Here is a 230,686-nt window from a genome sequence, read left to right as displayed (position 1 = left end):
TTCCACCAGCGTGGGCGAGATGGTCAAACCGTCGGCGAGGTTGTCGAAGCCGCGAGTGAGGTCGTCGGGAGGCAACATCGCCGAAACGTCGATTTCGAGACCGAGCAGATCGCGGATTGAGTTCGCATATTGGCTTCGATTTAAGCGATGGAGCGGCGGGGCGCCCGCGCTCAGAGGAGCTGAATCGAGCGATGCGCGCAAGCCATTGATAATATTTGCCTTTTTTGCATAGTTCTGGGTCGGCGGCATCAGCCCGAGCTCTACCTGGCGCAGTACCTTCTCCGCCAGTTCGCGGTTCGCCGAGGGGGCCTGGGTCAGGAACTTCGCCAGATTGACGCCTCCCGAATGGAGACGATCATTGTGGCAGCCGACACAGTTCTGGCGCATCGACAGCTTCCAGATTGGGTTCGTTTGGTTCGGGGCGGCAGGAGCCACACAGACAAACAGAAGAACTAGGAAGACCCTGCAAAGCATACTCGACATCTTTGATCGAGTATAGGACAATCATCAAATGAATGAAACCTTCCGGCACAAAATAATCCAATTTTGTCTTGCCGCCCTACTACTCAGCCCCACTGTTTCTGCCCAATTGCTCGAGACGGAGCGGATGACCTGGGTGGAGATCAAGGACGCGCTCCAAAAGGGCAAGACGACCGTGCTAGTCTTCAACGGCGGCATCGAGCAAAGAGGCCCGCAGAATGTGACCGGCGGACATAATTTGATCGCCCGCTATACGGCAATCGAGATTGCCAAGAAGTTGGGCAATGCCCTGGTTGCTCCCACGATTCCGTTTTCGCCGAACCGCGCCGATCCAAATCTACCGGGCACCATCGGTCTCAGCACCGCGCTATTTGCCTCGCTCAATGAAGAAGTCACGGAGCAGTTGATCAAGAACGGCTTCAAGACTGTTGTTCTGATGGGCGATCATGGCGGCGGACAGAAGGAACTTAAGACCATCGCCGAGAAGCTCACTGCAAAGTACCAGGAAGAAGGGACCCGGGTTCTCTATTGCGATGACGTGTACAACAAGGCGAACAACGAGTTCTTCGAATGGCTCGACAAGAATGGCTACCCGCCCGGCACTCACGCGAGTATTCCAGACACCTCAGAGATGCTCTACATTGGCGGCGATTCCGGTTGGGTGCGCAAAGAGTTGATCGCAACGGCCCTGGGCGATGCCCCGAGGAAGCCTGGGGAAGCGCCGAATGCGAACGAGAAGCGGGTCCGGAATGGAATCAGCGGCGACGCACGGCGATCCACTCCGGAACTGGGCAAGCGCTTTCTCGATCTGAAGGTGGATCTGGCAGTGAAGCAGATCCGCAGTCTCTCGGCGGCCAGCCGCTAACGCAGTTTAGCGAGTTTCTCTCCTGCTCCATCGAGGGTCTCGAATCGCTTGCAGAAACAGAAGCGCATCTGCTGGGACCCTCCACCTTCACTGTAAAAACTCGAACCGGGAACCCCGATGACTCCCACATTCTCCAGCAGGTGCTTGGCGAAAGCGAGATCGTCCCGGAAGCCAAAGCCGCTGATGTCGGTCATGATGTAATACGCGCCGGCGGGCTGGTAGGTGCGGAAGCCGGCTGCGTTCAGATAGCCGAGCAGCCGCGCACGCCGTTCCGTATAGCTGCTCGAAAGATAGACATAGTAATCTTCGCTTGCCCCGAGTGCGATGGCCGAGGCGGCTTGCAGCGGCGCGGCAGCCCCCACGGTGAGGAAGTCATGCACCTTGCGAATGGAATCGGTCAGATGCGGCGGCGCAATCACCCAGCCTACGCGCCAACCCGTCACCGAGAAAGTTTTGCTCATGCTGTTGATCAGAATGGAGCGATCACGCATTCCCGGAAGAGTTGCAATCGGGATGTGCACCGCGCCGTCGTAGGTGATGTATTCGTAGATCTCGTCGGTGATCGCAATGACATCGAATTCCTGGCAAAGCTCCGCGATGGAGGTCAGTTCCTCACGGGTGAAGACTTTGCCCGATGGATTGTTCGGGCTGTTGATGACGATCGCCTTCGTCTTGCCTGAGAAAGCGCGGCGCAGTTCTTCGCGATCGAAGCTCCAATCCGGCCCTTGCAGCTTTACGGTCCGCTTAGCGCCACCGCTCAGATGGATGTCCGGACCGTAGTTCTCGTAGAAGGGTTCGAAGATGATCACTTCGTCGCCGGGATTGAGAATCGCCATCAGCGAGGCCATCATGCCTTCGGTGGCGCCACAGACGACTGTGATTTCGCGCTCGGGATCGACCGGGAAGGCGTAAGCCTTCTTATAGCGATTGGCAATCGCGTCGCGCAGCAGCTTGGCGCCCCAGGTGATGGCGTACTGGTTGATGTCGGCGTCAATGGCGTTACGCGCAGCCGCTTTGATTTCTTCTGGAGCTGGAAAGTCGGGAAAGCCTTGGGCCAGGTTGACGGCGCCAAACTTGAGGGCCTGCCGCGACATCTCGCGAATTACCGACTCAGTGAATCGACTAGTCTTTTCGCTGGTGTAAAGAGCGCGGCGGGTCGGAACGCCAGAGCTCAGCTCTGTTGAGATCATACGCCTATTCTAACGCGCCAAAGTCAATCTATGCTATTTTGATAGAGATACTAGAATAATAAACAACTCGCCCATTATCAGTGAGTTGAAAGGAATTGCATGTCTGCACCGCTCGCCATCTTCTATGAGCACCCCGCTTGGTTTGAGAAGCTTTTCGCCGAACTGGAGAGCCGCAGTGTGGCCTATGACAAGATCCATGCAGGCGATCATTTTTACCGGCCGGGAGAGAATGCGACGGGATGGAAGGTTGTTTTCAACCGCATGAGTCCTTCGGCCTATCGCCGTGGAACAGGCAGCGAGATCTTTCATACGACGTCCTTCCTGGGCGACCTCGAACTCTCCGGCATTCGCGTGATCAACGGAAGCAAGGCGTTTCAGTTTGAGATCTCCAAGGCGCTGCAGTTGTCGCTGCTCCAGAAGCTGGGACTGCGTGCACCGAAGTCGCGCGTGCTGCACAACCCGCAGAGCGCCCTCGCGGCCGTAGAAGGTTTGCGCTTTCCTGTCGTCATCAAACCGAATATTGGCGGCAGCGGCGCCGGTGTGGTGCGCTACAACTCGCGCGAAGAACTGGCCGCGGCAGTCGCGGCAGGGCGTATTGATCTGGGCTTGGACCATGTCGGGTTGCTGCAGGAGTTTGTACCGGCTCGCGGCGGCCATATCACTCGCGTGGAGACCTTGAACGGCAAGTTTCTCTATGCGATCAACGTGTACCTGAGCGGCGAAACTTTTGACCTTTGCCCCGCCGACATTTGCCAGACCGCGCAAGGCGAGACGCTGGACAATGCCTGCGTCATTGAAGGCGCAAAGGCGGGACTCAAGGTGGAGGCCTACCAGCCGCCGCCGGAGGTGATTGCGGCGATTGAACGCATCGTGGCCGCCACTGGCATCGATGTCGGTGGCATCGAATACATGGTGGATGATCGCGACGGAGAGATCTACTACTACGACGTGAATGCGCTATCGAACTTTGTCGCCGATGCGCCGCGTGTGATCGGCTTTGACCCCTTCGTCAAGCTGGCGGACTATTTGCTCGCGGAGGTGGAGCGTGGCTAAGCAAGCAATGCGCTACGGCTACTGGATGCCGGTCTTTGGGGGCTGGCTGCGCAATGTCGAGGACGAAGGCATGGAGGCGAGTTGGAACTACACCAAACGCCTGGCCCAACGCAGCGAAGAGATTGGCTTTGATCTGAGCCTGATTGCCGAATTGAATCTGAATGACATCAAGGGCGTCAATGGCCCGTCACTCGATGCGTGGTCGACCTCGGCAGCGCTGGCTGCCGTCACCGAAAAGTTGGAGTTGATGGTTGCCGTCCGGCCCACCTTCCACTCCCCTGCCCTGTTCGCAAAGCAGGCGGCAAACATCGATCGCATCAGCAATGGCCGCCTTGCGCTGAACGTAGTCTCCAGTTGGTGGGAGCAAGAAGCGCGCATGTATGGCGTTGCGTTTGAGAAGCACGATGACCGCTATGCCCGGACGGCGGAGTGGCTTGAAATTGTCGACCGCCTTTGGCGCGAAGACCATGTAACGATCGAGGGCAAGTACCATCGCATCAAGAACACCGTGCTGCAACCAAAGCCGGTGCGGCAGCCTCGTCCGGTGATCTATGCCGGTGGCGAATCAGAGGCGGCCAAGAATCTGATTGCTGAAAAGTGCGATGCCTATGTGATGCATGGCGACTCGCCTGCCCATGTCGCTGCCAAGGTAAAGGATCTGTCGGAGCGGCGTGATCGATTTGGCAAGCCGCCAATGCAGTTTGGCGTGTCTGGCTATGCGATTGTGCGCGAGACCGAGGCGGAGGCGCAGAAGGAACTGGCTCGCATTGTCGATGTGAAGCAGAATGCCGCCGGGTATGCGAACTACCAGCAATGGCTGAACGGCACACAGCTTGAACAGCGGATGTCGATTGAAGAGTACTCGGTTTCGAATCGTGGGCTGCGGAGCGGCTTAGTCGGTACGCCCGCGCAGGTGCAGGATCAAGTGGGAGAGTTTGCCCGCGCCGGTGTCGATCTGTTACTGCTTCAGTTCAGTCCTCAGTATGAAGAGATGGAACGCTTTGGCGAGACCGTGATCCGGCCTGTGGGAGTTGCCTCTTGACGCGGCGTAGCGTGCTGGCCGCGCTGGCCTTTGCCTCTTGCGCGAAGAAGTCGGCGAGCCTGCGCGTGGGCGTCACGCCTGTTCCAGCTGGGGAAGTGATGGCGGAGGTGAAGCAAGTGCTCGAGCAGAAAGGCGTCGCAATCGAGATCGTTTCGTTTACGGATTACATTCAGCCGAACCTTGCGCTAGCCAGCGGAGACATCGATGCGAACCTGTATCAGAATCTGCCGTTCCTGAAGCAGTTCAATCAGGATCGCGGCACAGACTTTGTCTCAGTGAAGCCGGTCTATTCGCCGCCGATGGGCATCTATTCGAAGTCGATCAAAGCCTTGGGCGAGTTAAAGCAGGGCGCCTCAATCGCCTTGCCGAACGATCCTGTCAATTTGGGACGCGGCCTCATTCTGCTGGCTGAGGCGAAGCTGATTGCCCTCAAGCCCAGCGCCACGGATCGTTCCCCGACGGAAGAAGACATCCAGACGAACGAGCGCGGGCTGTTGTTGCGACCACTCGAAGCTGCCCAGCTTCCCCGTGTGCTGCCGGATGTCGATGCCGCGGTGATTAATGCGAACTATGCGCTCGACTCCGGGCTGCATCCGCTGCGCGATGCGGTTTATTACGAGAAGGATTTGTCGCGCTACGCGAACATCCTCGCTTGCCGCAAAGGCAAAGAAAAGGACCCACGCATTCTGCTGGTGGCCGAAGCGCTGACCAGTCCAGAGATGAAGTCGTTCCTCAAGAGGCGCTATCAAGGCGCAGTGATTCCGGCATTTTAAGGAGCGCGGGTGGCATTGCTCGAGTTGCGGGGCGTATCAAAGCATTACGCTCAGGGAGAAGTAACCGCCTTGGAGGACATCCATCTCACGGTGGCCAGTGGTTGGATCGAAGGAGTGATCGGATTTAGTGGCGCAGGAAAGACAACGCTGCTGCGCTGCCTGTGCCGATTGGAGAAGCCGGATGCCGGCTCCGTATTGATCAATGGGCTGGACCTTGCCGCGCTAGAGGGACTTGCATTAGAAGAGGCGAGACGAAGAATTGGGGTTGTGTTCCAGAGCCTCCATTTGCTGCGGTCGAGAACCGTGCGTGCGAATGTTGCACTACCGCTAGAAATTGTCGGGACGCCAGTTGCTGAGATTCGTGACCGGGTCAGCGAGTTGCTGGATTGGTTTGGACTGACGGAGAAGGCGGATGCCTATCCATCGCAGCTCTCGGGCGGCCAACGCCAGCGCGTCGCGATTGCGCGGGCACTGTCCTTGAAGCCACCCGTATTGCTTGCCGATGAGCCGACCTCGGCGCTGGACCCCGAAACCACCGCCTCCGTACTGAACCTGTTGCGATCGGTGCGCGACTCTTTTGGCACGACCATTGTGTTGATCACCCACGAACTGGAAGCCGTGCGCGCGATCTGCGATCGCGTCGCGGTGCTTGAGCGGGGGCGTCTTGCCGAAGAAGGCAGTGTCGCCGAAGTGCTTGCCCATCCGCAGAGTGCTGCAGGCCGCCGCCTGACGCAGGGGCTGCGATGAGCGAGTCGCTATTGCCGCTCCTGTCGAAGGCGACGCTGGAAACGCTTGTCATAGTGGCGGTTGCGCTGCCACTTGCCGGCCTCGGTGGATTGCTGCTGGGAGTGCTGCTGGTGCTGTCGGCACCGGGAGGCTTGTTGCCACAGCCGCTATTACGGAACCTCCTTGGCGGGATTATCAACTTTGGACGGAGTGTTCCGTTCATCATCCTGATGGTGGCGCTGGTGCCGGTGACGCGATGGCTGGTGGGAACCTCCATCGGGACCGCAGCGGCGATTGTGCCGCTGGTCTTTGGTGCGATTCCTTATGGCGCGCGGCTGGTGGAGGCGGCACTGCTGGAAATCGATCCTGGGGTTCGTCAGGCTGTCGAGGTGATGGGGGCGCGGCCCTGGCAGATTGTCACGAAGGTGTATTTGCCCGAAGCGTTGCCGAGTCTGATTCGTGCGGCGACCTTACTCGCCGTGACCTTGATCAACTACTCGGCGATGGCCGGAGCCGTGGGTGGCGGAGGACTGGGCGATCTGGCGATTCGCTATGGCTACCAGCGCTTTCGGCCCGACGTCATGCTGAGTACAGTGCTGGTCCTTGTCGCCTTGGTGCAGGGTCTGCAATGGGCCGGCGATCGTTTGTCTGCGCACGCCGACCGGCGCTAAGTGCTCTTCAGCAAGCCGAGGCGCACTAAGCTTTCGGCCGTCGCAATTACGGCCTCTTCATTCGAGCGCGGAGACCAACCGAGAACACGCTTCGCCTTCTCGTTGCTGGCTCGTTTGACCTTCCCCAGCTCTGGGGCGATCTGCGCCACCGAAGCACTGAAGCGGGCTACCAGACGCACCAGCCAGTCGGGTAGCACTCGGGTGGTGACGCGCCGGCCGGCTTCGCCCATGCGGGCTTTGAGCAACAGAGCGACTTCCTGCATCGTCATGCAATCGCCCGCCACGGCTAAGAAGCGTTCGCCACTCGCGTCGGGATGCGTCATCGCGCGCAGGTGCAAGTCTGCAACATCGCGCACATCGACAATACCCAATGCCAGACGCGGACAACCCGGCATGTCACCATCGAGCAGGCGCTTGACCAGTTGGATGGAGGTGGCGTAATCGGGACCAAGCACCGGGCCAAAGACACCCACCGGATTGACGGTCGCCAGTTCCATGGCGCCGCCTTGCCGGGCGACAAACTCCCACGCTGCCCTCTCGGCTAGCGTCTTCGACTTTACGTAGGCGCTGATGTTAGCATCCTCGAGATTCGTCCAGTTCTCTTCCGTAAAAGGGCGCTCCGTTGGAGGATGGCCATAGCCAATCGCCGCAAAGGAAGAAGTGAGCACGACGCGCTTGACGCCTGCCTCGTGAACCGCCCGCAGAACCCGGAGAGTGCCTTCTCGAGCCGGACGGATGAGATCGTCTTCGTGCCTTGGCGGGGTAAGAGGAAAGGGCGAGGCGACGTGCAATACGTAGTCGCAGCCAGCCACAGCTTCTGGCCAGCCGGTGTCGGATAGGAGATTGGCGGAGACGAAGGATAGACGCGAATCGAGGCTCGCGCCGGCAGCCTCGAGCGTGGCCCGGAGACCAGGCTCCCGATCCAGCGAACGCAGAGTCGCTCGTACCTGGTAGCCCTCCTGGAGCAAGCGCAAAACACAGTGCGAAGCGACAAAACCAGAAGCTCCTGTCACCAGCACCAACTTGCCATTTCCGCTTGCTTGGGGTTGCACGCTTTTATTCTTCCATGGCAAACAAGAAAGCGGCAGCCCTCCGCAGGCTAGGCTCCTTCAATCCACGCTATCAGCAGCCCCAGAGTCCAATAGATCTGAACCGCGACACAGGCGAGACCGGCGATTGAGACTTTTCGAGTTGCAGGAGTCCAGAGGCCCCGGAGGAACACCCAGAGTTCATACACAGTGCAGAAAAGGAAGACAAGAAACCAGCCGACAATTGCGAGTGCGTAGGCGCCGAAATCCGCTATGTACGGGCTGGGCGCCCAATGTAGCCTCAGCTGATAGATCCCGTAGGACAGCCAGAAGCCCGCGTTGGTCGCTCCCAAAACAGCAAGGGTCAAGTAGGGCCTGGGGAGGCCACTGACTCTCGAAGCAACCAGCATCAGGCCCTCGCTCTTTGAGAGAAGCGAGGGCCATTTCCTTTATCAGCTACTCCGCCGGTACGTCGAACTTGTCGCCGGTGTCGTTCACCCATTGCTTCAGGCGGGCAATCAACTTCTTGCGCTCGGCACGGTACAGATTGTTCTGCGCGAGATTCGCCTGCTCGAGCGGGTCCTCATTCAGATTGAACATCAGCCAGCCACGGTTCTCAAAACAGGTGTACTTCCAGCCATCCTTGGTCACGAGCCCACGATAGGCAGCGTTGATGCTGTCGGGATGTCCTGTCGGGATGACCAATTGCAGATAGGCCGAATCGGGCTCCGGACCTGCTGCGGGCTTATTCAAGCGATGGTGCGACAAGTCGCTACCTTGCATCCAATCGGGCTTCTTGATGCCGCAGAGACCAAGCGTGGTGGGCGCGATATCGACGTGATTCAAAACTGCCGGGAAGCGGCCGTTCTTGCGTCCCTCGTAACGGGGGATCTCGCCACCGATGATGAACGGAATGCGGATCGATTCTTCAAATGGGTTTGTTTTGCGGAACATGCCCTGCGAACCGTGCATGTCGCCGTGATCGGAGAAGAAGACAATGTGCGTGTTGAAGCCGAGCCCGGACTCCTCGAGCGCCTTCCGGATGCGGCCGAAGTTGTGATCGAGGTTTTCGATCATCGCGTAATAGCCGGCCGCTTCGCGCCGTGCTTTTTCCTGCACACGCGGAATGTTCGGCACGTTGTCCCGCATGTGAAGCTGGCGGGGATTGTAGCGCGTGAGGAACTCTTCCGGCGCGACATAGGGATCGTGCGGCGGTTGCACCGACAACGCGGCAAAGAAGGGCTTCGCCGTGCCGCCCTTTGCGCGCGCCTGCTTCTGTTCCTGCCCACGCTCCTTGATGTACTGGATCATCAGATCGGAGAGCGCGTCGGTCTCAAAGCCAGGGAGGCGGTAATGGAAGGCGTCCTTGCCTTGCCCGCCGTGCACCCAGGAATCCCACTGCGAGTTGTTGTTCTCGTAGCCGGACCAGGTTTCAAAGCCGCCACGCTTTGCCGGATCGGTGATGAACATCGCCGCGCGGCCGTCGCGCTCGTGCCAACCCCCGACGTGCCACTTACCGAAATAAGCCGTGCGATAACCAGCATCGTTGAAGGCATGGGCGACGGTTTTCTGGCCGTCGGGCATCGCGTATTCGTGTCCTGGAACAGCCTTGTGCGGGTACACACCCGACAGCAAAGAACCACGGAAGGGGCAGCACAGCGGATAGCCTGCCACTGCGTTGGTGAAGGTGACACCGAGTTCTGCCAAGTTATCGATGTTGGGGGTTCGTGCATTCGGGTCCCCCGCACAGCTTAAGGCTTGCGCCCGGTGCTGGTCGCCAAAGACCCAGATGATGTTTGGCTTTTCATTCGATACGGCCTCTGGCGTACGGCGCACCTGCGGGGCCTGTTGGGCAAACGCAGCACCACCGGCTGCGCTTGCTCCCAAGAAATCACGACGGTTCATCAGAGATCTTCCTTCCAGCTCTAATAGATCAGTTTCAGGCCGAACTGCACAACTCGTGGCAGATTATTCTGTGAAGTCACCTGTCCAAACTGCGCGTTGCCAAAGCTCTGATTCGGAGGCGAGAAGCGAACCGTGTTGGTGAGATTGAAAACCTCCGTGCGGAACTGTAAATTCAGCTTTTCGCGAATCCGCGTGTTCTTGGTCAGTGTCAGATCGATTTGAGAGGTCTTATCGCTGCGGCAGCCGTTCGAGGTGCGACTGGCATTGCCGAAGGTATAGGAGGCGGGCGTCGAATAGACACTCGCATCGAGCCAACGGCTCACGGTCGGGTTGTCGACGCAAGCATTGACCCCATTCCAGTTGGGACGCTGTCCACCGCCCTGCGAGAAGGTGTTGTTTACGTTCGAGGTCACGCCGAGCGGACCACCCGAGTAAGCAGACCAGATGCCACCCAACTGCCACCCGCCCAGCGTCTTGCCTTTGAAGCCTTGGGCCGTGCGGAACCACGGCACTTCATAGACGCCGTTGAGGATCACACGATGGGTTTGATCGAGGATGGATGGGCTCCATTCCGAGCGCAGATCGTACCAGTTCTGGACACTGCTGCTGCCGAGGCTTTCCCCTCCGAAAGCCCCGATCCCGTAATCCATCATCTTCGAGTACGTGTACGCCATCGTCAGATTCAGACCGCTCTGGTAGCGCTTCTCAGCACGGACCTGAAGCGAGTGGTAGCTGGAATTCGCCCAGGAGGCGTTCTGCGAGGCAACGCCGTCATATTGTGCATAAGGACGCAGCAACTGTGCACGAGACACCGTGGCGCTGGCGAGGCTACCGACAGCAATCTTGCCCAGGAATGGATTGGGCACTTGCGTCCGCAGCGCGTCGCCTTGGCTCAGGTATTGCGGATCGAGTTGGTTCCACTGGCGATTCTCAAACAGACCAACGCCGCGGCTGCCCGCGTAGCCCAATTCGAGAAGAACCTGGCCCGGCAACTCGTTTTGAATCGAGAAGTTCCACTGCGCGGAATAAGGAGCATAGTTGCCATAGTCAAAGAACTGAATGGACTGGCCGAGCAAGGTCGAGGCGCCCAAACGATTCCCGGTGATCTGGTTGAAGCCATTCGGATAGGGGTTGCTGAGAGTCACGATCGGATTGACGCCGTCAAGACTGTTCACGATCGAAGTCGGGGACTGGAAGCCAGAGATGCCAAAAGGGCCGGCGCCAGCACCGAGACCAGTGAGCCCAGCATAGAAAATGCCAGCACCGGCGCGGACGACCGTCTTAGGACGCACTTGCCAGGACAGCCCGGCGCGCGGGGCAAAGTTGTTCCGATCGGGACGGGCGTTGTAGCGCGATGCGCCATTGACTCCCGGGAAGGTGAGGCCACCGCGCAGGTTCAGCCCGGCGATCTGCAGGGGCGAGCTCATGTTGTAGTCGAAGTTGGTCAGTTGGTTGTAGCGATCGGTACGCGGGGTTTCGTAGTCGTAACGGATGCCAAGATTCAGCGTGATCGTATTGGTCAGCTTCCAGGTGTCCTGCACGAAACCGGCAAAATACTTGTTGGTCTGCGCGAGCGCCGGAGCAGGATTCACGCCACCGCCAGGGATTCCCAGAAGGAAGGTCGCCAGGCCAAGACCCGTGTTCGCCGTGGGAGAGGAAGGATTCGGTCCTTGCGTAAAGCCAGGTGCGAAGGAAAAATTCGTCGCATTGTCGGCAACCTGCAGATTGTTGAACTGCACGACGCGGAACTCGCCGCCCACCTTCACCGTATGCCGCGTGAAAGTTTTGGTCAGGCTCGATTGCAGAGTGTGCTGCGTATTGCCAAAGTTGATCGAATCTGTCGCGCCGATCAAGCCACCGACAATCAGATTCGGAACCGAACTGGCAGCGGACAGACCATTGATCGTAATCGCAGGCATCGAAATGGGATCCACCATCCCCTGGCGCAGACTCGATGGCAGGCCCAACGACTCGATATTGAAATTGTCCGAATAGGGACGTCGAAGATTGATCAAACGAGTGGTAGAGAAGCGAGCCATGAAGATCGCCGACGGAGAGATGATGTGCGTATCTTCGATGACCGCGTTCCAACGAGAGAACTTCTGCGGACCGGCTGTCGGAGTGATGTTCGTGTATTCGTTGCCGTATAAGGGGGCGCGATTGAACGGCGTGTTGTCGTAGGAATAGCGGCCAAACAGGCGGTTGGCGGCCGAGAAGTTGTGATCGAGACGCGTCGAGAACGAGTCCTTATTCACGATGTTGCCAGCATTGCGGGTGTAGTTGATGGCGCCATAGTTCGCCCCGGCAACGGTCGGAGCTGGGAAGAGCTTCGCAATATTGCGCGCAACGGGATTGATGCGGTCCGCCGGAATGATGTTGTTGGGGAAGGGGGAGCGGCTGAAGCTCGAACCGTTCTGAACCGTGGTGGCCGGATCGTAGATGGTTACCAGGGCGCCGTTGCTCTGGCGCAGATTCGAGAAGTCACCGGTGAGCTGGCGCGTGTCGGGTAGTGCTGCCGTGTAGGTCACACCCTGGATGAAGCGGACGATCTCGGTGTTGAAGAAAAAGAAGGTCTTGTCCTTGCCGTTGTACAGTTTTGGAATCACCACCGGAGCCCCCACCGTGCCCCCAAACTGGTTGAACTTGAAGGGAGGGCGGCTGAGGCCATTGCGGTTGGCAAACCAGTCGTTGGCGTTCAACTTGTCGTTGCGGAAGAATTCATAGGCGGTGAAGTGGAGGTCATTTGAGCCGGAACGGGTCACGACGTTGAAGACGCCACCGGCAGCACGGCCGTATTCCGCCGAGAAAGAATTCGTTTCGACTTTGAACTCCTGCACCATGTCGGGGTTTGCGTTGATCACCGGCTGATTCTGCGCCGCAGCGGAATTCGGCGCACCGTCGAGAAGAAATTCATTCGCGGTAGCGCGCTGCCCGTTAATCGAATAAGAAGCGGTCGAGATCTGATCGACCACCAGATTATTCACGCCGCTCGAGGGACGAACGCCAGGGACCAGCATGGCAAGAGCATAACTATTGCGGCCGAGGAGCGGCAGATCGCGAACCTGCCGGCTGCCAATAACAGCGCCCAGGGAAGCCGTTTCTGAATCGAGCAGCAGAGCACTGGAACTCACCTCAACGGAATCGGCGACCTGTCCGATCTCCAGAATGAAATCGACTCGGGCGGACTGACCGACCGACAATTGCAGATTCTTCTGTACAATCGCTTTAAATCCGCTCTTCTCCACTGTCAACCGGTAGGACCCAGGAACCAACTGCGGCAAAAGAAAGAAGCCTTCGCCGTTGGTGGCCACTCGGCTCTCAATCGAAGTGCCCTCATTGCGCACGGCGACAGAGGCATCCGTAATAATTGCACCGGAGTGGTCAGTGACCCGCCCGGTGAGGGAAGCAGTCTGGCCCAGAGCACTGCATGCCCACAGCGCAAGGAGCAAAGGAATCCGGGAGAACGACGTCGACGGGGAGGAGAAAGATCGCATAAGCAAGAGTTTCTCTCATACTAGATCAAGATTCAGGAGATTAGTGAGATCTAGGAAAAGAAAGTTAATTTAGTGATTGCGCCGGACTGGGGAAGTCCGGCGCAGAGGGTGAGGAGGAAGGGTTAGAAGCGATAGCGCAGGTTGATGTAGACGTTTCGTCCTGATTCGGGGTAGCCGTCGACCAACCAGTAGTTGCGATCGAAAAGGTTGCCGACGCCCGCTTGCATCTCAACTTGTTTGTAGAGTTGAGCGGTAGCACCGAGTCCGACGGTTGTGAAGTTCGAAGCGCGCAGGTAGCGCCCCCCATCATTCTGATTCCAACGTCCGCCTTCATAGCGCAGGTCCGCGAGCAGGCTCACCCGGCCATAGAGGCGATAGGTGGCGGAGGAATAGATTTTGTGCCGTGGCGTATCGATCATGATCACCGAGGGATTCGACTGGTTGCGACGGCTGAGATAGGTGTAGTTTGAAGTCAACTGGAGCGACGAGAGGGGGTTTGAGCGAACGCTGAATTCGCCGCCCAGGTAGCGAGCTTCGCCGAGGTTCCGGAGTTGGAAGACGTTTGGTTGCACAAAGTAGCGCTGGGTGGAGTTGGAGACACCGCTGCGGAACAGAGCACCCTCAACCAGAGTCTTGCGGCCCAGCAGGTGCGAGTACCCGACCTCGAGATTGTCAGAGCGTTCCTCCCGGAGATCCGGATTCGGAATCGCCTGCCCCATGCGATAGGAGTAACGGTCCTTGATGGTGGGCAGACGCGTCTTGCGAGCGAAACTCAGATGGACTTTTCCGGAGTTCCCAATGCCGTGGAAGATACCGGCCTGCGGGTTGTAGGCCCAGAGATCGTTCTTCGCGAAGGGCAATACTTGCCCGCCGGTGAAGTTCTGCGCATTCAGGACATTAATCCGATCCGCACTGAAGCCAACAATCGCGGAGGTACGGCGGCCCAATTGAATTGTGTCTTCAAAGCCAAAGGAGAGCGACTGATCGCGGAAGGAACGCACGGGTTCCCCCACGTTGCCTTCCCGATGATTGTCGTCCTTGAAGTAAAAGGAGGTCTTGATCGAGTGACGCTTGAGCGCTCGAGTGCCAAGTTCGAGAATGCTGCCATAGGTGTCATCGTCGTAGGGGCTGGTGAAGGCAGAGGGCAGAGTCTGCGAGTTGTACTGATTGTTGTCGTAGGCCTTAATCAGATTGTTGAACTTGTCGTAGTAGAGACGCGCGCGGACATAGCTCGATTCGCCCAGGCTCTTGTTGCCGATGAAGTAGAAACTTTCCTTGTTCCACTCCGGCCACTGCCAGTAACGTGGACGAACGGTGGGATCTGTTCCAGCGTAGGTCGGGTTTCCTTTTTCGCCTTTCTGATTGGCGTAGGTGAAGGTGTACTGATCGCCTTGCTTCGGAGTCCAGGCAACGCGGACACGGCCTTTGTAGTCGGTCTGGTAAGCATTCAGCCTGTCTCCTGCTGGCTGCAAAGGAACGGGCTTGAAGTTTCCAGAAAGAGGATAGGTATCGCTGCTCAGCCAGGCGAAGCCGCCTTGCAACCAGAACTTCTTCCAACGCGTTCCCGCATTCAGGAAGCCATGAACCTGATCTCCAGAGGCGTAGCCGCTGCCGAGATCCAGATTCAGCCCCTTGGTGGGCTCCTTTGAAATCAAGTTGACAGCGCCGCCGATCGCATTCGGCCCATAGAGCGGCGAGGTGAAGCCCTTAGCCACCTGGATCTCGCTGACGTCATAGGTGAGAAAGCGATCGAGATCGACATAGCCGTCGTAGGGGACATAGACCGGGATCCCGTCCATGTAGACCGGAACCTGCCGCACATCGAAGCCACGAATGAAGACGCCGCGCTCGTTGCGCGGTCCAATGCGCTGGATGCTGACACCTGGAATGAGATTCAGCGCGTCCGGCACGACGCGGGCATTGCGTTCGCGAAACTCCGATTCGTCGAGGGTGGTGGCGGTGGCAACCTGTACGGCGTCAGCGGACACGTTCACCTCGACGCGGCCCAACTGGAAGGCGCTGCCCGGCCGGGCGCGGAGTTGGTCTTCAATCTGCCTGCGCAGATCTGAAACATAGGCCAGCAACTCTTGCTGGCTAGAGGCAGTAGAAGGCAGCGGCGCCAATCCTTTGGCCAGCACCGCATCCTGGGCAGAAATTTCCCCAGTGAGCGTTTTCAGTTCAGAGATCAGCTTCGACAAGTCTGCGGGCGAACCGCTCTTGGCACGGGACTGAAGGGATTGGAGCGTGGACAGCCAGTCGACGAGGAGGTCAGACTGCTGGGCAAAAGCAAAAAGGGAAATCAGGAACAGAAGGATCAAGCGATTCATAGAAGCAACAAGCAACGCGAAGTGTCTTTCACACAACACACTGTCTTGTTAACTTAGCATAAGAATCGAAAAGGCCTACTGCGCGGGGAGGACGAACAAGCTGAGCTTTGAGGCCCGGTTGCGGCTATGGAAGAGTTTCTGTTCCGCCACTCGCATGGTCGCGTCGTAGGGACCCTTTCCGGTATTCGTATTGCGGTCAAAGAGCGGGAAATAGGCACCCGTGATCTCAACCCGCAACGAATGTCCTGGCTCCAATTGGGCAGCCACATGCCCCACATCCACCCGGACGAGATTAGGCAAGCCGGGCTTGGGAGGCGCCTTCGGCAACATACTGATCCGTTGCACACCGACAGCAAGATTCTGCGCAAAGCCATTAGGCCAGACATCAATCAGTTTCACGACCCAGTCCGCATCGGGCGTATCCTGGCTTACCCATAGCTCCGCCTCCACAGGACCTGCAATCCGCAGCGGCGCGGTGAGGCGGCCGGAGTCGTAGACGAGCACATCCTTCAGATCTTCATTGGGCCCCTGATCGACAGGCCCCCAGAAGCCAGTGAACTTCGCCTGTACGATGGCCGGAGGCCAGGCAGGCACCGGATGGACAGGATCGGAATGAAAGGTATCGGCGGCTTCGTTCGTTTGTGGCGCTTTGCGGTCGAGCCGGCCATCGCCATTGCGAGTGTTCGCTTTTCCACCGGAATGGAGATAGAAGGCAGTCGTCTGTGCGGTCTCCGGCGGCCACTTCGCGGCAGTGTGCCAACGATTGTCCCCCATGGAGAAGTAGCGAACCGCGGGGAATGAAGTGGGTGCCGATTCTTTCAGAAAGCGATTGAACCAGCGCAGATTCTCGTCCATCAGATTCAGTTCTGCCGCGGCGCCAAAATCGACCTCCCCCAGCTTTCGCTTGCCAATGGTGCCGTGATCCCAAGGGCCAAGAATCAATTGCTGCGGCGCTTCCGTCTGGCTCAGACGCTGGAAGTTCGCCACGGTTTCGCGATTGAAGAAGTCGTAATAACCCACGACGTGCTGGGCGGGAATCGAAAGCTTCTTCGTCTTCTCGATCAGGTTCAAGCGGGTCCAGAAACCATCTGGACGGGGATGGGCCAGGATGCCCTGCAACCAGGGAATGCGCCAGCCGATCGCAAGGTCGAGATCTGCGAGAGGTAAGGCATGGAGAGTCTTGTACCAATCGACTGGTGCGCTCACTCCGGCAGGAGGCGGGTAGAGTCCGGCCGCAGCCGTTGCGATGAGCGCGAGACGCGAGACGCCACCGGTGTAAATGTTGTTGTAGAAGCTGGTCCAAGTGGCGGTGGGCGCAAGGACGGCAAGACCCGGCGCATCCTCAGCTGCTGCCTGATACTGGACTGCTCCGACATAGGAAGCGCCCCACATGCCAATGCGGCCGTTCGCCCAGGACTGCCGCAGAATCCAGTCCGTGGTGTCAAAGCCGTCTTGCCCTTCATTGTTGTAAGGGAAGAAGACACCTTCGGAATCAGAACGTCCGCGCGTGTCCTGCACAACGACAACGTAGCCAGCCGCCGCGTAGCGTTGCGCGGTAGCAGCCGCGCCTTTCCGGTTGTAAGGAGTGCGTTGCAACAGCACTGGTTTGCGTTCCCCAGCACTGGCGCCGTAGACATCGGCCACCAACTGTACGCCATCGCGCATCGGAATCTGAACACGCTGCACCTGGCCGCAGAGCAGGACACTGCACGCCAGGAGGAGGAGAGCCCGGGGAAAGAAAGAAGGCATGAGGAATCGTTCGAGTCCTTAGGAGAGAATGTCTTTGACCACGTTCCCGAAGACGTCCGTCAGGCGGAAGTCACGGCCCATGTAGCGATAAGTCAGCCGTTCATGATCGATGCCGAGCAAGTGCAGAACTGTCGCGTGCAGATCGTGGATGTGGGTCTTGCCCTCCACGGCTTCCCATCCATACTCGTCCGTCATTCCATGCGTGATGCCGCCGCGAATTCCGGCGCCCGCCATCCAGGCGGTGAAGCCTTTGGGGTTGTGTTCGCGCCCTCGCTCAGAAGCAGGAGCCTTCCCTTCTGATAGATCCTGCTCAAAGGGCGTGCGGCCAAATTCTCCCGACCAGATCAGTAGCGTGTCGTCGAGCAGACCGCGGGCACGGAGGTCAGCCAGCAAACCGGCAATCGGCCGATCGATTGCTTTGCAGCGCTGCGGCAGTCCCTTACGGATCTGGCCGTGATGGTCCCAGCCGCCATCGGTAATCTGGACAAAGCGAACCCCAGCTTCCACCATGCGCCGGGCCAGCAAGCACTGCCGTCCGAAATTATCGGTGTCCTTCTCTCCTACGCCGTAGAGTGCAAGAGTCGCCGCGCTTTCTTGACTCAGATCGAGCAAAGACGGAGCTTCTGCCTGCATGCGGAAAGCAATCTCGAAGGATTCGATCATCCCTTCCATGTTCTGGTCGGTCTCGAGATCCTGCAGGTAGCGCTGGTTCATGGACTGGATGAGATCCACCTGGCTGCGCTGCATCTTCGCAGTGATGGCTTTGTCCTGTAGATAGCGGATCTGCGCTTCTTTCGCATTGCCCGCTTCGCCAATCGGCGTGCCCTGATAGATCGCCGGGAGAAAGGCGTTGCTGAAGAGTTGCGTCGTGCCGCCGTCGCCGCTCACTTGCGGACAAACCGTGACAAAGCCGGGCAGATTCTGATTCTCAGTGCCTAAGCCATAAGTGACCCAGGAACCGATCGAAGGACGCACCATGACCGTATGGCCCGTATGGAGTTGCCGCACGGCGGGCGCATGGGCTTCAGAATCGGCCTGCATCCCGTTCAGAATACAAAGCTCCTGCGACATCTTTCCGAGATGTGGCAGAAGGTCTGACATCAACAGTTCCGCCTTGCCTTGGCGGCTAAAGGTGGAGATGGGACTCATCAACAGATTGCGGCCAATGCCCGGCGCTTCATAGTTCTTTGGCAATGCGATGGGGAACTTGTTGCCGCCCTCCTTGACGAGGCGCGGTTTGTAGTCAAAGAGGTCCATGTGCGAAGGCCCACCCTGCATCCAAAGGAAGATCACACGCTTGGCACGCGCGGCATGGTGAGGAGCCTTCGGAGCCAGCGGACTCACCTTCGTCGCTGTGTTCGCCGAGCAGAGCGCGGACAGCGCCAGCGACCCGAAACCACAGCCAGAGCGTCGCAGAAAGTCCCGGCGGGAACGGGCGAAAAGATTCGGGTGATGGCTCATCGATCGGATCTCCTTAGCGGATGTATAGAAACTCGTTACTAGCCAATAGAGCGTGGCAATAGCGCGTCCAGGCCTCGATATTTGCCTCGGGTGCGGTCTTGCCAGACTGCACCAAAGCAGCACTGAACTTTGAGATGAAGTCGTTGCCACGCGTCTGGTCGTCAGGCCGGGCACTCCGGCCTAACACTTGTTCGGTCAGCCAGTCGATGCGGGCGCCTGTTGTCCCTGCAAACTCGATGGCTCTCGCCGCCAGAAGTTTGGACTGCTCCTGATAGAAAGGCGAGTTCATTAGATATAGGGCCTGTGTCGGAACCGTCGTGACGCTACGCGCCCCGTTGACCTGGTTCACGTCCGGGAAGTCAAAGAGATTCAGGATGTCGACACTGCGGTGCTGGCTTTTGCGCAGCACTGGGAGATAGACCGTACGCAGCCGTAACAAATGATCCGGCAGCTTCGCTTCATCGCGGAACTCGACCGGCTTCCCAAGGTTCAGGTTGTCTGCGATGTCGAGAGGAAGCGTAGGGCCGCCCTCACCGTTCTCGAGTGTCCTGGTCAGACTCAAAATGGAATCTCGAATGATTTCGCCCTCCATCCGGCGCCGGTTCATCCGCCAACGTAGAAGGTTCTCCGGGTCCACCTGATAGGCCTCTGCGTTGTGTGCGCTGGACTGGCGATACGCGCGGGACAGAATCACCTCCCGCACTACCTTCTTCAAAGACCAGCCAGCTTCGACGTAACGGGTGGCGAGATAGTCCAGCAGTTCCGGATGGGTCGGCAGTTCCCCGCGGAGCCCAAAATTGTCGACACTCCGAACAAGGCCAGCACCGAAGAGATGCTGCCAGACACGATTCGCGGCAACGCGCGCCGTGAGCGGATTCTTTTCATTGGCAATCCATTCGGCAAGTTCGAGGCGTCCGCTCGCACGATAGGCGAGCACCGGAGGCTTGTCCCACATGGCCACCTGAAGAAAGCTACGCGGCACCTCTTCGCCCAGCATATGCGGATTGCCACGAATGTTGATGTGCGCATTGACCGGGGCGTCTACGTCACGGACAGCAAAAGCTTCAGGAGGCAGAGGGCGGTTGTATTCGAGCAGCGCGATCTCTTTGCTGAGCTTCGCGATCTGCTTCTCAAGAAGAACGAGTGGATCATCGGGCTTCGGAGTGGCGTCGCCCTGAGGCTGAGCCTTCTTCAATTTCTCCTTCTCCGCTTCAAGCGCCTTCAATCGCGGCTTCAGCGTGGCCATGCGGGCATGAAACTTTTCCGTCTCTCCGGCACGCATGCGCAGTTCTTCCACGCTCTCAGGCAACTGAATCCGATTGACATCACTGAAGATGCCATCGATGCGGCCATGAAGCGTTTCAGTAGCACCGAGAATGCCCGCCATCGCGTAGTAGTCTTTGTGCGAGATCGGATCAAACTTATGGTCATGGCAGCGGGCGCAGCCCACGGTGAGGCCAAGGAACGCTTTGCCGATCAGGTCCACCTGCATATCGACAACATCCATCCGGAGCTGTTCTTTATCAGCCGCCACAAGAGTCCAAGGACCGAGCGCGAGAAAGCCCGTGGCGATCACCTGCTCCCGGCGTTGTGCGTCGCTTTCCGCAGGAAGCAGGTCGCCCGCAAGTTGTTCCTTGATGAAGGTGGTAAAGGGCTTGTCCGCATTCAGCGAACGGATCACGTAATCGCGATAGCGCCAGGCGTCCTTGGCAGGGATCTTACGCCCGATCTCGAGATTGTCGGCGAAGTAACTGAGGTCGAGCCAATGACGCCCCCACCGTTCGCCAAAGCTGGGCGCAGCGAGCAATCGATCGACAATGGTTTCGAGCGCCTTGGGGCTCTTGTCGGCGACAAAAGCATTCACTTCCTTTGGGGTAGGTGGCAAACCGGCCAAGTCAAAGTAGACGCGGCGTAAGAGAGTTTGTCTGTCGGCATCGGGCGAAGGCTTCAGCTTCTTCTCTTCGAGCTTCGCCAGGATGAATTGATCAATCGCCTGAGCTGACCAGTCTGTCGCCTTCGTCTTCGGTGGCGTCACCTTGGCAACAGGCTTCCATGCCCAGTGCTGGAGCGCCGCCGCCTTTGTTTTTGCCTGGATCGCAACACTCGCATCCACGACCGGGGCAGCCTCCTCCGGCCACGGAGCCCCCATCTGGATCCATTCGCGCAGCACGTCGATCTGCTCGGCTTTCAGCTTGCCGGTGGGCGGCATCTTCAGTTCCGAGGAGTAGCCGACAACCTTCAGCAGCAGGCTCTCGTCCGGCTTTCCGGGCACCACAAGCGCACCGGACTGTCCGCCCTGAAAGAAGGAAGCCTTCTGATCGATCCGCAGCCCGCCAAAGGCCATCTTCGACTTCGAGCTGTGGCAGCCCTGGCACTGTGTGGCCAGCAACGGACGGACTTTCGTCTCGAAGAATTTCAGTTCGTCCGCGGATTGGCCGCTCGCCATGCGAACCGTACACAGGACAAAGAAGAGCGGAACTGGAAAGATCCGAAGCACAGCCATAATCTATCATTTACCAAGAGCAGAAGCGAGCAATAATCCATCATTTTAGGCCTAGTATTGAAATTTCCAGCAAGAATCGGCAGCCTCCAATGCTCTATCATTGGCAGCTAGGCAAAAATCTTGCGCAGAATGCTTACGGGAAACTCGTCGGTAATCCGTTCGCCGCGGCCTTCCCGATGGAAAACCAGCTTGCGATGATCCATCCCAAGCAAGTGGAGGATGGTGGCATTGAAGTCATGGACACTGACCGGGTCGAGTACGGCCTTGTAGCCGATATCATCCGTCTCGCCATAGACGACGCCGCCTTTGACTCCTCCTCCCGCCATCCAGGACGTGAATCCGGAAGGATTGTGATCGCGGCCGGCGGTGGGCCCAGGCGATTGCGCGATCGGCAAACGGCCAAATTCCCCGCCCCAAACCACTAAGGTGCTATCCAGCAAACCGCGCTGCTTCAGGTCGGCTAGAAGAGCGCCAATCGGCTTGTCTGTTTTCTTGCAGCAATAAGGCAGGCCCTTGCGCAGATCCGTGTGGTGATCCCACACATTGCCTTCAGTAAAGACTTGCACCATGCGCACGCCACGCTCCACGAGCCGCCGGGCCATCAGGCAACGCTTGCCGTAAGAAAGAGTGGCTTCGTCATTCAGGCCATAAGCTTCCTTCGTTGCATCGCTCTCCTTTGCAATGTCGAGCGCATCGGTCGCCTCCAACTGCATCCGGGCAGCCAGTTCATAAGTGGACAGCCGCGCGTCGAGATTCGGCTGATAGGGACGGCTTTTCCGATGTTCGACATCCATGTCGTGCAGCAGCGAACGCCCCAGATCCTTCACCGCGGCCGGATACTCTTCTTCCGGTTGCAGATTCAACAGCGGCATTCCTTCGGAACGCACACGAGTGCCCTGATAGACACCGGGCAGATAGCCGGCCTGCCAGTTCTGAATGTCGTTGACCGGAAGCCCTTTCGGGTCATCGAGAACGACATAAGCGGGAAGATTCTGATTCTCAGAACCCAGCCCGTAGACAGCCCAAGCACCGAGAGTTGGGCGGCCCGGCAACATGCGGCCAGTGTGCATGATGAACAGCGCAAAGTCATGCGCGATATGCGTCGTGTGCATCGAGCGGATGACAGCAATGTCGTCCACCTGCTTGGCCAGATATGGAAGCAGTTCCGAAACCTCGATTCCCGATTGGCCATACTTCTTGAACTTGTAGGGAGACGGCATGATGCCGCCTGCATCGCGCACCTGGCGAATCTGGCTGGCAAGATCCCGGCTGGGCGGTTGCCCGGCATACTTCTCGAGCAGGGGCTTGGGATCGAGAAGATCCATCTGGCTCGGTCCACCATTCATGAAAAGCTGAATGACAGACTTCGCCTTGGCCGGGTGCTGGGGCGGCTTCGGTTTGAGGTCGTAGATGACGGGCTGCTGCCCTTCGGCCGCATGGAGGTCCCTGCCCAACAAATAAGCCAGGGCCGCGCCATGAACACCATCCGAGATGTGAGAGAAGAAATCGCGCCGGGTTTTGGGTCTTCGCATAGGCACCTCTAATCGATGTACAAGAACTCTGCAGAGTTGAATAAGGTATGGCAGAGGCTCGCCAGAGCCATATGCCCGGCCTTCCCTGCAATGGGTTCCGATGGAGGCGTCGCCTCATAGAACTGGGTCCAGTGTTGCTTCATCGCGGCAAGCACTTTCTCTGCGGCTGTCACTTCTGCCGGACGGGCTGGGCGAGTGAGTGTCGCTAAATACAGCTGATCAATCTGTTTCCGTGGATCGTTCCCCACCGCATCTATGATGCGCCCCGCCAAATAGCGCGCCGTCTCGCGAATCTGATCGCCATTCATCAACTGCAAGGCCTGCGAGCTGACAATCGATTCCCCACGCTTCACGCAGTTCGGGCTGAGGAAAGGTAAGTCGAAGGCATCGAGCATCGTCACGGGAGTGGAGCGGCGCTGCAAAAGATAGATACTGCGTCGATAACCAAGCTTGCCTGCTTTCGCGAGCACTGCACCATCCGGCTTGACCTCGATCACTCCCGGTGGGCCAAAGGCCTCGGGGTCCAGACGGCCAGCGCTTTGCAGAATGGCATCGCGAACTGCTTCCGCATCCAGCCGCCGGAGTGGGAAGCGGGAAAGCAATTCATTCGATGGATCCTGCGCCAAGGCTTCAGGGCTGATCTCTGAGCTCTGCCGGTAGACCGCCGAAGTCATGATCAGGCGGTGCATTTTCTTGAGGCTCCAGCCCGATTCAACGAACTCCGTGGAGAGCCAATCGAGAAGTTCCGGGTGGGTGGGCGGAGTGCCCATCTTTCCGAAGTTGCCGGCGCTCTTCACGATGCCAGTACCGAAGTGATGCTGCCAGACGCGATTCATCATCACACGGGCCGTCAGCGGGTGTTTTTCATGAGTGATCCATTTTGCAAAGGCCAGGCGTCTGCCGCTCGTGCCGGACTGGTAGTTCAGCTTGACCGGTTCATAAGGAGGCAAGCCCTTCGAGAGAACGGACAAGGGGCCAGGCTCGACCAGCGGTCCTGGATTGGTAACCTCGCCGCGCAACAGAATCCTTACTGGTGTTGGTTCGCCTCCCATGTCGAAGAGGGAGCGGAACCCCGGCGTCGCCAGCAGCTTTGCCTTTGTCTGCTGCACCAGCTTGCGCAGATCAGCAACTTCTTTCTTGAACGCTTCAGAATCTTTCAACAGATCGTCAATGGACGCGTCTGCCTTCGCTTTCTCGCGATAAGGCTTGGCCGCAGTCTCGATCTTCAACTCCAGATCAGCGATCTGTTGGCGCAAGGGAAGATTGTGGGCCTCGGTAGCACTCACCACCTTCGGATCAGGATCGGGGATGAAGCGAAGATTCTTCTCCTCGCACTTCGAGCCGACACCAACGCACTCGATGGAGGGAATCAACCAGTCATAGGGATCGAGCGCCGTCTGGAACACCGCACTCACGCGATAGTAGTCGCGCTGCGGAATGGGATCGTACTTGTGATCGTGGCAACGCGCGCAACCGAGCGAGAGCCCCATCACCGAAGAACCGAGAATCTCAACTTCTGCGGCAATCGCATCGAAGCGTTCTGGAAGAAAATTCTGCTCCGTACTATAAGTGGCATCGGGAGCAAGACGGAAGAAGCCGACAGCCTCCATCTTCTCCACTTGGTCGGGCGTGTAGGTCTTGGCGGCCTTCCAATCGAACATTTCGTCCCCGGCCAGTTGCTCCTGCAGAAATTGGCTATAGGGCTTGTCCGCATTGAGAGCACGAATGACATAGTCGCGATAGCGCCATGCGTTTGGCCGGACCGCATCGGTCGACACACCGCCTTCACTATCGGCGTAACCTACGGCATCCAGCCAATAGCGAGCCCAACGCTCGCCGTAGCGCGGCGAGGCAAGCAGGCGATCGATCAAGCGCTCATATTTGTCTTGCCCAGAATCGGCCAGATAGGACTGAATCTGCGCCGGTGAGGGAGGCAACCCGATGAGATCGAAATAGGCGCGCCGCAGTAACGAAAGCTCCTTGGCTTCTGCGCCGAAGCCGAGTTTCTTGGCAGCCAAGCGCTCCAGGAGAAAAGCATCAATCGGCGTTCGCACTTGACCTGCAACGGCAGGAACACGGGGCCGTTGGGGTTGTTGGAAAGACCAGAACTTACGATCCTGATCCTTCACCATCGGGTCATGGTCGGGATCAACGTGCATGGCCTTCTCGGTTTCCGCGCGTGCGCCTTGTTTGATCCATTGGGTGAGTTTCTCCAACTCCCCAGAGTCGACACCGCGAACGGAAAACTGCTCCTGCAAGTGAGGAGGCGGCATCTGTTGCTTTGCAATGCGCTGCACGATCAGGCTTTTCTCTGGATCTCCAGGCACGAGAGCCGGGCCTGATTTTCCACCCTTCAGCATGCTTTCGCGGGTCCGCAGATCGAGCCCTCCCTGTTGCTCCCGGCGCCCATGGCAGACAAAACATTTCGCTCCGAGAATGGACGCAAAAACATCCCGCGCAGGGACGGGACGAGTGAGGATTTCTTCTCCTTGTTTTAGCGCTCCGCTATCGATCCAATTGCGGATGGCAGCAGCTTCTTCCGGAGGCAGCGGCTTTCCTCCCATGGGCATCTTGCCGCTTCCTACCATCGCAAGCAGAAGACTATCGACAGCCTTCCCTGGAACAACCGCGGCACCGGTCTTGCCACCAGTCAGAAGATCATCGCGAGTTTCCAAAGAGAGCTCGGCCTGCTTCATCTTCGCGTTATGACAGGCCAGACACTTCGATTGCAGAATCGGCAGCACATCCGTCTCGAAGCGAGGCACGGTCTTCTGTTGTCCGTAGCAACACAGCCCGGCGCACAGAAGGATCGAGAGGGGGTTGAACTTACTACGGATTGCAATCTTGGAAATTCGGATCATAAAACTTCTCTCGGAGGCCAGTCTGCCGACTCAATCCTATCAATCGGTAGAGAGGATTGAGCCGGCCATGGGCATCTCAGATCAATTAATAGTTCAGCTTCAGACCAAACTGAACCACCCGGGGCGATGCCGCCGAGCTGAGGCGTCCAAAGGTGGAGGCGGTCACGGTGTTGACCGGATTCCCAAAGTTCACCTGATTGAAAGCGTTATACAGTTCGCCACGGATCTGCATCCCAAAGCGGTCTGTGAATCGGACATTTTTGATGAAGGCCAGATCCGTATTGGTGGATCGAGGTCCGATCATCGAATTGCGTCCGACATTGCCAAAGACGCCAGTACCATTGGGAGCAAAGGCTGCTTTGTTGAAGTACTGCATGATCATTTCGCCACGGCTGCGGCTGCCAGAGATCTCCGGATTCCCCACCTGATCGGCCCGATTCGTGGTGGAAGTGAGGGAGTTATCGCGGCCCGTGAGGATCGTATAAGGAGCGCCAGAAACCAAAGAGGTAATGCCCGAGATTTCCCAGCCACCAACCGCCTGATTCAGGAACCCGAGAGAAGAAAAGTTCGGAAGGAGATAAACCCATGAGAAGCGTGCCACATGAGCCCGGTGGAAATCGGAAAGGCCGCGATCTCCATTCAGATTCAGGTTGTCCTGATGATTCACAGATTGCACACTGGTGGACTGGCCCGTATCGATGCTCTTTGACCAGGTATAGGCCGCTAAAAGCGTCAAGCGATCTGTACGGTACTTCGCACTGGTCTGGAAAGAATGATAGGACGCGTTGCCGCCCGACTGGATCATATTGATCTTCTGATAAATGTTGGGCACGGTGATGCGGCGCGAATCAGTGTTAGCCAGCGTCGAGAGCGGCTGTCCGGAAGCATCGACGCCAGGGATGTAACGGGCCTGATTGATGTTCACCGTATCCTGCAAGTGTCTGCTGAGCTTGCCCACATAACTGAGGTCTAGTGCAATCCTCTTCAACAAGTCCCGCTGCACCCCGGCAGAAAGCGCCTGCACGCGCGGCATGACAAAATCGCGGTCCCAGCCAAAGACCTCTGAAGGCAGGAAGAAGAGCTTCTTGTTCGGATTCGTCGTGAGATCGAGCGAACGGGGAAAGGGATTTTCCAAGCCCTGCCAGGGATCACTCAGGCCCCCGCGGGGCGGAACAGCGTCTGCCCGAGCAGGAAGGGCTGGTTCTGAAAACTCTGGGCTCCCATGTCCCCAAAGTGAGCGTTGCTATAGAGTCCATAGCTCGCACGCAGGCTGGTGAGACCATCGCCGGTAAGATCGTAGGCCATGCCAATACGCGGCTGGATCTGCTTGTGATCCATGCGCACCATCGTGCTGGGCAAGCCGTCCGGGAAGTCCGGAGCCTTATCGCCCGTAAAGAGCAATCCGGGAGGCGCAGACGGAATCACCGTCGATTGCACGCCTTGCCGGAAAGTGGCGTTCTGCGGGATCTTGACGGTGGAACGCTCGACACCTCGCGTCTCATCGAAGGGTCCGAGCAACTCGTAGCGCAGGCCGAGATTCAAGGTCAGGCGGCGGGAGACTTTGAAGTCGTCCTGGACAAAGAAGGAGCTATTGATCGAGCGCATGGCGAGATCGATCAGCGGTCGGCGCGAGGCGGTGACCAGTTCGCCAAGCAGGAAGTCCGCAGCCGCGTTGCCTGTTGCCGAACCATCAAAGCCGAAATTACCGGGGTCCCCCGCAGCAGTGATCAACTTGAACTTGCGGCGGTAGAGATCGAAACCAGCCTTGATCTGATGACGGCCTTTGATCCAGGTGAGCGAGTCGGCAAACTGATAGTTGTTGGTGCCTTCCACCCAGAGGCAGAGTCCACCGCCGCCGATGTTGAAGCGTCCGGTGACGCTGATGCTGGGCGGCTCGGGAGGACCTTCGAGATCGATATTCATGCCAAGAGCACGGGGCGTCAGCCCGGAACTGCAGCGGCGATTCTCTTCCTGGCCACTGATGCCCACTCGCAATTGATTCAAGAGCGTGGGCGTGAAGGTACGCGTGTAGTTCATCGAGGCGACGGGGATCACCTGGTCTTCTTCGCGCTGGCCGTAGACCGGATAGGGACCGCTGGCAAATGGAGTTTTGAAAGAGGTCTTGTCAAAGAAGTAGCTGAGGCTCAGTGTGTCTTTGCTGCTGATCAGATAGTCCAGCTTGCCGAGATAGTGGTTGCCATCGATCGGGTTGGAACCAGAGGTGACCAACTGGCCCGACTCTGATCCAGGAGCAACGGGAATGATGTCTTTCAGCAAACGGGCCGTCACAGGGTTGATGCGATCTGCCGGAATCGTATTGTTCGGGAAAGGCAGGTTGGTCCGCGGATCGCGGATGGTACTCGAGAATATGCCTTGCCGTTCTGCCGCAGTCAGCGGGAACGACGAAGCAATCGAGGTGCCTCGGATTCGCAGCCCCTGGTAGGAAGCAAAGCCAAAGAGCTTATTTTTCAGGATCGGGAAGCCGATACTGGCACCGAACTGATTCTGCCGCAGGATCGGCACCGTAGCCGAAAAGAAGTTCCGGGCGTTCAGCTTATCGTTCCGGAAGAACTCCCAGGCTGAGCCATGAATCTGATTGGTGCCCGAACGCGTGACGGCTGTAAAGATCGACCCGGCATAGAAGCCATACTCGGCGCTGTAGGAATTGGTGATCAGCTTGAATTCCTGGAGGGCATCGGGCGATGGGTAGTTGAGACCGCTATTGGTATAGCCCCCAGCAAAACGCATTCCGTCCAACTGATAGTCCGTCTCATTCGTGCGCGACCCGTTCACACTAACGGAGTTCCCATTGCGATTGCCTCCGGTGAGTGCGACGGGGTTGCTGGAGACGGTAACGCCCGGCAATAAAGTCGCAAGCTGGAGTGGGTTTCGTCCATTCAGCGGCAGTTCCGCAATGCGTTTGCGATCCACCACTTCGCCTCCCGCAGAGGAGGCGGTGTCGACAAGCGGAGCCTGATCGCCCACCTCGATGCTCTCCGCCACGCTTCCCACTTGCATCTCGATGTTGATGCGTGCGCTCTGGTTGAGCTGGAGTTCCACGCCCTTGCGGGAGAAAACTTTGAAGCCAGGCGCTTCTGCATTGATTCGATAAGTCCCAATCGGAATGAGCGGGATGACAAAAGAGCCATTGGCATCGGATTCGGCAGAGCGCGCGAAGCCTGTCGCCTCATCGAGCGCCGTCAACTTGGCGCCGGCAATGGCGGCACCCGACGCATCGGATACCGAGCCCACAATCGTCGCTGCATTCTGCTGTCCCGGCAGCAGAGCCGGGTCCCACACCAACCCAGCGAGAACCAGTAGGCCCACAGCCATCCTCTTACCTGCATCGCGAACAGTACGCATCCCACACTCCTTCTGATTGGCGCCACCGGGCACCGGATCTTGAGACCATGCTCAAGGGAACGGTGAAAACCTATCATAGTGCATTGCCTTCTGCAAGACGATTCACACAAAGATCTCAATAAATAATGGAGTTGACACGACAGATGCGCACTGATACCGTGTATTCTTCGATCTATCATGTCGCTTCTGAATTGCGCAATCCGCCTGAATGCAACCACTTTTCCGCTCACACCCGAGGAACGGGAAGTCTACCAATCCGCAGGCTTTTCGCTGGTGGAAGCAGAGGCCCCAGACCTGGCGTTGTTCCAGAAACACGCCCACGCGGTGGCACTGTGCATTGTTTCGGCAAAAATTAATGAAAATATGATAGATCATCTACCCAACTTGCAGGTGATCTCTCGCTTCGGAAGCGGCACGGACAACATCGACGCGGCTGCCGCGGCACGGCGGGGCATCCGCATCACCAATATTCCGGAGTTTTGCCTTTCTGAGGTGGCTGATCACACGATGGCCCTGTTGCTCGCCTCAGCCCGCAAGCTCCTCACCATGGACCGCGCCACCCGGCAGGGACGCTGGCTCGCCAGAATCGAAGAACGAACCCACCGCATCGAGGGGCGTCAGCTCGGACTCATCGGCTTTGGAAGAATCTCCCAAGAAGTCGCCAAGCGAGCCCGCCCTTTTGGGCTCCGTATCGCCGCTTACGATCCGCAGTTGAACCTCGAGGTGGCGCAAGAGATTGGAGTACAGCCCATGTCGTTGCAGGAGCTTCTGTCCAGCAGCCACTTCGTGTCCCTGCATGTTCCGTTGCTCCCGGCCACGCGCCATCTGATGGGGCAGGCGCAGTTTGAGTCGATGCGGCCGGATGCGATCTTCATCAATACGGCACGCGGCGCGGTGGTGGATGAGGCGGCCCTGGTAGCCGCACTCGAGCAGCAGAAGATTGCCGGGGCGGCAATTGATGTCTATGAAGGGCTCGATATGTTCGGTCCTCTTCCCGAGGCAGCCGACCATCCGCTCTTTCATCTCCCCAATGTGATCCTGTCGCCGCACTCTGCGGCCTGCAGCGAAGAATCATTGGGCTTTCTGATGCGCGCGGGAGCACAAAACGCCGTGGATGCGGTGCGGGAACGGAACTTGATACAGACAGAACCATGCAGACACTAAACGGCAAAGTAGTCATCATCACAGGTGGAGCAGGAGGCCTGGGCCGTGCGCTCGCGCGCGACTTCGCCGCTGCCGGAAGCACCCTGGCCCTGCTGGACAAGAATGCCAGCAGTCTGGCAGAGGCAGCCACTCAATTCGGCCAGCCGTATCACGCAGTGGTCGACATGAGCCAGCCCGCGGAGATCCAAACGGCGATCGATGCCATCGCAAACAAGTTTGGACGGATCGATATCCTGATCAACAACGCGGCCGTGTGCCACTCGAAATCGATGTGGGAGCTGACCGAGGCGGACTGGGACGATGTCCTCAGTGTCAATGTGAAGGGTTTGTTCTTTGCGCTGCAGGCAGCGGCGCGGCAGATGCCGTCCGGCGGCGCGATTCTGAACATCGCCTCCGTCGCAGGGCGGGTGGGCCGTCCCACGTTGCTTCATTACGCAGCCAGTAAGTCCGCAGTGATCTCGATCACACGCTCGGCAGCCGTAGAACTGGCCAGCCGCGGCATCCGGGTGAATGCCATTGCCCCCGGGATGATGGACACCGGCATGCTGCATCAGTTGCAGCAAACCTGGAAGGCCCGCGAAGGCGAAATCTCGCCGTCCGCCCAACCTTCTTCGGCTTCTACACTGTTCGGACGTCCTGCAAACCCGTCGGAGATTGCCGCCACAGCCTTGTTTCTGGTGAGCGACGCAGCCTCCTACATCACCGGCCAGACCCTCAATGCCTGTGGCGGAATTGTCATGAGTTAAGCGCATGAGTATCGATACGAACCCTCCTTCTCCCCTATCCCCACTGACGCCAGAAATGGCGATTGAAATGTACCGCAAGATGCGGCTGATTCGACGCTTTGAAGAGCGTGTGATTGACTTGGTGAATGCGAACGCCATCGCCGGAGTGACGCACGAGTATATTGGCGAAGAAGCCATTGCCGTTGGAGTTTGCAGTGCATTGCGCAGGAATGACGTCATCTCCAGCACGCATCGCGGCCATGGCCACATCATCGCCAAGGGCGGCGATGTGAAGCGCATGATCGCGGAGTTGTTTGGCCGGGTCACCGGATACAACCGGGGCAAGGGTGGCTCGATGCACATTGCCGATCTTGCGCTTGGAATCTATGGCGCCAACGGTATCGTAGCGGCAGGAGTTCCCATTGCAGCCGGTGCGGCCTGGGCCGCAAGAATCCAAAAGAGCGGCGTCGTTGCCGCCACATTCTTCGGTGACGGAGGAGCCAACCAGGGTGTCGTCCATGAGACGATGAACCTCGCAAAAATCTGGAAGCTGCCCCTCCTCTTCATCTGCGAAAACAACCAGTATGCGGTCACCACGCCCGCCAGTTATTCAATCGCCGGGCCTGGAATCAGCGAGCGCGCCGCCGCCTACGGATTCCCAGGAATTCGCGTCGACGGCATGCGTGTCGATCAAGTCTACGAAGCGGTGCGAGAAGCCGTCGAAAGAGCCCGCGCGGGGGAGGGCCCCACGCTGATCGAATGCATGGCCTACCGGTTCCAGGGCCACTTCACGGCAGAGCGGGCGCTGTCGCTCAGCTATCGCAGCACGGAAGAAATGGAGTATTGGCGGGCGAAAGATCCTGTCATCACCTGGGGGAGCGCACTCGAAGAGCAGAGCATCCTGAGCGCAACAGCCCGGGAAGCCATTCATGTCGAGATTGAAGCGCTTCTCGAAGAAGCCGTGGAATTTGGACAACAAAGCGCATGGCCCGAAGCCGAGGAGGCGTTGACCGACATGTATGTCACGACCTATCCGGGTTTGCCAGCGCGAGGGGTAGCATGGAACAGCAACTAAATTGCCTGCAGGCATTGCGCCAAGCACTGATGCAGGAGATGCGCCGTGATCCGAATGTGATCTTTCTCGGCGAAGACGTACGGCATTCCCTCCGGGGCATCAGCAAGGGTTGCCTCGAAGAATTTGGAGAAGATCGCGTCTGGGATACGCCGATCTCCGAACAAGGCTTTGTCGGTATGGCAACGGGTGCGGCGATCTCCGGATTGCGGCCGGTGGTGGAGTTTCAGATTGGCACGCTCCTCTATGTCTGCTTTGACCAGATTGTCGACCAGGCCCAGAAGCTGCGCTACATGATGGGCGGCCAAGGGCGCATTCCAGTAACCTATCTCGTCCCGGGTTCGGGAGCGCGCGCGGGCTTGGCGGGTCAGCATTCTGACCATCTCTATCCCATGCTGGTGCAGGCCGGATTGAAAGTCGTGATTCCGTCCTGTCCGCTGGATGCCAAAGGCTTGTTCACCGCCGCAATTCGCGAAGACGATCCGGTGGTGATCTTTGCTCCGGCTGCATCCATGAATGTAAGAGGCCCGGTACCCGAAGAGGAAGTCTATATCCCATTGGGCAAAGCCGACGTGAAGCACGCGGGCAGCGACGTCACGGTGGTGGCGATTGGTCCTCTGGTTCCCGATGCACTCAAGCTCGCAAAACGATTGCAAGGCGAAGGTATTTCGGTCGAAGTGTTTGACCCTCGCTCGCTATTGCCCTTCGACCATGCCAGTCTGGCCGCATCAGTAATCCGCACCGGACGCTTGGTGGTCTTTGATGATTCCAATCGCAGTTGCGGGATGGCCGCGGAGATTGCGGCGTTTGCAGCGGAGAGCCTCTTCGCCCATCTTCGTGCGCCGATCCTGCGCATCACGCGTGCGGATGTGCCCGTGCCATTCAGCATCGCGATCGATAAATACGTACTGCCCAAAGTGGAGCAGTTAGAGGCGGCCATCCGCTCGATTGTCTGTCAGCGCGAGCTTGCAGTTTCGGAGAAGTTCTAATGCCTGAAGTCCCGATTCGCGTCCCTAAGTTGGGAATGGATACCACCGAAGCGCTCCTCTCCAAATGGCTGGTGAAGGCAGGAGATCCGATCCAAATCGGCACGCCGCTCGTGGAGCTCGATTCAGAGAAAGTGAGCTTTGAGTACCAGGCTGAAGTGGCTGGCCGCCTGTTGCGGATCCTCTGCGCAGAAGGGGAGACGGTCCCTGTCGGGGAAATCGTCGCCATTGTAGAAAGTGCTTGACGGGAGAGTGCGATGATCGAATTTACTCCCGTGTCTGAACCAACATTTGTCTTTCCGGAAGTGGGGGGCGTATCTCTCCGCGACAAGGTGATCACCTGCCTGAAAGAGGCAATCTTCTCTGGGAAACTGCGCCCTGGAGAACCCATCGTCGAACGGCATCTGTCACAACAGATGAAGATCGGCACCCCAGCAGTTCGTGAAGCCTTGGTGACACTCAACGAACAGGGCTTTGTGCGCAGAGTCGCCAACACAGCCACTTACGTGAACAGCTATACGGTCGATGAAGTGCGCGAGCTGTATCAGTTGCGCGTTGAGTTTGAACATCTGGCGCTGAAGTGGGCCAAGCTACGCGTCACCGAGAAAGACCTCGGCGCATTAGAGCGATTGATCGAGGGAATGGCTGCTGCGGCAGCCGACAAGGAAGTGCGACGCTTCTACGAGTTAGACCTGGAGTTCCATCGTTATTGCTGGCAGCTTTCGAACAACCGCTTTCTCGTTAAGAGTCTTGAGAATCTGGTGCCACCGTTGTTTGCCTTCGTCCTGATGGCCAGCGACGTGACCGTCAGCCAGGCGATCGCCTACGAGCATCGCAGCATTGTGAACGCGCTACGGCGTCTGGAAGAGCCGGAATTCTCAAGTATCGTGCGCCAGACTCTGAGCAGCTTTGCGATGACTGGCCTCGCCTCGGTGGCCAGCCACCCGCCCCACAAATAACCCGTTCATGAATCGTTGGAACCGGATCATTCCCGCAGCGTTCCTGATGTACACCATCGCGTACATCGACCGGACGAATTTCTCGATCGCCATGCCTTCGCTGCAGAAGGAGTTTGGTCTCGATTCCAGCATGACCGGGATGGCCGCCGGGATCTTCTTCATTGGCTATGTGCTCTTCCAGATGCCGGGAGGCTATCTGGCGCAGGCGTGGAGCGCTAAGCGTTTTATTTTCTGGGCGCTGCTGGTCTGGGGCGTTTTTGCGACACTCTGTGGCTTCGCCCAGTCCTATGAGCAACTGCTCGTGTGCCGCTTTCTCCTCGGCGTGGGCGAGGGAGGAGTATGGCCCGCAACGGTTGTGCTGCTCTCCAACTGGTTTGCCCCGCAGGAGCGCGCACGGGCCAACGGCTTCTGGGTCGTCTGCCAGCCCATAGCCGTAATTCTCTCGAGCCCGCTGTCGGGGTATCTGATCGATCACTACAACTGGCGCGTGATGTTTATTGTCCAAGGCATTCTGCCGCTCTTCTTTGCTGCCGTCTGGTGGTGGGCGGTGGAGGATCGGCCAGAACAGGCCAAATGGGCGACCGAGAAAAGCGTGGCGCCCCAAGTGATTGCCAACGCAAATGCCGGCAGCCGTTGGGATTTCTTGCGCTACCGCGAAGTGTGGCTGCTTGTCATTCTCGATCTTGCCTTTGCCTGTGGAGCCTATGGCATGTTAATGTGGCTGCCCTCAACCATCCGTTCGCTCGGACTGCAGAACAATCTGCTCATCGGCCTGCTCTCTGGCTTCCCTTATGTCTTTGCCGTCGCAGGCAGCATCTACAATTCGCGACGTTCCGACCGGAAGAATGAAAGACGTTGGCATGTGGCGATGCCTTGCATGGCTGCGGGGATCTTTCTGATTCTGGGATTTCTCGCAAGTGTACAGCTTCCTGTTCTGGGACTTCTGCTCATCTGTCTGACCGCAGCGGGCATCTATGCGGCGATTGGCCCGATGTGGGCCTTGATGACGGAAATCGTACCCAAGCACAGCGCCGGGTTGAGCCTCGGCCTGATCAATGGCGCCGCGAATCTTGGAGGACTGGCCGGCCCCTACCTTGTGGGCTCGCTCCGCGATAGCAGCGCCAGCTTCCTCCCCGGCTTCCTGTTTCTGGGAGGCTCGCTCATCACCGCGGGACTCTTTACACTGCTCCTGCAGAAACCGAAGGCGCTTAGCGTAAGGTGATAGCGCCCTTCTGGGCCAGCCAATAGGCAAGTCCGGTATTCACCAAGATATTCATAGAGGAACCGCGATCTTCAGCAATCTTCTTGAGCTTCTTATGGAGGGGCCGAGGCAGGGAGATTGTCGTATCCCGCACCATTTTCTCGTCCACACTGACTAAGGCGACCGTCGCCAGGTCTACAGATTCGAGTGACTCAATCGCCATCACGGAAAGATCGCCTCGATAGCGAATCAGAGAACGCAGTGCCTCATTGACGCCTTCATTCAAACGGATGGCCAGCTTGATGATAGGGTCTGGAGCGGCACTTGTTTTCTTCTTTGCTTTCTTGATTCCGGCAGGCGAATCCAGGCGGACAACAGGTTTGGTGGGCTTGGGCATTTCCTGAGCTTTCTCTGTAAGGATTGTACAGGCCTTACAGTACGACTTCCAAGTGAAACCCTCTTCATCTTCACGAAGCCTTGATATAGTTGCCATGTCCGAACCATGTATAAAATCGCGCTTTTCTTCCTCCTGTCTGCCAGTTCACTCCTCAGCACTGAGTCTTCATTGAAAGATGAACAGGGAAAGACGATCATCCAGTATGTTGTGGAAGCGCCGCCAGTCTTAGCCCCGGCGCACACCACCGATCCTGCCAAGCAACTGGGATTGATCCTCTGCTTCCCTGAGCATGACCGCCCGGTGGGCGACGAGATCTATCCCGTAAGAGAAGCGCTCAAGCGCCTTGGAATCAGCGACCAGTTTGTACTTCTTGCCGGTGGGCCACAGGGCCACAAGTTTGGACCGGTCGACTATGAACCAATCGGAAAGTTGATCGCCTGGGCCCAAAAGACCTACCCGATCAATCCGCGCCGCATCTACATGTACGGCAAAGGCGAGGGTGGCAAGATCTCCGGAGAACTGGTGATGCGCCATCCGGACCTGATCACAGCCAGTATCAGTTATAGCTGGGGCTGGTGGACAATGCCCTCTGAGCTGAAGACTGCGCTCGATGCCGAAAAGAGCGCTCCCGAGATTTACATGGTGCTGGGCCTGCGCGATCTGTCCTATCATCTGACCAATGTCCGGGACGCCTACAGCCGCGTCAGCGCAAAAGGCTACCACGTGATTTTCCGCGAGTTTGAGGATCTGGGAGCCCGCACCTATCACCCGGCAAGCAATGACGATGCCCTGGCCTGGGCCTCCCGGCTCCGCAACAAGAATCTGCCGCTCTCTGCCGAAGAGCAGAAACTCCTGAAGCCAGCCCTCTATACGGCAGCAGCGGCCAAGGCGGATGGCTATTTCCCAAAGCTCGCCCTGGTCGGTGGTCCGGCGGCAGGAAGCGTGGTGCAACAGTTACTGCGCTCAACAGACCCCGCGATCCGGGCCGCCGCCGCACAAACTTGCATCCATGGCACCTTTGATGAGGCAACGATGGCAGCCTTGGGGCAGCGGCTCACCGATGAGGCGCCAATCGTCCGGCGCATTGCCGCACGGGCGCTCGCACTCCAGGCCAATTGGCGCTCGCAAGAAGCGCAGCAGGCCCTCATTCGTCTGGCGACAGGAATCCAGAAGGCCGTCGACCGCAGCGATCGCGTTGCCGCCGCGGATGGAATCGTCGAAGCGATTCGCCTACAGAAGCATGGTGTCCGTCAGGACCCGGCTTTGTTCCAGGCGATGATCACCTTGCTCGAAGATCAGGACGAAGAACTACGCACCATCGCCAATAACACGCTAGCCCCGCTACGGGATCGCGAATTCCGCGGTGACCTCGGACGGCCCGAACGGAAGATTCCGGAAGGTGGGTGGACGGCGTGGATCGAAAAGGTAAAGACCAAGGCAGCTGGCTATCAGAAAGATTACGAAGTCTGCGGCTGGGGCTCCACCCACCAGACGGCGGCCCTCCCTGGCAATCGCGGCCAGAAGGAAGCGGTTGATCTCTATTGCCAGGGGGGATCGGCACTGCTCGGCGAGAATCTGGCAACTGGGAAGCCCATACCCAAAGATCCAGTGCAGGCCTTTCAACTGACCCAGCAGGCCGCGGACCAAGGTTATGTCCCCGCACAGGCCGCCCTGGGCATGATGTTCGCCGTCGGAAAAGGAGTCCAGCAGAACTTACCCGAAGCAGCCAAGTGGTGGGTGAAGGCAGCCGAAGGCGGACACGTCCTGGCCGCGACCAATGCATCGATGATCCTGAAGGGTGGCGGAGGTGTGAAGGCTGACGCCGCGGCCGCAGAGCGTTGGGCGAAGTTCGCCGCCGAACATAGTAGCCCCGGCCAGGATTAGGACTGCAAGTGAGGTGGGAATGCGCAACTGCCGCCAAGCTGGTTGGCGGCAGTTGCGCATTCCCGGGAAGAATCGTGAGCGCGGGCTCAGGACGATTGCATTGTGAAAGTGTTAAGCAAGCAAGCCAGGCAAGGGCCCGGTGCTATCGGCAAAGCGTTCGACGGGTGTGCCGCAGGCATCGAGCATGGACACGTAGAGGTTCGCCGCCGGTGAGTCTTCGGTATAGACCAGGTGTTGCCCCGTCGCAATGCGGCCGCCCCCTTTTCCACCGAGTACAAGCGGCAGCTTATGCGGATTGTGAGAGTTGCCGTCACTCAAGGCAGAGCCAAACAGGATCATCGAGTTGTCCAACACGTTCCCGTCGCCCTCCTTCATGTCCCTCAACTTACGCAGCAGGTAGCCGTACTGCTCGATGTGCCAGCGATTGATCAGAGCATACTGCTGGAGTTTCTCAGGGTCTTTGGAGTGATGGGAAACTTCGTGGTGCGAACTGCTCACGCCTTCAAGAAAGCGGAAATTGACGCCGCTCACGGCGTTGCCAAACATGAAGGTGCTGATACGAGTCGTGTCCGTCTGGAAGGCGACCGCGATGAGGTCGAGCATTAGACGCACATGCTCGGTATGATCCCGGGGAGCATCCGTTGGTTTTGCAACTCCTGCCATAGACGCCCTCGGCTTCCAGGTGTTGCGCTTGGGATCGCTCGCACGATCCATCCGTTGTTCGAGCGAACGGACAATCGACAAATATTCATCAATGCGGGCTTGATCCGCCGAACCAACTTCGCTCCGCAGCTTTTTCGAGTGCTCGAGCACACGGTCCAGCAGTTGGGTGTCCTGCTTCACGGTATTGCCCTGCGGCCCCGAAGCCCGGAACAGTCGCTCATACACCGAACGCGGATTGATCTCCCGCGCCAGAGGTGTCGTGGGACTGCTCCAGGCAATGTGGGAGCCATATACTCGCGTATAGCCGACATTGGCATCCACGCCGGTGGATTCCGGTTCGATCCCGAGTTCTAGTGAAGGCAGCGGAGTTTGGTCGCCAATCCGTTGTGCGGCAACCTGATCCATCGACACACCGTGCATGTTGATATCGACACCGAGCGTCTTACTGATCGTGGTGCAAGTAAGCAGGCTCGACTCTTTTACATAATGGCCATCGCCCGTATTGGCGGCAGCATTCCACAGGTTGCTCACCACCACCAGTTGATCTTTGAGATCCTGCAGCGGCGCCAGCGTAGGGGAGAGCTTGAAATCACGCCCCTTGCCTTCGGGCGTCCAAACCGAAGTGTTCACCCCATTTGCCATATAGAGGACAGCCATCCGCACTGGAGCAGCAGCAGATGAGGCGCCAAAGGCGGCGGGCGTCATGGCTTCCAGCCAGGGAAGCCCCATGGCCACACCCGCACCCTTTAAGACACTTCTTCGCGAAAGGTTGCGCTTCTTAGGAATCATCATTTCTTACGCTCCTCCTGGACTTTTCGAGTGACCAGTGTCGCTCCGGCCTGATAGCGGAATGGCGTGCTGAGCACGACCGCATTGATCAGGGAATGCGCGCTGTAGTCGTTCTTTTCTATTTCTGCAACGATCTGATCGACAGTGCACGAATCCTGCAACGTAAGACCGCGGCCGAGCGCGTATCCGAGCATCTTATTCGTCAGATTGCGCATAACAAGCTCTTTTTTGCGCAACAGCACCGCTTTCAGTTCGGCTGGTCCGGCGAACTTACTACCATCCATCAGTTCCCCGCTGTTATCAATCGGCTGGCCCGCTTCTTCCGTCCGGTAACGGCCGATGACATCATAATTTTCCAAAGCAAAGCCAAGTGGATCGATCCGGCTATGGCAACTGGCACAAACAGGATTCGCCCGATGTTGCGCCAGACGTTCCCGTAAACTCGTGGCGGCCACGGCGGCTCCCTCTTCGAGCGCCGGGACATTAGGCGGCGCCGGGGGCGGGGGCGTGCCGAGTATCGCTTCCAACATCCACTTCCCGCGCAGCACCGGACTCGTGCGATGGGGGTGCGAGGAGACAGCCAGTACCGCGGCCATTCCCAAAAGTCCGCCCCGATTGGTGCCTTCTGGCAATTCAATGCGCTGCGGTTGCTGGCCGACATCGGGACGCGGCGGCTTGACGTTCAAACCATAGAGCTTTTGCAGCTTCCGGGTGGCGATCGTGAACTTTGAATCGATCAGATTCAGCAACGATAAGTTATTCGTCAGGATTTCCTGGAAGAAAAGGACGGGCTGGTAGCGAATATCGCCGCGCAGCTCTTCGTCGCTCCAAAGGGGATAGAGCTTGGCATCGGGTTGAAAACTCTGACCGAGGTCACGCGTTCGCAGCCACTGTTCGATAAAGCTCTGCACAAAGTCAAACGACTTCGTATTGCGCAACATGCGCGCAACTTGCCCCTTCAGAATCTCAGGATCCTGCAGCTTGCCTTCTGCCGCAAGTGCCAGCAGCAGACTATCGGGCGCGCTACCCCACAGGAAATAAGAAAGACGCGACGCCAAGGCGTAATCGTCCAGCAAGCGTTGCTGGGGTCCGTGATTGGGCAATTCGGAGCGGAACAAGAATTGAGGCGACACCAGAACTGCGCGCAAGCTGTAGAGAATCGCATCTTCAAACGAATCGCCACGCTTCTGCGCCGTGCGGAACAAATCGAGGTAAAAGCGCGAGTCGGCCACATCTACTGGCCGCCGGAAGGCGCGCGGGAGAAACTCGTCGAGGATCTTCTTCGCAGCAGCTTCCGCGCTGAGGCCAGCATCAGGCTTGGCGATGAGGAATCTGGCGCGGGAACGCGGGTCCTTGGCGGCGAAGTTCAAAGCGGTCTTGGCTGCCTCCAGATACTTTTCTGCAAGGATTGGGGAGAGGAAAAGCGTCTCTGCCGCATTGTCGAAACCCTCGCCGCCAGCACCATCGACTGGAAATGCCGACGCGACATCCACATGTAAGTTCAAAAGGTCTCGAACCGAGGAGGCATATTGCGAACGGCTCAGCCGCCGGGCAGGAGCATTGCCAGCAACCGGCCCCGAGGGACAGGCCTCGGCTCGCAGTCCGTTCTGCACCCAGGAGACAAAATCTTCCCGGTGTTTCAGGCCAGGAGAGGGGGCGGCCTTCGGAGGCATTTCCGCGTTGTGGACACGCTTCATAGCGGCAGTCCACGCCTCCGGGTGCTCCCGGAAACTATCCGGAGCCAGGAGCGGAGCCACTTGATAACCACCTGCCGGGCTTTTCCCTCCATGGCAACCTGCGCAATAAGTATTGATGAATTTCTTACCGTCCGCAGCCGGCTGGGCAGCCAGGGGCGCCGGCCCGAGAAGACCCCAAAAGAGGAGCGTAGCGCATGAAAAAGATGCGCCTGAATGAGGATTCAGTTGGAAAAATGGCGTTTTCTGCATTCATTAAGCCATGTACATAACGCCTCCAGCCTATCACCTCCTCCGTGCGAGCAGAAGTGTCATCGAGGTGATACGATCACCACAAATGAATGCATTTCTCACCCAGAGCGCGATGGCTCTGTTCCTCAGCATCAGCACGTTGGGCGCAGCGGACATCAGCGGTCTTTGGATGGGACAATTGCCCGGCAGATTCGAGAAGACGGAAGATATCGCATTCCAGCTCAAGCTCGAGGGAACGAAGCTCTCCGGCAAGCTCTTTGGCGATGAGATCGATCTCCCACTCGAAGAGGGCTCCGTGGTGGGAGATAAGGTGAATTTCACCATCACGACCACCAATTACTACAGCGGCGAGAAAGTCCAAACTCGTTATTCCGGACTCCTGCAAGGGAATGAGATCGAGCTCACCAGAGAACGGGTCCCAACGGCAACCGAGAAAACGGCCAACGCCAAACCAGCTGAAAAACCCAAGCCATTCCACATCAAGCGACTGACTCGTGGCACCAGCCCGGCGTTGCCGGGGAAACACTAGCCATTCGGAGCATTCACAAGATCCCAGATCCTTCTGCCAGGAAGTCGAAGGCAGAGACTCGTAGCAACTTGTAAGAGTGAGAGCGCTGCATTGGCATGCGCCAGCCAGTAGATCGGAGCCTCCCGCCGAGCTTCCACCACTCGCCTCCAAAAATTAGGCGCAAGGCGGCCGCTTGCCTCAGGACTTAGTGCGCACAGCACCGATCGCAAGTTCGGCCACTGCGACAAGCGACCTGATGGCTCCAGGCTTTGCCCTTTTCGGAGCGTCTCTACTTTCCATTTCAGACAGTTCCTCCCCAAAAATCTGCTCCATCGCGCTGCCATCACGTGCGTCGCGCTTTCTCTAGCGTTAAAATTAAAATCTATTAAGAATAGACCCTCGGCGCTCAACATGAAGCCGGAAGGAGATCCAAGTTTCAGTGGAAACCATAACAATCGTCCTGATCCTCATGCTCGCGGTAGTCCTCAGTGATTCCCTCTCGCGCGCTTTACCCTGGCCGATTCCATTGCCGCTGGTACAGATTGGTCTCGGTGCGGTCATTGGATTGATGACCGATTTTCGAGTTGAACTGAATCCGGAAATCTTTTTCACGCTCTTCTTGCCACCTCTGCTCTTCCTGGATGGCTGGCGAATTCCCAAGCAGGGTCTGTTCCGGGACCAGTGGACGATTATCGAACTCGCGCTCGGTCTCGTGGTCGTTACGGTCATCGGCCTGGGTTACTTCATCCATTGGATGATCCCGACTATGCCGCTGGCCGTCGCTTTTGCTCTGGCCGCCGTGCTGTCTCCAACCGACCCGGTTGCCGTTTCGGCCATCGCAGCCCGCGTCCCCATTCCGAAGCGGTTGATGCACATCCTGGAGGGAGAGTCGCTATTGAACGACGCTTCCGGCCTGGTTTGCCTTCGCTTCGCGGTTGCCGCCGCGCTGACCGGCGTGTTTTCCGTGCAACAGGCTCTTGGGACCTTCGTGTGGCTGGCCGCCGGAGGCTTAGCGATTGGAGTCGCAGTCACCCTCGGCATCACAAAGGCCAAGAGTCTGATTACAAAACATTTTGGCGAAGATGCTGGCTCGCAAATTCTTATTAGCTTGCTCATCCCGTTTGGCGCCTATCTGGCAGCCGAGCATGTTCACTGCTCTGGCATTCTTGCCGCAGTTGCCGCAGGCATCACCATGAGCTTCACCGAATTGGGCGGTCAGGCGATGGCGGTCACCCGGGTACGGCGGAGTGCGGTATGGGACACCGTGCAATTTGCGATTAACGGCATTATTTTTGTTCTCCTCGGAGAACAATTACCAGGAATCTTCTCGAAAGTTGCCGAGACCAGCCAATCGACCAATCATGAGAACCCTTGGTGGCTGGCAGTCTACGCCTTAGCCATCAATGCGGTGCTGGCGCTGGGACGTCTGCTCTGGGTCTGGCTATCACTGAAGTGGACACTCTTCCGCAGCGCCCGCCGGGGCGAGGGAAGCAATGCTCCCAACTGGCGGATTACCGTCGCGGCATCGCTTGCTGGGGTACGTGGCACCATCACCCTTGCGGGGGTCTTAACACTCCCACTCACCATGCCGGATGGATCGCCGTTCCCCGTGCGCGATCTTGCGATCTTCCTTGCCGCCTGCGTCATCATTCTCTCCCTTACAGGCGCCAGTATCGGATTGCCCAGACTCTTGCGAGGTCTGCAGATTCCCGCTGACGATCATCACAACGCCCAAGAAGATCTCGCCCGTGCCAAGTCGGCGGAGGCAGCGATTCGCGCCGTCGAAAACACGTTGCATGGCATGGCAGGAGGCCGCTCTGACGCCGATCGCTATATCGATGCAGGAACCAGAATCATGGACCTTTATCGCTACCGCATCAAAGCCCAATCAGGAACCGGCGAGGAGCGAGAAGTCATCCGGCAAACCGACGAGATTGAGCGTCAACTCCGCCTCGCAGGCTTAGAAGCCGAACGGGACGAACTCTTCCGTTTGGCCCGCGCGGGTGAGATTGGTGACGACGTACTGCGGCAACTCGTACGGGAAGTAGATCTCGCCGACGCACAGCAGCATAGCTAGACCGGGCCGATGCAGGCCATCGTAGCACGCTGTCGTTTATAAACGACAGCGTGCTACGATGGCACGAATGGCCGCTCCCTGGCGCGGGCTTATCGAAGCGGCATTTCAGGAGACTCCCCATGTTTTTCCGATTGCGATCCGCTTTTCTTTCCGCCGCTTTGACCACTGCCATGGTCCAGGCGCAAAGCTTTGAAGCAGGCACGCCGCTGAAGTCGAGCCCCAACGTGAAGACCTACGGCGGCTTCCGCTTTGCCGAAAGCATCAGCTACGACCCAACGCGCGATCTCTACATCGCCGTGAATGCGGGCATGCCGCAGAAGCTCGTGCCCAACGACGGCTACGTCTCACTGATCCATCCAGACGGCTCGGCCCATACCTTGAAGTGGATTGGAGTCAATCGCAACGGACTCACATTGAATCATCCACTCGGAAGTTACATCCGCAACGGCCTGCTCTATGTAGCCGACATCGACACCATTCGTTGGTTCGATCTCAAAACGGGCGAACCCAAGGGCAGCATCACGGTTGAGGGCGCGACGGTCTTCAATGACCTCGAAGTCGCCGCAGATGGAACGATCTATGTCACCCAGACCGGCACCCAGGAGCCCGAGAGCTGGCGCCTCTACAAAATCACTCCTGATGGCAAAGCCTCGGTTCTGGTGACGGGCGCCCCGCTGAAGCAGCCAAACGGCGTGGCCTTCGACCAGAATGGCAACATCGTCGTGGTGAACATTGGCAGCACCGACATCCTCACCTTTAGCCCGGAAGGCAAGCTGTTGACCACAGAGCAGTCCGTCGATGCGGGCAACGATGGCATCGCCATTCTTCCCGATGGAACGAAATATGTCAGCAGCGTACGGGTAGGAACGGTCTCGCGCATCCGTCCCGGGCAGAAGGCGGAACTGATCGCATCGGGCATTCCCAGCGCCGCCTCAATGACTTACGATCCCAAGCGCAACCGCCTGGTGATTCCGATGAACGACTGGAACGCCATCACCTTCGTCGACCTCAATCCAGTGGTGAAGTAGGATCATCGTTCCATGTTCCGAGTCGCTGCGCTTCTGGCCGTCCTCGCAATCAGCAATGGATACTCTCAAAACAAGATGTTCGACGGAATCGTAAACGCGCCGGAGTTTCCTGATGGTTTGTCCTGGCTCAATAGCACAGCGCCGATCAAGCTCAAGGAACTGCGCGGCAAGTTTGTGCTGCTTGATTTCTGGACCTTCTGCTGCATCAACTGCATGCATGTGATCCCAGACCTCAAGAAGCTGGAGGCAAAATATGCCGAGGAACTGGTGGTGATTGGAGTGCATTCCGCAAAGTTCCGAAATGAGAAAGAGACGACTCAGATTCGGGAAGCGGTGCTTCGCTACGGCGTGAAGCACCCTGTTGTCAACGATGCCGACTTCCAGATCTGGAACAGCTATACGGCAAAAGCATGGCCGACCTTCGTGCTCATCAATCCGATCGGAAAGATCATCGGTTCGATGTCCGGAGAAGGCGTCTATGCGCCTGTGGACCAGTTACTGAGCGAGGCAATCCCCTATTTTCTTGCGAAGAAGCAACTCCTTCGCTCGCCACTGAACAACACACTAGAAGCGGCCGCACGCCCCGAGACGCTGCTCTCCTACCCCGGTAAGATTTCCGCCGATGCGGCAGGCAGACGGCTCTTCATCAGCGACTCCAGCCACCACCGCATTCTGATCACAAGCGCCTCGGGCAAGATCCTCGATGTCATTGGCAGCGGCGACGAAGGTGCGGCGGATGGCGCCTTTGAAACAGCGCAGATGAATCAACCGCAAGGCACCTTCTTGCACAACGACATTCTGTACATTGCCGACACCGAGAATCATTTGCTCCGCGCAGCAAACCTCAAAACCCGCCAATTGCAGACAGTGCTGGGCACCGGCGAACAGGCCTTACGCTTGAATGTTCCGGGAACAGGCCGCACCGTCGCGCTGAACTCGCCTTGGGATGTGTTGGTGGAGAATGGACAGGCTTATATCGCCATGGCGGGATCTCATCAGATCTGGTCCGCAGACATCAAGACCTGGCAGGCGCAGCCCTTTGCCGGATCGGCCCGCGAAAACATTAGTGACGGCAAACGTTCTGAAGCCGCGCTGGCCCAAACCAGCGGATTGGCCAGTAACGGGAAGCAGATCTACTTTGCAGATAGCGAGACCAGTTCGATCCGCAGCGTCGATCTGGGGCCGGAGGGCCGTGTCAAGACCCTGGTGGGCAAGGGGCTTTTTGATTTTGGCGATCAGGACGGTGCCTGCGCCAGCGCCCGCTTTCAGCATCCGCTTGGCGTCGCCCTCGCCGGAGACCTGCTCTATGTTGCCGACACCTACAACAGCAAAATCAAAGCCATCCAGCTCAGCAATTGCCGCAGCGAAACAATGGCTGGCGATGGCAGCAAAACACTGCGCAATGGCAAAGCGGCATCCGCCGCATTCAACGAACCTGGCGGGCTTGCCTGGCTCGATCAAAAGCTCTATGTCGCGGATACAAACAACCACGTCATCCGCGTCATCGACGTCCAGCAGAAGAGCGTTTCATCCCTCGAACTCACTGGACTTGAGAAGCGCTCCAGCCGCCGGCAGGATCACTTCAACGGCCGTGAACTCCGCCTCAATCCGATCGATGTACAGCCAGGCCATACCAGCCTTGTTGTTTCAATCCAACTGCCTGCGGGCTACAAGCTGAACCACGAAGCGCCACTGTATCTCCACTGGACAGGCCTCGACGCAGAACAGGCGGCAGAAACCTTGCAATTCCCGGTGAAGATTCCGATCACCAGCTTGCAAGGCAAGACAGACCTCACCATCGACGCCATCATCTACTACTGCACCAGCGAGCAAAGTGTCTGCCTGGTCGACAGGATCCGCACGCGGGTGGAATTGCGGCCGGCGCAATCAGCGCCAGCCACAATCCCACTCACCCTAGCCGTCCGCAAGCCCGGCAAGGTCTAACGGCCGCTCGCCACCAGAACGCGAATCGTCCCGTCGCGCTTATTCAGGATGAAGACCTTTCCGTCGGGGCCTTCTCCAAAGCGAAGATCCGCGCGATTGGCCGGCCGCTGGCCCTGTGCGGTGTTCTTCTCCTTGATCAGTTGCAGCAGCGTCTTCGTCGTTCCCTTGTCATCGAATAAGACGCGGCGAATCGCCTCCGAACCACCCTTCGGCAAATTGTCCGCGCTGACATAGAAGATCTCGCCGCTCGGGTTGTCGCCAAAGATCAGCTTGCCGGTCAGTTGTGGAATTGCCTTATGGCGATACACAAATCCGCCAATGGCCGCAACATTGGACAGCAGCAGCGGATCTGCGTGATCGTATTCGACAACGGGATAAATCACTTCACGGTCTGCGCGAGACTCGCCCAGCAGCACGCCATCGCGGCTGTGGAAGCGCAAACTTCCCTCCCAAACATTCCAGCCGAGGTCGCCTCCCGCGGGCACCGGGCTGATCTCTTCGATTGCGTTCTGCCCGATCTCCGACATGAACATGTTGCCGTTCTTCGCATCCCAGAACAGCCGCTGCGCATTGCGCACGCCGTAGGCGTAAATCTCGCCCAACGCATCCGCACCATTCTTCACAAACGGGTTCGATGCCGGAATGCCGTACTTGCCATTCGCGCTATTGGAGCCAAGCGGGTCGATGCGAAGAATCTTGCCAAAGGCCGATTTCAAATTCTGCCCCACCTTGAAGGGGTCGCCACCACTGCCTCCGTCGGCAGCGCCGAGATAGAGAAGGCCAAAGTCGGCATCACGTGGCGAGGCCAGCGGATTGAAGGCAAGATGGCCACCGTTGTGATTGGCGTAGGGTTGTGCCCAGCGGATCAACTCGCGCGGCTTGCCGCCATCATAAGTCGCAGCGCCTGGGGTCTTGGCCGTCCACTCGAGCAGCACCGTGTCGTGCGTGTGCTCTTTGTCGGCCATTTTGAAGTCAGCCGTAGCCGTCATGTTCGTCGTGTCGGTATAGGTATAAAACTTGCCATAGCCACGGCTGCCGCGTTGGTGGAACTGAGGATGAATGGCGAAACTCTGGAAGCCGCGCTCAGGCCCTTGCGATTGCACCGGGTAGCCCCACTGCTCGGCATTTGTATCGAGATAAGGCGTCACGGTCTTACCGTCATAGCTCACCGTATAGAGCGGCCCCACCATGTCATTGACAAACAGGCGCTTGGTTCCTGGCTCGTTGACAAGAAGCATCATGCGCGCCGGTTGCGGCTGGCCCGGAACAGTGGGCAAAGAGGCAAACTCGGCAAAGCGCACCAGCACAACGCCCTCTTTGGCCTCGATCGGCTGCGGAAAGGGATTTCGCGTCGGGGCTGGAGCTTGCGCAAAGCTTAGCGACGCGAGGACAACGCAGGGAATCAAGATTCTCATATAACAAAGGTCTCCATGGTGATGATCTGGCAGTGCTCACTCACCCAATCGTGCGACTCCCCGAAATGCAGCCCGCTTGGTGGTGTGTATAAAGGACATCCTACCGCGCGCAAGACGGAGTATCTCAGCACAATTTGAGATAGAAAGCAAAAAGCTCAACAAGCCGTGGTCGAGTCGAAATAGAATCGAAGGCACACTCATGCGACGTAGAGACCTTTTCAAGACCGTGCTGGCAGCTCCTGTACTGTCAGCGGCCGCGCAGGACCAAGTGGCAAAGAGAACCAACGGACTCCCTCCGCTGACCATCAAAGACGTAAAGATCATCACGACCAGCGGCGGGCGGAATTATCGCTGGGTCTTCTTGAAGATCATCACGAGCGAGCCCGGCCTTTACGGCATCGGTTCGGCGAACGATATCTACCAGACGGCGGCCTTGATCTCTGCACTCGAAAAGAATCTGAAGCCTTGGCTGATCGGCAAAGATCCAAGCAAGATCGAAGACCTTTGGCATTCCGCAAACTACAAAACCTATTGGCGTGGTGGCCCGGTCAACAATAAGGTGCTCGGCGCCATGGACGAGGCACTGTGGGATATCAAGGGAAAACGCGCCGGCATGCCGGTTTATGAACTGCTCGGTGGCAAAGCCCACGACGCGGTCGCCTGCTATGACCACGTCAGCGGACGCTCCCACGAGAACGCAGCGGAAGTTGTAGCAAAGTCCTTCGAGAGTGGTTACCGGCACATCCGGCTCCAGTACGGCGAGGGCGGCTATGGAGGTGGGGGCTTCTACCCTGCCGGCAAGGGGGAGCGAGCGGAGCAAGGCTACCAAGGGCCAGCCTTCGACGAAGACCTGTATGTCCAGACCATCCCCAAGGTCTTCGAGTATGTCCGGTCGAAGGTTGGTTTTGAGCCGAAGCTGTTGCACGATGTCCATTCGCATCTCGGCGGCCCCAACGCCATGCTCTTCTCAAAGAAGATTGAAGACTCGATGCTGTACTTTGTAGAAGACATCCTCGGACCCGAGAATCTGGGCTGGTACAAGGAGATTCGGAAGGTGTCTGCCACACCGCAAGCCGTGGGCGAGGTCTTCTCCAATACAGCGGAATACTATCCATTGATCGCCGAGCGATTGATCAACTTCATTCGCTGCCGCGTTACCGCAATTGGCGGGATTACGCCGGCAAAGAAGCTGGCGCATCTGTGCGAAGTCTTCGGGGTGAAGACCGCCTTCCAGGAAGGCGGCGAGAACGACCCGGTCAATCAACTGGCCGCGTACCATGTCGATCTTTCGAGCACCGCCTTCGGCATCCAGGAAGAGAATCACTTCCCGCCCTCAGTTCACGAAATGATGCCAGGCACGGCGCAGATCCGGCGCGGCTACATGTATGGCAGTGGAAAGCCTGGACTCGGGATCGACATCGATGAGGCGCTCGCTGCAAAGTACCCGATCACCGAGCCTAAGAATGGGGGCGCCTATCCAACAGATCGCTCGCTCGGCGGCACCGTTGTTACCCCTTAAAGAAGGACCAAGGACTCTCTCCTCATGAAGATACTGCTGCTATTCGCACCGCTCTGCCTGTTGGCACAAAAGGCGCCGGATCTCGAGATCTCCACAGGCAGCTTGAAGGCGAAGTTGTACTCGCCGCAAAGCGGCTATTACCAGGGCACGCGATTCGATTGGTCCGGCCAAGTCGCCAGTCTCGAGTACAAGGGGCATCACTACTTCGGCAAATGGTTCGACAAATACGACCCGAAGATTCACGACGCCATCCTCGGTCCCGTCGAAGAGTTCCAAACGGATGGCAAGGGCCTGGGCTACGACGAAGCGAAAACTGGGGAAAGCTTCGTGCGGATCGGGGTGGGCGCGGTGAAGAAGCCGGAAGAGAAGGATTACCGGCAGTTCCGCACCTACGAGATTGTCGATCCGGGCAAGTGGACGGTGAAGCGATCCAAGGACCGTGTCGAGTTCACACACGAACTGACCGACACCAACGGCTACGCGTATCTCTACAAGAAAACCCTCCGCCTCGACAGCAAGTCTCCGCGTATGGCGATAGAGCACAGCCTCAAAAATACGGGCAAGAAGGCAATTGTCTCGACGGTTTACGAGCACAATTTCTACATGCTGAACCAACAGCCCTCTGGCCTGGGCGTGACCGTGAAGTTCCCCTTCGCTGTCAGTTCAGACCGCGATCTGAAAGGCTTTGCGGAACCGCGCGGCAAAGAGCTGGTCTACGCCAAGGACCTCAAAAAAGGCGAAAGCATCTACACATGGCTCAATGGCTATGGAAACACGGCGAAGGACTACGATATCCGCGTCGAGCATACGAAAGCTGGAATCGGAGTCCGACAAAGTTCCGATCGCCCCATGTCCAAGCTTGTCTTCTGGTCCATCGCCACCACCGTCTGTCCGGAAGCCTACATCGCCATGGATATCGCACCAGGCAAGACCTTTACGTGGAAGATCAACTACGACTTCTACGAACTCCCGTCCGGCGCGCTCTAGCGGGGCCCTGGCGGCCGCAACTCCGTACTCCTCCGGTACGCCTCCTGTGCTTGCGCCTTGTCTCCCGTTGCCTCGAGGCACACACCGAAGTTCCACCAGGCCAGATGATCTTCCTCATCAAGAGCCAGCGCCTGCCGGGCATGCTGTAAGCCCACGGCAAACTGTCCCCGCCCCACGGCAATGACGGCCAGACTACTCCATAGCTTCGCGTCCTTCGGCCACTGCCGGACAGCCGGTTCCAGCAATCCCGAAGCCTCCTCCAGACGCGATTGCCGCAGCAGAATCTCAACCGCCGCCACAACGGCCCGCGCGTCTGCAGACTTCCGATAAGCAGCCAGCGCCTCCACCAAACGCCCCTGCTTCTTCCATGCTTCTCCAAGCTCAAAGTAGGCCCGCGCATCCGTCGAGTGTAGTTCGCCAAGCGCCCGCTCCATGCTGGCCGCATCGCCCTCAGCCATCGCCCGATACAGGCGGATCTCCGCGCTGTCCGCCAGCAGACGAGGATAGAGCGGCCGCACAGCCCCCGTCATCCGGCCATGCGTCTCCGCGATCCTCGCAAGCGATGGGCGCGCATCGCGGCGAATCCGGTGATCCGTCATCACCACATGAACCGCGTCCTCCGTCCGTCGCTTCGGCATATGGCAACCACTGCAATCTGTACGCGCCGCCTCGTGCTTCTGTCCATGGCAACTGCGGCAAGCCGCATCAAAGCGATCCTCCTGCAGCGTGAACTCGCTATGCGGATCATGGCAGGTGGTGCACTGCAGTTTGCCCGCACTCTTGAGATAGCAGGCGGACTGCAATAAGCCATAGCCCGCCCCGTTCACCGTCATGCGATCCGATTCCGCAGGCCGGGCGAACTCGAAGAACACCCGATAGTCCCCAAGCGCTTCTCCCGGTCGAAACGAATTCACACGACGTCCCAGCCGCAAGATTGAATCTGGAAGCGTCCGGCTGGCCGACTCGAGATGACACTGCAGACACACCTCAAGACTCCGCTCTGGCGTAAGCTTCGCCGGGTTCACGATCGGCCCCTGCCGCTTCGCATGAGCCTCTCCAGGCCCATGACAACGTTGGCAATCGATCGCCAACTCAGGCGTATACCCTTTGTGGCAGAACAGGCAGGACTCGCTCACCTCGCGCGTAAACTCGGAGTGGTCCAGGCGATCATAGCCCGGGCTCATCCTCCATTTCCCGCCCCCTTCGGCATACCAACTCAGCGGCAACTCCACCCATTTCCCTGCAGACCGCTGGTGGATCAAGGTCTGCGAATGGTTGCCGGAACCGATCACAAAGTCGATCCCAAGCGAGATAGCTCCGCGAGACATCGTATTCCCCGCCGCCAAGTAGCGACGGCCCTGGTGCGTGTAGTTTGCCGTCGCAGGCAACGACTGGAATCGCGCAAAGGAGCGGCCCATACCAGACTTCGCATAGAGCGCATAGATCCCGGCATGACAAGGCTGGCACGCTTTCGAATCCACATAGCCGGGCTCCGCGGCAAAGACGGCAAGCAGCAGAACCCACGACATCCTCAGCGCCCTCGAAGAGACAGCGCCACAGCCAGGTTCTGCTGCGCCAGCGGATGTCCAGGACGCAAGCGCAGTGCCTCGCGGAACTCTGCAATCGCCGCATCGATCTGCCCGGCGTCGCCCAGACATTGCCCCAGCCCCAGATGCCCATCGGCGAAATCCGGATGACTGCGGAGCAGCGCGCGAAAGGCTGAGATCGCACCGCGCAGATCTCCACTCTGCTGCAGAACACCAGCCAGATTGAAGCTGCTCTCAAGACTCGAGGGATCGAGCTTCACAGCTCGCTGGAGATGGCGAAGCGAAGCAGCCCAGTCCTGCTTCTCCGCAAAGAAGCGCCCAAGATTGTTGTGCGCCGTAGCCAGAGCGGGATCGATGCGCAGCGCGGTTTCCAGTGCCGCCTGTGCGGCATCCAAGCGTCCCGCCGACAGCAGCAAGCTGCCAAGATTACTCGCTGCCTCCGCATAGACCGGACGCAGATGCAAGGCGGCCTGGTAGTGCGCTTCGGCATCCTGCGGCAGGCCCTGCTTCAGCAATAGATTCGCGAGCGTAAACTCGGCCTCAGGAAACCGCGGCTGCAAACGAAGCGCCGTCTCGAGTTCTTTGCGCCCCTCCTCGGGGTTCCCACTTGCGGCAAGAACCTGTCCAAGATTGTAATGAGCTTTGGGCAAAGACGGCTCCTTCTCGAGAGCCCGCCGCAGAGTCGCCATCGCATCGGCCAATCGCCCTTCTGCGAAATAGGCTTCTCCCAAGACCGCAAGGCCGCGCCCGGGAGCATCCGCGACACGCTCAAGCATCGCGATCCCTTCCTTGCGCCCCTTGCCATTCAAGACCAGCGCTGCGCCCAGATACAAGTCCCGGTCAGGCCCCCGCAGCGCAGGCGCATAGATATCCAATCCTTGCGCAGTAGCAGTTCTCTCCTTGCCGGGAATTGCAATCTTATGATCGGTCATGCGCACATGCGGTACATCGTCCACGGGCCGCCGTGGCATGTGGCAAGAAATACAATCCTCCGTCCGATGTGGCGCCGTATGGCAGGATAGACACTGCGTCCGGAAATCCGCCGCCCGCGCCGCATGCGGACTATGACAACTCGTACATTGGAGCTTGCCTCCGCTCTTCAGATAACAGGCGGACTGCCGCATGCGATAGCCCTGATTCACCACCTCAAACTTGTCACTACGCCCATCATCAAAGTGCACAACATAAGTACCTGGCGTCTCGCCCGGACGGAACGTATCCGCAGCGCGATCGAAACGCCGCAGCATCGCAGGCAGTTCCGCGCTCGTCGTCTCAAGATGGCACTGCAGACAAACTTCCTCCTGCCGCACAGGGTCGAGCTTCTTTGGATTCACAATTGCCGCAGCAGCAGGCTTTCCTGCACTGGCTAGCTCGACATGGCGGGCGCCCGGCCCATGGCAGCGCTGGCAATCGATTCCTTCGGCAAGCTTGCCCTCTGCATCCGGATAGCCGTTATGACAAAACAGGCAACGCTCATCCACCAGCCGCGTAAAATCCTTCGGAGTTGGCTGATCAAAACCAGGACTCAAATCCCAACGCTTCTCCTGCGAATACCAACTCAGCGGCAGTTCGATCATCTCGCCACTCGTCTGTCGATGGACATAGGTCTTCGCATGATGCCCCGAGCCGATCACGTGTGTCGCCTCAAGCTCCATCACATGCTCTTCCCTGCCCTGAGGCCCAAGCTCCCAACGGCGCTGGATTAGCTTTCCATTACGCCGGAGCACCGCATACTGGCGCCCACTCGCGGCATGCGCGACGCGGCCCTCCACAAACTCAGGTGCCGCGCCCAATGTGGCGAAAGAACGCGACATCGCCACATGCCGGTAACTCGCGGCTTCCTTCGGATGGCAACCGGCACACTGCGCGGAAGAAACGGATGCCTCACGTGCAACGGCCTTCTCTTCCTTTTGACAGGAGGAGAAGGCCATCAGCAATACCAGCGGTGTAAAAACCCGCGCGCGCATCAACCCTTCGCTTCGGCGTTTGCTCGGTCGAGAAGTGCCTTCATGTAGGCGTAGCCATAAGCGGTGTTCGTATAGTTACCGCCCACCATCGTCGGGCTATGGTCCAGAATCACGATGCCGTCATACCTCACATCGCGCAACGCCTTCATGATCTTCCACATGTCGTAGTAGCCATTGTCCATAAAGGTCTCGACAAAATGCGGCAGCGGCGCACTGACGTTGCGGAAGTGGATCTTCCACACCTTCTCCGCGCCAAAGGTCCGGATCATCCCCTCCGGATCTTTCCCCGTCAGCTTCACCCCACCCTCAAGCCAGGTGCCGCAACACAGACAGATCCCGACATTCGGACTGTTCGCGATCTGCATCGCACGCTTGTATCCTTCGTAATTGCTGAAGATGCAGCGCGGCACCCCGGCCAGAACCGGCACTGGCGGATCGTCCGGATGGATGCCGATGCGCACGCCCACTTCCTCCGCCACCGGAGTCGCTTGCTTGATGAAGTGCGTGTAGTTCGCCCAGATCTCATCCTTGGTGAACTCGCGGCCATGCGACAGCGGCCCTTTGAACACCTTGCCATCCCAATAGCCCGCAGCCTCCGGACTATTCTGATCGAACTGCCGCGCCGAGGCGCCACGAACCTCGGTCCGCCCGCTGTTCCAGATGCCGTTCCCCATATGCGCGTAAGTCGTATAACGAATCCCGGCCTTGCCCAGATTGCGCAGATAGGCCTTGTACTCCTCCACCTTGGCGTCCCGCCCTGGCAGATTGAGCGTCACTTCCGGCATGTTATGGACGCTCGTGTTGCCAATATTCCAGACCGTGATTCCCGCATCGGCATAGCGCTTCTTGATCTGCAGAAAGCCATCGGCAGTACGCAGGTTCGGCGTTGAGCCCACGCTCACATATTGAGCCCCCAACTGCTTCAGAAACAGCAACTGCTCATCGGTAGGCTGGGCTGGCGACTGCACACAGAGCTTAATGCCCGGTGCATTCTGATGCACTACCGCTTTCGCCGGCGTCAGGCCAGTCAGGATTCCCGCGGCAGCGATTGCCACCTTTGCAAACTCGCGCCGCGAGGGATCCTCGAGCGCCTCTAAAACTTTCTTCGACTTGATTTGCTGCACAGCAATTCTCCAAATTCTTCTTAGGCAATCACTTCTTTGATCAGAGTGCCGCCCGTGTCGGTCAAACGTTGGTTGCGACCCGCGCTGTAGTAGGTGAGGCGCATATCGTTCAAACCCATCAAATGCAATACCGTCGCATGCACATCGCGCATCCGGTAGATGTTCTCCACCGCTTTGAAGCCAAGATCGTCGGTCGCCCCTACCAGAGTGCCAGCCTTGACGCCGCCACCCGCAAGCCAGATCGTCATCGCCCGCGTATTGTGATCCCGGCCCGCTTTATCCCGCATCTCTGCCGGGTTGTCCGGCGTACGGCCGAACTCGCCCATCCACACTAACAGCGTGGAGTCCAAGAGTCCACGCCGCTTCAGATCTTTGATCAGCGCAGCAATCGGCTTATCGGTCTCGCCCGCATTCTTGGTATGGTTCTTGACGATCTCCGTGTGCCCATCCCAGGACTGGCTCGGCGTATACAGTTGCACAAAACGAACGCCTTTTTCGACCAGCTTCCGGGCCATCAGACACCGCTTCCCAAACGACTCGGTGACCGGATCATTCAGGCCATACATCTCCAGCGTCTCTTGCGATTCTCCAGCGATATCGAGAGCGCCTGGAACCTCGGTCTGCATGCGGTAGGCGAGCTCATAAGAATCGATCCGGCCCTGCAGATCCGGATTCGTTCCATGGCTTTCGCTGAACTCCTGATTGAAGGCGCGCAACAACTTCATTTCCGCTTCCTGCGCCTCCGCCTTCACCTCTGCCGGGGGCTTCAGATTCAGAATCGGATCGCCCTTCCAGCGCAATACGGTGCCCTGATAGCTGGCGGGCAGGAAACCCGGCCCCCATTGCTGCGACCCACTGAACGGCAACGCCCGGAAGTCTGGCAGGACCACGAAGGCGGGCAGATTCTGATTCTCAGTGCCCAAGCCATAAGTCGTCCAAGCCCCTACGCTGGGCTTCCCTGGAATCACAACGCCCGTATTCATCAGAAATACAGCTGCGGGATGATTGCCATTCTCCGTCTGAATGGAGCGCACAAAGGCAAGATCATCGACACACTCGGCAACGTGAGGGAAGAGACTCGAAACATCCCGCCCACTCTGGCCATACTTGCGGAATGGAAAGCTACTCCGCAGAATCAACCGTGGCTTGGCAAACAGATTCGGCTGATCGGTGTTCTTCTCCTTGCTCCAATCCATCACCGTGTTATCAAATTTCTCGAGCGCGGGCTTCGGATCGAAGCTGTCCATTTGGCTCACGCCACCAAGCATCGACAGGAAGATGCAAGACTTCGCCTTTGCCGCATGATGAGGCTTTTGCGAAATGAGCGGGGTCGCATTCGCCTGGCGCTGCAACAGATCCATCAACGCAATGCCGCCAACTCCCGTCAGGCTTTGATAGAGAAAGCGTCGTCTTTCCAGTTCAGAATGCATCATGCTACTCCAGGTAAATGAACTCGTTCAGGTTAAACAACACCACGCCCAAACGCGTCAGCGCCTCGACAGGCGCAGCGCCGTGGACAGAAGCACGATAAGCCTCCCGCTCCTTGGCCGAGGGCTTGCGCGCCAAGGCAAGCAAGAAGGCTTGATCCAGTTGCTTGTCGGGATCGGGTCCCGCCAATTCGACAACCCGCTCGGCAAAGTGGTGCGCTTCCTTCCGTGTAAACTCCGAATTCAAGAGCGCGAAGGCCTGTGTTGGAACAACAGTGCTGCTGCGCCGTGAGCAGACCTCGCTCATGTTTGCGCCATCAAACACTTCGATCATCGGATTCATCACCGAACGCCGCTGAAATGTATAAACCGTTCGCCGCGCCTGGTCCTTTTCGGGCGAAGGGAACCACTTGAAAAACTCAAAGCCTTCCGCCACATCAGAAGGCACCGAGACAAAGACGCCCGGTCCGCCATCCGACTTCTGCAAGCGGCCACTCACGGCAAGCAGGGAGTCCCGAATCGTCTCCCCTTCAAGGCGTGTCCAGTTCATACGCCACAAGAGGCTGTTCTTCGGATCCAGTTCCGTATATCGCTTCTCCGCTTCGTTGACTGTCGATTGTTGATACGCACTGGAGAGCAGCATCAATTTATGCATGGCCTTGATGCTCCACTTCTTCTCCACAAATTGCGTGGCCAGATAGTCGAGCAACTCGGGATGCGTCGGGCGTTCGCCATTGATGCCAAAGTCACTCACCGTACGAACGATCCCTTCGCCGAAATGGTGCGCCCAGATGCGATTCACCATCACCCGCGCAGTGAGCGGATTCTCGGGCGAGCCAATCCATTCGGCAAGCGCCGTCCTGCGTCCAGAGCTACCGCCGGCAAAGGGAATCTTCGCCGCAACACTCTTGCCTTCGACCGCTTGTAAAAAGCCGGGCTCCACCTTCTCCCCGCGGCCTGACAACTCGCCGCCATGCAATACATAGGTCGATGCCAGTTCAGGCACATGCGGCGGAGCGACGTCGGACACGGCATAAGCCACCGGACGATAGCGTCCTACGCTCTCCTGCATGCGCTTTGCGTGATCGCGCGCCTTGCGCCATCCCGCCCGCTCTTCTTCTGTGTAAGTCGCGTCCTTCGCATTCTTGAGCGCCCCCGTAAAATCTGCGGCCTTCGGATCCTCGGTAGCAATCTTCTTCGCCTTGGCATACTGCGCCTTCAGCTTTTCTTCGAGCTGCTTGAAGGCCGCATCGGCAATCTCCGATTCATCTTCAAAGCGGCGCATCTCCGCCTTCATGAGCTTCGGATGCTCCGCCTCAAGAAACGGCGCGGGGCGATCCTCCACCCGCATCGGCGCAAAGAAGGCCTGCAAGCGATAGAAGTCCTTCTGCGGAATCGGATCGTACTTATGATCGTGACAGCGGGCACAGCCCACCGTAAAGCCGAGGAACACCTGTCCTACCGTGCCCGTTAATTCATTCAAAACATCCTGACGCAACTGTGTTTTGAAGTTTGCGTCAGCCTCCCAGGTCCCCATGCGCAGGAATCCCAGGGCGACCAAACGATCGGAACGGTTTCCACCCGCGCCCATCTCGTCCCCAGCCAGCTGCTCTTGCAAGAACGTGTTGTAGGGCCGGTCTTCGTTGAAGGCACGGATCACATAGTCGCGATAGCGCCAGGCATTGGGACGTTCCCCATCAATCGCAAAGCCATCGGACTCCGCAAATCGCGCCAGGTCCAGCCAATGGCGCGCCCAGCGCTCTCCATAGCGTGAGTCTGCAAGAAGCCGATCAACCACCTTCTCCAGGGCCTGAGGCGATTGGTCTTTCTCGAAAGCTTCCGCGTCCGCCGGCGTGGGCGGCAAGCCAATCAGGTCAAAATAGACACGACGCAACAAGCTACGCTTGGAAGCCGCTGCCGCGGGCTGCATCGATTTTGCTTCCAACTGAGCCAGAACAAAGGCGTCAATCGGATTACGTACCCAGGCCGCATCCCGCACGGCAGGGACTTTCGGCGCGACAGGCTTCCGCAGCAACCACTCCAGATAGCCATCGCGCTTCTTCGCCGTCTGCGGAAGAGCCTTCATCGAATCGACAGCCTTCGCCAAGGCCGCGATCACTTCATTCTCGAGCGAGCCTCCCATCGGCATCTTGGGACTCAACTCCCCCCGGACATACTTCATCACCAGAGACTCGGCGCTGTTTCCAGGAATCACCGCAGTGCCATGCTTGCCACCGGTCAGCAAGGTGTCGAGACTCGCGGTGGTCAATCCACCGGCGGGATTGGCCGCAGAATGGCAACCGGCACAGTGCTTCTGAAACACCGGCTGCATTTGCTGTGCAAAGACATTCTGATTGAAGACGGTCTCCGGCGTCTGCGCACAGAGCACCCCCGCCGCAACCATACCCAATGCGAAATTCGTTGAAACCTTCACGACTGCTCCGAATCCATCAAGTCACATTTAAGATATCCAAATGAGAGAGTGAGGTGGGCCACGCCTTCCACTTGGCCCACCTCACCCCCACGCTGACGATTGCGCTAGAACAGGAGCTTCAACCCCAGTTGCATCGTGCGATTGCCGCTTGCATTGGTAATGACGCCAAAGAGCTGTTGGTTGGAAATGTCGGCTGTCGGATTCGACCAATTCTTCTGATTGAAGAGATCGAACACCTCCAGTCGCAAGTCAGCCTTCAAGCGCTCGTAAATCGGAAAGCTCCGTGTAATCGCAATGTTTGTGCGATAGGTGCGGAATGATCGAGTCGCGCCGTTCAAGCGGGGCGCATTCCCGAAAGGATCTAATGCTGGATTCGTTCGCCGCTGGAATCCATTCACGTTATAGAATTTATCCACCGACGGATCGAATCGTTCTCCTGCCGTAGTCGCGCGCCAGTCGGACGTCAAGACATTCGGTCTCGGCGTGCCGCCCCGCAAGTTGTTGACATAGCCGTTGTCCAGAATACCCATCGGAAAGCCGCTCTGGTAGAACATGTACGAGCTCAAGTTCCAGTTGCCGATGACATGGCCAAGTGCCCCCGAAGTCAGATACTTCCGGCCTTTGCCAAAGGGGAAGTCGTAGCTGCCCGTCAGCTTAAACATCTGTGGCAGATCGAGCACACCGTAGGATTTCTCCAGACGGCGATTGTATTGGTTCTGCGCCGCACCTGCGCCCGTAGCGGAGCCGACGACACCGGCAATCCAAGGCTCACTCGAATCCGCATCGGTCAACAGTTTTGACCAGGTGTAGGTTGCAAGCAAACTCAAGCCACCCGAGAAGCGCTTAGTGGCCTTCAGGATCAACGCATGATAGGTCGAGTTGCCACTGTGGTTCATCATGCCGCCCGTGGTCAATCCCTGGTACTGCGGGAAGGCCCGGAGGGATTGCCCGAGAGTCGCATTGCCACCGAGCAGGTTCTTGAAGTTCGCGAAAGGCGGTTTGAAACCCAGAGCCACCACTTCGGGATCGTCAATCGGTTTGTTCAGTAGGCTGCCGAGATAGGCGTACTTGGGATCGATCTGCATGATGTTCACACGATCGGAAGCCAGGTGTGTGCCCTTGCTGCCGGTGTAGGTAGCATCGAAAACGAGATTTCCCTTCAAGACGCGGGAGACAGCGAAGTTCCAGGTGCTGGTGCTAGGAAGTCTGCCGGTCTCAGCAGCGCCGAACCAGGGAAGGCTGAAGCCCGTGTTGAATCCCGGATTGATAAAGGGCGGCGCTTCCCAGGCAGGAAATCCATTATTCCAGTTGAATGCCGAGTTGATGCCCTGATTCTGCGAGCTCCAGTTGGGAGCATTCGTGAATCCGTTGTTGGCGCCGCCAAGGCCGGGAGCCTTGTTGGTGCCGTAGAAGATGCCCGCGCCGGCGCGGATCACCGTGTTATTCGCAATCTGATAGGCAAAGCCAAGACGCGGACCGAAACCTTGTGCGTTGTTATAGAGGTTGCGACGCCCCTCACGCCCCTGCCCATTGCCGAGGAAGCGCAGAGCTCCCGGTATTCCATTTGCCGCCGGATTGGCCAGGTTCGGGTCGAAGTAGGAGAGACGATCGTACTTGTCGTACACGCTCATATTCACTTCGTAACGGAGACCAATGTTCATCGTCAGCCGGGAACTGATCTTCCAATCATCCTGCGCATAAGCAGCGTGGTAGGGGAAGCGAAGCATCGAAGTGTTCGGCACCGTAAAGTTGCCCGTGTAGACTTCACCCAACATAAATGAGGCAAAGGAGCTACCTGAGTTGCCGCTGTTATCCCCTGGAACAGAAGTGCTCAAACGGTTGAAGGCAAAGTTGCCCGCAGCCGTGTTGCGGTTGTTCGTATTCAAGAACATCTTCTGGTAGCTGTAGCCAAACTTGAAGCTGTGGCTGCCCTTCACCCAGGTCAGGCTATCGTCCAGACCATAAACCGTGTGGTATTCGTCCCAAAGCTTAGAAGCATCCCAGCTGTAATAGTTGTCATTGTTGAAGGTGACCGACGGAAACCCGACATTGTAGCCAGGGTTGTTCTTCACCGCTCCGCCTAACTTATCGCCCCAGTTCTGGCCGAAAGGCTCTACCGTAATGTCATGCTCAGGGTGCGTCAGGCGATGCGCGCCAACAGTCAGGTTGTTCACCACCGTCGGGCTAAACACATGTGTGTCGTTCAAACGGAATACGTTTCCGTAATACTGGTCGCCGTTATAATACTTGCGGCCCGACAGCGGATAGGGGAGCGCACTCCAGTTGTTCGGATTTGTGGGATCGGTATCGTAAGCATTGTTGAAGCGCATCCCGTTCTTGGTCCAAGTGAAGGACATGCGGTTCTTCTGATTGAAGTTGTGATCAAACTTGGTTGTATAAGCGTTTTCAATGCGCTTCTTCGGCTCTGTACCGGGCGAGATGTAGTTCAAGGTCAAGCCAGGCGAAGTCGGATTCGGATAATACTTTGCGATATTGCGCGACAACGGACTCAGGCGGTTTCCAGGAATGATGTTTCCCGGAAAGGGATCGCGCATGAACCCGCCCTTCCCATCGCTCCGCGTCGTGCTGGGATCGTAGAGCTGGATCAGATTACCATTGGCCAGCTTCCACTTGGAGAAGTCACCATTGATCATTTCCGGCAGCGGAATCGTCTGTTGCGATGCCCCGGATTGATCCGGCCAGCGGTAGCCTTCGTAAGAGAAGAAGAAGTAGGTCTTGTTCTTGCCGTTATAAATTTTGGGAATCACAACCGGTCCGCCAAAGTTCGTCCCAAAATCATTGCGATGGAACTTGGGCTTGGCCCGTCCGACCTTATTATTCAGCCAAGTGTTGGCGTTCAGCCAATCAGCCTGGAAGAAATCGAATGCGCCGCCATGCAACTGGTTGGTGCCCGACTTGGTGGTGACGCTGATATTACCGCCGCTCGCGCGGCTGTTCTCCGCTTTAAAGGAGGAGGTGTCGATGCGGAACTCTTCCACCGAGTCCACGGACGGCGTGAGACGATTCATATAACCCACGTGATTGCGCCATCCCATCTCGACCGATAGTCCATCGACACTGACATTCCAGTCGTGCTGCTGGCCACCACCCACTTGCAGGTCGTCCCAGGCACCTTCGCCGTTGCCGCTCTTCACCTGCGGCATCATCATCATGATGCTGAAGGCGTTGCGCATGCCGCCGCCAATGCCCGCAATCGCCAGCGGAACGTCATTGACTAGCTTCCGCTCCATGGTGGTGGAGACTTCCGTCGATTCGGTCTTCAGTGGCGCAACTTCAGCGGACACTTCTACCCGATCTGCCGAGGAGCCAACCTCCAGCGCGATATCCACCCGAATATTATCGTCAGTCGAAAGACCGATATTGGTCCGGGTAAAGGTCTTAAATCCTGTCACGGCCACTGAGATCGAATAGCGGCCAACCGGAAGATTGGGGAGTACATAGTTACCCGTGCTCGACGTCTTGGTCAGCAGCCGGAAGCCGGTACCTGTATTCGTCGCGGCAATCTCGGCATCGGGAATCACTGCCCCCGTCGAGTCCGATACCAATCCTGTAATGGTGCCAAGCGTCGTTTGTCCAAAAAGCGAAACGGCTCCGAGCAAAAGGCTGAGCAAGGGCAACAACGCCCTTCGAAAAATAAACATGAGTCCACTCCAATTAGCACCAAAATGAAGACCGCCTCAAAGCGGCCCCTGTCTAATCAGAGCGATTCTATGCGTATTCTCTTCACTTCACAACGTTAGGCCCCGTCTTGTAACAATTTATAACCGACTGATAATAAACCAGATATCAAAAGACCAAAGATCGTATCGGTTTGTATCCAAGAATGGCTGTGATAAGATCCGCTCACACTGGATGTCCGGTAGAGCAAGCCAAAGCAGCAAAGCCGCTGCAACTGCACGTGCCTATGAAGCCTCTTCGAACGCGCCAAAGTTCCAAGAGCATAGCCGCCTCATTCTTGAAAGTCCGATCTTCAAATCGAGCCGCCGCTCTCGCGACTTTCTCACCTACATCATCGAAAAGTCGTTGGCAGGACACTTTGATGAGCTCAAAGAGAGATCGATCGGAATTGCGGTCTTTGGGCGGCCGGCCAGCTATGATACGGGTGCCGATGCGATCGTACGTGTCACCGCCAGTGATGTCCGGCGCCGGCTGCACCAGTTCTATGCCGAATCGACAGACGAGTCCGGGCTCCGCATCGAATTGCCGACCGGCTCTTATGTCCCGGAATTCCTGGAGACCCAGGAAAGTCCGGCGCAAACGCCAACACCACAGCACAGGCACTTCTTCTGGGCAGGTCTTCTGTTACTGCTGTGCGTCTGCGCAATCTATGCAACCTGGCACATCGTCGCCACTCGCGCAGCTCCCGCACCGCCGGCAATCGTCAAGACACTTCCCTGGTCCGTCCTTTTTGACGCCACGCGGGATTTGCGGATTGTTTTCGCCGATACCGACATCTCCTTCGCCCAACAGGCGCTCGGCTATCGATTGGCCCTGTCCGATTACGCGAACCAAAATTATTTCCCTGCAAAGACTACCGCCTCCCCCGAAGTCCTGAAGTTTGTCCGTTCTCTTCGGGGAGTGAATGTGGCGAGTGTCGATGCCGCAATCGCCCTCAACATCGCGCATTTGGGAAAGGGCGCTCCGCTGCGGATGAAGACTCACACAGCGCGAAGCGTCCATATGCTCGACTTCAAGACAGAAGACAACTTCATCCTGCTTGGCAGCCCGCGCTCCAATCCCTGGTTCAATCTCTTCCGGAATCAGCTCGACTTCCGATTCGAGCACGACGAATCGGTCGGCCAGGAGATCATTCGCAACCAGAAACCGCGGGGAAACGAAGCAGCCACCTATGTCCCCACCGCAAAGGGCTGGGCCACCGGACACGCCTATGCGGTGGTAGCTTTCGTCGCGAACTCAAACCAGCGAGGGCACGCCTTGCTCATTGCCGGTTCGAATGCGGAGGCCACGGAAGCGGCAGGCAAGCTGGTAGTCAATGCCGAACTGATGGCGCAAACTCTTAAAGCGCACGGAATTCAACCGGCAGCGGGCCCCATCGAGTTTGAGATTCTACTCCGGGTCGGGACCCTTGCCGGCTCGCCAGACCGCTTCGAAGTCGTCGCCTGCCACCGGCTCGGCGGCTGAAGGCGGGCATCTGCGGCAAAACGAAGCCAAGTGCTCCAAGAGATCTGTGAATCGGAGTCACGTTGCAGAAGCGCTCCGGCTGAAAAAGAGGAGTGAGCCCATTGCCTTGCCGAGGCGCAGTTCTTCTTTCGAACTTCCTACTTCTTAGCGCCAGCGTGAACCCAACCTTTGTCCTTGAACACCGCCCAGATTGCCATCGAATGACCGTGTCCGAGATCGAAATCTTTTTTTAGCCATGCGATCAGCGCATTCGCCTTCATCTCTGGGCTAAAGACACCGGCCTTCTCCGCTAAGAGTTTCAAGTCCTCTGGCGTTTTCCCGGTCTTGGTTTTGATGTTGTCTAGATAAGCTTGGAATGACATTGGGTTCGTTCTTGGTCTGATTCCTGGGGCCTCATCCGTTCTGCAACCGGAACGGGATCACCGCACGCAGCCTCGCCTCGCGCAAATACAATCCTCCCCAGAGCAAGAACGCGATGTACACAGGAAAGAGCGTGTGACTGAGCAGAGGATTCCCAACACGCAAATGGGTGGCAATCGCGCCGCCTAAATAACCTGTCAACAGGAGAGCGCCCAGCACCGCCGTGCGTGGAAATAGATAGAGGACGACACACACAAGTTCGATCAACCCAATCCAGAGCACAGCATCCGCCGGATAGCCAAGTTCGGCCGTACCCTGAACTGCTGGCGCAAGTCGCAGTACTTTGAGAACGGTGTCAAAGGTCAAAAACAAAGCGACCAATGCGGTGAGCACATAGCCAGCTATAAGCCTCTTCTTTGAAAGCAGTGGTGTATCAGTTGCAGAGTTCATGTGTATTCTCCAGGAAACGGAATCCGCCGTGCGATGTGCCACAACTTTTCCGGTCTGTGAGCATCAGCTGAGACGCTCCATCTGGATCATAGACCTAGCGATGCGGCTTTGTTTTGTATAAAAACGACAATTGCTGATTGGCTCGGATGATCTCTGTGGGTGTTTGCCCAATCCGGTACTTGAGTGACCGGGTAAGATGCGCTTGATCAAAATAGCCGGCTTCGTGGACCGTATCGAGAATTGAGACGCCTTGCTTCAGAAGGTTCGTCGCATGCCGCGCACGTTCGATTTGGCGGACCGTGCAGTGGCTCAAACCTGTTGCGCGCAGAAAATGACGTTGCGCAGAGCGAAGCGAAAGCACTTGCACTTGCACTTGCCCTTGACCTTGCACTGCCGCATCGACGGCGAGGTCCCGAGTGAGAATCCCCTTCTGGACAAGCCGCTTCACAAAGATCTCCGCATTCTCGAAATCGGGATACTCCCAGGCAGAGCCATTGAGCCAGAAGGAGCGATGAGTCGCATCCGGCAAGGTCACATCGTTTCGATCGGCGAGTTGACCGGGGGTGAATTGCGGCATGAAGGTCCCCAACTTGAATCGAATGCCAAGCCATTCTCCTTCTGCAGGACAATCGGCCGTGGTGGATTTTGTTTCGGGCCCTCGTAGCGTCAGAAAGGTCTTGCCCTTGTGCCGCGTCACCGCGATCTCAAAATGGCTCGCAGCAACGGAAAGGAACTTTCCCGCGCGATCGCTGCGACTACGCCAGATCTTCTCCACAAAGGGAGAGTCCGAAGGTCTGTCATCAAAGCTGAGAAACATGATTCAAGGTCCTCTCTGATTCGAGATTCATGATCCCATCCCCAGTTTATTCTTGCTGGTAGCGCCCAGGATCAACCCCAAGGCCAATCGATTCAAGTTCCCGCTGAGATTGCCATCCGAGCTCGTACCTCCTTCCCAGACAATCCACGGGAGAGCTCGCAATCGGCATGTCTTCAAGCGACGGTATCCGATCATGCTTTGGGAGATGAGTTCTAGTCGTCTCTAAGGACCACAGCCGGACTGAGGTAGGTGTATTTCCGGGCGGGTATGCATGAAGCCATCGCAACAACGCCGATTTAGACGGTCGCACAGAATGTGACGATTGCCGTCAATGCCGCAAGCCGGATGGGCCCACCGGGCGTAAAGATTGATGAAGGCAATCTCGCTGACGGCATCTGGTGGATGGCCAGGAACTCCTGCACAGCCACGTCTGCCCACTGCAGCACCGGCGGATCAGTTTCATCGGGGAATATCAGTTGTCCGGCGGACTGTGCCAGCGCGAGGACCGGCCAAAACATGCAACGAAAATGAGTTGTTGTTCGATAAGTGATCTTAAGGAAACTGTGGCTGTGACGCAGCACGATACGGAAGAAATCGGCACGCTCTTAACGGGCTTCGGAAATGGACGCAAAGAGGCGGCTGATGAGTTCTTTACCTCGCGCTACCCGGAACTCCGCCGTCTGGCCGCACGCCCCATGCGGCGTGAAGGAGCAGGCCACGCTGCTCGTGAACCAAGTCTATCTGAAGCTGCTCCGGAATAAGGCCCTCAACTCCACCGAATTCAACGACATCCGCAAAGGGCAGCTTCTGGGGCTGGCCGGCTTCCTGATGAAGCGATTGTTCCTCGTTCAGAGCCGTCCGCTACGGGCGCGCATCCAGGAACGCGGGGAAGAATCGCTGTTTTCGATGCCCACGGCCGCCATGGATCCGGAAAGCCTTCAGGTGGTGGAAGACCTGCTGGAGCGCCTGGCGAGAATCGATTCCCGGCTGCGCGCCGTGGTGGACATGCGTGTTTTTGAAGGGAAAAATCACGAGGAGATCGCCGGACAGCTCGGCTGCTCGATTCGTAGCGTTGCCGGACACTGGGCCTTTGGCCGCCGCTGGCTGGAGAAGGAGTTGCAACCTCCAGCGTGACCAGTACAACCGCTCCAGACCAATTCGCAGTTGTGGATTCCGCCGGCAGCGGAGTGCGAGTCCGCTTTACTCGTGAAGTAATTTTTCTCTCGCGCGCTACCCCATGTACACTTGATATTTGCAGCGCGTCTACGCAATTCTGTTGTTGCTAGCAACCAGCACTGGACTGGTTACGCCGCTGCTCTCGTTCGAGCCCGAATCCAAACTTCCTGCCTGCTGTCGACGAGACGGCAAACATCATTGCTCGATGATGGGCATGAAGAAGCAATCGCAGCTTCCGTCCGGACCGGTAGTTACAGCAGGCGCTTCCCTCTGCCCGCTCTATCCCACCGGAGCAGCCACTCCGGCTCACACGAAGTTTGCCGTTGTAGAGGACTCGACACCTCTCGATTCCTTGGCCGCTTGCGGTTCCGCGATCGTTCAGGATAAGGACATCCTCCTCACCCTCGCCTCGCCTGCCCCAAACGGACGAGGACCGCCGAAGCTCCTCGCATAACACCCACACTTTTCATTTCGAGGTATGGCCTCGTCTCAGCTTGTTCGTGTAGCTGCTTCTCTGCATTGCGCTCCAGTGCCTGAGATGTTGGCTCCTCTGGACATTCCTCGTGCGTCTTGCGCGGACGTGCGTGCCAACGTCGTGCATCACATCGCACGTCGTCCCATTGCCAATGAATTCAACAAGGAGTGAACCAATGCGAGGGGTTCCTGTATTTGCATGGGCGGTCGCGAGAGCGCGCCTGAGAACGGATGAACGTGCGCTGGCACCCCAATGGTTTCTGGCAGCACTTCTGATGGCAGCAGAGGTGCCGATCAAGAAGAAGGACAACTCCGAGGCCCTTGCCGATGCCTGGCTCCATCTCGCTGCACTCAGCATCCTAGGACTTTCATTTTGACTCTGACGCCAAACCTCGCGCAGAAAAGATAATCCCATGTCGCCGCGTTCCACCAACATCTTCGGAAAGGCAATCAGCACCATGCTGATTGCCCTATTTCTGTTGGTGTCAAACGTGAGCCTCTCTCTCCTTGTCACTGCCCCTGCCAACAGATGCGGCGCCACATGCTGCCGCGCGAAGAAGACTTGCTGCCGCAAGAGCCATGCCCTCAAGAGCGGTGGCATGCTTCTCAAAGCAAGAAGCTGCCCGCCCAGTTGCCGCCAAGCCACGCCGGCCTCGCAGGTCCAATGGTCCCTGAATGCAAGTCCGCGATTGCTTCCCTACGCGCCAGTTGCGATTGGCCAACCTGCAGTACTGCGCGTCATCCCTTCCCCGCCATGCAAACGCTGGTTTGGACTCTTCCAGCGGCCTCCTCCTCAACAAATCTCTCGACACACCCAGCTGTGAACCGGTTTGTGGCTTCAATCCCCACATCCCGAGTGAGTTTCAGACTTTTTGAGGAAATCCATATCTATGAATGCCAGACGTGTATTCCATACATCGTCGCGTGCACCCAATCGTTACGGGACACAATGCACGCCAATGAAAAGGCTGTTTTTAGCGCTGCTTTGCCTGGCGCCAAGTCTATTCGCGAACGCCGCCAACGGTGACCCGCGCCTTGAAAGATTATTTGCCAGCTTCATCGCACCATGCTGCTGGCGCGAAAACCTGCTACATCACCAATCACCAAAGGCGGACGAGCTTCGTACAGAACTCCGCCATGCGGTAGCAGCGGGTCGCTCCGATGAAGACATGAAACGAAGCTTGGTCGACCGGTATTCCCTGCGTATCCTCTCGATGCCGGAAGGAGCGCGTCTGCAATGGCTGCGTTGGATTCCACTGGTGGGCATTGCCGCCGGACTCGCCGCGATTGCGTTGTTCCTACGTCGATCCTTGGCAGTCCATCGCAACGAGCCATCCCCCGTCCACACGGCGCTGCCCCTATTACCGGAGTTCGAGGAGATTTGAAATGAAAAGAGTTTCTTTACTGATTGCCCTGGCCGCCCTTGGCTTTGCGGAGATACGGCGTATCGATCCGCCGGCTGCATCTGACAGTGGCATGGCCTCTCTGACAAAGGGACCCAATGGCACGGTGTATCTCTCCTGGACCGACACCATTGGACCCAAGGAGCACGCCCTCCGCTTCTCACGCTGGACGGGATCGGCGTGGGCTGAACCTGAAACGATTGCCCGCGGCACGAACTGGTTTGCGAATTGGGCCGATTTCCCTGCCCTCACCATACTGCCTGACAGTTCAATGTTTGCGCACTGGCTCACGCGGACGGACGGTGGCAGCTCGTATGGTTACGGAATTCGCGTCGCGCAGAAACAGGCTGGCACGGCGCCCTGGCGCGAGATTCATGGAATGAGTCTTGGCAACCCCTCGGACTACGCTGGCTTTCTCAGCTTCGCTCCCGGCGAAGCGACTGCCCTCTTTCTAGCCCCACCCGGACAACACGATTCCGCCGTGGCTGGACAAGAGCACGGGCATCGGAAAACAGTCCGGCAGATCGTCTTTGACAAGCAAGGAAAAGTGAAAGACGAAGGAGAAGTGGACGCGGACGCCTGTTCTTGCTGCCCAACCACGATTGGCAGGACACCGCGTGGGCTCATTGCCGCTTATCGCGATCATCAACCAGGAGAAATTCGGGACATCGCCGTCATCCGCCAGGTCGATGGTGTTTGGACCAAGCCGCGCACACTCCACGATGATGGCTGGAAGATCAATGGGTGCCCCACCGATGGGCCGTCGCTAGCAACCGCTGGTTCGCAGGTAGCCATTGCCTGGCTCACCCGCGCGGGCGAGGCGCCGAAAGTTCAAGTCACACTTTCCAGTGACAATGGCGAGCATTTCTCCCAACCAATTCGTTTGGACTCCGGCAATCCCTTGGGGCGGCCTTCGATCGTGGCGGCCGGTAGCAGCGAGTTTTTCGTTGTTTGGCTGGAGAAGCTCGATGCCAACCAGAATGAACTGCGAATCAAGCGTATCCAGGGAAACGGTGTTACGTCTGAGCCGCTTGTCGTAGCGCGAGTTCCGATCGGACGCGCCGCCGGATTCCCGAAGCTCGCTGTAACTGGCGAACAGATTCTAGTGGCGTGGCGCGACCAAAAAGTCCGCACAGCCTTACTGACAACGACCCAATTGAAAACAGAGAAATAGAGACACAAATGAGAGTTCTTACTTGGGTGGCTCTGATTGCCACCGCCATCCTCACATTAGAAGCGCAGACCTCCACCGCAACACTGAGTGGCGTGATCGTGGATCCTCAGGACTCGGTGATTCCCTCCGTAACGGTGACCCTCATCGATCCCGCAAGAGGCCTGGAACGGAAGGCCGTCGCAAATGCTTCCGGCGCCTTTTTGTTTCCTCAACTCGCCCCCAGCACCTACGAAATCCTGGTGGACCACTCCGGTTTCCAAAAATCCAGGCTCACCGGGCTGGTCATGAATGCCGACGATCAACGCGCGGTGCGGATCCGCCTCTTGGTGGCCCAACGAGACGAAACCGTTGTCGTCAACGATGAAGCGCCGTTGGTTCGAGAGTCGCCCTCCGTCGCCACTAGCGTGGACCGCAAGTTTATCGAGAACCAGCCGCTCAACGGACGAAGCTTCCAGTCACTCATCCAGTTGTCGCCCGGCGTCGTGGTCACAGCGGCGAGTCTTGCATCGCAAGGCCAGTTTTCTGTAAACGGACAGCGGCCCGGCGCAAATGCATTCAGCGTCGATGGCGTCAGCGCAAACTTCGGGCTACCGTCAGCCACCTCGACCTACGAAGGCGCCGGTGGCAGTGTGCCTTCTTTCTCCGCACAGGGCGGCACGAGTTCTCTGGCATCGGTCGACGCCGTACAGGAGTTCACCATCCAGACCTCCACCTACGCGCCCGAGTATGGCCGCCAACCGGGTGCGCAAGTCGCGATTGTCACCCGCTCCGGCACGAATGTGCTGCACGGGAGCGCCTTCAACTACTTTCGGAACGACAAGCTCGACGCCAATAGCTGGTTCGGCAACTTCAACGGCATCAAGCGGCCCGCCTTACGACAGAACGACTTCGGGTTTACAGTCGGAGGGCCGCTGTTGATTCCCAAGCTTTATGACGGACGCAATCGCACGTTCTTCTTCGTATCCTACGAGGGACTTCGTCTCATCCAGCCGGTGGTCCTCACCGGCGCTCGCGTGCCTTCTCTTGCTGCGCGCCAGAATGCGACCGGTGCCGTAAAGAGCCTGCTTGAGGCATATCCGCTGCCTGTCGCAGCGCCCTTTGCCGATGCTCCCTTAGAGACGCCCTATACGGCTGGCTTCTCCAACCCTTCTACGCTGAACGCCACAAGTTTCCGACTGGATCACTCCTTGTCCTCACGCGTGACGGTTTTTGGCAGGTTCAACTACGCACCATCCGAGGGCCAGGAACGAGCCCGCTATGCCACAGCGAGCTTCATCGCAAAACTGCCCAACGAGACCAAGACGCTCACCCTCGGCAGCACCGCGGTCTTGAGTCCATCCCTCAACAACGACCTTCGCTTCAATTACAGCCAATCCATGGCGGCGCAGATCTATGTGCAGGACACCTTCGGAGGAGCAAAGCTGCTCTCGAACGACATCTTGTTTCCTGGCTTTACCGATCCATCCAAAGCTCTCTATTACCTCACCATCGGCGGGAATGATGAGAACACGATCAGCCCAGGAACCTTCAGCCGCAATACCCAGCGGCAGATCAATATCGTCGACACAGTAAGTTGGAATCAGGGCACCCATGCGCTGAAGTTCGGCGTGGACTATCGCCGGTTGGCGCCCACGATCGGCGGGCGAGAGTATGGCAAGACGCTCAGCGTCCCAACTCTCACGCAGCTCGCTACCGGCATCGTGCCCAGCGCCACGATCACGCAAATCCCCGGCTTCCTGGAGCCCCGCTATCAGAACTTCTCCGCCTTTGCGCAAGATGCCTGGAGAGTCGCTCCCCGGCTGACGCTCACCTATGGATTGCGTTGGGACTTGAATCCTGCGCCATCGAATACCGCAGCGCGTACGGTGACAGGAATCGAGAACCCCAGCAGCGCGACGCTGGCCCCGGTAGGGACTCCATTCTACGGCACGCTCAAGAAGAACTTCGCGCCACGCATTGGCGTTGCCTACCAACCGCTCTCTCATCGCGGCACAGTGATCCGGGCGGGATTCGGTATCTTCTACGATTTGGGCTATACACTTCTTGGTACCGCCCTGAGCCCGACGCTCTACCCCTTTGCCAGAAGCCGCACGGTCGCCAATACTCCGATTCAGGATGCCGTCTTCTTCGCCGAAGTACCGCCCCTCAATACCAATCCGCCCTATCCTCGTCTATTCTCCTTCTATCGTGACTATGCGGCTCCCCGTACCTATCAATACAGCCTGGCCATCGAGCATCCGCTCGGCGGATCGAATGCGCTCTCGTTGAGCTATGTTGGCGCGGCCGGCAGAAATCTAGGCCGCATGGAAAGTCTGCTCCCCGCCGTGCTACAGAATCCGAACTTCACTCGCATCGACGCGGTCAGCAGTACAGCCTACTCCGACTACAACTCTCTGCAAGCCCAATTCAAGCGGCGCATGACCCGGGGGCTCCAGGCGCTCTTGTCCTATACATGGTCCAAATCCTTGGACACATCTTCCGATGAGTCGACTTCGAACTTCCTGCCACCGAACACCCGTTACTCTGTGGCCACCGACCGGGGGCCTTCGTCCTTCGACTCGCGCCACACCTTCAGTGGCTCAGCAAGCTACGAGATTCCGGCGCCCTTTTCGAATCGAGCCGCGAAGGCGCTTCTGGGAGGCTTTGCCTTGGATTCGATCGTCCGTCTGCGAAGCGCACTTCCCGTATTGGTGGTCACGGGACGGGACGCGCTGGGTCTTGGAATCACGAGCGTCTCACGCCCGGACTACGTTGCCGGTCAACCTCTCTATCTGTTTGGCGATGGCTACCCCGGAGGCAGGATCTTCAATCGCAACGCGTTTGATGCCACCACTCCCCAAGCACAAGGCCGCCAAGGGACACTCGGACGAAATGTCCTGCGTGGATTCAACCTGCACCAAGTGGACCTCTCGATCCGCCGGCGATTCCGCCTTACCGAAACGGTAGGGCTTGATTTCCGGGCCGATGCCTTCAATCTCCTGAATACTCCGAACTTTGGGAATCCCACCGGAGTGATGACCAGCACGAACTTCGGACGCTCCACAGCCATTTTGAGTACAGGTGTCACCGGTGGCCAGAATCCGCAGTTTCAAGTGGGAGGGCCCCGTTCGCTACAACTGGCCCTTCGGGTGCAATTCTAGCGGGGGGACCTCTCCCCCGCCAAATCGCCCCAACCCTAAGTCGAGTCGGACGAACGCAGTGCCCGAATGTCGCGCATGGGTGGCAGACCGAACAAGCGGCTGTACTCGCGGTTAAACTGGCTGACACTTTCGTAACCGACCTTGATGGCGGCACTGCTCGCATCGAGATCATCGGTGAGCATTTGTGCTCGTGCCGCCTGAAGCCTGAGTTGCTTCTGATACTGCACAGGACTCATTGCCGTCATCTCGCGAAAGTGATGATGAAACGTGGAAACACCCATCCGCGCCATCTGCGCAAGATCCTCAACCTTGAGCGGCTTTTCGTAGTTTGCCTTTAGCCACGCGATGGCTTGGGCCGTGCGATGGCTCTGTTCCCCATGGGTAGTAATCGCGCGTAATCGTGCCCCCTCGGGCTGCTGCAGAACGCGGTAAATGATCTCGCGTTGGATTAACCCACCCAGAAAAGGTGCATCCTTCGGAGTCGCGAGAAGATCCATCAATCGGCAACAGGCGTTGAGTAACTCTGCCGTCACTTCACCGGTAGTCATTGCCGAGCTATCAGCTGGCGAGTCCGGGAGAGGCACCTCTTCTCTCATGAGGATCTCCCGGACGATCGGCAGTTCAAGCTTCAGCGCGAAAGCAAGAGCAGGACGTTCTGGGCTGGCCTCGATCACTTGACTGATACTTGGCAAATCCAACGAGGTTAGAAGATAGTGCGATTCATTATAGAAGAACGTCTTCGGACCGAGCTCCACCCGCTTGCGGCCTTGTGCCATCACAATCAGGCCTGGGACATAGGCGACTACACACGGTGGCGTCGGTCCAGTCCGCTGGTGCAAGGTCAGACCCGGGACGACGGTTGTCATTTTCTCTGCCGATCCCATGTGTTGAGAAATTTTTTGAGCGAGCTCACAGCGGCGCGCAGCCACCTGTTCTGCAACTCGCAAGGCATCTGTTTTCTGGTTCTTCATGCCGTCCTGCTCTCTTGCAGGATAGCGTCTCCCTGGAGATCAAGAACAGAGAGACGCCAGCAATCGAGAGAATTAGGCAAAAACTAGAGAGGATTGGGGTAACGCCTCCAGAAGATAGAAACTTACTCTGAAGCTGTGACAGTACCCGATATGCCCAAGCGGATTCTCGGAAAGAGCAGCCTGGAAGTCTCAGCGCTCGGACTCGGCTGCATGGGAATGAGCTAATGAGCTTCGGATACGGCTCGCCGCAGGACAGACAGGAGATGATCGGAGTCCTTCGTACTGCAGTTACGCGATGAAGCAGCCGGAAGCGGTGGACATCAACGAGATCTTGTTCCGGCCCACCCGCCAAGAATTGTAGCCCCAGGGGAGTGATGATGAAACCTCAGTTCGCTATCGTCTGGTTCCGAGCATTGGAAACTCAAGGGCTGACTCGTCCCGGCACTTCACCGGTCGTAATTTGAACAGACATCCCAAGCAAGAGGAGCGCAATGATCACGCTGACAATTAATGGAAAAACACAACGATTTGACGGCGATCCCGAGATGCCATTGCTTTGGCTGCTTCGGGATGAGCTGAATCTCAAGGGCACCAAATTCGGGTGCGGCATGGGCCTCTGCGGCGCTTGCACCATCCACATCAATGGCGAACCAACTCGATCCTGCGTGACGAAGGCATCGGACGGGGCAGGCAAAGTGATCACGACGATCGAGGGCATTTCCTCCAATGGAACGCATCCGGTGCAGCAGGCGTGGGAAGCAATCGATGTCCCGCAATGCGGTTACTGCCAAGCCGGCCAGATCATGACGGCGTGCGCATTATTAGCCAAGACTCCGAACCCTACGGATGTGCAAATCGACTCCGCAATGAATGGCAATCTGTGCCGTTGTGGCACCTATCAGAGAATTCGCGCAGCCGTGCACAAAGCGGCAGAATTGAGCACGAGCGCGACGAAGCGCTAGGAGCCCATATGAAGATGAACCGACGTTTTCTCTTGCGCGCCTCCGCGATTGCCGGGGGTGGCTTCATGCTCGGCCTGTACCCCAAAGAACTGAAGGGTCAAAGTCCGAGGGGGGCGAGCCAGACGCTGTCACCCGTGGACTTTGTAAGCATTGCCCCCGATGGAACGGCGACTCTCGTTGCGACGAATCAGGAGTTGGGACAAGGCACCTTAAACCTGCTGCCGATGCTGATCGCTGAAGAGCTCGATGTGGACTGGAAGGCAGTTCGGATTGTGCGCTCGGGTGTCGCGCCGAAGTACGGCGGGCAGATCACTGGCGGAAGTTCCGCCACGCCAACCCAGTGGGAGCCGATGCGCCGGATCGGCGCGTCGATGCGGCACATGCTGGTCGCGGCGGCGGCGCAAACATGGGGCGTCACTGCAGAAGAGTGCTCCACGGCTTCTGGCATTGTGCACCACCGCGCTTCTGGCCGCTCCTCCGGCTACGGGGAACTCGCCGCAAAGGCCGTCACAATGCCTGTCCCGGCGTTTGCATCTCTTCCGCTCAAGGATCCGAAGAATTACACGATCATCGGCACAAGCACGCCCGGCGTAGAAACCAGAGCGATCGTAACTGGAAAGCCGATCTTTGGGATCGATGTGACCGTGCCTGGCATGCTGTACGCGACGTTCGAGAAGACACCGGTCCTGGGTGGGAAAGTGGTCAGCGCGAATCTCGACGCAATCCGCGCGATGAAGGGCGTCAAGCACGCTTTCCTCGTCGATGGGATCCCGTCTTCGAGTAGCTATCCGAACTATCTCTTCGAAGGACCGGGCTTTGAAGCCGGCGTGGCGATCGTAGCTGACAGTTGGTGGGCCGCCCAATCTGCCAGACGAAAGCTGCAAGTGAAATGGGACTTCGGCAAATGGGCGACGCAAGACAGCGACGCCAACGCCAAGAGGGCCGAAGAGTTATCCAAACAATCCGCAGCGCGGACGCTGCGCAATGATGGCAACGCCGAAGCAGTCTTTCAGCGTGACGACGTGAAAGTAGTGGAAGCGCCCTACGTCTTTCCCTTCATCGCACACGGCACCATGGAGCCACAAAACTGCACGGCGCACTACAAGGAAGGGAAAATGGAAATCTGGTCAACCAGCCAGTTTCCAGCGCCCGGACGCACAGCAGTTTCCCGCCTGCTCGGGATTCCCGAAGCAGAGATTACGCTACACATGGTGCGTGGGGGCGGAGGATTCGGACGTCGGGCCTACAACGATTCCATGTGCGAAGCGGCCTGGATCTCGAAGACCGTTGGCGCTCCCGTCAAGCTGGTCTGGAGCCGTGAGGACGATATCCGGCATGACTATTATCGCTGCGGTGGATTTCAGTATCTCAAGGCCGCCATCGATCCCAGCGGGAAACTCGTAGCCTGGAAGGACCACTTCATCGCCTACGGCGAAGAGAACGCATTTGTTCACGACGGCGGGTTTAACCCCGGCGAGCTTCCTGCAGGTTATGTCCAGAACTTCTTGGTTCAAGCATCGACCATGCCTCTTGGGTTGAAGACTGGAGCACTGCGGGCTCCGGGCTCGAACAGTATCGCGTGGGTGATGCAATCTTTCCTTGACGAACTCGCGCACGCCGCCGGCAAAGATCCGGTGCAGTTCCGTCTGGATCTCCTCAAGATGGCACTGCCTGCGCCCCCGGAAGCAGGACGCGGAGCCCCACGGGCAATGGGCCTCAATCCTTCACGCATGAGCGACGTCATCCAACTCGCTGCGGAAAAGTCCGGCTGGGGAAAGCGCAATCTGCCGAAAGGGACCGCACTCGGAATCGCTTTCCACTATAGCCATCGCGGGTACTTTGCCGAAGTAGCTGAGGTCGCAGTCAGCGCGAACAAGAAACTCAAGGTCAATCAGGTGTGGGTGGCGGGGGACATCGGTAGCCAGATCATCAATCCGAGTGCAGCAGAAAGCCAGGTGCAAGGAGCGGTAATCGATGGCCTAAGCGAAATGATGCAAGAGATCACACTCAAGGAAGGGCGCGTCGTGCAATCCAACTATCATCAACACCCTTGGCTGAAGATGTCGCAGGCCCCCCCGGTTGAGGTTCATTTCCTCAAGACCAACAATCCGCCGACGGGCCTCGGCGAACCGGCCCTCCCGCCGATTCTCCCAGCAGTTACAAATGCGGTGTTCTCCGCTACTGGCGAACGCATTCGGACCATGCCCATCACGAAACAAGGGTTCAGTTTCGTATAAGGACCTGTTATGCAAGGCTTTCTCATGCTATGACTCAACACGAGCCTCTTCCTTGTATCAGCGAATGCCCAGCGAACGGGCAAAGGCATTCCGCCACACGTTGCGACATCTGAACCATGTCCGCTCGTGCTTCACTACCCTCGTCTCGTGAACTCGCCCTCAATGGGGCAAGTGTTCCAAAGGTCTCAGTAAATCAGAGAGCGCTGTTTCCCGGAATTTTCCTCGCTCGCCAACGAGTGCTGAGCTTAGGCTCGAAGACTGATCTAACCCCACATTCAGGGATTCCCCACAGGGCGTCTGCCACTCCGGCACGAGTCGCCGCATGTGCAGGCGGAGATCGCGATCACAGATCGCCTTCTCTTCGTCTGCTAAAAGCAGACGCAACTCGTCAATCCAGGTCATCATTGCCTGTTTCGGATAGGGAGCGTTGCGGTAGATTCGAATTTTCTCGTGGGTCGTCGCCATGACGTTTTCATTCTCCAACGAGAGTTCCTCGTACATCTTTTCTCCAGGACGCAATCCAATGAAGCGAATCTGAACGTCTTCTCCTTCCATCCGACCCGACAGTCGAATCATCTGCTTTGCCAAATCGACGATCTTCATCGGGCGCCCCATCTCCAAAACGAAGATTTCGGAACCAGTGCCCATCGTAAACGCGTGGAGAACGAGGTTTGCAGCTTCCGGAATTGACATGAAATATCTGGTCACATCCGGATGGGTCACTGTCAGTGGCCCCCCCTTCTCCAGCTGCCGCTGGAATGTGGGAATGACACTCCCATTGCTGCCAAGTACGTTTCCAAAGCGCACAGAGGTGAATCGGCTGTGCTCATTGGACATAGCACCGACGATGAGCTCCGCAATCCGCTTGGTCGCACCCATGACGTTTGTGGGCCGAACGGCCTTATCAGAGGAAACCATCAGAAACTTCGGCACTCTGAAGGAAAGCGCCGACTGGGCTAAGTTCCAGGTCCCGAGGACATTGTTCCGCAGAGCTTGCGCCACATGATTCTCGAGCATGGGAACGTGTTTGTATGCTGCCGCATGAAACACTGCATGAACCGAATTCGCTCGGAAAATAGCATCGATTCTAGCTTTATCGCGAATTGAACCCAATTCCGGAACAAGATCAAGGTGAGGAAAACGATCCTCCAGCTCCAGGCAGATTCGATGAAGATCGCTCTCGGATTGGTCAAAGATAATCAACCGGCTGGGTTCGGCGCCAGCGAGTTGCCGGCAGAGTTCGGAGCCAATAGACCCTGCTCCCCCCGTTACAAGAATGCAATGCCCTTTGATGGAATTCAGCACGGTCTCATCCCGCAAGCACACAGCCTCGCGGCAGAGAAGATCCTCCGCGTTTGGCGTTCGCAATTGTTTCAACAGAACCGCACCGTCAAGAATCTGGTCGATCGCTGGAAGCACACTGCAATTCACTCCGGCGGCGCGACAGTTGGCCACCGCAGTCCGAATCTGCTCCGGGTTTCCACAGGGCATCGCGATCAGGATCTGGTCGATCGGCTTCTTCGATCGACGGGCCCGGTCCACGACTATGGCAGCCTGGCGGCCCGTACCGAGTACGGCAATTCCGTTAAAAGATTGATGCCTGAGAGACTCATCATCGTCGAGGAATCCCGCCACGACATAACGGGACCCGACTTCTTGCCTGATTTCCTCGGAGAGACGGTATCCGGCCGAACCGGCGCCGTAAATTAAGATACGACTCGCCGAGGCAGATGGCGTTGCTCCCCGAGACAACTCGTTACGCAACCTCGGAAGCATTGCAGGTAACGCCAGAAGTCCGAAAGATATAATGCCGTCGATCAGCAATGTCCCGAGATCGACAGGAACGGATCTCACGAAAATTGCGATCAGTGACAGAACAGCAACAGCCCACACCAAGGAACTCGCTGTCCGCGATAGATCGCGAAGCGAAGCATGGGTGACACTGTGGGGAGCCCGATGCAGGTACAAGAGGAGCATCTTTACCGGAACGAGAACTGCCAGAACCTGGAAAAACTGCCACCAGAACTGATCATGCAACTGAAAATTATCTTTGAATAAAAGGGCACTCAGAAGGGCCGCGCCGAGAAGTAATAGCCGTGAGAAAGTAATATTGAGAAAGACCATGAGATTCTCCATAACCGGTTAGGCGAACGACACTGAAAGGCACCGCGAGGGACACTGATGGACCAGAGCCTCAAGGACATCGACAACCTGGTCAATCTGCTCACCCGTCAAGTGATTAAAAAACGGCAAGGCAATGGTTCGATCGGCCACCGATTCCGTAATCGGCAGCGCCCCCTGAGACTCGCCGAACGACTCACGAATATAAGGTTGTTGGTGAATGGGCGAGAAGTAGTTATTGCACCCAATACCGTTGGCCCGCAGTCCGGCGAGAATCGAGTCCCGATCCGCCCGGCTAAATTCCGGCTGGAGCCGCACTACATATACAAACCAGCTGATGTCGCCATAGGGAGATGCTAGGCTAGGCCGGACGAACTCTGTCAGTCGGGCCAACTTCTCGTCCCAGAGTGCCGCTACAGCGGCGCGGCGCTGTAATATTTCTGATAGCCGGGAGACCTGCACGGTTCCCATCGCACAGTTAATATCACTCAGCCTGTAGTTGTAGCCCAAGCGCTCATGGTGGAGCCACGATGAATCTTGTCCGCGGCCTTGATTTCTCAGACTTCGTGCGAGCTGAGCAATCTTTTCGTCCGCAGTGACGAGAATGCCGCCTTCGCCAGTAGTAATTTGCTTATTCGGATAGAAGGCGAATACGCCGGCATCTCCCCACGTCCCGGCCGAGCGTCCCTCAACGGTGGCGCCGAGTGCTTCACAGGAATCCTCGATGACGGCCAACCCGTGCTTTCGGGCAATATCCATGATGGCCTTCATGCGGCATGGGCGACCGAATACATGGATCGGAAGAATCGCCCGAGTACGACTTGTGATCGCTGACTCAATCGCTTCGGGCGACATGTCATAGCTTACCGGGTCAATATCAACGAATCGAGGGATCGCGCCCTCATAGAGGAAGCAGTTCGTCGAGGCAACAAAACTAAAGGAGCTGGTGATGACCTCATCACCGGGTCCGATATTCAACGCCTTCACTGCGAGATGTAACGCACTGGTCCCGCTGTTGACCGCGACAGCGAACGGAGCCCCCGTAGCAGCGGCGATCGCATCCTCAAATTCAGGCAGACGGGGACCCAAGCTAATGGTGTTTCCGCTGAGGACATCGAGCACTGCGGCCCGCTCTGCAACGGAAATGTCAGGTGAGGAGAGAGGAACATTCATGGTGTTTTCCTTGGGATGAACTACGGACGCGCACTCCGCCATATCGTGACGCCGGACCCCGTCTGAACAAGCGCTTCGATGGTCCGTATGCTGATTTTTCGCATCGTGCTATCTGGCACGACGAGAATGTCTCCGGACTCCAATTGAAGTTCGGCCTCTCCTTTCGAGAGCATCTTTTTGAGATCAGTGGCAATTTCCATCCGCTCCGGGTTGCCTGGTTGCCGCCGCAAGATGCGGGCGCGGTTTGGTGCGGCCATCGAGGTGAGTCCTTCAGCCAGCGCTACCGCCTGCAGTACAGGCATCGTCCTCAGATCGCCGAGTACATAACCTCCTGGCTTTTTGACAGAACCGATGACATAGATAAGTTCGCTACGTAGAATCGTGATGACGTCATTCGCTGCGATGTTAATGTCCAAAGAGCCATTGCGATTCTCCATTAATTCGCGGAGTGGAATATCTGCGACGTAACGCTGGGCGTCGTTGTCCTCTCGAGAACCTGGAATGGGAATCGGGCCATTCGATTTCTCGCGAGATACGACTACCGCATGCCCCGCGTCATCTTTCAGCCCACCTGCCATCGCCAGAATCTCGGTAAGCGTTTTTCCTCCCTGCAGTTGCAGAACACCAGGGTTTCTTACGGCGCCGAGAACCGAAACAGGTTGGCTGCTATAGCCGGTAACAGAGAAACTAACGATCGGTTCCAGGATGTATCGTTTTAGCTCTTTGCGGATCAGAGTTTCGGCTTCATTCATCGTCAGTCCTGCCACAGGCAGTCGCCCAATTAATGGAAGTGTGATCTCCCCGTCCGTCGAGACTTGCACCTCAATATCCTTCAAGTCCGGAACCTCGGTAACGCGCGTGCGTACCATGTCCTTCGGCCCGAGACGATAAGAAACAGGAGGCACCGTAGCTGCCAGGCACATCCCACAAACGAACAAATAGTTAAAAAGCATGGACCACCTCGTTGCTACTCACCTTCGCCGTAGGAAGCGCAGCCCGGTATGCGGGGAAATAGGCTGGCGCATCTGCTGAGAAACAGAGGGCACTTGCCGCCGCCGCGCGTTCGCCCGAAAGCTCGGAATACGCATCCTGATTGACTATGAGCCGGCATGTATCAAAGTCGAAGTGGCAAGGTGAGAATTCGGCCTTAAAGCGGAATAAGCTGTCGGAATCTCCACCTCGACCTCCGCCAAGATGCAGGCGCAAACAGCCTTGTTCTGCAGCCCAGATGCGAGCGTGATCTATCGCAGACTTCGAAGGCGAGAGCGCCATAAACTCTGGATTGGTCATAATGAAGTGCGCTTGCGCTATGGTTCCGCACGCACTAAACAGAGAAGCAACAGCTACTTGTCCTTGAATCCGAGTCAGGAGAAGCTTCATGTGCGGTGCAATGTCTCTGACCAATGCATGGAAGTAGGATCGTGGGAAGTAATATCCCTCCGAGGCGGCGTTTCGGTCCATCGTCGCGTAGTAGAAATCGATGAACTGATCCAAATGTTCGAAGTCCTCATCCACCGTCGTAGTCACACCGAGCCGCTCTGCCCGATTCAGGCGTTGACGAAGGGAGATCGGATATTGAGCGCGGAACTGTTCCGTACTCTGGGTGAGGTCCAAAGCAACGGTTCGGCCATTCGAAACGACAGCATCGGCGAATCCTGCCTGCCGCAATATGGAGGAGTTCCCCAAGAGAGGGTGAAAGCGAGAAAACACCGAGACCACGCCTTCCTCCTGCCAACGGGCCAGGACGGACCGCACGGCTCTGCCGATGAATGCCGGATCAGCGTGGGAGTTGGTCAAAGGACCTGGATAGCCATAAACCGAATGAACATCGAACCACTGAGCGGAAGGATCGCACCCGGCGGCTTGGGCCCGACGTTGGAGATACGGCCAGACAAAACACCGGTCGGCTTCGTCAGCTACTGCCATTCGCGCGTCGCCCTCGCCCACTCTCTCGGAAAAAGCATGATAGGCCGCTGTGTGGTAAAAATCATGAGGAATCGATCGCAGAAGTTCGGTCCATTCCGGGTCGGACGCTTGCAAAATACGGGTATTCATGAAGCCAACCTCGCAGAGGGTATGGATTTGCGGAGAGCTTCCAAAAACGCGCCGACCCCCACCTGGAGCCGAATTGAGGTTGCAAGCAAGTTTTCCGGTGGGAGAGAAACATCGCGAGGGCCCAGAAAAAGAATTTCCCGTGCCGGATCCACTTCGTGTAAAGCCGTGTGCAGTTCGCCGTCATCCACTCCTTGTGGATCGGTGATTCGGAAGTAGGCGTTGGGAAGATATCCAACGACATAGCTCGCTCGGGAAGTTGTGATCTGAATCGTTGAAAAACCCCAGCGAGTTCGTTGGGCTGCTGATTCTTCCAGGCCGCTAATTTTGTAGTTCCTCGAGACCGGCGCGAGTGGCGGAATTCGCCACCATCCACGGCGAGATTGTTCTCGTGCTGTTAATCGTCGGTACCAGGCTCGTAAGACTCGTTCCGATTCGAAAACGTCAAACTGGACTAAACTCGTCGAAGCTTCACGAGCAAGAGTCTCCACCCCGTTGTAGATCAGGAGAGCTCCGAGCTGTAGCTTCCGTAAGTTCTCACCAAGATACGTGCTGTCCACAAAGATCGATCCCTCTAGCAGCCGCCCACTAATAAATCCACCGATCTCCGTGCCTTTTCGCATGACGATGAATTGGTAGTCTCGCTCGTGACGTTCCCGTTCGAGTTGCTCTTCCAGATACTCGTCTGCGTTCGGCGCGGACCAAATCGAAAAGTTGATTGTTTCCGGTTTCAGAACCGACCGCATCTGCTTCACAAGCTGTGCTCCATCTCCCGTCTGTGCCGGTGCTGTGTACCAATCCATTGCGCTCACTCTTCCCTCCGATCCAAAGTCATAAAGCCCGTGTCATGTACGGCCGTGGGGCGAAATACGACCACGGACAGTGTCTTTAAGAGCACCCGCACATCAGTCATAAAGCTGATATGTTCGGCATACCAGACATCCAGCGCTAGTCTTTTTGACGGCTCTGCCGATCCGTAAGCATGCACTTGCGACCAACCTGTAATTCCTGGCAGAACCGAATGCCGGCTCCGTTCTCGCACGGTCATAAAGCCGAGATGGTCCCGCAATAATGGACGGGGCCCGACGATACTCATTTCTCCAAGAGCCACATTCATCAATTGCGGCACCTCATCCAAGCTGAAACGCCGGATCCACCAGCCCACCCTGTTAATCCGCTGTAGGGGGGCGCGGATTCCTCCATCTGGTCCCTGCTCCGGCAGCATGGTTCGAAATTTCCATAGGAGAAAGGGCGACTCATTGAGCCCGATGCGCTGTTGCCGGAAGAAGATCGGCCGGCCCAACGTGAACACGATCACCACGGCGACCAGCAAGCCGATAGGAAGGACCACCGGAAGGAGCAGCAATAGGCCAACTGCATCCAACAGACGTTTCAAGTTCGGGTTATACATATGGGCTCCGTTCGGGAGGATGAGGCCGCAATATCGGAGTAGAGGCGGAGGTGAGCCTCGACAATTCTCCGGGAGTCATACTTGGCGGCAATCGCCGGACCTTGTGCCCCGAGTTCGGCAGCTTTCAAAGGATCCGCAAGGAATCGAGCCATCGCCGAGGTAAGTGCCGCTCGATCTCCTAGCGCGACCAGTTCGCCGCCGCCCTGCAAAAGCAGATCACGGGTGCCACGGACATCAGTGCCAATCACAGGCACTCCCATGGCCAGAGCTTCTAGAACAGTGAGTGGCAATCCCTCTTGATCCGAGCAGAGGATAACGGCCCGGCTTGCCTTGACGAGTGTGGGAACATCACGACGAAAACCCAGGAAGCGAACCGTTGACTCAATTCCGAGTTGACTCGCCAGTCGGCGACAGTGCTCCTGGTCGCGACCGTTACCAGCAAGCAGTAGCACTGCATTCGGGTCCTGAAGTCTGGCAAATGCATGAAGCAAGTCGATGTGGCGCTTTCTTGGAATAAACTCCGCGGCACAAACAAGCGCCACGTGGTTTTCCAACAGACCCAGTTCGTCACGTACGCACTGAACATCCACGTCTGTGACAGACTCCGGTGAATACTTTTGCAGATCGACGCCGATGCCTGGAAGCAAGAGAAGGTCCTTTTCTGGAACAAGACGCATTGCTCGGGCCGCAGCGTGATCTTCCTCGTTGATCACGATCAGAGTGTCGGTCCATGCCCCTGCCATCTTTTCCGCCAACCGAAAGAGCTGATTTCGATACCAAGTGTTCCCGCGGAAGAAGTGAAAACCATGAGCGGTGTAAATTAGATGGGGCCGCTGATGGCGAGGCAAACGTCGAATGGCGAATCGCGCCACAAACGCCGCTACGGGCGTATGGACATGGACAATTCCATAGTGGCCAGAGGAGATCACCTCGCGAATCTGCCGAACCGCCAGGAGATTGGACGGATGGAGTGGATTGCGAGACAAATCGGCCTGAAAACAACGTGCATAGCTGACTTGGCACCTGCTGCAAGACGCCGCTCCATTGGCAAGCGCATCTACTTTCCAACCGTTGGCACGCAGTCCGCTCACAATTGTTGCGAGAGCCCCAGGTAGGGAGATAGACACCGTGGTGATCATCATGGAATTGAGCATAGTTAGGCCTTATGAAGCGGGTACACCGAGTCCTGGGACGACAGTGGCGCCGATAGTCTGAAGAATTTGGTGCGCAGCGGCGAGATCGCCACTGCCAACGGATTTAGCGCGGCCACGAACCAGCCGATCCTCGTAACCCATCGCGAAAGCAGCCCGATATAACGACGTCTTGGCATATGTCAGGCCCAGGTCCGCGAAGGTTGCGGCCCATCCCTGAGCAGCCGGGCCATACTTCAGATGAAGTTTCCGCAGACTCCGCATTCCATCGGTGTATTTGCGCAAGGAAAAGCACCCAGACTCTCGATAGAAAAGGAGGGGATCGGGGTTGGTGTACATTCGCGTGTACGACTGGGTTCGATACCAAAGCTCGAGATCTTCGGCGCGGAGAAACATGGGATCGTAGGGATTGGAACGAAACCAGGCCGTACGAGCCGCGACTGTCGGATGTACTTGGGCTTGGCGAAGTCCACGTCTTCCGGTCCCAGGCTTCCGAACACCCGTGATCGTGCCTGTTGCATCGATGACGTAGACGGCAGAACCCACAACATCGACATTCGAATCTCGTAGTTGGTCGACCTGGATTTGCAACCGGTCCGGATGCATCAAGTCATCCGCATCCATCCGAGCATAGAAAGGCCGCCCTGCCAAACCGACAGACTGGTTCAATCGTTCTACTAGTCCGCGATTGGATCCATCGGTGACGACGCGAACTCGGGGATCTCGAACGGAGAGCGCAATGTCCAGGGACCGATCCGAGGAACCGTCATCCATCAAGAACAGCTCCCAGTCCTGAAATGTCTGAGCAAAGACCGAGGCCAGGCTCCAATGCAGAGTCTCCGCAGCGTTGTAGATAGGAATGGCAACTGTGATCATGCTGAGACACCAAGGTCCCGCTGCGCGCCCGCAACGGAGGAAATGAGAACTGCCGGATGAGCAAGCGCGAATGCCCCAAAAACATAAATCCACCAGACAACATCTCGGGTTGGACGACGGAACAAAAAGAGATCGAAAGCCATGGCGACAGCGGTAACGAGAAGTCCAGCAGCGAAAAGCCGTTGGCCGGGACGCGCGAACAAAGTCAGAAGTTGCCGCCAGAAAAGCAGTGTAATTACAACGCCAGGTAGCCCAAGCTCGATCCACAGCACGAGATAGGTGGAGTGCGAGTGGTAGATTAGCGTGCCCTCCGGAATTACTTTTGCATAGGAACCGGTCGAATAAAGGTCCCCTCCGGAAACTTTAGCCTCCGTGGCGTACCAGGGCCACAAAGATCCGTAGCCGGCGCCGAATATCCATTGCGTTGGCCCGCGGGATTGAAGCACATTCCAGGACGTGACATGATTCGCCAGACGGCCTTCGCGAGGATCGAGTGTTGTAAGTCGATCGGTACTGGCCTTGGAAAAAATAAAGTATGTAGCGATCCCCGCTCCACTCGCCAATACAAGAATTAAAATGACCCGCGTCATGCCAGGCGCGAATATCGCCACCAGTAAGAAAAATAGAGCCAGAAGAAGCAGGCCTGCCCGCGAGCCAAGACCGAAGATGGCGCCTAGCAGCGGTAGTCCGAGCATTGCGCCAACTATGGGCGACTTCGTTCGCTGAATCACCCGTTCGGTAATGTACGCGAGACAAGGAATGAGTAGGAAAAAGCCAGTGCTGGATTCAAACAGTGGCCCACGAACACGCGCCATTCCGAAATCTCCCTGCTCGGCAGAAGCACTTCGAAGGCCCAATCCGAAGAACGACTCGGCAAAGTAAAGGACAGACGTACCGGTGATAAACAAGGACAAGCGCCAGAGAAAGCCGGACACTTGCTCAGAAGTGCGCTCCTGCACTAACAAGTAAGCGAGCCAAACCGCCGCCATGCCGGAAAGTAGCGTATAAATCATACCCACCGCAGCATCGGAATCGATTTCAGACCAAAACAATGTAAGTGCGGCCCACAGCGCGATCAGTGCCACGCCACTGAGCAATGTGCGCAGATAAGGACGCAACCAAAGACGAGATTGGACGGCAAAGCGCAAGGACAGAGCGAGAGGCGCAACAAAAAGCAGTAAGTCCACACCCCTGTAGTTCAAACCGCCGAACTCGACCCAAGGCCCCAAGGATGATGGGAAAAAAGACCAAATCGCTAGGCAGATCCAAAAGATCCACTCGCGGCCTACCCATTCAGGCCACTGTAGACTTCGAATCCGTAGGGTCCCTATCACGCGCACATCCGTTCTGCAGTATTGCCGGCTGTTGCTGTCGCCGTTGCTTGATCATAGAAGCCAAGAAGAGCACTGGTGTTACTGTGAATCTCGAAGACTGAAGCCGCAACTTTTCGCCAGTTTTCATCGGCAGCAGCAACGTCGCGCTGGAAGGCACGCCGTATCGCGACCACCCACCCTTGCGCATCATTGAGAGGTACTTTGGAGCACAGTCTCGGCACAACGATAGCTTCGTCCGGGACCTGTTGTGAGACGACGCAAGGTAAGGACGCCGCTTGGGCCTCCACTACCGCCAGACCTAACCCTTCGTAGTGGGATGGAAAGGCGAAAACATCCATAGCTGCTAGCGGCGCGGCTACATGCCCGGTTGGCCCATAAAAGTAGACTCGCTCTCCGACGCCAAGCTCCTTCGCGATGTGGCGGATTTCTGTTTCTAAAGGCCCCTCTCCGACCAACAGCAGGACGGCATTCAGCCCTGCCGACACTGTGTCTTGCAAGAGGGAGAGGAGAAATCTGTGATTCTTCTGCCGAACGAATCTACCCACATGGCCAATTACACACACGTCGTCCGCAATGCCGAGACGAGTACGAAGCGCGGCACAGGTTGGGGAGAGCCGAATCCCGCGAAAGGATTCTAAGTCAATTCCACAAGGCAATGACATCCAGCGAGAATCCGAACGCCATGAGTCTCCAAACATGGAGGATCCTGCCGCCGCACTCACCGCGATCCCCGCTGTGGCGTACTTATGCACCAGCAAGCGTGAGAGCGCCCAATAGGCTCTCCAGGAGACGCTCGTGCCAGGGAGAAGTGGCGCCACATCCAGATGAGTGTGTGCAACGCGCACCGGTATGTTCGCCATTTTTCCCGCGAGCATTGCGTAGCCCGCATGTTCCAGGAAGTGGCAGTGCATGACATCATACTGACCTTGCCGCGCGATACCGACTAGCTCCTGCCAATACCGCGTGATATGACGTGGCAGTCCAGTCGGATGGATTACGGACCCCAGCGTGCGCAGGCTCTCGGCGACCTCGCCATCAAATTGGTGCACTGCGAAGTCAAAGCGATACCGGCTGGCATCCAACAACGGCACAATTCTCGTCAACCAGGTTTCGACGCCACCCTTCTCCAAACTGCTATGAACATGAAGTACCCTCAACGCCGGTCTGCTCATTGCGTGATCCCACCGATCTCTGGTGATATGGAGACATGGAAACTCGACGTCAGTGGGTGTTGAGCTGCGCCGCAATCAGCACGGGATTCGCCGCCGAGGATGCGACCGCCATGGTTCAGAAAAGGGTGGATGCGACGCCCATGGGCAGCACCTTGGATCTGGAGAACCAGTTGTTCGCAGTCCGGACCATTCGACTGCATTCCCGGATGACTCTGGCCAATGCTCGCTTCTTGACGATCGGAACGGACATCCCGTTGACTGCACCAGTGACGATCGATGGCAACGCCCAGTTGGCGGAAGATATCACGATCCGCAACGTTCACATCGATGGTCAACGGGAACAGCAACGGAACCTGCATAGCGTGGAGGATGGGGGCCGGGATGGCTTCCGTATCATAGGCCGCGCCAAACGGATTCGCATCGACAATTGCAGCGCGAAACGCTGTGCCACTGACGGACTCAAACTCTTCTCGGATCGCGTGCTCAGTGGAGATGACCGTAAGCTGAACTTCGAAGACATCACGATTAGCGATTGTTCTTTCCAGGAAAATCGACGTCATGGTGCTTCCGCCGATTCGATTCGTCAGGTACGCTTCGAGCGTTGTGACTTTCTGGACAACGGCACTGATATTGGCGCCAGCCCAGGAGCCTTGGACGATGGCATGATCTACGGTGCAGGAATTGATGTTGAAGGGTACGGTGTGGGCTCTGGCGTGGATGGGCTGAGTTTTGTTGGATGCAGGTTCCAGCGCAATGCTCGCTTCGGGATTCAGTTCTGGGAGCCTACCGACCCAGAGAGTCCCGGATTCCTGCCCCGTCAGAACATCACCATCGAGAACTGTGAGATTGACGGTGGAGTTAGTCCGACACACGGAAAACAAGCATTGGAGTTTTCGCAACCGCAGCGAAATCGCTGGAAGTCTCCGGTCTACGCGAACATCAAAATTATCAACATGCGACTGAAGGGTACTGTCATCCTTCATGCAGTCGACAACGTGCTGATCCAGGGCGGAGATCTCCAAAGTCCCTACCCAGGATTTTGGGGCATCGGACAGAACTGCCGTCGACTGCAGGTGAAAGAGGTTCGGGATTACGGCAAAACCTTTTCTCATCGCTGACCCTCCAGCACCCGAGCTCGCAATGCAAAGTGCAGCAGGACTCCGGCCCCGGTGGCTTGCACGGCTCCGCCAGAAAACATAGCCCATCCGGCACCGACGAGACCGTAGCGACCAATCAATATCCACGATGCACCGAGAGAGACCACGGTGCTGAGGGTGAGAAGATAGGCTTGCGATTTGATCTCCCGCACGGCAGTGAGCCCGAAACCTAGCAACCAAGCTACGTAGAGCGCAGTCGCCGCCAACATGATCACCGGCAATACAGGGGCGCCTACAGCGAAGCGATCGCCGTATAGCAATGTAAGGAAAAACACTCCTGCACTCAGTGCTACCAAGACGCCCATGCCGCCCACGCCAACGGCCATCCACAGCATCCGGTGCATAAGAGCACGAAACGCTGCAATGTCGCCACTGGTGTGGAGTCGCGCCAATAATGGTGAAGCGGACTGCCCTGCGGCGCTGATCAAGGTTTGTCCGACGACTATCAAATACGCCATCGCCGCAAAAATACCCAGGTCCGCCTCCCCGTAGTATTTCTCCAGAAAATACCGCGGGGCGTTGGCTCCTAACGAAACTAAAAGCTGCACATAGCCGAGCGGCAGTCCCAGCCAGATCAAGTTACGCAGGGCAGACGGACGCAAAGCGAGATGAGGGTCGTTGTTACCGGATTCCGCCTTAATTCGTTTATATAACGGAACATCATAAAAGATTAACGTGAGAAAGAAAGACAGAGAGACGGCAGCGCACGCTATACGCACATCGGCTGTAATCCAAATAGAAAGGCCGCCCAGAACGGCCATCGACGCCGCTTTGACTAATACAGAACGCGAAACAAGATCTAATCGCTCCATTCGGTGCAAAAATCCGTGAAGGCCATCACTAATCGCCTCCAGACATTTCCCTGCTCCCAAAAGGAAAATTACCGCCCCATTTGTTTTCCAGGTGACACAGGATAAAGCCATAAATATCGCGAGCACTGAAAACGTTCCAAGCAATCGCAATGTAAGATAATCGCCCGAAAGAAACTGATTCTTCGTGTCCGTTGCCTGCAAAGCTCGCAATTGAAGTCCTGCGAACATGAGCGCTGGCGCCGCCACCGCCAAGCCAAATGCGTACGCCCCCACCCCACTGGGGCCTGTATATCGTGCTAAAAGCCACAAAAAGAACCACTGGGATCCGGCGTAGGCAATCTGGGAACATACGACCCAGTAAATGTTCTTAGCGATACCCGGACTGGAACCAACGCAACTTATTGGCGCCTTATCGGCCTCGCAAGTCGGGATGTAGGACGGACTGATTGGTTCTCTTACGTACATTTGCATAGCAGTATCGGTGGTTCTCTCGTTGGTACTTTTGCAAGGTCAGATACACTAGTGCTACATGGCAGTACCATCTTTCATTCGATTCGGACTTCTATCTATATCTCTATCTCTTTCTCTGTTTCCTCAGGATGTTCGAACGGTATCTGGAGCGGCCGCGAACGGATCCACAGATGACACCCTCGCGATTCAGAAGTCGATCGACGGACTGCCCGACTGGGGTGTGCTCGATGGGGGTGGCCGTAGCTACTCTGTCGGGAGCGTAAAACTGAGGTCTCGAATGACACTCAGAAACTTCAAATTTTTCACAATACCCACGTCCGTTCCGCTGACATCTCCGGTCACGGTAGATGGCACAATCACGCGCAAGGAGGACATTACGATTCTGAATGTGCATGTCGACGGTCGACGCGCACAACAATCGAATCTTGCAAGCAACGAGGACGGCGGGCGCGACGGATTTCGCATTGTCGGCAAAGCGAAGAACATCTTTATATCGCAATCCTCTGCGGTCAATTGCGGCACGGATGGGCTTAAGATCTTCTCCGCTGACGTCAAGAGCGGCGACGATCGAGTGCTGAACTTTGAGAACATCTGGGTAATAGATTCTCGCTTCGAAAAAAACCGAAGGCATGGCGTATCGCTCGATAGCTTGCGTGATGTGCATTTCGTCAATAGCACTTTCAACAACAACGGAGTGGCGTCTGGCAATAACGCTACGGAAGGTGAGAAAGCATACCTCTTCCAAAACAGACTGTACGGTGCTGGCTTGGTCGTGGAAGGTTACGGGAGCGGTACTGGAGTTACTGGTTTGACGATTGTTAACTCTACCGCCACGGGCAACGCGCGATTTGGAATTCAATTCTGGAACCCCACTTCCCCTGCCGCAGTTGGCTTCCAGCCTTGGCAAAATATTCGGATCGAAGGATCTACCATGGACGGAGGAGTGAGTCCCGAGCATGGACGGCAGGCCCTCGAGTTCTCTGCTCCAGACGGTTTCTTCGCCCTAGGACGAAGTTTTTCTGATGTGACGTTGTCGAATAACACGATTTTAGGAACGCTCATTGTAAAAACGGCAATCAATGTCAAGATCTTTGGTGGAACGGCTATCAGCCCTTATGTCGGCTTTTACGGCGGAGCAATCTCATGCAAGGACGTTTACGTACAAGGCGTGATAAGTAGCAACAAGGCGTTCGTGATTCAGTGATATGGCGAGAGGCGTCACAGAGGTTCAGGTGGCATAGGCAGCATACGCCGCACGGTACACTCCATTTTCTGTGGCGCGCCACTCGTTCAGAACGGTTCCGATAATTGGAATTCTATCTTTCCGGAAACATTGCAGGATTCGATTAATCTCCTCCGGATCGTTATGTCGCGATCGAATTACAAAAATGCTTCCGTCAGCCTGCCGGCCGAGAAAGCGGGCATCCGCAAAGAGAGACGCTGGCGGCGTATCAATCAAAACCATGTCGAATTCCCTCCGGAGACGCTGCATCAAAATATCCAGCGTGCCGGACGCCAGTAGTTTTGCCGGGTTGGCTACGCCTGGGCCACTCGGCAACAGGCAAAGGCCAGGAATTTCGGTTTGACGGACCAATTGATTCAGGGGAGTTAAGGTCAGTTCTTGCGGTACCGCGATTAGGGTGCTCACGCCCCAATTGTTCGGGACATTCAGCTCCGTATGTAAGCGAGGCCGTCGCAGATCACCATCGATGATCAGCACTTTCTTACCAACCCCTGCTAACCCTTTTGCGAGATTGACTACGGTTGTCGATTTTCCGGATCCGGGTAAATCGCTGATAAAGGCAAGCGCTTGAACCGGCTGCCCAGATCTGTCCATGAGGATCGAGGCGCCCAACGACATATATGCCTCCGCCACCATGCTCGCGTCTCCGCGTGATTGTGCCATGGCGTGAGACAAAGTATCTCTGCTATTGCCACTCCACCAGGGAGCAACGCGAGGAGTCCGTTGGATTGCTGGGATAACACCTAGTTCGGGAAGCAACAACCGCCTTGGGCTTTGCCCGGGTAACTGGTATCCGTCGCGCTGTAGCTCATAGCGCTCTCGCCAGAGGGCCGCTGTGACGCCCAGGCCCAATCCGCAAACCAAACCGAACGCCAATAAAAGCTGCAAGTTCGGCTTTCCAGGCAGAGCGGAAACCGTCGCTGCGTCAACGATTCGAATGTTCGACGACTGCAGAGCCGTGGCCACCTCGGCAGTTTGCAGTCGACCGGTCATATCGTGATAGGTTGAGAATCCGGCTTCCAGATCCCGCTTCAGACTGTCGTAATGGACACGCTTTGCAGCTTCCTCGCTAATGACTGCCGTCTGATCGAGATAGCTAGCCGCTGCGAGTCTTTCTCTTACTACGGCCGAATTGTAGTCGTTCCTGATTCGTTGGACCAGACGGTCACGCTCACTTTGAAGGGTTCGTTCCAACTCCTTCACCTGCGCAGCCAGTCGCTTTACCTTGGGAAAATCCGACGTGAAGAGCGCTGCATTCTCTGCTAGCTCTTGCCGAACCGCTGCCAATCGAGCGCTGTGGTCTCGAATCGTCGGGTTATCCAGCACGTTCCCCAGCGTCTCGGGGGAGACAGTACTTGAAATTTTCAACTCAGCCTCTCGAGCAGCGCGCTCTGCGCCAATTCGCGTTAAGTCGGCTTGCACCTGGCGCAATTTTTCTTCTGCGGCGTGGGTGCCTCCGCCTAGAATGACTAGTCCCGATATACGGGCATAGTTCTGCATGTCGGCTTGCCTGCCATCCAGTTCGGCCTTCGCAGATGCTATCTGATGTCGTAACAGATCTTCAGTACGCTTCCCGCGCGCGATTCGAGTTTCGCCATTAAATTCGCTGAACGTCATGGCCACGGTGTCGACGATCAATTTCGACACCTTCGGATCCGGAGACGCAAATGCAATTTGCACCATCCGGCTCTGTGGCAGTGGTTTCGCCGATAGGTTCTTCTTTAATACTTCAATCGCCTGAGCTTTCGCATTCATCACTCCGGGCGGTCGCAATGAGAAAATGCGGCGGATCACGGACGGATGCTCTGGCCCGTCCAAAGAATTGAGCCACGGTTGCAAACCGAACTCCCTGACGAACTGTTCCGCCACCGACTCACTTTGAGAAGTAAACGCCCGGTCTTGATCGAGGGCCAGTCGATCCACCACGCGGGAGCTAATTGTATTGCTCGTTAGGATCGTCAACTGCGACTGCAGGTAGACGTCGGACAACTGTTGTGGGGCGTCCGCGGTGACCTGCATCTCCTTTTGATTTAGGAAGGAAGAGTTGTAGTCCTGAATCTCGATTACGGCCGTTGCGATATATCTTGGAACGGCCCGTATGCCGATAGCCAAGCCTGCCAAGCCGCCCATCAGAATCGCGATGGCCACCGTCCACTTCCGTCGGCGGAGAATGTCCAGGCACCATGATGCAGTCACCAACTGCGGCTCATGAACAGCAGGACTTCCCAGAAGTAGGTGCTCCGAGGTTGAGGAGTGGCTTAAATTTTCATTCCCGAGAAGTTTCATAGTTGCAGTCCTGAATAGGAATCGTTTTGTCTTCGAGGCCGTAGAAATCCGCAAAGCGGTTTTCCATAGAAGGACAGCAGAAGCCAGGCGAGGATGGACGTTCGGCAGGAGCGCCCGCCGAGTTTCCGGCGAAAGAAGAGAAGACAACTTATCTCCACTCGCCTGAAATTATTAGATCCAGTCGTCAAGAATGAAACGGGATGTACTATTAGTTGAACTTTATCTGCGACCTATAGAAGCCCGTACTCCACATAAAAAAATACTACACAACAATCTCATTGCAAGGTAGCCTAGCGAGTACCAGGACCTACCTGATAAGTGGCAAATAATACTCATGGAGCAGGCGGGATGAATTATCTTTGTAACACTATCGAGAGAACGTGGGTGACGAAGCAAGATAAGTTCGAAAGCCACGAAAATATCCGTTTGGTTTTATCACCAAGCAGTCGATGCAAGGGCTCCGCGACAGACACACGGAGAAGCACTTTCTGTGATAACGGTGATAAAAAGCCCGTTATCGCATGTCAACTACTATGATCCTGGTCCCTTGGCGCCACTCGGTTTTCCGACACCTAGGTGTGATGTCTCAATAGGTTGTCCATCTGATCAAGAACTGGGAAGCTGAGTTTGCAAAGACAAAGGCGACCGAGGAGAGCAGATGGACTATCACCAGAATGCCCGACTGACGATTCATAGTAGTCGAGAGCAACTTGCCCGGAAAGTGACGGAAGCTGGTTGGACGTTGCAGCTGGCTGCAGCCTGCTGCAACGTCAGCGCGAAGACTGCCGCAAAATGGCTCCAGCGTTTTCGCGCCTTGGGCCCAGCAGGTTTGAAGGATCGCAGTTCAAGACCTCACCGGCTCCGCAGCCAAACACCGCTTGAACTTGTCGCCAAGGTAGAAACGCTACGCCAGGAACGCTGGGCCGGTTGCCGAATTGCTCGCCACACACAACTGAGCCGGGCCACGGTTAGCCGCATTCTGCGTCGTCTCAAGCTGAACCGCCAGAAGCATCTGGATCCTCCAGTTCCGGTCCAGCGCTACCAACCGTGACTCAGAACAGGAGCCATTGTCAGAGGAGTTCGCCAACGTGGTGGTGCTCAGTGATGAATTCTATCGAGAGATATCAGAGCATCCAATTCCAGCCGATCTCGAGGCAGTCAAAGTCTTGGCGTGCGCGCCCGCAGCGCTCGACTTGTTCGTTTGGCTGACCTATCGCTGCTTCTCGGCCAAGGGTCCAGAGCGGATTCCGCTTTTCGGCAGTTTTGGACTGGCCAAGCAACTCGGCTGTGTGGAGTACTCGCGACCTCGGCGATTCCGGGCGATGCTTGACCAATGGCTGGCTTCGATCCGAAGGCTATGGCCAGATTGCCCTGCGGTTGTTTCGAGCGATAGTCGAGCGCTGCTGGTGAACCACTCCAAGTCGATCCTCAGCGAGAATCTGGCCTACGGTCCGCTTGGTTGAGGTTGTATGGACCTACCGATGATGGGCAGCAGCGCGCGTACTCCGGGAGAGGCATCCGGCAGCTCCGTGTCCAGCTAGGGAAAATGAGCGCCTGTTGTAAATAAAGAACAACGGCTCCCATAGCGGTGAACCAAGGTCTATTGGATTCAGCAAATTCCGAAGCTCCTTCTGCACGCCACCCCTTAATGGAGTGTTATTGGAGTGGAAGAAGTTCACCACCCGGGCGGGTCGCAACGAAGCTGCGTATGCGTCTTGCGGTTTCGCCTCTAAGCTCCTGAGCTTGAATTCTGGATCAAGGAACTCCTATGTCAAGTTTTGTAGCAACAAAACCTGACACAGTGGAAGCTAAACCTCATACTTGAAGAGCATGGCAAGCCTCACCACATCATCCGCCGGGTCACCCCATATTGCGGCTTTGGTGCGCCAGCGCGTCGAGCTCGGCGGCGAGCGTTTGTGGCGTCTGGACGACTTCCGCGACCTGTCCTTTGAGGCCGTTGCGCAAGCGCTATCTCGCCTCACCCGCGAGGGCAAGCTGGAGCGACTAAGTAAGGGCGTTTACTATCACACCCGCCCAACAGCATTTGGCCCAAGCCGTCCCAATCCCGCAGCGATCCAGAAGCTCGCAGCGAAGCACAAGACGATGTTCCCCGCAGGCATAGCCGCCGCGAATCTCTTAGGCTTCACGACTCAAACCGGCAAGCAAGGCGAGGTTGCCACCAGTTCCCTTAGTCTGCCGAGGAAACTTGTCGGCAGCGAGACCATCATCCACACGCGCAGGCCAGAGGCATGGGCAGGACTCTCCCAGGAAGATGCGGCGATGCTCGATTTTCTGAGGCAAGGCGGACGGACCAGCGAACTTGCGCCGGACGAAACGATTCTCAAGACACTGACACTTTTATCCGAGAAGGGCCGCTTGGAGCGCTTGCTCTCTGTCGTGGCAACGGAGCCACCGCGAGCACGGGCCATCCTCGGTGCCATCGGTGAGCAATTAGACACGAGCGGCGCGGCGGTGAAGCGGCTGCGAGAATCCTTGAATCCGTTTTCACGGTTCGACTTTGGCGTCTTCGCCAACTTGCCGAACGCGCGCGACTGGCAAGCCAAGGAGACCGCATGAAGCTTTTTGAGCATCCCGATTTTGAGCAGGCAATTCTCCGGGCGGTGGACCATTTCGCGATCAGGGACTGCGCACGGCCATCATCGAGAAGGATTACTACGTCACGGAAGCGCTGCGGCTCATTGCCGCCGCCGTTCCAGGCAAAATCATCTTCAAGGGCGGCACTAGTCTGTCGAAGGGTTGGAATCTGATCCACCGCTTCTCGGAAGACATCGACATCTTCCTTGATCCGCTTGCGGTTCAACCGCCCCTTGGAAAGAATGGCATCGACCGAGAATTGAAGAAGCTTCGCGACGCCGTCGGCGCTCATCCAGCGCTCACCTTCCTGGAGACAGGAAGTCAGACCATTGGCGGATTCGGACGCAACGACCGCTTTTCCTATCAGCAGCGTTTCGGCGGTCCGGGCGAAGTCGCAAATCGGGTGCTGCTCGAAGCTGGCACCGCGAGCGGCCGGGAACCGACCGTTGTTGTCGAACTGAATTCCTACCTCGGTCAGTTCTTGCAGCAAAGCGGCGTAACGCTGAGAGCGGACGATGAAGGGTCATTCCCGATGCCGCTGCTGCACTTCAGGCGCACCTTCGTCGAGAAGATGTTCGCGATTCATAGCAAGGTCGAATTGTTGAAGCGCGACAAAACCCCGCTTGGGACCTATGCCCGCCACTACTACGACCTCTATCAACTCTCCTTGCAGGAGGAGGTTATCGCGATGTTGAAATCGCCCGAGTACGCCGACATCAAAGCCGACTACGACAGGATCAGCGGCACGCACTTCGCACGGAACTACTTCTACCCGGAAGGCATGAGCTTCGCCCGCAGCGATGCGCTCTTTCCGCCCCAGGACCTGGCCGCGATGCTTGGCCCGGAATTCGAGGCGCAGTGCAAGATGCTCTGCTACGGGCCGTACCCATCGTGGGATAAAATTCAGGATCGCTTTTTGCAATTGCGCGACATGCTGTAACTGGGCAATTTTAAACCGGTTGTGGTCGCCCCTGTGGAGAAATTTACGATGACGGACGATAGAAATGGTCTCATAAACCTCTGAAGAGCGGAATATGGGAATCTGGAAGAGCTCTGGTGAATTGCGCGGAAGTTTATGCGTGGACGATGGGACTTAAAGGACGACCAATGGGAAGTCGTGGAGCCGGTGTTGCGTCCGCAGCGCCGAGCGGATCAGCGTGGCAGGCCGTGGCACGATACTCGATGCGTATTGAACGGGGTGCTGTGGGTTTTAGGGAGTGGGGCGCAGTGGCGTGAACTGCCGGAAAGATATCCGCCGTACCAGACCTGTCACCGACGTTTTCAACAGTGGGTGCGAAGCGGAAAGCTGGAAGAGACGCTGAGAGTGTTGGCCCGCTACTTATATGAGCAGGGTCAGTTGAATCTGGAAGAAGCGTTCGTTGATGCCACATTCGCGAGCGCAAAAAAGGGGGCCTCGCCATTGGTCCCACCCGTCGCGGCAAGGGCACGAAGATCATCGCTATCGCCACTGGTGACAGTCTTCCTCTCGCCGTTGCTGTCGACAGCGCTTCGCCGGCCGAGTGTCAGCTTGTGGAAGACGTTCTGGCCGGAAGCTTCCTCGATGAAATGCCCAGGCGACTCATCGGAGACAAAACTTACGACTCGGATAAGCTCGACGAAAAGCTTGCCGAAGAGTACGGCATCGAGATGATCGCGCCGAACCGGCGCAACCGGGGCAAGACTCAGGATGGACGGCCATTGCGCCGTTACCGCCGCCGCTGGCGCGTCGAGCGACTCTTTGCCTGGCTTCATCACTTTCGACGCCTGGTCACTCGTTGGGAATACCACGTCGAAAACTTCCTCGGATTCGTTCGCCTCGGTTGCTTACAAATCTTACTCAGACGTTTATGAGACCGCTTCTAGTCTCCTGAGTCCTAAGTGGCTGGCATAATATAACCGCTTGTTCTATGGTTGAAGCATGGAAGCGAAGCGAGGACGACCCAAGAAGCAGGAGTTGGTGGTAACCGAGCAGCAACGGGAAGAGTTGGAACGGTTGGTGCGGCAGCCAAGAAAATCCCGAGCAACAGCGTTTCGGGCACGAATCATCCTGGAATGCGACGGCGGATTGAGTAACGCCGCAGTTGCGGCGAAGCTGAGGACAACTGGGTTTACTGTTGGATTCTGGCGTAATCGTTTCATTGTGGGCGGGATCTCAACTTTGGGAGATGAGCCTCGGCCCGGGGCGCCACGAGAAATCGGCGACGACAAGATTGAGCAGGTCGTCCGGCTCACACTGGAGAAGGCCCCCAAGGGAGCAACCCATTGGTCCAGCCGAATGCTGGCGACGAGAACAGGACTGAGTCAATCCACCATCAGCCGCATCTGGCGTGCCTTTGGTCTGAAGCCACATCGAAGCGAAACCTTCCAGTTGTCGAACGATCCGTTGCTGGTTGACAAAGTGCGGGACATTATTGGGCTCTATCTGTCGCCCCCGCATCATGCGTTGGTGCTGTGCGTGGATGAGAAAAGTCAGATCCAGGCGCTAAGCCGGAACCAACCCGTGTTGCCGCTACGAAGCGGTCAACTTGAGCGCCGCACGCACGACTATCAACGACATGGAGTGACCAGTCTGTTTGCGGCTCTGGATATCGCCACCGGCCGGGTATTGGGCAAATGCTATCGCCGTCATCGCTCTGTAGAGTTCCTCGATTTCTTGAAAAAAATCGATGCGGCCGCCCCTGCCGACCTGGATGTCCATCTGGTGCTGGATAACTACGGAACGCACAAGACCGCCAAGGTTCGACAGTGGCTCCAAAAGAGGCCCCGGTATCATCTGCACTTTACTCCCACACATGCCTCTTGGTTGAACCAAGTCGAACGCTGGTTTGCGTTGTTGACACAACGGCAAATCAAGCGTGGCTCTCATCGAAGCGTCTCGGAACTAGAGGACGCTATTCGGAAGTTCATTGCCGTGCACAACGAGCAACCCAAACCATTCCTCTGGACCAAATCTGCCTCTCAAATTCTTGAGTCCATCGCCCGCTTTGCTTCAACCACCCTTGCCGCCCATCAACCGAACACTTCTGCTAGAAATCAATGACTCAGGAGACTAGTGAGTTCGGCCCTCAGTTCTTCCTTGGCGTAGTTCGGATCGCCAAAGCGGCAGCTTTCGTTGAGCGTTGGCCGATTCAGGCGGTCTGGATGGCCGCTCCAATGGGCTAACTCGTGAAGCGCCGTGCCGTAATAGTCCGCGGCGGTCTTGAAGGCAGCGTCCGGCGGGAGGTGAATCCGGTCAGCGGATCGGCTGTAAAAGGCACGGTCATTCTGATCGTGGACGATCTTTGCCCCAGAATTCTGTAGGATCGATTCGCCGGTCTCGGCGATCTCCCAAGCTGCGCGCTCTTTTGGGACGTAGGGAGAAACTCCGTCGATCTGCTTGGCGTTGAAAACCGTGAAAACACGGCGGAGCGGTCCTCGGTAGTCGCCGTTGCCTGTTTCGCGCTCGGCGTCTGCTTGGGTCGGTGAGCCTTTCTTGGTGTCTTCGCCAAACTGCCAGAACTCAATTTGCGTGCCCTTTTCACCCGCTCGAACCTGCCAACCGTTCGCGGCGGCTTGCTTATAAGTGAGCCAGCGCGGGTCATCGAAGCCTTTGCGGGCTCCAACGGCCATCAAATGAAGGGCATTGCCGCCCCGGTAGTTCTTTTCGGTGGTGGGGTTGAAGGGGAGTTGAAGCGATCCTGGCTCCCAGGGTTTCTGCCAGGGCGCGGTGCCCTTCTCCAGCATTTCGATGGTCTGGTCGGTTACTTCTTTGCGAAAGTCTCTCTTGACCGGAGCTTCGTTGGAATTGGATTCGTTGGCCATGCGTCAGATCCTTTCGTCGAAGTCTGTTTCGGGTTGCTCTTCCTCGAAGCCCGAGCCGAGGACAGGGTCGAGACCCTTGTCCTCTTCTGCTGGGGTATCGTGATCGGTGACGGGTATTTGGTTAAGGTTGTCTTCCATGGTCATATCTAGCCTGTGCAGGCTAGCATGTCAACAATATGCCCTCAGTTGCCCTAGTTGTCAAGCGAGCTCGGCAGCGTTCTTAGGCAATCCGAATATTCGTGTGCCGCCTAAGGAAGAAGAGTACTCAGGAGCGGGATTGCTGAGTTCACGCAGAAAGAACGGGCCGAAGGATTCTGCCGAGCAGGACCCGATCAACCATCTGGAGACGGAGATCAAGACGAAGGACGAGGTACTCCCGGACCTCAGGGCCAAGCGGGTCAGGCAAAGGGAGAAGAGAACTCGGGCCAGAACTCTGATCCCGCACTTTGCGCGGAATCAATCGGCGATTTTGTCGTACAGAGGGACGCCAAGCGATGAGCGAGATCAGCGCTTGGCAGACAATCGTCTGCGTCGCCATCGCCGCCAGCAAGTTTTTATGATCTACGACAACCCGGCGTAAGGTGAACAATCGTAGCGCTGGGTTGCCTGGGATTCTGACTGGGTGTTGGGCGGAGCATTAGAGCAGCGCGTTCCATCCGAAGAACAGTGAACTTGCCGCCAGATTGAGAACCTCAACTTTCGGATCGCGCGTAATACGTTCACAATCACAGCGGAAGCCATCAGAGGCCTTGAGAGAGCTGCCAGGGCCAACGGTCACAAAGCTGGAAGACGACCCGGAACAGAAGAGGGTCCGTCTGTAGGGAGAAGATGCAAGCTTGCTCGCCACCAGAGAAAGCAGAAAGGAAGCCCAAGCGCAGCTTAATCGGCCCAAGTTGACATAGGCTGTTACGGGTGTTCGCAAAATCTTTAGGGAATACCGTCTATGCAACGGACTAGGAACTAGCGCGTCACGTTCCGTGCGAACACTTCTCTCGCATCTTCGGCACCGTGGAGTAGCACAACCTCGGTCGGTCCGATCTTGGCGCGCAGGTCGCTATAGCCGGGGACTCCGAACAGGCCCTGATCGTCGAGCGGCACCATCAGTACGCCTTGCGGGCGCTTCGGGCGATCAGATCGATAGAAGAGTAGCCCGGCTTCGGACCGTTTGATTTCGATCGTACCGAACGTTCCCGCCCATCCGCTCATCCGTGCTGGGTCAATCTTTGGAGGGTGCAATCTGGCCTCGATGGCGGTCCTCGCCCAGCGATACTCGGCGAGCCGTTCCGGCATCACGTCCTTAGCGCTGCCGAGGTGGTCGAGCGCCGCACCCAGTGCTGCGTCAAGCGCCCGCTCCGCGGCAACCGAGATGTCCGGTTTTACGCCGACCCCTTCCCAATTCGTGCCGCTGATCGGATTGATCGGCCGGTTGTACGAGACGCTCAACACAAACTGCGGTGCGATGGCGAAACGCTTATTGTTGTTGGCCGCACCGTAGGTCGTGCTTCCGACGATCCACGCCGTCTTTTCCTGCTGTGCGCCATAAGCGACCGCCTCAGCCGCTGATGCCCCGCCTCCATCGACAAGCAGATAGAGCCGCTTGTTGGCCCACGCTGCATTTCGCCCACGAGATGCCGGATCGCCAGGCCGACGGGGATCTGGTGCCAGGAACACGCGCGAGAAGTAGTCAGCGGCCTCACTGTTGCCACCGCCGTTGCTTCGCAGATCGATAATGATGGCGTCGCCGTCCTGCAAAAAATCTGCAGCATCATCGTAGGCCTTGGCCGTGATGCCTGGTATCCACTGGAAACGTTCGAGCCTGAGATAGCGGACGTTGCCTGTCAGGATCTCCAGTTTCGTCAGACCACTATGATTGCGGACCGCCAGGGCGTGACGATAAGCTTCAATGCCTTCTTTGCTCTCTGGTGGTGCCAGCAGGGCAGCGTACTGCGCCTGATCGTTGGCCAGGTAGAGATGGCCGTCATGCGCCGCAGCCTGCAGGTCCTCGTTAACGCGGGTGACGAAGAGGTCGGGATCGGCCACATCGTATCGATGTGCCAGTCGAGCGCGCTCGAGCTGCGCAATAATCACCGGCCTTAACTCCGGCACCACATAGGTTTCATCGACTCGCTGTTGGATCTGACGAATGGCTGCTGTGCGGTCAGGCGCGGCCTGTGCGAGCGCCACGGATGACAACAAGAGGGTACTGATGAAGACAAAGAGATGGCGCGCTATCGCGTTCGTTTTCTCGGCTTTCATATCATTCCGCTGGGAGGTGCTCCAAGGGTCAATGATAGCGGAGTACGGCCGCGCGCGGCGCTGGCGGCAAAGATGGAAAAGTCTTTCCTGAAGACAGACGGTGATTTGCGGGAAGTGATGTGCACGTTCCGCCATCGACTTGAACAGTGGGCTGAAAAGGCTGATCAACCGCCATAGTTAGGGTGAAGTCAAAAGACCTACTCCCAGCGAATCGCCAGTGAATGGATCGTCGGCGATCCGGAGATTGGAGTGCCAGCAAAGAGTAGATTACCTGCAGTTAGTCGAAAAGCTACCTGGGCCTATCGTGTTCCGAATTGTTTCTGTTTGGGGATGGTGTCAAATTGATCGCCGACTCCGTTGACGATCATTTGCTGTCTGGAGCGCGCGAAGCTTTTGATGGAAACCGGTCTGGAGATCCCAATGCCCCGCCGGGTTGGGACGGGCGAGATCCAGTTTGGCAAGAACACCAAGTCGAGCCTGAAGTTGAGAAGCCTTTATGCGCTGCAATTCTGACCCTGCAGGCTCAGGTGTCTGAATTGATCCCCATTCCGTCGAAGTTGGGCTCATCTTTCGTAGCAACTCACGATCAAGGCTGGTGACATGGAGGGCTGTGATCTCCCGACGCCCAGACTCGATAACGTCGCCGAACGTGCGAAATCCAAGTTGTTCCATGCAGAGGTTCTCTGCGTGATTCCGAATCGAGTGCTTGATTACATCCCGGGGAATGCGGAGGTTGCCGAGGGCAGTTACGCCCCGAAGGGCGATGTGGACGTGGGGATGACCGGTGTTAAAGTGAGCCACCGCTACCCAATCCAATTGAACGTTCAGCTCGCTCGCAAGCCGCGTCATCAGGTCGCGAGTATGTCGTTCGAGATCCAGTCTCTCCCCAAATTCTGGAGAGACGACCATTTTGAACATTCTCGGGTCACCGGCTTTCTTCCAATCCCAAGTCGGCGGCTACTGGGTTCCACTCGTCAAAATGATAAAAGGCTGGAACCGTGCGAACGGGAAGCCGATCAAGCCGTCCTTCCTGGTCGAAGTAATGGCGGAAGAACTGGTGGAGGCACCATTCTCGACCTATGTTCCAGCTTCTATGTTCAGATGTCAGTCGGTCCATCGTTTGCCCCACATTGCAGTCCCGTTGCCAGCCCTCGTATTTCGGAACGCGCGTTCGCTATTTACTATCTACATCACTAGTCTCCTGAGTCATTGATTTCTAGCAGAAGTGTTCGGTTGATGGGCGGCAAGGGTGGTTGAAGCAAAGCGGGCGATGGACTCAAGAATTTGAGAGGCAGATTTGGTCCAGAGGAATGGTTTGGGTTGCTCGTTGTGCACGGCAATGAACTTCCGAATAGCGTCCTCTAGTTCCGAGACGCTTCGATGAGAGCCACGCTTGATTTGCCGTTGTGTCAACAACGCAAACCAGCGTTCGACTTGGTTCAACCAAGAGGCATGTGTGGGAGTAAAGTGCAGATGATACCGGGGCCTCTTTTGGAGCCACTGTCGAACCTTGGCGGTCTTGTGCGTTCCGTAGTTATCCAGCACCAGATGGACATCCAGGTCGGCAGGGGCGGCCGCATCGATTTTTTTCAAGAAATCGAGGAACTCTACAGAGCGATGACGGCGATAGCATTTGCCCAATACCCGGCCGGTGGCGATATCCAGAGCCGCAAACAGACTGGTCACTCCATGTCGTTGATAGTCGTGCGTGCGGCGCTCAAGTTGACCGCTTCGTAGCGGCAACACGGGTTGGTTCCGGCTTAGCGCCTGGATCTGACTTTTCTCATCCACGCACAGCACCAACGCATGATGCGGGGGCGACAGATAGAGCCCAATAATGTCCCGCACTTTGTCAACCAGCAACGGATCGTTCGACAACTGGAAGGTTTCGCTTCGATGTGGCTTCAGACCAAAGGCACGCCAGATGCGGCTGATGGTGGATTGACTCAGTCCTGTTCTCGTCGCCAGCATTCGGCTGGACCAATGGGTTGCTCCCTTGGGGGCCTTCTCCAGTGTGAGCCGGACGACCTGCTCAATCTTGTCGTCGCCGATTTCTCGTGGCGCCCCGGGCCGAGGCTCATCTCCCAAAGTTGAGATCCCGCCCACAATGAAACGATTACGCCAGAATCCAACAGTAAACCCAGTTGTCCTCAGCTTCGCCGCAACTGCGGCGTTACTCAATCCGCCGTCGCATTCCAGGATGATTCGTGCCCGAAACGCTGTTGCTCGGGACTTTCTTGGCTGCCGCACCAACCGTTCCAACTCTTCCCGTTGCTGCTCGGTTACCACCAACTCCTGCTTCTTGGGTCGTCCTCGCTTCGCTTCCATGCTTCAACCATAGAACAAGCGGTTATATTATGCCAGCCACTTAGGACTCAGGAGACTAGCTTCCGCGGCGCAGGATACCCTTCCAGTTCGTCCGAACGCTCACCATCCGGGTGAGCTTCCTGCGATGCACTCACGGGCTTCATCCCGTTTAGTATCCATCAATTCCAACGATCAGCGGCAACCCAAACTGCCGGTTTTAGGATAACCATTCCACGTTTGCGGATCTCGCACATTCGCCCCGGCATTGCCCGGATCCGAAGTCGTGAAGCGCCCTGCGCCGCCGAATAGTACCGCGCGTTGAAGGGATCGAGGCCGATTGATTCACGTCCAGCAATGACAACTTAACGAAACGCTTCTCTCGCGATATTCTTGAGATGCTCTGCTACATCGGATTCAAAGCACACCGCAGCATTGTCGATGTATCCGTATTTTCCACTCTCCTCAAAGTATATGGTCCGCACGCGGGCAGCGTCGTTCCTGTCGTAAAAAGCGATGCCCCATCTCAGATAGGCTTGCACCTTGGAAGTCGTGACGACCGCACTCTTGAGTGTGCTTATCAGATCGCGTTCGTTAACAGACCCCAAGGATCTGACATTGAGCTTGTAGTCAGACCACCTTTCCAAGTTCTCCGGCGAGACACTAGCACGGAAGAACGTGCCACTCCGGATATGGAAGAGCTCGATTCGGCCGATCCTCCCTGCTTCACAATCCGCAGCTAGTGATGACAACTGCTGGCTCTTGACTCGATTATCTGAGACGCCGCACGCGCTCCAAATCAGCAGAAAGGCCAATGCAAAGTTCAGACGCACGAAAGATCCTAATACGGTTTGAGGTGTCATCGACAGATCCGAGTGTTCGAAGCAGTTTCGTACTCCAACGTCGTTTTGACAGAGTTCGGATCGGTAACGCTCTTCACCTTCCCTGTCGAACAATCGAATTCATATTTCGCTGTGTGACCAAGGGCGTTTGTGACGGTGTCAACGAACCCAAAGGAGTTTGGATAACTACCACAGCCGCTCGCAATTGTGATTGTGAGTGGACTCCCTCCCTCTACCTTCTTGACCACATTGCCAACAGAATCATACTCAAACAGCGACTTCACTGCGGAAGATGCTGAGCTATCGGCATAAGATAATTGACATGATAGATTTCCGCGGAAGCTCTCAACAGTACTGTCAGACTGAACCGCATTACCACGACTGATCAGCGCACTCACAGCACCACAGCTCCCTGACGGCACTTGATTGTCGTAAAACCACTCCGTCCGTGACGCACTATTGGTGTCACTACACGTTCCAGCAGAACATACCAATCGCTTTGAAGGAATGCTGCGAATGTGTGCACCCAAGACGCTTGAATAATTGGCTCCGCGCAGGAATGTGAAGGGGTGAGCTACAGTCTTGTAGTGTGACGGAGCGAGAGTTGACTTCGATTTTGGGATGGCCTGGGTACAAGGTGTATCGGCATGAGATCGATGAAGAGAAACGGGCGTTACGGCTGTGGGTGCGGCGCAAGCGTGACAACAAGATACTGATCTGCGGGAACTGTGGTGGACGTGCAGGGCGCGTGGAAGAGGTTCGTGAGCGGGAACTCCGTCACCTTCCCTGCATGAAGTATCAGACGTGGTTAATGGTCGAATATTATCGCGTGAACTGCACAAAGTGTGGTTTGCGGACGGAGCGAGTGGATCAGATGCCTGGCAAGGCTCCGTTCACGAAAGACTTCGAGGATGAGGTTGGACTAGCCTGCGAGTCGGCTGCAGTTCGGCAGGTGGCGAGGTGTTTTGGGCTTGCGGCGAGCACTGTAAGAGCGATCGACCTACGCTATCCGGTACATGCCCTCCGGAATGCCTGTCGCGAACGTTCGGATGGCCGAAGGCTACCGCTACACCGACAGAAACAACGAAACGCAAGAGCACACCAATTGGCACAACCTCGTCTTCTATGGTGAACTCGCCGACATTGCTGTGAGCTATGAGAAGGGTGAAAACATCTTCGTCGAAGGAACTCTACAAACCCGCAAGTTCACACCGAAAGACGGAAGCACAAGGACCATCCATGAAATCATCGCCCGCAGCGTCTACCTGATCGCCAAGCCGCGCACAGGGAAAGAAGCTCCCGCAGACAACGCACCGCAGCGAGAAGATTCATCGATCCACGTCGCAGAGGAAAGCGCAGCCGATGTCTGGCCGTCATAAGCCTCTGGTCGCTTCGCTCATCGCCGCGTTCAGCGCCTTCGTCACTCTCGCGACGATTGCATCAATTACCGGCATCCGCGTCAACACAAGCTACAGCCTTCCGCTGGGCCTCTACGTGAGAACAAACGACCTCACTGCAAGTCTGATCGAATTCTGCCCCGCCGAACCATACGCAACGGAATCTGCGTTGCGAAACTACCGTACCCACAGTGTGATTTGCAACGATGGCGCAGCACCACTACTCAAGCCGATCATCGCCCAACGCGGAGATGTCGTGACCGTCACGTCAAGAGGAATCGAGGTAAATGGTCAGGTGATTGCGAACACACGTCCAGTTCCATTCGACGCCTCCGGACGTCCCCTACAGGCATGGCCCAAAGGGGAATATCTTGTGGGCGAAGGAACGCTATGGGTTGCGTCAACCTACAACGCTGGCAGCTATGACTCCCGCTACATGGGACCAATTCGAATCACTCAAATTCGTGGGAGGCTTCGCCCGTTATGGCTACTTCATGGCTAGCGAGTTTGGCGCTCTCAATGTTGATCGGATTCGCCGCATGGCGCGGTCCAGCATTGCTGCTTGCACTCGCGCTCCTCATGCCGGTATGGGTCTTTCGCCAACCCAATCGCATCCGTGCAGCGAGCATCGCGCTGGCCTATTTCCTCGCGGTCTCTTATCCGATAGTGGCGGTCTCCCGAGCCTTCGAGCCAAACCAACCGTTACAAGGTCCGCTGCTCTGGGTCCTCGCGTCAATGCTCCTGGCGACGCCATGGGCAATGCTCTGGGACCCATCCCCTCAGCAGAGAATTTGGAGATGTCCCACTGCACTAGCGCTATCAACGATTCCGCCACTCGGCCTGATCGGCTGGGCCTCACCACTCACGGCGTCCGGGATCTTGTTTCCAGGTACCGGTTACGTTGGGATCGCGGCAACTGCGATCCTACCCGCGATATGGAATACAAAGCATCTGATCTTCCTTTCGGCCATCCTAATCGCGAATCTCTTCTATCAGCCGGCAGCAGCATCGCAAGAGATCCAAACTCTTCAAACGACCGGAAGCAAAGATCTATTCCCAAGAGCAGAGTCGGCACGGATAGCCATCCATTCGTCCCAGGCGAGGCTAACAATTCTTCCCGAAGGCAGCATCCGCCGCTGGACCGAAGCTACGGAGGCATTCTGGGAGCCCACAATCGAGCGACTTGAACGTACGAACCGATCCGCACTGATCGGCGCAGGCATCTCAATCCCCGGATCATCGCAATACCGAAACGCAGTGGTCGCCATCGGCGAATGGAAGACCAAACCCTTCGATCAACATATCCCGCTTCCACTCGGAATGTGGAATCCCTTCGGTCCCGCCGACGGCGTTCCACTGAATGTCACCGGTCCAGGAACGATGCAGATCGGACCTCACAAGCTAGCGATCCTCATTTGCTACGAACAGCTTCTCGTCTGGCCCATGCTGCAATCCGCGTGGGAGAATCCAACACTCATCGTCGGCATTTCCAACGCCACTTGGACCAGTCAAACCAACATCCCCGCCGCGCAAGAGACGAGCCTCAAGGCCTGGTCTCGCCTGTTCGGCATCCCTTATGTCTCAGCAATTCAACTATGAGGTGCCCAAATGCAACCAGCGCAAGACCCTCAGGCGGTCCTCACCATCCGCGACGTGGCAAATCTCCTGCGATGTTCGAAGACACATGTCTCAAATGTGATCAACGGAAAGGTACCCGGAACTCCGCGCCTGGCCCATCTGTCGATGGGGCGGCGAAAACTAGTCCGAAGGGAATGGCTCGACCAGTGGTTAGAAGCCAGCAAGGAGCGGTGTTAGTCTCGGAAGTAGGTCAGGATGTTCTGCTGTGGACGCAAGAAAAGGAACAATCGATGCGTCGAAAGCGGTATCAGCGCGGCAGTTTGAAGCCACGCAAAAGAAATGGAAAAACTTATTGGTATGCCCAATGGAGGGAGGATGGAAAGCCAAGATCCAAGGAACGTGGACTCTGCAACAAAGTGAGTCGATCGGAGGCCGAGTCGAAGTTGGCCGAGATTCTTCACAGTCAAAACTCTCAGGCTGGACAGTCGGTAGCACCGATCTACACCTTCGGCCAATTCGTCGAGGTGACCTATCTGCCGGTCTACCGCCGCAAGTGGAAACCATCCACAGCGGTCACGGAAGAGAACAGACTCACCGCAAATCTTGTTCCGGATCTGGGATTTATGCTGATGTCCGAAGTCACTCGAGAATCGCTGCAAACGCTTCTGGATGTGAAAGCGAATACTCTTACCAGGAGTATGGTGGATCATCTCCGCTTTCGTCTCCGCTCTATTTTCACGCTAGGAATGAGTGAGGGAGTCGTAGATCGAAATCCAGCGATGGCTCTATACACGCCCCGTCACTGTCAACCCGCCCGACCACGCAAGGTTCTGAAAATTGAGGAGGCGGCGAGAATGCTCGACGCGCTGGATTTGCGAGAGAAGCTCATTGCCCGATTCGCAACTTGGGAAGGAATGCGACCGGGAGAAATCCTAGCCTTACAAGTAGGTGATGTGGAAAGCAATTGTGTGTGGGTTCGACGGCGACTTTACCGAGGCCAGATCGACACCCCAAAAACGAAGCGATCCTACCGGCAAGTTGCCCTGTCCCAAGGGACTACAAGCCTTTTAGGAGCTTGGATCACAAAGCTCGACACTGCCAACTCCCAAGCGTGGCTATTCTCGACGGAGAACAACACACCAATCTGGCGAGACAACGTTTGGCTGCGCAACATGCGGCCCAAACTGAAGGCCGTCGGTCTCGAATGGGCAAACTTCCAGGTGATGCGCCGCACTTTTGCGACCCTCTCAAGGCAAGCCGGAGTCGATGCTCACACCCGTTCGGCACAGATGGGCAACACCGTAGATGTTAACGAGAACGAGTACGCCGTCAGCACCTTCGAGGATCGGCTGGCAGCAGTTCGTCACTTGGAGACAACGATCCAGTAGTCAATCGTGGGGCGAGGCATTCAGGCAAAGCCGCTCCAAACAGAAACAAAGTGAGGGGAAAAGAGACCCGAAAAGGCGTTCAGAAGAGATAAAGCAGTAATCGCAGTAACGAAGGGTTCTAGGAGTATTCCTAAGTCGTTGATTCTATGGAGCGGGAGACCGGGATCGAACCGGCGACGTTCAGCTTGGGAATACATACATCGTTCGCAAATAAAAGACTTAGGCGACCATAGCGGACATTCAGACCACCTAGAATCATGGCGAAAAGCGAAAACTGGGCTTAACGCAGTAATCGCAGTAACGGCGAGTCCTCTGCAACTCGACTCTGATACCTAACGAGCAACAATCCCCTCACGCAAACCACGTGAGGTCCATAGATGTTGGTTAGGGCAGAACATGTCCTTCGCGAGTCCCATGGGGATCTTCTGATCTCCCGCTACCGAGCGAAGCAGGCCGAAGGTATCGCACTTGTCCGATCGAACCGGGAGAACGGCAAGCAATCTCTCGCCTTCGCCTCTCGACCATTCATCCTCTGCGGACTCCCAATTCGAAAGCCACCCCCCGATCAACTGCTCTTTGAAAGAAGGAATGGCAACTTCTTACTCCAAATCACTGGCCACCCGCATTTCGGTCTCCCGTTCGGACAGGATCGCCTCATCCTAATTTTCCTAGCAACACTAGCGGTCCGTCAGAAAAGCCAAGTGGTCCGCTTCCGATCAGCGGCAGAGTTGCTAGACACTTTCGGAATGGCAAAAGGCGGCAAAGAGTATCGGCGAATCATCGCGGCCTTCGAGCGCATTTTCGGCGCGACTATGTTCTTCACCACCGATCGATCTAGCGCAACCTCGAGCGTTCTCCATCGAAGCCGCTTCAACTTCCTAAGAGAGGCAGAGATCTGGTACAGCCGACCCGAATCAGTACCGGACAACGGAAATTCCATCACGCTCAGTGCCGAGTTCTATGCAGAGTTGACAGCCCACCCAATCCCCACAGACCTCGAAGCAATCAAGATTTTCGCAGCAGCACCCGGGCTCCTCGACCTCTTCCTTTGGCTTAGCTATCGCTGCTACATTTCGAAAGGACCAGAGTACATTCCCCTGTTTGGGCCAAGCGGCCTGACGAAGCAACTCGGGTGCATCGAGTACTCCCGCCCAAGTAAGTTCCGAGCAACGCTGGAAAAGTGGCTCCAAAGCATCCGTAGCTTGTGGCCACAATGCCCGGCAAGAATCTGTACCAACGGCAACTTCCTGAGAATCGACAGGCAAATTGTGTTGGCCCCTTCCCCCCATTGATCGCTGACGGCCATCCCCGGCCAGATTCTTCTAGAGGCTAGGAGTGAAGAACTTAATGCGGGAGCCGGATGTGCTATCGATCTGCCCGGAGATCGTCTTGGTGCCCAAACGTCCGGATTGGATCCGTCGAGCACATTTGACGCTGTTGAGTGAGATCGAGGCAGAGATCCCGATCGAAGTCGTGAAAAGCATCGACGAACTCGCATGCACCCTAGACCAACCGACCTGCGCAGACTCGGACGGCTCGCGACCAGGATCAAAGTACGCCTCCGCAAGAACGTGGACTAACAGATCAAGTGCCGCATCGGCATCTCTGCAAACCGTCTCTTGGCTAAGATCGCGTTCGAGGTCGACAAGCCCAACGGAATCACCATCTGGCACCCACAAGAGATGGCAGCAAAACTCATCGGCAAGAACTTCATCACGATCAAAGGGTTCCTCGCGACCAGACTAAAGCAACTCCGCGTCATCAGGGGCAGCGTGAACTGCGAGCGCATGTGGTATGACCTCCACGGAAATCCAATCCTCGAACTAAAATACATGAAGCAATTCATCGAATCACCGAGCGGCGTCCTCCGAAAAACGCCACAACCATCAGAGGGCTAGGGCGAAAGGCGGTAGCCGCCTGCCACGCGTCTACTTCGCGCTCTCGGGCGTTGGTTGGTTGAATCCGGTCTTAAGCTCGTTCAGATCCGTGCTGTCCTTCGGCACTTGGAGAGAGATGCTCCAGTCCTTCTGCTCACGCCGTTGCGGGACAAACTCGACGCGCTGGAGCGCCTCGCCTTCGGGAGACGCATACTCGACCCGCTTGGCGTCGTTCAGCCACACCTCTTCGAGCTCAATCCAGAGTTTTATGCTCAAGATGGCATCGCCCAGACGTTTCGGACCGTCCGGTGTCTCCACCCTCACGTTACCGGGGTACGGAAAGCACGCGTTCCTTATCACAGGCGGCTGTCCGCGCTTGACGTCCCCGAACGCGTCCCCGTCCTTCTGCACCTGATGCCACATATCGATAATCGACCACGCGTACCCTGTTTCGGTATTCGTGAAGATCTTCGCGAACAAATCCGTCGATGACGGCAGGTCCATGTCGACTTGGTTCGGATCGGGCACCTTCCACGTCTCGTCCCGATAGAACCGGAGCCCGACCCGTGCCGCAGCCGCCCGCTTGTGAGTAAACAGGACGAAATCAAGTCGACGCAGGAGTCCGTTCACCTCGTCAACCGATATCTCGGAGAGCCGCCGCAACCGGATGCCATGACGAGCAGCTACGGCCTCAGCCGCTGGCGTGAACCCGGACGAGCTCACCGCGATCGTACACGACGCACCAATAGCGTCACGCTTCGTCGCGAGCTGCTCGATCCACGTCACATCCTGCTTCGGGTGACGCTTACGGCACTCAATCGTCACCAGCAAATCAGCAGTCCCCGCACGACTCCGGACGCTCACGTCGACCTCACGCTTCCGGCCCGTCACCTTACACAGGATGCGATCAGGCGAGCGCACGACCAACCCGAGCGGCCCAGCATCATGCTCGATACGAGCCACGAGCTGCTCGAACTCCCTCCACTCCGGACTGTCGTGACGGCGTTGCATAGCGGTTACTTCGCCGTGCGCTTCTTCACTGCCTGCGGGCCGTAGAGCGCGTAATCGATTTCGGCGATAGCCTTCCGTGCGGACGTCGATACCGCCTTGAGGTCGTTATCACCGATGATCCGGGCGAGGGGAGCGATGTCCTCGCGGTCAGACGCGGCAGCAATCAGGATACGAAGCACCGCGAGCTTCTCGTCCTTGAAGTCAATCTTCCCCTCCACAATGGCAGTGATGCACGTGCCCACGCTGTCGGATTGCGCGAAGAGCGCGATGAGCTGGTCGTACTTCTTTTCCAGGCCGCCGGGCGTCATTTCCTCTCGCTCAGTGAGGGCGTCTTCGAGTTCCTGCCGCTTCTCGTCACGCGTCGCCCCGCTCTTCGCGAGCCCGGCAGCGATGGTCGAGCTCGTCGGCGCTGGCTGCTTCGCGACCGTAACATCGAAGAGGGATTGGTAATCCTTGAGCGCGTTATTCAGGATGCCGCTCTTCCCCGCAGCCTTCTTCAGGAGAGCAGCGAGCTGCCCGGAAGCATCAGACCGGAGGGCTCGGGCGAGGAAGAAGCACGGCCCCTTCGTCCCCTTATAGTTCAGGGCGGACGCGATGAACGGCCAAACTACATGCGCCGGGAGACCATCGCTCGTCTCCTCTGCGGGCAAGCCGATACCATCGATCCCGATTCCGGCGAACCCGTACACGGCAGCAATCGGCGGTAGAGACAGCACGCCCTTCTCGATCTCCGCGTTCGCCGTCCCAACGTACGCGTTCCACGAGTCCGAGGCGTTCTCGAACTTCTTTTTCATCCCCGCGATGTAGATCGGGACGGCGTTCGGGTTGTCCGGCTCGATCTTCGTCGCGATACCCGACGATCCCTTCCCGACCTTCATCAGGTCGCCGACCGTCGCGTTCTCCAGCGACTTAAGTAGAACGGAAATATCGTTGGGCTTCGCGTTCACGTGCACGCGCTCCAAGGCCGAGAGCCACTCGGGCTCGTCCATAGACAAGTCTGGCAGGACGAGGAAGATGTTCGCGAGCGCCGCACCAACAGCACCCTTATCCTTCCCCTTCGCCGCCGCAGCCAACTCCTGCGCGATGATCGTCCGCTCCTTCGGCAACGCCGGGATCGCGGGAGCATCCTTCAAGTAAGGCTTCCACTTCGGACTCAGCGCGAGCAGCTCCAAGAAATGCGCGACATCCTTCCCTACACAAAAAACGACATCATGTGACGCGCCCTGCCCCGCGTGCACCGCCGCCGCACGAGACGTGAAGAGCACCTTGAAGCCAGCGCACGCGCGGTCGATCGCCTTGAGCTGATCAGCAGCCGCACCGATGCCCTGCGTGAGCAAGGACAACCGAGGGATACCCGAGCCGAGGGTCTCGCGGAACTTCGCGAGTGCCTCACCGGCAGTGATGTAAAAGCCCGTCTCCTTTCGGATGATCGCGCCGGGACCCAGAATCTCGTACAGGCACGCGGAGATCGCGAGCTCAGCACCAATCCCGACTAGGCCGAGCTCGATCGCGCCGTCAGATTTGTCGGGCTCGTGCGAGACGCTCTTCGGCGTCGAGAGCAAGGAGAACGCGGTGGACAACGACCGTTGCCCGGCTCGGAGCCTGCGTGCGGTTTCGCTCTTGAGAAGGCGCGGCATAACGTGGAGAATTCTAGTTTACGCCCCCATCGTAATTCAGCGAACCTCGTTGCAGAATCCGCAACAACCCCGTCGTTAACCGACAGATTTATGTACACCTACACCTATACCTCGATTAGGTAAAACACAACATGAACAACCCCGCCTAAGAACTTATCCAGACATACGTCGACCTCATCGCCGGAAAAGGAACCACGAGGTGATGACCCATTGCAACCACCCTCAAAGTCGGAAGCCACTTCAGCGGCATAGGCGGCATTGAACTCGGACTTCGAACGCGCAGAAGAATTCAAGACCTCATGGTTCGTCGAATGGAACCTCTACTCGCAAGCTGTCTTCCAAGAGTGCTGACCCAATATCCCAGCCCACGAAGCAGCTACGCGTATGCGAATACGGATCGTTGCCCAAAACCATTGTCGGCTTTCTCGATCAAATCTATATATTCGCCCCAGCCCTCATCGCCGCCTCTTGTCGATCCGCCAATCGAGAAGGTGGTCGCGGACCGAGCTTCACCCTCGACCGAGACTGCGGAATGAGCCTTCCCAAGCGTTGTGATTGCGCGGACCTACTCGTGCCGCTAGGCGGCAGTTCGTCGGACGTAGGGTGCTCTTCAGTCCCCGTGAAATGCGATACAGGAGGCTCGGACACGTCAGTGGCGTTGCGGCGGCGCGGTGCAGGACGTTGATACAAACACTCAGCAGACGTGACTCGGAAAGCAAGGCCAATAGCCGCCCACAGAGCCTTCCGCGATGGGCGCGACTGGTCTCGGTTTCGAAACCATAAAGACATAGCCGTGGACATCGCTATCGAAGCCGCCGAACTCGGAGAACCCTTTCTCTGGAGGATTTCCGACGAGATCAAGGAGATGGCGCCCAAGGAAAAGGAACTCTCGGCCGAAGAGCTTCTAGGGGTGGCAGCGTACCTTTCAGAGATGGCCGACAATCTCGGTGGTAATTTAACAGAAGCAATCCCACAGAAGCTTGAGAAAAACGCGGCAAAGTATTTGGCCGCAGAGGCCCCCAAAGAGGTACACCACACTATGAAACTTTACTCCGGCAGTACGACGGGCCTGATCGACGACTCGGTGCATAACCGAATCGCGGGCAAGTTGAGCGATGCATTCTTCGCGCACTTCCGCTACCAGCCCCAGCCGTCGGAGGTGAACTCATGGCGTAATTCGCTTCGAGCGATGTGCCTGGTGTTTGGCCACGCCGAACTGCTGGATCACGGAGTCTTGTTGGAATACCAGCTCCCACAGACAAGCAAACGACTTGATTGTTTGGTGAGTGGACGCGACGGACAGGGGCGAGACAGTGCCGTCATTGTTGAATTGAAGCAGTGGGAAACATGCCAAGAAGCATACGGTGACAAGGTAGTTACGTTTGTTGGTCACGGAAGACGCGATGTGCTGCATCCATCAGCTCAGGTCTATCAGTATCAATGCTACCTTCAGGACGGCCACACGGCCTTTCACGAGGATGAAGAGCCGGTATCGCTGGCAAGTTGCGCCTACTTGCACAACTATGAACCCGTTCATCCCGAGGCTCTCTTTTCTGCGCGTTACAAAGAAGTACTCGAACTAGCTCCAACGTTCGCGGCAAATCAAGTCGAGGAGCTATCCGGTTTCCTCAAGAGTCGATTGGCTAAGGGGAACGGGGAACTAGTCCTCCAACGAATCGAAAAAAGCCAGTACAAGGCGAGCAAAAAGCTGCTGGAGCATGTCTCAGGAATTCTCGCGGAGAAACCCGAGTACACGCTCCTCGATGAGCAGATGGTGGTGTTCGAGTCCGTTCTCAACTGTGTGTCGGAAGGATTTAGGGAGCGCGCGAAACGGACGGTCATCATCAAGGGAGGGCCGGGGACGGGCAAGTCGGTCATCGCCCTTAATCTCATGTCCCGGCTAGCCGCGCTCGGCTTGAATGCGCACTACGCGACGGGTTCGCGGGCGTTCACGACGACACTCAGGGAGATCGTGGGTCGGCGCGCGTCACAACAGTTCAAATACTTCAACGGCTATATTACTGCGGAGCGAGACGCTGTCGATGTGATCATCGGTGACGAGGCGCATCGCATTCGTGTCACTTCCCACAGTCAGTGGACGCCGGCGGCGGAGCGCACGGGGAAGCCCCAGATAGAAGAACTTCTGAACGCTGGCAAGGTGACAGTATTCTTCGTGGATGATCGCCAAGTCGTCAAACCGGGGGAGATTGGCTCGTCGGAGTATATAAGGGATGCCGCGCAGAAGCTCGGGTCGTCGGTGGTCGAGTATCAATTGGAAGCACAGTTCCGCTGCTCCGGCAGCGATGGATTCATCAACTGGGTCAACAACACACTCGAAATCGAACGCACGCCGAACGTGCTCTGGAACCTTGAGGAATCATTCGAGTTTCGAATCGCCGAAAGCCCCGAACAACTGGACGGATGGATCAGGGAGAAAGCGCAAAATGGCCAGAAGGCGCGACTGAGCGCTGGATTCTGCTGGCCATGGTCAAAACCGAAGTCCGACGGAACACTGGTGCATGATGTTCATGCCGGTTCGTTCAGTCGGCCTTGGAATGCACGGCCCAACGCCGGACATCTGGCAGATGGAATTCCCGAATCAAACCTTTGGGCGTATGATCCAGGCGGAATCGAGCAGGTGGGCTGCGTCTACACTGCACAGGGATTCGAGTTCGACTATATCGGCGTGATCTTCGGAACAGACTTGGTATACCGGCCCGGACAGGGTTGGGTGGGAGATAGGAACGCATCACGCGACCGCGATGTACGGAGCTCACGAGATCGGTTCGTCGATCTCGTGAAGAACACGTACCGGGTCCTTCTAACACGAGGGATGCTGGGCTGCTACGTCCACTTTCAAGACAAAGAGACGGAGAATTTCTTCAGGAGCCGCTTGGAGCGCTTTTCGGTTTAGCATTACTTTTAACGGTCTGCCTGAAGACAATCGAATTTTTGTTCGCCTAAATCAGACTCCCAAGAGCAACTACGCGTGCCTCAGCGTCCTGCAGTGTATTGACCCTGCTTCGACAATTGAGATTTGATGTGGGCAGAATAAAAACCAAATGCAGATTTTTTGAACAACACGGAGGGCACCGACATCACGGCTGATCTGAACCGCGCGCATCACACTGTAGAGGTCCTACCTCTTTCCAGCTGCAGCGCCCAGGAAGTCAATCGAGGTCGTTGACCACGCCTGAATGATAGCGAGTGGGTGAATCGAGCCAATGGCAAACTGGGTATCGTAGCAGCGCTGAAAGGAAAAAGCGGAGGCTTCTTCCTACTCGCAAGCGCGCATATAGCGGGAGAGGAGAGTAGCGACTGATCGTCCGTAGTTCGCTGGCTCAGCATCATCGGCACCGGATACATTAAGTTCGGGAGGCCGTAGGAGGCGCTCACATAATTCGATCGAGCCCTCGCCACTGGCAGTCCAGCTTCGGTCGGACGGATGAGTACCAGGAGGCATTCACGTTGCTGGGTGAGAACCAGAATCCAGATTCTCTGCGCTACTTTGAAAAACTCGGCAAGGAGCGAATCTCATCCTCCACCACAGAGGATCCTATAATCGTTGACGCAATTCAGCGGGACGAACAGATCATTGACGCCCTGAAACCTAGATTGGCTCGTCTTTCGAATGAAGAAACCATCGAGGACGTAGTCGGGCGCGGACCAGGCAGCCGGTTCATCCTGTCTCGAAGCCTTTACAACCTGACGGGCAAACGCGTCGTCTCCACGAAGGAGCGCGGCTTAGATCGAGAGACCAACAAGGCACTAATGCTGCGTCACATTGAAGGTACTTCAAGAGAGGGAAGCTTCTACCAGGACTACCAGCAGGATCTCCCAAGCCTCACCCTCCATCAGATCCAGAAACTTCTGTAAGAGCCAAAGCACAATGGCCGAATCAGAGTGGGGGGACGCGGAGGCACGCACGCAGATACGTCTCGACGGGCGGTCTTTGAGCCGAAATGCCATTGGGGGACTCAATGCGACCCTAGCAGTATCTGGACAAGATCTTTTTTAACAAGCACTCCTATGAGCCGGATTGAGACTTTGATTCGTTCCTGGCTCAGGAGTAGCGTCGAATGGCTCCACCGAAGACGGTCTGAGGGCAGGACCTGCAGAGCGACAATCAAGTTCGAAAAAGACCAACAAGTCTTAGCGACTATTGCTTGTTGAAACGAAGCCAGGCACGACGGACCCTCGATACCGCTTCGGGAAACTTTTCGGAATCTGGTCCTGGTTCGAGAAACTCTTCAATCTCTTTGAACCTTTGATGTACGACCACTCTCGGGACGACTGCACCCATCACATGATGCAACGCGAGTTTATCTGGATGATCAAAGCCTTCGCGGACACAGCGTCCGTGAACGGTAAAGGCCAAGGGCAAATCGAAGGTCCCGTACTCCACTTCCCGCATTTTTCGACAAGTCTGGGTAACGATGCCAAAGAAGTAGGCCAATTCCGGAGCGAGACGCAGCGCCCACTCACGACCTACGCGACATTTTTTCGTCGGCTTATTATTGGTAAGCAACTGATCAATATCTTTCAGAGGAGACCCGCCAATCCACATCGGCAGCACTTCACCAATTGTGACTAGGGCGGCGCTGGCTTTGGACGGGTCGGCTTGAAGGTTTTCTAGAGCACTTCCGAACACGCCTGTGACCGTAAGGGGTCGAAGAATCTCTCCCAAGACCTCCGGATTTTCGACCAGCCAGTCCCGCCCCCAATCAATCCAATGTGAAACAGATCTTAAAGGCTCGCCAACGGTTTCCATCAGGCGTTGCGCAAGGGATCTAACATCGTCTGCTCCAAGGATTCCAGTTGTGGCCGCAAGCTCATCCTCCCAACCCAGTTCCTCCGTTATTCCAACGACGGTTTGACGACGCACCATAGCGGAATCCACACGTTGCTGTATCCATTCGGGATCGCCGGCGAGACGCTTCTTAAAAGCGCCGAACGAGTTTTCGAGCAAGCGGCGAGCCACCTCCTCACCCTCGCCAATCATAATTGGTAAACGTTTTAGTAGGTAATCTCCATGTATCTTGCTATGCTCCGTAGCCATGTGGATCTGATCGAGAAGCGGTTCTAGAGGGTCTTCAAGCTCAAGACATTGGTCGCTATTCGAGAAGATTTCCCGAAGATCAAACCAATGCTTGCTTAACGCCGTTTTCAGCTCATCGTACTCAATCACCTTTCCAGGAACCAACACAACCAAACCTTCTGCTGCCTCACCGGCCCGCCCCGCTCTTCCCGCCGCGTTCAATAATTCATGAGCGTCCAACAATGTCATCTTATTCAGTTCCTGATCAAACCGGTCGTCACCGGCCAGCACCACTAGCTGACTTGGCAGATTCATGCCCTGCGCCAAAGTTGAAGTCGCCACCATAACGTGAACTCCGTCCGGCCGACGAAACATCGATTCATTGAATTGTCGTTCAGCCGGAAGCAAAGAGCCATGGTGGCAAGCGGTGAGACCATGGCGGCGACAGTAGCTGTGATCTTCGCCCCCCAGCTCGATCGCAGCCATTTCGAGAAACGCAATCTCGGCAGATGTTGGTGTAATTAACCTAGTCTGCATGATCCTTTCCGCCTCATCCTGAATACTCGTGCACCAAGGTACCTGCTGAGCGAAAACCAAGGTCTTAACGCCCAAATCGCCAGAACGGGCTCCTATCGCCGCAGCCACATCGTTACGGTTCGGGTTCAAGTACGCGCCAGACGAGTAGGGTGTTTTCACGGCGTCCAGACAAACCGGCTCGCCGAGCAACGGCAAGACTGCATAGTCCTCGTCGTCTTCGCTCTGCCAAGTCTGCAAGAGCGAGATCATACCTCGCGGAACGACCGTCAGCTGTCTCCTAATGGCGCGAGGAATGCTTCTCGCCTTCGACGATCTTGCCGCCTTGCGAATCAACAAGTTGAGTTCCGCTATCCGATCACTTGGGTACACGACGCAGCCCCGAGCTTGGCGCGTTGGCTTCCAGCGAAGGGCAAGTGAAATAGCGGGACGGTTAGTGAGTTCACCCAACCACTCAGCGAGCATTTTGCCGTTCTTGATCATGGCCGAGACCAAGAGAACCTCCGCATCAGGAGCTGCACGCAAAAAACTCAACAGGCACAACATCGCGTCTACACTTCTTCTGCCAGAGCTATCGCGTGGATGCATGATATGGCACTCGTCGAACACCAACAAGCCGACATCTTTGAATGCCTCAGGGCTAAACCCCAGCAAAGTGAGACAGCGTTCGGGTGTCATCACGGCCACGTTCGTGAGACCCTCAGGTTCTAACTCGTCGGCGAGCGTCGTGTTTGCATCTGGAAAAGTCCGTCTCAAATCGGTGAATACCTGGTTAACAAGAGCCAGAGTGGGAGCCAGAAAGACTACCTTCTTTCCCCTAAGTCGCGCTGCGCCAATCTTAAGTTCTGAAAGCGTAGACTTGCCAGCGCCAGTCGGAAAACTAACAACTGCAGAGATACCTGGAGTGAGATACCCCTCTGCGATAGCCTCTCGATGATTCGGCCAGAGGTAAGGCCGACAACTAGCGATGTCTTTAAGAAATCCTCGCCATGCTTTCTGTTGTATGGTCGGCGGCGGGTCGATATTGATTACGCCCGCATCCATCAGTTCACTAGCCGCGTTATGAAGCAGCGATGCCAAATGATGCGGTCCAGGAAAAACGCTCAGAACCTGTGTCGCCCCATCGAATCGTACCTCGTCAATCGAAATGTCGCGAACTTCCGCGAAAATCTCTGACGGAATAGCATCAGCGAATTCAAGATCATCATCGCGGCCTAGAAGCAACGCCGCTAATGCACGGATACCTCGCAGCAACTCTGTCCACAAAAGGCCAACGGCAACTTCTTCTGTCATTGAGACGCTGGCTTCCATCGCCAACTCGCGTTCCAAAATGTTCACGAGCCGCCCACGTGCCAAATCCGCAATTCCGCGTCTCACGTAGTCCTCTACTGTTGCCGATTCGTCGAAACGAATGTTGCGCGCCATTTGAGAGGCATCGGCAGCACGCCCAGCGACGAGGAACAGAATGGTTGCGGCGATCTCAGGCGCGATTGAGTCAAACGCGAGCACGCTGGGCCCGACTGAACTTTCGATTAGCTTCCTTGCTGAAAAACGCAATTGGTGCGCAGTTCCAGATACAAACGCTGCTGCCACTCGGTTCGGTCGGTCGGCAGCGACCGCAACGAACGCCTCGTGCGTTAACGCAATTGCTTCTAGCCTCTTCTCGATTGCGCCCAACTCGGAAGCGTAGTCAAGATCCGTCAAGGATTCTCGTAACCGCATGCGCAATGAAACAATCGTCGAGTATGCTCGCGTAAGGTCCCTTGGCAACTCGTTCAGGCTAAGGCCGTCAAGAGGCGGAGCAGATTGGATCAATTCAATGGTTTGTTGATCAAACACTACCGCTTTTCTCCTTATCGATTGCTTGCTCTACCCGCTGGGCGAATGCGTCCAGCCACACGCGGACATCGGCGAGGCATATCACCTCAGCTCTCCGCTTGGCAGGATCGGTACCGGGAGCGACCGCTTCATAGTCCTTGAATAATTTGGCGAACCCAGAAACGGTGCCGTGTTTCGGTTCGCCTGTCACGCTCACCCTGAATTTACGAATCTTTTTCCAGACGATTCCCTCGATGATCTGGTCTATGTCTGGAACTTGACCTCGCTGAAGGAGTGCCGTTGTTTCTTGCATAAGTTCGGTTTCTCGTGCGCCGGATTCGAGCAGTCTGAACTCAGGCCAAACTTCACTAGTGATGATCGCTCGAGCGTTCTCCGAAGCTTTGTCCTCGAAAACCAGGACACCTCGGAGCTCGTGTTGGTCATCAAGCTCTATCTGAATTCCATCAAATCCTTTGTGTGCGGGAATTAAATGCGGCAGACTTATAACACTCGGCGTCGAACCGCTCAATTTATGGGCCGCAATCCAAGAGATAGCCTGAAATAGAAGACCGTCTCGATGCCAAGACGTTCCATTCACATTTAGACGCGCCTTTGCCTCAATAACCGCGCCGTCTGCCACCGGCGGCGCACCTTTGCCTAGTTTCATCAGAATCTTCTGAACATGATTCCAATGTCCAAGATACACACGGGCAACCATTCTCGCCAGCTCATCCTCATCTTCAACCGTCCAGACGAAACCGCTAGTCGAGGAATTCTCGATGGGGTTTATGCTAAGCGACATGGTTCGCTCGCCCCTCCGGCTGCCGCTGCTCATTGACCGGTGTACGCAATGTAAAGTCGAGAAGAGATTTTCTCGCTTCTCCTGATCGTCCGGCCGCCCTGCCCAGACCACTGTCGCCCAAACCGCTGATCATGTTAGATATCACCCTTGAGAAGCCGTTGAGATGGGATGCCACCTTGTGAGTGCTCAGTAACGAAAGGCGTCATCGGCACTTCGGGAGGCAGCTCGGAGGTTGAAGTCATTAAAGACTGAGAAAGGAGCTGAAGAGAGAGGGAATCAATCCCAGCACTTTTCCGAAAACATCGGTAGTGAATCGACGCACTGAGCTCGGCTATGCGCCTTGCAACCCTCGGCATTTCCACGCCCCCCGTACGCACGTTCCGAACCGCGGCATAGAAATCCTTCTCCGGATTGAGGGGCCGAATAGCAGAATTGCTGACTTTTCCCCGGACCATATCAGAGACACTGGACGGGTCTTCTTGAGAACCTCTCCTCCGCCAAGGGCGTCACGGCTGCAACTTCTATCTCTGTGCGGTCCTGGTTGAAACTGGGATGGTCAAGCGGCCCCAAAAATGTCGAGAAAGATTTATCCATTCCGATTCGGAAATGTCTCTGTTTGCCAAGGTTAGCAGTTCTTGTCAATTTTGTTCATTAGACGATCCAAGTGCACCTAGCGCTTTGTGACGAGTAACCGCATGGCTAGTCAGGTCTCCAACGAGATGACACTGATGAGATTATCACATTAATCTATTTCTAATTTGTATTTAGCTGAAGATCTCCGGACACGAGGGCTTACGGGCCTCGGTTGAGATTCGGTTACTTCATGCTGCCATAGGTTGCGCCTGGGCGATTTTCCCATCGAGGAAAGCCTGGTATGGCGTTCGGCCTTGAGTCCGATATCCATGATGGGGTCGCTGGCGATTGTAGAAGCTCAGATAGGCGTCCAGATCATCTTGTAATTCAGCCACAGACTGATAGATCTTTTGCCGGAACTTGATGCTGTAAAACTCCTCCTTGATCGTGCGATGGAAGCGCTCACAGAAGCCGTTGGATTGAGGGGAAGCGATCTGCGTTCTCTTGTGGCGGATCTGGTTAATCGCCAGATAGATCTCGAAGGGATGACGAGCTTCGAGTCCACAGTACTCGCGGCCATTGTCGGTGAGCAACCGCTCGATCCCCACCTTCTCATCGTCATAGAAGGGGATGACTCGATCATTCAGTGTGTCTGCCGCAGTGATCGGCATCTTGCTGAGATAGACCTTGGCGAAGGCTTGCGAGCAGTGTGCGTCAATGACCGTCTGCATGTAGACCTTGCCGACGCCTTTGATCGTGCCTACAAAGTAAGTGTCCTGGCAAAGCAGATAGCCAGAATGCGGTGCAGCGATATGTTGTTCCGGGTCAACGTTTCGGCCCTGATGCTTCTGCAGGAGCCGCTTGGCTTGCTCCGTCAGCACGCCGCCTTCGGTGGCGGTCTTCTTGTCCAGCCAGAGCAGGCGCTGGAGCCGGAGAGTGATGCCGTGCCGTACCCAGACCCCTCGGACGGCGGGGGCAGAGACACCGATGCCGACCAAACGAAGCTGGTCGGCAATGCGGATGTAACTGTAGGTCGGATACTGCGCCGTCATCTCGAGGATCTGCTTTTCAAGCTCGGGCGGAGTCTGATTCGGCATCCGAGGCGTCCGGCGTTGCCTCGGCTCAAGCCCGTCGGCTCCGTGCTTCTCGTAGGCTTCCTTGATCTCGTAGAAGTGGCTGCGGCTGATGCCGGCTCGCTGGCAAGCGGCCTTGATGTTGCCCAGTTCCTGGGCGAGTTGGAGCAGTCCAATGCGCGCTTTGATAAGCTTCTGGTTGTCGCTCATGAGTGTGTCCTTTCGGGGTGATTTTGGTGTTTTGGAAGATTCCAAATCTATCACCGTAAGGACCCGCTCGGGGCGCTTAGGGGCTTCGGCTCCAGTCGGGCTACGCCCTCCCTTCGCCTCTTCCCCTAAGCGCCGTTTCCCATCATTGTGTCCGCTGATCTTCCGCTAATTTCATCTAATTGATTCGGCATTTTCTTGCCTCTTCGCCGACATGGGGGTTGCAAACCGAGCAGAGGAATCATGGAATCATCTTGAATTGTAGTGCTTGGTGTCCAGACTGAACAGGGTACTGCTCCAAACCCGTCCAAGCCTTTCGAAGCAACCCTCCACACTAAACAACAGGAACAATCATGAAGAAGTTGACCGAGAAGTGTGACAAATCATCGGGCGATCACTGGATCTTGCAAATTGCTGCTTCCAGCTGATGAGCATCTGAAACCCCAAGCCTTATGAGCTTCCCCACGAAGGACATGACTTCTTGACGGGCTGTCTGGCCCGGTGCGAACAGTTGCGGATTCTCATTGGCAATCACTCCAATCACTCGACAGAACCGGCGACCGATTGAATTCCCGACCCAAAACTCGACACTTTCGGGATGGACAGTAAACCAGCTGTTGCAGGCAGCAAGGATGACTTCCAAATGCGACGGTTGCGGCGACACATCGAGCAAATTCAGCAGATTCATCGCCATGAAGAGAAACGGCCCATTCATAGCAAGCTTCTTTAGAAATGGAATAAATGGGTCAAGACGCTCCACGCCCTTCGGGTAAAGATAGCATTTGGTTTGCCTGAGGGGATTGAAGTCGTTGAATAGCAACGTGGCAGTTGCCGGACCCAAATGTGTTGTCACCGAGTCTGACAGGTCTTGGCATTGCCGCTTCCATTGCCTTGTTCCCAGTAGGCGATTTGCAAGAACGTCGCGGATATGTGCAGCCTGAGCATCTCCGAGATTGGCGTCTTCGAAATAGACTTCGTCCACGAGCCGCAAGAATATGGCGGTCATGTCCATGAAAGCTTCCCCCGGTGCTTCGAGAACAAGGCGCAGCGCGAACTCATCGATTTCAGGAATCGTCAAGCCTGGAAGGCAACGAGACACCATTTTCAAATAGGCTCGGTTCCATTCGTCCGGGATTCTGTCGGGATCGTCGTCGAGCTCCGAGTCTGAGCCATTTGCTGCGGCAGTCCAGCCGGAGTACTCCTTCGCCAGATCGCGCAGCCACGACCGCCTCCCGACGTCAAAAATGCTCCCCGCCCCACTGAGCCAAAGCGCGGCGGCCTGGTGGTCCGTATAGTGATCCGATCGTGCTTCTTCTGGCTCGCGAGATAGTCGCTCCGGCGTTCGCGAATGACGATGTGTTGAATGCGCTCGGCAAGGCGCAAAATCAGGCCAACGAGGCTCGTCGCCCCTGCCCGCCAACCAGGCGATCTCTGCGTCGATGGCTGAGTCAACTTTCTTGCGGCGGGCCATTGACAGCACCTTGTGGTTCCCCTCAGAAGTACGCGATTGAAAGGCTGGGTGGACGCATGCTGAAAATGCACAGCGCAGCAGAGCCCGTGGAAGGCGCTCGTCGATCTCTGCCAGCATTGTGGCGACGTAGCTCAATCCCTGCGCGGCAGCTGGACTATCGTCGCCTGCGGCGTTAAGCAACATCCGCACATCAGCAAAGTCGAAATGATTTTCCAGCAGAAATGCCGTTCCTACAAATGCAATGGCGGGAGGATTGAATTGGAGGCCTTCCCTAACTCGGTGAACGTCGTCCCGTTTTCCAGCAAATGCGAGTGCAAAGATCCTCCGAATCCAAACTCCATGTTTTGCGATTAGAGCGGAGTCGCCGTCGCGCGCCGCAATCATGGCGGCAATGACAATTGCTTCGTCTCGCATCCAATGCGGCGTATCGTCTCCTTCAATAGGCGCCCTCTGCGCCCACTCTACCGCTGCAGCGACAAACTCCGGCGAAGAGCCGCTGGCATCATTTAGGAGAATGCGGATGGATGCCTGTATATGCACATTGGCATTCCGTTCTGCAGCCTCGTCCTGCAGCCGTTTCAGATGGTCATTCTCCGCTGCTGGCGGAGCATATCTCCGATACATCTGGGGTCCTTGGGCCGTTTCTACTGTGGTCTCCCTCCAATTCTTGGGATCAATTCGGTTTAGTGCGTGAAGCACCATAAACTCGGGATCGCCGAGGTCCGACTTTTCTTGGGGAGGCCCCAGCCTGGCTTCGGCTTTCCGCAGAAGTTCAACCAAGATAGGGCGGTCAGGCGCATAGGTCTCGAAGGAGTACCGATCCAATAGGAGGTCCAGCGAGGATCGCCGCGAAGGCCTCGCTTTCAGGCCTTTGATACTGACAGGTCCGATAGGCTCGCGCGCAAGTTCCCTAACCCCTAAGATGTCTGGAAACTCTGTCTTGTCTCTAATGATTCGTTGACGGTCCAAGCACAGCAATTCCGGACAAGCGGCGTACGGTATTGCAGCAGCACTTGACTTTGGCCAGTGGGAGATAAGCAGGTCGACCACAACCAGAAGATACGCCAGCGGTACTGGCGATTCTCCGACGATATCTGCGATGACAGCCTCAACGTCGTCGCTCTTTTCGATGCGACCATGGCCCCACGCCTCAAGAGCCATCAGCGCAGAGGAGACTACCGCTGACCCAGCGCCGAAATCCCTTGACCAGACATAGGCGTAGTGCCATGAAAACACCTTCTCGCTTCCATCGGGGATCGATATAGTCAATGCATTTTGCCCAAAGTGTTTGCCGCCGCTCCGAAAGGCAATTGCGTGATCAACAATTCGTCGTATCAGCGGCAGGGCCTGCTCCGGGGAGGACAAAAGAAGTTCATAAAAAGATCCCTGGGCTGGTGATGCTGGAATAAAGTCGTAATCCCTCTGACCGAAAGCCTGTCTTAAGGGATTGGAATAAGGCTCTTCCTCTTCGTCGCCTTGCTTCTCTGTTGGCAGAAGATATTCAGCCGTGAGTAGCGCAAGCTCCTTGGGTGCCGCCTGCGCCAATGTGCCTCGAAACTGCAGCACGTTCTGCATTGCGCGCTCGGGATCTGGACTATTCCTCAGACGTCTCAGGTACCGCACCGCAAGCTCCGGCGCGTGTACACAGAGCACGCGAAAATTAGTTTCGAGGTCCTCTTTCAGGGAGCTAATGGACAGAGACGATAGTTCGCCATTGAATGGCACACGCCTGTTCCCATTCTCATCTGGCGAAGGATTCATCTCTGAGAGCCAGTAGAAGAACCAGCCAACTATGATTGGGGTTAATGGATCACGCCTTCCCTTCACCCACGACCAGCTCCAGTACAACGACACAATTTCAGGAAGCGCTTTGGCAGGAACCTCACTCCCTTTTCCGAGCAGCCACATGATAAGTCGCCGCCAAACTGGCCCAGTGGGGACATTCAGGTCGGCGGGGATCTTCTGGGGATCGACGCCAGGTGAAGCGAACAATTTGCCAGGAGACTCGCTTTCAACTGCAGTTACAATTCGAATGAGCGAACGTAGCATGCTTGCGCCATCCGCAACCAATAAGGATGAGGCCTTCTCGAGATTTTCTCCTGCCGCTTCAGATCGCACGAGCGCTAGTAAGACGGCTCGATTCCAGGATTCGTCAACACCGTCTTTACTAACTGCGGCATGAAGCAAACGCCACCGTTCCGCATCAGGTGTACGCTCAATCGCGAGCCGTGCTGTGATCTCAAGGGATCGCGCGAGTCCTGCGGGCGCAGGCCGGTCAAGCGGCAGCCGCGCCACTAGCGCGTGATCGGCATCGATAAGGTTTGCTACTGCCCATTCACGCAACACGTCGTGACGGAAGGCCACTCGATCATCTTGAAGATCACGAAGGGTTCCGCTTCGGATTAGGGATTCGATGGCAGTCGATGTGTGGCCATCAACCGTCAGCTGGTCTGCTCCCGCTAGAGTCTGTTCTGCCAGCGCCTTCAACACACGTGCGCGGTTCCTGTGACCACTGTCCCGCAGCCCGTCCGCGGATCGCCACCAGTCTTCGGCCATCTCTGCTTCCGTTCTTAGCGCCGGTGCAGCCGATGAGCGGTTGGCCAAGCGGGACAGCCGGAATAGGTTCCGAGCGACCTTACTCGCTGGATGCCCTTCTGAAAGAAGCGCGGCAAGTTGAGGAGCTGCGAAGCTGAGTTCCTCGGTCTCCTCAGTGCTGAGCTCATCGATCACAACCGGCGTTGCTCTCCCTAGTTTGTCGAGGGCACCTTGTGGAAGCCAATTGGGATCATCTGTCCCAAACTCTCGGCGCGCCGTCACGATGACGGACATCCCCGGCACCTTGGCCGCTTCGCGTACAAGGTCCATTGCTGTCAGGCGCTCTTCCGCTCCAAAGAAATCGAGGCCATCAATAAAGAGGATTCCGCCACCGCTCCCCGCCAGTTCAGATAGGAGGTCTGATGCAAGTCCGTCAAACCCGATAACAGATCGAAGCGCTATCCATCCCTTGGGAACTGTTCGCGCAGGGCTGAGCGCGATAATCGCCGATTCTGCAGCCGCCTGCTCGGCAAAATGTTTCAGTACACCGGACTTGCCAACACCCGCATCGCCCCTGATTTCGACGTATCGCCCGGTATCCAGTGCGTTACGTACCGCCGTCACGCACTCGTGGCGCGCCAGCATCACACCGCCGACACGGTCGCTTATATCATCCAACGTATTGCGCGAAGCTTCCGTGAGCGCTTGCCGGGCTGGGAGGTTCTGACGTAACCCGGCCAGCCGGTAAGAACTTGCGGCAAGCTCGGCCATCAAGGCGTCACGCGTCCGTTCTCCACCCGCAGAGGCAATGCGAATCGCAAGTTCGGTAAGGGCCTTCCACAGTTCACCTGCTCGTGGTGCGTCTTCCGGGTGAAGTGCGCGCACAGCGCGCTCCTTCATTAGTTCTTCAGATGCGGAGCCGACTGCGGTGAAATCGAATACGAAGATTTGAAGCCTTCGCAGAAGCTTCCACACCGTTTCGTCGTCATTCGCCGCCCCAGCGTCTCCAAGATGACTCTGGAAGGTTTTGACAAACTCTCGCATGTCATTGTTTGCGGAACCCGAGCGACCCAGCCGATTGAAGAAATTCGTTGAATCTCCGATTTGCCGCGCCCATGTTAAGACGTCTTGATATGGGCCGTCGATCTTGCGGGAGCTCCGCGAGATCGCAATTCCCAATTCATGACTGCCGGTCCAGAATTCACGCATACGAGCGGCCTCAGCAATCTGCCCGACAACCTTCTTGAATATTTCATCCTTGGGCGCGAAGGTCATGTCCCTCTTGACCTGGATTTCAAGAGTAGCTGGCGCTCCACATGTATCGTGAGCCTTCACGATGACATCATCCAGCGGATAGCCTTCCGCGCCCCGCTGGAACTTCACGCTCTCGATGATGGTACTGGGCAAGCCACGCGGCTCCGCTCCCATAAGAAGCGACAACAGGTACGTTGCGCCAACCTGACCCTCAAAATGAGCACCAGAGGGCCCGGTTGCAGCCGGGCTAGTTGCCTTGGTGGTCTCTTTACTTGAAACTAGCCGAAGATCAGCGGACACGATGGATTGCGGCCCCCGGGGTAAGATTCACTTAGTTCTTTCTGCCATAAGTTGTGCCTAGGCGAGGTTCCCATCGAGGATGGTATGGAGTTCAGCCTTGAGTCCGATATCCATGATGCCGGACGCCTTCGCGCCACATCCAGCGCCGAAAAAGGGGCAGGAAATATCTATGCCCACAGGAAGTTGTTCACTCCCGACTTCAGCGCCAGTACCAATTCCATCGCAATTCACGCATTAGGCATTGAGCACATTGGCGATCCTCTCGCTACCATTCGACGGTGCGTGGCTGCCTGCGTGTTAAAAGTCTACGAAAGGCTGCCAATGCTGCTCTGTTGGGACTAGGCTGCAGACCGAAAGACGAAACTTTCGACAGACCTCGACGAACTTCTGGCTGGCGACAACAGTGCTCATTAATCCTCTCAAGGTAAAGAGATCGTCGCCGTTCCAGGAACTTTCTACTACGGCGACACGATCAAAACCAAGAAGAATGTCCCCTAGACGGCATTCAGGGCAGGTTGGTTCCCCCCTCCATTTGAAGCCAGAGGCAACCGGATCGACTTCCGCGCTCCATCGTGCCACTTCGGCCATGTAGTAATCGAGCTTGACGACCGGGCCATCGTTAGGGAGTAAATGTATTGGGATACGGTCTTGAACACCCTTGATGCCGCTTGCATCCAGAGCGGCGATCGCCTTCGCAGACAAAATCACATAATTGCCAGTCATCGAACACGCGACGTCATACGGTTTTCTGTTAAAAACAAGTGATCCTTGAAGAGGTGCTTGCCAACGCAGCATTCCTGTAATCTCGCCACACCTGTCGCACACTCTGGCAGGCGCGCGGACAACGGAAGGATCCGGTTCAAAAAAAAACTCCGGGCAGCTCCTTAAGACGAAGAATTTCTCGTCACCTTTCGCACTACAATTAGTAAACATAACTTCCACTTTGGCACGCCTCCCCTCCGCACCTCATTAGTTTTTGCCATTCGTGTACAGGAAGCACCGGGAGCATCCCCCCGCCGAGTCCCTTAGGAAAACGCGACGCGAGCGATGGGAGGGTTTTATATAGATCTCTGAGATATGCCTCAAAAGCTACTGGCGTTAGATATCTAGCTCTAGAAACAAAATCTGACACCATGCGATCATATTCTATGTGCCAATGCTCATAACCTCGGTGCGACGCCAAGTCCTTCGCCTGAGTTACAAACCGAGGGTCACGATAACGATATGCTCCCTTGAGTATAGGATGATCCTGGAGAGCATTGAAGATGCGGCGACCAATCGCATGATGCCACTGACCTGTCAACCCTGTTTCTGTCGGTTTTTGCGCGTTATAAATAATCGCGCTGGTATCCTTCACACTCGGCCCGATCGGTGATTGCTCCGTCCAAAGGCCGCCAATACTGCCACAGTTTCCTAGCGGTCCTCCGCACGATGTAAGGCTCCCGATGTTGAAGGGCGTTCCCGCTATGCCAACTGCGCCCGGTCCCCAGATGGCCGCATCGATCCCATTTCCGGCAGCAGAAGCCGCCAGCCCGATCCAGGGGTTCGCTGTGAACACTCCCGCCAAAACTCCGAAGATCGTGCCGAAAATTCCTTCACCAGTCGGATCGGTGTAGTTGAGCGGACTGTTGTTGACATAGGCATATCCATTCCAAGTCTGTGGATCAGCCGGATGCGCCCCGGCATTCCCCGGATCCGGACTCGTGAACCGCCCCTGTTCCGCCGAATAGTACCGCGCATTGAAGTAGTCCAGACCCGTCTCAGCGTCGCGATTCATGCCGGTAAACTTCGGGCTGAAGCCGTCGCCGGATGACGTATACCCGAGCCCCACCGTTCGTCCGTTGGTTCCCGCGAATAGCTCGACGCCGAAAGGCAGATAGTCGTATCGCCTGGCTACATTGCCGAACGAGTCGGTCAACAGCCGAGTGCTACCCAAGTGATCCGCTGTCACGTAGCATGTCGGGGTGCCGCATGCGCTTGGTACAGTCTGGTTCGTGTATTCCGCGGCAAGCTCGCCCGCCGCGTCATAAACATAGGTCGTGACAACGGTTCCGGCGACCTTCTGGACCCTGCGGCCGTCTCCGTCGTACCTGTATGTCGTCGTCACGCCATTGATCGTCGCCGACAATTGCCGGTTCTCCGCATCGTAGCTAAAGCTCCGTACCATCGAGCCAACACCAGTCACGTTGCCCACGATGTCTGTCGACCAACCATTGATCTGATTGTTAGCGAAATACCAGTTCGGGCCTTGCGGCGTCTCCAAGGTCAGTGCAGGCAATCCGCTCCGCGCGCTCGTGTCCAGCCAGCGGTTTCCAAGATAGTTCCCTGTCGAATCGGTGTATTTGTATGTCTCCTGTAAGGGTGCCGCTCCCGACTCCCCAACTCCCGTTAACCGGTTAACGCTGTCATAACTGTAGCTTTGAGTCACGTCTAACCCGCCGCCTGAGATCCGTTGCGTCCGCAATATCCCATTGTTTCCGGTCGCACATGTCACCGCCGTCCCCGGGCAATGATAATAGTTCAGGGCCAAAGGCGGCGTTACGCCCGTCTTTCTAACCACACTTGTGCAGCGGCATCCGCGAAGCTACACACGCCGTTCCTGCCGCACCCAGCGCCGAACAAGGGGCCGGGAATGTTTATGCCGACAGGAAGCTGTTTCCTCCAGATTTCAGGGCTAATTCCGGTCCCCCAAATTCTTGCATCAGGTGTTGAGGGCATTGGCGATCCTCTCTCAAACATTCGACGGTGTATGGCCGACTGCTTGTTAAAGGCCTATGACCGGCCGCCAATATTGCTCTGTCGGAACTAGGCTGCAGACCGAAAGACGGAACTTTCGACAAACTTCGACGAACTTCTCGCTGACGACAACGACGCTCATTAATCCTCTTAAGGTAAAGAGATCGTCGCCATTCCAGGAGTTTTTTACTACGGCGACACGATCATAACCAAGAAGTATGTCCGCTATGCGGCATTCAGGGCAGGTTGGTTCCTCTCTCCATTTGAAGCCAGAGGCAACCGGATCGACTTCCGCGCTCCAATGTGCCACTTCGGCCATGTAGTAATCGAGCTTGACGACCGGGCCATCGTTAGGAAGTAAATGGATCGGGATACGCTCTTGAGCACCCTGAATGCCGCTCGCATCCATGGCGGCAATCGCCTTCGCAGATAAAATCACAAAGCTGCCACCGATCGAAGACGCGACGTCATATGGTTTTCTGTCGAAAACGAGCGATCCTTGAAGAGGTGCTTGCCAACGCAGCTTTCCGATCGACTCACCACACTTATCGCACACTCTGCCAGGCGCGAGGACAACAGAAGAATCCGGTTCAAAAAAGAATTCTGGACATACGTCTAAGACGAAGAATTTCTCGTCACCTTCCGCATTACGATTAGTAAACATTACTTCCACTTTCGCAAATCTGCCCTCCGCACTTAACTAGTTCTTGCCATTTGTGTACAGGAAGCACCGGGAACATTCCCCCGCCAAGTCCCTTAGGAAAACGCGACGTGAGCGATGGAAGGGTTCTATATAGATCTTTGAGATATGCCTCAAACTTTACTGGAGTTAGATTTCGAGCTTCGGCAATATAGCGTGCCACTAGGAGATCATATTCTCGGTGCCATCCCTGGTAACCTCGGTGCGACGCCAAGTCCTTCGCCTGGGTTATAAATCGCGAATCGCGAGCACGATATATTCCCTTGAGATTCTCGTCGCTTTCGAGGGCCCTGTAGATGACGCGACCAATCGCATGATGCCACTGACCTGTCGAGTTTGTTGCTGTCGGTTTTTGCGCGTTATAAATAATCGCGCTGGTATCCTTCACACTCGGCCCGATCGGTGATTGCTCCGTCCAAAGGCCGCCAATACTGCCACAGTTTCCCAGCGGTCCTCCGCACGATGTAAGGCTTCCGATGTTGAACGGCGTTCCCGCTATGCCAACGGCACCCGGTCCCCAGATGGCCGCATCGATCCCATTTCCGGCAGCAGAAGCCGCCAGCCCGATCCAGGGGTTCACGGAGAACACTCCAGCCAAAACTCCGAAGATCGTGCCGAAAATTCCTTCACCAGTCGGATCGGTGTAGTTGAGCGGACTGTTGTTGACATAGGCATATCCATTCCATGTCTGTGGATCCGCCAAATGCGCTCCGGCATTCCCCGGATCCGAACTCGTGAACCGCCCTGCTCCGCCGAATCGTGCCGCACGTTGAAGTAATCGAAGCCTATCGCCGCTCAAGAAGCATCGCGCCCCCGGAATCAGGATCTTCCAGCCAGATGTGTATCAAATATGGTGACCGTTGCCGGCGTAGGTTGTATGTCACTCGATGAGCGTCATTAAAATCAAGGTGTATGACCCAGACCACAAAACCGTCGTCCTGCTGACCGATGGCCCACTTTCCTGAGCCGGAGGCGTACACTTCTGGAGAATCTCCTATATGGCGCCAGTCGGGCAAGCCTTTCATCCCAAACGTACCGTCAGGCCTCAAAGTCAGTTCGTGCATTGAAATTGCACCGCCGCGGCGCTTCATGTCACGTAAGCTGTCTGCAGTCGCGAACCATGTTCCAACTAACTCAGATCTTGAGGGCTCGTTGCGCGTAAAATCAAGCTCTGACCAAACCCCACTGAAACAACCTGAGAGGCTCAGGAGTACCGTCAGAAGACAGAGCGCGAACATGCCAACATTACCACGGGTGAAGTTCCGACTGCGTTCCGGCATTGGCCTTGAGAAGTATCGCAGGCAAGACGAGCTCTTAACATTCGCCAAGAGCTCAGACACGCGATCATTCATTACTGTTTGCACGGATTTAAAACCGAAAACCTAAAGTTCTGGCGAATTGTGGATAGCGGCCCCGAAGAAAAGGGACTATTGGGAGGGATATGCAAGAAAAGCGAGTTAGCTCCAGCATAATTCGGGATATAGACGTCCAAATTATCCCCATTGATCTTCCACTTCCCGCCAGTATATCCGCCAACCTGCGCTCCAGTTGGTGAATAGCGGACATCATTCGGAACATTGAGTCCAGCACGCACAGTCCCGAGGCTAATCGGACCCGATGACAATCCTGCACGGCAAGCCCCTCTCACTTCATCCAAGAGTTGGGAAAAGCCCTTTGAACGGGCTAAGATATGTGATTCAAGCGAGTTATCGTCGTATTCACGACGACGAGGCCCACTCCCCGTTAGAACGTCGGACAATAGATTAAAGGCAAGTCCCCATCCTACTACATTGTACATTACATCCTGCATCCCGAAAGAAGGGATACGCTGAATTGATGTTGGGTTCAAACTCCAGATGTATGGACTAGTGTTGCCACTGCCGAAAACACCGCCCGTGTTGAGGGTGGGACCGGAACCTACATTGACTGGCAAGCGCTCGTTCCAGGGGCCATCGTTGGCTCCGCCGATGCTCGGAAAGCCTCCGATGCTCCCACCACCGATTCCACCAAAGAGCCAGCCTCCGGCAAGTGTTCCAACTATGCGCCCGAATGTCGACCAGAACCCCATTCCGGACGGATCCGTATAGTTGAGCGGACTGTTGTTGACATAGGCATAGCCATTCCACGTCTGTGGATCAGCCGGATGCGCGCCGGCATTGCCCGGATCCGGACTCGTGAACCGCCCCTGTTCCGCCGAATAGTATCGCGCATTGAAGTAATCCAGACCCGTCTCAGCGTCGCGATTCATGCCGGTAAACTTCGGACTGAAGCCGTCGCCGGACGACGTATACCCGAGCCCCGCCGTCCGTCCGTTGGTTCCCGCGAATAGCTCGACGCCGAAAGGCAGATAGTCGTACCGCCTGGATACATTGCCGAACGAGTCGGTCAACAGCCGAGTGCTACCCAGGTGATCCGCTGTCACGTAGCACGTCGGGGTGCCGCATGCGCTTGGTACAGTCTGGTTCGTGTATTCCGCCGCGAGCTCGCCCGCCGCGTCATAAACATAGGTCGTGACAACGGTTCCGGCGACCTTCTGGACCCTGCGGCCGTCTCCGTCGTACCTGTATGTCGTCGTCACGCCATTGATCGTCGCCGACAATTGCCGGTTCTCCGCATCGTAGCTAAAGCTCCGTACCATCGAGCCAACACCAGTCACATTCCCCGCACTGTCCATCGACCAACCATTGATCTGATTGTTAGCGAAATACCAGTTCGGGCCTTGCGGCGTCTCCAAGGTCAGGGTAGGCAACCCGCTCCGCGCGCTCGTGTCCAGCCAGCGGTTTCCGAGATAATTTCCGGTCGAATCGGTGTACTTGTATGCCTCTTGCCAGCCAGCCGGCCCCGATTCCGAAGCTGCAGTCAACCGATTGACGCCATCATAGCTGTACGATTGGGTCACATCCAGCCCGCCGCCCGCGATCCGTTGCGTCCGCAATGTCCCATTGTTTCCGGTCGCGCAGGTCACCGCCGCTCCCGGGCAATGATAATAGTTCAGGGCCAGAGGCGGCGTCACACCCGTCTTTCCCGCAGTGAGCCCAGTCATTTGAAAACGATCGTTCCACGAGGTCTGCTCCAGGATTCCGTTCCCCAGCGTCATCTTCGGCACACCATTCGCAGCCGTATAATCGAAGCTCGCGTAATTGGCCTGCGTCGATTCATTCTGCACCGAACTGATCCGGCCCACCGTATCGGCGAGGTAGTTGACCTTCCGCCCTGAAGGGTATTGGATCTGCGATAGCCTGTCCGTCAACGAGTAATCATAGATGAAAGCATAGGTGTTTCCCGGGGCCGCTTGCGTGCTGGTCTTGATCCGGCCTAAGGCATCATAGGTGTACGACGTACTGAATACACCGGCAGTTGGCGACACGCTCACGGACGACAACACACCACGCCTTCCCTGATCGTATCCCCAATTCACCGTTGGAGTGCCCTCCGGGCTGCCATCGATTTTCGTATACGCTTTGCTTGCCGGCCGGTTGAACGCATCGTAGCCCGACATGGTCGTCACCGTGCCGCGCGCATCCGTGCGAGTCAGCGTATTCCCGTTTGCATCATACGTATACTTTTCAAGCCCGGTTGCAGGAAGAGGCGATTGCACACAGTTCGCGGTCCCGGTTTCCGGATTGCATGCCTTCGTGAGCCGGCCTAGCGAGTCGTATTCAAACGCACGGTGTTGGCTGCCCACATCCACTCCTGTCAGGTTGCCTCGGATATCGTAACCATACTGAGTTGCCGTGCCATCCGGCTCGCTCACATTCTTCAGCCTACCAAGGCCGTCCATGCAGCGGGTCGTCGAATTACCGGCTCCGTCCGTTGTCGAAGCACCGGCGCCGGTGCAGGAGGGCGAAACAACGAGGGCGCTGACGCTCGTTCCTGTTGAGGTCGAATTACTTCCCCAAGGAGATGGCATGGCGCTGCCCGAATATGTGGTCATCGTTGTCTTCACCGGGAGATTTGAGGGAGTTGGCACATCGCGCCTCGTGAGTGTCCAACCCATGGTTGCATCACCAGTGGTGAGGTACGGGTTCGACGTCAACTCGTAGCTCTGCCCTCCTGTTCCGCTGCACACGCATTCTCTGAAAGCGGCCCTCTACTTTCTGAAGCTCGAAGTACGCTAACCGCGCGCCGATCAATGTTAGCAGCGGAAACCGGTACTAAAAAATATAGGGAAACGAATGCGCCACAGCAACTCACCTTCGCAAGAGTTCTTGATGTGCCCTGGCATCCCTTTCTTCTGCTGTCAGCCAGGTGATTTGCGAAAAGCCGAGCTTCGTGACCACTTGCTCCATCAGCGGCTGAATCTGCCCCCACGCAAGATCAACCCTCGCTGCCTCTGACATATCGTCATCCTTGCCCATATAGCCGAAGGCTGACAACTGAAACACCGTCGAACCGTCGTTCGCTATTTCCTGTGCAGAAACGTATAAGTCAAAACCTAAGCGCTTCTCTAAGATGCACTGTACTTTTGCTGCCTCACGCCCCGAGCCCTTCGGCTTTGTGATTGATAAGCCACCGCTCTCCTGGAGAACATCAGATATGTTGGATAGAATCCTCAAGGCAATCAAAGCGCGATTTCCCTTAGCATCCATTAATTGAGGAGTTACTTTCACATGGAAGATTCCACCCCAAGCGTCAACCATCTGAGCCATTTCAGAAACCCCATCCCTTCCGCTTCGGCGCCCATCCGGCAGCGTTCTCACCAATGGCAATCAAACCTAAGAGACGCAGCTTACACAAAACTATTGACACCTCCTGAAGAGGTATAAAGAGTCGCGTCACACCAACCCACCTTCACCAGCTTTCTTCATGTGCTCTGGCGTCAATTTCCTCTGCCGTCAACCACCTCATTTGCGAGAAGCCTAGCCTAGTGACGATTTGTTGAATCAGCGGCTGAATCCGCTCCCACGCAAGACAAACCTTCGCTCCCTCCGACATGTCGATGTCCTTGCCCATATAGCCGAAGGCTGTCAACTGAAACACCGTCGAGCCGTCGTTTGCTTTTTCGTGTGCAGAAACGAATAAGTCAATCCCTAAGTGCTCCCTCAAAATGCACTGTGCTTTCGCTGCCTCACCTCTGGAGCGCTTCGGCTTCGTGATTGTAAAGCCACCTCTCTCCTGGAGAACCCGTGATATTTCAGATAAAATCCTTAAGGCAATCAAAGCGCGATTGCCCTTTGCATCCATTAATATGGGTGTGACTTGCACATAAAATATCCCGCCCCAAACGTCAACCATTGCAGCCATTTCAAAGACCCCACCCCTTCCGAAAAGCGTTCCAGGTGGCATCGAAGCAATTCTTTGCAGGCGTCCCACAAGTGCCAGCCACGCGATCAGAGAAAAGTACAGGAAGCCGGAGCCGAAACAAAGCGTCGCGCTTAGCCCATGCCTCTGCACCCCTCACTGAAACGAGGTAGTTGGTCGAGCTTGCGACCCAATGCATCCAGAATCCTTTAGCTTCGTATGCAAAGTGCCACGACTCTCCATACTTGCCAACCGCCACACCCATTGTCCCAGCCGATAGGCCAAGCCTCGTCCCTACCGCCGAACCGATGGTAGCACCGGTCCTGAGGGTCAAGCCGATAGCGGGACCCATGTTAGCGGCAAGATCACTGGCATCCATCATGTGAGCAGGAAGTGGTTCGAGAAGGCGTCCATTTGCATCGCAATAGAAATCCCCGCAGATCCGTTTCTGGTCCAAGGAATAAATAAACCTTCCTGGATCCTGCACACTCGGCCCGATCGGCGATTGCTCCGTCCAAATACCACCGATGCTGCCGCAATTGCCTAGCGGTCCTCCACACGATGTAAGGCTTCCGAGGTTGAACGGCGTTCCAGTTATGCCAACTGCACCCGGTCCCCAGATGGCCGCATCGATCCCATTTCCGGCAGCAGAAGCCGCCAGCCCGATCCAGGGGTTCGCTGTGAGCACTCCCGCCACAACTCCGAAAATCGTGCCGAAAATTCCTTCCCCAGTCGGATCGGTGTAGTTGAGCGGACTGTTGTTGACATAGGCATATCCGTTCCAAGTCTGTGGATCCGCCGCATGCGCCCCCGCATTCCCCGGATCTGGACTCGTGAACCGCCCCTGCTCCGCTGAATAGTATCGCGCATTGAAGTAATCCAGACCCGTCTCAGCGTCGCGATTCATGCCGGTAAACTTCGGACTGAAGCCGTCGCCGGACGACGTATACCCGAGCCCCGCCGTCCGTCCGTTGGTTCCCGCGAATAGCTCGACGCCGAAAGGCAGATAGTCGTACCGCCTGGATACATTGCCGAACGAGTCGGTCAACAGCCGAGTGCTACCCAGGTGATCCGCTGTCACGTAGCACGTCGGGGTGCCGCATGCGCTTGGTACAGTCTGGTTCGTGTATTCCGCCGCGAGCTCGCCCGCCGCGTCATAAACATAGGTCGTGACAACGGTTCCGGCGACCTTCTGGACCCTGCGGCCGTCTCCGTCGTACCTGTATGTCGTCGTCACGCCATTGATCGTCGCCGACAATTGCCGGTTCTCCGCATCGTAGCTAAAGCTCCGTACCATCGAGCCAACACCAGTCACATTCCCCGCACTGTCCATCGACCAACCATTGATCTGATTGTTAGCGAAATACCAGTTCGGGCCTTGCGGCGTCTCCAAGGTCAGTGCAGGCAATCCGCTCCGCGCGCTCGTGTCCAGCCAGCGGTTTCCAAGATTGTTTCCGGTCGAATCGGTGTATTTGTATGTCTCTTGCCAGCCAGCCGGCCCCGATTCCGAAGCTGCCGTTAACCGATTGACGCCATCATAGCTGTACGATTGGGTCACAGCCAACCCACCACCTGCGATCCGTTGCGTCCGCAATATCCCATTGTTTCCGGTCGCGCAGGTCACCGCCGACCCCGGGCAATGATAATAGTTCAGGGCCAGGGGCGGCGTCACGCCCGTCTTTCCCGCAGTGAGCCCAGTCATTTGAAAACGATCGTTCCACGAGGTCTGCTCCACGATCCCGTTCCCCAGCGTCATCTTCGGCACACCATTCGCAGCCGTATAATCGATGCTCGCGTAATTAGCCTGCGTCGAATCATTTTGCACCGAACTGATCCGCCCCACCGCATCAGCGAGGTAGTTGAGCTTCCGTCCTGAAGGGTATTGGATCTGAGATAGCTCGTCCGTCAACGAGTAATCATAGAGGAAAGCATAGTTGTTTCCCAAGACCGCTTGCGTGCTGGTCTTGATCCTGCCTAAGGCATCATAGGTGTACGAAGTACTGAATACACCGGCAGTTGGCGACACGCTCACGGACGACAACACACCACGCCTTCCCTGATCGTATCCCCAATTCACCGTTGGAGTGCCCTCCGGGCTGCCATCGATTTTCGTATACGCTTTGCTTGCCGGCCGGTTGAACGCATCGTAGCCCGACATGGTCGTCACCGTGCCGCGCGCATCCGTGCGAGTCAGCGTATTCCCGTTTGCATCATACGTATACTTTTCAAGCCCGGTTGCAGGAAGAGGCGATTGCACACAGTTCGCGGTCCCGGTTTCCGGATTGCATGCCTTCGTGAGCCGGCCTAGCGAGTCGTATTCAAACGCACGGTGTTGGCTGCCCACATCCACTCCTGTCAGGTTGCCTCGGATATCGTAACCATACTGAGTTGCCGTGCCATCCGGCTCGCTCACATTCTTCAGCCTACCAAGGCCGTCCATGCAGCGGGTCGTCGAATTACCGGCTCCGTCCGTTGTCGAAGCACCGGCGCCGGTGCAGGAGGGCGAAACAACGAGGGCGCTGACGCTCGTTCCTGTTGAGGTCGAATTACTTCCCCAAGGAGATGGCATGGCGCTGCCCGAATATGTGGTCATCGTTGTCTTCACCGGGAGATTTGAGGGAGTTGGCACATCGCGCCTCGTGAGTGTCCAACCCATGGTTGCATCACCAGTGGTGAGGTACGGGTTCGACGTCAACTCGTAGCTCTGCCCTCCTGTTCCGAACCGATAAGCTTTTTGCACCTTGTTACCCGCCGCGTCTTGCGATTGATACACCCGTCCCAGAGGATCGAACCACGATTTGGTAATCAATGTTCGCGACGCCGTGTCATCCGCCGTTGTGGTCACTAAGCTGTTGGCGTCATCGTAGTCGGTTGATGTTGCACGACTGAAGCCGGTAGCCGTTTGCAGCACTTTCGTGGTACGGCCAAGATTGTCATAAGTCATGGATGTCGTCACGGAATTATCAGCGTCGGTCTCGCTAGACTGAGCGCCGCTGGCGAAATCGAACACATAGGTAGCCTTGCGGCCTTCAGGCTTTGCTACCGGATTTGGACAACTTGCGCCCGGAGCAGTTCCCACTACCCGAGTCAAGGGATAGAGATTGTTCGAGTCGTAACAGATCAGTGTTTTATTGCCATTCGCATCGGTCTGGCTAGAAACATTGCCATTACTCAGATACGTCAGGTAGGTGCTCACCGACACGCCGTCGGTCCCGGAACGCTGCATCTGAATGGCGTTTGCTGTTGTCAGCGCATTATCATAGGTGAACGTTACCGTCGAGTTACCCAGGCTGTCGGTATAGGGAGCTTGTAACATTCGCGGCGCACTCGTGTTCCAGTAGGCGGTTGTCGCGTAGTAGGTACTTGTTTTCGCACTGAGCGAGGTGCAGCCACTCTGGCAAGCTGACGTAATCATGCCGGTGATTGGATCTCGTGTGATCGCGCTCGCCGGCGCCCAATCGTATTGGGTAGTCGAAACCGTATTTCCATTCGAGTCCTTTTGGAGGTAGGTGACCTTGGATATTCCCCCTAACGGCGTTTCTACGATGTACTGCATATAGGGATTGAAAGGAGTACCAGCCGGAACACCCGGCGCGGCGACATTCGACGTCCAACCATATTCCACAGACGTGCCATCTCGCCTAAACATTTTGCGCGGCACCGCTGGACAAAGATCGCGGGATTTGACCGAAGACGAGCAAAGGTTTGACGTGTACAGCAACTGATAGCTTCCATCGGGGAATGTGATCTGGCTTACGTTGGTGTCTGTCGCCAGCACGGGATACGAGTAGACGTCTGCTGCCCTCGGCATCGTGTAAACCGTTGTCTCCTGGATCGATTGGGCTGACAAAGGTTCAACATAGGCCAGAGTCTTCGATGCAAGTGGATTCAGCGTGATTCCCGGCGCCCGCTGAGACGATGGCGCCGCCGGGAGCGATGTCAGCGTATCGAACTGGTAGAGGTAGTCACTCTTCCATTGCTGACTGCAATTTGAAAGCGCCATTCCAATGCACACCGCCGCCGAGCGCAACTCTCCCCACGTATAGGCTGAGCCAGGGGCCGCACTATAATCGAACGAAAATATGCTAGATGGCCCATTTGATTTCGCGGCTGGCAACTGTACGGATGTGACGACCGGCGCTTGTTGACTGACCCCGGCTCCAACGTTACATAGATACGAAGTATCCGTCACGCCCGCCGCAGAAGTCTGGCAGTAGTATGGCAAATTCGATGCCGCAGTACTGGACCATTGAACAGTTGTGGTAACTCTCCCGTTTGGTCCTGGAGCCGTAATCGTATCCGTCCATGTGCCGCTCGCGTTCGATGAGTAGTTCATGACGACGTTACGGCCTTGCGCGTCCTGTAGCGTTTCTGTGCAGGCAACACCAACGTTGCAGCTTCCAGTAATTGTCAAGTTGTTTCCGTTCCGATCGGTGATCTGATCGGCATCGCTCTCCGTCGCATGCGGCTGATTGGTCAATGCGATCGGACCAGTCACGCGTGTCCCATCCGGAAAGTATGCAGTCCACCTTAAGTTCACCGCGTCGGCTTCCACTCGAATTTGCGATCCATCGGAACTTGCAAATACAAGATTGCCGGCAAGCCGGGCAGCATTTAATCCACAATTCAGGTTTGTATAGCCTGCAAAATCGTAGATTGCATATCCGCCGGTTGAGTCACCCGACAGGCTCGAACTGTCATAGGTGGTACTACCCGCAACCGCACTGATGAGGCGGAGCGGGTGATTCGCTCCATCGGGAGTAGTGAAGAATGTCTTGTACCAGTTGGCCGCCTGAGTCGAGGTCACCGCGCCGCAGGTTGCAGAGTTGAATACTGAGATTCGTGTTTGCGACCAAAGTGTGTACTTATAGCTATAGTTCCAGCCTCCACCATGAGCGCCTGGAACGTAGTAGATACGCAGCATGTTTGGCTTGTCAGTCGGCACTTCAGTCTTCGCATCGAATATGGTGCTGTTGTAAACCAGGTTGACCCCGGCGCTGAATCCGCCCGGTCCAGCCGGCAGATTCGCGGCCGGTATCGAGATCATCATGTTGCCATTCACTGCATTCACCGACTCGATATTGCCAGGAGCATAGGCAGATGTAGATACCGCGCCCGACCCTGATGAAGCATTCGGTGGGTCCGTCCCCGGCCCGCTCTGAGCTGCAAGCGGCCGTTCGGACGCGAAAGTGATCAACATCATTACGGCACAGATTTGAATACAGGTTCTAAATGGTTGTTGCATCTCTCCCCCTCTTATGGAACAAATTTCGTCGTTGCTTCTGCGAGCCCGGTAACAGCCTGCTGTTGCTGAAACTTCAGCACCTGCTTCCCGTTCTCCAGTCTTGTAATCGTTCCTGGGAACCACTGGTCGCTGCTTTTCACCCAGTTTGTAAACTGCGTTTGGATTACTTGCTGTTGATTTGGCCCGCTATTGGTAACCGTTCGCACTTCCGCGATCAGGTTGGTTCGATTGTCAATCGCGATGAATAGCTGTTGCTGGAGCGCCTTACCTTCAGCAAGACCCTGGCGCTGGGCCGGTGCAAATGCGAATACAGTCCAGTATGGTCCTGTGTAGTTTAATGTCTTCGTCCCGTCCGGACGAAAATTTGAACCGAGTCGACGCAAGCTGCCACCGCTAGCCATCTGCAGAAGCCAGGTATCTGGAAAGTGCGCCAGTAAACTCTCTGCTATCGCATCGTCATTCGCCGTTGTGCCACCACTTTTGGTCTTAAACCCTGTGCCGTCAAATGTCACCGCGCGCGAGTTGTCTTCTCGGTACGACAAGTAACCAGGCGCCTGAATTTCTATTTGCGCAGCTCTACTTCCATTCGAGTCTGCTAGCGTTCCGACAATCGTGAGACGCGCCTTTTCAGCGCTTGCCATGCGAAGCCCAGACAACTCATGGAATGTAGCGAGGCGGCTAGGCAGACTCGATGGTGTGATGTACACGCCACGGTTTAGCGCATCTCCAGGCGTATTGGGATTCTGTGCCTGTAACAGGAACGCCGTAAGGAGCATGATGACTTTAGATATGTTCACTATCTTTAATTCTTTCTCTTATTCTCAAGATGATCGTTGAGGAACGGGCTGGCAAGGCTCTGCTTCTATTAAACCTGACAGCTTCAGATGAACCAGTGATCGCGCATGGACCCAGCACGGATGCATCCACCACGCGTTTTCCTTGTTCCCTTACTTAATTGATTCCACAGCTTTAACATCAGTCGCGGCGAGTTGAATCGTCGCCTCGGCAGCATCCGCCTTTACCTCGACATCGATATCACGATCCGGCAGATCGACGCGCCGCTTGGCCACGATGTCCTCCACAGCAAATCCCGGACTCATCACCCTCACTTTGTAGCTATATCCCTTGGGAACTAGAACCTCGTAGTCCTTTTGCTTCGCTTTTGAAGCGGAGGAAGGCAAGACCGGTGAACGGCCCACCGCCTCATTCCAGATTTCCATCAGCAGGATCTTTGCGCTGTCTTTGCCGAGGTTGTTCGCGAGGATGTCAGCTTGATCATCGATCGATACCTTAACGATGGCGCCTTCTTCAAAAACAAGCTTGATCGCCGCTTGCTTTGCATTTGGACTGGGAGTAGTCACATATACTCCCCTCCGATCCCACACACAAGGATTTAGCATCCGAGTGCCCCCGCCCCCCGCGCATACTCGGTACTTGCCTGATGGAATCGAGCTAAAGAGCGCTACCCCCTTCTCGTCAACCACCGCTCGATATTGTAGGTTTTGGGGAATGGCGGGCGGATCGGGTTCATCCAGTAGAATCACTCGCGCACCTGTCCAAGCCTTGCCGGAAGGATCGGCTAGTTGAACGGCCAGACTGACGTCGCCTTGCGAATATGCCAACGTGGCGCAGAGCAAAATTGCTCCGAGAACATGTTTCATGGTCGGGTTCCTCACTGTATCTAGTTGGTACCGGTGAAGGTGCCGACATATTGGCGAATCGCGGGCTCGTTTACGTCGATTCCATAGGAACTGACGTAGACTCTCATCGTACCGATGAAGCCAGAATTTTTCATCTTTAGATTCATATGTAAGTTGAAAATGTTTGTTGACATCATATGCCTGCTTACATTTCCGTCTAGCTCGCAATTGAAAGAGCTACCTGTTCCAATGACCTGTGTGTTATACCCGGTTGTTGACAGCGGAAGGATCGCGGTTGAATCTGCGCTACTACCACCACTTGCGGAATTCGCTACCCGAGCCTGAGCATACATTGGAGCCATATTCGCTCCTGCGGTATATACATCGAAATTTACAGCGCAAGCATATGTAGGAGCCCCTTGAGCATCGAGCGTATTCCGAACCTCGAGTTGGATGAAGCGAATTGTCCAGGACCCGTTCTGACTTGCCGCTCCGTAATCGTAGAACTTTGCAACATTGACAGGGACAGATACGTTCATTGGATTCGTGTAGAGGAGGCTAAGTGCATTCGGGACATAAGAGGCCTTTGCCACGGTTGCAGTCCCCTCAATAGCCTTGCATGCATCAAGCGGATTCAACGTGGTGGCAGTTACTAGAACGCTCGCTGGTTGAGTGGCAGGGTCGGACGTGTAGTACGAGATCATCGGATCGCCATTGTTCACTCCATCGAACCAATTGCCAGCTGTGGTATTCCGCTTCCAAGTAACGCCATAGCTTGCGGCCGCGCCAGTACGCTTGGCTGTAAAGTTCGCCATCTGGTATGGATAGACCGTTGCCGATGGGGGATCAACTACGATAGTTCCGCAATCGACAACAACAAGGGTTAGCGGCAGATCTCGCGTGAGCGTGCCATTTGTGGCTCGAAAAGTTATTGTATAGGTCCCGACCGGAGTTGGAGTCCCTGTCGTCACGTCTAGAGTGATTGCTACTGTCCCTTGATTCGTTGCGCTTGGAGGATTGAAGTTGCGGGTAGCGCCGGGAGGGAGATTCAGCACTGAGAAATTGACTTGCCCAGTAGCCCCCGTACTGGTGTATTGAATACTGTACGTTACTTTTGAGTTGATGGTAGCAGCAGATTTCGTTGCGCCACTAGAGGTCAAAGAGAAATCCACACCGGGAACAACTGTAAAGCTGACATTATCCGTGACGCTCGTCCGCTCCGCACTGGCGGCCGTAACTGTAGTTCCAGTATTCGTACTCACAGCAGCGGCAGTGAATGTGACTGATTGTCCAGAGGAACTTGTCGTCGGACTGATGCTCCCTGAACTGCCCGCACTATTCGTCCAGGTGACATTCGTATTGTCTGCGTTGGTGACCGTCGCGGAGAAGGTCCTTGTGGTACCCCCCGTCAGATTGGCCGTATTCTTGGGAGTCAGACTGATTCCGACACTAGAGCCAGCGCTCAGTGCGACCGTCGCGGTTGAGCTGACTGAGCTGCTGTAGCAGCTTTCTGCTTTCAGCGTCACGGAGCCGATCGTATTCACCGTAGAAGGAGCGCGATAGGTTGTCGTGCTGGAGCAACTTGTACCGGTGGAAACACTCCCTTGGCTAGAGTTTCCGCTCGGACCGCTGAGAACGCTCCATTTCACCAGAGTCGATTGACCTGGCGGAACATTTGCAACCGAGGCGCTAAACTCTCGGGTTGCATATGGAGACAGATTTCCAGATCCTGTAGAAGTCACGGTCACCACACCACTCCCAGTCGGATTGAAGTAGAGGGTGCGAATTGCTGTACGGGGAGTCCCGGTCGTGCTGGCGGCCAAGATCGGCACCGCGATAAAGGTCGACAGATAGGTTGGACTTGAGTAAGTTGTCGTGGTTCCCGTTGCGGCGCTCAGCGACCCGCCTGAACTGCCGACCACACTCCAGTTGACAGATTCGGATGCCGTAATCGTCTCGCTGCCGGGTCCGCTACGATTTCCCCCAGGATTACTCAATTGAAGAACGCCTGTAGCATTCGCTGGAACTGGAGTTGCACTCGCGGAAGTGACTTCTAACCGCATGCCTACCGGGTTTGGCGATGAACCAGTATTTGAGATTAGGAAGTCGATTTCGTTCACGCCGGGCAGTAAATATTGAGTAAAAGTAGCCCCCGAAAGCGTAAACGTTGCCTCTTGGTTATAGGTGGCTCCGGGCACGGTCGTCACCGGACGGCCATTGACGTAGATCTCTCCGGCGTTGTCAGCAACAAGCTTCGCAGTGATTGATACGGTTGAGAGGTTATAGCAACTGAGATCGATCTGCTGCCGAAACACGTAGATGCCTGTTGCTACATCCACAGCCCCAGCGTGCGTGCTAATCCAGCGTGCATTGGCAGTATTGCCAAGGGAGAGTGCGGTTGTAATGGCATCGGTTGTGCTCGCACCACCGTAGGGTCCAGGGTAGGAGACCAGCTTAAAATTTGCATCCACCGTCCCGTCTCCCGCCAAGGCACCTGCTGTCGTATTGCCGGTACTGCGGAAGGGGAGATTAGTGGGAGCTGCCGCACAGTATCCAGCATTCGCGTTCTCGATCGCTATCACCCTGCCGTTTAAGCGGATGTATTCCTTCGACAGAGTCTGCCCAAATCCGGGCACTACGAGCAAGTAAAGAATGAGCAGATGTACACTAAGTCGGGCAGCAAGTGCGTGCATGTGGTCGTATTGTTATAGCATTTGCAGGGTCCTGAAGCAACAATTAGTCCGATTTCGATCGTTTGTTTATTTTACAGTCAGTCCGGCGCGCCACACTTCCGTTAACCTTGAAAACCATACCAAACAGTATGATTACTGCCGGTTAGTCCCGATTCTGACGCTGCCTCCTCAGAGTCGCCCTTTTCGTCGCGGCCTCTCTCCATTAGCCCCACAAATTACCAGTACTTAACCATGCAGAACTTTCCGTGTCTTGTCGATTTCACCGGTAAAACCTACTTAAGATATCCAAGAACTCCTCTTTTCTCCGAGTTAAGTGCCGCAATGGAGCACGTGCATCGGAAGCATGTCGCCTGTATTTTTAATCACATAGGGTGCATTTGTGGGAGATGAGCTCAAGGCACATTCACCGCGCACATGGCAGCATGCTAAGGGCTGTTAACTCCGCTTTTCCACTGGACTTTAGGTGCACATCCTCCGTTCCGATCGCGGGACTCTAGGTGCAGCCGCACGGGACTTTAGGTGCACTCTCTATATTTCCTGTAGCACCTGTAGAAGAAACCAGTAGTAGGCAACCCAGTCGCGTTGAAATGTGGAGTTCTGAGACCGTCCTATCATTCCGACGGGGACTCGGAGAAGCCTGACAACGAGCTCCGAATGGGCAGTCTCTGCGACCTAAGTAGCAGAACTTTGTCACACCTACCCACTCAGCCACATCTACTACAATCGCTAACACACAGGTATGGAGGACAGGAATGCGTCCCTTCTGGCTCGTTTCGTTGTTGACCGGCCTCTCGAATCTCTACGCAGAAGGCCCGGCCGAAGCACTAGCGAAAGCCGACAGCCTAGCAGACCTCCGAGCCTGGAGCCGCGCGGAACCGTTCTTCATCGAAGCTGAGAGAGGCTTCACACAAGTTGGCGACTCCCGAAATGCGCTCTATGCCACGCTCGGGCGAATTCGCGGCGAACTTCCACGAAGGTCCAACGCTGAGGTTTCTCAACAACTGGCCGAGATCCTCGAATCTCCGCTAGCGATAACGGACGACAGGATCCGCCTCAGATGCCTGGTGATCAAGGGCGAGACAGACGAAGACTACGACGCCCTCCTCGCTGAACAAGATTGGCGCGAAGCACTTTCCATTGCGAAACGCCTAAACGATAACCAATGGGTGAATCGAGCCAATGGCGAGCTGGGTATCGTAGCAGCGCTGCAAGGAAAAACAAGCGAAGGACTATTCCTACTCGCCAGCGCACTAAAGGCGGCAGAGGAAAGCCAAGACTTATCGTCCGTAGTCCGTTGGCTCAGCATCATCGGCCAAGGCTTCATTCAGTTCGGGAGACCGGAGGAGGCACTCAAATATTTTGATCGAGCTCTTGCGGCTGGCAGCCCGGTGGAAGAATTGCGCTATCCCTTGATGGCATATGCGGGGAAAGTAAACGCACTCACAAAGCTCGGACGGACCAAAGAAGCGAGAGAGCTTCTAGCATCGGCGCTCACCGTAGCGCGTGACCACGAGAGTCTAGGCTATCAGGCCGAGCTGCTGCGAACCGACGCACTCTTGGCTGAGACTGCCGGACTCCGCGATGAAGCAATCGCGATATTGCAGCAAGCTCTCCAATTCGCTCGAAGCGCATCCGCAAACAGAATTCTCGCTGAGATCTATCTCGATCTTGGGCGACTTCAAATTGCCGCGGGCCAAAAGAAGGATGCAGCAAATTCCTTCAAGTCAGGTGTGGAGGTTGCCCGCTCCATGCGAGAGCGCCTCCTCACCCCTCGCCTCCTAGCAAAATTCGCCGAGAGCGAACGATCTCAAGGGCGGGCAGTCGAGGCCCGGGAACTCCTTCAAGAAGCCAGCGAAGTTACTGAGGGCCTCCTAGCTGGCGTTTGGAGTCCATGGGTGAAATCTCGTCTCGTCGGGATCATGGATGAGGTCTTTCTTGCGCGGGTTCGGCTCGAAACCGGCATGGGCAGCGCCCCCGATCGACTATTGCCGATCATTGAGCAAGCACGAGGACGGGCCCTTACCGATTTGCTGATGGGCAGAGGACAAGGGGAGCGGAACACAGCAGTGGCGGCCAAGGAAGGGCAGCGTCGAATCTCCGCGCTGCAAACACAACTCTGGGGTGTAAAAAGCGCGGTCGCACGACAGAGACTACTCGACAAGATCTTTCGGGCTGAGTCAGACATGATGGCTGTCTCAGTCCAAGAAGATCGGAAGCGGCAAGTTGAACTCAAACGGAATCCGCTCCGGATGACGAATCTTCGGCAAGTCTTAGCGCCGGATGAAATGCTCCTTGAATACGTAGTCGATGACCCTGCCTCATTTGTGCTCATCGTCACGCGCGAACAAGCTTCGATTCAAAAGCTCCCAGGCCGAACCCAGCTGAAGAAGAGCGTGGATATCGCATGGAAGGCCATTCAAGCTGGGCAAGACATTGATGCAACGCTTCCATTACCAGAACTCATCCGCGTCCCCAACATCGAAACAAAAACTCGAATTATTGTAGTGCCAGACGGCGACCTCCACCGCCTACCCTTTGAACTCCTCACGACGTCCAAGGGAGCCAGACTCCTTCAATCGCACGCAGTCTCTTATTCGCCATCAGCTACGGCCCTATATTTCATCAGGTCCCAACCACACCGAGACATGCCTAGGAACTTGTTGAAAAATACCCCTCTACCGCGAATATGATGGTATCTGGATGAGGATGTATTGAATCATTGCTCAAAATTGAACCTGCCCGCGCTCCCGCGATAGGCCGAAAACCATTGATTTTGGGCCATTTTCCGTCATTTAGGCACACTGCTCCTGCAGGGTTTTGACTCGAAGCAGATTGTAAGCTGCGGCTGTATAAGTGACCAGCCATCCGACCTTATCGATTCCCCGCAGCTTGATCTTTTTCAGTCCGCCCGTTTGCTTCATCCATCCGAAGGCCTTCTCTACAAGCCACCTCTTGCTGAGGCTCATGCGATACCCTTCATGCCTTGTCGTACGCTGATCAATGGCGCTTCTGCGATTCTTGTTGTTCTGCGCCACATGTGGGGTCACTCCCAACTCGCGCACTGTTTTGACAAAGTCCTTGCGGTCATAAGCTTTGTCGGCCCCCAGCGTTATGCGTTTGCCGGGCCGCGCTATTTTGGCCGCCATCAATAAGGCGGCATCGGCTTCGCCATGACCATCGGCTTGCGTGCTCATCACCTCACGGATCAAACCATTGCGGTTCTCGATCACAATGTGGCCGAGGTAGCTGAGCTTGGCTTCCTGCCCATTCCCCTTCTTGTACAAGCGGGCATCTGGATCTGTCTTGGACTCGTGCGTTTCATTGCTGCGCTTCTCGCCGTGGAACTGCTTGCCATCTTTGGGGCCTTCGCCATCTTTTCGTTGAAATCTCTTCTGTCCTGCCCAGGCTTCGATCAGCGTTCCATCCACCGTGAAGTGCTCATCGGACATGAATCCAGAGGCCAACTCATTGACCCGGCTAAAGAACTTCTGCGCGACCTCTTCATTCAACAGCCGCTCCCGGTTCTTGCTGAATACGGCGTGGTTCCAAACCGGCTCATCGATCTCAAGCCCAATGAACCAACGGAACAACAGGTTGTAGTCCAACTGCTCCATTAGCAAGCGCTCGCTGCGCACCGAGTAGAAGATTTGCAACAACAACGCTCTGAGCTGACGCTCGGGCGGAATCGAAGGACGCCCCACTCGCGAATACATCTGCTCAAACTCTCCATCCATGCTCTTGAGCAACCCGTCTACCAGTTGCCGTACTTTCCTCAGTGGATGGTCCTCTGCGATCCGATCTTCAAGGTTCACGTAGCTGATCAGGGTTCTTTGTTGCTGGTCGGTTCCGCGCATAAAACATAGATGCTCTAAAATATTTCAGCGTCACATCCAGCGGCGAGTTTTTCAACAAGTTCCTAGGGCCCTTCTCGCCGTTGCCGCTTCCCCAGATTCAAAAACAACACCAGACAAAGCTGGCTCGGGTAAGGTGGCGCGCGGCTTCTATGACATTGACGGAACAGAACTACCAAGTCTGCCAGCCGCGAAAGCCGAAGCAACGCTCGCGTTTGACACACTACCGAATCCAGGGAATCGTCTCCTCGTCAATAGCGACGCGACGGAGTCCGCGATCAGGCGACTCAATCTTAGAGACTTTGCAGTAGCCCACTTCGCAGTGCACGGATTGCTGAGTTCCAGCTTTCCAGAGCGATCCGCACTAGCACTTAAGCCGGAAGGCCAGGATGACGGATTCCTTCAAGCGCGAGAGGTGCTAGGGCTCCGAATGAATGCCCAATTGGTGACGCTCTCCGCCTGCAATACCGGGAGCGGCAGACTCTTCGGGCAAGACGGAGTATCCAGTCTCGTGCGGCCCTTTCTCGCTGCAGGCGCACGAGCCGTGGCCGCAAATCTATGGACTGCTGACGACACCTTCAGTCTGGCCCTGATGAAAGAGTTCTACCAGGAACTTGCAAAGGGAAAGGCCAAAGCAGTCGCGTTGCAGCAGGCAAAGCTAACGATGATCCGCCAATTTGGAAAGACAGCCACACCGAAATTCTGGAGTGGATTGATCTTGTTCGGCGAAGGATCCGAACCGGTGGTCTCAAACAAATAGGAGTCGGCCAAATGACAACAATCCATCAATCGCAACGGAAAGAGATCTTCCGAAAGGTGGTCTCGACAACGGCGGAGAAGTTCGCGGATCCGAAAATGAATGGCGTGAACTGGGCTCAAGTCGCACGCGAAACAGAAGATGCAATCGTTTCAAGCGAAGATCCAGCGGAGTTCGAAAAGCGAATCAACGAGTTACTGCAACATCTCGGAACAAGTCACATCGGCTTCTTCCAAGGAGAGCGGCCAAAGAGCCCTGGGCGGATCGCGATCTCCGCGACATTCCTCAAGGCCGATACTGCTGATGGCTCTCGCTGGATGTTTCAAGACGTCCATCCGGGTGGTCTAGCAGGCAACGCTGGAATCGAACCAGGTGATGTCCTACTCCAGTTGGACGGCATAGAGATCGTGCAGCCAGTCGCACCCACCTTCGCGCTCGCGACAGACCACAAGCTCACAATCCGGAAGCGAAACGGCAATATAAGCAGCGTCAACGTCTCAGTCCCACCTTCGCAAAGTAAGAAGCGTCCCCTCATCGTTCCAGACCAAGTAGTGACAAGCCGCAAGCTGGACGCAACCACGGGCTACATCCGAGTCAGTATGTTCCCCGGAGTGTTAGGAATCGATGTGGCTCGAGACATTCTCGCAGCAGCCCAATCATCGGAAGCCCAAAAACTAGTTATTGATCTTCGGGGCAATAGTGGCGGCGGCATCGGCTGCTTGCGACTCATGAGCCTGCTCTGTCCCGACAAACGCGGAGTGGGCTTCACTTTCGGCAGAAAGCAGATCGCAGCACGCGCCAGCAAGGAAGCCCTTCCCGTCTTCGACAAGATTCCGTCAAGCCAATGGGGCATCTTACCCCTGCTGCTAAAGTTTGGACTCGCTGGACGTTCCGTAGCGGTCTCATCCGAAGGATTGGGAGGCGCACCGTATCACGGCAAAGTCGCGTTGCTCATCAATGAACACTCCGCGAGTGCAAGCGAGATGGTCGCGGCGTTTGCTTCTGAGTACTCGCTGGCCCAACTCATCGGAACGAGCACCCCGGGCAAATTGGTCGCAGCCAACTCGTTCAAAGTCGGGCATGGCTATCGCATCGCCTTACCGGTGGGCGTTTACTACACCTGGCAAGGAACGAAGCTAGAAGGCCAAGGGGTAAAACCCCACGTTGAAGTTCCTACGCTCCCGCAAGATCTCCTAGCCGGAGAAGACTCGGTGTTGGCCAAGGCGCTTGAACAGCTCAACTAACTCCGCCTTCACTGCACTTGAAGAGGGAAATATCGCCAATCCTCGGGATCCTTCTTCAAGGCCAACGTGTAGCGCCCCGGGGCCACTCGAGTCAAATCTAGTTCGGTCGAGATGCTCGTCACTCCATCGACCAGAGTCGCGATGGGCTTAGACGTCATGATCGGTTCGAGATTCGAGTCCAGAACTTTCAGCGCATACTCTCCAGTCGCCGAAGCGACTGGCAACACCAACACAACATTCTGCCGACTCCGCGTCATCGCAAGCGGTGATAGGGATCTAGACGGATCCTCACTTCGGGTCACAGCAAACGGACGAAGATCCAATATCGTCGCCGGAAGCTTCACACCAGGCTGAGTGACACTCGCGACACTGGGAGACATCGGGCGAAGCCTGACATACCAAGCCACCCCAATAGCAACAAGGAGAAGCGCAACCGCCGCGACCCAAAACGGAGAAAACTTCCGAGTCCGAACTTCAGCGCCAAGCTGTCGCTGCATCTCGCGGATCTCGTTGTAGCAAGGCGAGCATTGCGAGACATGTACATATTGGGGATCAGCCGCATCACGCTTTCTAAGTGCCAACTCTCGGAGCACGTCAGGGGAAGGACATCCCACCCGCTCCGGATTTGGATTCGCATGCGCCAGCATGTCCTCAATTGGCTTGAAATCGTCTTCGTTCGCCATGAATTCTCAATCAGCCCAGAGTGTCTTTCATCACGCTAAAACTTAGAACAGCACCATTCGAGCTCAAACTCAACTTACCGTTCTCGTTCACTTGCGAAAACGGTCTCGAAGCCGCTGCATGATCTTGTCAACTGCGGCAGTAGTCAACAATAGCGCGCCAGCCACTTCTCCGCTCGTATATCCCAAAGTTCTTAGCGTTGCGCATCGCTGCTCGACCCGGCTCAGTTGGTCATAGATCTCACGCGCATACACGTGATTGAGGAGTTGCTCGGAAGTTCCACTGCAGCTCGCCATGGTCGAAAGTCTCTTCTCACCAGCAGGCCCCGCAACCGAACCACACTTCACTCGTTCTTCCGAGCGCCGAAGCTCCGACACCGCAAGATTGTTGAGTAGTTTCCAGGCGAACCCCTCTGGGTGCTCAATCCTCTGTAGCTGCTCTTGCTTGCAGTAGATCTGCCCTGCACGATCAAAAAGATTTCGGATCAAGCTCTCTTCCTGGATCCTCTCAAACTTCAGACGGAACCTCGTCTCTAGGAACTTGTTGAAAAACTCGCCGCTGGATGTGACGCTGAAATATTTTAGAGCATCTATGTTTTATGCGCGGAACCGACCAGCAACAAAGAACCCTGATCAGCTACGTGAACCTTGAAGATCGGATCGCAGAGGACCATCCACTGAGGAAAGTACGGCAACTGGTAGACGGGTTGCTCAAGAGCATGGATGGAGAGTTTGAGCAGATGTATTCGCGAGTGGGGCGTCCTTCGATTCCGCCCGAGCGTCAGCTCAGAGCGTTGTTGTTGCAAATCTTCTACTCGGTGCGCAGCGAGCGCTTGCTAATGGAGCAGTTGGACTACAACCTGTTGTTCCGTTGGTTCATTGGGCTTGAGATCGATGAGCCGGTTTGGAACCACGCCGTATTCAGCAAGAACCGGGAGCGGCTGTTGAATGAAGAGGTCGCGCAGAAGTTCTTTAGCCGGGTCAATGAGTTGGCCTCTGGATTCATGTCCGATGAGCACTTCACGGTGGATGGAACGCTGATCGAAGCCTGGGCAGGACAGAAGAGATTTCAACGAAAAGATGGCGAAGGCCCCAAAGATGGCAAGCAGTTCCACGGCGAGAAGCGCAGCAATGAAACGCACGAGTCCAAGACAGATCCAGATGCCCGCTTGTACAAGAAGGGGAATGGGCAGGAAGCCAAGCTCAGCTACCTCGGCCACATTGTGATCGAGAACCGCAATGGTTTGATCCGTGAGGTGATGAGCACGCAAGCCGATGGTCATGGCGAAGCCGATGCCGCCTTATTGATGGCGGCCAAAATAGCGCGGCCCGGCAAACGCATAACGCTGGGGGCCGACAAAGCTTATGACCGCAAGGACTTTGTCAAAACAGTGCGCGAGTTGGGAGTGACCCCACATGTGGCGCAGAACAACAAGAATCGCAGAAGCGCCATTGATCAGCGTACGACAAGGCATGAAGGGTATCGCATGAGCCTCAGCAAGAGGTGGCTTGTAGAGAAGGCCTTCGGATGGATGAAGCAAACGGGCGGACTGAAAAAGATCAAGCTGCGGGGAATCGATAAGGTCGGATGGCTGGTCACTTATACAGCCGCAGCTTACAATCTGCTTCGAGTCAAAACCCTGCAGGAGCAGTGTGCCTAAATGACGGAAAATGGCCCAAAATCAATGGTTTTCGGCCTATCGCGGGAGCGCGGGCAGGTTCAATTTTGAGCAATGATTCAATACATCCTCATCCAGATACCATCATATTCGCGGTAGAGGGGTATTTTTCAACAAGTTCCTAGAGGTCGGAAGATCAATTGAATGCGCTCGTCAAGCAGCTGCCCTGCTTCATCGAGAAGCCGGAGCGCTGTTGATGCGTCCAATGATGCTTGCGGATTCATACGGCAGATCTCAGTTTCTTCTTTCAGTAGTCAGGTTTCAAGCCTTCTTTGCGACTTATCGGTTAGAGGGCTAAACATGCTCCCCGATCATAATCATCAAGACGACCTACCTTATCCCGATCCTTCCAAACAGATACCGGACTCCACCAATGCTGTTACACCAGACTGCATCATCGAAGCGTTAGAAATCGCACCCGGGCAATCCTCCGTTTACGCAATTGAAATGGAAAGAGGAGAGTCCATGACCGTCTCCGGCTGTGCGAGTGAGCTAATCTCGATTTGGCTGTGTACCGACACAGAATACGATCGCTGGCTCGACTCCCAGAATGAGGAAATTGAACTGATCCAGCAGATGAACGACGTCGAGTCGTTCGAGTTCTCGTTCCAGGCTCCGCAGAGGGATGTCTATGCAATCGTTATCGAAAACCCGAACCCTTCCTCCGATGAAGTATTGATATGCATTCAGCGTCCCCTACCGCAGAAATGACCGCATCCCACCTAGCGAAGACTCAGCGAGCCCTTGCTCGCAAGCCAATAAGCGAGTCCTGTGTTGACGATGATGTTCATGGAAGAGCCACGATCTTCCGCGATCTTTTTGATCTTCTTGTGAAGTGGACGCGGAAGTGAGATCGTCGTGTCTCGCACCATCTTCTCTTCCACACTGACAAGCGCGACTGATGCCAGATCGATTGACTGCAGCGCCTCGATCGCCATCACCGAGAGATCTCCGCGATACCGGATCAATGTCCGCAACGCCTCATTGACACCTTCATTCAGCCGAATCGCCAGCTTGATGATCGGATCCTGAGCGGGCATCACCTTCTTGACAACCCTTCTCGGAGGCTTAACAGGGTCGAGGCGGACGACGGGCTTCTTGGGTTCGGACATTGTCTTTGTAAAACTCTAGACAAATTGTACAGCCCTTACTGCGCAGCCTACCCTGCCCCATTCGAACTACCCTAGTGCCGCTCAGCGCGATACGGTCCTTCAAAAACGATGTCTCGGTTGACTCTGACATTGAATCGATAGCCAACCGGTACCTTGATCGTAGGCGGAACATTCAGGTTCCTCCGTGTGACGTCAGATCCTAGTTGAGAGAGTTCCCTGCCAACCGCGCTACCCGTAACCTCTGTAGCCGAAGGATAGCCGAGAATTCCACCTCGCCGACTCTGAGAAAGCTGAAAGGACACACTGAATAAACTCGTGAGCAACCCAAAGCCCAGGAGCCTTCTATAGTGATTGTCAACCTCGTAGCGCAGCCCTGTATTCCCCTTGGCATCCTGCCCCACCATGCCTTCGAGATCTATCGAAGAAGCATCTGGATAGATGATCCGACTCCACGCCACCTGCAGACCGCTCTGACCGTAAGTCACTCTCGAGTCGTAGATGCCGACAAGACGAGCACCCTGCGGAATGAGCAAGTACCCACCGGTCGCTGTATCGAAGACATTCTCCCGAACGAGAGCTTTGATCTCACCAGGAAGATCCGAGTTCAGTGATTGCTCCAAGACGGCGGGGATGTCCCAGCCGGCCTTCAGTTCATAGCGACTGATTGCCGCGCCGCGAGTCGACTCTAAGTAGCTGCTCTTCCCGGCCTTGCGAGCCGAAGCTAGGAAGTCCTCTTTGCGGTCCTGAGCGGCCTGCGCGTCATGCTCATCACTAGCTCCCCCTGAAACCACCCTGCGGGCTTGAGTTGGAGCATTCGACTGAGCAGATCGTCCCCGCACCGCTTCCAGCAGCTTCGTAATTTGATCGATGTCCCCTCCTGGCGTAGGCAACGAGCCGCGTGACTGACTTCCGACATTGGCCACATCGCGCCCTGAAGTTGGAGAATTGATGGCTTCTTGCTCGCGCTCATATGCGGACAACAAGCGTTTCTCTTCAAGGCTAGGCTCCCTGTATTGAGGAGAGTTCGACGCTTCTGGATGCGCAATCACGGGATTATAGCTCTGTGAACCCGACTGCGGTGACATTGTGAGTGGAGCCATCGCATCACTTGGCGTCTCGTCATTAGGAGGAGCCAAGGTCGAAGCGCCTGGGCGGTCTGGAACTTGTGCAGCGACAAGCTTACCGGCATCCGATGCAGCAGTAATTCCTCGCAACTCCTCTGTTGCCGACCCCACCTGGAACTGCTTCTGTCCACGCGTATAGATTCCGTATCCGATCAGCCCAACCACAACAAACACAATCAGGAGCGCGACCATTCCAGCTCGCTTACTCAGGCGAACTGGCGACGGAGGTTCCGGATGCAAGTCGAGCCCGGATGGCGACTCGATCTCTTTTACCGGATTCACCTTGAGCCTCCTTGCTTCCCAAAATTCGCATCAAGCGCCTTCTGCGGCTTTAGCTTTCCTCGATATGTCCCTCGAATGATCTCCGCCCGTTGCGCCGCCTTGCCCACACCGAGAATCAGTGCGCCTCGCTCGAAGAGTCGATCAACGATGTACATCTCGCCCTTCACTCGATAGTTCACCATCTCAGCCCCATCAGCCCCAATCACAACCAGCACAGGGGCCTCTCGATTCGCAGCCTCAGGAGTCATCTGAATGAACGTCTTTTTGCCATCATCGACCACTCGAACAGGCCGAATATGGGGATTTCGACTCTCGATCCTGTACTCGAAGTAGAGATTCTCCAACGACGAGACTGGCGACACCGACGCATCTTCCCTCTCCGCCTTAAGTCGCTGCTCCTCCTTCGCCAGATGCAACTTCCACTTGCGAAGCTCATCTTCTGGATATGCAAAAGCGACTCTAGCCAAGTACTCTTCTGGCTTCGAGATGAGCCGCAGATAGTATGCCCGGCGATCAGTCGTCAACAATAGATTCGTATCGAGTCCCACTTGCTTCGGCTTGAGAACGATCAGCGGAGTCACTCCATCACCCTGTCCGACACTCGCGGCGGCGATGGTCCATCGGACCGCGTCGCCGATGTGAGGTTCTCCCACCAAGTGCTCCCCGGCCTCAAGCTCAATAATGCACACTCGCAAGGGCGCGCAAACGACAGTGGGTAAACCCGCACCATACGTGTAGAGCACACGCCCATCCTTCCCTGGCGCTGGCGGACTGGCTTCCTTCATCCATGCTTGTCCCACAGCAAGCGCCTCTTGCGCGGACTTCGGCAACGCGACTTCCCGAGCTGGATTGAAGTCCTTCGGAAGCTCTGTACGCGTAGTAGACTCACCGGGACCAATGCTCGCCCGTGCATTGGCCGGAGGCGGAGATGGAGGAACATCGAGCGATTGTATGAGCTGATCGAATGGGTACTTCTCCGGTAGCGGCACTCCATCTGGCGGTCTCCGCTTCAACTCAATCGGCGCTTGCTGCCCCCAGATCAGTCCACCAACAATCACGAAACACACCAAGATGATTTTCATGCAGCTCCCCTTCCGATCTGCCTACAGTACTCGCGACCAACTGAGGTTCGTCACATAGATTCCGAGCGGATTCAATCGAATGAGACGTTCGTTAGAGGGAGGATTTACAGCGATTGTAAAAGAGCCCTTCCACCGCTCTTCCCCCTCAACCTGGCCCGACAGCCCCCGGATCGTCTCGGACCACTCCACCTGGTAGGTCTTCTCACTCGTCGCAAAAGCGGCTTTTACCTCAACATCAACAGTCCGAAGTTGCGCACGCACATGAGGAGGAGCCAATCGATAGAAATCCCCCACCTCCACCTGCGCTGGACTGCCACTCGCGATCATCGTGTAAACCCGGTCAATGGCCTTCCGCTGCGCCACGCCGTCAATCGTTACCATCCGAAGGTCGCTGACCCAGTGAAAGAGCGCCGCACGCTTCAACTTGTCGTCCGCCGCCGTCGTTTGATCCGCCGGCCCTGATGCCATCATGCGACCAAGGTTGTCGATCGCCACTACGTATGGAACTACCTTGTTCTTCAGCGCCAACGCGATCAATCCTCCGGTTTGGAGAAGAGCAATCAACAGTGCGAGGAACGCAGCGCGTCGCCAGTTGTTGGCGCGCGTGATCAGACTTCCATATCTCTCGTCCCATTCTTTCCGGGCGTCAAGATAGGGGCTGGAACTGAGCGAAACTTGGGCATCGACAGAGGTTGGCATGATTATTCTGAATCTCCTGAATGATTCAACGGCGGTGGAGTAACATGTGGTGCATGATCAGGAGGGATTGCGCCCTGCGTCGCGCGGACGAAAGCTGTCCCCCGAACAAGTCCACGTGCCACGCGCTTGCTCCCGTCCGCAAGCCCCGCTGACGAACTAGAGGAAGACGACGCTTGCGTGGAAGACGGCGGAGTCGGACTGTCAGCGCCACCATTCGATGGAGGGCTCACCTGCGGTCCGGAACCTCCCCCCGAAGGCGCGGGACTTCCCGATCCACCGCCACTTCCGCCTCCCGAAGATCCACCGCCGCCCATTCCTGCGGCTTGTCCGGCGGACATCGATCCCCCGGCCGCAAACATCTTGGAGCCAAGCGCCACTCCGCCTGCGATAGCTGTCCCTGCGAGGAGTGCTCCCTGGGCGAGCGCGCCCGCCGTACCGACAGCGTCACCACCGGTGAAGGCTGGCGTCCCACCGAGAATCCCAGCGGTGAACTTGGGCGCGTTCCAGCAGATCATGAGCAGCAGCACGGACGATGCCGCGATGTCGAGCGCATCAACAGCAGGCTCTGGCCCCGAGGGCACCGCCGTCGCCGCCGCTGCCCATCCCCCGGTCAGCGTCAAACCAGCCCCCAACAACAAGTAGAGAACCATGATCTTGACACCCGTCGTCACCGCCAACGAAATGTACCGCTCGACGTACGGCGCGGTCCAACGTGATCCCCCGAAACCAAGAAAGATGAATCCTGCCCCAACTACGAGGTAGCTCTCGACAAGCGTCACCACAAGCTGCACCGTCAATCCGAGGAAGGCAAGAAACGCCAGAAGGGCAGCAAATACCAGAGCGAGAGCTGCGCCAAAGTTGCCCATCCAACCAGAGTCGGCAGCGCCACTCAAAAGGTTGCCCGTGATATTGAGACCAAGCACCAGAACATCCGTCGGAGCCAAGGACGACAAGCCAGACGCATTCTGCCCAATGATCTGAAAGCTATTGATGATCCGTGGCATCCAATCCCCGCCGAAACTCAGGAGTGCGAAGAATGCGCCGATGAACATCATCTTGCGGATCAGTGCGGCTGTCCAACCTTGTAGGTCGGTCTTCTCCAGAACGAGAATGGCCGCTGTCCAGGCGAACTCAATCAGCGCAAGAATTCCAAACAGCCGATGCGCATAGCCAGAAGCAACGCTCAGCCAAGACATCCGAACTGAGCGGTATTGATCGAGCATCGCGCTCGGAGAGCTCTGCGCAAGCGCCGTGTCACTCAAGAGACACAGCACGAATCCGACCAAAGCCAGCGTCCCGATGAGCCTAGCTACTGTCATCGCTACTCCTTTGCAGCGACACAGCCAAGCTAGGCTGACACGCTACTTCCCTGCTTCGAATCCCCGCCCGTCGCCCTTGCGTTCCTGAAAGCGGAAGGCGCTTGCGACACTAGCCCCGGCACAGACCCGGCCCTCTGTCGAATCCGACCAAGCCGCATTTGCCTTCTCTCGCACAGGCTGACAAATCTGCTTGATCTCGAACGCGAAATCTTTGTGTTGCCGGAACCAAGCCTCGATCGCCTGGGAAGAAGCGCCTTGCAACTTCCCCGCTCCAGCCGCCTCTACCTTTGCCACGATGGCGCTCGGCACTTCACTCGCGCAGCCACCCAGAAACAGAACCAATACAAAAGTTCTTATCCGCATCCCTCCATCATTGGCTAGCTTGAAACCCACGTCCATCACCCAACCTCCGATTGAACCGGAAGAAGCGCTCGGTCGCGGCTTCACTCGACGCCTCACGTTGAATCTGCGCCGCCTGAAAAGCTTGCTTACTCTGCAGATCAGCCAGGATCAGCTGACGCAGCTTCATCAACTGCTGAACCTGCTGCTCCGCGATTTGATTCGCAACTTGGATCGCCTTCATTCGCCCGTCTGACGAGTTCGCCATCCCGCGAAGCTGCTGCAACACTGCCTCTTCACTCTGCATCTGCTGGCCTTGCAAACCAGCCGCCTTCAAGGTTCCAAGCGTCGTGTCCAGGCTCGTTTGCGACCAGTTTCGATAGTCGGTGAACCAGGCTCTCGAGTTGTAACCCCACCCACGAAATCGAGTCCGAAACTCCCCGTCCAAGTTCGCCATCGAATAGGCCAAAGCGCGACCACTCTGCACAATGCCAGCCAACTGACTAATCTCCGCCATGATTGGACCAAAGACTTGAGTCGAGAGCTGTGCCGTATTCTTCGCCATATCGAGCACCATCAGGATTTTCTGACGAAGCTCTTCCCCTTGCCGGATGTATGAAGAGATCAGCTGAAGGTTATTCGCAATCTGAGTCCACTCTGTAGCCAAGCCCCCCACAACTCCGGCCTGCGCACGATGAAGCAGAGTCGCGCCCAATACCAGAACAACTCGACGTGTCAGCATCTGACTCATCTCGACACCAACCTTCCCGATTGCATCTGCAATTCCAGATACTCGGCCCAGTCCGACAATCCCCGAGTCCGCAACCATTCGCTAGGCCAAGCACCCCCAAACTGATCCATCGTCGTCTCGGCTAACTGCCGCTCTTCCCGACTGCTAATGCCCACAAAGGACAGTCCGACTCCCCCCAATCCGAGCGTGATCAACCGGCGCCCCACGGGTGAGACGACATAGTAGTGCCGCTTCGGAATCGACTTCTGAATAATCTCCACCTCGCGTTCATTCATGCCGATCGCCTGATAGAACTCTTGCGATGCAGGGTTCGCCGCCTCCGCATTCGGCAAAAGTACTTTGGTCGGACACGATTCGAGCACCACATCCCGAATTGGCGAATTGAAAATATCGGACAGGTTCTGAGTCGACAACAACACAACACCGTTGAATTTGCGAAGCGTCTTCAACCACTCACGCACCCGCTCCCGGAATAGAGGATGTCTCAGATAAATCCAGGCCTCATCAAGCGGAACCAAGGTAGGTGAGCCGTCAAGTCTCTTCTCGATCCGACGGAACAGATACAGCAACACCGCGACAACAGCCTTCTCTCCAAGATTCATCAGATGCTCGGTTTCGAAAGTCAGGAAACGTCCTGCACCGAGCATGTCTTCCTCGGCATCCAGCAGATGTCCCATCGCTCCACCCAGCGTGTAGTAGAGCAGCGCTTCTCGAATGTCCGTGTCTTGAACATTGGCGCAAAGCTCCGTCAAAGTTCGAGTAGGAGAGTTCTGCAGCAACACAACCGCCTCAGTCAAAGCATTCCGCTCGCGCGGACCGACCTTGAAGTCCTGGAGCGTACACAAGCTCTCCAGCCAATCCACCGCCCAAGCAAGATCCGACGCTGTATCGATCTCTTTCAAAGGGCAAAAGGCCCAATGAGTCTTCTCGCCTCCGATGTCATAAAACTCTCCACCCGCTGCCTTGGTCAGCACAAAGAGTGAATAGCCCTTATCGAAGGCAAACACCTGAGAACGCGGATAGCGAAACCACTGTGCAGCCGTCAAACCAAGGAAGGTAGACTTGCCAGCTCCCGGCGGGCCAATCATGAGCGTGTGCCCGAGATCGCCCACATGGAGATTGAAGCGAAACGGCGTAGCGCCGCTCGTTGCGCCATAAAAGAGCGAAGCTGAGTTCGCTGGCATCAACGGCGAAGGGTTTTTCTTCTCTCCCGCCCAAACCGCAGTAATCGGCATCAGGTCCGCCAGGTTCAACGTGTGCAGAATGACCCGCCGCACATTTCGGTAGCCATCCCCCGGCAAGCTCCCACGCCAAGCCTCAACGGCATTCACACTCTCGATACGGCAGGAGAACCCCAGATTCTGAACTGTCTTCACCACGAGGGCAGCGGCGTCATCGACAGTATCCTCACGATGATGGAAGCAAAGAATCACCGTGTTGTAGACGCAGAATTGCACATCCCCGCTACTCGCCACACCCATCGCAGCTTCGGCATCCAACGCCATTTCCTGAGCGAACAAGTTCACCGGTCCCGTATCGGTCCGCAGTAGTTGGTCCTTCCAGCCGCGAATCTTCGCTCGCCATTTGCGCCGTGTCTTATCCAGCAATCCACGCGCCTCCTCAGGCTCAAGCAACATCGCGCGGGTGTGCCATCGATACTCGATTGCTAGTGAGTCGAGAGCGCCCAGAATTCCCGGATAGCTGAGCTGTGGAAAGCCATCAATGGCAATCACCCGCACATGCTGATTCCCGATCTTGGGGTTCATCCCGCCAACGAAATCGCGAGAAGCCAGCACGTCATGCAGATAACTAGGGATGCGAGGGAGCTGGATCGGATGGTCCACAGAAGACACACATCGATGCACGTAGCGAAGTAGCTCATCGCCGTCATCGGTCCCCTTCAGACGCCGGGCGTGGAACAGGGACGACAAGATATCCTCGAAAGCGCTCACGCGCCCCTTGAAATAATCCAGTGCCCGCGCCGCACTGGACTTCCATTCTTGCCGCCCCTCGAACATCCACCCCTTCGCTCGCTCCTCGCGTTCCTCAGGAGGTAGATAGGTCAGGGCCAAGTAGTAATCACTCTCGTAATGCGATCCCTCAACGCCGAACTGCTCCCGACGTTCCTCATCAATCAAATGAGTCACAGCATCGGGAAACGCCCCTGTGGGTGGATACTCCGGTGCTTGCGATCGCATCGCATCACACTGGATCATCCACCCACTCCCCAACCGCAACACGGAATTCAATCGAGCGCTCAACGCTCCCATCTCAGCGTGAGTCGCAGACGCCATATCCGGACCACGAAAACTCCAAGCCGCAAGCAAAGCGCCATCCTGCAGGAGCAGAACCCCGTCATCCACCATCGAGTCATAGAGCAGCAAGTCAGCTAAACCCTGAGCCCGAGAACGATGTTCGGCTAGTCGCATAGTTAGACCCACCGCCTGGGAACAGATGCCGTCCCAAATCCAAGCGCACCCTTTGCCAGGTAGAAGGGACTGTACCGAATATGCCGCAGATAGACCTGGCGCATCATCGGGTCCGATCTCCCCATCCGCGAGAGCACCGCGACCGCAAGAATCCAGAGCAAGACTCCTGCCACCACACCCCACCAAGTCACCAACGCGAGGACCAACATCGCCGAAAGCAGTGCCGAGAAAAGCACCAGTTCGCGATCGCATCCCAATAGAAGATGAGGGCGATTGGCCGACTGGTGAATGACGATCTCGCGGGGCTTGCTCATAGAAGCTCCTAGAAGACGACAGCCCCGCCAACGCCAAACAGAGTCGTCATAAATCCGGCTCCCAACACCAGAAACGCAATTGCCAAAACAGCCACACAAGAGCGACGGGCAAACTCACTCAACTCACCGCCAAACACCAGTGTTCCCCCCGCCACCATCAGGGCGATCAGTGAGATGGAGAGGGCTACAGGTCCCGTCATCGATTGAGCCACCCGATTGAGTGGAGTCTCCCAAGGAAGTCCCCCACCTCCGGCTCCTGCAGCCCATACGCTTTGAGCCAACACAAGCCACACGACAATCCCGCCAAGATTCCGAACGCGATTCGAAAGCCTCATAAGATTCAGCCCTTCCCTCAAATGGAGTTAGAGATATTCGACCGAGTACTGACCGTTCTCATAGCCGTTTACCAGCAGGAGTTGACGAACCTTGCGACCAGCTGCCAGGTCCGCTTCTTCGTCGATGAAGACCACCAGATCCACCGCCTCTGCAATCAACGACTGCATAGGCGCCGAAGTGGCCTCAGCCACCAAACTTTCCAGGCGAACCAAGCCACTCAGAGCATCGTTGGCATGAACAGTCGCCACCCCGCCAGGGTGCCCTGTATTCCAAGCCTTCAACATGACATGAGCCTCAGCGCCACGAACCTCACCAACTACGATTCGCGTCGGCTTCAATCTCATGCAGGCTCGCAGACAGTCCAACATAGTCACGTTCCCTACTGCCCGAAGGTCAACATAGTTCTTCACAGGGCACTGCAGTTCGATCGTGTCTTCAATCGAAATCACACGATCATCAGGAGCCAGCTGAACGAGCGCCTCAAGAATCGCGTTCACTAAAGTCGTCTTGCCCGAACCCGTAGAGCCCACGATCAGGATGTTCTTTTTCTCCGCCACGGCGGCGCGGATCACTTCGGCATGCGACAAGCCACGAACCGTGTGCTGGAACTGACTCCGCCACCTCCGTCGATTCAAGGGGTCTTGCGAATCGCTTAAGATCCCGGCCACTTCGTAGTCATCGAGAGTAAAGATTCTTCGAGGACGTTGCCGGATGGCAAAGCTCGGCCTACTCACCACCGGCGGCATCAATCCTTCAAAGCGACTCCCGTCAATCGGGAGCTCGGTCTCGAGGATCGGTCGGTCGTGATGGATGACCGTGCCCTTCTGGGCGGCGATCGTCCCCATGGCCGTCTGCGCTTGAGCGGGCGACATCTCACCGATGCACTGGAAACCCTCGCCTTGCCGTTTCACCCAGAGTCGCGAGTCTGGATTGAGAACCAGATCTTCAGTCCTGATATCGGCGAGACTCCGGAGAACCGTCTCTCCCAACTCGCGCCGCAACTTAGCATCCAAGCGAGCCGATTGACCTCGGTCGTTGAGCGAAAGCGGGATAGCCGAGTGAGCGAGCATTCCATACTCCGATCTTGACAACTTGACAGTTAGCCTGTACCAGCTAGCTATGCGCTCGATTATTCCTGAACTTCTAGCGAACGTCAAGAGGAAAATATGAAGTGTCCAAGTTTGATTGCGGTCGAACGACAGATCCGCGCGATGGGATGTGAGCTCTACGAGATCGGACTCTACAAGCCGCACCTACTCGAGTCAGACTCCAAGGAACCCGAAATGTTGCCACGAACCTGGGACCAAGCGACCCTACTCCGATCGGTCCCCTGGCTTCGGTATCAAAACGCCCAAGGCCGAAACATCTACATTCGCCCGAAGGGAGAACACCACCTGAGTATGGTCGACGACCTGACCGTTGAGGCAATCAAACGGATGAACGCGGGAGGCTTCACGCCCAGCTTGGTGGTAGAAACCTCACCAGGCAACTTCCAGGCATGGCTCAACAACGGTCAAATTCTAGAGCGGCGACTCTCAACCCTGGCAGCACGAACTCTAGCTATGCGTTTCGGGGGAGACAAAGGAGCCGCAGACTGGCGACACTTCGGACGTCTCGCCGGCTTCACAAATCGGAAGGCCAAGCATCAAGCGAAAGATGGGACCTTTCCGTTCGTTCGGATCATTGAAGCGAAGCCGCCGCACGTATACTCAAACGCCTCCGCATTCCTCAGCGACCTCCATTCCCAACTAGCGAACCTAGAGAAGCCCAATCACCCATCACCGCGAAGCAACCCTAACAGCCCGTTATTCACAATTGACGACTTCCGGTCCAATCCGAAGTGCGAAGGCGACGGCAATCGGATCGACTTGGCGTACTCGGTCTATGCACTCGCGCACGGACTAAGCCAGGAGGCAATACTCGAGGCAATCAGTTCCAGGGAGCTCTCAAAGAAAGGTCCACCTGTGCGTCAATCAGCCTATACGACCCGAACCATAGAGAAGGCAATGCGACGAATTCGAGATGCGAGCGGGAGACCGTGATTCCTACCAGAACTCTTATTTCATGTCGCGATCCACCGATTCCGAACTGGCACTCACCCTTTCGCAGGATCCTGTTCCAATAGCTTCAGTTCGCTAGCCTACCGTTTAGCGCGGCTACCTGGCGGAGCCAAGAAAAAGGGCTTCAGGGGAATGATCACCTGATCTACGACGTATTTGTGGAGATCAGCGAGGACGGACCAGACCGAACGTAGCCCCCAAGGCCCGACGTCCTGAATTGTTAAGACTCCAGTGCCTCTTACTTCCACTCGGGCACTTGGCTGGACAGTCAGAGGGTTGAGGCCAATAGGGATGCTGTGGACAGACGCGGCATAGAGTGGCTCCGTCGCTTTCCATTCATAAACCTCCCCATCCCTTCCATGCACCCTAACCATAAGGTCATGACTATACGCTATCGTGAGGGTGACAGCTCTATGCTTATCGCTGTTGCAGAGACGATTCAAAATCGCCAGTGGGTCTCCTTCCGGGGCAGTCGCCGAGCGATAACACGGCTGGAGATCCCGGATCATCTTCTGCGCCGCTGGCTCAATACCCCTGAGGTGTTTTCGGAAACTCCCTTCCCACCGATCGCTAGTGGAAGCAATGGGAAACTGAGTACCTTCGCACGGCGCGCATGGGTCTGCCGTTCGAATCAGGCCACACACCAGATTATCGAGTGCCGAACGCATTTGAAAAACACACTCTCCCAGGAGGACCCCTAGTCGAAGGGGTGGAATACCACCCACTATGTAGTGAACGATCCACGCCTCTCGTTCGTTGGACTTCAGGATAAACTGTGGATCTCTGCTTTCGAAAAACATCTTAGCTTCGGCATGGAGTATCTAGGTGCTCCTTCGCCCTAGCCATTTTCGAGTCAACGCTCTCCATCCAAGGCAATGACATAGGAAGCGACATCACTCCAGGAACGCATACAGTCCCAGCATGGTCAAGCGTCGCGAATGCTAAACACCTCACCCGACGTGCTGTCTCGGCCCAAAATCAGTTCCCCTGGGAGATCCCCTCACTTCTGTCTGGAGTGTCCCTAGGATGCATGGAAGAAGAACCAACGCTCATGGGAGCTACCAGCCAACGATACTGCCGATCTGATCGATGCATCGATTTGGTCACCTTCTCGTGACCCGGGAGCTCATTTAAACTCGTCATTGCAGCTCGCGTTTTTTCACCGAGAGTAGTCAACGAACCGATCTGAGCTATGTGCTTTCTCCTCCCCTTTTTCAAGCCAGAATACTTTGCTAGTGTGCATCTCGCCTCGGGAGGTGAAGCCATCTGACAGAATCCGCTTCACGCACAACGCCGTCCATATGATTTCGCAATCTGCATCGCCGATCGCTAGTAAGAGATCTTGCTCTAGCACCAACAATGCAGATGGACCAACCGACTCGACATTAGGAGACTGCGGAGCCGGGTCGAGCACTACACAATCACCACTTGTCTTTTCGTGATACCGGCCAACCTCTCCACGCCATTCCAATTGCATCCTTTCGAACAACCACGGCGACGGAAGAGAGGTATGTAGATCGGCATTTGGCGAACAGTCGAAACCGTTAGCGGAACCGTGGTACCGCATGGATGGAACCAATACTGGGGAAGGAAGCGTTGGTGAACGGTCACCCGATGTCCACTCACTCTCTCCGAATATGTCGCCGGAGAAGAATTGAAATGCAGTTGACCAGAATTGTTCGCCAAGGTGAACCTCGCTGACACTTCGCGCCTCGGGCATCCATCGACCAAACAGATCCTGCTTGCAGATCCACCTCCGGAAGGCCGCAGCATCGTTGGATCTCACAACGTAGGCTTGGAGGTGGCTCCACACTTTGCGGCGCGGCGCGGCTAGCCTCTCAAAGGCAAGTGATGGTGGCTGTAGCCAATTGAAATGGCAGTCCAGGTTTAGCCAATATCTACCTCGAGGATCTTTTACGCGCCAAGCATTGTGAATTGGAAGCAAATTGTCAGGGTCTTGCATCCATGCTACGTCGGAGAGTTCTTCCTGCCACATAGTATGAATTGATGGCTGCCACCATGCAAAGCAAGGCTGTGGTCCATTCCCGCGGTCACCTTGGATACTCGTTGATGGATCTATCTCGCGACTCAGCCCCAGTTGCCAAGCGCCTGAATAGGTCTGAATTTGAGTCTGTGGGTAGTTCTCGACGAATTCGAATGCGTCCGTTAGCCGGGCAATCGCCTCCCAATACGCTATCCACTGGTATTTCTTCCCATAGCGTTCGGGCTTTTTGCTGTCTCGATTTGCGTACGGCATCTGCCGATCAAACGCCTCAAACAGCTCCGCAGACCATCCAAGGTCAAGTACACGCGCAAGAATGTAACGCTGGAGGAACTCAGAACGAATGCGCAAACAATCGAGCACATTCGAGCAGGTTGGTGCGGAGCATTCCAACAGGTTCGAAAACTCCACTTGCTGCGCTGGACTAAGCAGTGACTCTGCTCGCGCCTGAGTGCGCACTCGCTGCTCCTCCCTGACCTTCATCGCTTTAACCATCTTCTCTGGGGGCCAATCTTCAAAACTTTCGACTTCTGTCGAGACGTCGTCAGTCCCTCCACGACTAGCAAGACAGTCTCTGATCGCGTCTATCTGTTCTGCAGTCAGCTCGCGCTCAAACACACTTTGAAGTTCATCGAAAGTTGGAACGTCGTGGCCTCTTCGAATAGTCAACCATGATAGCCTTCGTGCATCCGCGCGAAGTACATAGATCCCAAAGTCACCCCCAACCACCGAGTAAAAGATCTCAAACCCTCCGTGCCCGGATTGTTCGTATATGATCTTCAGATCATCTAAGGTCGGCAGCTCACGTGGCCAATCCGTACACCCAAAAGTGAATGGCAATCGAGAATCAGCTAAGTTCCTTCCTTTCAAACAGGCAGCGCGTTCTGCGATGCCTGCCAAGTGGTCGCGCGTGAGAATATGTGTAGGTAAACGATCTGGACTTCCCCATAACTCCGCGCAAACATCTGCCGTGGCTTCGGCAATATCGGGATCGTTTGTCCGCATCATCGCGCCAAATACTGCACACAAGAGCCGATCAAGCACATAAGGATCATTGACCGCCTGAAAGGAGCGCAACACCTCTGGGATAGCACCAGGGTGCTCATGAAACATCTCCGCAGTGATCTTCGTGGCTCGATCGCGAATAAACCGGTTGGCGTTAGACCCCAGCCAGCTCAGGACGGTCGTCGACAATACCGCACCCTCCGCACCCAAATGCTTTCGAATTGATGGATTCTCGCAGGCGTCAAAGAGTCGACAAATTGGACCGCTAGACTGATCGTCGTACCCGTACTCGAAATGACACCAGATGCTCCACAATCGGTCGCGGGCCGGCATTGATAGTGGAAGAAGAATCCTTTCATGAAGGAACTTGGCGTTCCACGGGTGCCCTCCCTTAGCAGACACGTTCAAAAGTACTTTTAGAGCCTCGTCGCTATGTTCGCTCGAAGCCAACTGTTCCATCAAAAAAGATTCCGTGCGATCAGTAATCGATCCGCAATCCCGCCATGAGATGCTTTGCTGCATCGCTAGCAGTACCGCACCACTCTGCCCCTCAACAGTTGGAAGCACATCTGCCAATTCACTTCCTTTCAAGAGCTCAGGTACTTGAATCGCGAGCGCCTCCAAAAGACCTTGTATATGCCAATACTTTTTACGCTCCCCTAGCAGCTGAACAAACAACGCTTTGTCAATTGCAATCGGTGATGCATCCGCCTCCAGACATTGATCGAGGAGCTTTCGAGCGAGAAGGTGGTCAGAGTACCTTTCGTAGGTGAACCGTACAACTTGCTGGGTTTCTCCATTCTTCCATCGGCGACTGTCGTCCAATAGAACACCCGCATCCAAGAGCCATTTGAACAGTGAATTTGAATGACCCGTTGATGGATGGATCTCCTGTGATAATTGAGTAGCCTCCGTTCTGGAAAGTTCGGAGTCTCCACTCGCCATCATCCGCAGAACAAGAGCGTCAAGTATTTTTCGTACCGTACCCGCGTGTGGGTCCAGATTTAGGGCGTCGCTCGCCTCACTCTCAAGTAAATCAAGGTAGTTGGCAAACACCTTGGTGATCCCACCGCTCCCAGCCGCTAGCTCTCTCTCCCCGCGATGCTTCATTCCTCGGCAAAAAATATACAGAAACAGCGGATTAGAGAACTCAGGATCGAGGATCGGAATCGAGTGCGCGATGATTCCGAAGTGGGAAAAATACACGTTTGTTGCAGCAATTTCCCGCCCTTGAAATCCGTCGTGCCTTACAACTTTACAGTCGTGCACTCCAGCTATGTCAGGGAGCGTTGACTGCAGAAAGCATGTTCGGACGCTCACTACCAATCGCACGCGTGGATAGGCTTTCAACTTCTCGACGAACCCGGCAAAATGCTGCCGCCACATTTCGCGCCCTTCACCTTCATTGAGAGCATCAATCAAAATCAGTGTTCTGCCCCCTGTCAACTCTCCGGCGACTGATAGCACACCTAACAAGTCATCCGGGTTCATATCCTGCAGTTGAAGCTGACGAATGACTTGGGACCATGGCTCATCCCGGGAGAAGCTGCCCCCCAGAAGAAGGACGGTCGGCTGCTGTCTTCCGATTCTATGCTTGGCAGCATGACACAACGCGTGCGACTTTCCCATGCCCGCATCTCCGGTTAAAACCATTGTTGTGGCGACGGCAATACTGCTCGCACCTGACCTCACTTCACGTTCGAGATCATTGATCACATCTGCCAGTGCATGAAGGAGGTTGGCCGCATAGTCAAGTTCTGGCCGATAAGCACCACGATTCGCAGTAGGGGTTTGCGACGCAGACTGAGATCTCAGCCGGTACATGGCCGATTGCACTACTTCGGCCATTCCACGAAGCCGCAGCTCTAGGTTGTCCTTAGGGAAACCCTCACGATCTGTCTTTAGTCGTATCGCTTCCTGCCGACAGAACTCCAGATGCGCCCAAAACTGATCCAGCTCACTCTGTTGCAAGAATTTCGTGAGACTGGCGCCTGCTTTCTGACTTGCTACTCCGAGCTTGTGAATGCGCTCCCGGAACTCCTCGCAGAAGTCTTCCGTCATTCCTAGTGCCGATATCCGAGCGGAAGCTGAGACATCGACGTGCAATAACGGTTGGAATCGCTTGCCTGCATTTGCAAGACTGACCGCGACCTGGTCTTTAAACCACTGTGGAGTAAACAACTGTTTATTGAACCAGTAGCGAATGAGCGGCCAATTCGCTTCGACCAGAAGTTGACCGTTCAAGTCACTTTCCCCTATAAACTCGAACTCAATACTCCTACGAGAATCGTGCTTCCATTTTTTACAGAGCTCGGTCCATTTCTTCCGTTGGGATTGTCGTCGTGGCGTGTTCCCACTGTTCAGATTGAGCGGGACACATACCTTCAATCGAACCAATCGAGGATAATTCCGAAGAGCGTCCCGAACAGACCTATCGATTTGCGCCCATTGACTCTTCCCAAGTGAGGAGAAGAACTTAGCCTGCCAGCCGATCTCGTCACCATTTTCGAGAAGCCATGCACATTCGACTCCCCCATCGGGAACGTTGTGTCGAACAAACGTCGCTCCCTGACAAGTGACGCCCTCCCGCTTTGCCAACATGCAGCAAAGCTCTTCAAATCCATGCGACTGCGACCCCTGATGCGGCCGTATGTTGTCCCAACGAATCTCGATCTTTGCCATATGTATAGTTCTGCGATTGTACCCTCCCGTGCCACGATTCTGGGGATCTCTAATTGCCAGAAGGCTCTCATTGCAAACATAATGAGCACGCACAGTTCACGCTCCGGATCGATACATGGCTCAGAAGTTGTCGGCTGTTCCTCCTACTGCCGTCCACAGCGTTTTTCACTTGCCCCTAGCCTCCCGCCCCTGATCGGGCACCGCTTCGCTTGACGGCTATCGCCTGGCCGCGCCCGGCGCTCGGCTGCGTTCTGCTTTGTCGGCTCCCCCAGCCGGATCCCGCCCTACGGGTCCGTTCGCTCCCGCTCTCCGCGATCCGCCCGGTCCCCCAACAATGCACTTCGCCTCACCGCTGCGCTCTTGGGAGCGGCCCCGCTTGCTTTTGGGTGCCCCGATCAAGAGACGGCGGCAGAAGGAGAAAGCAAATGAACAACGTGATTCTAGTTGGGTACCTCGGCAGTGACGCCGATTCCCGCACAACTCGCAACGACTCCACCCTCACAACTCTCTCGCTGGCCACCCAGCGCATCTGGAAGGATCGCGAATCCGGCGAGCGCCAATCCCAGACCACCTGGCACCGTCTCGTTACCTTTGGCCGACTCGCGAACTACGCCGCCACTCTCACCAAGGGCGCGAACCTCCAGATCACGGGCGAACTCAACACCCGCGAATACACCACCAAGGACGGCATAAAGAAGTCGATCACCGAGATCCGGGTCCGTCGCATCACTCATCTGAAGCACTCCCCGAAGCAGGAGGTGGCCGCGTAAGCGGCCAATCCGGCTATGACCCACCGCGACCAAACAATTCTCGATCACCTTCCACAGGTCGAACTCCTCGCTCGTAGGCTCCATCGACGTTGCCCACAAGTCGAACTCGATGACCTCATCTCCGCTGGCGCCATCGGTCTCATCAAAGCTGTAGATCGATTCGATCCCTCGCGCAATCTCAAGTTGAAGACCTTTGCCGAACACCGCATCCAAGGCGCCCTACTCGACTATCTGCGACTGGTAGATCCGCTCCCCCGATCCACCAGACAATTCCAAAAGCGTCGCGACGCCATTCTCGCGAGCTACGCTGAGCAGGACCATCCCACCCAGCGCCAGTTGGCAGAGATGCTCGGCATCTCAGAACTCAAGTTCATTCAAATGAGCCGTGCCCTACGAGCAGCAGAGATCTTGCACTTCGAGGACCTGCCTGACTATCTACGCCGGAGAGTCGCTTGAGGCTCTCTCTTGAGGCGGGGTACCGCTCCGCCTCACACTCATGCTCCAGAATGCAAGATCATCGCCATTGCCAACACGCAGAGGAATCCAGCGACCACAAGAACAGCCGCCCACAACGCACCATAGAACAGCAGCGCCGCCCAGCGCGTGAAGCTCCCACCCATACCCAGATAAAGCCAGATCCAATTCTGCAATCTCATATCGACCTCCCAACAATCAGTCCGACAAAGAAAGCCACCGCCACTGACAGAGCGATCCAAATCCACTGACCAACCACCACCACCGGAGTGCCACCCCGAGCAGCCCGCGAAAGCTCCCGAGCAAGTGTAGTCCCAACCGCTTTTTGAATCCTCTCGCCAGCAGCATCGAACTCTTTGACCGCCTCACGGATCTCATCGGCAACTCCACGTACGGCATCCTCCAACATCAGTCGATTCAAGGTCACGATCACCATGGCCGGGTCGTCTGAGTCAAGCTTCACTCCATGTCGCGCCACAGCCTCCGCCAACAATCGGTTCATGTCCATGGCTCTAGAAGAATGAAAGCCCATCCAACTGCTCAAACAACTCCCGCTGCATCACCTTCAACCGTTGCTTCATCATGATGGGAAACCCAGTCGCATCAATCGCCTCCTGCAACGTCAGCTTGCGGGTAATGACGTCTTCTACATCGCGGCCAAAGGTATCTTGATTCCGTCGTGGAATCACCACCGCACCAAGTACTCGGTCGGCGTTCTCTTGGTACACAGGCATCTCATGCAGTTGCTTCCCCTCCCTCTCAATCCGACCGAAGTATTCGTTGATCCACAGCACAATGTTCTGCGCGTCCGAAGTCTGGGCCAGCCGAGCAAAGCCGCTCAGAGTATCCCCGAGCGCCTGTCCTCCCGTAATCACGCAATGGATATACAGCCTCCGCTTCGAATCACGCAACATCCCCATTGCATTGTTCTCAAGCATGTAATTCCACAGAGGGATGAATGTAGAAGCACCGTTATCAACGATGAAGGTTCCCTGTTCTGTGAGCAACTTCTCCATGAGTCCATCAAACGCCCGTTGATCCACGGACCCATCCTGGAGCAGTTCCAGTCGATCCACCGCAAGCTCTCGATACTGAGAGAAGGTCTGGTTCACCGGATCCGTATCGATGCAGTGGAGCGGCGTCTTCTGTCGATGTCGAAAATACTGAGCAAGAAGCGAAGCGACCAGACTCTTCCCAACACCGCCCTTACCCTGCAGTGAGAAGTGAATGTCACTTTCCCAAGCCACCCCATTCGCCTTACTGGATGTCATGCGTTGTCGCCTCATTTCTTCCCAAACAGATCTTCGTCCGACATCGTGCCGGTGTATTCAAATCCCGGACGACGCTGCCCTACCCTATGGAGATTGGCCAGCGGATCTCCACCCTTACGATCTGAGCTTCTTTCCCCGGCCTCTCTGCTCACTCTAAGAATGGAGATCGCCCAACAGAGCGTCGAGTAAGGAATCGAAACGCCATCTGCCTTCAGTCGAGCCTGAACCGCGCGGATCGAATGCCCAGCATCAAGGCAGGAACGAATGGACGGCCACAACCGTCGGATCACTCCGATCCGGCTCGCGGGTGCTTCGGCGGCAAATTCGTCCAGTTGCGGCATAGCGTCGGTCTTCAACATCAACGAGGGCTCTGTCCAAAGATTTACAACACCTTCCAAACAAATACAAGCTAGCTTGCATTACTTCCAAGAACTTCTAAGATGTTCTAACGCATTCCAACATCTTCTGACCGAACTCTTTCCAGCCCAACATCATGCAACAAAGACGGTGGTAGTGGAACATAAAGGAGATTACAGGGGTTACGCCGATTTCTCTTGCCCAAGGGCAGCAATATCAATAACATGAGCTTACAGGACAGGCTAGCTTGCACAGTAGGAGCTTTCTGTATGGCGAAATCCCGTCAGTTCAACATGGTTATGGATGAGCATCAGCTCGACATCGCAAGGCAAGCGGCCAGAACCAAAGGTTTCGATTCCCTCTCTGCCTACATCCGGGATCTCCTCGATAAGGACACTCGCGCCGCCAGTCAGCACGAGAGACTCGAAGCAACAGTGGCAGCCAGCATCGACCGCGTCGCCAAAGAGATGCGCCGACTCCACAACGCCAACCAAGCGCTGTTTGCCCTAACGGATAGCCTAGTCAAACTCTTCCTCACATGTACGCCAGAGCCCCCAGCAGAATCGCTCGACGCCACCAAGCGTCGCGCGAAACTTCGTTACGACCGGTTTCTGCTTTCTGTCGCGCAGAATATGTCTGGAGCCGTGCTCGACATCTTGAGGGCGGACGACAATGCGGGATGAATCGACGATCAAGCTGCGCCCTCGCCGACCGAGACTCTCCCGCGACGAGAGTAAGTCCTGGTCCAAAGCGTTCAAGTCTTTGATGCGAATCGCCAGAATGACCAGAAGTCACAAAAACAGTCAGCCCTTGGTAGCGTCACCGAGAAAGCGGCATAAACAGCGGTGCGTCATTCGGGTGACTTACTCTCCCAACCACATCCGAGGCCAGTGGTCCGCTCACGGTCGCTACCTCTCGCGCGAAAGTGCAAATAGTGAGGGCGTCGGATTCACGGCGAGCACGAACGCAGCCATCATCCCGGAGACACTGGGCGCATGGCAGAAAGCTGGCGACCCAAGGCTCTTCAAGATGATCGTGTCGCCCGAGTTTGGCGAGCGGCTCGATCTCAAGCAGCACACAAGGCAACTGATGAAGCGGCTCTCTCAAGAACTCGGAGCCGAACTCGAATGGGTCGCAGTAGCGCACTTCAACACCGGCCACCCGCACCTACACGTAGCCATCCGGGGAGTCACGACACTAGGTCAACTCAGACTGCCTCGGAATGTAATCAAGCACTCCATCCGCCGCCACGCCGAAGACCTCTGCACCGAACAACTCGGCTTCCGCACTGTAAACGACGCCATCGAATCCGAACGCCGCGAAGTAGCCGCACTCAACATCACGAGCTTGGATAGAGAGATTCAAAGGCGAATGTCTCTAACAAGCGGGGCCTTCGCCAAGATGGAACTCGAACCGACTGAAGGGCCGGACCGACGCGCACTCCACACGCATCATCTCGCCGCACGCCTCCACTTCTTGGCCAAGCTAGGGCTAGCGGAATCCCAGACGCAAAATCGCTGGCTTGTCTCGCAAGACTTTCACTCAAAGCTCCGCGGCCTACAACTCGAGAACGATCGACAACGCAGCATCTTCGATAAATCCCCCAAGCCGAATCAGGCCCGAACCTCCCGCCAACTCTAGCAAGCACACACGTAGCCAATCGCACGTTCATCCGAGTCAAGACCATTGACAACTGGAACAACCGCGACCATACTGCCCTCATCTAGCCTGTACAAGCTAGCATTCATCACTATGAAAAACAATCTCCAAACTCTGAAAACACCGAACTCTGATTTCCGAGCCGAGAACGGCGCTGAGCCCCTCGCAGACTCGGGCTTCGAAGGCGAAGATGCGGAAACGGATTTCGACGAAAGGATGTGAGCCATGCCTAACGACCCCACCTCCGAAGCAGTTCCGACGAAACGGGACTTCCGCAAAGAGGTTACCGACCGGATCATTGAGATGCTCGAACACGGCACTGCTCCTTGGCAGAAGCCGTGGGAGCCGGGTTCACTGCAACTCCCCTTCAATCCGACAACAGACAAGGGCTATCGCGGCGGCAATGCGATTCATTTGATGGCCGTGGGCACAAGTAAGGGCTTCGACGATCCACGCTGGCTCACCTACAAGCAGGCCGCAGCAAATGGTTGGCAGGTTCGAGCCGGTGAAAAGGGAACTCAGATTGAGTTCTGGCAGTTCAGCGAAGATGCGAGAAAAACTCAGAGCACTGACAAGAATCCAAAGTTCGAAGCCTCCACCAATGAGTACCAAGCGCCGCTGCGAAAGGTCTTCACGGTATTCAACGCAAGCCAGATCGACGGTATGGAGCCATACCTTCCAAAGACACGATCAGATTGGGAGATCGCCGAATCTGGCGACTCGATCCTGAAAAACTCGGGAGCAAGAATCTCCCACGATCAGAACGACCGTGCCTTCTATAGTCGCTCCCAAGATCGCATCCATCTGCCACCTGTCCTTAGCTTCCGAACGGCGGCAGACTACTACGGCACAGCCTTGCACGAGCTTGCGCATTGGAGCGGACATCCCGACCGGCTCAATCGTCCAACGCTGAACGAGAGCTATAACTTCGGAGATCTCAACTACGCAAAAGAAGAACTCCGAGCGGAACTCACCAGTGTCTTCCTTGCCGCCGAGCGAGGGATTCCTCACAATCCAGAGCAGCACGCCGCATACGTTCAATCCTGGATCAAGGCGCTCAGCGACGACAAGAATGAGATCTTCCGTGCCGCGAAGGACGCGCACCGCGCCGCCGACTACATCTTAGATCTTGAGCGGGGCAAGCAACTCCGCACCGAGACCTCGGAGCACGTTGCTTCATTCGAGCGAAGCGCTGGAGCGGTCGCGATTACGGAGAAAGAAACAGCAACCGAGCACCGCGATCCGGTCGCTTCAAAAGGCGCAGCCAGAATCGAAACAGAGAAGATTCTCGATGGGGAAGTGGAGGGCCGTCGCCCACCGAGCGAGCAAGCTCTCAAGCAATCCTTACACTCAGCTAAGGCCGCAGTGAAAGAGCTGATGGGCGAGAACACAAAGACCTACCCGGCCGACACGGATTCCGGAAAGTATCGAGGGGTAGTGCTGGCAGAAACCGAGCACCATGTGATTCAGCAAGTCAGCGCCAAGAGCGCCGTCGCCCACGAAAAGCACCTGCTCCCAGAGATCCCGCAAGCGACCAACAACATCTTGATTTCCTACTCAAATCAGATCGCACAGCTCAAACCAAACCAAGAGCGCCAGCGTTCTCACTCATTATCGCGTTGAGCCACACAATGACTCCCTCCGATCCAAAGGTCTATCGAACTCCACCCGACCCTGGTTTCGTCGGGGGCTACAACTGGTCTGCAATGTTGACCGGACTCGGCCTGCTGCTCGTCGTGAACATCACGGCGACGCAGTTCATCGCCCATCAGCTCCGCTACCAACGAGCGCTCGGCGCTCCTATCCTCATTCACGCTGGCCATTCCATCTATCAACCTACGGCATGGGCCTTCTGGCTACTCCAGCACAGCAACACAGCCAGTCTTCAGGTCAAGCAGCCACTACTAGGAGGCGCACTAATCGTGGTGGTCGGATCGGCGATCACCGTCATGATCGTCTACGCACTCAACCTCCGTCGCGCTCGCCGCCTCTCGGCCAACACGGAAGACTTACACGGTTCGGCTCGCTGGGCGAATGCATCCGACATCAAGGAAACCGGACTCCTCCAATCGACACAAGGAGTCTACGTCGGAGGTTGGCTAAACCCGTCCACCCAACGGCTGCACTATCTCCGCCACAACGGTCCAGAACACATCCTCGCGTTCGCACCCACGCGAAGCGGCAAGGGCATTGGACTCGTCATTCCTACCTTACTCGCGTGGTCCGAGTCAGCGGTCGTCTACGACATCAAGGGCGAGAACTGGGCCCGTACAGCAGGCTTCCGGGTCACAGCCGGTCATCTCTGTTTCAAATTCTCTCCGGTCGAGGTAGCGAACGGCTCCCGCTTCAACCCACTCGCAGAAGTTCGAATCGGAACCTCGCGCGACGTGTCCGACGCCCAGAACGTTGCCGACATGATCGTCCGCACGGGCGAAGACAGCCCCATGGAACGCTACTGGCAGGATGCCGCAGCCTCCATCACCACAGGCATGATCCTTCACGTCTGTTACGCAGCCGCAGCTTCGGGACGTGTCGCAAGCCTGGGTGACCTCGCATCGACTTTTACTCGGCCAGGTCAAAGCTTTCGCGACACCTTGAACGAACTCGAGAACTTCCCCCACGATCCCCAGCACGGCCACAGATGGAAGACCTCAGACGGAGAAAAGACCACGACTCACCCTGTCGTACGTGAGAAGGTCCGCGAGATGCTCGACAAAGAGGACAAAGACTTCTCGGGCGTTCTCTCTACCGCTAAGACCGCACTCACCCTGTACAGCGACCCTCTCGTTGCAAAGAACACTGCAGCCAGCGACTTCACCATCGACGATCTGGTCAATCACAACCGACCAGTTTCGCTCTACCTCGTCGTTCCGCCCTCCGACAAGATCCGCCTACGCCCACTCATTCGACTGATCTTCACCATGATCGTAAACCGACTCACCGAGCGAATGGATTTCGAAGGCGCAGCGCAAAAACGCAATCGCCACCGACTCCTGTTTATGGTGGACGAGTTCCCGTCCCTCAAGCGAATGGAGATCTTCGCAGACGCGCTCTCCTACATGGCTGGCTATGGCCTGAAAGCTTATCTAATCACCCAAGACATCCGCCAGATCGTTGACGAATACGGCCCAAACGAGAGCATCGTCTCGAATTGCCACGTACGTGTTGCCTATGCTCCCAACCAGTTCGACACAGCAGAACTGCTCTCAAAGATGACTGGCACTAAGACCATCCAGAAGGCCACCTTCAACTTCTCCGGCTCTCGCTTAGCTCCCATCGCTGACCACATGTCCGCAACAGTCGATCAAGTAGAACGTCCTCTCGTCACACCGGACGAGGTCATGCGCCTAAGGCCTCCAAGAAAAAGCGGTGAAGGCGCCAACGAGCGCATCACCGCACCTGGCGACATGCTGATCTTCGTCAGCGGCCACCACCCCATATACGGCACTCAGATTCTGTACTTCACCGACCCAGTCCTCAAGCATCGTGCCGAGATCGCGCCCCCGACGAAGTTCTCTGCCATCGGCGAGAGTTACATCGCGCCACAACCGCCTGTGGATCGAAGCCGAAACGCCATCCTCCGAGCTGAGTTCACACCGCAATCCCCGATGGAAGCTGCTTTTCTAGCTGAGTTGAATGGCGAGGCGCCAACCAAGCCAGGTTTCATCGAGCAGCTCGACATGGATCTCCACGAAGAAAGGAAGGACTGAAATGCAAAAGAACCGCATCGAGCTAGCAGGCTACCTGGCCGACAAACCACAAGTCCGATACATGCCCTCGGGCACACCTGTCGCGAATGTTCGGATGGCCGAAGGCTATCGCTACACCGACCGAAACAACGAAACGCAAGAGCACACCAACTGGCACAACCTCGTCTTCTACGGTGAACTCGCCGACATTGCTGTGAGCTATGAGAAGGGTGAGAACATCTTCGTCGAGGGGACTCTGCAAGCCCGCAAATTCACACCAAAAGACGGAAGCCCACGAACCATCCACGAAGTCATCGCCCGCAGCGTCTATCTGATCGCCAAGTCTCGCGCGGGGAAGGAAGCTCCCGGAGACAACGCACCGCAGCGAGAAGAGGCATCGATCGCGCCGATCAATGTTGTAGAGGATGGCGAAGCCGATGTCTGGCCGTCATAAGCATCTGGTCGCTTCGCTCATCGCCGCGTTCAGCGCCCTCGTTACTCTGACGGCGATTGCAGCGATCATGGGCGTCCGCATCAACACAAGCTACAGCCTCCCCCTTGGCCTGTACGTGAAAGCTAACGACCCCACCGCAAATCTGATCGAGTTCTGCCCTACTGAACCATACGCAACCGAATCTGCCTCGCGAAACTACCGCACCCGCAGTGTGATCTGCGCCGATGGTGCAGCGCCGCTACTCAAGCCGATCATCGCCCAACCCGGTGATGCCGTCACCGTCACCTCAAACGGAATCGAGGTGAACGGTCGCTTGCTTCCCAACACACGTCCAGTTCCATTCGACGCCGCCGGAAGGCCCCTTCATTCATGGCCAAAGGGGGAATATCTGGTCGCCGACGGAACGCTATGGGTGGCCTCAACCTACAACGCTGGCAGCTATGACTCCCGCTATATGGGACCAATTCAAATCACTCAGATTCGTGGGAGGCTTCGCCCGTTATGGCTACTTCCTGGCTAGCAAGTATGGCGCTCGCAATGTTGATCGGATTCGCCGCCTGGCGCGGTCCAGCCTTGCTGCTTGCGCTCGCGATCCTCATGCCGATACTGGTATTTCGCCAACCCAATCGCATCCGTGCAGCAACCATTGCGATGGCCTATTTCCTCACGGCCTCCTATCCGATCCTGGCGGTCTCCCTAGCCTTCGAGCCAAGCCAACCATTCCTAGGACCGCTACTCTGGGTCCTCGCAGCAATGCTCCTCACGACACCATGGGCGATACTCTGGAGCCCGTTCCCTCAGCAGCGACTCTGGAGATGTCCCGCAGCATTGGCGCTATCAACGATCCCACCGCTTGGCCTGATCGGATGGGCATCACCACTGACGGCATCTGGAATCTTGTTTCCAGGTACCGGTTACCTAGGGATCGCGGCAACGGCGATCCTCCCCGCCATGAAGCCGCTGGTCTTCCTAACAGCCATCCTAATCGCGAACACGTTCTACCAGCCAGCAGCATCGCAGCAAATCCAAGCGATTCAAACGACCGCAAGCAATGACTTATTCCAAATGGAAGAATCTTCACGCCTAGCCATCCACTCGTCCAAGGCAAAGCTAACAATACTTCCCGAAGGCGCTATCCGCCGCTGGACCGAAGCCACTGAGGCATTCTGGGAGCCCACGATCGAGCGACTTGAAAGGACTCACCGATCCGCACTCATCGGAGCGGGCATCCCAATCCCCGGATCATCGCAATACCGAAACGCAGTGGTTGCAATCGGCGAATGGAACACCAAACCCTTCGATCAACGCATCCCGATTCCGCTCGGAATGTGGAAGCCCTTCGGCCCCGCCGACGGCGTTCCACTGAATGTCACCGGTCCAGGAACGATGCAGATCGGACCTCACAAGCTAGCGATCCTCATCTGCTACGAACAGCTTCTCGTCTGGCCCATGCTGCAATCCGCGCTCGAGAATCCAACACTCATCGTCGGAATCTCCAACGCCTCCTGGACCAAACACACCAGCATCCCCGCCGCGCAAGAGACCAGCCTCAAGGCCTGGTCTCGCCTGTTCGGCATCCCTTATGTCTCAGCAATTCAACTATGAGGTGCCCAAATGCAACCAGCGCAAGACCCTCAGGCGGTCCTCACCATCCGCGACGTGGCAGATCTCCTGCGATGTTCGAAGACACATGTATCAAATGTGATCAACGGAAAAATACCCGGAACTCCACGCCTAGCCCATCTGTCGATGGGGCGGCGAAAACTAGTCCGAAGGGAATGGCTCGACCAGTGGTTAGAAGCCAGCAAGGAGCGGTGTTAGTCTCGGAAGTAGGTCAGGATGTTCCGCTGTGGACGCAAGAAAAGGAACAATCGATGCGTCGAAAGCGGTATCAGCGCGGCAGTTTGAAGCCGCGCAAAAGGAATGGAAAAACTTATTGGTATGCCCAATGGAGGGAGGATGGAAAGCCAAGATCCAAGGAACTTGGACTCTGTAACAAAGTGAGTCGATCGGAGGCCGAGTCGAAGTTGGCCGAGATTCTTCACAGTCAAAACTCTCAGGCTGGACAGTCGGTAGCACCGATCTACACCTTCGGCCAATTCGTCGAAGTGACCTATCTGCCGGTCTACCGCCGCAAGTGGAAACCATCCACAGCGGTCACGGAAGAGAACAGACTCACCGCAAATCTTGTTCCGGATCTGGGATTTATGCTGATGTCCGAAGTCACTCGAGAATCGCTGCAAACGCTTCTGGATGTGAAAGCGAATACTCTTACCAGGAGTATGGTGGATCATCTCCGCTTTCGTCTCCGCTCTATTTTCACGCTAGGAATGAGTGAGGGAGTCGTAGATCGAAATCCAGCGATGGCTCTATACACGCCCCGTCACTGTCAACCCGCCCGACCACGCAAGGTTCTGAAAATTGAGGAGGCGGCGAGAATGCTCGACGCGCTGGATTTGCGAGAGAAGCTCATTGCCCGATTCGCAACTTGGGAAGGAATGCGACCGGGAGAAATCCTAGCCTTACAAGTAGGTGATGTGGAAAGCAATTGTGTGTGGGTTCGACGGCGACTTTACCGAGGCCAGATCGACACCCCAAAAACGAAGCGATCCTACCGGCAAGTTGCCCTGTCCCAAGGGACTACAAGCCTTTTAGGAGCTTGGATCACAAAGCTCGACACTGCCAACTCCCAAGCGTGGCTATTCTCGACGGAGAACAACACACCAATCTGGCGAGACAACGTTTGGCTGCGCAACATGCGGCCCAAACTGAAGGCCGTCGGTCTCGAATGGGCAAACTTCCAGGTGATGCGCCGCACTTTTGCGACCCTCTCAAGGCAAGCCGGAGTCGATGCTCACACCCGTTCGGCACAGATGGGCAACACCGTAGATGTTAACGAGAACGAGTACGCCGTCAGCACCTTCGAGGATCGGCTGGCAGCAGTTCGTCACTTGGAGACAACGATCCAGTAGTCAATCGTGGGGCGAGGCATTCAGGCAAAGCCGCTCCAAACAGAAACAAAGTGAGGGGAAAAGAGACCCGAAAAGGCGTTCAGAAGAGATAAAGCAGTAATCGCAGTAACGAAGGGTTCTAGGAGTATTCCTAAGTCGTTGATTCTATGGAGCGGGAGACCGGGATCGAACCGGCGACGTTCAGCTTGGGAAGCTGACATTCTACCGCTGAATTACTCCCGCTCAGCGTGTCTGCACTTTCAATCTATCATATTCATTTTTGTTTGCAAGCCCTTCTCCAATGGGCCTACCTCCCCATCTCATTGATGTCTAAGCACTTTTTCACTTAAAGATTTCCAGACACCAGTTCGATCATCTGGGGGATGACATTGCTCGAGCATTCTTCCCCGACCGCCTCCTCTGCGCTCCAATGCATCGTCATTGAAACCAGCGATGAGCAAACTCTTCGCGATCTTGCCGCCCGCACCCAACTCCCCATCCTGGTCCTGCTCCCCGACTACCAACACGCCACGGCAGCCCGCTTCCGCAGCCTTGGCGCTTTCGACGTTCTTCCAACAGACAATGCCGCGATCGACAGATCGCCAACACCGCGTCGCTGGCGGCAAGCGATCGTCGGCCAGTGTCCGGCGATCGAGGTGCTAGCCGACGCGATTGCCCTCATTGCCGAACGGCGCAGTACCGTCCTCATCACAGGCGAGACAGGAACCGGCAAAGAGGTCGTCGCCCGGGCACTGCACCAAGCCAGTGGGCGCAAGGGGCCAATGGTCTCGATCAACTGTACAGCGTTGCCCGAATCCTTACTCGAGGCCGAACTCTTCGGACACACCAAAGGAGCCTTCACTGGCGCTCAGTCAGCCCGTACCGGGCTCTTTGAAGCGGCAAATCACGGCACGATCTTTCTCGACGAAATTGGCGATATGCCTCTTGAACTGCAAGCAAAATTGCTCCGGGTGCTGCAAGAGCGGCAGATCCAGCGGCTGGGCGCCACAGAAACCATTGCGATTGATGCACGCGTGATCGCCGCTACCAATGTGGACCTTCTCAGCAAAGTCGAAGATGGCCGTTTCCGCGAAGATCTCTACTTCCGTCTCAACGTCGTTCCTCTCCATCTCCCCCCACTCCGCGAGCGGAAAGGCGACCTCGTCATGCTCGCCCGGCACTTCGTGGAAAAGATTTGCACTATCGAAAAACTGCCGCTCAAAAAGCTATCGCTGCCCGCACTCCTGCGGCTCGAAGAGTATCATTGGCCCGGCAATATCCGCGAATTGGAAAACACCATCGAGCGAGCAATTGCGCTCAGCGGCAATCGTCTCGACCTCCTGCCCGGCGATTTCCTGCTCCCCATCCGAATGCGAGCGAAAGCGCCCATGGACTATGCCGCGCCGATCACGATTCCTGAAAATGGCCTTGATTTCACAGCGATCATCGAGAGCATTGAACGCGGCATGATCGAGCAAGCACTGCAACGCACCAAGGGCAACAAGAGTGCGGCCGCCGAACTACTCCAGCTCAAGCGCACTACCCTTGGCGCCAAGATGCAAAAACTCAGCGCGTAAGCGGATCCTCTTCCCAAGGAGGCGTCGCCGCAATCAGCGCGGCCAGATCTGGTTCCACACGCCCCAGTTCTTCCTTCATCTTCCAGGCGATTTCGCGATAGCTGAAATGCCCCTTCACCCCACTGCGCAGCCGCGAAATGTACTCCACCTCGGCAAAATCCATTTTGAACAGAAAGCGGCTATGCGCTCCAAAGGGCAGCAAATACTGCGCCGCTGGCTGCGGCAAGGAACGATACACCCGGAGCGCTTCGTCCATCGCAGCACGGTAAATATCCCGCAGCGGTCCCGCCGTGAAGGACCCCGGAACCGAATACCCCAATTCCCCCGTATAAGCCTGCCGCAACTGCACACAGCGCCGGTGCCGATGCAGATCGCGATAGGCCCCAATATCCATCACGATATCGAACACATACGGGCCGCCCCGGAACTGCTTCAGCAGCTCGTCATAGCGGCCACGAGACCCCAGCGCGACGCCGATCACCTCGTTGCGCACTGCTTGGCTCGTAGCTTCAGCCCACACATAGAGTTCGCGATAAGGCCGCGTGGTCACCGGATACAGCAGCGAGGCGACAATGTCGGCCATCGGTGTGCGAGGGCAATCTAAAGTCACCGAAGCAGCATCGCAAGAACTCACAGCAGCCGCCGGTAAATTCTGCGCCGCCCAAAGCGACAAATCCCGATGTGCCGCCGGACCATGCTGCTCCGGATCCACATACTTCGCCAAGGTCGGCGCGACAGGCTCCCCCACACTCGCATCCCAAACGCAACCCGGCGGCGCCGCAACCGCGGCAGCAGCCTCGCCCGCCACCTCGCGGATCTCCGCAAACTCGCTCGCCTTCAGCCGCCGAATCTGCTTCTCCAGCGTTCGAATACTCGTCACCTGCCCCACATTCGTCGGAATCCCAAAAAACAGCACGTAGCGCGCCACATCAAAGGCCCGAGCCTTCAAATTACGCTCATAGGCATCGGGCTTCATGTCGGCAGGACGCGGCAGGCTCGCCGTCAACTCGGCAAACTTCAGCGCATGCAGTTGCTCATAGGCAGCCAGCAGGGCCCGGCCCGCCTCCTGATAGCGCCTGGCATCCGATGTGGAAAGGTCCGGCGGGGTCACAAAACCCAGCTTCGAGAAATCCTGGTAGCGCGTGCTCTTCGCCTGCCCATCCCAAAGCTGCTCGTCTTCGATCTCGGTTGCGGCCAGTTCGGAGACGCCCTCCCAGCAAATCCCCAGATGCCCCAGATCCGCAATCGAGGCATGCCCATACTGAAAGTAAAAACTCTCGAGAAATTTCTGCGAATTGTGGGTGCGCACCCACTCCAGCGATTCAACAATCGAATCGGCACTGCGGCTGTAACGGGCCAGCGCGTAGGCGCTCTTCTCGGCTGGCATCGGGGACATAGCGATCACTCGGGACATCGGGTTATCCTTCGAGTTTCCCATGACCATCAAAATCAAGCGCGTGCATCCTGACGCGCAACTCCCCACCTACGCTCACGGACCGCTCGAAGACGCCGGAATGGACCTCCGCAGCGTCGAGGCCACCACCATTGCGCCCTCGCAGACCTACGCCGTCGCCACAGGTCTTTCGATTGAATTGCCGCCCGGCTACGAAGCCCAGATTCGCCCCCGTTCCGGCCTCGCCTTCAAGCACTCAATCACCATCCCCAACGCCCCCGGCACCATCGACCCGGCCTATCGCGGCGAAATCAAGGTCATTCTCCACAACCTCGGCGCCGAAGCCTTCCAAATCCACCCCGGCGACCGCATCGCCCAGATGATCATTGCCCGCTACGAGGCGATCGAATGGCAGGAAGCCGATCTCGCCGGTTCCACACGCGGCGAAGGTGGCTTTGGCTCGAGCGGCGTCAAGTAGACGCGTTCAACTCCCCGGCAATATGCTGGCCAGCCGAACCTGCTGGCCAGTATATTGATCTCCTCCCTTTCGAATGAATCCGCATCCCAGGACACAGCGCTAAATCGAGCTCCACCGTCTCACGCCAACCCAGCGCAGACAGCCCGCTGCGGCAATACACCATTTAGCCGATCGACAGAAAAGAACATCCTCCCTAGCAATTGGGCCACTGCCCAATCCTCCAATATTCTTTGCAATACAACTCCTTCTTCACTCGATGACTCGCATTTGACGACTAACGACGAGACTTGTATAATTTATTAGTCTATTAACTCGATCATATTTATATAGTATGACTCTGAACTCTGCGCGAAACCTCCTGGGTGAGCCGGACGGACGGACACAAGGAGCTTGCATGAAGGTCGCATTATCAATTTTGTTTTCGATACTCTCCGTGGTCGCGTTGGCGCAGGCCGATCGCGCAACCGTCACGGGAACCATTAAGAATCCGAGCGGGGCGCCAATCGGCGGGTTAGCCGTGGCGATCATCCATCAGGATTCCGGAATCCGCTCTGCCGCCAACACGAGTGACACCGGGCTCTTCCGGATCGAGGGCTTGGCTCCCGGCCACTATCGAGTGCAAACAGAAGGTCCGGGAGCCCGGCTCGACTTCAATCTCGAGATCGTCCAACCCGGCCAAGTGATCGATGTCGGCGCCTTGGTGCTCGCCGCCCCGGCCGCGACTCCCGTCGCCAAGCCATCCCCGCAATCCGCTGAAAGCCAAATTCTCGAGCCACTCTCCCAGGAAATTACGGTGACGGCGCGCCGTGTCGAAGAGTCGGCGCAGAGCGTCCCGATTGCCTTAAGCGTTCTCAGCGGACAGGCCATCGAGCAAAGCGGGGCCTTCAACGTCGTTCGCCTCAAGGAAATGGTGCCGTCGCTCCAGTTCTATTCGTCAAACCCGCGAAACTCGGCCATCAACATCCGCGGTCTGGGTTCTCCCTTCGGCCTGACCAATGACGGCATCGAGCCCGGTGTCGGCTTTTATGTCGACGGCGTGTTCTTCGCGCGTCCTGCCGCGGCCACGCTCGATTTCATCGACATTGAGCGGATCGAAGTTCTTCGCGGCCCACAAGGCACTCTTTTCGGCAAGAACACCACGGCCGGGGCGATCAGCATCACCACGCGCCGTCCCACCTTTACTCCCGAAACAAATGTCGAGCTGAGTTTCGGTAACGTAGGCTACATCCAAGCAAAGGCATCGATCAGCGGTCCCTTAGGAAGAAAGTTGGCCGGACGCCTGTCCTTCTCCGGGACGCAGCGAGATGGAATGCTGCTCAACACGCGCACCAAAGACCCGGTGAATGATCTGAACAATCAGGGGCTCCGGGGCCAGTTGCTGTATATCCCGACCGATAAGCTCTCGATTCTCACCACGGTCGACTACACGCGTCAGCGTCCCAACGGCTACGCGCAAGTCATCGCGGGCGTGGCGCCCACCTTACGTCCGCTCAACCGTCAATGGGCCTCCATCGCATCCGACCTCCGCTATACCCCGCCAAGTTACAACGCATTTAACCGTCAGATCGATACCGATACGCCCTGGCGCTCCAATCAGGACATGGGCGGAGCCTCCGTCACTCTCGATTGGAACCGTGGCCCTGGCACACTCACCGCGATCACCGCCTGGCGCTATTGGGACTGGCAGCCTTCGAACGATCGCGACTTCACCGCCCTTCCCATCACGACCATCTCGGCGGCGCCCTCGAAGCAGCACCAGTGGACACAGGAAGTGCGCTACGCCGCCACGATCAATTCCCGGGTAAATTTTGTCGCCGGAGCCTTTCTCTTCGGTCAGAATCTGAAGCCATCCCCCTTCCACAAGCAGGAGCAAGGATCGGCAGCGGCGCGGTACCTTCTGGCCCCATCTGCTCTCGCAGCCACTCCCGGCTTGCTCGACGGCTATGGCCAGAACATCAACTTCGACTTCAATACCTTTAGCGCCTCCGGCTTCGGGCAAGTCGAGATCAACCTGACGCGCCGCTGGCGGCTCACGCCGGGTCTGCGCTTCAACTACGACAAGAAGGATCTGAACTACGACCAGCAAGTCTACGGAGGACTGCAAACCACCGACCCCGCGCTGATCGCCCTCCAGCGCTCCGTCCTGGCGCCGCTCACCTACCAGGCGCACGTTGCCGATAACAATGTCTCGGGACAACTGACCGTGGCCTATCAACTCACTGAAGGCGTCAACGCCTACGCAACCTACGCGACAGGCTTCAAGTCTGTTGGATTGAACCTTGGAGGCGTCCCGACTGACGCGGCCGGCGCTCCGATCACCTCGGCTGCGCTGGTTCGGCCAGAAGACGTGCGCAACGCCGAGATCGGCATCAAGACACAGCCCTTTGCCGGAGTCACTGCAAACTTCGCGGCCTTCAACACAGGCACGAAAGACTTCCAGACGCAGGTCGTCAATGCACAAGTCGGCGTGCTACGTGGTTATCTCGCCAATGCGGAGAAGGTCCGCGTGCGAGGTATCGAATTCGATGGGACGGCGAAACTCAGTGAAGACCTGTCACTCTATGCAGCTGCCTCCTTCACCGATGGCCGTTATATCTCCTTCCGCGATGCGCCGCCGCCGCTCGAAGACACAGGTGGCCCGCAGGCCAAAGATATCTCGGGGTCCCTTCTGCCCGGTATCTCGAAATGGGCTGGATCCTTCGGCGGCGAGTGGACCAAGCCCGCTACGGTGATGGGCCGCGCTGGGCACTTCTTCATCGGCGCCGATGCCAGCTTCCGCTCGAAGTACTCCTCGAGCCCCTCTTACTCGAAGTATCTGGTGGCCGACGGCTATGCGCTGCTGAATCCGCGCGTCGGCTTCCGCTCTTTGGAAAAATGGTCCATCTCGTTGTGGGCGCGCAATGTCACTGGCAGCAACTACTTCGAGCTGATGTCGGCCGCGCCGGGCAACTCCGGCTTATACGTTGGCCTCCCGGGCGATCGCCGCACCTTCGGACTGACGCTGCGCAAGACCTTCGCAGAGAAAAGCTCCGGCCCCAAAGCAACGCTTCCCGCCAAGGCCAGCATGAAGTCGGTCAAGCCGGAGACGCAGGGGAACTGAGCACACCCCCACTCGAGAATAGGAGCGGCCTCGACAACCGCTCAAATCGCGATGTTCCCGCTCTGCGTGTTGGCTTTCGACACGCAGAGCACCGACGATCGAGGCAAGAGGCGGAATGTGTTGCAAAGAACCCTGGGCGATCACAATTTGCAGGGAGAGTGCTAGCTCACGTCGATCAGACGAACCACCTGTTGCGGAAGTAAATCTGCCGGGTGCCCTCGTTACTTGTCCCTGCCGCATCCTATGATGCGATCATTCACCGCCTGCTAGGCTGATGGCGCAGTAAAGGCAACGCTTGGCGGCAGTGCCCGAGCCGTTGAGGCCGCATCAAGATCTCGAAAAGTCAAAAGCGTGAACTCAAACGTCACGCGGTGAGAGTCAATTGATCGCGTTCCAGAACAAATCGCTGCGCCAAACAACGGTTCCCGAGCGAAACTACTTCAACTCGCCCGCCAGCTTGCTGGCCAGCGGACTCTGCTGGCCAGCATACTTATTTCCCGGCTTCTTGCGATAAGGCATCGACGATGGCGTCGTCAGTTCTTCAAAGGTCATCGAGCAAATCCGCATCCCCGGATACAGCGCCACCGGCATAATCCCCAGATTCGACAGCTCAAGCGTCGCCCGCCCACTCCAACCCGGATCAAACAGGCCCGCCGTGCCGTGCACGATGATCCCGATGCGCCCCAGGCTCGAGCGCCCCTCCAGGCGCCCCAAAATATCATCGGCCAGTTCCAGATGCTCCAAGGTAATGGCCAGCGCAAACTCGCGCGGCTGTAGGATAAAAGCCTCGCCGTCCGGCACCACAATCGGACGCATCAGCTTTTCGATCTCCACCTTGTTCCGCAGATCGATAAAGGCGTGCTTCGAATGCTCGAAGATGCTGAATTCATTTCCCAGGCGGAAATCAATACTGCAGCTCCCTACATGGCTGTCCGGCAACTGCGGACTCACATTGATCTTGCCACTGGACAGGGCTTTGCGAATATCGACGTCAGATAGAACCATGGGCTTCTCGGATTGTAACGAAAAGCCCGGCGCAATCTGCGCCGGGCTTTCGATAGATGAAATATTTGGTGGACGAGAAGAGGTTCGAACTCTCGACCCCCGCATTGCGAACGCGGTGCTCTCCCAACTGAGCTACTCGCCCAAACATTTTTAGTTTACCCCTTCTTGGGGTCCAAAATCATCTCGATCTCTTTTCTGCAATCTTTCAGATGATTGAGAGTCGCCGGATCCTTTGCTGTCACAATCGCCGAACCAAGCTTCTGGTTCAATTGTTCGAGCATCGTACGCGCCGTCCCCCGAAAATCCGTCTGCTGCCAGCCGGCCGTCATCATGCCGATGATCTCGTTCGGAACATTGCCCACCAGCCCGGCCGGAACCGGAGTTGCAGGCCGCCCCAGCAGCGTCTTGATGTGATCGAGATAGTTCCGCTGCAACGCGCGGCGATAGAGATCGATGCTCACCGTAGGCTTCGACACCTCGCTGAACACGCCTCCCTGCACGTCCGCCAGAAATTCCCGCAGCGGATACGCCGTCTTGGCATCGAGCGCCTCGCCATCGGTCAACAGCTTAAAGCGCATCGGGGACAACAGCGTCTCGAGCGCTGCTTTTTGCTGGCTGATAATCACGTCGGCCGCGCCAAAATACTGGAACTGGTTCAGCAACTCGGGCTTGATGATATTCGTCGGCGGCATGAATACATGCTCGTGCAGGAACTTCACCGCCTCCTTCTGCTTTTCGCGCGGCACGCGGGAGAACTGCTCGCCTCCCCGCCCTGCCAGCGTACGGCTTTCCACCACGCCGCCCACCTGCTTCACCACCGAACCGAACCACAGACGCCGCAGATTCCAGATGCCTTGGAAAGTATCCTTCAGCAGGTCATAATCCTCACCCTGCTTCGTCGTCGCCTTCACCAGCCAGCCATTGATCACCCGCTCCAGATTCTTATAGCCCAGCGTCGTGGCCAGCACCGGATCATCGCCGATATTTTCCGTCTTCACCGTCGGATCAATCTGCGACGGCCCGTCTTCTCCGCCAAAGCGTAGAAAAGGATTCGTCATCTGCCGCGCCGCAATCTCGTCCAACGCCTTCTTTTCATCGTCCGGAGTCTTGCCCGGCAGCGGCTTATAGCCCCATTCAATCGCAAACTTGTCATAGGGCCCCACAATCGGCATCAACTGCGTGACGCCGTCCTCAGGCTGCGCCACATAGTTGAAGCGGCCATAGGCCATGATCGAGGCGACGCTGCCATGATCCTTCGTAAACACCGGATCGCGCAGTTGCTTGATCGAATACGCCGAGCTCGCCTTCTGGTTATGGCGCAGACCCAGCGTATGCCCCACTTCATGCGTTGCGATGTAGCCCAGGATCTCGCCCATCAGCTTGTTATCAAAAGGCAGCTTCCGCGCGCCATCGTTCTGCGCCGAACACATCCCGAAATACCAGCTCTGGCCCAGTTTTAGGACGTCATGCCACAGGATGATGTGCGCGCTGATAATCTCGCCGCTGCGCGGATCATGCACATGCGGCCCCATCGCATTCTGCACCGGCAGGGCAGCCCAACGGATCACCGAATAGCGAACATCTTCCGCATCCCAGTCCGGATCCTGTTCCTTGGTCGGCGCATCCTTTGCCTGGATCGCATTCTTAAAACCAGCCTGCTCAAAGGCGATATTCCAGTCTTCGATTCCCTTGCGCACCGCGCCCCGCCAGGCATCGGGCACTTCTCGCGAAATGTAGAATACGATTGGCTTCACCGGCTCGCTCAACGCCGCACTGGGGTTCTTCTTCTCCAGACGGTAGCGCGTGATAAAGCCCTTCGTCTCAACACGATTCTCCTCGTTTGCATACTCTTCAAAGGGCTGGATGAAATAGCCGACTCGCGGGTCAAACAAGCGGCCCACCATCGGCTTCTCCGGCAACAGCACCATGCTGTAGTGCACCATCACGCTGAGGCTGCGCAGGTTCCCCGGAATCTGTGCCGGCGGCGGCGCCTGCGGACTGGTCGGCGGTAGCGGCGGCGTCCCCAGATTCCAGGTGAAGGTCGAACGCACTTCAATGTTTTCGGGGAAGGTCTTAATCTCTTCGATAAAACTGCGGCTCGGGTCCATCTGCGGCGCGGCAGGCAACCGCAAGCCCGACAGCAGACTCACCGCCGACAGTTCCGGAATATCGGTCGAAAACATCGGCGTCACATCGATCACCGCGCTCTTGTCCGGCCCTTCGGCTTCGATGTTGAAGGTGCGCAGAATCGGCTGGAAATTCGAAAGCTCCACCGCCAGCTTCATCGCCGCATCGCCATCGGTGGCCCGCTTGGTCACCGGATTGATGCGCAGAAAAATCCGGTTCCCGCGCCGGTCCCAGCGGATCATCCGCGAGGTACCCGGCGTCCCGCTATAGCCAATACCCGGCGGCGCAGCAGCGATCTCGTTATAAATCAGCATGTCACGGCGATAGAGAGACTCGGGAATCTCGTAGTACCACTTCTCATCCACCGAATGGACCTTGAACAATCCGTTCTTGGTCTTCGCCTTCGCCGTGATGACGTCTTCGTATTTCTTGGGTCCAGTAGTAGGCCGGGCCGCCGCGGCTGGGGCAGGAGCACGTCCTGCAGCAGGAGCAGGAGCCGTAGGATTGGGATTCTGCGGGGGCGCAGGAGCTTCCTGTGCCGCCAACACGAGCGGGAAAAGCAGAACAGCCGCCACAGGTGTGCGGCGGCTGCTGAGCCGGTTCTTCAACATGTCTGGAAGACCTCTTTCAGAGTTTTCTTATTCCTTCACTTCGTAGCGAAACTTTTCGCTGGCGCTCGCGGCGCCCTTCTTGGCTCGCACTTCGATCTGCCAGGCTCCCGCCATCACGAATTTCTGCTTGGCTTCGTAGATGCCGGGCTTCACCTGCTTGGCGGGCTCTTTGAATTCGCCATGGTCCATCTCCACCATGGTCAAAATTGTTTCGACGTCCGCGCCCGCCACGGGTTTCCCATTGGCGGTGATCTTGATCGTCAGCGGAGTCTCATAGTTCGCCTTCACCGTCTTGGGCAATTCGTATTGAATCTTCCAATTCGCTTTCTGTTGGCCAACCAGAACCAGGGCAGCAAGGCCCATTGCAAGCAAAAGTTTCCGCATCATTCAAATTCTATAACTTTTGCACACGGACACTGCCGTTGGAAGTCGACAGGCGAATCGGCGTACCGCCCCCGCCAATCCGTCCTTCCAGCCGGTTCTTGGAGATGCTTCCACTCATCAACACCTCAAAGTCCGTACTCACACTCGAGTTCGACGTGGACGCGCGCAAATCTGCTTTCGCACTGGCAGGCAGCCGCAATGTGATCGACGAGTTGCTGGTACTGGCATCCACCGGCTGGTCCTTGTAATCGGGCAAGCTCAGATCCACGCTGCCATTCGACGTGTCCGCCTTCACCGAACGCCCGGCAGGCATCTTCTCAATCCGCGCCACGATCGACGAGTTCGACGTATTCGCTTCAAAGGCCCCCTGCAGTCCATCCACCTTCACCGAACCATTGGAAGTACGGGCGACAAAATCCCCAACGACACCATTCCCCTCTACCGACGCATTCGAAGTCTTCGCGTCCACCTTGCCCACCAGCCCTCGTACCCGGATGCTGCCATTTGAACTCTGCAGCCGCACATCGCCTTCCATGTTCTCAATGCGAATGCTGCCATTGGACGACACGATGCCGTTCAACATCAACTTCTTCGGCACCCGCAGAATGTACTTGGCGCCACAATTGCCCCGCCGTGGCTCCGGACGCACGGTCCGCAAACGCAAGGACCCTGGCTGGCTGTCAGCCTCAATCTTGATCTGGCGCAGCAGGTCTTCGCTGCCGGCATATTTTGTGCCGTTCACCTCGACTTCGTCCTTCTCCCAGGAGATCACCTCAATGCTGCCATTGAAGTTATCGACGGAAAGAGAGCCACCACTCTTCAGCGCATAGTTGTAGTGAAAATCTTCGCGGTAGCGATCCGAGGATCCCCAGCTTCCGGCGTCTTCGATATCGCAACTGCTCAGGAGCAGCGCAACAGGAGCAAGTGCAAACAGGATGCGGCGTGTCATATCAGAAACCAATACGCACCAGCCCGTCGCGCGTTCCAAAAAAAATCCAGGGAGCAGATCGAATCCTCTCTCCGGCTGCCCGGGTTAGATTGCCTCACCAGCTCCTCGCGATGAAATTGTGCGCTGGCAAGACAGCACGCGCGAACACCGTACTCCCCCAAACATTCCCACCCAGGTTATCCTAAATAACAACCCTGCTTTCGGCTTTCAGTACCTCCGTGAAAAAACTTCTAGCTCTCAATCGTGGCGAAATCGCCATCCGCATCTTCCGCGCCGCCAATGAACTCGGTCTCAGCACTGTTGCGATCTATTCGAAAGAAGACCGCCTCAGCCTCCACCGCTTCAAAGCAGACGAAGCCTACCAGATTGGCGAAAACAAAGGTCCCGTAGAAGCCTATCTCGACGTCGACGGCATCGTCGCGCTCGCCAGCTCCATCGGTGTCGATGCGATCCACCCCGGCTACGGATTCCTCTCGGAAAACCCCGCGCTCCCCCGCGCCTGCGAAAAGGCCGGCATCGCCTTCGTCGGTCCCAAGGCCGAAATGCTCGACGCCCTCGGCGACAAAACCGCCGCGCGTACCCTCGCCGAAAAAGCCAAAATCCCCGTCGTCCCCGGCACCCCCGAAGCGGTCACCAACATCGCGGACGCCGAAAAGGCCGCCGAGAAGATCGGTTTCCCCCTCATCATCAAAGCCGCCTTCGGTGGCGGTGGCCGCGGCATGCGCGTCGTCAACAATGCCGACGAATTTAAGGGCAAGCTCGAAGAAGCCCGTCGCGAAGCCGGCGCAGCCTTCGGCAACGATGCCGTCTTCCTCGAACGCTTCATCCGCCGCGCCAAGCACATCGAAATCCAGATCATCGCCGACAAGCAAGGCAATGTTCTCCACCTCTTCGAGCGCGATTGCAGTGTCCAGCGCCGGCACCAGAAGGTCGTCGAGGTCGCCCCTGCCGTCAACCTTTCCCCGCGCATCCGTCAGGAACTCTGCGACGCTGCCGTCGCCCTCGCCAAAGTAGCGAATTACGAAAACGCCGGCACCGTCGAATTCCTCGTCGACGTCGATCGCGACGAATGGTTCTTCATAGAGGTCAACCCCCGCGTCCAGGTCGAACACACGGTCACCGAAATGGTCACCGGCATCGACATCGTCCGCACCCAGATCCAGGTCGCCCAGGGTCTCTCCCTGCACAGCCCCGAGATCGGCCTGCCAGAGCAGAAGGACATCCACGTCAACGGCTTCGCGCTCCAGTGCCGCGTCACCACCGAAGACGCCTCCCAGAACTTCCAGCCCGACTACGGCCGCATCCACACCTACCGTTCCCCGGCCGGCTTCGGCATCCGTCTCGACGGCGCATCCGCTTACGGCGGCGCGGTCATCACCCCCTTCTACGACTCCCTGCTCGTCAAAACCACCGCCTGGGGCCGCGACTTCCACCAGGCCTGCCAGCGCATGGACCGCGCACTCCGCGAGTTCCGCATCCGCGGCGTCAAGACCAACATCCCCTTCCTCGAAAACGTCATCAATAACGACACCTTCCAGAAGGGCGACGTCACCACGCGCTTCCTCGAAGAAACGCCCGAGCTCTTCCAGTTCACCGCCCGTCGCGACCGCGCCACCAAGCTCCTCACCTACCTCGGTGACGTCATCGTCAACGGCAACCCCGAAGCCGCCGGCAAGCCCAAGCCTGCCACCTTCCGCAAGCCCCGCATCGAGCCCTTCATCGCCACGCCCGCTCCCGCAGGCACCAAGCAGCTGCTCGACAAGCTCGGCCCCGAAGGCTTCGCCCAGTGGACCCGCGACCAGAAGCGCCTCCTCATCACCGACACGACTTTCCGCGACGCCCACCAGTCCCTCATGGCTACGCGCATGCGTACCTATGACCTCATGGCCATCGCGAACTTCGTCGCCCACCGCATGAGCGGTCTCTACTCTCTCGAAATGTGGGGCGGCGCAACCTTCGACGTCTCCATGCGCTTCCTGCTCGAGGATCCCTGGCAGCGCCTCACCCGTCTGCGCGAAGTCATCCCCAACATTGCGTTCCAGATGCTCCTCCGAGCCTCCAACGCCGTAGGCTATACGGCCTATCCCGACAACGTCGTCCGCGAATTCATCAAGGAAACCGCGGCCCAGGGCATCGACATCTTCCGCATCTTCGACTCGCTGAACTGGCTCCCCAACATGCAAGTCGCGATGGAAGCCGTGCGCAACACGGACCGCATCTGCGAAGCCGCCATCTGTTATTCGGGCGATCTCCTCGACCCCAAGCGCACCAAGTACTCGCTGAACTACTACGTCAAAATGGCGAAAGAGCTCGAGAAGATGGGCGCGCACATGCTCTCCATCAAGGACATGGCCGGTCTCGCCAAGCCCTACGCCATCGAGCTGTTGGTCAAGACCCTGCGTCAGGAGATCGGAATCCCGATCCACTTCCACACCCACGATTCCAGCGGTCTCAACGCCGCATCAATCTTGAAGGCCAGCGACGCAATGGTCGACATCGCCGACGCCGCAGTCGCATCGATGTCCGGCTCCACCAGCCAGCCCAATCTCAACTCGATCGCCGCCTCCTTGGCCAACACGGAACGCGACACTGGACTCGACCCCGAAGCGCTCCTCGCCTACTCGGAATATTGGGAAGCCGTCCGTCACAACTACAGTGGTTTCGACACGAGCCCGCGCCACGGCCTGGCTGATCTCTACATCCACGAGATGCCCGGCGGTCAATACACGAATCTGCGCGAGCAGGCCGAAGCAATGGGTCTCGGAACCCGTTGGCCCGAAGTCGCACGAATGTACGCGGACGTGAACGCGGCCTTCGGCGACATCATCAAAGTCACACCCTCCTCCAAGGTCGTAGGCGATCTCGCCCTCTTCCTGCTCAGCCACGGCATGACGATGGAAGAATTCCTCGCGCTCAAGCAGGACCACAACATTACGCTGCCGAACTCGGTCATCGACATGTTTGAAGGTTCGCTCGGCATTCCCGAGGGAGGCTGGCCCGAGCAGATTGCAAAGATCATCCTGCAAGGCCGCAAGACAACGGAAGGTCGTCCCGGCGCAGCAATGGCGGCAGTCGATCTGGATGAGACGGCAAAGAAGCTCGAAACCGCGATCGAAGAAAAGCCCAGCCGCACCGACCTCATGAGCTATCTCATGTATCCGGAAGTCTTCGTCAAATTTGCAAAGTCACGCGCGGATCACGGAGACATTGAGGTCCTCCCCTCCCCCGCCTTCTTCTACGGAATGGCAAAGGGCGAGGAAATCAGTTTCGACATCGAACCCGGCAAAACGCTCATCGTCAAATTCCTAACGATCAGCGAACCCAACCCTGACGGAACAAGAAACGTCTTCTTCGAACTGAACGGCCAACCGAGGGAAGTGCAGGTCAAGGACAAGACGCTGAAGTCAACGATGGCAGAGCGTCCCAAGGCCGACCCCAGCAACCCCGGCCACGTCGCCGCCCCGATCCCCGGAGCGGTCACGACGATCCACGTCAAAGAAGGAAGCGAAGTCAAAAAGGGCGCACCCTTACTCGTGTTGGAAGCAATGAAAATGCAAACAACCGTCAACGCCCCCATCGACGGGACAGTCAAGGAAATCCTAGTCAAACCTGGCGAAACCGTCGAACCGAAGGACTTACTAGTTATCCTCGGCTAATCAGTTCATCACCCAACTCAGGAGGCTCGAGCAAAGTCTCTCGCCTCCACACTAATCCCGTGCAACCCGGACTCGATAGTATCGAACACCCGATCGAATTTCCCTCGCGCACCCAAACCCATGCTGATGGACAACATCTAAGTACGAATCTCCCACGGGCCTACCTTGAAAAAACAAAGGCCTATAGAGAGGAAAGGCATCTCCGGTCTTAATAAGTTCTACGGTAATCCCAAAATTTCCTAAGGAGTTGCCATCCAGAAGGATAAGCATCTGCTCGACATCAGCTACGTGCCCGGGTTCCACCCGAACGACAGCGGTGGCCTGCTTAGCGTCGGACGGAACGAGCCACTGTACGATTTCCATAATCTTCCTTTAGTGAGTAATGGTGGGAGTATTAGATAGAACTTGGCTTTAGAGCTCGTACACCGGGGCGTCAACCGTTTTTCACTCACTGCGTATGGTCACTTGATAATCTTTCAAAATCCTAATACATCGATAGATTCTCTGGCGGCCATTTGGCTCAATAACACGTTGATATTCACCTTGCCGGTGGCGACCGCCGACACGCGACGGCCGACATTGTCCAATCGCACAGCTGAAGGAGTACCGGTTGCGCCAAATCCAGAAGCAACCATAAAGCCTGGATCTAGAATAATACGAGACCGCAGATTCATCGCCCGATTGATATCTGGTCCTCCCGTGGATACAATAACAAGTTGGTCGGCTCTGTCTAAATTCTCCGCTTCCCACGCACGCAGACGCGGGAGCATGTCCAAGCAGTACGAACAATTCGGATTCCAAAATATCAGGAGCACATCTCGACCTAACAGATCAGAGCTACTCACAGGTAATCCATCGACATCCAATAAAGAGAAGTGTGCTGCTTCTTCGTTCGTATTCGGAGATAGCAAGCGATCCGTATCGGCTTGCTTGGCTGGCTTTGTCAGAGCAATGTCTGACTGAGTTAGTTGAGATACTAGATTTTCAATCGCCTCAGAGCCAACAGCCAAGTGGCTACCAATGGCCCCATTCACAGTTACTAAAATGGCGCTCGGTGTTGCATATGCGCCATATATTTCTGCTACTTCGTAATTGTATTGAAATAATACTTTGATGGAGTCAACATTTGGAACTGATCGATCTTGACTCGACCGAGTAATTACAACGACCTCAAAGACCCGTCTGTCATCTGATTGCCATTTCCGAAGAGCTTCATAGAGCAGTTTACATGCTTCGCAGTTAGGATCGGAAAAAACGAGCAATACAGACCGATGAGAGCTGCCGAGAATGCCAGCCAGGCTGACAATGTCACCTGAAGCATCCGGAAGAGCAAAACCCGGCGCAGCCGGACCCAACATCGGGACACTGTCTGAGGACGGCGCTGTAATAGGAACTCCTGAAATTCGAATGCTCTCCTCCAGTCTATCCAGGCGAAGCATTAAATGTCCATGCTGGCGGAGCAGATGAATTGAGAACCACAACTGAATTCCAAGCAAAGACAGAAACGCCGTAGCTGCAGCGATTACACCTAGATCCCAATTACCAGCCACGGCCAGCTTCGCCCACAGGCTCACTGACTCTTCGTTACTCCCCCCAACAATAGCGACGATCGCCAGCCCGCTTAGCACTCCGTTGCGAAGGAGAGTTGTCGGACCCACTGGCCCGGCTCCGATGTTACCGAAGCAGCGACATGTTGGCCTCCGTCCCCGCACCAAATTGAAGGCGATTGCAAGAGAAAAGATCACCAATAATACTAGGGTGCTCAGGCCGCCCCAGCGGCTTGAGCAAACCAGCAGTACTGCCACTATCAACTCTACTACCGTCAGCAGTACTAGTGTGACAGGGGTTAGTCCACTTGGTACTCCAAATTCCAGCAGCGATTTAATCGCTTCGCCTCGATTACGCAGCTTAGAGACAGCCGCCACAAGGAAAACGAAGAATAGTATTGTGCTTGCTAGCGTAACAAGTAGATCCACGTCGCTACTCTCTTCTCAGTATTCCGGAACCACTCGATAATGGTGCCACCAGGCCAGAACTGCCTCCACAGAGTGGAGCGCACCAGCCCCCTGCGCCACAGCAAGTATTGAATACACAGACACGACCGGATGGACAATTTGCGTTGGTTGTGCAGGTCACCGTATCAAGGCACGCTATCTCTCGCACGCAATAGGTTCGATCGGACCCGCTTTTGCATCCGCAGCTAGTTGTTCCGTTACAGGATGGGGTTGCACCACAAGGTCCGGGTTGGCACGGGAGATCTGAGCATGAAGAGCCGCAGCAATCGCATGCCTCTCTCTGCGACGTTTCGTATGGACCGCCGCCGAAGAGGACAACCGCACTATAGTATAAGGCTGCAATTTGCATGCACTGGTCCCGCAGTGGTGATCCTGCCGGGAAAACCGAACATGGCCCGGCAAAGCAGTCTCCGAAGGCGTTATCGCAGTTAGCCTTATTAGAATTACATGTGCCATAACATATGTCATGCGCATCGCAACATGCTGTGAAATTCGCGGGCCCGAACGAGTTAGGGATGAATGAAGCGCTCCAGCTGTCTTGGCCTCCACAACCATTAGTGGTTGGGACATAGGGCGAATGTGCCTGCCGATTTGGGCATTCTGATGTGCTTGGCATCGGGTATTTGACTTTGAGCCCGGTAGGAGTGCAGCAATGTGTGGACGTATCAAAGAGCTGAGATCCACAATAGCAACTGATAGCCCATAATGGCTTAATTCCAACGTCGAGTAGAAAGGCGCCAGCTAGGGCCTTGAGTGCAAGTATTACGCTCGATCGGCGGGACGCCGTTGCGTTAAGCGTCCTGGATATATCGGCAAATAAATCTGTTGTGTTAATGACAGGTGCTTCTTCCATTTGGAACACTCCGCTAACTATTTGTTATTTACACTTATTGTCGGCTACGCGCGGGGGTCAGAATGGTGCCAAGCGCTATCCTGTCAGGTTTTCCCGTTCGTTGGTTTATCGAGCTTAGGCTATAGACCATGCCCTCTGAACTCTTGCTGGTGCTCATTACTTTGAAGCCGTGCAACAGGGCTCCGACAGGAACCCCAGACTCTGGTGCACCACTAACATGCCACATCACATAGGTATTATTGTCGGTTAGAGCAGTCCATCCTTTGGGCGAATCCGTTACTATAACTGGTGTCGCGACCTTTAATTGGAAGGTCGTGATATATATCGGGTCGGAGGCTCGTTCCTCATTGGCTATGGAGTAGGACCATAGTCCTGCTGCCGTGTCGATTTCTACTTCCACCTTGGCTGACAGGTACTGAGTATCATTTGCAGTGGGGTGTACTGGAGGTATCGTTATTGGGACCTCAACGGAGAATCTGTGGATGCCAACGACTGTGTCGTAGGTTCCCTCTAGGATCGCTAGATGCTTTCCTCCTATACGCAACGTGCTCATTGGAAAAGTCGCAGAGAGTTCAGCGTCGAGCAACTTTGATCGACCCAATGAGGGCGGAGCGTTGCCTATTCGCCAAGGCATTGCTAATGCTGAAGAAACACGGGAATCTATACTGATGCTCGAAATGGTTAAGTTGTTTGCGGTTTGTTTCCCATTGTTGCTGAGCGCAAGCAATACGACTAACGTGTCCCCTCTATTTATTAATTGGGGGGCACGTGACGACACGATAACAATATCATCCGTAGATTGAGGCATCTTCTCCTCCTCGTTGGCCTTCGCCTTATAAACAACCGTACTAAGGTTGGATTGAGACTACGGTATCTAAAGATAATAGTCAAGAAAATTATTGCATTAAATTAATGAAACGATTCAAATCATTCTGAGTCGGGCAGGAAGTATTTGCAACTGAAATGGCAAGGTTCAAGTGTATTCATAGTTGGACATCTCGCTGAAAAGAGCTTGACTTCCCAAACCCCTTCCCTTATTATCAGGCTGCCGGTTAGTGGCCGGCAGGGAAGTGGCCTCAAGTTATGAGAGCCATAAGCCTGCTGTTTGTGCCATTAGAATGGGAATTGTAAGCGAAAGGATGATCGAATGATCCAGGCAACGTTTATGCGGAGAGTTCTAGTATGGGTAGCATCTGGATTTCTGGGAATGCAATGCTGGGCTTCGGGGAACATTTATGCTGATTCTGTTTTTTGCCCGACGCCAGGGAATCTAGGAACTGCTTATATCGGGTGGACCACCTCTGGTGAGTCTGAGCCTATCAATATGTTCGTCACGCAGTACGACTTGAGTTTCGCGGTAGTGGCGGGACCGACCTTAGCTGGCGGTGGAATAACTGGATCCCATACTGCAGGTTATATACAGAGCACATATTACTACTATGTGTTCACGATTTTTTCTGAGAATAACGGTACCTATGGATCAGGCAAGTGGCTAGATGATGTTTGGATTTTTTGTTCGGCTGGTAGAAGAGCGACTGCCGACAAAATGCTTCTGGGGACTATCATCGGAGGCGACGTGAAAGTAACAAAGCAAATCGACAAAGCAAATTATGCTTTTGGGGACGAAGTACTCCTCGGTGCAAGGGCCGCAGGGACAGCCCGCATCAAGCACCTCGCACTGCCCTCGAACACTCCAATCAGTTCGGCCCTTTCGTTTCCTCCAACAACTAGGAATGGGCGAAGGAGATCCGCACATTGAAGTAGGCTGTCGCCCAGCACTGAGCAGAACCGGGATGGAAGCAAGGATTGACCCAAGCCGATCCCCCGCGCTACGCGAGCAAGCGCTTTCACCCCGGCTACATCGGCACAACAGGCTCCGCCCTAGGGACGCCAAGACGCCGAGCCCACTCCGCCCCAGCCGTTCATGTAGCGCTGCAACCCGGCCCGCGGCCGGCCAGAGCGGCGGCCAGAGGGACAGCCCGCATCAAGCACTTCGCATTTCCCCCGAAACCTCCAGTCAGCTCCGTCCCCTTCATCGCGCATGGCTCCCCAGCGCCTTCTCAAAGCTCCACCGTCTCCACTTCCGCTGAAAAGCCTCTTCAATCCTCTCGACGAAAGCCTCCTCCCCAAACGGCCGACCAGCATACGTACAGCGACGCAACAAGTGAATTTCCGCCGCCCGATCAGCATCTGAATGCAGTTCCCGCCACCGGAGCGCACCTCCAGCCTCTCTCCAAAACTCCGGCCAGAGGGACAGCCCGCATCAAGCACTTCACATTTCCCGCCAACACTCCAATCGGCTCCGTCCCCTTTGTTTTCCCCAGCAAATCTGGGCGATATGGCATAACGTGATCTCCAGCAACGCTGAAGCAGTTCCGCGCACATCTCCCTCTTGCCACTAAGAAGTGCACCAGCGCAACGGCCTGAGGTCGCAGCCTACAAAGCGGAAGTAGCCAAACCTGTAGATTCCCTTTGTTCGCGAAAGATCCAATCAGCTCCGTCCCCTTCATCCGCCAAGCAGTTGCCTATTGGCAAAGAGCCTCCTCAGCCACGGGATGACGATGGAAGAATTCCTCGCGCTCAAGCAGGACCACAACATCACGCTGCCGAACTCGGTCATCGACATGTTTGAAGGTTCGCTCGGCATTCCCGAGGGAGGCTGGCCCGAGCACATTGCAAAGATCATCCTGCAAGGCCGCAAGACAACGGAAGGTCGTCCCGGCGCAGCAATGCCAGCGGTCGATCTGGACGAGACGGCAAAGAAACTCGAAGCCGCAATCGAAGAAAAGCCCAGCCGCACGGATCTGATGAGCTATCTGATGTATCCGGAAGTCTTCGTAAAATTCGCAAAATCCCGAGCCGACCACGGCGACATTGAGGTCCTCCCCTCCCCCGCCTTCTTCTACGGAATGGCCAAGGGCGAAGAGATCAGCTTCGACATCGAAGCGGGCAAAACGCTCATCGTCAAGTTCCTAACCACCAGCGAACCCAACCCCGATGGCACGCGCAACGTCTTCTTCGAACTCAACGGACAACCGAGAGAAGTGCAGGTCAAGGACAAGACGCTCAAGTCAACGATGGCAGAGCGAGCGAAGGCGGACCCAAGCAACCCCGGCCACGTCGCCGCCCCGATCCCCGGAGCAGTCACCACCATTCACGTCAAAGAAGGAACCGAAGTCAAAAAGGGCGCACCGTTACTCGTATTGGAAGCAATGAAAATGCAAACCACGGTCACCGCCCCCAACGACGGAACGGTCAAAGAAATCCTAGTCAAAACCGGCGAAACCGTCGAACCCAAGGATCTGCTCGTCATCCTCGAATGATCTCCAGCGTTGCCAACATAGCCACCGTATTGGAATATCTTTTCCGATTGAGCATGTCCGAACAGCAACTGATCGTCTCTCCTTCACAGTTGTAACTTGAGACATTACGGCTCACGGACATAAATGCGGGAAGGTTTCTATTAACTGAGACGAAGGGATGGCGCAGTCCGAAATCGATTTGGACAATTCCAAATCCCAATGCCAACTGCTCCCAGCCGTACGAATTTCCACTTCTGGATTTCTGGATTGTGATTTTGACAGTTGAGCAATTTCTAAGCACCGCAATCAAGATTGGACATTATCCATCACAAAAGCTCAGTTCCCTCTGGATGCATCCACGAAGCGATCACTCGGGTCGGCAAGCACTCCTGTCCTAATCTTCTACTTAATCTCGTTCCCACTGCCCGGATCAGGCACGTCGTACCGCACTAGAGAGCCATGGGCTTGCTTCCGAATAACAATTTTTCCGGAGGCGATCCCGGCAAATACGGGAATATCCGAATCATCCAACTGCAGAACCTTCGAAAGGTCGAACAACCGCTGGTCTCCTATTCGCATAGCAACCACCGAGGAAGCCGGTTTACGAGGCGGGCCTTCGCCTCTCAACTCAGCTAAAGAGCAGTACAGAGACGAATCCTGAATAGCACAGTTTGAGATTCGAAGTTCTGCGACACTCGTCGGCAGCTTAAAGACAGGTTTTATTTGCCACGAGTGGTCAAGAAAAACAATGTTATTAGTTGACGGATTTACCAGTGCAACATTCCCATTGCCGTAGGCCAAGCTTGATTCAGTAATCGATAATATTTTTCCCTCTCCAAGAACCATCTCCCTAGGTAGTAGCTTTTTTACAAGCACCCCATCCTCCGTATAAATCCGCAGGATGGACGCCCCTGGGATGTCCCTAAAAGTACTGTCATACTCTCTCCCTGCTACCACAATCTCAGAATTATCCGTAACTGCCACTAGGGCCGTACCGAAATGGTCTGTCAAAACCACTTTGGTCTCGCCAGTATTTGGAACAACAATCACAAGCGCACCGCTCGTATTCGTTGCGGACTTAACAGTCCCAACGGTAACCAGAGTACCCTTCGGACTTAATGTTGCATCACGGACGTAATATGTTCCATCTTCTGGAAGCTTGAGCTGGATTCTTTGCGATTGCTGGCCGGGCCGAACCAGATACACACAAGATTCCGCCGGGTCACGAGCAAGGAGAACACCACGGCTGTATTTAGGAACCGGCTTACCAGTAAAAGTTTCGCTCAGCTTATCAGTCTGAGGCTGGGCGACAACTGGACCGGCACACATGGCCCCAGTTATTAGAATCCTCGACAATATCTTTACACTTTTCATAGTATTTCCTCTGCTAATGTTAATGTTGGCAGCGCGTCTCCCGACAAGGTCCAGGGCACACATACTCCAGACTACAGGAAGGCGATCCAGGGAACCGTACACCAAGATCCCATGTAGCCAGGTTCGAATCAGGCATATAGTAGCGATATTCTTGGCTAGTGGCGGGGCAACAAAGGCCTAGGTCCGACGTCATGTAGTGGTCTTGGCATGACCTCTCGTAGCAGCTATCAGCTTGTACAATCTGGAAGGGAAGCATCTTCACTAGCTCGCGTCGAAGGGTAGCCATTGGCCCACTCGCGCAACTTCCCGGCCTAGAATCGGATTGAGATCTCAGCTCCTTAGGCATAAGACTCGAAGGCCGAAAAGGAATTCGATTTCCACTTTCGTCTGACACGAGCACTATCTGAGTGACGGTAGTGATGGTTTTCCCAGGTATCACCAATTGTCTCGCCTGGGGACTTGGAGGTGCACCGACTCGGTCAATAGCATGCCCAACAGGCGGAGAAAATAAATAGAGTAAGGTGGCCGCTAAAAAAACACCCAATCCCAATGTAGAAGCGAATATCGAATATCAGAAAGGACTTAGCCTGTATTTCTGATTCTTAACATCGATCTATTTCTTTGTCAAGAGGCCAAGGTGGAGTGCCAGGTGGAGTGCCCCCCAAAAAGGCCAAGGGGACAGCCACCGGGACAAGCTATATCGCAATATCGCACCCCTTCGCTGGAAGAGGGGGGACATCCATGATAGGTAAAGTCAAGTGGAAACGGAGGTTTCCCCGCACCTCGTGGGATGAGGCGATGAGGAGCTGAAAGCCAGAGCGGAAGTCAGGAATGCGAAGTGCCTACAGAACAGGTCTGTGACCAGACATCCATTTGCAGGATCGACGAAGATGGTCGTCCCGGAAGAGGGGAAGAGGGGAAGAGGGGAAGAGGGGACGAAGAGGGGCGAAGAGGGGGACAAGCACTTCGCATTTCGCGCCAAACCACCAATCGGCTCCGTCCCCTTCGACTAACTCGCTGACAACACAGCTCCGCCCAGCGCTTTCTCAAAGCTCCACCGTCTCCACTTCCGCTGAAACGTCTCTTCGATCCTCTCCACAAACGTCTCCTCCCCAAACGGTCGGCCAGCATAAGTGCACCGGCGCAATAGGTGAATCTCCGACGCCCGCTCTCCAGCCGAATGTACTTCCTGCCACCGCACTGCCCCGCCAGACTCTCGCCAAAACCCCAGATCAAGAATCCCGCTCGGATCGGCAGCGCCATTCAAATGCACCGCCGCACTCGACCACCGGTACGTCTCCACTCGATCCACCATCGCCGCCCGCACTGGATTCGCCTCCACATATCGAATCCCCATCCACAAGTGACTCTCCGACATCGGGCACGAGTAGTAGCGATTCTGCCAAAGGTGCCCACTACGCCCCAGACGCGCATTCAGCGACTGCGCATAAGCTCCATGCACCCGCCGAAACAACACAGCCAGAGAATCTTCCCGCTCCGGCACAACCTTCCCGCTCCGGCACAACCACAAGAGCCAAGAGCCAAGAGCCAAGAGCCAGAGAGAAGCCAGAGGAGCCAGAGAGCCAGAGAGCCGGGGCCAGAGGGACAGCCCGCATCAAGCACTTCGCATTTTCCACCAAACCACCAGTCAGCTCCGTCCCCTTCGTTTCACTCAAATAAACCGGCTAATTCGATCAATCGTAATCTCGCAAGGCAAGTCGCTCTCGCCGCCATTCTTCTAGCCCTTCTAGCCAAGCCTAGCCAAGCCAAAGCCAAAAGCCAGAGGAGCCAGAGGGACAGCCCGCATCAAGCACTTCGCATTTCCCACCAAACCACCAGTCAGCTCCGTCCCCTTCGCCTAACGCGCTGACAACGCGCAACTCGCTGACAACGCGCGGTTTCCCAGCGCCTTTTCAAAGCTCCACCGTCTCCATTTCCGCTGAAAGGCTTCTTCGATTCTCTCCACGAACGCCTCCTCCCCGAACGGCCGGCCAGCATACGTGCACCGGCGCAATAAGTGAATCTCCGCCGCCCGATCCGCGTCCGAATGCAGCTCCTGCCACCGACCCGCCCCACAGCCTCCCGCCAAAACCGCAAATCCAGAATCCCGCTCGGATCGGCAGCGCCACTCAAATGCACCGCCGCACTCGACCACCGATGCCCTCGTGTCCGGAGATCTTCAGCTAAATACACCTAATATCTTGGATCCTAGTCCGGTCCCGGCCGTGCTGACGCCCGCTGAGCCACTCGCCGGTAACGGGCCGGTGCAACAGTGGCAGCAGTTCTGGCGAATTGGCTGTTGCGCGAGCGAATCCTCGGTCGGGTTAGGAATTCTACTACAGCAGGGTGATCTAAAGCGAAACTTCGGCAACGCGCGCCTGGACAACGTGCAGAAGATCAATGTTCCGTAACCTATAAATAAAGAGAAAGTGAACATGACGAGTATGAAAAGCAGCATGATTCTTACGTTAGCGGTGTGTCTTGGAAGTCTCCCCGCCCTCGGCAGCCTCATCGTAGTCAACTCGGCCCAGAAGCTGACCGAAGCCGCCGATCTTGTGGTTGTGGGTACATTGACTGGTAGCTACCAAAGAGGGGATTTCGCAGCTGTGACGATTGCCGTGAGCCGCACTCTGAAGGGGGTGTCTCCGTCGCAGACCGTCGACGCGGAAACTTCTTTTTCTCAGCGAGCGACGGGGCCAATTCCAAGCAAGTACTCTCTCTCAGGCATCTGGTTTTTGCAGAAGGATGACGCTGGTGTTCTGAAGGTTTTACCGGCCCAAGAGGGGGATGTTGATTTGCAGTTCCGTGCGTTACCGGTTCGGGCGGACGTTCCGGCGCCACCCTACAATTATCAACCGAGCCAGCCTGCGATCGAGAAGGTTGCCTTCGAGGTACTGGCATTGGCGGAAGAACGCCGCGGACTCGGCTTCGTTGACACCCTGGTGAGGTCGTTGCAAGGCATCAACTCCCTTGCCGTGCAGAGCGCGTTCGAGGCCCTTGCCAGTTCCAAGGAGCCCGCTCTTCGTGCCGCCGGCCTTGCGGTTTTGATTCAGAATCAAAATCCTCAGGCCCTCATCCAGCTCGAAAAGGATCTTCCAGGAATTCTGGCGCCGGTTTCCGGGCCGACGAACGAGGAGCTGTGGGGAATCGCGGCGGCGATCGAGTTGATGTACCGGAATCCGGATCCAGCCGGTCTCGCGGCGTTGGGTAGGATTGGTTCGAGCCGGAATCTTCCGTACATGCTGCAACGTGCTATTGCATATGCACATCGGTGTATCCACACGAAAGAAACACTCCCTTATCTGGGCCAGTTGCTTGAGAACTCCAATTCCTCGCTGCGATATGAAGGTGTTTTCGGGTTGGCAAGCTTCGCGAATGGCTTGCCAACGATTACCCGAGAAAATGTCGTGACAATGTCCTACCTCAATGGCACTCCCAAGCCGGGAATTTCAACTCGGGAGACCTGGGATCAAATGCCTACGGTGGAACCCTTCCAGAAGAATGAGGCGAAGTATCTTAACTTCTGGAGAGACTGGTTGCGAGACTGGTTGCGGAACAATCCTATTTAGTCTCAAAAAGAAGAGAAGAAGAAGAGGGGACAGCCCGCATCAAGCACTTCGCATTTCCCACCAAACCACCAGTCAGCTCCGTCCCCTTCGCCTAACCCGCTGACAACGCGCGGTTTCCCAGCGCCTTCTCAAAGCTCCACCGTCTCCACTTCCGCTGAAAAGCCTCTTCGATTCTCTCCACGAACGCCTCCTCCCCGAACGGCCGACCAGCATACGTGCATCGGCGCAATAAGTGAATCTCCGCCGCCCGATCCGCGTCCGAATGCAATTCCCGCCAGGGAATCGCCCCTCCAGCCTCCCGCCCAAACTCCAGATCCAGAACCCCGCTCGCATCGGCCGCCCCACTCAAATGCACCGCCGCACTCGACCACCGATACGCCTCCACACGATCCACCATCGCCGCCCGCACTGGATTCGCCTCCACATACCGAATCCCCATCCACAAATGACTCTCCGACATCGGGCACGAATAGTAGCGATTCTGCCAAAGATGCCCACTGCGCCCCAGCCGCGCATTCAGCGCCTGCGCATAAGCTCCATGCACCCGGCGAAACAACACAGCCAGCGAATCCTCCCGCTCCGGAACCAGTACAAAGTGAACATGGTTCGTCATCAGGCAATAGGCCAGCACCCGCACCGCGGCGTCCTTCTGGTGGGTCCGTAACAGAGACAAATACATCTGTCGATCTTGAATCGTATGGAAAACCTTCTGGCGATTGCTACCCCGCTGCGTCACGTGATAGGGCAATCCGACTTCAATACATCTGGCGCTTCTGGGCATCGCACTCGAAGAGTCGCCGCAAGCCCCAAGAATTCTCAAAGTTCCCGGCAGGTCCGTCCCCCTCGAAAGTCCAAAACCCTGCGCGAAGAGCGGACTCAAACCAACAGCAGGCCCGAGCCGCGAGTCCGCCAAGCCAAGGCCAAAGGACCCAAAGGGCCAGAGGGACAGGCCAGGGGGACAGCCCGCATCAAGCACTTTGCTTTTCCGATTCAGTCAGCTCCGCCCCTTTCAACTGATCAGCCGACACAATGATGGCAAAAGGCGCCAGAGGTTGAAGCGAAAGAAGGGCGTAGCTCCAAACGCAGCCGACGCCATAAGCGACCGGAGCGGGTCCTCACGGTGATAGAGTTGGAATCTTCCAAATCACCCCGAAAGGACACACTCATGAGTGGCAACCAGAACTCTGCCGCTCACCGCGTTGACAAAATGGCCGCCGAACGTGCCGTTTTAAGGGGCGCACCGACTGGACTTAGCGCAGAGCCATTGATTCGACTTGCCTGCGCGATGCCATCTGGCACAAGACATACACCATCAGAGTCATGGCCAGGAAAAGTGACTCCGAGGCATCATCTCACAGTACCCACCTAGCGAGGATAAAAAATAAAGATAGTCACCGATGCAGCTAGACTGAACCATCGTAAGGCCTTCGCTGTCCGCACGAGACCGAGCGGCAGGTCTTGCTTTGATAGTTCATCAAGGCACAGCCCCAATATGAAGAAACCGGCCACAATGGAGGCGTCACGTTTCCTTAGCGCATACAGGTCAGAACTGAATTTGTAAAGGATTAGAGTCAAAAACGCTAGGCATACTGCGAAGCTCAAGTAGTAATTCTTAGAAAGGCGCATAGTAGTTACAGTTTCGAATTGACGTCCCAGGAGGACATGAGCGTGGGAACCAAATTCGTATTTGAGAGAACCATCTCGCTTCACGAACATTCGATGCAGTCCGGATGCAATATTTGAAAGTGAGAATGCTCTAGCACTGTGTCACTAGCCGTCGAGTAGCTTCCGGCGCTTTTGGGATTCAGATATTCCCATCGGACGAAGGTCCAACGCGACGCCCTGAAGGAGTGACTTCGCTACCATGCCCGAAACGGCACCTGACACAGCCGAGAAGGAGGCGACATGAGTCACCTGATCCTCATTCGGAGGCTGGCCGTATTTACGCCTCGCCAAGATTGCCATGGCCGCAATAGTTCGGATCGTATCCGTTTGCATAACGAAACCCTCTATGTCGAATGGATGATAAAAACAAACGGTGCTGCGCAAGAAATCAGGAGTTCCGATTCCTTGTATGGTCGACGGTCTATCATAAGTATCTGAAAGTACATTCACCTGTCAAGGCTTTTATGCGTCACGAACCGAACTTTGCGTCACATTCGCTCTTATCCAGGACGGAAAGAGTGGGTCGCCAAGGCGCAGGGAACAGCTCGCATCACGCCCCACACATGCAGAGAGTTGTTGTATGATCCGGTGTGCGGATGGCGGCAGTTGCAGATACAGACCTGACCGCGACCTTCGCCCCGACTGCGCACAAGGAGGATACCAACATGCAACCCAAAAACACGATATGCCTCTGGTTCGACAAGGACGCGCAGGACGCAGCGCGCTTTTACGCCGCCACCTTTCCAGAGAGTCGAGTCACTGCGGTTCACTATGCCCCCAGCGACTATCCGGGCGGCAAGCAAGGCGAGGTGTTGACGGTTGAGTTCACCGTTGTGGGCATTCCCTGTCTCGGGCTCAACGGCGGTCCGGCGTTCCGGCACAGCGAAGCTTTTTCTTTTCAGATCGTGACGGAGGATCAGGAAGAGACGGACCGCTACTGGAACGCGATCGTAGGAAATGGCGGCAAAGAAAATGCATGCGGTTGGTGCAAGGACCGCTGGGGCCTTTCCTGGCAGATCACCCCACGTGCATTAACCGAGGCGCTTGCGGCTGGTGGCGATGAAGCAAAGCGTGCCTTCGAGGCGATGATGACCATGGTAAAGATCGACATCGCCGCCATCGAGGCAGCCCGGCGAGGCTGACCTGCCCAAGCGAACAGCCCACATCAGGCACTTCGCATTTCCCGCCAAACTACGAGTCCGCTCCGTCCCCTGCAACCAACTCACGAACAAAGGATGACGGTCTCCCCTTACTGCGCCAGGCGATCTAACATCTCCTGAGCCTTCGGCCTCAAGCGATTCGCCGGATAAAGGTTGATCAGCGTCTGCAGCGCCAGCTTCCCACTGTCCACCTTGCCAGCCTTCAGCTTCTCCTCCGCCGCAGCCAATAGCCCCACGGCCTCAAGGTCCTGCTTTTCTTCTGTCGCCCAGCTCTCACGAATCAGGGCTTCCGCCTGGGGAACCAAGGAGCTCTCCGGATAAACATTGATGAGAGTCTGCAAAGTCAGGCGACCCACCTCACCGCGTCCTGCTGTAACCAATTTCTGCCCCTTGTCGAAGAGGCTGCGTTCCGCAGCTTGGGGCGGCGCAATGCCCTTCTGGGCAAAAGCACCCGGCATCAAGAAACAAGCAGAAAGGACAAATCCCGGCAAGATCGCACGGTGTATTTTCATGATGTACTTCTAGCACGGCCAACCTTCCAATGGAATGGGGGGCAGACCACCCGAGTTGAGCCTCGATTGATCGCTTGCCTCCGAAGCAAGAGGCCATCCCTGCAAGTCAAACCGCGTCTCTCACTTCTTCTCTTCCTTCAACAAGGAGGCAAGCACCCTTCGCGCAGGCTCAAAGCTCGCCTCCGCCTGCTTCAAGTGCACCTTTGCTTCTTCGTCTTTCCACTGCTCCAACAGACTCACCGCCAGATAGAAGCGCGCACGGCTTGAGGTCCCATCCGCTCGCAGACTCGCGCGCGCCGCCGCTTCCGCTTCCGCAAAGCGCTGTAACCGGAGCAACGTATACGCAAGATTCGATTGCGCCAGCGCATTGGTGGGATCCATTTTCGCCGCACGCGCAAACATCTCATTGGAATCCTCAATCTGTCCTCGCAACAGGTATTGAACTCCCAGATTGTTGAGCGCCTCAAAGAACTCCGGATCAATCTCCACGGCCAGCTTCAACTTCTCGAACTTCAGCGTTGGATCTTGAAGCGCCGCGTTGTAAGCCTTCATCGCCTTCTTGGGAATTTTGTGCTGCATGCGCAGGAGGCTGATCGCTCGATTAGAACTCGTGGGGAAACTTCCACGAGTCAGGTCGATTGTGATCAAGTTCCCACACGGGCAACTGAAAGGAGCGGAATAGAGGACATCTCGTTGACGATTCACCACCCGGATTTCAAACATCCCCGCCGGGACATTCCGGAGTTCAAAGCTGCCCATTCCGTTGAGGATCGATTCTGCGACAACGATCCGCTGCATGAAATCGTAGACTTGCGCAGAGAGCTGCCCCGCGCCTTGGAAATCGTTCAGTCTGACCTGTCCAGACACAGTACTCGGAATCTGATTGTGGGAATGATCATATGAATCAAAGGGCCTGCCCAATTGATCCATCAGACTCCCGCTGAGAAACACTGGAATTAAGACACAACAGTAGATAGGGAAGTGCATACACTCCTCACTGCGCCGGAATTGCTAGGAGGTGGATCTGCGAGCCTCCAACAGGGCGGAAAGTAACGCTACCCGCGCTCTCTGGCTACTGGAGTTACGGAAAAGGCAATGGGACGTTCCGCGGCGACACGTGGAAAACGATATGGGCTGGTCCGAAGCGGACAAGCCCAAAGAGACACCAAGGGGACTGCCTGCATCGAGTACTTTGCATCTCCCGCCAAACACCACCAGTCCGCCCCGTCCCCGTTGCCTCACAGACAACGCAGGCCCCCAAAGGCCAACTGAGACAGGTTGTGGCGCAACTCACCGTCGCGGATCGCCTACGGTGTCCTCAAGTGCAATCCCCTCCGTAGCTCGGGAAACACGATCACAAAGGGAGGCATCCCGTCATCGGAAGTCTGCACAAAGCCAGGACCAGGACCGCACGACGAAGGAGAAACAAATCATGCCTGAAGGAAACATCGAACGCCGAAAAGAACCAGAATCCAGCCGCTCGCTAACGCGTCGCAATCGAGACTGGTGGCCCGAATGGCGTTCTGAAGCCGCCGCAAGCAATCCTTTGGTTGCGATGCGCCGGATGCTCGAAGAAATGAATCGCGACTTCGGCCGCATGCAATTGTCCGAGCGCAGCAATGGAGACGGGGACAGTTGGTGGCCCTCCATGGAAGTACAGGGACAGGACGGGAAGCTTGTCGTAAGAGCGGACCTGCCCGGTGTCAGCAAGGAGGACGTCAAGGTAGAAGTAGCGGAGGGCGACCTGCTCATCCAAGGCAAGCGGAAGCGGGAACACGAGGAGAAAGGCCAAGGGTACTACCGTTCCGAGCGCTCTTACGGAAGCTTCAGCCGGTGCATTCCGCTTCCTGAAGGTGCCAAGACCGATCAAGCCACAGCGCGTTTCAATGATGGCGTTCTTGAGATATCCATTCCCGTCCCGGAAACAAAGACAAAGGGCCGGGAGATTCCGATCGAGGCAAGCCAGAAGAAATAGTCTTCACCGCGCACAATCCAGGCAGTAAGAGCGACAGCATGGCAGAACCGTCAAGTCATCCAGATCCTTGCTGCTTTGGGTCTTGTAGTAAGAGACCAATTCTAGATCGGCGTTCCAGGGAACCGAGGAGTGATGATGCTTGGCGATCCGCTCTTTCGCGACCGCATTCACGCCGGCAAGGCGCTGGGCAGCCAGCTGCAAAGTCTTGCCTTTGAGGCAACTCCCCTTGTACTGGCACTTCCTCGTGGCGGCGTTCCTGTCGGATTTGAGGTTGCTTGCGCATTGGCAGCAGACCTGGATCTCTTCCTGGTCCGTAAGATCGGAGTGCCGGGTCAGGAAGAGTTGGCAATGGGGGCCATCGCCAGTGGCGGTACGCGCGTCCTCAACCAAGCGCTGATTTCAGATTTCAAAATTTCTCCTGTTCAAGTGGAGCAGATCATTGCACGGGAGCAACAGGAGATGACACGCCGGGAGAAGCTCTACCGTGGTGGACGGCCGGCCTTAGCAATCAAAGGGCGAATCGTGATCTTGGTGGACGATGGTTTGGCCACCGGGGCTTCGATGTTGGCAGCAGTTCGAGCCGTCGAAGCAAAAGAGCCGAAGCGTGTCATTGTTGCTGTACCCGTCGCCTCGAGCAAAGCCTGTGAGGAGCTTCGGCAGTACGTTGACGAGGTGGTTTGCCTGCAGACACCGGCGCCGTTTTACTCAGTGGGCAACTGGTACGAAGATTTCTCTCAGACCTCCGATACTGAAGTGCAAGAGCTGCTGCAGCAGGCATTCCTCGATCACCTGACCTGACCCCTGACCCCCCTGACCCCCGAGGGGGACAGCCCGCATCAAGCACTTCGCATTTCCGCCCAAACCAGCAGTCAGCTCCGTCCCCTTCGCCTAACTCGCAGACAACGTACGGCCACCCAGCGCCTTCTCAAAACTCCACCTCCGCCACTTCCGCTGAAACGCCATCTCCATCCTCTCCACAAACACCTCCTCTCCAAAAGGTCGACCGGCGTAAGTGCAGCGTCGCAGCAAGTGCGTCTCCGCCGCCCGATCCGGAGCAGAAGGCAGTTCCTTCCACTGGGTCGCCCCGCCAGCATCTCGCCAAAAACCCCCGCTCCTGTCCTCAGCGCTGCCCAGATGCACCGCAGCGCTCGACCACCGGTACTCCTCGACCCTCTCCACCATCGCAGCCCGCACTGGATTCGCATCCACATACCGAATCCCCAGCCACAAGCGACTCTCTGACATAGGACACGAGTAATAACGGTTCTGCCAAAGTACTACCGCGCCTCGCATTCAGCGATTGCGCATTGGCGCCGTGTACTCGCCGAAACAGCATAGCCAGAGAATCGGTCCGCTCCGGAACGAGCACAAAGTGCACATGATTCGTCATCAGGCAATAAGCAAGGACCCTCACCTCGGCCTCCCTTAAATTTGTCCGGAGCAGACTCAGATGAGTCTGGCGATCCTGGATCGAGTAGAAAATATTCTGGCGATTACTGCCCGGTAGCGGCGCAGTGGTCGTCCATCCTGAGTCTTGCCCCGGTTGCGCCGGTTCGGCGCGATCATCTCGATGCCGTACTCTTCGGCAAGCTTTTCGTCGAGCTTGTCTGAGTCGTAGGCGTTGTCTCCGATGAGTCGCTTGGGCATCTCATCGAGGAAGCTTCCGGCCAGAACGTCTTCCACAAGCTGACACCCGGCCGGCGAAGCGCTGTCGACAGCAACCGCGAGAGGAAGACTGTCACCAGCGGCGATAGCGATGATCTTCGTGCCCTTGCCGCGACGGGTGGGGCCAATTTCGCACCCACGGTTGAAAACGCCGGTGACAGGTCTGGGATGGGGATATCTTTCCGGCAGTTCACGCCACTGCACCCCACTCCCTAAAACCCACAACACCCCGTTCCACACGCATCGAGTATCGTGCCACGGACTGCCACGCTGATCCTCCCGGCGCTGCGGACGCAACACCGGCTCCACGACTTCCCATTGGTCGTCCTTTAAGTCCCCTCGTCCGCGCATACTCGTCCGCGCTAATCACCCGAGCTCTTTTAGATTCCCAGATTCCGCCCCGTGGTGGTTTATGAGACCGCTTCTAGTCTCCTGAGTCATTGATTTCTAGCAGAAGTGTTCGGTTGATGGGCGGCAAGGGTGGTTGAAGCAAAGCGGGCGATGGACTCAAGAATTTGAGAGGCAGATTTGGTCCAGAGGAATGGTTTGGGTTGCTCGTTGTGCACGGCAATGAACTTCCGAATAGCGTCCTCTAGTTCCGAGACGCTTCGATGAGAGCCACGCTTGATTTGCCGTTGTGTCAACAACGCAAACCAGCGTTCGACTTGGTTCAACCAAGAGGCATGTGTGGGAGTAAAGTGCAGATGATACCGGGGCCTCTTTTGGAGCCACTGTCGAACCTTGGCGGTCTTGTGCGTTCCGTAGTTATCCAGCACCAGATGGACATCCAGGTCGGCAGGGGCGGCCGCATCGATTTTTTTCAAGAAATCGAGGAACTCTACAGAGCGATGACGGCGATAGCATTTGCCCAATACCCGGCCGGTGGCGATATCCAGAGCCGCAAACAGACTGGTCACTCCATGTCGTTGATAGTCGTGCGTGCGGCGCTCAAGTTGACCGCTTCGTAGCGGCAACACGGGTTGGTTCCGGCTTAGCGCCTGGATCTGACTTTTCTCATCCACGCACAGCACCAACGCATGATGCGGGGGCGACAGATAGAGCCCAATAATGTCCCGCACTTTGTCAACCAGCAACGGATCGTTCGACAACTGGAAGGTTTCGCTTCGATGTGGCTTCAGACCAAAGGCACGCCAGATGCGGCTGATGGTGGATTGACTCAGTCCTGTTCTCGTCGCCAGCATTCGGCTGGACCAATGGGTTGCTCCCTTGGGGGCCTTCTCCAGTGTGAGCCGGACGACCTGCTCAATCTTGTCGTCGCCGATTTCTCGTGGCGCCCCGGGCCGAGGCTCATCTCCCAAAGTTGAGATCCCGCCCACAATGAAACGATTACGCCAGAATCCAACAGTAAACCCAGTTGTCCTCAGCTTCGCCGCAACTGCGGCGTTACTCAATCCGCCGTCGCATTCCAGGATGATTCGTGCCCGAAACGCTGTTGCTCGGGATTTTCTTGGCTGCCGCACCAACCGTTCCAACTCTTCCCGTTGCTGCTCGGTTACCACCAACTCCTGCTTCTTGGGTCGTCCTCGCTTCGCTTCCATGCTTCAACCATAGAACAAGCGGTTATATTATGCCAGCCACTTAGGACTCAGGACACTAGAGAAGTCACCGCAACCTCTCAAAATGCTCAAAGTTCACGATCGCTCCGTCCCCTTCAACTCACACGCTGAGGCCCGTCGTTTCGATACATCGCGTGCTACCGGAAAAGCGAGCGCCTTCTTCCGAGACGTCCTAAAACAGTACCTCCCCGGCGGAAGATCGGCTGCGGTCTCAGTCATTTCGAAATCATGGCGACCGAACACGGCAGCAAATGCTTCCGTCTCCTCCGCGTTGCCAACACATTCGAGATCTTCTCGCTCAAAGACTGCATCACTGGCCGAGTGCCTTCCCAATAGACTGAAGTCACAAGCGCCTTCTGGCGAGCGATCAAGTCGATCTCTACCGCGCTCGCGAAGCCTTCTTCAGCACCTACAAAGGCGGTAAGGTCGAGTCTCCTACGCAGTCACAAAGAGAAGGATTAGCCTTGAAGAGGGCAGCATGGACCAGCGCCCACCGCAGTCTCACTTGCAGCGAAATTCACCCCAAGATTACAGGACAGGATCCTCCGCGATGACTTTCGTGATTACCACCAACGCATCGCCGACCTCGATTTTGTCGAAGTTTCCATCAATCTCAAGGCAGTCTGCCCGAAACAGACGCGAACCCACTCGCTTTCATTTAAGAGGCAATTCCCGCTTCTAAAGTCCCAGTGCACTTCGCCAGCCAGTCTCCTGAGAGCCAGTCACAGATTTTCCAGAATATTTTTCGCTGATTCCAAAAGACTTAACCCAAGTCGCCCTCAAAACCCGTACCCCGTTCCTACATACTCAATCTAGGCGGCGGAACGAACCTACCAAGCACCTATCTCCATTGCTTTCAATCGGATGGACTCCCGCTTTCGCCCCCAAAAACACCGCAGATTGGTAAATCACCTTAAGATCCAGGATCTGCAGCCTCGCTCCTCAAGCATCTTGCGGACCAGCGGAGCCAGTTGAAAAGCACGCGTAACGGGCGCGCCAAGTCGCCGTATTTTAGAGGCACTCAGCCCAAAGGAGCAAAAGTGAAAGCCCCAAATCTTGTTCTGATTCTGGTTCGCATCTACCCTCACCTTATGGTGTGCGGACTTCAAAATTACCTTGGCGCACAACTCTGTATCAGAACAAGAAACTCAACAGCGGCTCCTGCAGTACTGGCGCGTTACGACTTAAGAAAATGGACCTTCACCACTGCGATCTTGATCGACGAGAAGCAGATCCCCCACAGTTATCCGGTTCTGACTCTCAGCACAGGAAGCCGCCACAGCAACGCATCTCTTCTCGCCAATTTCATCCACGAACAGAGCCACTGGTATGAAGACTCGCATGCGACCGCCATCAGACAACCCGTCAAGGAACTGGAAGCCCTATATCCCGATTTTGCGAACAACGCCGCCCCATGGCGCTCGAGATAAATTCTCGTCCTATCTGCACCTGATCGTTTGCTTCTGGGAACTCACTGGATTAGCGGAAATCCTTGAGGAAAAAGCGCCCGGGAGACGATCGAGAAAACCGCCGCACACCACTACAAGGCCATCTACCGTAGGGTCCTGGACGACACCGAAACCATGCGCGGAGTCATCAACAAACACTGGCTATCCCCAACCTAATAGAAAAGGCGACCCTCTCAGGCCGCCTTCTTCGTCAAACTCAACCAAGCAACTACTGGATCATGCGTTTCACCTTTGCCAGTGCCTGCTTCGCCATCGTGTAATCCGGCTCAATGTCTACGGCCTGCTGGAAACAGTCTTGTGCTCTTCGGTACATATCTTTCGCGGCATACGCCCGGCCAAGGTTATACCAGGGGTAGTGATAGCTGTCGTAGCGAATGCTCTTCGTCGCCTTCTCCAGCCACGGAATCGCATCGTCCACATTCCCCTTCTCAATCAGATAAGCGCCAATATCGTTATACGGGTTGCCAAAAGTCGGATCGATCTCGATCGCATGTTTGCACTCGAGAATCGCATCGTCGAGCCGGCCCTGAAAACGATAAGCCCATCCGAGAAAAGTGTATGCTTCTGCGGTCGGGTGAATCGTGATCGATTTCTTATATAGGTCCATCGCGACGTCCAGCTCACCTTGCATTTGCATCTGGTAGGCATCCTGGAACAATTGGATCGCGAGTTCGACCCTGGGGTCGGTCATGTTTCCAATTTCTATCTGAATCCTGGCGGGAAGGCAATCGGAAATAGTCGAAAAGCCGGAAATAAATCCTCAACAATCGTTAAGTACAATGGAACTGCATGATTTCAAAGGTCCGAAAGGCCGTCTTCCCAGCTGCGGGACTCGGTACGCGATTCCTCCCAGCCACGAAGGCCAGCCCCAAAGAAATGCTCCCGCTCGTAGACAAGCCGATCATCCAGTACGGCGTCGAAGAAGCGTTGCATTCTGGCATCCAGAACATGATCATCGTCACTGGACGTGGCAAGTCCGCGATTGAAGATCATTTCGACGTCTCCTTCGAACTCGAGCACACCCTCGAGATGAAGGGCAAGAAGGACATGCTCGCCGCAGTGCGATCCATCTCCGACATGATCGACGTCTCCTATGTCCGCCAGAAAGAGGCACTCGGGCTCGGACACGCCGTCCTGCGCTCGCGCGAACTCGTCGGCAACGAACCCTTCTGTGTCGTACTCGCCGATGACGTCATCGATAGCGAAGTGCCCTGCATCCGCCAGCTCCTCGACGTCTATGAGTTCTACGGCGCCAGCGTCGTCGCCCTCATGGAAGTGCCCAAGGAACTCATCTCCGCCTACGGTGTGGTCGATGCGGAACCCGTTCCCCACAACGGCAGCCAGAACCGGCTGTACCGCATCCGCAACCTGGTCGAGAAGCCGAAGCCCGAAGACGCGCCCTCGAATCTCGCCATCATCGGGCGTTATATTCTGACGCCCGAAATTTTCGATTCCATCGAAGCCGTTGGCCCCGGCGCCATCGGCGAAATCCAACTCACCGACGGCTTGCGCCACCTGTTGCGCTCGCGCCCCATCTATGGCTATCGTTTTGAAGGCACCCGCCACGATGCCGGCGACAAGCTCGGCTTCCTCAAGGCCACCGTCGAATTCGCACTGCAACGAAAAGACCTCGGCGAACCCTTCCGGGAATATCTGAAGGGCCTCAAGCTGTAGGCTCCACCCATGACTCCCTTGCAACTGCTCCCGCCCGTCAAACCTAGCGAAGCAGTTGCAATTGCCGACCTGGTTTTCAAAATCACAAGAGGCCGTGTCTGGTCCAACGACCTGCGCGGCCTCTTGGCCAAAGAGCTTCCTAGCTTGCGTGGCAACGGCCTCCAGCCCTACCCGCACACTCTCCTCCCACACCCCGCAAACCCTACCAGCTTCTTCCTCGTCGTCGCGCCCTGGCTGCTCCAGATCGTCCCGAGTTCTGCCCCGGAATCAACGCTCTTCCCCTCCCCGATGCTCTTGGCCCGAGCCCGTCCGGCTGGGGAGCGAGAAATCCTCATCACGGCCATCGAACTTGAAGCAAATCTCCCCACCATCCTGCGCCATCTTTATCCCGAACTCTTTGCAAGAACAGCAAAACAAGAAAGCCTCTGCAGCATCCCGGCCACTGACCCCGCAGCGATCGCTTTCTGCCAGAAGCTTCCCAAGAAGTATGACCTGCTCCCCGCCTTCCGTTCAAACGAACCCAGTTGGAATGCCTACCTCCCGATCCTCGCGGCCCCACCGCCCAACGGCTTCGTCAACATCCTGACCGGACTCACGAAAGTTCCTAGTCCCGAGCAAGCCGCCCCCTACACCCGCTTCAGTTACCAGGTGGAAGATCCGCAATCCATCGTGCCCTTCTACGAAGCGCTCCAAGAAACACTCCACCGCGACTTTGACCTCGAACTCGACCTCGCAGCAAACCCCAACTTCGACCTCAACACGCTGGCCATTCCCGTCCATAGCATCGAACACGCCACCGCTCACAACCAGGGAATCACCCTGGCCGCAAACAAAGTGAAGCCTGCGACCAGCGGGCGGCGAACGCACTGGAAGCTCGCAAGCTGGCGATAACCCAATCGACCCGTCCTTCAGCTTAGGGAAAGGAACCGGGCCGAAGTCACGGAGTAATCCCTGCCCGAAGTCTTCCATGGACTCCGTTACCTGGCCAAATGCAGCACGACCTGCCGAACGGGGCCAGGAGCGGTTACAACGCAAGACCGGGTACAAGTGGGTGCTGCCGAATATTGCCCTCGATACTCTGGGACATCTGTTATCGCTCCACGTGACTCCCCCAGTGCAGGAGGTCACCGCGAACACTGTCGCCTTGGCCTGGGTAGCCCCAGTCGACATCGGATCACCTGCAGCCGATGCCACAGTATCCAACTGGACATTGTGAAGCTCTCAACGCGAAAGAGGAATTTGCGACCTCAACGATGAGTCCTCAAGAGAACATTTGCCCGCGTGGCCGTTGCATGCCTCTTCCTCAAACGCGCCCCCCCCCCCCCGCCTGGCAACCCCTAGTGGCCCGCAAACGAACTAGACGCCCGCAAGCTGGCGCTCACCCCACCTACCGTCATCGGCTGCGTGCCGCTCAAGGCATCGACAGCCAGCATGGCGATCGCGATGGTCTTGCCCTCAGCTGGCGAATACACCACACTCAGCAAGTTGCCCACCTTCCCCTTCTCCCCCAACACCTCGGTATCAAGAGCAGGAGGCGTCGCAGTCTCAATCGAGATTGCAGCCAAGCCCTTATGCACCGCGCCGCGGGCCCGCACTCGCTCCACGATCTCCTGGCCCAGATAGCAGCCCTTCGAGAAGTGAACCCCATGCAGCAGGCGGGTCTCCTGGATCAGGTGCTTCTCCAGAATCTCCACGCCAAAGCGCGGCTTGCCCTGTTCATGCCGCACAACTTCCCAAGCCTCATCATCGGCCTGCTCGACACCTTGCAATTTCCCGATCCAAGTCTCGCGCTCGGCTACCGGAAGAATCAATCGCACACCGGGAAGCCCGGTCTCGCTCAAGCGGGCAACATAGCCGCCCGCAAAGCGGACAATCCCTTCCGGCGCCGGCACTCCCAGTTCGCCCGCAACCTCAAGAGCAGCGGGCCCTTCGATGCCAATCTCAAAGTGAGATTCCGCGAGGTCCTCGAGCGTCACATCATCGGCAATGATGTACTGATCCAGATGATGGAAGATCCGTTGCGCCGCAACCGCCTCCACGTCAATCAAGAGATCGGCGCCCACCCGCAAGATCGTCGCATCCCCCTGAATACGCCCCTGCGCATTCAGGAAAAAGGCATAGCAGCCCTGCCCCTCAGCAAGCGCCTGCACATGATTCGAACTCATCGCATGCAGCAGGCGAGTGTTGTCTTCTCCATGGGCAAGAATGCGCCCGCGTGCGCTCAGGTCTTTCCAAGCCGCGTGGGTCCGGAGTGCTTCATAACCCAGCATTTAGATGCCTCGCAGGTGCCGCATGTAGGCCGCGACCGCCACAATCAGAGCCGCCCCAATCAAGGCCGAAGTCTGCCACCGCGCCCGCTTCGCTTGCGGCACATCCACCTTCGTCATCAGAAAGATCATCGTCAGCACATGCAACGACAGCAGCACCTTGATCCCAAACCACATATGCCAGCCCTTCGGCACCGTCGGCATCACCCGCATCATGTTCACAAGCCCGGAGCCGACGAGCGCCGCTCCGGCAAGGAAGACCGCGTTTCTACTCAGCGGGCTAACAATCGGCACATTCAGGAACTTTCCACCCACGGCGCCGCCCACCAGCACGATCACCGGAAAAATATGAAGCCAGCGCAGCAATACGTCCACAAAACTATCCATAATCTCAGTGTATGATCCACGCGGTGATTCCGGTCGGCCTTTTGTTCCAACAGAACTGCGCAGTGCTCGCGGACGAAGAAACCCACGAAGCCTTTCTCATTGATCCGGGCGACGAACCGGGCATCATCCTCGGCGAGATTGACAAGCTGCAAGTGAAGGTGCAGGCCATCCTCATCACACACGCCCACCTCGATCACGTCGGCGCGCTCGCCGAAGTCAAGGATGCGCTCGGAGTCCCGGTCTACATGCACCCCGGCGAACAGGAACTCTATGACTCCATCGAGGCCCAGGCGATGATGTTCGGCCTGCCCAAGCCACGGAAAACCACCATCGACCACCCGCTCGCCGAAGGCGACAAGCTACAACTCGGCAAGTACACCTTCCAGGCGCTCGAGACGCCCGGCCACTCGCCCGCCAGCGTCAGCTTCTACATCCCGCAAGCAAAGCGCGTCATTGCCGGAGATACACTCTTCCGCCGCTCCATCGGCCGCACCGACCTGCCCGGCGGCAACGCACAACGCCTGCTAAAGAGCATCCGGACCAAGCTCATGACGCTTCCTCCCGACACAGAAGTGTTCCCAGGCCACGGCCCAGAAACCACTATTACCTCAGAAGCCCGTTACAATCCCTATCTTCAGGACTAGCGCGTTGCTCCGTATTCTCCATACCGCCGACTGGCATCTCGGACAAACGCTGCGCGGCTATTCGCGGGACCACGAACATGCCGCAGTGCTCGAAGAGCTCATCGAACTCGTCGCAGCCCACCAACCCAACGCCCTCCTCGTTGCTGGCGATATCTTTGACTCCCCGAACCCTTCTGCCGAATCGCAGCGCCTCTTCTACCGCACCCTGGTGCAGTTTCACAGGGCTTGCCCAACCATGACGACCGTGCTCACAGCGGGCAACCACGACGCCGCCTCGCGACTCGAAGCGCCGCGCGAAATCTTCGCGAGCATCGGCGTTCGGGTCGTCGGCAACGTCCGGCGGCAAGAGGGCGCCACACTGGCCGCGCCGCATCTGATCCCGATCGCATCTCCACAAGGCGAGGTACTGGCCCATGTTCTGGCCCTGTCTTACCCCACCAGTTCCTGCCTGCCCTCTATCCCTACACCCGAGGGCCAATCGCGGCTCATCCACTCGCTCCAACACCTCTACACCGACCTCGTCGAGCAAACTCGTCCGCAATGGCAGAACAAGCCGCTCATCCTCACCGGACACCTCCACGTCTCGGGTGCACAACAAAGCGAAGGGGCAGAACGCGGTATCCTCATCGGCGGCGAAAACGCCTTCCCCGCCTCGCTCTTTCCCAGTGAGGCCAGCTACGTTGCGCTCGGCCACCTCCACAAGCCACAGCGCGCCGGAGCCGATCACATCCGCTACAGCGGCTCCATCCTTCCCTTAAGCGCTAGCGAGATCGATTACAAACACGGCGTCACCCTCGTCGAAATCGACAACGCGCAACTGCGCACCCAGCACCTTCCGCTTACCCGTCCCGTCTCCTTCCATCGCATCCCGGACAAGGGCTTCGCAAGCGTCAATGAAATTCCGGGGCTCTTCGATGCCGTGAAGACAGCAACAGGGCAGCGCCCCTTTGCGCAAGTGCGGCTCCGCCGTGAAGGACTCACTGCGGTCTTCCGCGAACAACTTGCCCAAGAGGCCGAGAAAGCGGGGCTACGTCTCGTCGACACCCGCATCGAAGATCTGGAACCAACCAGCAACACACCGATCGAAACCCGCACCATTGCCGACTTCGACCCCGCACACTTCTTCCAGCTCGCCTACCAGCGCAGCTACGGACAGCCCCCCACTGACGCTCATCTCACGGTCTTCCAACTGGCGCACGAGATCGCCCAAGGCCAATGAAGATCCTATCCCTGCGGGGTGAAAATCTGGCGAGCCTCGCCGGAAGCTTCAGCATTGACTTCACCGCCACACCGCTGGCTGGTGCGGGCCTCTTTGCAATCACTGGCGAAACTGGCGCCGGAAAATCCACTCTCCTCGATGCGCTCTGCCTCGCCCTCTACGCCGAGTACCCGCGCGTAGACTACCAAAGCGCCGAAAGTACTCCCGACCCCAGCGGCGAAGCGATCCGGGCCAACGACCCGCGCCACATCCTGCGCCGGGGCGCGAGCAGCGGCTATGCGGAAGCCGACTTTGAAGGACGCGATGGTCATCGCTATCGCGCCCGCTGGGAGCTCCGCCGCTCGAAGGGGAACGCGATCGGCAATCTGCAGAAAGAGAAGCGCAGCCTCATCCGCGTGGCAGACGGCCAGACCCTCGCCGATAAGACAAGGGAAGTATTGCAGCAGGTGGAAGACCTCACCGGCCTGAACTTCCAGCAGTTCCGCCGCACCAGTCTGCTCGCCCAAGGCCAATTCGACAAGTTCCTGGTAGCCAGCGCCAATGAGCGCGCCGAGCTACTCGAACGCATCACCGGCTCTGAGATCTACGCACTTATCTCAAAGGCCATCTACGGTGGAGCCGAATCCCGCCGCCAGGCCCTCCTGACGATGGAAGCCAAACGGAACGAGATCCACTGCCTCACCCCGGAAGAGCGCCTGGCCATTGAAGAGTCTCTCCACAGCTTGCAGCGAGCAGCGGAGCAGGCGCGAGTGGAGCTGGAGACCACCAACCGCTCGCTACGCCTCTGGCAGGATCACAAGACCGCCACCACGTTCCTGGAGGCAGCAGCGGAGCAGCATTCGAACGCACTGGCCGCCTGGGAGGAGCACGAGCAGGACCGGAGCTTGCTGCGCGATCTGGACCAGGTAGAGCCTCTGCGCCCCCTGGCAATCACAGCGCAGCAAGCAACACGAGAGAACGAGCAAGCCTCGCAGGCACTTGTAGAGGCCGGGAAGGAGCGAATGGCGGCAGAAGAGCAGCGCCGCGTTGCGGAGGCGAAGCTGCTCGAAGCTGGCACGGCGAAACAGATCATCGACCAGCAAGTGGCCGCGTTCGTGCCGCAATGGCAAGCAGCGGAAGCACTCGATGTCCAGGTGCGGAATGCTGCCGAGCAAGCCAATCTTGCCGCCCAGACCTGGCTCGAAGCACAACGTGCCGAAGCCGAACAGACCACCAGCCATCAGAGACTCATTGAACAGCGACAGCAGAGTGCCGGGCAGCAGATCGAGACCACACGTTGGCTCGAGGAGCACAGTGCCTGGGCGCCCGCCGTCACGCAGCAGGCCACAGTCGAGAGGCTGATCGCAGAACGAAGCCAATTGGGTGCGCCCACGGACGCCCAGGCCCTCATCGGCCAGCTCGAAAGCGAACTGGCCGCACTGGCCCCGCAACTCGATGCCTTTCCTTACCCGGAGCAGGCGCAGTTCGCCGAGGACCTTTCGCAGACCCTCGAGGCGGCACGCTTGTGCCACACGCACACGGCAGGCGCCGCGGAGGCAGAAGCAACCCGTCTCCAGTTGGAGGCGAGTCGCGCCGCCGTCGCCACGACGATCCACACCCTGCAAATTCGCCTGGATGAAGCGACACTTACCAGCCAGCGAGCCGATCAGACAGCCTCAGCAGCTGCCTCGTCTCTGCGGGAGAACCTGCGTCCTGGAGAAGCCTGTCCGGTGTGTGGCAGCACCGAGCACCCGATCCACCAGAACAATCCGCAACTCGCAGCGCTTGCTGCAGACTATCGGCTTCGCCG

Annotated in this window: 177 protein-coding genes, 2 tRNA genes and 3 pseudogenes (2 of these 182 cut by a window edge); 82 read left to right on the top strand and 100 right to left on the bottom strand. The window is 56.5% G+C overall.

Annotated features, from left to right (window positions below; all coding sequences use genetic code 11):
• On the bottom strand, nucleotides 1–387 hold the 5' end (the start) of the coding sequence (locus M017_RS0112430; protein WP_031498293.1) for a DUF1592 domain-containing protein. It extends 1,848 nt beyond the left edge of the window; only the first 387 of its 2,235 coding nucleotides appear in the window; the start codon lies at nucleotides 385–387; its stop codon lies off the left edge, out of view.
• 124 nt (nucleotides 388–511) lie between these two features.
• Between M017_RS0112430 and M017_RS0112425 the strand changes: the two genes are divergently transcribed.
• Complete coding sequence (locus M017_RS0112425) at nucleotides 512–1,345, top strand: creatininase family protein (protein WP_080507695.1); 834 nt, start codon at nucleotides 512–514, stop codon at nucleotides 1,343–1,345.
• On the opposite strand, the gene M017_RS0112420 is transcribed toward M017_RS0112425, so the two are convergent.
• Nucleotides 1,342–2,535 carry a pyridoxal phosphate-dependent aminotransferase gene (locus M017_RS0112420; protein WP_031498291.1) on the bottom strand — a complete coding sequence of 398 codons (1,194 nt, stop codon included), beginning with the start codon at nucleotides 2,533–2,535 and terminating at the stop codon, nucleotides 1,342–1,344. The genes M017_RS0112425 and M017_RS0112420 overlap by 4 nt on opposite strands.
• Nucleotides 2,536–2,634: 99 nt before the next feature.
• Here M017_RS0112420 and M017_RS0112415 point away from each other — a divergent pair, with 99 nt between their 5' ends.
• Genes M017_RS0112415 through M017_RS0112395 form a run of 5 tightly spaced genes read left to right on the top strand, consistent with a single transcriptional unit; the run spans nucleotide 2,635 to nucleotide 6,800 of the window.
• Entirely contained in the window at nucleotides 2,635–3,588 is a 954-nt protein-coding gene (locus tag M017_RS0112415; RefSeq protein WP_031498289.1) for an ATP-grasp domain-containing protein, read from the top strand.
• A 7-nt stretch (nucleotides 3,589–3,595) separates the two neighbouring features.
• Entirely contained in the window at nucleotides 3,596–4,630 is a 1,035-nt protein-coding gene (locus M017_RS0112410) for an LLM class flavin-dependent oxidoreductase (RefSeq protein WP_031498287.1), read from the top strand.
• Nucleotides 4,627–5,403, top strand: a complete 777-nt coding sequence (locus M017_RS0112405; protein WP_031498286.1) for a MetQ/NlpA family ABC transporter substrate-binding protein — start codon at nucleotides 4,627–4,629, stop codon at nucleotides 5,401–5,403. Before M017_RS0112410 ends, M017_RS0112405 begins: the two co-directional genes overlap by 4 nt.
• A 9-nt stretch (nucleotides 5,404–5,412) precedes the next feature.
• Nucleotides 5,413–6,150 (top strand): methionine ABC transporter ATP-binding protein, encoded by a 738-nt coding sequence (locus tag M017_RS0112400; protein WP_202901649.1) that lies wholly within the window; start codon nucleotides 5,413–5,415, stop codon nucleotides 6,148–6,150.
• The gene (locus M017_RS0112395) at nucleotides 6,147–6,800 is read left to right on the top strand and encodes a methionine ABC transporter permease (protein WP_031498284.1); all 654 of its coding nucleotides are present in this window, start codon (nucleotides 6,147–6,149) and stop codon (nucleotides 6,798–6,800) included. Before M017_RS0112400 ends, M017_RS0112395 begins: the two co-directional genes overlap by 4 nt.
• On the opposite strand, the gene M017_RS0112390 is transcribed toward M017_RS0112395, so the two are convergent.
• From M017_RS0112390 to M017_RS0112335, 11 genes are all read right to left on the bottom strand, one after another.
• The gene (locus M017_RS0112390) at nucleotides 6,797–7,852 is read right to left on the bottom strand and encodes an SDR family oxidoreductase (RefSeq protein ID WP_031498283.1); all 1,056 of its coding nucleotides are present in this window, start codon (nucleotides 7,850–7,852) and stop codon (nucleotides 6,797–6,799) included. The genes M017_RS0112395 and M017_RS0112390 overlap by 4 nt on opposite strands.
• Before the next feature lie 432 nt (nucleotides 7,853–8,284).
• Nucleotides 8,285–9,733, bottom strand: coding sequence for a sulfatase family protein (locus M017_RS0112380; RefSeq protein WP_031498281.1), 1,449 nt, complete (start codon nucleotides 9,731–9,733; stop codon nucleotides 8,285–8,287).
• A gap of 20 nt (nucleotides 9,734–9,753) precedes the next feature.
• Entirely contained in the window at nucleotides 9,754–13,227 is a 3,474-nt protein-coding gene (locus tag M017_RS0112375) for a TonB-dependent receptor (protein ID WP_080507694.1), read from the bottom strand.
• 122 nt (nucleotides 13,228–13,349) lie between these two features.
• Nucleotides 13,350–15,554, bottom strand: a complete 2,205-nt coding sequence (locus M017_RS0112370; RefSeq protein ID WP_051669968.1) for a TonB-dependent receptor plug domain-containing protein — start codon at nucleotides 15,552–15,554, stop codon at nucleotides 13,350–13,352.
• A 75-nt stretch (nucleotides 15,555–15,629) separates the two neighbouring features.
• Complete coding sequence (locus M017_RS0112365) at nucleotides 15,630–17,303, bottom strand: CocE/NonD family hydrolase (protein WP_051669966.1); 1,674 nt, start codon at nucleotides 17,301–17,303, stop codon at nucleotides 15,630–15,632.
• 18 nt (nucleotides 17,304–17,321) lie between these two features.
• The gene (locus M017_RS0112360; RefSeq protein WP_031498277.1) at nucleotides 17,322–18,764 is read right to left on the bottom strand and encodes a DUF1501 domain-containing protein; all 1,443 of its coding nucleotides are present in this window, start codon (nucleotides 18,762–18,764) and stop codon (nucleotides 17,322–17,324) included.
• Nucleotides 18,765–18,777: 13 nt separating this feature from the next.
• Nucleotides 18,778–21,261 (bottom strand): PSD1 and planctomycete cytochrome C domain-containing protein, encoded by a 2,484-nt coding sequence (locus M017_RS0112355; RefSeq protein WP_162179908.1) that lies wholly within the window; start codon nucleotides 21,259–21,261, stop codon nucleotides 18,778–18,780.
• Between the two features lie 113 nt (nucleotides 21,262–21,374).
• Entirely contained in the window at nucleotides 21,375–22,799 is a 1,425-nt protein-coding gene (locus tag M017_RS0112350) for a DUF1501 domain-containing protein (RefSeq protein ID WP_031498274.1), read from the bottom strand.
• An 8-nt stretch (nucleotides 22,800–22,807) separates the two neighbouring features.
• On the bottom strand, nucleotides 22,808–25,660 hold the full coding sequence (locus tag M017_RS0112345) for a PSD1 and planctomycete cytochrome C domain-containing protein (RefSeq protein WP_051669964.1): 2,853 nt from the start codon (nucleotides 25,658–25,660) through the stop codon (nucleotides 22,808–22,810).
• Between the two features lie 85 nt (nucleotides 25,661–25,745).
• Nucleotides 25,746–26,816, bottom strand: coding sequence for an outer membrane beta-barrel protein (locus M017_RS0112340; RefSeq protein WP_474939339.1), 1,071 nt, complete (start codon nucleotides 26,814–26,816; stop codon nucleotides 25,746–25,748).
• Nucleotides 26,813–29,023: a TonB-dependent receptor gene (locus M017_RS0112335; RefSeq protein WP_080507693.1), complete on the bottom strand. Its 2,211-nt coding sequence runs from the start codon at nucleotides 29,021–29,023 to the stop codon at nucleotides 26,813–26,815. Before M017_RS0112335 ends, M017_RS0112340 begins: the two co-directional genes overlap by 4 nt.
• 177 nt (nucleotides 29,024–29,200) lie before the next feature.
• On the opposite strand from M017_RS0112335, the gene M017_RS26610 reads away from it, so the two are divergent.
• Genes M017_RS26610 through M017_RS0112300 form a run of 7 tightly spaced genes read left to right on the top strand, consistent with a single transcriptional unit; the run spans nucleotide 29,201 to nucleotide 35,151 of the window.
• A complete protein-coding gene (locus M017_RS26610; protein ID WP_051669962.1) occupies nucleotides 29,201–30,187 on the top strand; it encodes a C-terminal binding protein in 987 nt (328 codons plus the stop codon).
• On the top strand, nucleotides 30,175–30,933 hold the full coding sequence (locus tag M017_RS0112325; RefSeq protein WP_031498264.1) for an SDR family NAD(P)-dependent oxidoreductase: 759 nt from the start codon (nucleotides 30,175–30,177) through the stop codon (nucleotides 30,931–30,933). The genes M017_RS26610 and M017_RS0112325 overlap by 13 nt, the downstream gene beginning before the upstream one ends.
• 4 nt (nucleotides 30,934–30,937) lie before the next feature.
• Nucleotides 30,938–31,987 carry a thiamine pyrophosphate-dependent dehydrogenase E1 component subunit alpha gene (locus M017_RS0112320; protein ID WP_202901648.1) on the top strand — a complete coding sequence of 350 codons (1,050 nt, stop codon included), beginning with the start codon at nucleotides 30,938–30,940 and terminating at the stop codon, nucleotides 31,985–31,987.
• Nucleotides 31,972–32,973, top strand: coding sequence for an alpha-ketoacid dehydrogenase subunit beta (locus M017_RS0112315; RefSeq protein WP_031498261.1), 1,002 nt, complete (start codon nucleotides 31,972–31,974; stop codon nucleotides 32,971–32,973). Before M017_RS0112320 ends, M017_RS0112315 begins: the two co-directional genes overlap by 16 nt.
• Complete coding sequence (locus M017_RS0112310) at nucleotides 32,973–33,215, top strand: lipoyl domain-containing protein (RefSeq protein ID WP_031498259.1); 243 nt, start codon at nucleotides 32,973–32,975, stop codon at nucleotides 33,213–33,215. The genes M017_RS0112315 and M017_RS0112310 overlap by 1 nt, the downstream gene beginning before the upstream one ends.
• Before the next feature lie 30 nt (nucleotides 33,216–33,245).
• Nucleotides 33,246–33,929, top strand: a complete 684-nt coding sequence (locus tag M017_RS0112305) for a GntR family transcriptional regulator (RefSeq protein ID WP_162179907.1) — start codon at nucleotides 33,246–33,248, stop codon at nucleotides 33,927–33,929.
• A gap of 7 nt (nucleotides 33,930–33,936) precedes the next feature.
• Entirely contained in the window at nucleotides 33,937–35,151 is a 1,215-nt protein-coding gene (locus M017_RS0112300; protein ID WP_031498255.1) for an MFS transporter, read from the top strand.
• On the opposite strand, the gene M017_RS0112295 is transcribed toward M017_RS0112300, so the two are convergent.
• Entirely contained in the window at nucleotides 35,138–35,527 is a 390-nt protein-coding gene (locus M017_RS0112295; RefSeq protein ID WP_031498253.1) for a hypothetical protein, read from the bottom strand. The two genes, M017_RS0112300 and M017_RS0112295, sit on opposite strands and share 14 nt — an antisense overlap.
• Before the next feature lie 105 nt (nucleotides 35,528–35,632).
• Between M017_RS0112295 and M017_RS27680 the strand changes: the two genes are divergently transcribed.
• Entirely contained in the window at nucleotides 35,633–37,411 is a 1,779-nt protein-coding gene (locus M017_RS27680) for an SEL1-like repeat protein (protein WP_031498251.1), read from the top strand.
• A gap of 111 nt (nucleotides 37,412–37,522) precedes the next feature.
• On the opposite strand, the gene M017_RS0112285 is transcribed toward M017_RS27680, so the two are convergent.
• The gene (locus tag M017_RS0112285) at nucleotides 37,523–38,866 is read right to left on the bottom strand and encodes a DUF1552 domain-containing protein (RefSeq protein WP_202901647.1); all 1,344 of its coding nucleotides are present in this window, start codon (nucleotides 38,864–38,866) and stop codon (nucleotides 37,523–37,525) included.
• Nucleotides 38,863–40,809, bottom strand: a complete 1,947-nt coding sequence (locus M017_RS0112280; protein ID WP_080507692.1) for a DUF1592 domain-containing protein — start codon at nucleotides 40,807–40,809, stop codon at nucleotides 38,863–38,865. The genes M017_RS0112285 and M017_RS0112280 overlap by 4 nt, the downstream gene beginning before the upstream one ends.
• Nucleotides 40,810–40,894: 85 nt before the next feature.
• On the opposite strand from M017_RS0112280, the gene M017_RS0112275 reads away from it, so the two are divergent.
• The 4 genes from M017_RS0112275 (at nucleotide 40,895) to M017_RS26600 (ending at nucleotide 46,366) form a co-directional block, all read left to right on the top strand.
• Nucleotides 40,895–41,338 (top strand): hypothetical protein, encoded by a 444-nt coding sequence (locus M017_RS0112275; RefSeq protein ID WP_031498245.1) that lies wholly within the window; start codon nucleotides 40,895–40,897, stop codon nucleotides 41,336–41,338.
• 418 nt (nucleotides 41,339–41,756) lie between these two features.
• Nucleotides 41,757–43,394 carry a Na+/H+ antiporter gene (locus M017_RS0112265; protein ID WP_031498243.1) on the top strand — a complete coding sequence of 546 codons (1,638 nt, stop codon included), beginning with the start codon at nucleotides 41,757–41,759 and terminating at the stop codon, nucleotides 43,392–43,394.
• A gap of 119 nt (nucleotides 43,395–43,513) precedes the next feature.
• Entirely contained in the window at nucleotides 43,514–44,422 is a 909-nt protein-coding gene (locus M017_RS0112260) for an SMP-30/gluconolactonase/LRE family protein (RefSeq protein ID WP_051669958.1), read from the top strand.
• 12 nt (nucleotides 44,423–44,434) lie between these two features.
• Nucleotides 44,435–46,366: a thioredoxin-like domain-containing protein gene (locus tag M017_RS26600; RefSeq protein WP_051669955.1), complete on the top strand. Its 1,932-nt coding sequence runs from the start codon at nucleotides 44,435–44,437 to the stop codon at nucleotides 46,364–46,366.
• Here M017_RS26600 and M017_RS0112250 read toward each other — a convergent pair.
• Nucleotides 46,363–47,781: a PQQ-dependent sugar dehydrogenase gene (locus M017_RS0112250; RefSeq protein WP_031498237.1), complete on the bottom strand. Its 1,419-nt coding sequence runs from the start codon at nucleotides 47,779–47,781 to the stop codon at nucleotides 46,363–46,365. The genes M017_RS26600 and M017_RS0112250 overlap by 4 nt on opposite strands.
• A 199-nt stretch (nucleotides 47,782–47,980) precedes the next feature.
• On the opposite strand from M017_RS0112250, the gene M017_RS0112245 reads away from it, so the two are divergent.
• Complete coding sequence (locus tag M017_RS0112245; RefSeq protein ID WP_051669953.1) at nucleotides 47,981–49,300, top strand: enolase C-terminal domain-like protein; 1,320 nt, start codon at nucleotides 47,981–47,983, stop codon at nucleotides 49,298–49,300.
• A gap of 24 nt (nucleotides 49,301–49,324) precedes the next feature.
• A complete protein-coding gene (locus M017_RS0112240) occupies nucleotides 49,325–50,287 on the top strand; it encodes a hypothetical protein (RefSeq protein ID WP_031498233.1) in 963 nt (320 codons plus the stop codon).
• Here the strand turns inward: M017_RS0112240 and M017_RS0112235 are convergent.
• From M017_RS0112235 to M017_RS0112210, 6 genes are all read right to left on the bottom strand, one after another.
• On the bottom strand, nucleotides 50,284–51,816 hold the full coding sequence (locus M017_RS0112235) for a tetratricopeptide repeat protein (RefSeq protein ID WP_031498230.1): 1,533 nt from the start codon (nucleotides 51,814–51,816) through the stop codon (nucleotides 50,284–50,286). The two genes, M017_RS0112240 and M017_RS0112235, sit on opposite strands and share 4 nt — an antisense overlap.
• Nucleotides 51,817–51,818: 2 nt before the next feature.
• Nucleotides 51,819–53,801, bottom strand: a complete 1,983-nt coding sequence (locus M017_RS0112230) for a tetratricopeptide repeat protein (RefSeq protein WP_031498228.1) — start codon at nucleotides 53,799–53,801, stop codon at nucleotides 51,819–51,821.
• The gene (locus M017_RS0112225; RefSeq protein ID WP_238325874.1) at nucleotides 53,801–54,925 is read right to left on the bottom strand and encodes a mannonate dehydratase; all 1,125 of its coding nucleotides are present in this window, start codon (nucleotides 54,923–54,925) and stop codon (nucleotides 53,801–53,803) included. The genes M017_RS0112230 and M017_RS0112225 overlap by 1 nt, the downstream gene beginning before the upstream one ends.
• Nucleotides 54,926–54,945: 20 nt before the next feature.
• Entirely contained in the window at nucleotides 54,946–56,358 is a 1,413-nt protein-coding gene (locus M017_RS0112220) for a DUF1501 domain-containing protein (RefSeq protein ID WP_202901646.1), read from the bottom strand.
• A gap of 1 nt (nucleotide 56,359) precedes the next feature.
• On the bottom strand, nucleotides 56,360–58,786 hold the full coding sequence (locus M017_RS0112215) for a PSD1 and planctomycete cytochrome C domain-containing protein (RefSeq protein ID WP_155121384.1): 2,427 nt from the start codon (nucleotides 58,784–58,786) through the stop codon (nucleotides 56,360–56,362).
• A gap of 104 nt (nucleotides 58,787–58,890) precedes the next feature.
• Nucleotides 58,891–62,448: an outer membrane beta-barrel protein gene (locus M017_RS0112210; RefSeq protein WP_080507690.1), complete on the bottom strand. Its 3,558-nt coding sequence runs from the start codon at nucleotides 62,446–62,448 to the stop codon at nucleotides 58,891–58,893.
• Nucleotides 62,449–62,659: 211 nt separating this feature from the next.
• Between M017_RS0112210 and M017_RS0112205 the strand changes: the two genes are divergently transcribed.
• Entirely contained in the window at nucleotides 62,660–63,949 is a 1,290-nt protein-coding gene (locus tag M017_RS0112205; protein ID WP_031498218.1) for a hypothetical protein, read from the top strand.
• Between the two features lie 137 nt (nucleotides 63,950–64,086).
• On the opposite strand, the gene M017_RS0112200 is transcribed toward M017_RS0112205, so the two are convergent.
• The 4 genes from M017_RS0112200 to M017_RS0112185 form a co-directional block, all read right to left on the bottom strand.
• Nucleotides 64,087–64,311 carry a DUF4287 domain-containing protein gene (locus M017_RS0112200; RefSeq protein ID WP_031498216.1) on the bottom strand — a complete coding sequence of 75 codons (225 nt, stop codon included), beginning with the start codon at nucleotides 64,309–64,311 and terminating at the stop codon, nucleotides 64,087–64,089.
• Between the two features lie 31 nt (nucleotides 64,312–64,342).
• Nucleotides 64,343–64,759 (bottom strand): DoxX family protein, encoded by a 417-nt coding sequence (locus tag M017_RS0112195; RefSeq protein ID WP_031498214.1) that lies wholly within the window; start codon nucleotides 64,757–64,759, stop codon nucleotides 64,343–64,345.
• Between the two features lie 94 nt (nucleotides 64,760–64,853).
• Entirely contained in the window at nucleotides 64,854–65,576 is a 723-nt protein-coding gene (locus M017_RS0112190; protein ID WP_031498213.1) for a helix-turn-helix domain-containing protein, read from the bottom strand.
• Between the two features lie 296 nt (nucleotides 65,577–65,872).
• A complete protein-coding gene (locus M017_RS0112185; protein WP_031498212.1) occupies nucleotides 65,873–66,094 on the bottom strand; it encodes a hypothetical protein in 222 nt (73 codons plus the stop codon).
• Between the two features lie 124 nt (nucleotides 66,095–66,218).
• Here M017_RS0112185 and M017_RS0112180 point away from each other — a divergent pair, with 124 nt between their 5' ends.
• The 6 genes from M017_RS0112180 (at nucleotide 66,219) to M017_RS0112150 (ending at nucleotide 72,943) form a co-directional block, all read left to right on the top strand.
• Nucleotides 66,219–66,710: an ECF-type sigma factor gene (locus tag M017_RS0112180; RefSeq protein WP_162179906.1), complete on the top strand. Its 492-nt coding sequence runs from the start codon at nucleotides 66,219–66,221 to the stop codon at nucleotides 66,708–66,710.
• Between the two features lie 118 nt (nucleotides 66,711–66,828).
• Complete coding sequence (locus M017_RS30250) at nucleotides 66,829–67,206, top strand: hypothetical protein (protein ID WP_031498210.1); 378 nt, start codon at nucleotides 66,829–66,831, stop codon at nucleotides 67,204–67,206.
• Nucleotides 67,207–67,402: 196 nt separating this feature from the next.
• Complete coding sequence (locus M017_RS30245; protein WP_031498209.1) at nucleotides 67,403–67,603, top strand: hypothetical protein; 201 nt, start codon at nucleotides 67,403–67,405, stop codon at nucleotides 67,601–67,603.
• A 513-nt stretch (nucleotides 67,604–68,116) separates the two neighbouring features.
• Complete coding sequence (locus tag M017_RS28725) at nucleotides 68,117–68,611, top strand: cytochrome c-type biogenesis protein CcmH (protein ID WP_080507688.1); 495 nt, start codon at nucleotides 68,117–68,119, stop codon at nucleotides 68,609–68,611.
• A 1-nt stretch (nucleotide 68,612) separates the two neighbouring features.
• The gene (locus M017_RS0112155) at nucleotides 68,613–69,803 is read left to right on the top strand and encodes a hypothetical protein (RefSeq protein ID WP_031498205.1); all 1,191 of its coding nucleotides are present in this window, start codon (nucleotides 68,613–68,615) and stop codon (nucleotides 69,801–69,803) included.
• An 8-nt stretch (nucleotides 69,804–69,811) separates the two neighbouring features.
• Complete coding sequence (locus M017_RS0112150) at nucleotides 69,812–72,943, top strand: TonB-dependent receptor (RefSeq protein ID WP_031498203.1); 3,132 nt, start codon at nucleotides 69,812–69,814, stop codon at nucleotides 72,941–72,943.
• Nucleotides 72,944–72,978: 35 nt separating this feature from the next.
• Here M017_RS0112150 and M017_RS0112145 read toward each other — a convergent pair whose 3' ends face one another.
• Nucleotides 72,979–73,914 carry an AraC family transcriptional regulator gene (locus M017_RS0112145; protein ID WP_031498201.1) on the bottom strand — a complete coding sequence of 312 codons (936 nt, stop codon included), beginning with the start codon at nucleotides 73,912–73,914 and terminating at the stop codon, nucleotides 72,979–72,981.
• A gap of 150 nt (nucleotides 73,915–74,064) precedes the next feature.
• Between M017_RS0112145 and M017_RS30735 the strand changes: the two are divergent.
• From M017_RS30735 to M017_RS0112135, 3 genes and pseudogenes are all read left to right on the top strand, one after another.
• Nucleotides 74,065–74,210 (top strand): annotated as a pseudogene (locus tag M017_RS30735) (aldo/keto reductase); the annotation flags it as partial.
• A 195-nt stretch (nucleotides 74,211–74,405) separates the two neighbouring features.
• Nucleotides 74,406–74,876 (top strand): (2Fe-2S)-binding protein, encoded by a 471-nt coding sequence (locus M017_RS0112140; protein WP_031498199.1) that lies wholly within the window; start codon nucleotides 74,406–74,408, stop codon nucleotides 74,874–74,876.
• A gap of 14 nt (nucleotides 74,877–74,890) precedes the next feature.
• A complete protein-coding gene (locus M017_RS0112135) occupies nucleotides 74,891–77,113 on the top strand; it encodes a xanthine dehydrogenase family protein molybdopterin-binding subunit (RefSeq protein ID WP_238325873.1) in 2,223 nt (740 codons plus the stop codon).
• 159 nt (nucleotides 77,114–77,272) lie between these two features.
• Here M017_RS0112135 and M017_RS28720 read toward each other — a convergent pair whose 3' ends face one another.
• From M017_RS28720 to M017_RS0112085, 10 genes are all read right to left on the bottom strand, one after another.
• Entirely contained in the window at nucleotides 77,273–79,237 is a 1,965-nt protein-coding gene (locus tag M017_RS28720; RefSeq protein ID WP_238325872.1) for a polysaccharide biosynthesis protein, read from the bottom strand.
• A gap of 18 nt (nucleotides 79,238–79,255) precedes the next feature.
• Nucleotides 79,256–80,407 (bottom strand): DegT/DnrJ/EryC1/StrS family aminotransferase, encoded by a 1,152-nt coding sequence (locus M017_RS0112125; protein WP_031498193.1) that lies wholly within the window; start codon nucleotides 80,405–80,407, stop codon nucleotides 79,256–79,258.
• Nucleotides 80,408–80,427: 20 nt separating this feature from the next.
• Entirely contained in the window at nucleotides 80,428–81,330 is a 903-nt protein-coding gene (locus tag M017_RS0112120; RefSeq protein WP_272945402.1) for a polysaccharide biosynthesis/export family protein, read from the bottom strand.
• A 19-nt stretch (nucleotides 81,331–81,349) separates the two neighbouring features.
• On the bottom strand, nucleotides 81,350–82,462 hold the full coding sequence (locus M017_RS0112115) for a GNAT family N-acetyltransferase (protein WP_031498189.1): 1,113 nt from the start codon (nucleotides 82,460–82,462) through the stop codon (nucleotides 81,350–81,352).
• Nucleotides 82,459–83,205, bottom strand: coding sequence for a GNAT family N-acetyltransferase (locus tag M017_RS0112110; RefSeq protein ID WP_337588909.1), 747 nt, complete (start codon nucleotides 83,203–83,205; stop codon nucleotides 82,459–82,461). Before M017_RS0112110 ends, M017_RS0112115 begins: the two co-directional genes overlap by 4 nt.
• A 62-nt stretch (nucleotides 83,206–83,267) precedes the next feature.
• Nucleotides 83,268–83,855, bottom strand: coding sequence for a sugar transferase (locus M017_RS0112105; RefSeq protein ID WP_031498185.1), 588 nt, complete (start codon nucleotides 83,853–83,855; stop codon nucleotides 83,268–83,270).
• The gene (locus M017_RS29325) at nucleotides 83,852–85,024 is read right to left on the bottom strand and encodes a glycosyltransferase family 4 protein (RefSeq protein WP_031498183.1); all 1,173 of its coding nucleotides are present in this window, start codon (nucleotides 85,022–85,024) and stop codon (nucleotides 83,852–83,854) included. Before M017_RS29325 ends, M017_RS0112105 begins: the two co-directional genes overlap by 4 nt.
• A 9-nt stretch (nucleotides 85,025–85,033) precedes the next feature.
• Nucleotides 85,034–85,897, bottom strand: coding sequence for a glycosyltransferase family 2 protein (locus M017_RS0112095; protein WP_031498181.1), 864 nt, complete (start codon nucleotides 85,895–85,897; stop codon nucleotides 85,034–85,036).
• On the bottom strand, nucleotides 85,894–87,084 hold the full coding sequence (locus tag M017_RS0112090) for a hypothetical protein (protein WP_155121381.1): 1,191 nt from the start codon (nucleotides 87,082–87,084) through the stop codon (nucleotides 85,894–85,896). The genes M017_RS0112095 and M017_RS0112090 overlap by 4 nt, the downstream gene beginning before the upstream one ends.
• Nucleotides 87,085–87,227: 143 nt before the next feature.
• Nucleotides 87,228–88,403 carry a glycosyltransferase gene (locus tag M017_RS0112085; protein ID WP_080507683.1) on the bottom strand — a complete coding sequence of 392 codons (1,176 nt, stop codon included), beginning with the start codon at nucleotides 88,401–88,403 and terminating at the stop codon, nucleotides 87,228–87,230.
• A gap of 35 nt (nucleotides 88,404–88,438) precedes the next feature.
• Here M017_RS0112085 and M017_RS0112080 point away from each other — a divergent pair, with 35 nt between their 5' ends.
• Entirely contained in the window at nucleotides 88,439–89,521 is a 1,083-nt protein-coding gene (locus M017_RS0112080; protein ID WP_155121380.1) for a right-handed parallel beta-helix repeat-containing protein, read from the top strand.
• Here M017_RS0112080 and M017_RS0112075 read toward each other — a convergent pair.
• Nucleotides 89,512–90,837 carry a lipopolysaccharide biosynthesis protein gene (locus M017_RS0112075; RefSeq protein WP_162179905.1) on the bottom strand — a complete coding sequence of 442 codons (1,326 nt, stop codon included), beginning with the start codon at nucleotides 90,835–90,837 and terminating at the stop codon, nucleotides 89,512–89,514. The genes M017_RS0112080 and M017_RS0112075 overlap by 10 nt on opposite strands.
• A gap of 283 nt (nucleotides 90,838–91,120) precedes the next feature.
• Between M017_RS0112075 and M017_RS0112070 the strand changes: the two genes are divergently transcribed.
• A complete protein-coding gene (locus tag M017_RS0112070) occupies nucleotides 91,121–92,047 on the top strand; it encodes a hypothetical protein (RefSeq protein WP_155121379.1) in 927 nt (308 codons plus the stop codon).
• A gap of 24 nt (nucleotides 92,048–92,071) precedes the next feature.
• Here M017_RS0112070 and M017_RS0112065 read toward each other — a convergent pair whose 3' ends face one another.
• On the bottom strand, nucleotides 92,072–94,372 hold the full coding sequence (locus M017_RS0112065) for a GumC family protein (RefSeq protein WP_031498171.1): 2,301 nt from the start codon (nucleotides 94,370–94,372) through the stop codon (nucleotides 92,072–92,074).
• 658 nt (nucleotides 94,373–95,030) lie between these two features.
• Between M017_RS0112065 and M017_RS0112060 the strand changes: the two genes are divergently transcribed.
• The 6 genes from M017_RS0112060 to M017_RS0112035 all read left to right on the top strand — a co-directional run bounded on the left by M017_RS0112060 (nucleotide 95,031) and on the right by M017_RS0112035 (nucleotide 100,007).
• Complete coding sequence (locus M017_RS0112060; RefSeq protein ID WP_051669934.1) at nucleotides 95,031–95,423, top strand: IS481 family transposase; 393 nt, start codon at nucleotides 95,031–95,033, stop codon at nucleotides 95,421–95,423.
• A 16-nt stretch (nucleotides 95,424–95,439) separates the two neighbouring features.
• A complete protein-coding gene (locus tag M017_RS0112055) occupies nucleotides 95,440–95,835 on the top strand; it encodes a replication protein RepA (protein ID WP_238325871.1) in 396 nt (131 codons plus the stop codon).
• Between the two features lie 367 nt (nucleotides 95,836–96,202).
• Entirely contained in the window at nucleotides 96,203–96,949 is a 747-nt protein-coding gene (locus M017_RS0112050) for a hypothetical protein (RefSeq protein WP_031498168.1), read from the top strand.
• A gap of 67 nt (nucleotides 96,950–97,016) precedes the next feature.
• Nucleotides 97,017–97,907, top strand: coding sequence for a nucleotidyl transferase AbiEii/AbiGii toxin family protein (locus M017_RS26590; protein ID WP_202901682.1), 891 nt, complete (start codon nucleotides 97,017–97,019; stop codon nucleotides 97,905–97,907).
• Between the two features lie 135 nt (nucleotides 97,908–98,042).
• A protein-coding gene (locus M017_RS28710) for an IS5 family transposase (RefSeq protein WP_202901645.1) occupies nucleotides 98,043–98,818 on the top strand; the annotation gives its coding sequence in 2 pieces (ribosomal slippage) (nucleotides 98,043–98,382 and nucleotides 98,382–98,818; 777 coding nt in all).
• Between the two features lie 67 nt (nucleotides 98,819–98,885).
• Entirely contained in the window at nucleotides 98,886–100,007 is a 1,122-nt protein-coding gene (locus tag M017_RS0112035; RefSeq protein ID WP_051669437.1) for an IS630 family transposase, read from the top strand.
• Here M017_RS0112035 and M017_RS0112030 read toward each other — a convergent pair.
• From M017_RS0112030 to M017_RS0111990, 6 genes are all read right to left on the bottom strand, one after another.
• Nucleotides 100,001–100,768 carry an ArdC family protein gene (locus M017_RS0112030; RefSeq protein ID WP_051669931.1) on the bottom strand — a complete coding sequence of 256 codons (768 nt, stop codon included), beginning with the start codon at nucleotides 100,766–100,768 and terminating at the stop codon, nucleotides 100,001–100,003. The two genes, M017_RS0112035 and M017_RS0112030, sit on opposite strands and share 7 nt — an antisense overlap.
• Nucleotides 100,769–100,771: 3 nt before the next feature.
• Entirely contained in the window at nucleotides 100,772–100,906 is a 135-nt protein-coding gene (locus M017_RS30420) for a hypothetical protein (protein ID WP_272945390.1), read from the bottom strand.
• An 822-nt stretch (nucleotides 100,907–101,728) separates the two neighbouring features.
• A complete protein-coding gene (locus M017_RS0112010) occupies nucleotides 101,729–103,192 on the bottom strand; it encodes a S41 family peptidase (RefSeq protein ID WP_080507681.1) in 1,464 nt (487 codons plus the stop codon).
• A 168-nt stretch (nucleotides 103,193–103,360) separates the two neighbouring features.
• A complete protein-coding gene (locus M017_RS0112005; RefSeq protein ID WP_155121378.1) occupies nucleotides 103,361–103,942 on the bottom strand; it encodes a relaxase/mobilization nuclease domain-containing protein in 582 nt (193 codons plus the stop codon).
• A 288-nt stretch (nucleotides 103,943–104,230) separates the two neighbouring features.
• Nucleotides 104,231–105,352: an IS630 family transposase gene (locus M017_RS0111995; RefSeq protein ID WP_051669437.1), complete on the bottom strand. Its 1,122-nt coding sequence runs from the start codon at nucleotides 105,350–105,352 to the stop codon at nucleotides 104,231–104,233.
• A 341-nt stretch (nucleotides 105,353–105,693) separates the two neighbouring features.
• Nucleotides 105,694–106,161, bottom strand: coding sequence for a hypothetical protein (locus tag M017_RS0111990; RefSeq protein ID WP_162179904.1), 468 nt, complete (start codon nucleotides 106,159–106,161; stop codon nucleotides 105,694–105,696).
• Nucleotides 106,162–106,759: 598 nt separating this feature from the next.
• On the opposite strand from M017_RS0111990, the gene M017_RS30730 reads away from it, so the two are divergent.
• The 8 genes from M017_RS30730 to M017_RS30720 all read left to right on the top strand — a co-directional run bounded on the left by M017_RS30730 (nucleotide 106,760) and on the right by M017_RS30720 (nucleotide 112,279).
• Entirely contained in the window at nucleotides 106,760–107,302 is a 543-nt protein-coding gene (locus tag M017_RS30730) for a helix-turn-helix domain-containing protein (RefSeq protein WP_080507680.1), read from the top strand.
• Nucleotides 107,187–107,549, top strand: a complete 363-nt coding sequence (locus M017_RS0111980; RefSeq protein WP_080507679.1) for a single-stranded DNA-binding protein — start codon at nucleotides 107,187–107,189, stop codon at nucleotides 107,547–107,549. The genes M017_RS30730 and M017_RS0111980 overlap by 116 nt, the downstream gene beginning before the upstream one ends.
• Nucleotides 107,533–108,069, top strand: a complete 537-nt coding sequence (traF, locus tag M017_RS27665) for a conjugative transfer signal peptidase TraF (protein ID WP_051669924.1) — start codon at nucleotides 107,533–107,535, stop codon at nucleotides 108,067–108,069. Before M017_RS0111980 ends, traF (M017_RS27665) begins: the two co-directional genes overlap by 17 nt.
• A 755-nt stretch (nucleotides 108,070–108,824) precedes the next feature.
• Nucleotides 108,825–109,166, top strand: coding sequence for a carbon-nitrogen hydrolase family protein (locus tag M017_RS29320; RefSeq protein WP_155121377.1), 342 nt, complete (start codon nucleotides 108,825–108,827; stop codon nucleotides 109,164–109,166).
• Between the two features lie 9 nt (nucleotides 109,167–109,175).
• Complete coding sequence (locus tag M017_RS30725) at nucleotides 109,176–109,382, top strand: helix-turn-helix domain-containing protein (protein WP_080507678.1); 207 nt, start codon at nucleotides 109,176–109,178, stop codon at nucleotides 109,380–109,382.
• 206 nt (nucleotides 109,383–109,588) lie between these two features.
• Nucleotides 109,589–110,533, top strand: coding sequence for a tyrosine-type recombinase/integrase (locus tag M017_RS0111965; protein ID WP_162179897.1), 945 nt, complete (start codon nucleotides 109,589–109,591; stop codon nucleotides 110,531–110,533).
• Between the two features lie 377 nt (nucleotides 110,534–110,910).
• Nucleotides 110,911–111,825, top strand: coding sequence for a replication protein RepA (locus tag M017_RS0111960; RefSeq protein WP_035957785.1), 915 nt, complete (start codon nucleotides 110,911–110,913; stop codon nucleotides 111,823–111,825).
• Nucleotides 111,826–111,868: 43 nt separating this feature from the next.
• Nucleotides 111,869–112,279, top strand: a complete 411-nt coding sequence (locus M017_RS30720; RefSeq protein WP_155121376.1) for a hypothetical protein — start codon at nucleotides 111,869–111,871, stop codon at nucleotides 112,277–112,279.
• A 182-nt stretch (nucleotides 112,280–112,461) separates the two neighbouring features.
• Here the strand turns inward: M017_RS30720 and M017_RS0111950 are convergent, their stop codons facing one another.
• Both M017_RS0111950 and M017_RS0111945 read right to left on the bottom strand, forming a co-directional pair.
• Nucleotides 112,462–113,421: a restriction endonuclease gene (locus M017_RS0111950; RefSeq protein WP_031498143.1), complete on the bottom strand. Its 960-nt coding sequence runs from the start codon at nucleotides 113,419–113,421 to the stop codon at nucleotides 112,462–112,464.
• 5 nt (nucleotides 113,422–113,426) lie between these two features.
• Entirely contained in the window at nucleotides 113,427–115,058 is a 1,632-nt protein-coding gene (locus M017_RS0111945) for a hypothetical protein (RefSeq protein WP_031498141.1), read from the bottom strand.
• A gap of 793 nt (nucleotides 115,059–115,851) precedes the next feature.
• Here M017_RS0111945 and M017_RS0111940 point away from each other — a divergent pair.
• Nucleotides 115,852–117,972, top strand: coding sequence for a DNA/RNA helicase domain-containing protein (locus M017_RS0111940; protein ID WP_162179901.1), 2,121 nt, complete (start codon nucleotides 115,852–115,854; stop codon nucleotides 117,970–117,972).
• A 701-nt stretch (nucleotides 117,973–118,673) separates the two neighbouring features.
• Entirely contained in the window at nucleotides 118,674–118,934 is a 261-nt protein-coding gene (locus M017_RS29310; RefSeq protein ID WP_155121375.1) for a hypothetical protein, read from the top strand.
• A gap of 283 nt (nucleotides 118,935–119,217) precedes the next feature.
• Here the strand turns inward: M017_RS29310 and M017_RS0111930 are convergent, their stop codons facing one another.
• The 15 genes from M017_RS0111930 to M017_RS0111845 all read right to left on the bottom strand — a co-directional run bounded on the left by M017_RS0111930 (nucleotide 119,218) and on the right by M017_RS0111845 (nucleotide 148,918).
• Nucleotides 119,218–122,469, bottom strand: a complete 3,252-nt coding sequence (locus tag M017_RS0111930; protein WP_031498135.1) for a DEAD/DEAH box helicase — start codon at nucleotides 122,467–122,469, stop codon at nucleotides 119,218–119,220.
• Entirely contained in the window at nucleotides 122,462–123,250 is a 789-nt protein-coding gene (locus M017_RS0111925) for a hypothetical protein (RefSeq protein ID WP_031498133.1), read from the bottom strand. The genes M017_RS0111930 and M017_RS0111925 overlap by 8 nt, the downstream gene beginning before the upstream one ends.
• 821 nt (nucleotides 123,251–124,071) lie before the next feature.
• Nucleotides 124,072–125,106: an IS481 family transposase gene (locus M017_RS0111915; protein WP_031495428.1), complete on the bottom strand. Its 1,035-nt coding sequence runs from the start codon at nucleotides 125,104–125,106 to the stop codon at nucleotides 124,072–124,074.
• Nucleotides 125,107–125,497: 391 nt separating this feature from the next.
• Complete coding sequence (locus M017_RS0111910; RefSeq protein WP_155121374.1) at nucleotides 125,498–130,516, bottom strand: NACHT domain-containing protein; 5,019 nt, start codon at nucleotides 130,514–130,516, stop codon at nucleotides 125,498–125,500.
• Nucleotides 130,517–130,960: 444 nt separating this feature from the next.
• Nucleotides 130,961–131,458 carry a hypothetical protein gene (locus M017_RS0111905; RefSeq protein ID WP_155121373.1) on the bottom strand — a complete coding sequence of 166 codons (498 nt, stop codon included), beginning with the start codon at nucleotides 131,456–131,458 and terminating at the stop codon, nucleotides 130,961–130,963.
• Between the two features lie 127 nt (nucleotides 131,459–131,585).
• Nucleotides 131,586–132,941 carry an RHS repeat domain-containing protein gene (locus M017_RS0111900; RefSeq protein ID WP_155121372.1) on the bottom strand — a complete coding sequence of 452 codons (1,356 nt, stop codon included), beginning with the start codon at nucleotides 132,939–132,941 and terminating at the stop codon, nucleotides 131,586–131,588.
• Nucleotides 132,942–133,427: 486 nt separating this feature from the next.
• Nucleotides 133,428–134,063, bottom strand: a complete 636-nt coding sequence (locus M017_RS0111895; RefSeq protein ID WP_031498124.1) for an imm11 family protein — start codon at nucleotides 134,061–134,063, stop codon at nucleotides 133,428–133,430.
• A complete protein-coding gene (locus M017_RS27660) occupies nucleotides 134,053–134,802 on the bottom strand; it encodes a hypothetical protein (protein WP_051669918.1) in 750 nt (249 codons plus the stop codon). The genes M017_RS0111895 and M017_RS27660 overlap by 11 nt, the downstream gene beginning before the upstream one ends.
• 648 nt (nucleotides 134,803–135,450) lie before the next feature.
• Nucleotides 135,451–138,096, bottom strand: coding sequence for an RHS repeat domain-containing protein (locus M017_RS0111880; RefSeq protein WP_080507675.1), 2,646 nt, complete (start codon nucleotides 138,094–138,096; stop codon nucleotides 135,451–135,453).
• A gap of 193 nt (nucleotides 138,097–138,289) precedes the next feature.
• Nucleotides 138,290–138,748 carry a hypothetical protein gene (locus M017_RS0111870; protein WP_031498114.1) on the bottom strand — a complete coding sequence of 153 codons (459 nt, stop codon included), beginning with the start codon at nucleotides 138,746–138,748 and terminating at the stop codon, nucleotides 138,290–138,292.
• Nucleotides 138,749–138,890: 142 nt separating this feature from the next.
• Complete coding sequence (locus M017_RS0111865; protein WP_162179900.1) at nucleotides 138,891–139,343, bottom strand: hypothetical protein; 453 nt, start codon at nucleotides 139,341–139,343, stop codon at nucleotides 138,891–138,893.
• Between the two features lies 1 nt (nucleotide 139,344).
• Entirely contained in the window at nucleotides 139,345–144,585 is a 5,241-nt protein-coding gene (locus M017_RS0111860; RefSeq protein WP_080507674.1) for an RHS repeat domain-containing protein, read from the bottom strand.
• An 11-nt stretch (nucleotides 144,586–144,596) separates the two neighbouring features.
• The gene (locus M017_RS0111855) at nucleotides 144,597–145,226 is read right to left on the bottom strand and encodes a hypothetical protein (RefSeq protein ID WP_155121371.1); all 630 of its coding nucleotides are present in this window, start codon (nucleotides 145,224–145,226) and stop codon (nucleotides 144,597–144,599) included.
• A 306-nt stretch (nucleotides 145,227–145,532) separates the two neighbouring features.
• Nucleotides 145,533–146,246 carry a hypothetical protein gene (locus M017_RS29305; protein ID WP_155121370.1) on the bottom strand — a complete coding sequence of 238 codons (714 nt, stop codon included), beginning with the start codon at nucleotides 146,244–146,246 and terminating at the stop codon, nucleotides 145,533–145,535.
• Between the two features lie 20 nt (nucleotides 146,247–146,266).
• On the bottom strand, nucleotides 146,267–148,918 hold the full coding sequence (locus tag M017_RS0111845; protein WP_031498104.1) for a hypothetical protein: 2,652 nt from the start codon (nucleotides 148,916–148,918) through the stop codon (nucleotides 146,267–146,269).
• A gap of 752 nt (nucleotides 148,919–149,670) precedes the next feature.
• Here M017_RS0111845 and M017_RS0111840 point away from each other — a divergent pair.
• The gene (locus tag M017_RS0111840) at nucleotides 149,671–151,608 is read left to right on the top strand and encodes a CHAT domain-containing protein (protein ID WP_031498102.1); all 1,938 of its coding nucleotides are present in this window, start codon (nucleotides 149,671–149,673) and stop codon (nucleotides 151,606–151,608) included.
• Nucleotides 151,609–151,710: 102 nt separating this feature from the next.
• On the opposite strand, the gene M017_RS0111835 is transcribed toward M017_RS0111840, so the two are convergent.
• Nucleotides 151,711–152,772 (bottom strand): IS5 family transposase, encoded by a 1,062-nt coding sequence (locus M017_RS0111835; protein WP_031495380.1) that lies wholly within the window; start codon nucleotides 152,770–152,772, stop codon nucleotides 151,711–151,713.
• Between M017_RS0111835 and M017_RS26585 the strand changes: the two genes are divergently transcribed.
• The 4 genes from M017_RS26585 (at nucleotide 152,735) to M017_RS0111805 (ending at nucleotide 157,840) form a co-directional block, all read left to right on the top strand.
• A complete protein-coding gene (locus M017_RS26585) occupies nucleotides 152,735–153,529 on the top strand; it encodes a CHAT domain-containing protein (RefSeq protein WP_080507673.1) in 795 nt (264 codons plus the stop codon). The two genes, M017_RS0111835 and M017_RS26585, sit on opposite strands and share 38 nt — an antisense overlap.
• Nucleotides 153,530–153,540: 11 nt before the next feature.
• Entirely contained in the window at nucleotides 153,541–154,770 is a 1,230-nt protein-coding gene (locus M017_RS0111825) for a S41 family peptidase (RefSeq protein WP_031498098.1), read from the top strand.
• Between the two features lie 1,279 nt (nucleotides 154,771–156,049).
• Nucleotides 156,050–157,111 carry an IS5 family transposase gene (locus M017_RS0111810; protein ID WP_031495380.1) on the top strand — a complete coding sequence of 354 codons (1,062 nt, stop codon included), beginning with the start codon at nucleotides 156,050–156,052 and terminating at the stop codon, nucleotides 157,109–157,111.
• Nucleotides 157,112–157,429: 318 nt separating this feature from the next.
• Nucleotides 157,430–157,840 carry a hypothetical protein gene (locus M017_RS0111805; RefSeq protein ID WP_031498094.1) on the top strand — a complete coding sequence of 137 codons (411 nt, stop codon included), beginning with the start codon at nucleotides 157,430–157,432 and terminating at the stop codon, nucleotides 157,838–157,840.
• Nucleotides 157,841–157,851: 11 nt separating this feature from the next.
• Here the strand turns inward: M017_RS0111805 and M017_RS0111800 are convergent, their stop codons facing one another.
• From M017_RS0111800 to trbB, 11 genes are all read right to left on the bottom strand, one after another.
• Nucleotides 157,852–158,241, bottom strand: coding sequence for a hypothetical protein (locus M017_RS0111800; RefSeq protein WP_031498093.1), 390 nt, complete (start codon nucleotides 158,239–158,241; stop codon nucleotides 157,852–157,854).
• 71 nt (nucleotides 158,242–158,312) lie between these two features.
• Nucleotides 158,313–159,647 carry a TraB/TrbI/VirB10 family type IV secretion system protein gene (locus M017_RS27655; RefSeq protein WP_155121369.1) on the bottom strand — a complete coding sequence of 445 codons (1,335 nt, stop codon included), beginning with the start codon at nucleotides 159,645–159,647 and terminating at the stop codon, nucleotides 158,313–158,315.
• Nucleotides 159,644–160,729 carry a P-type conjugative transfer protein TrbG gene (gene trbG, locus M017_RS27650; protein ID WP_051669913.1) on the bottom strand — a complete coding sequence of 362 codons (1,086 nt, stop codon included), beginning with the start codon at nucleotides 160,727–160,729 and terminating at the stop codon, nucleotides 159,644–159,646. The genes M017_RS27655 and trbG overlap by 4 nt, the downstream gene beginning before the upstream one ends.
• 21 nt (nucleotides 160,730–160,750) lie before the next feature.
• Nucleotides 160,751–161,428, bottom strand: a complete 678-nt coding sequence (locus M017_RS0111785) for a VirB8/TrbF family protein (protein ID WP_051669911.1) — start codon at nucleotides 161,426–161,428, stop codon at nucleotides 160,751–160,753.
• Between the two features lie 2 nt (nucleotides 161,429–161,430).
• Entirely contained in the window at nucleotides 161,431–162,747 is a 1,317-nt protein-coding gene (gene trbL / locus M017_RS0111780; protein WP_080507672.1) for a P-type conjugative transfer protein TrbL, read from the bottom strand.
• A 42-nt stretch (nucleotides 162,748–162,789) separates the two neighbouring features.
• On the bottom strand, nucleotides 162,790–163,110 hold the full coding sequence (locus M017_RS0111775; protein ID WP_155121368.1) for a hypothetical protein: 321 nt from the start codon (nucleotides 163,108–163,110) through the stop codon (nucleotides 162,790–162,792).
• 7 nt (nucleotides 163,111–163,117) lie between these two features.
• Nucleotides 163,118–163,828, bottom strand: a complete 711-nt coding sequence (trbJ, locus tag M017_RS0111770; protein ID WP_238325870.1) for a P-type conjugative transfer protein TrbJ — start codon at nucleotides 163,826–163,828, stop codon at nucleotides 163,118–163,120.
• Between the two features lie 5 nt (nucleotides 163,829–163,833).
• Complete coding sequence (locus M017_RS0111765) at nucleotides 163,834–166,266, bottom strand: TraG/VirB4 family ATPase (protein WP_031498086.1); 2,433 nt, start codon at nucleotides 166,264–166,266, stop codon at nucleotides 163,834–163,836.
• 2 nt (nucleotides 166,267–166,268) lie between these two features.
• Complete coding sequence (gene trbD / locus M017_RS0111760; RefSeq protein WP_031498085.1) at nucleotides 166,269–166,580, bottom strand: conjugal transfer protein TrbD; 312 nt, start codon at nucleotides 166,578–166,580, stop codon at nucleotides 166,269–166,271.
• Nucleotides 166,581–166,588: 8 nt separating this feature from the next.
• Nucleotides 166,589–166,915, bottom strand: a complete 327-nt coding sequence (locus M017_RS0111755) for a TrbC/VirB2 family protein (protein ID WP_051669907.1) — start codon at nucleotides 166,913–166,915, stop codon at nucleotides 166,589–166,591.
• A gap of 27 nt (nucleotides 166,916–166,942) precedes the next feature.
• Nucleotides 166,943–167,929, bottom strand: coding sequence for a P-type conjugative transfer ATPase TrbB (gene trbB / locus M017_RS0111750; RefSeq protein WP_238325869.1), 987 nt, complete (start codon nucleotides 167,927–167,929; stop codon nucleotides 166,943–166,945).
• Nucleotides 167,930–168,082: 153 nt separating this feature from the next.
• Between trbB and M017_RS30715 the strand changes: the two genes are divergently transcribed.
• Nucleotides 168,083–168,958 carry a DNA-primase RepB domain-containing protein gene (locus M017_RS30715; protein ID WP_051669904.1) on the top strand — a complete coding sequence of 292 codons (876 nt, stop codon included), beginning with the start codon at nucleotides 168,083–168,085 and terminating at the stop codon, nucleotides 168,956–168,958.
• Between the two features lie 1,177 nt (nucleotides 168,959–170,135).
• Here the strand turns inward: M017_RS30715 and M017_RS0111735 are convergent.
• Entirely contained in the window at nucleotides 170,136–174,227 is a 4,092-nt protein-coding gene (locus M017_RS0111735; RefSeq protein WP_155121367.1) for an NACHT domain-containing protein, read from the bottom strand.
• Between the two features lie 863 nt (nucleotides 174,228–175,090).
• Between M017_RS0111735 and M017_RS0111730 the strand changes: the two genes are divergently transcribed.
• Both M017_RS0111730 and M017_RS0111725 read left to right on the top strand, forming a co-directional pair.
• Nucleotides 175,091–175,435: a single-stranded DNA-binding protein gene (locus M017_RS0111730; RefSeq protein ID WP_051669901.1), complete on the top strand. Its 345-nt coding sequence runs from the start codon at nucleotides 175,091–175,093 to the stop codon at nucleotides 175,433–175,435.
• Between the two features lie 15 nt (nucleotides 175,436–175,450).
• The gene (locus M017_RS0111725) at nucleotides 175,451–175,891 is read left to right on the top strand and encodes a sigma-70 family RNA polymerase sigma factor (RefSeq protein ID WP_051669899.1); all 441 of its coding nucleotides are present in this window, start codon (nucleotides 175,451–175,453) and stop codon (nucleotides 175,889–175,891) included.
• 38 nt (nucleotides 175,892–175,929) lie between these two features.
• Here M017_RS0111725 and M017_RS29300 read toward each other — a convergent pair whose 3' ends face one another.
• From M017_RS29300 to M017_RS0111705, 4 genes are read right to left on the bottom strand one after another with little or no spacing between them, the layout of a single operon-like run.
• Nucleotides 175,930–176,091, bottom strand: coding sequence for a hypothetical protein (locus M017_RS29300; protein WP_155121366.1), 162 nt, complete (start codon nucleotides 176,089–176,091; stop codon nucleotides 175,930–175,932).
• On the bottom strand, nucleotides 176,088–176,411 hold the full coding sequence (locus M017_RS0111715) for a hypothetical protein (protein ID WP_155121365.1): 324 nt from the start codon (nucleotides 176,409–176,411) through the stop codon (nucleotides 176,088–176,090). The genes M017_RS29300 and M017_RS0111715 overlap by 4 nt, the downstream gene beginning before the upstream one ends.
• Before the next feature lie 10 nt (nucleotides 176,412–176,421).
• On the bottom strand, nucleotides 176,422–177,180 hold the full coding sequence (locus tag M017_RS0111710; RefSeq protein ID WP_051669897.1) for a P-loop NTPase family protein: 759 nt from the start codon (nucleotides 177,178–177,180) through the stop codon (nucleotides 176,422–176,424).
• Nucleotides 177,181–177,191: 11 nt separating this feature from the next.
• The gene (locus M017_RS0111705; RefSeq protein WP_031498072.1) at nucleotides 177,192–177,539 is read right to left on the bottom strand and encodes a hypothetical protein; all 348 of its coding nucleotides are present in this window, start codon (nucleotides 177,537–177,539) and stop codon (nucleotides 177,192–177,194) included.
• Between the two features lie 267 nt (nucleotides 177,540–177,806).
• Here M017_RS0111705 and M017_RS0111700 point away from each other — a divergent pair, with 267 nt between their 5' ends.
• From M017_RS0111700 to M017_RS0111660, 10 genes and pseudogenes are all read left to right on the top strand, one after another.
• Complete coding sequence (locus M017_RS0111700) at nucleotides 177,807–178,220, top strand: hypothetical protein (RefSeq protein WP_155121364.1); 414 nt, start codon at nucleotides 177,807–177,809, stop codon at nucleotides 178,218–178,220.
• 175 nt (nucleotides 178,221–178,395) lie between these two features.
• Complete coding sequence (locus tag M017_RS27640; protein ID WP_155121363.1) at nucleotides 178,396–179,178, top strand: relaxase/mobilization nuclease domain-containing protein; 783 nt, start codon at nucleotides 178,396–178,398, stop codon at nucleotides 179,176–179,178.
• 243 nt (nucleotides 179,179–179,421) lie between these two features.
• Nucleotides 179,422–180,819, top strand: a complete 1,398-nt coding sequence (locus M017_RS0111685; RefSeq protein WP_031498067.1) for an ArdC family protein — start codon at nucleotides 179,422–179,424, stop codon at nucleotides 180,817–180,819.
• An 8-nt stretch (nucleotides 180,820–180,827) separates the two neighbouring features.
• The gene (locus M017_RS0111680; RefSeq protein ID WP_051669896.1) at nucleotides 180,828–182,906 is read left to right on the top strand and encodes a type IV secretory system conjugative DNA transfer family protein; all 2,079 of its coding nucleotides are present in this window, start codon (nucleotides 180,828–180,830) and stop codon (nucleotides 182,904–182,906) included.
• Nucleotide 182,907: 1 nt separating this feature from the next.
• Nucleotides 182,908–183,339, top strand: coding sequence for a single-stranded DNA-binding protein (locus M017_RS0111675; RefSeq protein ID WP_051669894.1), 432 nt, complete (start codon nucleotides 182,908–182,910; stop codon nucleotides 183,337–183,339).
• Nucleotides 183,323–183,859 carry a conjugative transfer signal peptidase TraF gene (traF, locus tag M017_RS27635; protein WP_051669891.1) on the top strand — a complete coding sequence of 179 codons (537 nt, stop codon included), beginning with the start codon at nucleotides 183,323–183,325 and terminating at the stop codon, nucleotides 183,857–183,859. Before M017_RS0111675 ends, traF (M017_RS27635) begins: the two co-directional genes overlap by 17 nt.
• A 53-nt stretch (nucleotides 183,860–183,912) precedes the next feature.
• A complete protein-coding gene (locus tag M017_RS0111665) occupies nucleotides 183,913–184,944 on the top strand; it encodes a carbon-nitrogen hydrolase family protein (RefSeq protein ID WP_162179898.1) in 1,032 nt (343 codons plus the stop codon).
• 9 nt (nucleotides 184,945–184,953) lie between these two features.
• Nucleotides 184,954–185,160 (top strand): helix-turn-helix domain-containing protein, encoded by a 207-nt coding sequence (locus M017_RS30710; RefSeq protein WP_035957782.1) that lies wholly within the window; start codon nucleotides 184,954–184,956, stop codon nucleotides 185,158–185,160.
• Nucleotides 185,118–185,306: pseudogene (locus tag M017_RS30870) on the top strand (DUF6788 family protein); the annotation flags it as partial. The gene M017_RS30710 and the pseudogene M017_RS30870, both read left to right, overlap by 43 nt.
• 60 nt (nucleotides 185,307–185,366) lie before the next feature.
• The gene (locus M017_RS0111660) at nucleotides 185,367–186,311 is read left to right on the top strand and encodes a tyrosine-type recombinase/integrase (protein WP_162179897.1); all 945 of its coding nucleotides are present in this window, start codon (nucleotides 185,367–185,369) and stop codon (nucleotides 186,309–186,311) included.
• A 147-nt stretch (nucleotides 186,312–186,458) separates the two neighbouring features.
• Here the strand turns inward: M017_RS0111660 and M017_RS0111655 are convergent.
• Nucleotides 186,459–186,533: transfer RNA gene (locus M017_RS0111655), tRNA-Gly, on the bottom strand.
• A gap of 140 nt (nucleotides 186,534–186,673) precedes the next feature.
• Between M017_RS0111655 and M017_RS0111650 the strand changes: the two genes are divergently transcribed.
• A complete protein-coding gene (locus M017_RS0111650; protein WP_051669889.1) occupies nucleotides 186,674–187,867 on the top strand; it encodes a sigma-54 interaction domain-containing protein in 1,194 nt (397 codons plus the stop codon).
• Here the strand turns inward: M017_RS0111650 and M017_RS0111645 are convergent.
• Complete coding sequence (locus tag M017_RS0111645) at nucleotides 187,857–189,263, bottom strand: FAD-dependent thymidylate synthase (protein WP_238325868.1); 1,407 nt, start codon at nucleotides 189,261–189,263, stop codon at nucleotides 187,857–187,859. The genes M017_RS0111650 and M017_RS0111645 overlap by 11 nt on opposite strands.
• A gap of 40 nt (nucleotides 189,264–189,303) precedes the next feature.
• On the opposite strand from M017_RS0111645, the gene dut reads away from it, so the two are divergent.
• Both dut and M017_RS0111635 read left to right on the top strand, forming a co-directional pair.
• Nucleotides 189,304–189,738, top strand: a complete 435-nt coding sequence (gene dut, locus M017_RS0111640) for a dUTP diphosphatase (RefSeq protein WP_031498059.1) — start codon at nucleotides 189,304–189,306, stop codon at nucleotides 189,736–189,738.
• A 394-nt stretch (nucleotides 189,739–190,132) separates the two neighbouring features.
• Nucleotides 190,133–192,838, top strand: coding sequence for a TonB-dependent receptor (locus M017_RS0111635; protein ID WP_080507666.1), 2,706 nt, complete (start codon nucleotides 190,133–190,135; stop codon nucleotides 192,836–192,838).
• 435 nt (nucleotides 192,839–193,273) lie between these two features.
• Here M017_RS0111635 and dcd read toward each other — a convergent pair whose 3' ends face one another.
• From dcd to M017_RS0111610, 5 genes are all read right to left on the bottom strand, one after another.
• The gene (dcd, locus tag M017_RS0111630; protein WP_031498055.1) at nucleotides 193,274–193,843 is read right to left on the bottom strand and encodes a dCTP deaminase; all 570 of its coding nucleotides are present in this window, start codon (nucleotides 193,841–193,843) and stop codon (nucleotides 193,274–193,276) included.
• Between the two features lie 66 nt (nucleotides 193,844–193,909).
• Nucleotides 193,910–193,985, bottom strand: a tRNA-Ala gene (locus M017_RS0111625).
• Nucleotides 193,986–193,998: 13 nt separating this feature from the next.
• Nucleotides 193,999–196,581, bottom strand: a complete 2,583-nt coding sequence (locus tag M017_RS0111620) for a zinc-dependent metalloprotease (protein WP_031498054.1) — start codon at nucleotides 196,579–196,581, stop codon at nucleotides 193,999–194,001.
• A 27-nt stretch (nucleotides 196,582–196,608) separates the two neighbouring features.
• The gene (locus M017_RS0111615; protein ID WP_080507665.1) at nucleotides 196,609–196,968 is read right to left on the bottom strand and encodes a FixH family protein; all 360 of its coding nucleotides are present in this window, start codon (nucleotides 196,966–196,968) and stop codon (nucleotides 196,609–196,611) included.
• A gap of 7 nt (nucleotides 196,969–196,975) precedes the next feature.
• Nucleotides 196,976–197,914, bottom strand: coding sequence for a DUF4097 family beta strand repeat-containing protein (locus M017_RS0111610; protein ID WP_031498052.1), 939 nt, complete (start codon nucleotides 197,912–197,914; stop codon nucleotides 196,976–196,978).
• A 218-nt stretch (nucleotides 197,915–198,132) separates the two neighbouring features.
• Between M017_RS0111610 and M017_RS0111605 the strand changes: the two genes are divergently transcribed.
• The gene (locus tag M017_RS0111605; protein ID WP_035957779.1) at nucleotides 198,133–201,570 is read left to right on the top strand and encodes a pyruvate carboxylase; all 3,438 of its coding nucleotides are present in this window, start codon (nucleotides 198,133–198,135) and stop codon (nucleotides 201,568–201,570) included.
• A 476-nt stretch (nucleotides 201,571–202,046) separates the two neighbouring features.
• On the opposite strand, the gene M017_RS0111595 is transcribed toward M017_RS0111605, so the two are convergent.
• Nucleotides 202,047–203,546, bottom strand: a complete 1,500-nt coding sequence (locus M017_RS0111595) for a MauE/DoxX family redox-associated membrane protein (protein WP_080507664.1) — start codon at nucleotides 203,544–203,546, stop codon at nucleotides 202,047–202,049.
• Between the two features lie 4 nt (nucleotides 203,547–203,550).
• Nucleotides 203,551–204,201: a hypothetical protein gene (locus M017_RS30705; protein WP_420313859.1), complete on the bottom strand. Its 651-nt coding sequence runs from the start codon at nucleotides 204,199–204,201 to the stop codon at nucleotides 203,551–203,553.
• A 2,765-nt stretch (nucleotides 204,202–206,966) separates the two neighbouring features.
• Here M017_RS30705 and M017_RS0111580 point away from each other — a divergent pair.
• A complete protein-coding gene (locus tag M017_RS0111580; protein WP_155121361.1) occupies nucleotides 206,967–207,761 on the top strand; it encodes a biotin/lipoyl-containing protein in 795 nt (264 codons plus the stop codon).
• A gap of 381 nt (nucleotides 207,762–208,142) precedes the next feature.
• On the opposite strand, the gene M017_RS0111575 is transcribed toward M017_RS0111580, so the two are convergent.
• Complete coding sequence (locus M017_RS0111575; protein WP_031498046.1) at nucleotides 208,143–209,114, bottom strand: hypothetical protein; 972 nt, start codon at nucleotides 209,112–209,114, stop codon at nucleotides 208,143–208,145.
• 2,456 nt (nucleotides 209,115–211,570) lie between these two features.
• Here M017_RS0111575 and M017_RS0111560 point away from each other — a divergent pair.
• Nucleotides 211,571–212,683 carry a hypothetical protein gene (locus tag M017_RS0111560; protein WP_031498042.1) on the top strand — a complete coding sequence of 371 codons (1,113 nt, stop codon included), beginning with the start codon at nucleotides 211,571–211,573 and terminating at the stop codon, nucleotides 212,681–212,683.
• A 91-nt stretch (nucleotides 212,684–212,774) separates the two neighbouring features.
• Here M017_RS0111560 and M017_RS0111555 read toward each other — a convergent pair whose 3' ends face one another.
• Complete coding sequence (locus M017_RS0111555; protein ID WP_080507662.1) at nucleotides 212,775–213,464, bottom strand: transposase; 690 nt, start codon at nucleotides 213,462–213,464, stop codon at nucleotides 212,775–212,777.
• 1,549 nt (nucleotides 213,465–215,013) lie between these two features.
• Here M017_RS0111555 and M017_RS0111540 point away from each other — a divergent pair.
• Nucleotides 215,014–215,490, top strand: a complete 477-nt coding sequence (locus M017_RS0111540) for a VOC family protein (RefSeq protein WP_031498035.1) — start codon at nucleotides 215,014–215,016, stop codon at nucleotides 215,488–215,490.
• Between the two features lie 107 nt (nucleotides 215,491–215,597).
• On the opposite strand, the gene M017_RS0111535 is transcribed toward M017_RS0111540, so the two are convergent.
• Entirely contained in the window at nucleotides 215,598–216,020 is a 423-nt protein-coding gene (locus tag M017_RS0111535; protein WP_031498033.1) for a hypothetical protein, read from the bottom strand.
• Between the two features lie 120 nt (nucleotides 216,021–216,140).
• Nucleotides 216,141–216,887 (bottom strand): tetratricopeptide repeat protein, encoded by a 747-nt coding sequence (locus tag M017_RS0111530; protein ID WP_238325867.1) that lies wholly within the window; start codon nucleotides 216,885–216,887, stop codon nucleotides 216,141–216,143.
• A gap of 565 nt (nucleotides 216,888–217,452) precedes the next feature.
• Here M017_RS0111530 and M017_RS29710 point away from each other — a divergent pair.
• Together M017_RS29710 and M017_RS0111520 are read left to right on the top strand one after the other, a co-directional pair.
• Nucleotides 217,453–217,995: an Hsp20/alpha crystallin family protein gene (locus tag M017_RS29710; RefSeq protein ID WP_051669881.1), complete on the top strand. Its 543-nt coding sequence runs from the start codon at nucleotides 217,453–217,455 to the stop codon at nucleotides 217,993–217,995.
• A gap of 132 nt (nucleotides 217,996–218,127) precedes the next feature.
• Nucleotides 218,128–218,793, top strand: coding sequence for a phosphoribosyltransferase (locus M017_RS0111520; protein WP_031498028.1), 666 nt, complete (start codon nucleotides 218,128–218,130; stop codon nucleotides 218,791–218,793).
• A gap of 90 nt (nucleotides 218,794–218,883) precedes the next feature.
• On the opposite strand, the gene M017_RS30235 is transcribed toward M017_RS0111520, so the two are convergent.
• The 4 genes and pseudogenes from M017_RS30235 to M017_RS0111505 all read right to left on the bottom strand — a co-directional run bounded on the left by M017_RS30235 (nucleotide 218,884) and on the right by M017_RS0111505 (nucleotide 221,219).
• Entirely contained in the window at nucleotides 218,884–219,240 is a 357-nt protein-coding gene (locus M017_RS30235) for a hypothetical protein (protein ID WP_035957777.1), read from the bottom strand.
• Nucleotides 219,241–219,340: 100 nt separating this feature from the next.
• A pseudogene (locus M017_RS30700) lies at nucleotides 219,341–219,439 on the bottom strand (transposase); the annotation flags it as partial.
• Between the two features lie 2 nt (nucleotides 219,440–219,441).
• Nucleotides 219,442–220,011 carry a transposase gene (locus M017_RS28675; protein WP_080507658.1) on the bottom strand — a complete coding sequence of 190 codons (570 nt, stop codon included), beginning with the start codon at nucleotides 220,009–220,011 and terminating at the stop codon, nucleotides 219,442–219,444.
• Between the two features lie 86 nt (nucleotides 220,012–220,097).
• Nucleotides 220,098–221,219 carry an IS630 family transposase gene (locus M017_RS0111505; RefSeq protein ID WP_051669437.1) on the bottom strand — a complete coding sequence of 374 codons (1,122 nt, stop codon included), beginning with the start codon at nucleotides 221,217–221,219 and terminating at the stop codon, nucleotides 220,098–220,100.
• Nucleotides 221,220–221,366: 147 nt separating this feature from the next.
• On the opposite strand from M017_RS0111505, the gene M017_RS30695 reads away from it, so the two are divergent.
• Both M017_RS30695 and M017_RS29295 read left to right on the top strand, forming a co-directional pair.
• Nucleotides 221,367–221,573: a DUF3223 domain-containing protein gene (locus M017_RS30695; RefSeq protein ID WP_080507657.1), complete on the top strand. Its 207-nt coding sequence runs from the start codon at nucleotides 221,367–221,369 to the stop codon at nucleotides 221,571–221,573.
• 704 nt (nucleotides 221,574–222,277) lie between these two features.
• Nucleotides 222,278–222,667 (top strand): hypothetical protein, encoded by a 390-nt coding sequence (locus M017_RS29295; protein WP_162179896.1) that lies wholly within the window; start codon nucleotides 222,278–222,280, stop codon nucleotides 222,665–222,667.
• A 247-nt stretch (nucleotides 222,668–222,914) separates the two neighbouring features.
• Here M017_RS29295 and M017_RS0111485 read toward each other — a convergent pair whose 3' ends face one another.
• Complete coding sequence (locus M017_RS0111485) at nucleotides 222,915–223,397, bottom strand: tetratricopeptide repeat protein (protein WP_031498025.1); 483 nt, start codon at nucleotides 223,395–223,397, stop codon at nucleotides 222,915–222,917.
• 98 nt (nucleotides 223,398–223,495) lie between these two features.
• On the opposite strand from M017_RS0111485, the gene galU reads away from it, so the two are divergent.
• Nucleotides 223,496–224,380, top strand: coding sequence for a UTP--glucose-1-phosphate uridylyltransferase GalU (gene galU, locus M017_RS0111480; RefSeq protein ID WP_031498024.1), 885 nt, complete (start codon nucleotides 223,496–223,498; stop codon nucleotides 224,378–224,380).
• A 9-nt stretch (nucleotides 224,381–224,389) separates the two neighbouring features.
• Nucleotides 224,390–225,271, top strand: a complete 882-nt coding sequence (locus tag M017_RS0111475; RefSeq protein ID WP_031498023.1) for a hypothetical protein — start codon at nucleotides 224,390–224,392, stop codon at nucleotides 225,269–225,271.
• Nucleotides 225,272–225,717: 446 nt separating this feature from the next.
• Here M017_RS0111475 and ygfZ read toward each other — a convergent pair whose 3' ends face one another.
• Complete coding sequence (gene ygfZ, locus M017_RS0111470) at nucleotides 225,718–226,650, bottom strand: CAF17-like 4Fe-4S cluster assembly/insertion protein YgfZ (RefSeq protein ID WP_031498022.1); 933 nt, start codon at nucleotides 226,648–226,650, stop codon at nucleotides 225,718–225,720.
• A complete protein-coding gene (locus tag M017_RS0111465; protein ID WP_031498021.1) occupies nucleotides 226,651–227,034 on the bottom strand; it encodes a hypothetical protein in 384 nt (127 codons plus the stop codon).
• Between the two features lie 11 nt (nucleotides 227,035–227,045).
• Here M017_RS0111465 and M017_RS0111460 point away from each other — a divergent pair, with 11 nt between their 5' ends.
• The 3 genes in view from M017_RS0111460 to M017_RS0111450 are tightly spaced (at most 4 nt apart) and all read left to right on the top strand, a layout consistent with a single transcriptional unit that may run on beyond the window.
• Nucleotides 227,046–227,678 (top strand): MBL fold metallo-hydrolase, encoded by a 633-nt coding sequence (locus tag M017_RS0111460; protein ID WP_031498020.1) that lies wholly within the window; start codon nucleotides 227,046–227,048, stop codon nucleotides 227,676–227,678.
• Between the two features lie 4 nt (nucleotides 227,679–227,682).
• On the top strand, nucleotides 227,683–228,897 hold the full coding sequence (gene sbcD, locus M017_RS0111455; RefSeq protein WP_031498019.1) for an exonuclease subunit SbcD: 1,215 nt from the start codon (nucleotides 227,683–227,685) through the stop codon (nucleotides 228,895–228,897).
• Nucleotides 228,894–230,686, top strand: the 5' portion of a protein-coding gene (locus M017_RS0111450; RefSeq protein WP_031498018.1) for an AAA family ATPase. It continues 1,645 nt past the right edge of the window; 1,793 of the gene's 3,438 nt are visible here — the first part of the coding sequence; the start codon lies at nucleotides 228,894–228,896; its stop codon lies off the right edge, out of view. Before sbcD ends, M017_RS0111450 begins: the two co-directional genes overlap by 4 nt.

The organism is Bryobacter aggregatus MPL3, assembly GCF_000702445.1.
GTDB lineage: Bacteria > Acidobacteriota > Terriglobia > Bryobacterales > Bryobacteraceae > Bryobacter > Bryobacter aggregatus.
Note: the sequence above shows the minus strand (reverse complement) of the source record. Positions and strands in the feature narration are given on the sequence as shown.

Bases quoted from the DNA above. Each gene is read 5' to 3' on its own strand.
- M017_RS0112425 (WP_080507695.1), top strand. From the start codon at position 512: ATGAATGAAACCTTCCGGCACAAAATAATCCAATTTTGTCTTGCCGCC.
- M017_RS0112420 (WP_031498291.1), bottom strand. From the start codon at position 2,535: ATGATCTCAACAGAGCTGAGCTCTGGCGTTCCGACCCGCCGCGCTCTT.
- M017_RS0112415 (WP_031498289.1), top strand. From the start codon at position 2,635: ATGTCTGCACCGCTCGCCATCTTCTATGAGCACCCCGCTTGGTTTGAG.
- M017_RS0112410 (WP_031498287.1), top strand. From the start codon at position 3,596: ATGCGCTACGGCTACTGGATGCCGGTCTTTGGGGGCTGGCTGCGCAAT.
- M017_RS0112395 (WP_031498284.1), top strand. From the start codon at position 6,147: ATGAGCGAGTCGCTATTGCCGCTCCTGTCGAAGGCGACGCTGGAAACG.
- M017_RS0112380 (WP_031498281.1), bottom strand. From the start codon at position 9,733: ATGAACCGTCGTGATTTCTTGGGAGCAAGCGCAGCCGGTGGTGCTGCG.
- M017_RS0112375 (WP_080507694.1), bottom strand. From the start codon at position 13,227: ATGCGATCTTTCTCCTCCCCGTCGACGTCGTTCTCCCGGATTCCTTTG.
- M017_RS0112370 (WP_051669968.1), bottom strand. From the start codon at position 15,554: ATGAATCGCTTGATCCTTCTGTTCCTGATTTCCCTTTTTGCTTTTGCC.
- M017_RS0112365 (WP_051669966.1), bottom strand. From the start codon at position 17,303: ATGCCTTCTTTCTTTCCCCGGGCTCTCCTCCTCCTGGCGTGCAGTGTC.
- M017_RS0112360 (WP_031498277.1), bottom strand. From the start codon at position 18,764: ATGAGCCATCACCCGAATCTTTTCGCCCGTTCCCGCCGGGACTTTCTG.
- M017_RS0112350 (WP_031498274.1), bottom strand. From the start codon at position 22,799: ATGCGAAGACCCAAAACCCGGCGCGATTTCTTCTCTCACATCTCGGAT.
- M017_RS0112345 (WP_051669964.1), bottom strand. From the start codon at position 25,660: ATGATCCGAATTTCCAAGATTGCAATCCGTAGTAAGTTCAACCCCCTC.
- M017_RS0112335 (WP_080507693.1), bottom strand. From the start codon at position 29,023: ATGCGTACTGTTCGCGATGCAGGTAAGAGGATGGCTGTGGGCCTACTG.
- M017_RS26610 (WP_051669962.1), top strand. From the start codon at position 29,201: ATGTCGCTTCTGAATTGCGCAATCCGCCTGAATGCAACCACTTTTCCG.
- M017_RS0112325 (WP_031498264.1), top strand. From the start codon at position 30,175: ATGCAGACACTAAACGGCAAAGTAGTCATCATCACAGGTGGAGCAGGA.
- M017_RS0112320 (WP_202901648.1), top strand. From the start codon at position 30,938: ATGAGTATCGATACGAACCCTCCTTCTCCCCTATCCCCACTGACGCCA.
- M017_RS0112315 (WP_031498261.1), top strand. From the start codon at position 31,972: ATGGAACAGCAACTAAATTGCCTGCAGGCATTGCGCCAAGCACTGATG.
- M017_RS0112310 (WP_031498259.1), top strand. From the start codon at position 32,973: ATGCCTGAAGTCCCGATTCGCGTCCCTAAGTTGGGAATGGATACCACC.
- M017_RS0112300 (WP_031498255.1), top strand. From the start codon at position 33,937: ATGAATCGTTGGAACCGGATCATTCCCGCAGCGTTCCTGATGTACACC.
- M017_RS0112295 (WP_031498253.1), bottom strand. From the start codon at position 35,527: ATGCCCAAGCCCACCAAACCTGTTGTCCGCCTGGATTCGCCTGCCGGA.
- M017_RS27680 (WP_031498251.1), top strand. From the start codon at position 35,633: ATGTATAAAATCGCGCTTTTCTTCCTCCTGTCTGCCAGTTCACTCCTC.
- M017_RS0112285 (WP_202901647.1), bottom strand. From the start codon at position 38,866: ATGATGATTCCTAAGAAGCGCAACCTTTCGCGAAGAAGTGTCTTAAAG.
- M017_RS0112280 (WP_080507692.1), bottom strand. From the start codon at position 40,809: ATGCAGAAAACGCCATTTTTCCAACTGAATCCTCATTCAGGCGCATCT.
- M017_RS0112275 (WP_031498245.1), top strand. From the start codon at position 40,895: ATGAATGCATTTCTCACCCAGAGCGCGATGGCTCTGTTCCTCAGCATC.
- M017_RS0112260 (WP_051669958.1), top strand. From the start codon at position 43,514: ATGTTTTTCCGATTGCGATCCGCTTTTCTTTCCGCCGCTTTGACCACT.
- M017_RS26600 (WP_051669955.1), top strand. From the start codon at position 44,435: ATGTTCCGAGTCGCTGCGCTTCTGGCCGTCCTCGCAATCAGCAATGGA.
- M017_RS0112250 (WP_031498237.1), bottom strand. From the start codon at position 47,781: ATGAGAATCTTGATTCCCTGCGTTGTCCTCGCGTCGCTAAGCTTTGCG.
- M017_RS0112245 (WP_051669953.1), top strand. From the start codon at position 47,981: ATGCGACGTAGAGACCTTTTCAAGACCGTGCTGGCAGCTCCTGTACTG.
- M017_RS0112240 (WP_031498233.1), top strand. From the start codon at position 49,325: ATGAAGATACTGCTGCTATTCGCACCGCTCTGCCTGTTGGCACAAAAG.
- M017_RS0112235 (WP_031498230.1), bottom strand. From the start codon at position 51,816: ATGTCGTGGGTTCTGCTGCTTGCCGTCTTTGCCGCGGAGCCCGGCTAT.
- M017_RS0112230 (WP_031498228.1), bottom strand. From the start codon at position 53,801: ATGCGCGCGCGGGTTTTTACACCGCTGGTATTGCTGATGGCCTTCTCC.
- M017_RS0112220 (WP_202901646.1), bottom strand. From the start codon at position 56,358: ATGATGCATTCTGAACTGGAAAGACGACGCTTTCTCTATCAAAGCCTG.
- M017_RS0112210 (WP_080507690.1), bottom strand. From the start codon at position 62,448: ATGTTTATTTTTCGAAGGGCGTTGTTGCCCTTGCTCAGCCTTTTGCTC.
- M017_RS0112205 (WP_031498218.1), top strand. From the start codon at position 62,660: ATGTCCGGTAGAGCAAGCCAAAGCAGCAAAGCCGCTGCAACTGCACGT.
- M017_RS0112200 (WP_031498216.1), bottom strand. From the start codon at position 64,311: ATGTCATTCCAAGCTTATCTAGACAACATCAAAACCAAGACCGGGAAA.
- M017_RS0112195 (WP_031498214.1), bottom strand. From the start codon at position 64,759: ATGAACTCTGCAACTGATACACCACTGCTTTCAAAGAAGAGGCTTATA.
- M017_RS0112190 (WP_031498213.1), bottom strand. From the start codon at position 65,576: ATGTTTCTCAGCTTTGATGACAGACCTTCGGACTCTCCCTTTGTGGAG.
- M017_RS0112185 (WP_031498212.1), bottom strand. From the start codon at position 66,094: ATGTTTTGGCCGGTCCTCGCGCTGGCACAGTCCGCCGGACAACTGATA.
- M017_RS0112180 (WP_162179906.1), top strand. From the start codon at position 66,219: ATGAGTTCTTTACCTCGCGCTACCCGGAACTCCGCCGTCTGGCCGCAC.
- M017_RS30245 (WP_031498209.1), top strand. From the start codon at position 67,403: ATGCGAGGGGTTCCTGTATTTGCATGGGCGGTCGCGAGAGCGCGCCTG.
- M017_RS28725 (WP_080507688.1), top strand. From the start codon at position 68,117: ATGAATGCCAGACGTGTATTCCATACATCGTCGCGTGCACCCAATCGT.
- M017_RS0112155 (WP_031498205.1), top strand. From the start codon at position 68,613: ATGAAAAGAGTTTCTTTACTGATTGCCCTGGCCGCCCTTGGCTTTGCG.
- M017_RS0112150 (WP_031498203.1), top strand. From the start codon at position 69,812: ATGAGAGTTCTTACTTGGGTGGCTCTGATTGCCACCGCCATCCTCACA.
- M017_RS0112145 (WP_031498201.1), bottom strand. From the start codon at position 73,914: ATGAAGAACCAGAAAACAGATGCCTTGCGAGTTGCAGAACAGGTGGCT.
- M017_RS0112140 (WP_031498199.1), top strand. From the start codon at position 74,406: ATGATCACGCTGACAATTAATGGAAAAACACAACGATTTGACGGCGAT.
- M017_RS0112135 (WP_238325873.1), top strand. From the start codon at position 74,891: ATGAACCGACGTTTTCTCTTGCGCGCCTCCGCGATTGCCGGGGGTGGC.
- M017_RS28720 (WP_238325872.1), bottom strand. From the start codon at position 79,237: ATGGTCTTTCTCAATATTACTTTCTCACGGCTATTACTTCTCGGCGCG.
- M017_RS0112125 (WP_031498193.1), bottom strand. From the start codon at position 80,407: ATGAATGTTCCTCTCTCCTCACCTGACATTTCCGTTGCAGAGCGGGCC.
- M017_RS0112120 (WP_272945402.1), bottom strand. From the start codon at position 81,330: ATGTGCCTGGCAGCTACGGTGCCTCCTGTTTCTTATCGTCTCGGGCCG.
- M017_RS0112115 (WP_031498189.1), bottom strand. From the start codon at position 82,462: ATGAATACCCGTATTTTGCAAGCGTCCGACCCGGAATGGACCGAACTT.
- M017_RS0112110 (WP_337588909.1), bottom strand. From the start codon at position 83,205: ATGCGGTCGGTTCTGAAACCGGAAACAATCAACTTTTCGATTTGGTCC.
- M017_RS29325 (WP_031498183.1), bottom strand. From the start codon at position 85,024: ATGCTCAATTCCATGATGATCACCACGGTGTCTATCTCCCTACCTGGG.
- M017_RS0112095 (WP_031498181.1), bottom strand. From the start codon at position 85,897: ATGATCACAGTTGCCATTCCTATCTACAACGCTGCGGAGACTCTGCAT.
- M017_RS0112085 (WP_080507683.1), bottom strand. From the start codon at position 88,403: ATGAGCAGACCGGCGTTGAGGGTACTTCATGTTCATAGCAGTTTGGAG.
- M017_RS0112080 (WP_155121380.1), top strand. From the start codon at position 88,439: ATGGAAACTCGACGTCAGTGGGTGTTGAGCTGCGCCGCAATCAGCACG.
- M017_RS0112075 (WP_162179905.1), bottom strand. From the start codon at position 90,837: ATGTACGTAAGAGAACCAATCAGTCCGTCCTACATCCCGACTTGCGAG.
- M017_RS0112070 (WP_155121379.1), top strand. From the start codon at position 91,121: ATGACACTCAGAAACTTCAAATTTTTCACAATACCCACGTCCGTTCCG.
- M017_RS0112065 (WP_031498171.1), bottom strand. From the start codon at position 94,372: ATGAAACTTCTCGGGAATGAAAATTTAAGCCACTCCTCAACCTCGGAG.
- M017_RS0112060 (WP_051669934.1), top strand. From the start codon at position 95,031: ATGGACTATCACCAGAATGCCCGACTGACGATTCATAGTAGTCGAGAG.
- M017_RS0112050 (WP_031498168.1), top strand. From the start codon at position 96,203: ATGGCAAGCCTCACCACATCATCCGCCGGGTCACCCCATATTGCGGCT.
- M017_RS0112035 (WP_051669437.1), top strand. From the start codon at position 98,886: ATGGAAGCGAAGCGAGGACGACCCAAGAAGCAGGAGTTGGTGGTAACC.
- M017_RS0112030 (WP_051669931.1), bottom strand. From the start codon at position 100,768: ATGGCCAACGAATCCAATTCCAACGAAGCTCCGGTCAAGAGAGACTTT.
- M017_RS30420 (WP_272945390.1), bottom strand. From the start codon at position 100,906: ATGGAAGACAACCTTAACCAAATACCCGTCACCGATCACGATACCCCA.
- M017_RS0112005 (WP_155121378.1), bottom strand. From the start codon at position 103,942: ATGTTCAAAATGGTCGTCTCTCCAGAATTTGGGGAGAGACTGGATCTC.
- M017_RS0111995 (WP_051669437.1), bottom strand. From the start codon at position 105,352: ATGGAAGCGAAGCGAGGACGACCCAAGAAGCAGGAGTTGGTGGTAACC.
- M017_RS0111980 (WP_080507679.1), top strand. From the start codon at position 107,187: ATGCCCTCCGGAATGCCTGTCGCGAACGTTCGGATGGCCGAAGGCTAC.
- traF (WP_051669924.1), top strand. From the start codon at position 107,533: ATGTCTGGCCGTCATAAGCCTCTGGTCGCTTCGCTCATCGCCGCGTTC.
- M017_RS30725 (WP_080507678.1), top strand. From the start codon at position 109,176: ATGCAACCAGCGCAAGACCCTCAGGCGGTCCTCACCATCCGCGACGTG.
- M017_RS0111960 (WP_035957785.1), top strand. From the start codon at position 110,911: ATGTTGGTTAGGGCAGAACATGTCCTTCGCGAGTCCCATGGGGATCTT.
- M017_RS0111950 (WP_031498143.1), bottom strand. From the start codon at position 113,421: ATGCAACGCCGTCACGACAGTCCGGAGTGGAGGGAGTTCGAGCAGCTC.
- M017_RS0111945 (WP_031498141.1), bottom strand. From the start codon at position 115,058: ATGCCGCGCCTTCTCAAGAGCGAAACCGCACGCAGGCTCCGAGCCGGG.
- M017_RS0111925 (WP_031498133.1), bottom strand. From the start codon at position 123,250: ATGTCGCTTAGCATAAACCCCATCGAGAATTCCTCGACTAGCGGTTTC.
- M017_RS0111915 (WP_031495428.1), bottom strand. From the start codon at position 125,106: ATGAGCGACAACCAGAAGCTTATCAAAGCGCGCATTGGACTGCTCCAA.
- M017_RS0111905 (WP_155121373.1), bottom strand. From the start codon at position 131,458: ATGCTGCGTTGGCAAGCACCTCTTCAAGGATCACTTGTTTTTAACAGA.
- M017_RS0111895 (WP_031498124.1), bottom strand. From the start codon at position 134,063: ATGTTTACTAATCGTAATGCGGAAGGTGACGAGAAATTCTTCGTCTTA.
- M017_RS0111880 (WP_080507675.1), bottom strand. From the start codon at position 138,096: ATGGGTTGGACACTCACGAGGCGCGATGTGCCAACTCCCTCAAATCTC.
- M017_RS0111870 (WP_031498114.1), bottom strand. From the start codon at position 138,748: ATGGCTCAGATGGTTGACGCTTGGGGTGGAATCTTCCATGTGAAAGTA.
- M017_RS0111865 (WP_162179900.1), bottom strand. From the start codon at position 139,343: ATGGCTGCAATGGTTGACGTTTGGGGCGGGATATTTTATGTGCAAGTC.
- M017_RS0111860 (WP_080507674.1), bottom strand. From the start codon at position 144,585: ATGCAACAACCATTTAGAACCTGTATTCAAATCTGTGCCGTAATGATG.
- M017_RS0111855 (WP_155121371.1), bottom strand. From the start codon at position 145,226: ATGGCAAGCGCTGAAAAGGCGCGTCTCACGATTGTCGGAACGCTAGCA.
- M017_RS29305 (WP_155121370.1), bottom strand. From the start codon at position 146,246: ATGAAACATGTTCTCGGAGCAATTTTGCTCTGCGCCACGTTGGCATAT.
- M017_RS0111845 (WP_031498104.1), bottom strand. From the start codon at position 148,918: ATGCACGCACTTGCTGCCCGACTTAGTGTACATCTGCTCATTCTTTAC.
- M017_RS0111840 (WP_031498102.1), top strand. From the start codon at position 149,671: ATGCGTCCCTTCTGGCTCGTTTCGTTGTTGACCGGCCTCTCGAATCTC.
- M017_RS0111835 (WP_031495380.1), bottom strand. From the start codon at position 152,772: ATGCGCGGAACCGACCAGCAACAAAGAACCCTGATCAGCTACGTGAAC.
- M017_RS0111825 (WP_031498098.1), top strand. From the start codon at position 153,541: ATGACAACAATCCATCAATCGCAACGGAAAGAGATCTTCCGAAAGGTG.
- M017_RS0111810 (WP_031495380.1), top strand. From the start codon at position 156,050: ATGCGCGGAACCGACCAGCAACAAAGAACCCTGATCAGCTACGTGAAC.
- M017_RS0111805 (WP_031498094.1), top strand. From the start codon at position 157,430: ATGCTCCCCGATCATAATCATCAAGACGACCTACCTTATCCCGATCCT.
- M017_RS0111800 (WP_031498093.1), bottom strand. From the start codon at position 158,241: ATGTCCGAACCCAAGAAGCCCGTCGTCCGCCTCGACCCTGTTAAGCCT.
- trbG (WP_051669913.1), bottom strand. From the start codon at position 160,729: ATGAAAATCATCTTGGTGTGTTTCGTGATTGTTGGTGGACTGATCTGG.
- M017_RS0111785 (WP_051669911.1), bottom strand. From the start codon at position 161,428: ATGCCAACCTCTGTCGATGCCCAAGTTTCGCTCAGTTCCAGCCCCTAT.
- trbL (WP_080507672.1), bottom strand. From the start codon at position 162,747: ATGACAGTAGCTAGGCTCATCGGGACGCTGGCTTTGGTCGGATTCGTG.
- M017_RS0111775 (WP_155121368.1), bottom strand. From the start codon at position 163,110: ATGCGGATAAGAACTTTTGTATTGGTTCTGTTTCTGGGTGGCTGCGCG.
- trbJ (WP_238325870.1), bottom strand. From the start codon at position 163,828: ATGCTGACACGTCGAGTTGTTCTGGTATTGGGCGCGACTCTGCTTCAT.
- M017_RS0111765 (WP_031498086.1), bottom strand. From the start codon at position 166,266: ATGCGACTAGCCGAACATCGTTCTCGGGCTCAGGGTTTAGCTGACTTG.
- trbD (WP_031498085.1), bottom strand. From the start codon at position 166,580: ATGAGCAAGCCCCGCGAGATCGTCATTCACCAGTCGGCCAATCGCCCT.
- M017_RS0111755 (WP_051669907.1), bottom strand. From the start codon at position 166,915: ATGAGGCTTTCGAATCGCGTTCGGAATCTTGGCGGGATTGTCGTGTGG.
- M017_RS30715 (WP_051669904.1), top strand. From the start codon at position 168,083: ATGAAGTGTCCAAGTTTGATTGCGGTCGAACGACAGATCCGCGCGATG.
- M017_RS0111730 (WP_051669901.1), top strand. From the start codon at position 175,091: ATGAACAACGTGATTCTAGTTGGGTACCTCGGCAGTGACGCCGATTCC.
- M017_RS0111725 (WP_051669899.1), top strand. From the start codon at position 175,451: ATGACCCACCGCGACCAAACAATTCTCGATCACCTTCCACAGGTCGAA.
- M017_RS29300 (WP_155121366.1), bottom strand. From the start codon at position 176,091: ATGAGATTGCAGAATTGGATCTGGCTTTATCTGGGTATGGGTGGGAGC.
- M017_RS0111715 (WP_155121365.1), bottom strand. From the start codon at position 176,411: ATGAACCGATTGTTGGCGGAGGCTGTGGCGCGACATGGAGTGAAGCTT.
- M017_RS0111710 (WP_051669897.1), bottom strand. From the start codon at position 177,180: ATGACATCCAGTAAGGCGAATGGGGTGGCTTGGGAAAGTGACATTCAC.
- M017_RS0111705 (WP_031498072.1), bottom strand. From the start codon at position 177,539: ATGTTGAAGACCGACGCTATGCCGCAACTGGACGAATTTGCCGCCGAA.
- M017_RS0111700 (WP_155121364.1), top strand. From the start codon at position 177,807: ATGGCGAAATCCCGTCAGTTCAACATGGTTATGGATGAGCATCAGCTC.
- M017_RS0111685 (WP_031498067.1), top strand. From the start codon at position 179,422: ATGCCTAACGACCCCACCTCCGAAGCAGTTCCGACGAAACGGGACTTC.
- M017_RS0111680 (WP_051669896.1), top strand. From the start codon at position 180,828: ATGACTCCCTCCGATCCAAAGGTCTATCGAACTCCACCCGACCCTGGT.
- M017_RS0111675 (WP_051669894.1), top strand. From the start codon at position 182,908: ATGCAAAAGAACCGCATCGAGCTAGCAGGCTACCTGGCCGACAAACCA.
- traF (WP_051669891.1), top strand. From the start codon at position 183,323: ATGTCTGGCCGTCATAAGCATCTGGTCGCTTCGCTCATCGCCGCGTTC.
- M017_RS30710 (WP_035957782.1), top strand. From the start codon at position 184,954: ATGCAACCAGCGCAAGACCCTCAGGCGGTCCTCACCATCCGCGACGTG.
- M017_RS0111650 (WP_051669889.1), top strand. From the start codon at position 186,674: ATGACATTGCTCGAGCATTCTTCCCCGACCGCCTCCTCTGCGCTCCAA.
- M017_RS0111645 (WP_238325868.1), bottom strand. From the start codon at position 189,263: ATGTCCCCGATGCCAGCCGAGAAGAGCGCCTACGCGCTGGCCCGTTAC.
- dut (WP_031498059.1), top strand. From the start codon at position 189,304: ATGACCATCAAAATCAAGCGCGTGCATCCTGACGCGCAACTCCCCACC.
- M017_RS0111635 (WP_080507666.1), top strand. From the start codon at position 190,133: ATGAAGGTCGCATTATCAATTTTGTTTTCGATACTCTCCGTGGTCGCG.
- dcd (WP_031498055.1), bottom strand. From the start codon at position 193,843: ATGGTTCTATCTGACGTCGATATTCGCAAAGCCCTGTCCAGTGGCAAG.
- M017_RS0111620 (WP_031498054.1), bottom strand. From the start codon at position 196,581: ATGTTGAAGAACCGGCTCAGCAGCCGCCGCACACCTGTGGCGGCTGTT.
- M017_RS0111615 (WP_080507665.1), bottom strand. From the start codon at position 196,968: ATGATGCGGAAACTTTTGCTTGCAATGGGCCTTGCTGCCCTGGTTCTG.
- M017_RS0111610 (WP_031498052.1), bottom strand. From the start codon at position 197,914: ATGACACGCCGCATCCTGTTTGCACTTGCTCCTGTTGCGCTGCTCCTG.
- M017_RS30705 (WP_420313859.1), bottom strand. From the start codon at position 204,201: ATGCCAAGCACATCAGAATGCCCAAATCGGCAGGCACATTCGCCCTAT.
- M017_RS0111575 (WP_031498046.1), bottom strand. From the start codon at position 209,114: ATGAAAAGTGTAAAGATATTGTCGAGGATTCTAATAACTGGGGCCATG.
- M017_RS0111560 (WP_031498042.1), top strand. From the start codon at position 211,571: ATGATTCTTACGTTAGCGGTGTGTCTTGGAAGTCTCCCCGCCCTCGGC.
- M017_RS0111555 (WP_080507662.1), bottom strand. From the start codon at position 213,464: ATGCCCAGAAGCGCCAGATGTATTGAAGTCGGATTGCCCTATCACGTG.
- M017_RS0111540 (WP_031498035.1), top strand. From the start codon at position 215,014: ATGCAACCCAAAAACACGATATGCCTCTGGTTCGACAAGGACGCGCAG.
- M017_RS0111535 (WP_031498033.1), bottom strand. From the start codon at position 216,020: ATGAAAATACACCGTGCGATCTTGCCGGGATTTGTCCTTTCTGCTTGT.
- M017_RS29710 (WP_051669881.1), top strand. From the start codon at position 217,453: ATGCCTGAAGGAAACATCGAACGCCGAAAAGAACCAGAATCCAGCCGC.
- M017_RS0111520 (WP_031498028.1), top strand. From the start codon at position 218,128: ATGATGCTTGGCGATCCGCTCTTTCGCGACCGCATTCACGCCGGCAAG.
- M017_RS30235 (WP_035957777.1), bottom strand. From the start codon at position 219,240: ATGTCAGAGAGTCGCTTGTGGCTGGGGATTCGGTATGTGGATGCGAAT.
- M017_RS28675 (WP_080507658.1), bottom strand. From the start codon at position 220,011: ATGCGCGGACGAGGGGACTTAAAGGACGACCAATGGGAAGTCGTGGAG.
- M017_RS0111505 (WP_051669437.1), bottom strand. From the start codon at position 221,219: ATGGAAGCGAAGCGAGGACGACCCAAGAAGCAGGAGTTGGTGGTAACC.
- M017_RS0111485 (WP_031498025.1), bottom strand. From the start codon at position 223,397: ATGACCGACCCCAGGGTCGAACTCGCGATCCAATTGTTCCAGGATGCC.
- galU (WP_031498024.1), top strand. From the start codon at position 223,496: ATGATTTCAAAGGTCCGAAAGGCCGTCTTCCCAGCTGCGGGACTCGGT.
- M017_RS0111475 (WP_031498023.1), top strand. From the start codon at position 224,390: ATGACTCCCTTGCAACTGCTCCCGCCCGTCAAACCTAGCGAAGCAGTT.
- ygfZ (WP_031498022.1), bottom strand. From the start codon at position 226,650: ATGCTGGGTTATGAAGCACTCCGGACCCACGCGGCTTGGAAAGACCTG.
- M017_RS0111465 (WP_031498021.1), bottom strand. From the start codon at position 227,034: ATGGATAGTTTTGTGGACGTATTGCTGCGCTGGCTTCATATTTTTCCG.
- M017_RS0111460 (WP_031498020.1), top strand. From the start codon at position 227,046: ATGATCCACGCGGTGATTCCGGTCGGCCTTTTGTTCCAACAGAACTGC.